Origin of the sequence: Methyloversatilis sp. XJ19-13 (genome assembly GCF_024580155.1) — a bacterium.
GTDB lineage: Bacteria > Pseudomonadota > Gammaproteobacteria > Burkholderiales > Rhodocyclaceae > Methyloversatilis.
In genome coordinates, this window is sequence record NZ_JANINH010000005.1 from 114,376 (window position 1) to 326,704 (window position 212,329).

The following is a 212,329-nucleotide window of genomic DNA, read 5'->3' on the forward strand; positions in this document are numbered from 1 at the left end:
GCCCGACAGCACCTTTTCCATGCCGTCCATCTTCAGCGTGCGCATGCCTTCCTGCAGCGCAGTCGCCAGCATGGTGGCCACGCGTTCACGCTCCTGGATGTTCTTCTTGATCGCGTCGGTGCCGATCATCAGTTCGTGCAGGCCAAGCCGCCCGCGATAGCCGGTTTCACCGCACTCCGGACAACCTTTGGCTCGGTAGAGCGTGAAGCGGCCCTTGTCGTCGGCGTAAGCCTTCTTCCACTCGTTGAAGATGCGCGTCTTCGCACCTTCGGCATCAACCACGAAATCGGGCGTATTGCGCATTTCCTCGCAGTACTCCTGCAGGAACTGCTTCATTTCGTCGTCGCTCGGATGCCAGGCTTCCTTGCACACCGGACACAGCCGCTTGGCGAGACGCTGAGCCAGCACGCCGAGCAATGCGTCGGCGAAGTTGAAAGGGTCCATGCCCATGTCGAGCAGGCGCACGATGGATTCCGGCGCGCTGTTGGTGTGCAGCGTCGAGAAGACCAAGTGGCCGGTGAGCGAAGCTTCGATGCCGATCGCCACGGTTTCCTTGTCGCGCATTTCACCAACCATGATCACGTCCGGGTCGGCCCGCAGGAAGGCGCGCATGATGGCCGGAAAATCCAGCCCCGCCTTCTTGTTGATCTGTACCTGCCGCAAGCCCTTCTGCGTGATTTCGACCGGGTCCTCGGCGGTCCAGATCTTGGTTTCCGGCGTGTTGATGTAGCCGAGGATGGAATGCAGCGTGGTGGTCTTGCCGGAGCCGGTCGGGCCGCAGACGAAAAACAGGCCGTAGGGCTTGCTGACCGCCTCCTTCAGCCTGCCGAGGTTCACCGGCAGCACGCCCAGCTTGTCCATCGGAATCGGCTCGCCGGCAGCGAGGATACGCATCACGACATCTTCGACGCCGCCAGCCGAGGGAATGGTCGCGACCCGCAGTTCGATGTCGAGCGGACCGAACTTGCGGAACTTGATCTTGCCATCCTGCGGCTTGCGACGCTCGGAAATGTCGAGGTCGCACATGATCTTCAGGCGGGTGACCAGCGCGCTCCGGTAGCTGGCGGGCACTTCGATGTACGGGTGCAGCGTACCGTCCTTGCGGAAACGCACATGGGTCTTGTCCTTGCCCGGGCGCGGTTCGATGTGGATGTCGGATGCGCCCTGCTGGTAGGCGTCGATGATGATCTTGTTCACCAGCCGCACCAATTCGTTGTCGGCGGCGGCGCTGACGTCATCATTACCGGAGTCCTGCGCGGATTCGTCCTCGCCCAGCATGTCCGACAGCAGGTCGCCGACGCTGGTTTCGTCCATCGTCGAGCCGTAGAACTGGTCGAGCGTCTGCACGAATTCCTTCGTCGTGGTGACGCGGAACAGCAGCTTGGACTTCGGGAAGATGTTGTTGACGACGCGCGCGCCCTTGACCTTTTCCGGGTCGAGCGCCATCACGACGATGCCGTCCTTGCCCTCCTCCACCGGCACCCACTGCTGTTCTTCGAGGTATTCGCGCTTGAGGTTCTTGATCAGGTCGAAGGGCTTGATACGCTCCGGCCGGAAGTGTTCATAGGCGACGCCGAAGAACTTGGACAGCGAGGCACCGATCGCCTGTTGCTTGACCTGGAAATCACGCGCCAGCACGTCCTCGACATCGACGCCCTTGCGTCTTGCCGCACGCGACGCCAGATCGAACTCCTGCGGCGACATGACGCCATCGACGACGAGGTAGTCGTATTTCGACTTGACGACGTGGGTGCTGCGGTTGCGCTGCTGGAAAGCGACCGCCAGCGTGTGCGCCATGCTCAGCAAGCCCTCTTCCGCAAGCGCCGAAAAAGGCTGGCCGGACTTGTTGTTGATCAGCTGGACGACCCCGAGCAGGTCCTTCTTCTCCGGATCGAGAATGGGCGCGACCAGCATCTGCTTGGTCCGGTAGCCGGTCTTCTTGTCGACGCCATCGAGGAAACGCAGGCTGGGCGAATGCGACTTCAGCTCCTCTTCGTCGTACACGTCGCGCAGATTCAACAGGCGGCGGCTCATGCCGACGAAACCGGCGACGGACTGTTCGGTCAGCGGCAACCGGAGGTCCTTGAACGAATTCAGGCCGGTCTTGACCTTGGACACGATGGTGGACTTGTCGTCGCCCAGCACGTAGATGGTCAGACGATCGGCGTTGAACAGCGCAGAAATTTCCTGCGACAGCTCAAGCATGATTTCGTCGATATTGGTCGTGGCATGAATCTTCGTCGTGACGCCCTGAAGATTCTTGAAGAAGGCCAGCCGGCTCGATACATCGCTCATGGCGCCCAGATCACTCGCCGGCGGCATCACTGCACTCATTCGATCACCTCGTTTCCGCTGGCCGGCGCACCCCGCGCGAAGGCTTCGCGCAGATGTGCTGAAAGCCGGTCAGAAGTCGAAAACATGATTGTTGCGCAACATGCGGGGTTGGAGTGCGCCCAATGTTTCGGCGATCTCGCGCATGGTCATGATCATCTGGCTTGGTTTCAGATGCGTGATGTAGATTTCGGCCGGGTGTTCCAGTTTCTGGAGCTCACTTGCCAGCATGTCCGGGCACAGATGGCGCGACATCACCGCCAGTTGGCGGTCGCGGTCCGGAAAGGCGGTTTCAATGATGAGATAGCGCAGGTCGGGCAGTGCGTTGACCGCCGACCAGAATTCGTCACACACCGTGGTATCGCCGGAAAACGCCAGCGTGCCACCGGCCGAACGCACGGCGTAGCCGACGGCGGGAACGGTGTGTTGCGCGGGCAGCACCCGGATAGCGCGGCCGCCCAACTCGATCTCGTCGCCGACTCGCAGTTCGCGAAAGCGCATGAACGGCTTCTCGGCGGACGGAATCTCAGTGAAATCAGGCCAGATCGACCAATTGAAGATGTGGCGACGCAGGACTTCCAGCGTCGGGCCGGTTGTCCATACGGTCAGCGGTGTCTCGCGCAATTCACCTACGGTGTCAACCATCAGCGGCAGACAGGCGATGTGATCGAGATGGCTGTGCGTGACGAACACATGATCAATGCGCGAAAGCTCGGCGATTGAAAGGTCACCCACGCCGGTGCCGGCGTCGATCAGGATGTCGTTGTCCACGAGCAGCGAGGTGGTGCGCAGATTCGCACCACCAATACCGCCACTGCAACCGAGCACCCGTATCCTCATCAGTTCCTGATCCAGAAAACACTACTTCGTTTCAAATGTCCGCACGCCGTCCCAATCCTTCCCGGGTGGGTGGCGACGATAATCGGCAATCTGTTCGGCGTACAGCCGGTATAGTCCGCAGTCCGGCGCAATGCGCTGCAGGTTGAACAAGGTCAGTTCAGCCTGATCCCACTCCTGACCGCGAAACTGTCGCAACGCCAGATTCCACAACTTAAGTTCTTCGACCCGACTGCGGTCGAATTCGCTTTCGAAGGCGAGCGGTTCGAAAATAGATACCGGCTCGTCCTTGCCCTTCACCCGGACCCGGTCGATCTCGCGAAAGACGACATCCTTGACCGCACGTCGCGTCGCCTCGCCAACCAGTACACCAACGCCGTACTGCTTGGTCAGCCCCTCCAGGCGGGACGCCAGATTCACCGCATCGCCCATGACAGTATAGGCTTTGCGTACCGGTGACCCCATGTCACCGACCGTCATCGGGCCGGTGTTCAAACCCACGCCTATCTTCAGTTCCGGCCAGCCACGCGCCATCAGCGAGCGGTTCAGATCAGCCAGCGCCGCGTGCATGCGCAGCGCAGCCGCCACGGCGTGCCGGGCATGTTCGGGGTCATCGACCGGCGCACCCCAGAAAGCCATGATGGCGTCACCGATGTATTTGTCGAGCGTCCCACGCTGATCCTGAATCACCGCCGTCATTGCGCCCAGGTAATCGTTCATGAGCTGCGTCAATTGTTTCGGTTCGAGACCTTCCGAAATGCTGGTAAAGCCCCGGATATCCGAAAAAAGCACGGTCAGCTCGGCATTTCGCCCCTCCATGCTGTAGTGCTCGGGGTTGCGGCTCATTTCCTCGACCAGTTCGGGCGGCACGTACTGCCCGAACATGCGGGTGAACTGGCGCTTCGAACGTGATTCGAAGAAGTAGCCGTACGACATGTTAAGCGCATAAAGCCCGACGACGAGCAGCACCGATGCCGCCAGCGGCAGAACGAAGTCGGCAAACTGCCAGAAGGCGAAATTCATGCCGACCAGCGCGAGCAGCGCACCACCCGCCAGCAGCGTCGCGTACTGAGGCGAGAGCCGCGGCAGCGACCAGATGAGCAGGCCGCCGATCACGAGCAGCACGACCACATCGAACCCGGTAACGTACTGCGGGCGATGCTTGATGCTGCCATCGAGCATGCCGGCGACCAGGTTGGCGTGAATTTCCACCCCCGGGTAGGTGCTGCCGACGGGCGTGGCACGCAGGTCAAGCAGCCCGGGTGCGGTGGTACCCAACAAGGCAATCCGCCCCTTCAAGGCATCGACCGGCGTGCGGCCGGCCAGTACATCCGCCAGCGAGTGGTAGGCGAAACTGCCTTGCAGGCCGCGATAGGGGATCAGCGCGGCGACATTCTCGTCGACCGGCACACGCAATGTACCCTTGCGGGTCGTCATTTCCAGCCATTCGAGTCCGGCGTAGTCACGGCTCGCCGAGGAGAAGACCCCGCTTTCGGCGTATCCCGGTGCCAGCTTCGGGCTGCCCAGCAGCGTGCGGACGATGGCGAGCGAAAGCGATTCGTAATAGGCGCCCTTGTGCTCCACCAGCATCGGTACGCGCCGGTTCAGACCATCGAAATCGGGCAGCGGATTGAAGTGGCCGGCGCCAAGTGCTTCCTGCTGGAAACGCGGCAGATTGGCACCAAAGCTGTTGAAGGTCGCAAACGCGATGTTGCGGCCGCGAAAGGTGCCGGCCGGCAAGACCGGCTCCGGCAGCGCACCGCTGTTCAGGCCGTCTTCGCGGTTGCCGAAGTAGTAGCCCAGCAGGACGGGCCGGTTCTTGAGGGAGGCCGCAAACCGCTGGTCGTAGTCGAGCTGCGGCCTCAGCGTGTCGAGCGATGCACGGAAATCGGCGTTGTCGGCGAGCACGCCTTGCGCAAGACCTTCCAGCGCCGGCAGCCCCGAACTGGTGTCCGGCTCGGCAAAAACAACGTCGACGCCGAGCAGGCTGACGCCGTAGCGGTCGAACAGCAAGTCCATCAGCACCGCCAGCCGTTCCCGCCCCCATGGCCATCGCCCGACTTCGGTGAGCGATTTCTCGTCGATGTCCAGAATGACAACCCGGTCATCGATGCCGCCAGGCATCGTCAGCGACAGCTTGGTGTCGTAAGCGATGTGATCAAGGTTGCCCAGCACCGGAATCTGGTACAGGCGGGCGGCGTGGCCGAGCAGGATCAGCAGGAACAGCAGGCCGATGCCGTAGCGCAGCGCGTTCTGGTTCATTGCAGACGTCCGGGAACGCACCCCGACCCGGGCCGCGCCTCATCCGGCACAAGCCCTGCGAGGCGGCGGACGGCAGGCGCCGGACGCGGCAGCATGACAGGCTCGGATCGGGCGTCGTCAGCGCTTGATGAAGAACTCCATCTTCACACCGGCAATTTCGATCACGTCGTGATCCTCGAGCGCGTGCGCCTGGGCATCGAGCTGGCGACCATTGACGACCGGCATGTTCGCGCCTTCGACATGGGTGATGAAATAACCTTGCGGACGGCGTGTGATGACGGCGACCTGCAGCCCCGGTTTGCCGAGCGTGGTCAGCGTCTTCGTCAATTCAAGTTCGCGTCCGGCGTTGGCACCGTTGAGAATCTGGATTGCACCGACTTGATTGGCGCTCGCGGCCGGCGGCGGCGGGGGTGCCAACGGAGGGGGAGGCGGCGGCAGTCCGGAGCTGCCGAGCGACGAACCGGCCGGCATCGACTGCCCAGGACGGAAACCGGTCTGCGTATCGGTCTGGGCACGCACCGGTGCCGGCGCAGGCGGTGCATCGGCCGACGCCTTGCGCATCATGTCCGGACGCAACACCATGGTTTTTTCGAAATCCGGCGACTGCGCGACAGTCGGCGTTTCGTTGATGTACTTGAGTCGGTACTTGCCGAGCTCGACCACATCATTGTTCTGCAGGAAGTGCTTCTTGATCGGCTGACCATTCACATAGGTGCCGTTCGTGCTGTTCATGTCCTCAAGGAAGGAATCGTTGAGGATGGTGACGATGACCGCATGCTCGCCGCTGATCGCAAGATTGTCGATCTGGATGTCGTTGTGCGGTTTGCGCCCAATGGTGGTGCGCTCCTTGGCGAGCGGCAACTCCTTGAGGACCAGTCCATCCATGCTGAGTATCAGTTTTGCCATTTTCCAGTCCCTTTACTTCAACCATGCGAGCAGACGCGCAAGCCAGCCGCGTTCGGTGGCAGGAAAGGCCTGCAGCACCCTGACCAGTATGACCGACACGTTGTCGCGTCCGCCATTGTCGTTAGCCATCTGTACGAGTTGTTCAGCCGCCAGGTCGAGGTTGGCCGACAGCGCCTGCAGCGTGAGTGCGATGTCGTCGTTCTCGACCATGTCGTTCAGTCCGTCGGAACAGAACAGGTAAACGTCTCCGGGAAGCGCGTCGTAGGTGTGTATTTCGGGCTCGACTTCCGGATCGACACCCAGCGCGCGCGTCACGAGGTTCTTGTTCTGGGACCGCCGGGCGTCCTCTTCCGTAATCATGCCGCTGTCGATTTGCTCCTGCAACAGCGAGTGATCACGCGTGACGCACTCGAAGGCGCCGTCGCGCAGCCGGTACATGCGCGAATCGCCGATATGCGCGACGGATATGTGATTGTCGCGAAAAACGGCCATGACCAGGGTCGTGCCCATGCCCGAATACTGCGGCTGGCTCTCGGCCGCCTGATAGATTGCGTTGTTGGCGCGGCCAATGACCGATTCCAGCAGTTGTGACACACCGTGTTTCGCGTCCTGCAGGCCCTGCGCAAGCTCGGAACCGATGACTGCGGTCGCCATGCCGCTTGCCACCTCACCGGCGTTGTAGCCGCCCATGCCGTCGGCCAGTATCGCGAGGCCGACACCAGGCTGCGTAAACACCGCGTCCTCATTGTGGGTGCGCACCATACCGGAATGGCTGCGACTGACCATCTGCAGCGCCTGACCGAGATCCCGGGTCATGTCAGTACCGCCCGGACAAGCAGAAACACGGACACATCCCCTCCGGGGACAGCAGGTGGTGCGGGCATGCGGACTGTGTCATGTCAGATATCGAAATCAACTTGGGTGATGGATTGTGTCAGGTTGCCGGCGCAGGTACGCAGGTCGGCCGCCATGTCTCCACCCGACTGATAGCGCGCATCGACTTCCTTGGCGAGCGCACGGTCGATGATGGCCGACAGGCAATCCGGAACGTCAGGACGGATGTCACGGATGTCCGGATGTGCTTCGTTCGCAATGCGGAACATCAGCTGCGCCATGGAATCGCCTTCGAAGGGCAGCTTGCCGCAGACCATCTGGAACAACATGACACCGAGCGAGAACAGGTCGGAACGGCCGTCGATCTTCTTGCCTGCCAGCTGCTCGGGCGACATGTAGGACGGCGTACCAAGCACCATGCCGGTCTTGGTGCGTGACGAATCGGTGATGCGCGCGATGCCGAAGTCGGTCACCTTGACCTGATCCGACTCGGCTTCATACATGATGTTGGCGGGCTTCACGTCGCGATGCACGACCTGGTTGCCGTGCGCGTAGGCGAGCGCCTCGGCCACGCGCGCCACGACGTCCATCACCTTCGGCAGCGGCAGCAGCTGACCCGGCTTGGTCTGCGGCACCAGGTCACGTCCCTTCAGGAACTCCATCGCGATATAGGCGAGATCGTGCTCTTCACCGGCATCGAAGATGGTGACGATGTTCGGGTGATTCAGGCGCCCGGCGGTTTCGGCTTCGCGGAAGAAGCGTTCCTTCACATCGGCCAGCTCTTCCTCGTCGAACTCCTGCGAAAGCGCCATCGTCTTGATGGCGACGACACGGTTGATCTTCGGATCGCGTCCGAGATAGACGACACCCATGGCGCCCTTGCCGAGTTCCTTCTCGACCTGGTAGCGCCCGAGCATCGGCTTCTCGACCGTGCCGTCCTCGAGGATGCTGGTATTCGTGCGACCACCGCTGCCACCTCCGAGCATGACGGTTTCCGACATCGCCTTGGCGCGCTTCACCCGTGTTTCCAGATCGCGGAACTTCGGGTTGTACTCCGCCATGTGGCGAAACACGCTTTCCGCCTTGTTGAACTGGCGCTTGCGCTCGAAATCGAGCGCAAGGTTGTAGAGGTTCTCCATCACCGCGTCGGACAGCGGAACCTGGCGGAACTTGTCCCAGGCCATGTCGAGCTGTCCCTGGCCCTGGAAGGCCAGTGCCAGCATGCGGTTCGACTCTGCCGACTGTTCATCGGACTTCACCTTGCCACGCTCGGTCACCAGGAAGCGCTTGGTCGTCAGCAGCAGATGGCCGACCAGCAGCAGTGCGGCCGGCAACATGAGCTGCAGCCAGACGAGCTGGCTGGTCATCAGCACGAAGTGGGTTGCCAGCAGTGCAACGAAAATGGCAGCGGTAACGCCGGCACCCAGGCCGGCCTTCAAGCGGGGCAGCAGCACGATGAGGTAAAGCGCAACCAGCAGGAACACGCCGAACTCAGCCGCCACCGACCACGGCGGCGAAACGAAGAAATGCTCCTGCAGGATGCTGGACAGACCGTGCGCCATCACCTCGACCGACGACATGGCCGGCGACACCGGCGTGGCGTAGAAATTGCCTATGCCCGGTGCGGTCTGGCCGATCAGAACGATGCGGTCGCGGTACTTGTCGAGCGGGATCTTGCCGCTCATGACGTCGAAGAAGGAATCAACCGGAAAGGCCGGTTTGCCGCCTTCGCCACGGTAGTAAAAGCTGTACATGCCCAGACTCGGGTCGGTGGCAACGTTGAGGCGGGCCAGCGACACCGACTCGCCCAGCGTGACCTTGATGTCAGCGACGCCGAGATTCAGGCTTCTTGCCGCAATCAATAGCGGCAGCGACGGGTAGAACTGGTCGAAATGGGTCATCACCAGCGGATGAAGCCGCAGGCCGCCGTCGCGATCAATCGACGGATTCAGGTGACCCACCGCTGCCGCAACCGTACCCAGCTGTTCGATGACGCCGGCCGATACGTCCAGCGTCAACGGCGGCAGCGGCTCGGAACCACTCACGTTGGTCAGCGCGGTAGCGCGCACGAAGTCGGGCAGCGGCTTGTCGGGGCGGCCCTGCGGTTCGCCATCGAGGAACAGCATCGGCAGCGCGACATTGCCCGCCTTCTTCATGCTGTCAGCGAGTTGCCGGTCGGTATTCAGCGCCGCTTCGGCTTCGCGCAGGGTGGCACCAAAGGCGTCCAGCGGATTGACGGCCTGCACGGGCGGATCAACAGCCACCTCACCTTCGACAACGGGTGCGGCAGCCACCGCGATCTCGAACTGGTCACGCGCCTGCTGCTCGAGTGCAAGCAACCTGTTTATGTAGACGAGACCCGGATCGAGCTGCGGCTCCGCGAAGAAGATCGTCGTACCAACCACCTTGGCCTGTGCCTGCGCCAGCTTGTCGATCATGCGGGCATGCACATCACGCGGCCACGGCCAGCGGCCGATGTTGTCAATGCTCTGCTGATCGATCGCGATGATGGCGATGCGCGGACTGGGCGTACGGTCGGTCGCTGCGACACCGATATCGTAGGCCTTGCGTTCGAGACTCTGGATCAGATCGGACTGGGTGGAGAAAAGGAACAGCAGGCTGATGACGACGCCCAGGAACCAATCCGTCTTCCATACAGCGGCTTTGGCCACGCTCACCCCCGAAAAATTGTGGCTTCCTGATTGCTGGAGGCCGGTGACCTGCTTGTTGTTGTGCGACTTACCTGATTTTCCGCAAAACCAAGTCTCACGAGAAAACAGTCATCTGTCACATATTCTTGCAGTTCAGCCTCAACTCCGTCAAACGGGGCTTCACCCCGCGCGGTGGAATATCACGCTGCGCGCATTCAAATCGTCACATTGCGCCGGCCATCAGTACGGCAGCTCGCGGCCAAGGCCGGCCATCCTGGCCTTTTCGAGCAGGCGCGTTGCCAGCGTGAGGTCCTGGATCGCCATGCCCTGCGACTCGAACAGCGTGATGTGGTCTTCCGCCTGGCGCCCCGGACGCATGCCGTTCAGCAACTCGCCCAGTTCGATCATCCCGTATTCGGCCAGGCGGCCTTTTTCGAGCGCCGGCAGCAGGTCGCCGGATTCACGCAACGCGGTCGCGCGCGAGTCGACCGCAACCACGGCAGCGCGGCGGATGACGGTTTCGTCGATCTCGCGACGGATGAGCGCGTTGGAACCGGCGGCCGTCACGTGCGCACCGGGCTTGAGCCAGCGCCCGTCGAACAGCGGTTCGCTGGCGGTGGTGATGGTCACGACGATGTCCGCCGACTTCACCATCTCCTCGGCACTGGCGGCCGGACGAACCTTACGGTCGAGCCGCGCCGACTGTTCGCTGCAGAAGGCGTCGAGCTTGTCGCGCTTGCGGGCGAACACCTGGATGTCGTCCACTTCGCGCACTGCGCACAGCGCGGCGATCTGGCTTTGCGCCTGCCAGCCGGCGCCGAACACACCGGCGACTTTCGACGCCGGATTCGACAGCAGCCGGGCGGCCAGCCCGCCTGTCGCGCCCGTGCGCATCATGCCCAGGTAGTCGGCTTCCAGCACCGCAAGCGCGCGGCCGGTCGCGGCATCGAACAGATGGACCCAGAAGCGCGCCGCCTCGCGGCTGGTCGTGTAGCTCTTGTAGCCGATCACACCGAGCGGAAGCACGGCGCCGTGCAGCATGTGCAGCGCCGAAGTCGGGGTGCGGCTGCGCGCGCGCGGCGTATCGATGGCTTCGCCGGTGGCGTGCCAGCGGTGAGCGTCCTCCACCGCAGACAGCGCGTCCTGCAGGGTCAGCACCTGACGGACGTCGCTTTCGGTGAGGTAGAGCGCCATGGTGGGTTACTGGATCGGGTAGTCGACCGGCTTGTTGCGCGCGCCGAGGACCTTGCCGAGTGCCAGCACGAAGATCGCGCCGACCACGCCTGCGCCGTAGCGCACGGCGGCAACCGCTTCCGGTGCCGCGGTCGGTGAGGACGGCTCGATCAGCGGCAGATAAGGCGTGATCGCCGGATCGCCAACCGCCATGGTGCCGGCAATCCAGCCAAGCAACATTGCACCGAGCGTGATGATGACGGGGTATCGGGTCATCAGCCCGAGCACGATCTGACTGCCCCACACGATGATGGGGATCGACACGACCAGGCCGAATACCACCAGCGCGAACTGGTGATCGGCACCAGCACCTTCGGCTGCGCCGGCAATCGCAATCACGTTGTCCAGGCTCATCACGAAATCGGCCACGATGACGGTCTTCACCGCCGCCCACAGTTTGTCGCTGGGCTTGATGTTCGCGTGGTCGTCGTCGTCGTCGGCCATCAGCAGCTTGATGCCGATCCACAGCAGCAGCAGAGCGCCGATCAGCTTCAGGAACGGGAGCTTGAGCAGCGTCAGCGCAAACATGATGAGCACCACACGCAACACTACGGCGCCTGCGGTACCCCACATGATGCCCAGCCGACGCTGCGCCGGCGGCAGCTTGCGGCAGGCCAGCGCGATCACCACCGCGTTGTCGCCGCCGAGCAGGATGTCGATCATGATGATCTGACCGACAGCGAGCCAGAATTCGGGAGAACTGAAATCCATGATGGTCTTGCATTCGAATTGCGGAAGGGCGGATTCTACCGGTGTGGCCGCATGACGAGCACAAATGAAAAGGCCACCGCCGAAGCGGTGGCCTTCCATCGTCACGTCTGTTTGTCAGTGCGCCGGAATCAGAGCAGCCCCTTGAGCAGCTTGCCCATCTCCGACGGATTGCGCGTCACCGTGAAGCCGCACGCCTCCATGATTTCCAGCTTGGCATCGGCCGTATCGGCACCGCCGGAAATCAGCGCGCCGGCGTGACCCATGCGTTTGCCGGCCGGCGCCGTGACGCCAGCGATGAAACCGACGATGGGCTTCTTCATGTTGGCCTTGCACCACTCGGCCGCTTCCGCTTCGTCCGGACCGCCGATTTCACCGATCATGATGACCGCATCGGTATCCGGATCGTCGTTGAAGAGCTGCATCACTTCGATGTGCTTCAGGCCGTTGATCGGGTCGCCACCGATGCCGACCGCGCTCGACTGGCCGAGGCCGATCTCGCTCAGCTGACCGACCGCTTCGTAGGTCAGCGTGCCGGAGCGGCTGACCACGCCGATACGACCCTTCTTGTGGATGTGGCCCGGCATGATGCCGATCTTGATTTCGTCCGGCGTGATCAGACCCGGGCAGTTCGGACCGAGCAGTCGCGTGCGCTTGCCGCCGGCCGCCTCCTTGGCCTTCATCCGGTTGCGCACCATCAGCATGTCGCGCACCGGAATGCCTTCGGTGATGCAGATGACCAGATCGAGTTCGGCTTCGACCGCTTCCCAGATTGCAGCGGCCGCGCCCGGGGGCGGCACATAGACCACCGACACCGTGGCGCCGGTTGCTGCCCTGGCTTCCGCCACGGTGGCATGGATCGGAATGCCTTCGAAGTCTTCGCCCGCCTTCTTGGGATTGACGCCGGCGACGAAGCAATTCTTGCCGTTCGCATAGTCACGGCACATGCGGGTGTGGAACTGGCCAGTCTTCCCGGTGATGCCCTGGGTGATGACCCTGGTGTCCTTGTTGATCAGAATCGACATGTGTTGTGTTCCCCTCAGTGTCCGGCCACGGCGGCCACGATCTTCTGTGCCGCATCCGCCATGCTGTCGGCCGCAATGATGGGCAGACCCGAATCCTTCAGGATCTGCTTGCCCAGATCTTCGTTGGTGCCCTTCATGCGTACCACCAGCGGCACGGTGAGATGCACTTCGCGCGCCGCGGCGACCACGCCTGTCGCAATGGTGTCGCAGCGCATGATGCCGCCGAAGATATTGACCAGGATGCCGCGCACATTGGGGTTGCGCAGCATGATCTTGAACGCCTCGGTCACCTTCTCGGTCGTGGCGCCGCCGCCGACGTCGAGGAAGTTGGCCGGCTCGGCGCCATATAGCTTGATCACATCCATCGTGGCCATGGCCAGACCGGCGCCATTGACCAGGCAGCCGATGTTGCCGTCCAGCGACACGTAGGACAGATCGAACTTCGAGGCCTCGATCTCCGCCGGATCTTCTTCGTCCAGATCACGGAAGGCGACGATGTCTTCGTGACGGTAGAGCGCGTTCGAGTCAAAATTGAACTTGGCGTCCAGCGCCTTGATGTTGCCGTTGCCTTCGAGTATCAGCGGATTGATCTCGGCCAGCGAGGCGTCGGTTTCCATGTAGCAGGTGTACAACTTCCTGAAGGTATCCATCGCCTGGGCCTGCGACGCCGCCGGGACGCCGATGCCATCCGCCAGTTCCTTCGCCTGCGCGTCGGTCAGTCCGACCAGCGGATCAACGAACACCTTGATGATCTTTTCCGGCGTGTTGTGGGCGACTTCCTCGATGTCCATGCCGCCTTCGCTCGACGCCATCAGCGCCACCTTCTGCGTGGCGCGGTCTGTCAGCGCAGCGACGTAATATTCCTTCCTGATGTCGGCGCCTTCCTCGATCAGAAGGCGGCGGACTTTCTGTCCATCCGGGCCGGTTTGATGGGTCACCAATTGCATGCCCATGATCTGATTGGCGAATTGCCGCACTTCGTCGAGCGACTTGGCCACCTTGACACCGCCACCCTTGCCGCGGCCACCGGCGTGAATCTGCGCCTTCACCACCCAGACCTTGCCACCCAGCGACTCGGCCGCTGCCACTGCCTGATCAGCTTCGAAGCAGGGCACCCCCCGCGGGGTCACTACACCGAAACGGCGCAATACCTCTTTCGCCTGATACTCATGGATCTTCATGCGTATTCCTCGCCTTGTTGTCCGCACTGTTGCTGGAATGCCGGCCCGGCGGGTTCCACCGGACAGGTCCTTCAGGCACGGGGCGCCGGTTGGCGCACCATCCAACGGGGCGGCGTGCGCACCGCCTCGTATAATCCATAATTATACAGCTCATAAGCCGCACTGAAACCTCGGAACGGCAAAACGCCGATCAATTTTGCGGCGGCGCAATATCCACGCACAGATCGGCAACACCGTCCACACGTGCGTCGACGCGGTCACCGGGTTGCAGCGCCGCAACACCCGCCGGCGTGCCGGTGAACAGCAGATCGCCCGCGCGCAGTTCGACCAGCCGCGAAAGCCTGACCAGCAGCGTGTCGACATCCAGAATCATGTCGGTCAGGTTGCCCCGCTGACGCAACTGACCGTTCACCGACAATTCGATCTGTCCCGCGCGCGGGTGGCCGCATTCGGTGGCGGGCACCAGCTGCGACACCGGCGCACTCTGGTCGAAACCCTTGCCCATGTCCCACGGCTGTCCCTTGTCGCGTGCCGCACGCTGCAGGTCCCGCCGGGTCAGGTCCAGCCCGACGCCGTAGCCGAAAATGCAGGCGCGCGCCTGCGCACTGTCCAGGTTGCGGCCACCCCCGTGCAGTGCCACCACCAGTTCCACTTCATGCTGCAGGTCAGTCGTCGCTGTCGGATAGGCCACCGCAGCGGGCCCGTTCACCACTGCATCGGCCGGCTTGGAAAAGAAGAACGGCGACTCGAGCGCCGGGTCATGCCCCATCTCCCGCGCGTGCTCAGCGTAATTGCGCCCGACGCAATAGATGCGCCGAACCGGAAAAAGGGCTTCTTCACCCTGTACCGGAAGCGTCGGTTGAAGCAATGGAAACAGCAGCATCGGCATGGCAGGCACCTGCAGGGTTGTCGTGACACACAATTTTGCCTGTAGCGGCATCGCTTGGCACGACGCGGCTCGGGCCGCATTGCGCCATTAAAGTAAAGTTTCCCCTCCTGCGGCCGAAAGCACTGACATCGATCAATTCTCTCAGGCGCATGAAGGTTCGGAGATCCTTGTGACCCCTCGACGTCCGCTACATCCACGCACGCTTGATTACTTGCGTCCGACCCTACTGGCAGCCGCGTTGCTCGCTGCAGGTCTGCATGCACAGGATGCGCTCGCACTCGGATTGGGGGCGATCAGGACCAAATCGGTCATCGGCGAGCCGTTCCGCGCAGAAATCAACATGCTCGGTGAAGGTGAAGCCGTTCCGGCCAGCACCTGCTTTTCGATCAATGCGCCGGCCACGGCTGCTGCGGACGATCTGCCGTGGCTGTCGAGCGCCCGCATCCGCACGCAGGGGCGCACCGTTTTCATCAGCAGCGCACAAGCCATCAACGAACCCATCCTGATGGTCGGTTTACGCATAGGCTGTGGTTTCGAGCTGGCGCGCGAATACGCCGTGTTGATGCAGCCGTCCGGCGCGCCGCAGATCGAGGACACCGTGGCGCCCGCACCGATTGCGCCCGCAGTGGTCCCGACACGCCGCACTGCGGCAAGCACCCCGATCGATGCTCCGACTGAATCCGTGGCCAATGACCAGCCTGCGCAGCCGAAGCCGAAACCGGAACGCAAGACGCGACGCCAGAAGGAAGCCGCGACTGTCGACCGCCTGTGGGTGGCGCCAAATGCCGATGACGGCAACGGACTGAAAATGTCGGGGGGCCTGTCGCGTCGCGCCGAGGCCAGTGAAGCCCAGCGCGAGGTGCTGCGCACGGAGCAGCGGCTGCTCGCCGCGCTCGACGAGCAGATTGCGACCCATCTCGCCATCGCCGACAAGGTCAAGCAGCTCGAGGCACGCATGGCCGAACTGCAGAAGCAGCTCGGTCGGACCGAAGCATCGATGAACGCCGCCTTGCCGCCGGAGCAAGCCACAACTCCCGTCACCGCCCGGCCTGACGTCACGCAGGAAGCGCCAGCGGCTGCCACCGTGGAACCGGATGCTGTGATTCAGCAGGCGCCTGCCGAAGACAGCCCGGCGATCGAATCGACCGCGGCGGAGGCACCATCAGGCCCGGACGAGGTTGTCGCGCCGCCAGCCGGGCTGACCAACGAGCCGGTGCGCGTCATCAACAAGCTGCCGCCCGATACCGTGCCGGATGCCCCCGAAGCGAGCGGCGTAAACTGGCTGGTCGCAGCACTCGGTGCTCTGGCCGCCGGGTCCGTACTGGGCGGCGCCTGGGTATGGCGCCGTCGCGCCCGCAAGCTCGCAGCCAACGCAGCCTTGCGCAGCCGCCATGCAGAAGAGGCCGTCACCCGCATGATGATGAGCCAGACACTGCCGCCGCAGGCGGTGGACACGCAGGCCGCGCAGGACGAAGTGGATACGACGGCCTGGACGCAGCCCCGGCAACAGGCCCCCGAATATCCGGTCGGGCCGACAGCAGGCGCGCCCGAAGCCGTGTCGTTCGAGCATTTTCCCGGCGAAGCACCCGCCGAGAACATTCAGGACCTGGATATTGCGCAGCAGCACCAGGTCGCGGACAGCGCGACTTCCGGAGATGCGCCTGCCGTTGATTTCGAACTGGGGCAGATCGACGCAAACGGAGCGGGTACGCCGATTCGGCTCGACCTCGAATTCGACGGCTTCACCGGTTCGACGAGCAGTGTTGGCGTAACCAAACCCAGCGCAGCACCACTCGGTCCGAGGCTGGTCAGCAGTACGGCCACCACACCTGCTGCCCTGAGTTTCGACCAGACCGCCCGACCCGCCAATGAAGAGGCGCCGCCGTCCCCCGAGCATGTGCTCGAACTGGCCGAAATCATGATGTCCTTTGGTCGTGCCGAGGGCGCAGCGCAGACGCTGTCCGAATTCCTGCGCGATTACCCGAAGGAGTCGATCATTCCATGGCTCAAGTTGCTCGATCTTTACCACTCGAGCGGCCGGCGCGGCGAATACGACGATCTTGCGCCCAAACTGAATCGCGCATTCAACGCCAAGGTGCCGGACTGGGAGCATTTCAGCGGCCCCACGACGTCGGAATCGGTCGAGCAGTTCGGCCACATCATGGCGCGCATCAATGCCTGCTGGCCGAATCAGGATTGTCTGGACTACCTGGTGGAGCTGCTGCGGGACAACCGCGCCGGCGCCCGCGTCGGTTTTCCGCTCGGTGTGATCGACGACATCCTGCTTTTGAAGGCCATGCTCGAATGGCTGATCGCCAACCCATCGATCACCGAAACCCAGACATCGCGGCTGGCACTGCTGTAAGACAGCACGCCCGGATCAAACCGGGTTGTCGATATCGACGAAATCGACAGTCAGGCCGAAACACTCGGTCAGATGTGCGCCCAGTGCCATGACGCCATACCGCTCGGTCGCGTGATGACCGGCCGCAATGTATGGCACGCCCGATTCGCGCGCGAGATGGGTGGTCGGTTCGGAAATTTCGCCCGATATGTACAGATCGACCCCTGCATCGATGGCCTGCTCGAAATATCCCTGCGCCCCGCCGGTGCACCAGGCGACGCGATGCACCCTGCGCTGCGGGTCACCGACCAGCAACGGCGTGCGACCCAGCACGATCTCGGCACGTTTGCACACTTCGCCAGCCGTGGCCGGCTGTCCGGGTTCGCCCAGCCATATCAAACCCTGTTCTCCGGCCGTGCCGGTCGGCCGGAAATCGAGCAAGCGGCCGAGGCGAGCGTTGTTGCCCAGCTCGGGATGCGCATCCAGCGGCAGATGATAGGCAAACAGGTTGATGTCATGCGCAAGCACGCGCGCGATCCGGGCGCGTCGGGTACCGGTCAGCCGGCCATCCTCACCGCGCCAGAACCAACCGTGATGCACCAGCAGAGCCTGAGCACCGCGCTCGATTGCAACATCGATCAAGGCCAGGCTGGCACTGACGCCGCAGACGATTTTCGACACCTCTGACGCGCCTTCCACTTGTAGTCCGTTTGGGCAATAATCCTTGAAGCGCGCGGCATCCAGCAGTTCATCGAGATGTCTTTGCAGCTGCGTCCTGTCCATTTTCCCCCCGGTTTCCATTTCCTGATTATGCAGCGTCTGTGGCTTGTCTTCGCTCAATCGGTCACGGCCGCGCTGGCCGTGCTTTTCGTCATTGCGACGCTGCGCCCCGACTGGTTGCCGACGCGCAACGGCCAGACAGGCAGCAGTGCGACCGTATCGGCCGCGCAGGCAGCCCTGCTGCCGGATGTGGTGGCGCCCCCCGCGCGCATCGAGGCCGCCAGGGTCGTGACCTACGCGGATGCGGCGCAGAAGGCACTGCCTTCGGTGGTGCACGTTTTTACGACCAAGGCCGTGAAGACGCCGCAGCACCCGCTTATGAATGATCCGGTGTTCCGGCACTTTTTCGGCGACCGGCTCGGTAATCAGCCGCAGCGCCAGATGGGACTCGGTTCCGGCGTGATCGTCAGCGAGGATGGGGTCGTGCTGACCAACAACCACGTGGTCGAAGCCGCCGACGAGATCGAGGTATCGCTGAACGATGGCGGCAAGTATCCGGCAACGCTGATCGGCAGCGACCCCGAATCCGATCTGGCGGTGCTGCGGGTCAAGGCTCCGGCCAAATTACCGGCTGCCAGCTTCGGTGCAACCGACGGCCTGCGCATCGGCGACGTGGTGCTGGCCATCGGCAACCCTTTCGACGTCGGACAGACGGTCACGATGGGCATCGTGTCGGCGCTCGGTCGCTCGCAGCTTGGCATCAATACCTTCGAGAATTTCATCCAGACCGATGCAGCGATCAACCCGGGCAATTCGGGCGGCGCCCTGGTCGACGCCGACGGCAATCTGGTCGGCATCAACACCGCGATCTACTCGCGCAGCGGCGGCTCGCTGGGCATCGGCTTCGCAATTCCCGTCAGTACGGCACGCAGCGTGATGGAACAGATCGTCGCCAACGGCTCGGTCACACGTGGCTGGGTCGGTGTGGAGGTACAGGAACTGACGCCCGAACTGGCGGAAAGCTTCAAGGTCCCGGCCGCCAGTGGCGCGCTGATCGCCGGTGTGATGCGCGGCAGTCCCGCTGATCGCGGCGGCGTCCGCCCCGGCGACGTGCTGCTTGAGGTCGATGGCAGGAAGGTAAAAGACGCGTCCGGCATGCTGCAGCTCATCGCAGCGCTGGTGCCGGGTCAGCAGGCCACGCTGAAGATCTATCGCAGCGGCGCGGAAAAGGACCTCGGCGTCACCGTGGGCAAGCGCCCCGTCACGGCACAGGCACAGCGCCGTGACGAGTGATCACGCGTCCTGCGTGGTCTTGCTGCGCTCGGGGGACGCCTTGATGAAGCGCGAAAACAGGATGCCGAGCTCGTACAGCAGGCAGAGCGGAATCGCGAGCAGCAATTGCGACACCACATCCGGCGGTGTGACGATCGCAGCCACGACGAAGGCCCCGACGATCACATAGGGCCGTGCTTCCTTGAGTTGCGCGATCGTCACCAGCCCGAAGCGCACCAGCACGATGACCACGATCGGTACCTCGAAGGTGACGCCGAAGGCGGTGAACATGGTCAGTACGAAGGACAGGTATTGCTCGATGTCCGGAGCCGGCGTGATGCTTTTCGGCGCGAATTCAGCGATGAAGCTGAATACAACACCGAAAACAAGGAAGTAGCAGAACGCCATGCCGACGATGAACAACAACGTGCTGGCGATGATCAGCGGCAGTCCGAGTCGCTTTTCGTGTGCGTACAGGCCAGGCGCGATAAAGGCCCAGACCTGGTATAGCACCACCGGCAGGGAAATCAGGAAGGCGAGCATCAGCGTCACCTTCACCGGCACAAAGAACGGCGTCACGACGCCGGTGGCGATCATCTTCGTACCTTCGGGCAACGCCACCATCAGCGGATGGGCAAGGATGTCGTAGATGTCCGCCGCCCAGGGCATCAGGCACACGAACACCACGACCACTGCAATGACGGCGCGCAGCAGCCGGTCGCGCAGTTCGACCAGATGGGATACGAAGCTTTCGGTCTGTTCGTTCATGCCCGACGTCTCATGCCTTTTCGCGATTCGCCGGCTCGATCGCGCCCGGCGGCGGGATGTCGAGCGACAGTTGGCCGGATGCGGGATCTTCGGCCGGCACGGCGGGGTTGGCCGGCGGGGGCGGGTCCATCAGGGTGTTTTCAACGGCGGCGTATTTGTCCTGCTCCGCCATCGCTGCGCGCATCTGGTCACTCAGTCCGGCCGCTTCGTTGTTGACGCCGGCCGCGGTTTCATCGACCTGGCGCTCGACATCGCGCACCTGCTGCTCAACCTGGGCTTGCAGCTTGCGCAACTCGTCCAGTTGCATCTCGCGCGAAATGTCCGATTTCACATCGCTCACGTAACGCTTCAGACGGCCAAGCAGATGCCCGGCCGTACGCGCAGCGCGCGGCAGCCTCTCTGGGCCGAGCACCAGAAGCGCAACGATGCCGATGATCAGGAATTCGGAAAAACCGATGTCAAACATGGATTGGACGGATGAGGCACCGGGCACTGCGTCCCGGTGGCCGTGTGACGACGCGGCCCGGCAGGCGGCCGGTCACAAGGGTCAGGACTTGACCTTCTCTTCGGCCTTGACGTCGATGGTGCGGCCCACGTGCTGGGTCGGCTGCTCAGGTGTGACGGCGGCGTCGTTCTCGCCACCCTTCACACCGTCCTTGAAGCCCTTGACCGCGCCACCCAGGTCAGAACCGATGTTGCGCAACTTCTTCGTGCCGAAGATCAAAAGCACGATGACCAGAACGATAAGCCAGTGCGTAATGCTGAATGAACCCATGATTACCTCTCGAAAACGAGCATGGGCGGCAGGGGATCCGGCCCGCCCACGACATGCATGTGAAGATGATACACCTCCTGCCGACCCACCCTTCCGCAGTTGATCATCGTGCGATAACCATCGGTGCAACCGGCTTCGCGGGCCAGCTCGCCGACTTTCGCGAGCATTCGGCCCAGCGCTGCCTCATGCGCCGCACTCGCATCGGACAACGTCGGGATGTGGGCCTTCGGAATGATCAGGAAGTGCACCGGGGCGGCAGGATTGATGTCGTGGAAGGCATAGATCAGCTCATCCTCGTACAGCTTGCGCGACGGAATCTTGCCGCTGATGATCTTGCAGAAAATGCAGTCGTTGTCTTGCATGGTTCAAGTGTGTCCGTCTGGAACGAATTCTGGGATACGCGTATTACCGTATTGTGTGCCCGCAACAGCACGTCAGGTCGTGCGCGAACGTTTTTCGTCCAGACCGGAAATGCCTTCGCGGCGACGGAATTCGTGCAGCACGTCATCGACCGTCAGGCCGTGGTGCGCGAGCAGCACCATGCTGTGGAACCAGAGGTCGCACACCTCCTTCACCAGATGACCCGCGTCGCCATCCTTCGAAGCCATGATGGTTTCCGCGGCTTCTTCGACCACCTTCTTGCAGATCGCGTCGGTGCCCTTGTGCAGCAGCGACGACACGTACGACGAGCCGGGTTCTGCCGCCTTGCGTTCGGCAATGGTCTGCGCCACTCGATGCAGTACTTCGATATCGATCATTTGTAGATGTCATCCGGATTCTTGAGTACGGGCTCGGTCGTTTCCCAGCCGTCGTCCGTCAAGGCATGGAAAAAGCAGCTGTGACGTCCGGTATGGCAGGCGATACCGCCTGTTTGTTCAACTTTCAGCAGCAGTACATCGCGGTCGCAGTCGAGGCGGATGTCCAGCACCTTCTGCGTATGACCCGATTCCTCGCCCTTGTGCCACAGCCTGCCGCGCGAACGCGACCAGAAGACGGCCTCGCGCAGTTCAGCCGTGCGTGTCAGCGCCTCACGATTCATCCACGCGAACATCAGCACATCGCCGCTGGCCGCCTCCTGCACGATGACCGGCAGCAGGCCGTTCGCGTCCCACTCGATGTCGTCTGCCCAGGCCGGCCCGCTCACAGCCTGACCTCGATGCCGCGGCTGCGCATGCGCTCCTTGGCTTCGCGTACCGTGTGCTCGCCGAAGTGGAAGATGCTGGCGGCCAGTACGGCATCCGCGCCACCGTCAAGCACACCGTCAACCAGGTGATCGAGCGTGCCGACCCCGCCCGAGGCGATGACCGGGATGCGCACCGCGTCCGACACGGCGCGCGTCAGCGCCAGATCGAAACCGCTCTTCGTTCCGTCGCGGTCCATGCTGGTAAGCAGGATTTCGCCCGCGCCGAGCGATTCGACCTTCTGCGCCCAGGCGATCGCATCCAGGCCAGTCGCGTTGCGGCCGCCGTGGGTAAACACCTCCCAGTGCGGCTGACCGTCGCGGTCGGCCACGCGCTTTGCGTCGATGGCGACCACGATGCATTGCGAGCCGACCTTGCCGGACGCCCGGGCGACCAGTTCTGGATCGTTGATCGCCGCCGTATTCATGCTCACCTTGTCGGCGCCGGCATTGAGCAGGCGGCGCACGTCGTCGACCGCGCGCACGCCACCACCCACCGTCAACGGGATGAACACCTGATCGGCCACCCGTTCGACGACGTGCAGGATGATGTCGCGCGCGTCCGAGCTCGCGGTGATGTCGAGGAAGGTCAGTTCGTCGGCGCCCTGTTCGTCGTAGCGACGAGCGATTTCAACCGGATCGCCGGCGTCCTTGAGGGCGACAAAATTGACGCCCTTGACCACGCGGCCGGCGTTGACGTCCAGACAGGGAATGATGCGCTTGGCCAGCATGGGACTCCCGCGCGGCGCGCGTCAAAAGTGATGGATCAGGCGTCGCCGTTCAGACGGTCGACTTCGGCCTGGGCCGCCGCGAAATCCAGCGTGCCCTCGTAGATGGCGCGTCCGGTGATGGCGCCCATGACGCCTTCGTCCTCGACCGCACACAGCGCGCGGATGTCGTCCATATTGGTCACGCCGCCCGAGGCGATGACCGGTATGCGCAGCGCCTGGGCGAGCTTGACGGTCGCTTCGATGTTGACACCGCCAAGCATGCCGTCGCGGCCGATGTCGGTGTAGACGACCGCTTCGACGCCCTGATCCTCGAACTTCTTCGCCAGATCGACAACGTCGTGGCCGGTCATTTTCGACCAGCCATCCACCGCAACCTTGCCGTCGCGCGCGTCCAGCCCGACGATGATGTGGCCGGGGAATGCGCCGCAGGCATCGTGCACGAAACCCGGGCTCTTCACCGCCGCAGTGCCGATGATGACGTAGCTGATGCCGTCATCCAGGTAGCGTTCAATGGTATCGAGGTCGCGGATGCCACCGCCGAGCTGGATCGGGATTTCGTCACCCAGTTCGCGCACGATGGCCTTGATGGCCGATTCGTTCTTCGGCTTGCCGGCCACGGCGCCATTCAGGTCAACCAGATGCAGGCGGCGCGCGCCGGCATCCAGCCAATGCCGGGCCATGGCAGCCGGGTCTTCCGAAAATACGGTCACCACATCCATGTCGCCTTGCTTCAGGCGTACGCAGTGGCCGTCCTTGAGGTCGATGGCAGGAATCAGCAGCATGGCACGAGGTCGGGTCGGGTCAGAAAAGGGATGTCGGGAGCGGTCACGGTCGGGCGGCGTTGCCCGGCTTCGTCCATCAGGGTGTCCAGTCGATGAAGTTCGCCAGCAGGCGCAGTCCGGCGTGTGCGCTCTTTTCGGGATGGAACTGAACGGCAAAAATATTATCGCGCGCTATGGCGCTGGTAAAGGGCGCGCCGTAACAGGTTTCGCCGGCAGTCACGGCAGCGTCCTGCGGCACCACATAGTAACTGTGTACGAAGTAGAAACGCTCTTCATCCGGAATGCCTGCCCACAGCGGGTGTTTCGCTGTCTGCCGTACGCCGTTCCAGCCCATGTGCGGCACCTTCAGGCGGGCGCCACTGACAGGATCGACCGGATTGTCGAAGCGACGGACTTCGCCGTCCAGAACACCAAGACCGGGATGATCGCCCTCTTCGCTGTGCTCGAACAACATCTGCAGGCCGATGCAGATGCCGAGGAAAGGCTTGGTTGCGGCAGCATCGATCACCGTACTGCGCAACCGGCGCAGATCGAGTTCGCGCATGCAGTCGGGCATGGCGCCCTGCCCCGGAAACACGATCCGGTCAGCAGTGATCACATCGCGCGGGTCGCTGCTGACGACGACGTCAGCCGCAGGCGCAATGTGCCCGATCGCCTTGGCGACTGAACGCAGGTTGCCCATACCGTAATCGATGATGACAACGCGGGTCATGAGTGGCGCAGGAAGGAGTGGAACGCGTAAGAGTGGGGCTCGAAATCAGGCGAACGCTCAGAGCGAGCCCTTTGTCGACGGCATCTGGCCGGAGGCACGATCATCGCGCTCGCTGGCCGCACGCAAGGCTCTGGCAAAGGCCTTGAACACTGTTTCGCACTGATGGTGGGCATTGATTCCGCGCAGATTGTCGATGTGCAGTGTGACGAGCGCGTGATTGACGAAGCCCTGGAAGAATTCGCGCACCAGGTCGACGTCGAAATCGCCGATGCGCGCCCGCGTGTAGTCGACGTTGTAGACAAGGCCCGGACGGCCGGACAGGTCAACAACGACGCGCGACATCGCTTCGTCGAGCGGCACATAGGCGTGGCCGTAGCGGCGCAGCCCCTTCTTGTCGCCGACCGCCTTGGCGTAGGCCTGACCCAGCGATATGCCGACATCTTCCACCGTGTGGTGGGCATCGATTTCCAGATCACCCTTCGCACTGACTTCGAGATCGATCAGGCCGTGGCGAACGATCTGGTCGAGCATGTGGTCAAGGAAGGGGATGCCGGTATCGAGCTTGCCCTGGCCGCTGCCATCGAGATTGATGCGCACGCTGATCTGGGTCTCGAGCGTGTTGCGCGTGATGTCTGCTTGCCGCATGAATGGTCGGATCGCCGTCGGAAAATCGCTCCGGCGCAGCGCCGGAATCGCAATTCCCGAATGATAACATCGACTCGGATGCGGTCATTTGCAGCGCCCATTGCGCCGACTGCCCGTCCCCCTGTTTCAACACGTCACCGCCGCGATCATCATGAGCCAGTTCTGGAGCCCCGTCGTCAGCACCCTGTCGCCCTACACCCCGGGCGAACAACCGAAGATCGAAGGCCTGATCAAACTCAACACGAACGAGTGCCCCTATCCACCAAGCCCGCACGCCGTGGCGGCCATACAGGCCGAACTGGGCCGCGACGGCGACCGGCTGAAGCTGTATCCGGAACCGACAGGCCTGCTGCTGCGCGAGGCGATCGCCGCACGTTTCGGCATCGGGACGGATCAGGTCTTCGTCGGCAACAGTTCCGACGAGGTACTGGCGCACACCTTCATCGGCCTGCTGAAACACGACCGACCGCTGGTTTTCCCGGACATCACCTACAGCTTCTACCCGGTCTACTGCCAGCTGTACGGCATCGCCTTCGAACGCGTGCCGCTGGACGCGCAGTTCGCAATCCGCGTCGACGATCTGATCGCACGCCGGCCCGGCGCGGTGATCTTTCCGAATCCGAACGCACCGACAGGCTGCCTGCTGCCGCTGGACGACATCGACAGGCTCGCCGCTGCATTGCCCGATTGCCCGGTGGTGATCGATGAGGCCTACATTGACTTCGGCGGCGAGTCGGCGGTGGCGCTGATTGATCGCCACCCCAATCTGCTGGTCACACAGACGCTGTCGAAGTCGCGTTCGCTGGCCGGTCTGCGCGTGGGTTTCGCAGTCGGACACCCGGCATTGATCGAAGCGCTGACGCGGGTAAAGGACAGCTTCAACTCCTACCCGCTCGACCGCCTGGCCCTCGTTGGCGCCACCGCCTCGATCGAGGACGTCGGATGGTTCGAGCAGACGCGCCGGCGCGTCATGGCCAGCCGGGAAACCCTGCGCGCCGATCTGGCTGCGGTGGGCTTCGAAGTACTGCCGTCTGCCGCCAACTTCCTGTTCGTCCGCCATCCGGCGCACGACGCCGCCACGCTGGCGCTGGCGCTGCGCGAGCGGCGCATCCTGGTGCGTCACTTCAAGGCAGCACGCATCGACCAGTTTCTGCGCGTCACGATCGGCACCGATGCGCACTGTGCATCGCTGCTCGCCGCACTGCGGGACATCCTGCAGGTTTCCTGACCCGATTCCGCAACTGCGGAGCGCTTCTTGCTAGAGCTGTCGGGTCCACATCCCCGGGTCGTTCAGTCATGCATCGCTTCGCCAGTTCCCTGTTCCAGTCCGCCCTGATCGCCGCGCTCGCCGGCTGCACCGGCATTTCGTTCAAGCAAGGCGCTGGCGGTGAGGACTTCCGCCGCGCCGAAGCCGAATGCAAGAGCACCACTTCGGAGCGCAGCGCCTTCTCCCGGTGCATGGACGAAAAAGGATGGTGGACGCGGTCGATGGAAGAACTGTCGCAACTCGGATTCGCGCCGGTGGACGAGGACGCCGCCGAAGTCGAGGAAGAAGCTGCCGCGCCGGTGGCCGTTGCAGTGACTTCTGCCGCAGCGGCGGGCGCGGCTGCAGGCGCGAAGCCAGCCGTCGCACCCTCTTCCGGCTCTGCCCCGGCGGAAAGGAAGGCCAGCGCGGCCAGACCGGCTGCCGCAGCGGCCACCAAACCTGCCGTACCGAAAGACCCGCTGTCGCGTATCACCATTGCCATGTGGGCCAAAGCCGGTGCAGACGGCTCGGCGCTGATGGCTTCACAGGCAGCCTGCCTGTCGACACTCGGCGCCGGCCACGAACCCGATCCGGTCGCGAAGACCGTCACCCGCGGCCTGTACGACTGCCTGCGCAAGGATGGCTGGACCGGCATGACCTTGCGCTGACTTTTCCCTGCGTCACCCCAATCCGTGGCGTTTGATCATTTCACCCACATGGAATACTCTTGGGTCGGGTGTATGCACAATAGATAATTCAACAAGCGGCATTTGAACGGCTGCCAGGGACACACCCGAAGAAATCCGCCTTCAACGGGGCGGTTCATCACATTTCCCAAGGAGAGTCCCATGTTGTCAGCACGCAAGCTTCTGGCTGTCTCGCTGTGCCTGTCGGCGCAGCACACATTCGCACTGAGTACCGGTGACATTGCGTTCACCGCACTGAACACCGATGAAGACGGCTGGACCATCGTGGCCCTGGCCGACCTGGCGGCGGACAGCACGATCTACTTCACCGACAGCAACTGGGGCGGCGCCGCATTTTCGAGCGCCGAAGGCTTTCACACCTGGAACACCGGCGCGGCATCGATCGCCGCGGGCAGCGTGATCCGCTTCAGCCAGATCGATCAGGCCAGCCGCGCGGTGTCGATCGGCGCGCTGACCTCGTCAGGCAGCCGTGCGTTGAGCAGCACCGCCGAAACTGTGTACGCCTACCTGGGCACGGCCGCCAACAGCCCGACCACCTTCCTCGCCGCGGTGTCATCCGAAGCAGGCGCCGCCGCCACGAACGCGCTCTCTGCCGCCGGGCTGCAGGACGGCGTCAATGCCGTCATTCTGACGGCCAGCACCGACTTCGCCGAATACACCGGGCCGCGCAGCGGCGAAGCCGATTTCGCAACTTATCGGCTGCTGGTCAACGCCTCATCGAACTGGACCGGCTTCACGGATGGTGACCAGTCCGCCGCACAACCCGGCCTCGCGGCGTTTTCGATTTCGGTGTCTCCGGTGCCGGAAGTGTCGGGGGGCTGGATGATGTTGGCAGGCCTTGCGCTGGTGGCCGCGCGCCTGCGCCGATAACCTGCCGGCACCAGGCGGGGAAAAGCTCAGGGCGCTGGCAGGGGTTCGACCAGCGCCCTGTAGGCATGCCAGGTTGCGTGCCCGATCAGCGGCATCAGCACGATCAGGCCGAGAAACAAGGTCGTAAAGCCGGCCACGGTCAGCAACACGATCAGCAGGGCCCACACCAGCATCGGGCCGGGGTTGCGACCGAGCGCGATCAGGCTCGCCAGCATCGAAGTGACCGCGTCCTGCCGCCGGTCCAGCATCAATGGAATGGCGACCACGCTGGCGCCGAACACGAGTGACGCAAAGATGAAGCCGACCACTGCGTAGGCCAGCAGGAATTCGACGTTCTCCAGACTGACCACCTGTTCGACAAACCGGCTGGCGGACGGCATTTCAGAGGTATAGAACAGCGCGAACACGACCAGCGACGCGCGCGCCCACACGAGAAAGATGATGATCAGCACGACGGCGAACACGCCGATTGCCCCGGCATTGTGCTGACCTGCGGTGAGCGAGTGCGCCAGCATGGGTGTTTCACCGGCTTCGCGCCGGCGCGACAGGTCGTACAGGCCGAGCGAAAGAAAAGGGCCCAGCAGCAGGAAGCCGCAGACCAGCGCCGAGGTGAGGTGATAGGCGTGACTGAACACGACCGACAGCAGCACGCCCATGAAAGCGAAACAGCCGCCGTAGAAAATGCTGGCGGCCGGATTGCCGGCCAGATCCGCAGCACCCTTGGCAAGCCAGTCGAACGGCGCGAACAGTGTCACTTCACGGACGACCGGAAACGGAAGCCCCTGTGCATCACCCGGCGCCGGACTTTCTCCGGTCGGCAGTTCCGATGGCTGCATGCGTACACCCCTCATCCGCATCACTGCATTGATGTGCGCCGACCACCCTGCCGGCGCGTGACCCGGCGCCACTTTACGCCGAGTCGTCGCAGCCGGGGGAATCAGTCCTTCAGACGCATTTCAGCCGAACGTGCGTGCGCCTGCAGACCTTCGCCATGCGCGAGCACCGACGCAATGCGGCCGAGCTTCTGCGCGCCTTCAGCGGATATTTCGAGGATGGACGTGCGCTTCTGGAAGTCATACACGCCGAGCGGGCTGGAGAAGCGCGCGCTGCGCATCGTCGGCAGCACGTGGTTCGGGCCTGCGCAGTAGTCGCCCAGCGCCTCGACCGAGTAGTGACCGAGGAACATGGCACCCGCGTGACGGATGCGGTTTACCCAGTCGCGCGGCGTTTCGGTGCAGATTTCGAGGTGCTCCGGCGCGATCCGGTTGGCGATGTCACACGCCTCCCCGAGGTCGCGCACCTTGATCAGCGCTCCCCGGTTGGCGAGGGACGTGGCGATGGTGTCGCGTCGCGGCATGTCAGGCAGCAGACGGTCTATCGATGCATGCACACGGTCGATGAAGGCGGCGTCGGTGCACAGCAGGATGGACTGGGCAAGCTCGTCATGCTCGGCCTGGGCGAACAGGTCCATCGCGACCCAGTCAGGATTGCCGTGGCCATCGGAAATGATCAGCACCTCGGACGGCCCGGCCACCATGTCGATGCCGACCGTGCCGAACACCCGGCGCTTGGCGCTGGCCACATACGCATTGCCCGGGCCGACGATCTTGTCCACCTGCGGAATGCTCTGCGTGCCGTAGGCAAGCGCGCCGACCGCCTGGGCACCACCGATCGTGAACACGCGGTCGACGCCGGTGATGGCAGCGGCTGCAAGCACCAGTGCATTGCGCTCGCCACCCGGGGTGGGCACGACCATGATCAATTCCGATACGCCCGCGACCTTGGCCGGCACGGCGTTCATCAGCACCGAACTCGGGTAGGACGCACGGCCGCCAGGCACATACAGGCCGACGCGATCAAGCGGCGTCACCTTCTGGCCCAGCGTGGTGCCGTCCGCTTCGGTGTATTCCCACGATGCCTGTTTCTGGCGCTCGTGATACAGGCGCACTCGGTCGGCGGCTTCGACCAGTGCCGCACGCTGCTCGTCGCCCAGACTCGCATAGGCCTCGTCGAGCACGCTGCGCGGCAGTTCGAGTTCAACCATCGACGCCGCGTTGAGGCGATCGAAACGGCGAGTGCAGTCGAGCACGGCTTCGTCGCCGCGCGCACGCACATCGCGCAGGATGCCGGCCACCGCCGCTTCGATGGCGTCGTCAGTCGACGCATCGAAGGCGAGCAGCGCATCGAGCTGTTCGATGAAATCCGGCGCGCCGGAGTCCATGCGTCGGATGGCGGTACTCATTGCACCGCCCCTGCGATCGCTTCGAGTATCGGCGACAGCGCATCGTGCTTCACCTTCAGTGAAGCCTGATTGATGATGAGCCGGGAACTGATGTCCATGATGTGTTCGACCTCGACCAGATTGTTCGCACGCAGCGTGCCGCCACTGCTGACCAGATCGACGATGGCATCCGCCAGTCCGACCAGCGGCGCCAGTTCCATCGATCCGTACAGCTTGATCAGGTCGACGTGGACGCCCTTGGCCGCGAAATGTTCGCGCGCCGTGTGCACATACTTGGTCGCCACCTTGAGGCGCGCGCCGCGGCGCACCGCCTGCTCGTAGTCGAAACCGGCCTGCGTCGCCACACTCAGGCGGCAACAAGCAATCTTCAGGTCGATCGGCTGGTAAAGACCGACGCCGCCGTGTTCCAGCAGCACATCCTTGCCGGCGATGCCGATATCCGCCGCGCCGTACTGCACATAGGTCGGTGTGTCGGACGCGCGCACGATGACCAGGCGCACATCCGGCCGGTTGGTTCCGATGATGAGCTTGCGCGACGTCTCGGGATCGTCGGTCGGTTCGATGCCGGCCGCCGCAAGCAGCGGCAGCGTTTCTTCGAAAATGCGACCCTTGGACAGGGCGAGGGTGATGCCTTGCACGGTGTGCCTCGTTAGCGGTTGAATCGGCGGCGGCTGAGTCGGCCGCGGGAACGTCGATGGCGGGTCAGGACAGGCGCCTGACGGTGGCGCCGAGCGCGGTCAGTTTCTGTTCGATGCGCTCGTAGCCGCGATCCAGATGATAGATGCGTTCGATCACGGTTTCACCGCGCGCCACAAGGCCGGCGATGATCAGTCCGGCCGACGCGCGCAGATCGGTCGCCATGACGGTCGCCCCATCGAGCTGCGCCACGCCCTGCACCACCGCGGTATTGCCGTCGATGCGGATGTCCGCGCCCAGCCGGGCCAGTTCGACCGCATGCATGAAGCGATTCTCGAAAATCGTTTCGCGGATGATGGACGTGCCTTCCGCCAGCGCATTGATCGCCATGAACTGTGCCTGCATGTCGGTCGGAAAGGCCGGATAGGGCGCCGTACGGATCGACACCGCCTTCAGCCGTTGCGGCGCCCGCAGCACGATGGCCTCGAACGACGGCGACTTTTCGGTGCGGATGTCGCAGCCGGCATCCATCAGCTTGTCGACCACGGCATCGAGGTAGGCGGCCGACGTGCCGGTCAGGCGGATTTCGCCGCCGGTGGCCGCCGCCGCGCACAGATAGGTCCCGGTTTCGATGCGGTCCGGCATGATGCGATGTGTCGCGCCATGCAGTCGTTCGACGCCCTGAATGCGGATCACGTCGCTGCCGGCGCCTGAAATGCGCGCGCCCATGGCGACCAGGCAGTTCGCCAGATCGACGACTTCCGGCTCGCGGGCGGCGTTTTCGATCACCGTTTCGCCATCGGCCAGCACGGCCGCCATCATCAGGTTTTCGGTGCCGGTCACGGTGACCATGTCGGTGAACAGCCGCGCGCCACGCAGGCGCGACGTGCGCGCGACCACATAACCATGTTCCACCGCAATGTCGGCGCCCATCGCCGTCAGCCCCTTGATGTGCTGATCGACCGGTCGCGCGCCGATCGCGCAGCCGCCGGGCAGCGACACCTTCGCCTCACCGCAGCGAGCCACCAGCGGACCGAGCACAAGGATGGAGGCGCGCATGGTTTTCACCATTTCGTACGGCGCCAGCGGATTGTCCAGCCCGGACGCGTCCAGCGTAACGACCGAACCGTCGCGCTGCACCGCCACGCCCATCTGCGCCAGCAACTTGAGCATGGTGCCGATGTCGTTGAGCTGCGGCACATTGGTCAGCGTCAGTGACTCACGTGTCAGCAGCGCGGCGCACAGAATGGGCAGAGCCGCATTCTTCGCACCCGACATCTCGGCCTCGCCGTGCAGGCGATGACCGCCTTCGATCAACAGCTTGTCCATCGTGCGTTCAGGCCTTCCACTCGGCCGGCGTCAGCGTCTTCATCGACAGCGCATGGATTTCCTCGCGCATGCGATCGCCCAGCGCGGCGTAGACGAGCTGGTGACGGCGGATGCGGGTCAGACCGTCGAAAGCCGCGGACACGATGACCGCCTCGAAGTGCTGGCCGTCACCGGACACCTGACAGTGGTCACAGGCGATGCCGGCTGTGATGGAGGATTCAATGCTTTGCGGAGTAACCATATCAACTTCTCAATTTGTAGCCGCGGGCCAGCATGTTCAGGGTGGCATAGGTCAGCGCCACGAAACTGCCGCCCGCGACGAGGGCGCTGATCCATGGCGAAACATCCGACTGGCCGAAAAAGCCGAAACGGAAACCATCGATCATGTAGAAAAACGGATTGACGTGCGACACCGTCTGCCAGAACGCCGGCAGCGAGTGAATGGAGTAGAACACACCGGACAGGAAGGTGAGCGGCATCACGACGAAATTCTGGAAAGCTGCGAGCTGGTCGAACTTGTCGGCCCAGATGCCGGCGATCACCCCCAGGCTGGCCAGGATGGCGCCGCCCAGGGTGGCAAAAAAAAGTATCCACAGCGGATGTGCATACGGCAATTCGACGAACCACAGCGTCACCAGCCAGACGCCAGCGCCGACCACCAGCCCGCGGATGACCGCCGCCAGCACGTAGGCTGCGTAGAACTCGCGATACGAAATCGGCGGCAGCAACACGAACACGATGTTGCCGGTCACCTTCGACTGGATCAGCGATGAGGAACTGTTGGAGAACGCGTTCTGCAGCAGGCTCATCATCACCAGACCGGGTACCAGGAAAGCCGTGTAGCTCACGCCACCATACACTTCGACCTGACGGTCGAGCACGTGCGAAAACACCAGCAGGTAGAGCAACGCGGTCAGCACCGGTGCGCCGACGGTCTGGAAGCCGACCTTCCAGAAGCGCAGCACCTCTTTATACAGAAGGGTACGCAGCGCAATGCTCACGCGGCCTCCTGCATGATGGAAATGAACACGTCTTCCAGATCCGGACGGACCAGTTCGATCTCCTCCAGTCCGACGCCGGCCGCATGCAGGCGGGCGAGGCAGGCGCTGACCGCGTCGGCGTTTTCGAGCGCAAGCACGACACGTCCGTCGGCCGTTGCTCGCGCCACGGCGCGCAGATCGGCTGGCAGCGCAACGTCGCCGCGCAGGCGAAGGCGCAGCGACTGCTGGATCGGCCGCGCCAGCAGATCGGCCGTATTGTCGAGTGCAATCACCCGCCCCTGCTTCAGCATGGCGATGCGCCCGCACAGGCTTTCCGCCTCTTCCAGATAGTGGGTGGTCAGCACGATGGTGTGGCCCTGCCGGTTCAGATCGCGCACAAAGGCCCACAAGCCCTGGCGCAACTCGACATCGACACCGGCGGTCGGTTCGTCCAGCACGATGACCGGCGGCCGGTGCACCAGCGCCTGCGCAACCAGCACCCGCCGCTTCATGCCACCCGACAGCGCACGCATGTTCACATCAGCCTTCGTGTGGAGGTCGAGGTGATGCAGTATCTCGTCTATCCAGTCATCGTTGCGGCGCAAGCCGAAGTAGCCGGACTGGATGCGCAGCGTTTCGCGCACCGTGAAGAAGGGATCGAACACGAGCTCCTGCGGCACCACACCCAGGTTGCGCCGAGCATCGCGATAGTCGGCGACCACGTCGTGCCCCATTACCCGTATCACGCCGGAGTCGGCGCGTCCGAGTCCGGCGAGCAGGGAGATCAGCGTGGTCTTGCCGGCACCGTTCGGGCCAAGAAGGCCGAAGAATTCGCCCTGCCGCACGGTCAGCGAGACGTGATCAAGCGCCTGGAGCGAGCCATATCGCTTGCAGACGCCATCAATCAGCAAGGCGGCAGACGGATCAGACATGGACAGGCTTCGGGACGGGCACCGCAGCGGCGCCGGGAAATGTAACGATCAGCGTGCGGACGACGCGGCGTCAAGTCCGCAGAACGACGACACTTCGTACAGATTGGACAGGCTGAGCAGTCCGTCTGGCGCACCGACGACCGGCAGCGGGCCGGCCGAACCTGACGATGCACGTTCCCAGGCGAGCAGAACGGCAATGGCAGCCGAATCCACTTCCTTCACGCCGGACAGATCGATCGACCGGGCGGATCCGATCAATGCGAGTCCGGCGTCGCGCAGGCTGACGGCTTCGGCCAGACGCATCGCACCGGTCACCCGCAGCACATCGCCATCCAGCGCGATCATTTTGCGGCGGCTGCCGGAGGAGAGTTCTTGGCGCGCAGCGACTTGACCAGACCGTCAACGCCGCCAGCACGAATTTCGGCCGCAAAGGTTTCGCGATAGTTGGTCACCAGGCTCACGCCAGCGACGCTCACGTCGTACACCTTCCAGCCTTCGCCGTTCTTTTCGAGGGCGTAGTCGATCGGGATCGGACGGCCGCCTGCGCGAACAACCTTGGTCTTTACAGTCACATCCGTCTGCTCGGGCGCCATTCGGAACGGATCGAATTCGACCGTTTCGTTCTTGTAGCTGGTCAAGGCATTCGAGTAGGTGCGAACCAGCAGCGTACGAAACTCCGTGATCAACTGACCCTTCTGCTCGTCCGACGCGTTTGCCCACTCGCGACCCATCGCCAGCTGCGTCATGCGCGAGAAATTGAAGTGCGGGATCACCTGCGTTTCCACCAGTTCTGCCGCGCGCTTCTTGTCGCCCGCCTTGATGGCTGCATCGGTCCGCAGGGTGTTCAACACCTCTTCGGTGACTTCCTTCACAAGCGTATCGGGCGTCTTCGCGACGTTCGCCTGGGCACTTGCGCTCAGGGCGAAAGTCAGCAGAAACAGTTGAAATATGCGTTTGAACATGGGTTCTCCCAGATGAAAAAGGCCTGTCGCCATGCGACAGGCCGTCAGACCATGCCACCCCGCCAGACTGGCCGGGGCGCTGAAGCGGTCAGTTCGACGCTACTGCAAACTCGGTCGAAGCCTGCGAACTCATGGCATCAACGCCCATGGTGGCAGGTGTGCCGACAAGCATGAAGCGCCAAGTTGCTTCAATCGGTAACATGGTCATCAGGTTTTCGCTCGGCGCAAGCTGTGCGAACGGGCTTTCACGCGGCGCGTTTCCGTCATAGATCAGGCTGCGGCGACGTTGCAGGTAGGCATCGCGCACGTAAGCGTACTTGTCGAGCGCGGCGGCTTCGATCGCGCTTTCGGCCTTCAGGAAATCGGCGCGCATATCAACGGCACGCAGCGCGAGGGCCGAATTGCGGACCGAGACCGGATCATGGTTGGCGACCGGATCAACCCAGACGTCGACCAGGAAGCCGCCGGTATCGCGCAGCGTGCGCGGCCCGATGATCGGCAGCACGACGTAGGCACCATCGCCCACACCCCAACGTCCGAGCGTCTGGCCGAAATCTTCCTCGTGCTTTTCCAGTCCCATGCCGGTGGCGACGTCGAACAGGCCGACGATGCCGATGGTCGTGTTGATCACTACGCGCCCGACGTCGGACAGTGCTTCGCCCGGCTTGCCCTGGATCAGGTTGTTGAAACCGATCCACAGGTCTGCAATGTTGCCGAAGAAATTCGACACACCGGTCTGGACGGGCGTCGGCGTGATGTAGTCATAGCCTTGCGCCACCGGCTTGATGAGCGCCTTGTCTACCGTTTCGTTGAACGAAAAGACCGCGCGGTTGAATCCTTCGATCGGATCCTTCGGGTTGCCCGAGGTCGCGCAACCGGTCATCAGCGTTGCAGCGATGGCTGCAGCGAGCACCGGACGTATGTTGGATGTCTGCTTTTTTGTATGGGTCATCTGGCGAGCTTCCCGGCTATGCGTTACGCACATCACTGCTCGGGAGCCTGCGGGCTCTCGGCAGCCTTGTTGAACATGAACTGACTGATCAGCTTTTCAAGCACTACCGCAGACTGCGTCTTCGTTATCGTTGCGCCGGCGGCAAGCATTTCCGTATCGCCACCGACTTCAAAACCGATGTACTGCTCGCCAAGCAAGCCCGACGTCAGGATGGTTGCGAACGTGTCTCGCGGGAAAACATACCGCTTATCGACATCCATCTTGACCACCGCGACATAAAGAGTGGGGTCGAAAGTGATTTCCGTCACTCGACCGACCACGACGCCCGCGCTTTTCACCGGGGCACGCGGTTTCAGGCCACCGATGTTATCAAAGTTGGCTTGCAGCCTGTATGTCTCGCCTATGTTAGCGGACGCAAGGTTGCCAACCTTTAGTGCCAGAAACAACACTGCGGCCACGCCGATCGCCACGAACACACCGACCCACAGGTCGAGCACAGTACGGTTCATCCGTTACCCCTGAACATGAAGGATGTAAGTACAAAGTCCAGCGCCAGTATCGTGAGCGCCGAATTGACAACTGTTCGCGTGATCGCGCGCGACACGCCCTCGGCGGTCGGGGCCGAATCGTAACCTTCGAAAACCGCGATCAGCGACACCGCAAAGCCGAACACCACGCTCTTGATGATGCCGTTCACGATGTCGTAGCGGAAATCGACCGATGCCTGCATCTGCGACCAGAAGGCACCATCATCGACGCCGATGAACACAACACCGATGAACCAGGCGCCGAACACGCCCATCATCGAAAACAGCGCCGCGAGCAGGGGCATCGAAATGACGCCGCCCCAGAAGCGCGGCGCGACGACGCGCGCGATCGGATCGACCGCCATCATGTCCATCGCCTTGAGCTGCTCGGTCGTCTTCATCAGGCCGATTTCGGCTGTCAGCGCCGAACCTGCGCGGCTGGCGAACAGCAGCCCGGCAACCACCGGCCCCAGTTCGCGCACCAGTGACAACGCCACCAGAATGCCCAGTGCCTCGCTCGAACCGTAGCGCTGCAGCGTTTCGTACCCCTGCAGACCGAGCACCAGACCGACGAAGAAGCCGGACACCATGATGATGATCAGCGACAGTACGCCGGTCGAAAACACCTCGCGAATGGTCAGTGAGAAGCGCGAAAACGCTGTGCCCGAGCGCATCAGCACCGCAACGAAGAAGCGGCTGGCGAAGCCAAGCCGCCAGAGACCGTCGAGCGTGCGCGCCCCCATCGAGCGAAGCACCCGGGCGATCATGCGTACGTCTCCATCAGGGTTGTCCGGTAGTCGTCACCCGGAAAATGGAACGGCAGCGGCCCATCGATTTCCGCGTTGACGAATTGATGCACGAACGGGTCGGTCGAGGCGCGGATCTCGTCCGGCGTGCCTTCGGCCACCACCTTGCCGGCCGACAGGAAATACAGGTAGTCGACGATTTCGAGAGACTCGTGCACGTCGTGCGTCACCATGATCGAACTCGCACCAAGCGCGTCATTGAGCCGGCGGATCAACTGGCCGACCACGGCAAGGGAAATCGGATCAAGCCCGGCGAACGGCTCGTCGTACATGATGAGCATCGGGTCGAGCGCCACGGCACGGGCGAGTGCGACGCGACGCGCCATCCCGCCGGACAGTTCGGCCGGCATCAGCTTCCAAGCACCGCGCAGCCCGACTGCGTGCAGTTTGGTCATGACCAGATCGCGGATCATGTCGGACGGAAGGTCGGTGTGTTCGCGCAACGGAAAGGCTACGTTGTCGAACACATTCAGATCGGTAAACAGCGCGCCGAACTGGAACAGCATGCCCATGCGCCGCCTCGCTGCATACATTTCGCGGCGCGACAGCCGCGCAAGTTCCTGCCCGTCCACCGTCAGGTGGCCCGCCGTCGGCTTGAGCTGACCGCCAATCAGGCGCAGCAATGTCGTCTTCCCGCAGCCGCTGCCGCCCATGATGGCGACCAGTTTGCCGCGCGGAATGCGCAGATTGATGCCGGAAAGAATGGGCCGCGTGTCGTAGGCAAAGTCGACGTTCTTCAAGTCGACCAGGATGTCTTCGGCCGGAGGGGACAGTGACACGAGAACAGTGTATGCGGGTAACAGGGAGCGCGATTGTAGCAGAGGCGCCCTATAGGCCGCAGCGACGCTTCCGGATGCGCCATCGGCGTGCGCTATCATCGGTCATGACTTTCGCGAACGCTGCCCGCCCGACGAAAACCGAAGCGCCGCGGCCCGGACTGCTGATTGTCGACGACGATCCGCTGATTGCCGATTCACTCAGCTTCCTGCTCGAGGCGGATTTCCTCGTCACCAGCCGCGCCTCTCGCGGTGCGGCTATCGCATGGCTGCGCGAGCAGCCGGCGGCACCGAAACTGGCGCTGATCGATCTTGGCCTGCCGCCATGCCCGCATCGGCCGGATGAAGGCTACGCACTGATCGCCGACCTGCTCGCCCACGCGCCGGACACCCGCATCGTGGTGCTGTCCGGTCAGGGGGAGGAAGGCCTCGCTCGCCACGCGCGGGCCCTTGGCGCCACGGAATTCGTGTCCAAACCGGCGCAGCCCGCTGCGCTGCATGCACTGCTGCGCCAGCTGGCCGAAACCTGCAGCCCGCCACCTCCCGCCCTGCCGGCGCTGATCGGCGACAGCGAACCGGTGATCCGGCTGCGCGCACAGATCGTGCAGTACGCAGACCTGCCGTATCCGGTGCTGGTGGAAGGTGAATCGGGCACCGGCAAGGACATTGTCGCCAACTGCCTGCACGCTGGCACGACACGTGGCGGCCAGCCCTTTCTGGCGCTCAACTGCGCCGCCATTTCGCCCAGTCTGGTCGAGCCGACGCTGTTCGGCCATGCGCGCGGCGCGTTCACCGGTGCGCAGACGGCACGTGCCGGCTATTTCGAGGAGGCCGCGTCGGGCAGCCTGTTCCTCGACGAGATCGGCGAGCTGCCGCTCGACCTCCAGGCCAAGCTGCTGCGCGTGCTCGAGAACGGTGAGTACCAGCGGGTCGGCGAGACGCAGTTGCGCCGCTCAAGCGCACGCATCATCGCCGCCACCAATCGCGATCTGAGCGAGGAGGTCCGCGCCGGGCGCTTCCGGTCGGATCTCTACCACCGGCTCAGCGTGTTCACGATCACCCTGCCGGCCCTGCGCGACATGGACGGCGACCGGCTGCAGCTGCTCGAGCACTTCCGCGGGCAGTTCTGCGCCCAGCTTGAACGGCAGCCGTTTTCGCTGGCGGCCGATGCGCGCGCGGCCTGGCTGGCCTACGGCTTTCCCGGCAATGTGCGCGAACTGCGCAACATCGTCATCCGGTTGTCGACCAAGTATCCGGGTCGCGAAGTCGGTCTGGCCGAACTGCAGGCGGAATTCGACCCGGCCGGCAACACACCGGCCGCGCCGGCGCTGTACGACGCACTGGCGCGCGATCTGTCGGAGGTTGCACTCGACGAGCTGCGTGCCGGCGGCTTCCGGCTCGACGCCCGGCTACGCGAATGGGAAGGCGCCTATATTGATGCCGCCATGCGGCTGGCGCGCGGTAATGTGAGCGCGGCGGCACGTCTGCTGGGCATCGCGCGCACGACGCTGTACCACCGCATGGACGCGCCGGATGCCGACGCCGGACGCGACGACTGACATGTACCTCGAACACTTCGGCCTGCGCGAATCGCCGTTCCGCATCACCCCGCATGCCGATTTCTTCTTCGGCGGCGCGAACCGCCGGGCACTGCTCGACGCGCTGGTCTATGCGCTCGGTCGCGAAGAGGGGCTGGTCAAGGTCAGTGGCGAAGTCGGCACCGGCAAGACCATGCTGGCGCGGGTGCTGATCGAACACCTTCCCGACCATCTGCGCGCCATCTATCTCGCCGACCCGCTGATGAACCGCGGCGAACTGCTCGCCGTGCTGGCCGACGAGCTGGGCTGCGCGCCCGCCACCGGCAGCGACGGCAGCGCGCACCGGCTGCTGCGCGCGGTACAGGAGGCGCTGGTGGCCGAATTCGCCGCCGGCCGCCAAATCGTGCTGCTGATCGACGAGGCGCATGCGATGCCGGCGGAAACGCTGGAACAGATCCGCTTGCTGTCCAACCTCGAATCCGAACGCTACAAGCTGATCAAGATCGCGCTGTTCGGCCAGCCGGAGCTGGACGACCTGCTGGCGCGCACCGATATGCGCCAACTGAAGGACCGCATCACCCAGCATTTCCGGCTCGACCCGCTGCAGCCGGACGATGTCGGCACCTACATCGATTTCCGCATGCGCGCCGCCGGCTATCGCGGACCGAACGTGTTCGAGGCCGCCTCGGTGACACGCATCGCGCGTGATTCGGGCGGCCTGACACGACGCATCAACATCCTGGCCGACAAGGCGCTGCTGGCGGCGTTTGCGCGCGGCGCGCACGGCGTCACGGCAGCCGATGCCACGCGCGCGTTCGCCGACACCGAACTGCGCGTGCCGGCACCGGGCGGCGTCACGCCGACACGGCTGGCGCTGGCGGTCGCGGCATCCGTCGTGCTGCTGGCAGCCGGTTTTCTGCTCGGGCGCAGCATCGACCGAGTGCCCCCGGAAACAGACACCCCGGCAGCGACCGCCAGCGACACGACGGCCGTCGCCCCGGCCGCCCGCCCGCCGGAGCCGCCGCCCGCTGCCGCTCCGGCGCCTGAACAGGCCCCACCGGCAGCCCCGGCGGACGAACCTTCCGTCCAGCCGGTTGCCGCGATGCCGGACACCATCGCTTCAGCTCCGCCCGCCGCCGCTGCACCGGAACCGGCTGCGGAGCCCCCCGCGCCTGCCGACGACCTGATGTCGCTGCTCGCATCGAGCAAATCATGGACAACCTCGGCGCCCGACGACCGCTGGTTCATCCAGCTGATGTCGGCTCCGGTCGCCCAGGGCGCACAGGTCGAGCGCTATGTCCGGCGCGCCCGGCGTACCCTCGACGCACAGCAGTTGCGGGCCTATCGCGCAGACACCGCGGGCGGCACGAAGCTGGCGGTGATCTACGGCGACTTCCCGGATCAGCGCACTGCGCAGCAGGCGCTCGCCACGCTGCCCGACTGGATTGCCACCGCGCGGCCGATTGCGCGGCCGGTAAGCAGCCTGCGTCAGCCCTGAAAATGCCAAAGGCATTGACGGAACAGGGCCGGCTGCGCATCATGTTGATCGACCCCGGATTCCGCGTACCATCCGAATTCAGTTTCATTCCGAGTCACCGTCCGTCTCCGTGCCCATGACAGCATTGCTGCGCCCCGTTCTGCCCTGCGCCGTGATAGCGGCCCTGCTTGCCGGTTGTGCGGCGCACACCCCCCAGCCGATGTCGGATGCACACGTCGTGGCGAAGAAGGCTGACCGTGCGGCCAGCGCGGCGCGCGAAGGCATCCCGCCGCCGGTCGCCCGCCCGCTGTCGCCGCCCCAGCCGCAGCCGCGGCACAAGTCAGAAACCTACAGCGTGGTCGTCAATCGGGTGCCGGTGAATGAACTGCTGTTCGCGCTGGCGCGTGACGCCAAGGTGAATGTAGACATCCACCCCGGCATCGAGGGTGCGGTGACGCTGAACGCGATCGACCAGACGCTGCCGCAGTTGCTCACCCGCATCGCCACCCAGGTCGACATGCGTTTCGAGCTCGACGGACCGAATCTGGTCGTGATGCCCGACGCGCCCTATCTGCGCAGCTACCGGGTCGACTACGTCAACATGTCGCGCGACGTGACCGGCGCGGTGTCGATCAATACGCAGATCGCCTCGACCAGTTCTGCCGCAGTCACCGGCACCGGCGGCACTGCGAACGTCGCCACGCAGACCGGCAATGCCGGCAACAGCTCCAGCACCCGGATCGAGAACGTCGCGAAGAACCGCTTCTGGGAATCGCTGGAACGCAATATCCGCGACCTGCTGCACGAGACCGACAAGCTGATGCCGGACACGATGACCGAACCGGCAGCCGCGCCGGTCGCCGGCACCGATACTGCCGTCGCCGCCCGGCCGGTCGAGCGACGCGCCACCTTCCGTGAAGCGGCGTCGGTCATCCTGAACGCCGAAACCGGCGTCATCAATGTGCGCGCCACCTCGCGCCAGCACGAGAAGGTGCAGGAATTCATCAGCCAGGTGACGCGCATCGCGCGTCGCCAGGTGCTGATCGAAGCGACCATCGCCGAGGTGCAGCTGACCGACAACTACCAGCAGGGCATCGACTGGACCGCCTTTGCCGGCGGCGGAAAACGCGGCGGCGCCACGGTGTCGCTGAACACCAGCTCGACCGAGCTGACCACCAATGCGCCGTTCGCCATCGGTCTGGGCCGCAATCGCGAGCTGGTCGACAGCATCAAGCTGCTTGAAACCTACGGCGACGTGAAGGTGCTGTCCAGCCCCAAGCTGTCGGTGCTGAACAACCAGACCGCGCTGCTGAAGGTGGTCAACAACATCGTCTATTTCGAGATCAAGTCCGACGTGGTCGCCAATACCAACACGCAGGCCGTGCGCAGTTTCACCGCCACACCGCGCTCGGTCTCCGTCGGCCTGGTGATGGCGGTCACGCCGCAGATCAGCGCCGACGGCTTCGTGCTGCTGAACGTGCGGCCCACCATTTCGCGCAAGGTGGGCGACGCGCAGGATCCGACGCCCGACCTGAGCTCGCCCAATCTGGTGCCGGTCATCCAGACGCGCGAACTCGAATCGGTCATGCGCGTGGCCAGTGGCGAAACTGCGGTACTCGGCGGTCTGATGCAGGACGAACTGAACTACCGCCGCGACAGCATTCCCGGCGTATCGGCGCTGCCCTTCATCGGCGCGCTGCTGTCGGCGCGCAACGAAACGTCGCGCAAGACCGAACTGGTCGTGCTGATCCGGCCGGTCGTGATCGAAGACGCCAGTCTCGACGGTGACTACCGTTCGCTGGCCGACTCACTGCCGGACGAGCGCTTCATGAAGCCGACCTTCCCGCTGCCCGGCGCGAACCGGAAAGTGGAGCCGGCGCAGTGAGCCTGCTGCTCGAAGCGCTGAAGAAGGCCGAGGCCGCCAAGCGGCGCGAGGAAGACCCGGCAGCCGCAAGCGAAACGACGCCGGCCGAAGCCCTGCCGCCGGCACGCATCACGCCGGCCCATGAGCTGGAACTGATCGACGATGAATTCGCCCAGGCCGCGCGCTTCGCCGGGCTGGACGTACCAGAGCCACGACCGGCCGCGCCACCGCCCCCCGCGCCCGGTGCCGAAGCGGCGCGCGTGCTGTTCGACGCAAAACGACCAGCGCCGCGCGGCAAGTCGCCGCTCACCTGGCTGCTCGCTGTGGCCGGCCTGCTGCTGCTCGGCATCGTCGGCTGGGTCATGTGGCAGATCGGTCTGCTGGACAGCGGCCGGGACGTCGCACCGGCCGCCTCCCTGTCACCGCCGGCGGCGCGCATCGCGACGCCCGCGCCCGCACCCATGCCTTCGCCTGCGCAATCCACTGCGTCCGTCGCCGCGGTTGCACCGTCGTCACTGGTCGCTGGTGCACCAGTGACCGCCCCCGCAGCGCTGCCCGATGACGCATTGGCGGCCGCGCCGTCGAGCCGCTTCCTGTCCGGTCAGCTCGCCGCCGATGCGCCGGCACCGACGCCGCCGCCCGCCGCAGCGCCCGCTGCGCCGCCGATCCGCATCACCCGCAATGCGCCGGTCATTCCGCAGGACATCAACGAAGGCTACGCGGCGTTCAACGCAGGCGAGTACGACCGTGCTCGCGTCGCCTACGAACGCGCGCTGCGAGCCGATCCGCGCAATCCGGACGCGCTGCACGGCCTGATGGCGCTGGCCGACGTGCGGGGCGATGCGCAGCAGGCGCGCATGCTGTTGCGGCGCATCGCCGAAATCGATCCGGCCGACCCGTCGGTGCAGGTCGCACTCAGCGAAAACGTCGACCCGGTCGCACAGGAGGCACGGCTGTTGAACATCGCCGCGGCGCAGCCGCAATCGGCACCTGCTGCATTCGCGCTCGGCAATCTGTATGCCGGACAGGCACGCTGGCGCGAAGCGCAGCAGGCCTATTTCAACGCCTGGACGCTGGCGCCCGACCAGCCTGACCACGCATACAACCTTGCGGTCAGCCTCGATCAGCTACGCCAGTCAAAGCTCGCACTGCAGTATTACCGCGAAGCCATGACCTTGCGCAGCCAGCGTTCGGCCGCCTTCGACGCAGACGCGGTGGCCGCCCGCATTGCCGCGCTGCAGGCCGCGCCGGATGGGCCCTGAGCACATGAACTCACCGGCCAACGCACCGCGCCGCCCGCTGGGCCAGTTGCTGCTGGCGCAGGGTCTGGTGACCGAAGACCAGTTGCGCATCACGCTGCAGGAACAGCAGAAGCTGAACATTCCGATGGGTCGCCTGCTGGTGCAGCTGGGCTTCGTCAGCGAAGCCACGCTGCGCGAGGCACTCGGCGTCACGCTGGGCAAGCGCACGGTGGATCTGTCGCATGCGCTGATCGACGCCGACGCCCTGCGACTGGTGCCGCAGGCGCTGGCCAAGCGGCACCGGCTGCTGCCGCTGAACTACCTGGTCAGCGCGCGCAAGCTGACGGTCGCCGTGTCCGACGTGAACGACATCGTCGCGCTCGACCAGCTGCGTGCGCTGCTGCCGGAAGGCATCGAGCTCGAAACCGTACTGGCCGGCGAGACCGAAATCGCGCACGCGATCGATCAGTCCTACGGCCACGAACTGTCGATCGAAGGCATCCTGACCGAGCTGGAAACCGGCGAGGTCGATTACCGCGCACTGGCCTCCTCGGCCGACGAATACAGCCAGCCGGTGGTGCGCCTGATCGACGCGCTGCTGACCGATGCGGTCAAGCGCGGTGCCTCCGACATCCACTTCGAACCGGAAGCCGGCTTCCTGCGCATCCGCTACCGCATCGACGGCCTGCTGCGGCAGATCCGCGCGCTGCACCGCTCGTACTGGCCTGCGATGGCGGTGCGCATCAAGGTGGTGGCCGGCATGAACATCGCCGAAATGCGCGCGCCGCAGGACGGCCGCATTTCGCTCACCATCAGCGGCCGGCCGGTCGATTTCCGCGTGTCGTCGCAACCGACACTGCACGGCGAAAACATCGTGCTGCGCATCCTTGACCGGGCGCGCGGCATCGTCGCGCTCGACGAACTGGGGCTGGCCGATTCGCAGCTCGACCAGCTGAAGCTGATGATCGCGCGCCCCGAAGGCATCATCCTCGCCACAGGCCCGACCGGCAGCGGCAAGACCACCACGCTGTATTCGGTGCTCAACCACATCAATTCCGAGGGCGTGAACATCATGACCCTGGAAGATCCGGTCGAATACCCGATGGCGCTGATCCGCCAGACTTCGGTCGCCGAGGCGGTCAAGCTCGATTTCGCCAATGGCGTGCGCTCGATGATGCGGCAGGATCCGGACATCATCCTGGTGGGCGAAATCCGCGATGCCGAAACCGCCGAAATGGCCTTTCGCGCCGCGATGACCGGTCACCAGGTGTATTCCACGCTGCACACCAACTCGGCGCTCGGCGCGATCCCGCGCCTGCTCGACATCGGCATCCTGCCCGACATCATGGCCGGCAACATCATCGGCGTCATGGCGCAGCGTCTGTTGCGCAAGCTGTGCGTCTATTGCCGAAAGGCGCGACCGGCCGAGGCGCACGAAATCCATCTGCTCGGTCTGCGCGAGGACCGCGCAGCGCCGGACATCCACGATGCGGTCGGCTGCCCGGCGTGCGAATTCACCGGCTACCGCGGCCGGCTGGCGGTGATGGAACTGCTGCGCATGGATTCCGACCTCGACGAACTGGTGGCACGGCGCGCCACGGCGCGCGAGCTGCGCAACGCCGCCCGCGCCAAGGGCTTCCGCTCGCTGGCCGAAGACGGTCTGCGGCGCGTCATCGACGGCTCGACCTCGCTCGATGAGCTGGCGCGCGTGGTCGACCTTACCGAACGCATGGCCCAGAGCGGTCCGGACTGGTACGCGCGCTGACGATGGCGATGTTTTCGTACAAGGCGATGAACACGCAGGGCCGCATGGTGTTCGGCCGCATGGACGCCGCCAATCTGGTCGACCTCGAAATGCGCCTGAAGCGCATGCAGCTCGACTTCGTCAATGGCCAGCCGATGAAGTACGCGCAGCCGCTGTTCGGCCACAGCGTGCCGCGCCTCGAACTGATCAATTTCAGCTTTCACCTCGAACAGCTGGTGCGCTCCGGCGTGCCGCTGATCGAGGCGCTGACCGACCTGCGCGATTCGACCGAGCACCCGCGCATGCGCGAAATCGTCGCCTCGCTGGTCGAAGGCATCGAGGGCGGCCGATCGCTGTCGCAGGCCATGGCCGAACATCCGGCCGCATTCAGCAAGGTGTTCTGCGCACTGGTCCGTGCCGGCGAACTGACCGGCAATCTGGCCGAGGTGCTGCGCGAACAAATCGACGCCTTCAAGTGGGAAGACGAACTGGTGTCGCAGACGCGACGCCTGCTGACCTATCCGGCCATCGTCGGCACTTTCCTGCTGTTCGTCATCGCGGTGCTGATGCTGGTGGTGGTACCCGACCTCGCGCGCTTCTTCCGCAACACCGGGCTCGAGCTGCCGCTGCAGACGCGCATCCTGATGGGCACCTCGGAATTCCTGCTGGCCTGGTGGCCGGCCGTGCTGTTGCTCATCGTTGCGGCAGCCGCAGGCGCCGTTGCGCTGCTGCGCTACAACCCAATCGCCCGGCAGCGCTTCGACGGCTTCAAGCTGTCGGTGCCGGTGATCGGCCCGATCCTGCACAAGGTGGTGCTGTCGCGCTTTGCCAGCATGTTCGCCATGATGTACGGCGCCGGCATCCCGATCATCGATGCGGTGCGCACATCGGAAGATGTGGTCGGCAACGAGGCCGTGCGCGACGCGCTGGCGCGTGCCGGCGCGCTGATCAGCCAGGGCCAGAACGTGACGGCCGCGTTCCAGAGCGTCGGACTGTTTCCGCCGCTGGTCGTGCGCATGCTGCGTGTGGGCGAAAGCACCGGTGCGCTCGACCGCGCGCTGCGCGAGGTGTCCTACTTCTACACGCGTGACGTGCGTGAATCGATTGCGCGCGCGCAGGCCGCGATGGAACCGACGCTGACGCTGGTGCTCGGCCTGCTGCTGATGGCCGTGGCCTTCGCCGTCCTCGGACCGGTGTACGACATGCTGACGAAGTTGAAGACCTGATGCCGCGCCGCCACGTCCTCTATCTCGACGCGACGCAGCTTGTCGCCTATGGCTGGCGCGCTGGCGAGGTCACCGAGCACGCCCGCTTCGCGACGACGAGCGACGGCGTGGCGGCATTCGCCGACTTCCTGCGCACACAGCGTGACGGCCTGTACCTGATGCTGTGCGATCTGGCCGACGAAGCCTTCATCGCCGAAATGGTGCCTTTCGTGCGCGGCGGTGACCGCGCGGCACTGATCCGGCGCAAGCTCGGCCAGCATTTCTTCGGCACCACGCTCACCTGCGCGCGCTCGCTCGGTCGCTCGCGCGCCGGACGGCGCGACGAACAGATGCTGTTCTGCGCGCTGACCCGGCCGGCCATGCTCGAGCCCTGGCTGGCGGCGCTGCGCGATGCCGATGTCGCATTGAGCGGCATCCACAGCGTGGCACTGGCCAGCGAACCGGTGCTCGAACGGTTGCGCATTGCGCAGGGCAGCTCGCTGCTGCTGGCCACCACCCGCACCGGCGTGCGGCAGAGCTTCTTCGAAGAGGGCCGCCTGCGCTTCTCGCGCCTGACACCGCTCGGCGCGCTGTCGAGCAACGACCTGCCACGCGCCTGCGCCGAAGAAGCACGGCGGCTGCACCCCTATCTGCTGAGCCAGCGTCTGGTCACCCGCAACGCGCCGCTGAGCGTGCGCGTGCTGGTGCCGCCGGCCCGCATGGACGAGTTTTCGCAGGCCTGCCGCAGCAATGACATGCTGCAGTTCGAACTGATCGACAGTCATCTGGCCGCACAGCGGCTTGGCCTGCGCCCGGCGCCGGACGACCTGTACTGCGAAACGTTGTTCGTGCAGGCGCTGATGCGCCAGCCGCCGGCCGAACAGTTCGCGCCGGCCACCGAACTTCGCGCCTTCCGCGTCTGGCAAGCGCGCTTCGCGCTGATCGCCGCCGGCAGCGTGGCGCTGGCGGCATGCCTGCTGATGGCCACGCACAGCGCGCTCGACAGCCTCGAACTGAGCGAAAGGAGCGCGCGGCTGCAGGACGACGCGCGGCGTGCCGAAGCCGCCCGGCGCGACATCATTGCGCGCCTGCCGCCAACACCGGTGCCGCTGGACACGCTGCGCGTCGTGCATGAACGCAGCCTGCAACTGGAGCAGCGCAGTGCAGTACCGGCCGGACTGCTGCAGGCGCTCGGCGCCGTGCTTGAGCGCTATCCGCAGGTTGAGCTTGACCGGCTCGACTGGAAGCTCGCCAGCGCCGGCATGCCGGCAGCCGACGGACTGCCGCCGGTCGAGGCACAACTGCTGGTGCAGGCGCGGCTGCCCGCCGAATACGGCGCCCAGCAGAGACGCGCGCTGGAACTGGTGGACGCACTCGCCCTCGATCTGGGCCGCGCAGCGGACGGCCTGCAGGTGAAAGTCACGCGTCCGCCGTTCGATCTCGAATCGGGTCAGGTGCTGCGCGGCGGGGCACGCAGCGACCGCAGCGACGCCGACAGCACGCCGCAGTTCGCGCTGCTGATCAGCCGCGGGCTCGCGCCATGAACGCCGCCGACCTGAAGAAGCTGCGCGGCGCCGCGGCGCTGGCCGCGCTGATGGCACTGGCGGGTGCCGGCGCGCTGTGGGCGAGCGCCCGGCTGGCTGACGAAGCGAAGCAGGACCACATCCGGGCGATCGCCGCGCGTGCCACCGCACAGGGCGGGCTGGCCGCCGCACAGGCCGAGGAGCTGGAAATCGCGCAGAAGATCGACCGTTACCGTCAGCTCGCCGCGCGCGGCGCGATCGGCGCCGAACAGCGCCTGGCCTGGGTCGAACTGATCCGCGACACCCGGGCGCGCCATCGCCTGGGCGCGCTCGATTACGAATTTTCGCCGCAGCGGCCACTGGATCGCTCGATTGCGCCCTCTGACGCCGGCCAGCTTGAAGTCAGCAGCAGCACGTTGCGCCTGCGCCTGCCGCTGCTGCATGAAGGCGACCTGCTGACGCTGCTCGACGAACTGAGCCAGCACGCGCCGGCCCTGGTACGGGTACGCGAGTGCAGCATGGTGCGGCGTGTGGTGACCGACGCGACCCCGGAAACGCTGCAGGCCGACTGCCTGCTCGACTGGATCACCTTCCGTCCGAAAGAGGGGGGAGCGTCGTGAAACGCGCGCTGCTCCTGCTTCTGTGCGGCGTTGCGCATGCGGCAGCGGCGCAGCCGCTCGGGCGGCTGTTCTACAGCGAGGCCGAGCGCGCGCGGCTGGAACAGCAGCGCGGCCAGCCGGTACAGACAGCCTCTGCGCCGCGCGCCGTCGGCACGGTGCGGCACGACGGCATCGTCGTCCGCTCTTCCGGCCCGGTGACCTGGTTCGTCAATGGCGGCTCCTTCGACGCGCGCGCACTGCCGTCGCTGCAGGCGCAGTCGGCAGGCACCGCGCTTCAGCTGCAAGGCAACGCGGGTCAGGCGGTCAGGCTGCGACCGGGCGAGCAGACCGCCGTCGACGACGCCGGTCAGGCAGCGCCGGCGTCGGGCGTGATCGACGTGCGGCCGGGGCGCAGCCCATGAACGCATGGCCGTCGACACGACAACGGCAGGGCGGCGCCGCGCTGCTGATCGCCATCGCGCTGCTCGGTCTGCTGGCGATCGCCACACTGGCCCGCGCGTTGTCGTCGCCTGCAGGCACCGACAGCGAACTGGCCACCGAGCGCGCGCTGGCCCGGGCGCGCGATGCGTTGGCCGCTTATGGTGCGCTGGGCAATGTCGCCGGCAACCATGACAACTCGCCAGGCGCCCTGCCCTGCCCGGATCTCGACAATGACGGCGCGTCCGATTTCAACTGCAGCGGCCACATCGGTCGTCTGCCCTGGCGCACGCTGGGCATGGGACCGGTTCTTGATGGCGCAGGCGAATGCCTGTGGTATGCGCGCAGCGCCCGCTTCAGCAACAACATTCAGACCAGCGAGCGCGGCAGCAGCGCCGACAAGCCGGCACTGAACCCGGCAACGCCGGGCGGCATCATCGAAGTCAGTGCCGCGGGCGCTGGCCAGCCGGTGGCAGCAGTACTGATCGCGCCCGGCCCTGCGCTGCCGGGTCAGTCGCGCAGTGGCGGGTTCGGCGATTCCGGCTGCCGCGAAGGCGGCATCGAACAATTCGTCGAAGGTGCGACGGTGGCCGGCACTGCCTATACGCACACCGGCGGTGAGCACGCCATCGCACTGCGCGCGCAGGACGATTTCAACGACCGCGTGCTCACGCTCACCACCAGCCGTCTTTTCGCCAGCGCCGGTGCGCGCGTGCTGGGCGACATTTCGCTCGCCAGCGACGGCACGCCGCCGCATGCATGGTGGATCAACAATCAATGGTGCGCCCACGTCTGCGCGTCGGACACGCATGGGGTCGTCATGCTGGCCGACGGCTCGCGCGTGGCACGGGCGCTGTCGCTGCTGCCGGTCTGCGCCAGCGTGTGCACCGGATCATGACGCGCCAGCGCGGCTTCACCCTGATCGAGATCGCGGTGGTGCTGACCATCGTCGCGCTGCTCAGCGTGGGGGCGATCGCCGCGCTTCAGCTCGCCATGCTCCGCACGCGCATCGCTGATACCCAGACGGCGCTGCGCGAAGCCCGCGAGGCGGTCGTGGCGTTCGCCGTGGTCAACCGTTCGCTGCCCTGCCCGGCGGTGTCGGAGGTGGACGGCACCGAGCAAAGCCGCGCCGACGGCAACTGCGCCAACCGGCGCGGCCTGCTGCCCTGGCAGACGCTGGGCGTGCGCGGCCTCGACGGCTGGGGCAACCGGCTCGGCTATGTCGCATCGCAGAACACCACCGCGGCGCGCAGCCTGGTCGTTGCACCCGGACAGCGCATTGCGCTCACCGGAGAAGGCGACATCGTCATCCGCACGCGCGACGCAGCGGGCACAGAGGTGCTGTTGAACAGCGCCACCGCAGTCGCCTTCGCGCTGTGGTCACACGGCGAGAACGGGCGCGGTGCCACGACGGCGATCGGCAGCCTGATCGCCCACGATTCGGCCAGCAACGCCGACGAACAGGCCAACAGCTCGCAGCCGGGTACCTCTGGCGTGCTCTATGCGCGCGACGGCAGCGTCAGCACGGCTGCCGCAGGTGGCGAGTTCGATGACCTCGTGGCATGGGAATCGCGCTTCGTGCTGTTCGGTCGCATGATGAATGCGGGGCAATTGCCGTGAGCGGCGCTTCCTGCAATGCAGGGCGTGTCACAGGACGCTGTTCCCACAGGGAAAACAGGGCCGCTCACAGAACACGGAGCGAACTGACCGGAGGGCTGTGGGAGCGGCGCCCCCGCCGCGATCAGTGCAGTGAAGGTCGACGGTCCACGTGCGTATCGCGGCGAGGACGCCGCTCCCACAAAAACTCCGCTGCTCACCGCCCCCCCGCGGCGCTCCCGCCGCGATCCGGACCTTGAAATGAGTGCCGGCCCCTCCACAAATTTCGTCGCCCGCCTGCGCAGTGGCGGCATTCTTCCCGGCGACAGCCCAGAAGAGCGGCTGAACAAGTCGCTGCTGATGCTGGCGACCGGCCTGGTCTGTGTGGCGTCGATGCTGTGGCTGGCGGTGTATTGGTCGATCGGCCCGCAACTGTCGGCCACCCTGCCTTTCGCCTACCAGCTGCTGCTGGCCGGCAACCTGCTGCTGTACATCCGCAGCGGCAATTTCAAGCTCTTCCGCAGCACGCAGCTCGGACTGTTCCTGTTCGTGCCCTTCGTCGCACAGTGGGCCATCGGCAACTTCATCACCGCCAGCGGCATCCTGCTGTGGGGCTTGCTGGCGCCGGTCGGCGCCATTCTTTGCATCGGCGCGCGCGAAGCGCTTGCCTGGTTCTTCGCCTACGCCTTCCTGATCGTGCTGACCGGCGTGTTTGACTTCTATCTCGCCGACGCCGGCACCTACCGCGACGCCACCGTGTCGGTGGAGACCAGCGTGGTGTTCTTCGCGCTCAATTTCCTCGCCATTTCGACCATCGTGTTCATGCTGCTGCGCTTCGCGATCGAACAGAAGCAGCGCACCGCCAGTCAGCTTGCCGAAGCGCACGCGCTGCTGGAAAGCGAACAGGAGCGCTCGGAGCGCCTGCTGCTGAACATCCTTCCCGGCCCGGTCGCCGAGCGCCTGAAGCAGAACGAAAAGAACATCGCCGACGGATTCGCCGACGTCAGCGTCATGTTCGCCGACATCGTGAACTTCACCCAGGTGGCCGCCGGCATGACACCTGCCCAGGTGTTCTCTATGCTCAACCGCGTATTTTCACGCTTCGACGAACAGGCCGGTGCGCGCGGTCTGGAGAAGATCAAGACCATCGGCGACGCCTATATGGTGGCCGGCGGCCTGAACGAGAACACCTTGGATTACACCGCCGCGCTGGCCGATCTGGCGCTGGAAATGCGCGACTGGCTCAGGAACCAGACCACCGGCACCGGCGTACTGCTCGATCTGCGCATCGGCATCGGCACCGGTCCGGTCGTCGCCGGCGTGGTGGGCAAGAAAAAATTCATCTACGATCTGTGGGGCGACACCGTCAATCTGGCCAGTCGCATCACCACCGAAGGCGTGCCCGGCATGGTGCAGGTCGACACCACAACTTACCTCCGCCTGCGCAACCGCTTTGACTTCCACCCGCCGCAGACGCTCTATCTGAAGGGCAAGGGCGATACGGTGGTCTATCGCCTGATCGGACGCAGGGAAGAAGGACTTTCGATGTCGGCGGGCAGTGTGGACATCCTGCTCGACGCCGGGTAGGTCGACCTGACTACACCAGCACTACAGCGGAACCGTAGCCAACAAGCTTCGAGTCGTGCGTGAGCAGATGCATCGGTTCGTGGACGGCCTGTGCGACGAGCAGCCGATCAAAGGGATCCGTATGGATCAACGGCAGTCGCTCGACAGCCACCGCGTGCTCAGGCCGGATCGCCAGCATTCTGTAACCCGATTGCTCGAAGCAGTGCAGCGCCATCTGCCCGGATATCGGCATGCGTTCGCGCCCCAGACTGTGCTTGATCGCGATTTCCCAGACGCTGGCTGCACTGACCCAGAGCGTCGCCTCGGGCGCGAGCAGCCACTCGCGCGCCTTGGCTGACAGACGGACGTCATCGACGATGGCCCACAATGCAATGTGAGTGTCGAGCAGTACATTCACCGCTGCGCGTCGCCAGAAAACATTCGTTCGATCTCTTCATTCGTCAAATCGAAGTCATCGGGCACGACGAACAATCCCTTGGCGAAACCGAGGCGGCGCTGCGGCAGCACCGTTTCGATGGGCACCAGACGCGCCGCCGGTTTGCCGTTGCGAGCAATGACGATCTCCCGTTCCCGCCCCTGCTCTATGGCCTCGACCAGACGCGAAAGGTTTGATTTTGCCTGCAGCATGTTCACGTGGGATTCCATTGCTCGCTCCGTATGTTCGAACTGTACTTAGCCAAGATTAGCCAAGCCAACATCCTGGGTCAAGCGTAGTTCGGCCCGGCATCGCGGGGCACAAAGCCTCAACGAAAAACGGGCGCCCGAAGGCGCCCGTTTCAACACAGCTTTCTGATCGGAAACCGATTAGAACGTGTGTGCGAGACCGATGTTGAAGCCGGTGTCGCCGTAGCCCGAACCACCGGCGCCGTTCGAACCCGTACCGGCACTACCGGAAGCGTTCTTCGAAATACCACATCGGGCAGCGCTGTCAGCACTCAGCTTGGCAAACGTTGCATACGCTTGGGTGCGCTTCGAGAACGAGTACTCGCCACCAATGCCCCACTTCTTGCAGTCGGCATTGTCGATGGCATCGTTATTCGCCTTGACGTAGCTGGTCTTGATCACGAAATTGGTGGTGACCGGAACGGTCAAGCCAATCAGCCAGCCATCGCTTTCCGAAACCGCCTTCGAAGCAGTGTTATCACCTTCAACGTTTTCGTAGTAGGCCGACAGCTTGGCAACGCCGAAGTCATAGCTAGCGCCAATCACCCACAGATCGAACTCCAGGTCACTTCCGCCATTGAAGACGGTGGTGGTAGGAGTGATCAGGCCAGTAGTCTGGTTGATCCCAAACGTAGTACCCGCATTGGAAGCACCGCTGTTTTTGATCTTCAGGTTTTCATAGTCGAGCGTGAAGCTGATCGGGCCATTGTTGTACAGCGCGGCAACCGCCCACAGAGGCGTATCGCCGGTTTCAACATCATGGCCCAACAGCGAACCCGAACCGGCTTCCGACAGCAGCGAAGTCGTGTAGGCAGCCAGGAACTTCAGGCCGGGAGCAACTTCCGGCGTGATGTACACGATAGCGTTGTCGGCACGGTCAGCCTGACCGAGGCCCGACGTCACACCGAACAGCGAACCGGCGTTGGCAACGGTCTGGTTCTTGAACGGGTCGTACTGGCCGACGAACGAATAGCGGGCGCCATCAACGCGGCCGCCGAGTACGGTACCGAAGGCGCCTTCGAGGCCGATCCAGCTGTGACGGTTGGACGTGCCACCGAACGACTGGCCGCTGTCACCCGAGAAACCGAACTCGAATTCGAAGATTGCCTTCAAGCCATTACCGAGGGCTTCACTGCCACGGAAGCCGATGCGGTTCGTGCCCTGGATGCCATCTTCGAAGTCGTTCAGGCGACCGGTGCGGCCGGCTTGCGACAAGCCACGGTCGTCACTTCCACGCGACATGAAACCGTAGTCGATGCGACCGTACATGGTCACGTTCGACGCTTCGGCCAGCACGGCGGTCGGTACGAGTGCTGCTGCGATCGCAGCTGCAAGCAATTTCTTGGACATTACGCAATTCTCCTCTTGCGATGATAGTGGGTGCCCGGATCGTGTTCGATCGCAGAGCGACTGTACTGCCGGGCTACACACCTTCGGACATTCAGAAGGTGGACCGCACTGTACCGAAGCATGAAAGCTCCCTGCAAGCCATGCGTAGAATTACGTATGCACCCGTCCGGTGCGTTGTGGTTTTCGTGCAACAGCCTGGCGAGGGAGGCAGGCTTTCCCGCTGCCAGGACAGAACCTTCACTGGCGAGGAACTCCACCGGACCCGCTTGGTTGCCGTTCCGGGTTCTGCCCGGGTCTCGCCGCTGCATATATATATGCAGCACCAGAAGCGTCATGCGGCCAAGGCTGAGCGGTTCACGCCTTGACGCCTCCGACCCGAGATTACAGCGGTGCTGAACACCGGATCGTCCCCGGCCGGATGCACGATCCACCGACACAGGCCGTGTGCGGCAAACCCTGGCTGGAAGGCAGGACTCCGGGCGGAGGCAACTAGACCATCAGTCACAACGCATCGCGGCGAGGCCCGCCCCGCGCGACCGAACCCGGTGCACCGGAGCAACGCCTCGCCGCGCTGCCGGATCTGACGCGTTGACTCAGCTTTCGCAGCCGCCCGCTGTCCGGCCGATCAGATTGAAGAACTCGCGCCGCGTGCTGGCGTCGTCGCGGAAGGCACCGAGCATGCGGCTGGTCACCATGGCGACGCCCGGCTTGTGTACGCCGCGCGTAGTCATGCACTCGTGCGCCGCCTCGATCACCACCGCGACACCGCGCGGTTGCAGCACTTCGTACAGCGCATCCGCGATCTGCACGGTCATCTTTTCCTGGATCTGCAGACGCTTGCCGAACACTTCGACCAGGCGCGCCAGCTTGGAAATACCGACGACGCGCCGGTCCGGCAGGTAGGCGATATGCGCCTTGCCGATGATGGGCACCATGTGATGCTCGCAATGGCTTTCGAAGCGGATGCCGGTCAATGCGATCACCTCGTCGTAGCCTTCGACCTCTTCGAAGGTGCGCGACAGCACTTCACGCGGGTCGATCAGATAGCCGGCGAAGAACTCCTCGTACGACTTGACGACGCGCGATGGCGTGTCGAGCAGGCCTTCGCGCGTCGGATCGTCGCCGGCCCACTGAATCAGCGTACGGACAGCCGCCTCGGCTTCTTCCCGGCTCGGGCGTGTGGTGTCTGAATGGTTCATGGTCATCCTGTTTTTGCTTATATATAGAGCGGCGCGATCATGGTGCGATGCCGCTGCCTGACACCCGGACTGAGCATGGTGGCGGCGCGGCCACCTGTTTTCAAGTGCGGTTCATCGACTCGGACCCTTGATATGTCAATTTAGCTCCCCAGATTCCCATCGAACCAGCGCGACGACCCCATTGTTTCGGGATGTAAACCACTGGAACAGCCTGGCACCCGCGCGGCTCCATCGTTCGCTCACAAGCCCCTCAGCGCTTCGCTACTACGGGCAATAACAGTCAGGAGAGGACATCCGATGAAGATCACCCTGTCACGTACCGCTCTGGCAGCCATCGCCGCCACGACTTTCGGCCTTGGCGCGACGGCGACCACGATCGACTGGATGCACAAGGCGCAAGCAGCTGCCGACGTCCAGCCGCTGGTGCTGGCGCAGGCTGCACCGGCCGCTGCAGCCGCAGGCACCGGCAATCTGGTGACCGGTCTGCCCGACTTCACGACGCTGGTCGACCAGACTTCAGCATCGGTCGTGAACATCAGCGTCGTCGGCAAGGCGGCCAAGTCGCCAGCCATGAGCCCGAACGACCCGATGTACGAGTTTTTCCGCCGCTTCGGTATTCCGGTGCCGCAGGACCCCCGTGGCGGCCAGGGGCCGGGCAATGGCCAGGGCCCGACACCGCGCGGGATCGGTTCCGGCTTCGTGATCAGCCAGGATGGCTACATCCTGACCAACGCGCACGTGGTATCGGAAGCCGCCGAGGTGACAGTGAAGTTCACCGACAAGCGCGAACTGAAGGCGCGCGTGATCGGCAGCGACAAACGCACCGACGTTGCGCTGATCAAGGTGGAGGCGAAGAACCTTCCGGCCGTGAAACTGGGCAATGCCGACCAGATTCGCGTCGGCGAGTGGGTGGCCGCGATCGGCGCACCTTTCGGTTTCGAGAACACCGTGACCGCCGGGATCGTCAGTGCCAAGTCGCGCGCGCTGCCTGACGAATCGCTGGTGCCGTTCATACAGACCGACGTGGCGATCAACCCGGGCAATTCGGGCGGGCCGCTGTTCAACCTGAAGGGCGAGGTGATCGGCATCAATTCGCAGATCTACTCGCGTACCGGCGGCTTCATGGGGTTGTCGTTCGCCATTCCGATCGACGTGGCGATGCGCGTGGCCGACCAGATCAAACAGTTCGGCCGCGCCAAGCATGCGCGCCTGGGCATCAGCATCCAGCCGATCACGCGCGACCTGGCGGACAGCTTCGGGCTGGACCGTGCGCGCGGCGCGCTGGTTGCAAATGTCGAGAAGGACGGTCCGGCGGACCGGGCGGGCCTGCAGCCCGGTGACGTGGTGCTCTCGGTCGATGGCCGCGAGGTGGCAGATTCGTTCGACCTGCCCAAGGTGATCGGCAATCTGCCGCCAGGCAAGCCGGTGAAGCTCAAGGTATGGCGCCAGGGTGCGGAACGCACCGTGACGGCGACGCTGGGCGAGCAGGGCGAAACCGAAGCCGTCGCCCAGGCCGATCCGGGGCGCGACGCGCAGCCGGTACGTGACCGTCTGGGTCTGGTGGTGCGTCCGCTCACCGGCGGCGAAGCCCAGCAACTGGGCGTGAATCGCGGTCTGGTCGTTTCCGACGCGGCGGGTCCGTCCGCCCAGGCCGGCATCCAGCCGGGCGACGCCATCCTCGCGGTGAATGGCCAGCCGGTCGGCAACGCCGAAGAACTGGCGCGCCTGGTCGAACGCGCCAAGGGCCGCGTCGCGCTGTTGATCCAGCGCGGCGACAACCGGTTGTTCGTGCCGATCCGGGCGGGTTGATCGCGTCGGACGCCGCGCGGCGGACCGGCTGTGGGAGCGGCGGCCTCGCCGCGATCAGTGCCGCGATGGTCGCTTTGCAAAGTGCGTATCGCGGCGAGGCCGCCGCTCCCACAGCCGCTCCCACAAAACAGTCGCCACTCACACACTGCGTCTACGGCGATTCCCGCAACCGCGCCAGTACGCGCCAGTCACGCCCCACGGCCCGGATGTCGCGGATATCGACATCGACCCGTTGATCCAGCGTGTCGAACGGCCCGAGGTTGAACAGGCCCATGCCGCGGCCGAGCACGGTCGGCGCGACATACATCAGCAATTCATCGACGCAGCCTTCGCGCAGCAGCGAACCATTGAGCTTGTGACCGGATTCGGCGTGCAGCTCGTTGATGCCACGCGCGCCGAGCGCCTGCAGCAATGCCGGCAGGTCGACCTTGCCGCCGTCGTTCGGCAGCACCAGCAACTCGGCACCGGCGTCGCGCAGCGCGCGGGCGTTCGGCACATCGTCCGATGCGCACGCCACCAGCACCGGTGCGCGGTCGATGTCGGCGAACAGCTTCGCAGCGGGTGACAGCGCCAGCCGGGCATCGACGATGACGCGCAGCGGCTGGCGCTCCACGGGCACCTCGCGTACGGTCAGTGACGGGTTGTCCTCCTGCACGGTGCCGATGCCGGACAGCACGGCACAGGCGCGCGCGCGCCAGCGGTGACCGTCGCGGCGCGCCGCCCGGCCGGTGATCCACTGGCTGACGCCGTTGTCGAGCGCCGTTACGCCGTCCAGCGTCGATGCGGTTTTCAGCCTGACCCAGGGTCGACCGCGCGTCATGCGCGACACGAAGCCGATATTGAGTTCATGCGCTTCCTGCTCCAGCACGCCGCAGGTGGTCGCGATGCCGGCCGCGGCCAGCCTTGCCAGCCCCTGGCCGGAGACCAGCGGGTTCGGGTCCTGCATGGCGGCCACAACGCGCGCCACACCGGCCCGGACCAGCGCGTCGGCGCACGGTGGCGTGCGGCCGTGGTGACTGCACGGTTCGAGCGTCACATACGCGGTGGCGCCGCGCGCCGCATCGCCGGCGGCTTGCAGCGCATGCGCTTCGGCGTGCGGCTGACCCGCCCTGACGTGCCAGCCCTCGCCGACAACCTGTCCGTCGCGCACAATGACGCAGCCGACGCGCGGGTTGGGCGTCGTCGTGTTCAGTCCCCGCGCCGCCAGCTTCAGCGCGCGCGCCATGTGAAAAGCGTCGCCCATCATTCAGCTGGCCGCCTTGCGCGGCGCGCGTGTCGGTTTGGTGACTTCGCGCACCACTTCGGAGAACTCGTCGACGTCTTCGAAATTGCGATACACGCTGGCAAAACGGATGTAGCCGATCTTGTCGAGCTTCTTCAGCTCGCGCATCACCAGCTCACCCAACCGGTCGGTCGCCAGTTCGCGCACACCCATGGTGAGCAGGCGCTCCTCGATGCGGTCCATCGCCATGTCGACCGATTCGGTCGTGACGGGACGCTTGCGCAGCGCCAGCATCATGCTGGCGCGCAGCTTTTCGCGGTCGTAGTCGGCACGCCGGCCGTCCTTCTTCACCACCTGCGGCATTTTCAGGTCGACCCGCTCGTAGGTCGTGAAGCGCTTGTCGCACGCCGCACAACGTCGGCGGCGGCGGATGATGTCGCCATCCTCGCTTTCACGGGTTTCGACGACCTGGGTGTCGGGCGAACTGCAGAAGGGACATTTCATCGGGGCGCTCCGGGCTTGATCCGCGGCGATGGTACGCCTAGCAGGACGCTACGGCATCCCGCACGGAGCCATCACGATCCCACTGATCAGCCGCCTTCGCTGAGCGCGATGATCCTGTTGTAGACAAAAGCCGTCAGCGCCAGCCGGTCCTGCTCCGGTATATCGGTGAATTCAACGCCATGATTCAGGATGGCCTGCTCGCCTTCCGGGTCACTGGCGTGCGTGACCGAACGTATGACGCCGCCCACCTGCACGAACTGGTCGATGTCGTCGAACTGCAGCCGGAATTTGCAGGTGAATGCGCTGCCGGGTGCGCCCAGCGCTGACTTGCCGGCCAGCAGCGCGCCGCCCTTGCTGATGTCGATCAGCGTCGCTGCGTGCGCCGCGCCGGCTGCGTCGGTCACCGAGGCAATGATCCGGACCGCCGCGCGCTGCGCCTGGCGCACGCGCATGCCGCTGACCTTCTTCGGATAGCTCAGGTGCAGGTAGGGGAAGGGGGTGTTCGCCATCTTCAGCACATGCGCCGGAAAGGCATACACGCTCTTGCCCGAAAACATGCGGACGACAAACGCGGCGTCCTGCTTGACGATCGCATAGCTGCCTTCGATCATCGGCGCAGTCACCATGACACTGCGGCCCTTGGAGTAACCGAGCAGCCGGACGGTGTAGCGCTGCCCGTCGTCGCCCGTACCCTGAAGCTGGAAGATGTCGCCGATCTGCAGACGGATCTCTTCCAGTTCGATTTGCACACCGGATTTGTCGCCATCGCGTCTGACCTCGTTTTCCTGACCCGCACGCGCGGTGACCGACGGCAGGCTGGTGCTGACCGTGTCCCGGTAAAGCCCGCGTTCGCTCAGCACATCAAGCTGGTTCTGCGTCTGCACCATCACACCGGCCTTCAGCAACAACTTGTTGTTCTGGTCATACAGTGAGTACGGCAGTGGTTTGCCTATTGCGACGTCCGACTTTCGAACAGGAATCATCTGTCACTCCGGAAATGGATGGTCTGCAAACCTATCGACACCTCGCAGCAAAACTTGATGTCACCGGGAAACATTCCCGACGTGCCTTGAGCACCGATGTGGCGTTTCGGTTATCCACGACTGGTCGCCGGTCCCGGGCGTGTCCCATAATGCGGTCACGCCGACGCGGGCGATCCCTGCGTACGGCGCTGCCCTGGCAGCTACCCGCTGCCGCTTCAGAGCTGTCGACACTTGCATCACCCATGCGCAGACGGACAGGCGCCGCGGACGAGCCTCTCTTCGCCCGGCACGCTGACCACCCCGGACGGGCTCCATGCCCCGGTCGGGTTGTGCATCGGCGGTGCATTTGATCGAACGGTCGATCAAACAAGAGGAGAAGTCCTGTGTCTGCACTACCCCACCCCCTGCTGGTCTCGGATCCGGACGCCGTCGAAACCCAGGAATGGCTGGACGCGCTTGAAGGCGTGATCGAGCACGCGGGCGAACAACGCGCGCACTACCTTATCGAACGGCTGACCGAGCAGGCGCGACGCGCTGGCATCAACCTGCCGTATTCGGCGACCACGGCTTACATCAACTCCATCCCGGCCGGCAAGCAGCTGCCCGCACCCGGCGATCACGAGATCGAGCACCGCATCCGCAACTACATCCGCTGGAATGCGATGGCGATGGTGCTGCGCGCCAACAAGGACACCAATGTGGGGGGGCACATCGCCAGCTTCGCGTCGAGCGCGACATTGTATGACGTGGGTTTCAACTGGTTCTGGCACGCGCCGAGCCCGACCCACGGCGGCGACCTCATTTACTTCCAGGGCCATTCGGCGCCTGGCGTGTACGCCCGCGCCTTCCTGCTCGATCGCATCAGCGCGTCGCAGCTCGACAACTACCGCCAGGAAGTCGGCGGCGAAGGCCTGTCGAGCTACCCGCATCCATGGCTGATGCCTGATTTCTGGCAGTTTCCGACGGTGTCGATGGGGCTCGGGCCGCTGCAGGCCATCTATCAGGCCCGTTTCATGAAGTATCTGCAGGACCGCGGCATCGCCAACACCGAAGGCCGCAAGGTGTGGTGCTTCATCGGCGACGGCGAAACCGACGAGCCGGAAACGCTGGGCGAAATCGCCATGGCGGCGCGCGAGAAACTCGACAACCTGGTGTTCGTCGTCAATTGCAATCTGCAGCGCCTGGACGGCCCGGTACGCGGCAACGGCAAGATCATCCAGGAACTGGAAGGCGATTTCCGCGGCGCCGGCTGGAATGTGATCAAGCTGCTGTGGGGTGGCTACTGGGACCCGCTGCTGGCGCAGGACAAGAACGGCCTGCTGGCCCAGCGCATGATGGAGGTGGTCGACGGCGAATACCAGACCATGAAGGCGCGCGACGGCGCCTATGTACGCGAGCAATTCTTCGGCAAATACCCGGAACTGGCGGCCATGGTGGCCAACTGGAGCAATGAGGACATCTTCCGCCTGAACCGCGGCGGCCATGATCCGCACAAGGTGTATGCCGCCTATGACGCGGCGGTCAAGCACACCGGCCAGCCGACGGTCATCCTGGCCAAGACCATCAAGGGCTACGGCATGGGCGGCTCGGGCGAGGCGCAGAACATTTCGCACCAGCAGAAGAAGGTCGATCTGGAATCACTGCGCGGTTTCCGCGACCGCTTCGACCTGCCGATCAGCGATGCCGACATCGAAAACCTGCCCTACCTGAAGTTCGAGGAAGGGTCGAAGGAGCTGCAATACATGCGCGAACGGCGCATGGCGCTCGGCGGCTACCTGCCGAGCCGCCGCACGAAGGCCGAGCCGCTCGAGGTCCCGCCGCTGTCCGCCTTCGACGCCCTGCTCAAGGCGTCCGGCGACGGACGTGAGCTGTCGACCACGATGGCTTTCGTGCGCATCATGAACATCCTGCTGCGCGACCCGCACGTCGGCAAGCGCGTGGTGCCCATCGTGCCGGACGAGTCGCGCACCTTCGGCATGGAAGGCATGTTCCGGCAGATCGGCATCTGGAACCAGGAGGGCCAGAAGTACGTGCCGCAGGACGCCGACCAGCTGATGTTCTACAAGGAATCGAAAACCGGCCAGATCCTGCAGGAAGGCATCAACGAAGCAGGCGGCATGAGCGACTGGATCGCCGCCGCGACCAGCTACTCGGTGCACGGCGTCGCCACGATCCCGATCTATCTGTTCTATTCGATGTTCGGCTTCCAGCGCGTCGGCGACCTGATCTGGGCGGCCGGCGACCAGCGTTCGCGCGGCTTCCTGATCGGCGGCACGGCCGGGCGCACGACGCTCAATGGCGAGGGCCTGCAGCATGAAGACGGCCACTCGCATCTGTGGTCAGCCGCCATTCCCAACTGCATCAGCTATGACCCGACCTTCTCGTACGAAGTCGCGGTCATCGTGCAGGACGGCCTGCGTCGCATGATGGCGGAGCAGGAAGACGTGTTCTATTACCTCACGGTGATGAACGAGAACTACGAGCATCCGGCGCTACCGGACGGCGCCGAAGCGGACATCCTGAAGGGCATGTACCTGTTCCGCCGCGGTGCGGCATCGAACGGCCCGCGCGTGCAGCTGACCGGCAGCGGCACCATATTCCGCGAGGTGATCGCCGCGGCGGAACTGCTGCGCAGCGACTGGGGCGTCGAGGCTGACCTGTGGTCGTGCCCGAGCTTCACCGAACTGGCGCGCAACGGCGCCGACTGCGCGCGCTGGAATCTGCTCAATCCGCTGGCAGCACCGCGCATGTCGCACGTCGAGCACTGCCTGCGCGACACGCGCGGCCCGGTGATCGCCGCGACCGACTACGTACGACTGTTCGCCGAGCAGATCCGCGCCTTTGTGCCGCGCCGCTACGTGGTGTTGGGTACCGACGGTTTCGGGCGTTCCGACACGCGCGAGGAACTGCGCGCGCATTTCGAGGTGGACAAGCACTGGGTGACGGTCGCTGCGCTGAAGGCGCTGGCGGACGACGGCGCGCTGGACCGTGCAAGGGTGGCCGAAGCCATCGCGCGTTACGGGCTGGACGTGAGCAAACCCAACCCACTGTACGTCTGAGCGAAGAACAGGCCTGCCGCAGATGAACGCGGAACGCGCCGATGAACACCGATTCGTGCGGACAGGTCACGGCCTCGACTGCATGCCCCGGATTTTTCGGCGCATCTTCGCGGTAGCGTCTTTCCTGAACACTGCCCGCCTGTACAGGGCGGTTGCACCCGAATGCGAGGCATGAATGAGCACGATCAATATAGAAGTACCTGATATCGGCGACTTCGCCGATGTGCCGGTCATCGAAGTCCTGGTGAAGCCGGGCGACCGCGTCGCACTCGACGCACCGCTGGTGACGCTGGAATCCGACAAGGCCACGATGGACATTCCGGCTCCGGCCGCCGGCGTGATCGGCCAGATCACCGTCAAGGTCGGCGACCGCGTGTCGCAGGGCGCGACGATCGGCACGATGGAAGCGGGCGCACCGGAGGCGACGACCGCGTCGGTGGCCGCACCGACGGCCGTCGTCGCAGCACTGCCGGTTGCGCCACCCCCGGTCATGACGAGCGCAATCGCCGTGCCGGCTGCACCCACCCCGTCCGCTTCCGGAGGTGTCGCACCGGCTGCCGCCAACGCCGCTGCGCAACAGCCTGGTGTCGGCGGCAGCAAGGCACACGCCAGTCCGTCGATGCGCGCCTACGCCCGCGAACTGGGGGTCGATCTGACCCGGGTCGCGGCAAGCGGACCGAAGAACCGGATCATGCGCGAGGACATCAACGCCTTCGTCAAGGGTGCGTTGCAGACGCCGGCCGCCGTTCAGGCAACGAGTGGCGGCGGTACCGGGCTGGATTTGCTGCCCTGGCCCAAGGTCGACTTCACGAAGTTCGGCGACATCGAACGCAAGCCACTGTCGCGCATCCGCAAACTGAGCGCGGCCAACTTGGCGCGCAACTGGGTCATGATTCCGGCGGTCACCTATCACGAAGATGCCGATGTCACCGACCTCGAAGCCTTCCGTCAGCAGATCAACGCGGAACAGGCCAAGGGCGGCGTCAAGCTGACCATGCTCGCCTTCATCATCAAGGCGGTGTGTTCGGCGCTGAAGAAGTTTCCCGACTTCAACAGTTCGATCGACCTGCAGGCCGAAGAACCGGCGCTGATCCTGAAACAGTACTGCCATATCGGCTTCGCCGCCGACACACCGGGCGGGCTGATGGTGCCGGTCATCCGCGACGCCGACAGGAAGGGCGTGGCCCAGCTGGCCGCCGAATGCGGTGAACTGGCGGCCAAAGCGCGCGACGGGAAACTGTCTGCTGCGGAGATGCAGGGCGCCTGCTTCACCATTTCCAGCGTCGGCGGTCTCGGCGGCACCGGATTCGCGCCCATCATCAACGCACCGGAAGTCGCCATCCTCGGCGTCAGCCGCACCACGATGAAACCGGTCTGGGACGGCTCGTCCTTCCAGCCGCGCCTGATATTGCCGCTGTCGCTGACCGCCGATCACCGCGTGGTCGACGGCGCAGTGGCGACCCGCTTCAACGCCCATGTCGCGGCGCTGCTGGCCGACATGCGCCGCGTGCTGATGTAAGGAGACCGACATGAGCACACTGACTGTAAAAATCCCCGACATCGGCGACTTCAAGGATGTGCCGATCATCGAAATCATGGTGAAGCCCGGAGACACGGTAGAGGCCGACGCGCCGCTGATGTCGCTCGAGTCCGACAAGGCCGCGATGGACATCCCCGCGCCACAGGCCGGCCGCGTCGTCGAACTGCAGGTGAAGGTCGGCGACCGCGTGTCCGAAGGCAGCGTCGTGCTGACGATGGAGGCCACGGTGTCCGCTGCAACCGTGCCTGCGAGCACAGCTCCTGTGGCAGCGGCTCCCGCTGGAGCAGCCCCTGTGGGAGCGGCGTCCCCGCCGCGATCGGTCGCCGAACCTGCCCCGGCCACGGGCAGCGCACCGGCCAGGGTCGACGAAAGCTGCACCGTTCTCGTGATCGGCGGCGGCCCCGGCGGCTATTCGGCGGCCTTCCGTGCCGCCGACCTCGGACTGGACGTGATCATCGTCGAGCGCTACGCCACGCTGGGCGGCGTGTGCCTGAACGTGGGCTGCATCCCGTCCAAGGCGCTGCTGCACGTCGCGGCAGTGGCCGACGAGGCCGAAGCGCTGGCCGCACACGGCATCAAGTTCGGCGCCCGCGAGGTGGACCTCGGCGCCCTGCGCGGCTGGAAGGACAAGGTGGTCGGCAAACTGACCGGCGGCCTCGCCGGCATGGCCAGGGCACGCAAGGTGAAGGTGGTGCGCGGCACCGCCCGCTTCGTCGATGCCAACCATGTCGAGGTCGCCCTCACCTCCGGTGACGGCAGGACGGAGACCGGAGAGAAGTCGATGGTGAAGTTCGGCCACTGCATCGTCGCCGCCGGCAGTCAGGCGGTGAAACTGCCCTTCATGCCGGAGGATCCGCGCGTGGTCGATTCGACGGGTGCGCTGCTGCTGGCCGACATACCGAAGCGCATGCTGGTGATCGGAGGCGGCATCATCGGCCTGGAAATGGCCACCGTGTATTCGACGCTGGGTGCCCGCATCGACGTGGTCGAAATGACCGGCGGCCTGATGCAGGGCGCCGACCGCGATCTGGCCAGGGTGTGGGAGAAGAAGAACACCCATCGCTTCGACGCCGTCATGCTGAACACGCGGGTGACCGGCGCCGACGCGACGGCGGAGGGCATCAAGGTGAGCTTCGAGGGCGCGAAGGCGCCGTCGGAGCCGCAGACCTACGATCGTGTGCTGGTCGCGGTCGGCCGCTCGCCGAACGGACGCAGGCTTAATGCCGAAGCCGCCGGCCTGCAGGTGGACGAGCGCGGATTCATCCCGGTCGACAGCCAGATGCGCAGCAACGTGGCGCACATCCACGCCATCGGCGACATCGTCGGCCAGCCCATGCTGGCCCACAAGGCGGTGCACGAAGGCCACGTCGCGGCGGAAGTCATCGGCGGCCACAAGCGTCATTTCGACGCCACGGTGATTCCGTCGGTCGCCTACACCGACCCCGAGGTCGCCTGGGTCGGTCTGACCGAAGACGAAGCGAAGGCGCAGGGCCGCAAGGTGACCGTCGGCAAGTTCCCCTGGGCGGCCAGCGGACGGGCCATCGCCAATGGCCGCGACGAGGGCTTCACCAAGTTGATTTTCGACGCGGAAACCAGTCGCATCGCCGGCGGCGGCATCGTGGGTGTGTCGGCCGGCGACATGATCGGAGAGATCGCGCTGGCGATCGAAATGGGCGCCGATGCGGTGGACATCGGCCACACGATCCATCCGCATCCGACGCTCGGCGAATCCATCGGGCTGGCGGCTGAAGTAGCAGAAGGAAGCTGCACGGATTTGCCCAGATCGACGCGTTGACCGCGGAGCAGGCTTGTCGACTTTTCTTACAAAACCCAGGGGGAAAGGAACGAAGATTAAATTAACAACTTAAAAACAATGTGTTGGATCACCACCTGTTGACGGCCTGTTTCTTGCATGATGTCCGCTCGATACCGTAGCGTGACGTGATCCTCTGCACAGGCACTCGCCCTGTCTTTGACGTTAGACTCCGGCACGCATGGCGGTTACAACATATTGGGCAACGGACAAATGGAAAATAATTCGGAAATCGATCGCGCTCGCGAGACTTCGTTACCGACGCCACAGGAAACGGCACTGCGCCGCAGCCTGCTCAAGGCCGGGTTCGGGGTAGGCGGCGTGCTGATGGCGCGGCAGGCGAAATCGACGTTCGACACGCCCTACCAATGCACGCTGTCCGGCCAGATGTCGGGCAACGTTAGCCGGAACGACGGAACGACGCCAAACTGCAGGATCGGGCTGTCGCCCGGCTTCTGGCAACAGTGCAGTCGCTTCACCACCGACTGGGTGGTTACGCCTCCGAAGATCTGCAAGAAGGTCAATGGCAGCTGGAGGGTATACACAAGGACCGACCCTCCCGCCTTTCCGGAAATCAAGGAGACCTCGAAGTGGAAGGTGTCCGACACGGTCTCGGTCAGTGGCTCGACTGTGGCATGTACGCTCGGCGCAACACTCTCTTCCGTGTTGGGCACGACGGTAGGTCTGACGGGCATACCGGGTCTTGGCGGCAGCACAACCCGACAAGTGAGTCTCTGGGAACTGGTCGCCTACGGCAATAACTCAAGCGCCTTTCCGCAGCCGATCGGACAGTTTGCCCGCCACATCGCCGCCGCGGTATTGAACGCAAAGGCCTACCCGACAACCTACCCGATCACGATGTCCCAGCTTCGTGCGATCTGGGATGCAATCACAGGTGGCGGCACAAGCACCTCAGGTCAATACCAGTTGATGGGGACAGGACTTGATGCGGGTCAGATCCAGGATTACCTGAACACCACGTGGGGATAATCGACAATCCGCCTTGTCGGGTCGAGTTCATCGAGACCGAAGGACTTCTCGTGGCCCGGTTTGCCGACGAAACGGAAGCCGTGGTCTACGACGCGGCGCATTGCACACTCGCTGTCGTGGAAGTGCTGCAGCAATAAGCAACCGCCGTCACAAGCCGTTAAGCTGCGCGGATTGACCATCTATCCGCGCAGCAGGTTGTTGCCCTGAAACACTCCCAGATCAGAATCGGAAACTTTTCGGTACGCGTGCAGTGTGATGTGCCCGCGTTCTGGCGTGCTTTCGACTTTTTCTATGCGGACAACCCGCCTGAGCCGGCCGACGGTTTTTGTGATTTTTCGGTAAGGCTGGTCACGCCGGGACTTCTGCGCAGACCTGTCCATCCGCAGATTACGTTCGATCTCGATGGCGTGCGTCCATTCAAGCCGCTGCCGGAACATCAGGCCTTTCCGCTTTTCGAGTGGGGTCTCAACTGGTGCATCGCGATGCACATGCATCGCTGCGTATTGATTCATGCCGCGGTGGTCGAGCGCAACGGCTTCGCGCTCATCCTTCCCGCCCCGCCGGGTTCCGGCAAAAGCACGTTGTGCGCCGGCCTGACTGCGCGCGGCTGGCGGCTGCTGTCCGATGAGCTTGCGATGATCACTCCGGACACGCTGGAACTGATTCCATTTCCGCGCCCGATCAGCCTGAAGAACCGGTCGATCGACGTCATGCGCGACTATGCGGGCGGCGATGTCATCGGGCCTGTTTTTGCCGATACCCACAAGGGCGATGTGGCGCACATGAAGGTACCGCCTTCTGCACTCGCGGACACACACATCAGGGCGCAGCCCGGCTGGATCGCGTTTCCGAAGTACCGGGCGGGCAGCACGCTGCGTCTGTCACCGATGACCCGTGCGCGCACCGTGCTTGCGCTTGCCGACAACTCGTTCAACAGTGATCGACTCGGCGAGCAGGCCTTCCGCACGCTGTCGAGCACTGCGGCCGCAAGCGGATGTTTCGAGTTCGAGTACAGCATGCTCGATGAAGCGATAGCCTGCTTCGATGCGCTCGCCGACATGCGCGCAACGCGATGATCCCGATAAAACTGCCGCTCTGCATGTTGCTCGTGACCCCTGCACGGGCAGCCGACCTATCCTTGCGGCAGTGGGAAATCGTCATCGTGCAAGCTAGAAAGTCCAAGTTGCTCGGGCTTCTGCATCATGTCGTTTCCCGAAGCGGACATGCGCATCACGTGCCGGAAAGGGTGTGGCTCCACCTCGCCTCGGCCGCGCAACTGGTGGCGGAGCAGCATCTGTCGCTGGGTCATGAAATACGCCAGATACTGAACGCACTGAAATCCGTGGAGGGCCGGATAGTGGTACTCAAGGGCGGCGCCTACGTGCTGCGCGGTCTCGAGGCCGGTCATGGGCGAACCTTTTCAGACATCGATATCCTGGTGCCACGCGAAAAGCTGGGTGAAGTCGAAGCACGGCTGATGGTGGATGGCTGGGTCAGTCAGCATCGTGACGCCTACGACCAACGCTACTACCGGCAATGGATGCATGAGATTCCGCCGATGTCGCACATTCGTCGCGGCACCACGCTCGATATCCATCACGCGCTGACGCCGCTGACGTCGCGAATTCTTGCTGATTCGTCGGCGATGCTCGCGGCAGCCGAGCCGCTCGCATCCGACAGCCGGCTCATGACACTCTCACCGCAGGACATGGTGCTGCACAGCGCGACTCACCTGTTTCTTGAAAGCGAGTTTCACAGCGGGTTACGGGATCTTTTCGACCTCTACTCGTTGGTCACCGAGTTCCGCAGCCGCGACGCCCGCTTCGATCAGAAGCTCCTTGCGCGCGCAGCCGAAGTCGGCCTGACGCGCCCCATCTTTCTTGCCTTCCGTTACCTGCAGCGGATCCTGTCGCTCGACATCCCGATCACCACGGCATCCGAACTGCAGCGCCTAGCCCCGAACCCTCTCCATCTGAAGGTACTGGACACGCTCTTCACCCGTGCGCTGTCGCCCCATCACGAGAGCGCCATGGATGCCCTCACGCCCGTCAGCCGGTTCCTGCTGTATCTGCGCGGCCACTGGCTGCGTATGCCGGCCCATTTGCTGGTGGTTCATCTGAGCCGCAAAGCCGTCATGAAACTGAAAAAAAAGACCGATAATGAGGACGAATCCGAAACCGCAAGATGAGCGATGAACAGCGATGACCTGAAGAAAGCCGTGGCCCGGTCGGCACTGGCCCATGTAGCGCCGGGCGAACTGCTCGGCGTCGGCACCGGCTCGACCGCCAACCATTTCATCGATCTGCTGGCGTCCGAAGGCTTGAACATCTCCGGCGCGATCGCCAGTTCGGAAGCCTCCGCTTCCCGATTGCGCGGTCACGGCATCACCGTCCTGACGCTCGACGAGGTGATCACTTCCGGTCGACGCATCCCGGTTTATATTGACGGTGCGGATGAGATCGATCCCGGGCTGCACCTGATCAAGGGTGGGGGCGGCGCGCTGACGCGCGAGAAGATCGTGGCCGCGGCATCCGACTGCTTCGTGTGCATCGCCGATGAATCGAAGTGCGTCGACGTGATGGGACGTTTCCCGCTGCCCGTTGAAGTAATTCCGATGGCCGTTGCGCTGGTATCGCGCGAACTGCTGCGTCTGGGCGGTGTGCCGAAGGTGCGCCAAGGTTTCATCACTGACAATGGCAACCTCATCATCGACGTATCCGGCCTTTCCATCACCGATCCCGTCGCGCTGGAAACCGAGCTGGACCACCTGACCGGTACCGTGACCAATGGCCTGTTCGCCCGTCGCCGAGCGGACATTGCGCTGATATCCTCGCCCGATGGCGTGAAAACGCTGCGCGGCTGAACACTCCGGCTCTCATGCAGTCTCATCTTCGAACCACCTTCCGGAACGCACTGACATGAGCGAGCACATTTCCAAGCGCTATGACCACGAACTGGAAGGCCTGCGCACTGGCTTGCTGCAGATGGGCGGTTTGATCGAACAGCAGATCGAGCACGCCATGCGCGGCGTCATCGAACGCAACCTGCCGCTGCTCGAAGAAGTCATCGCCACCGAAAATCGGGTCAATGCGATGGAGATCGAGCTGGATGAGGCGTGCAATCAGCTGATTGCAAAACGTCAGCCGGCTGCGAGCGACCTGCGCGTGATCATGTCGATGGTCAAGACCATCACCGATCTGGAGCGCGTGGGCGACGAGGCGAAGAAGATTGCCAAGATGGGACGGCACATTCTCGAATCCGACGCCATTTTCGTGCCGCGCGTCGAGTTGCGCCACGCTGCGTCGATGGCGGTCGACATGCTGCGCCGCACGCTGGACGCGCTGGCCCGCCATGATCTGGCGAGTGCCACCGAAGTCGTGCGCCAGGACAAGGAAGTCGACGCCGAATTCAAATCCATCATGCGCCAGCTCATCACCTTCATGATGGAAGATCCGCGCACGATTTCCTGCGGGCTGGACATGCTGTTCATCGCCAAGGCGATCGAGCGTATCGGCGACCACTCGAAGAACATGGCGCAGTACGTCGTGTTCATGGTCAAGGGAACCGATGTGCGACATGCCGGGCTGGCTGCCATGGAAGCGGCAGCCGCGGCTGATTGAGCATGTTTCCCGGCCGTGTGTGCTGCGCCGCGCACCTTGAGTCCGGCTCGACAGGCGCTCCCTTTTGCATCGAAGCAACGGCAAAACCCATGACCGGACAACCTAGGCTGTTCGGCTGGGTGTAAATCCGCCGCAAACCCTCTAAACTCCGCCAGATACAAGAACTTAAGATGGACGGGGGTCGTCAGTGTCGATTGTCAGGGCGGGACTTGCATGCGCGGGCGTCTGCGTGGCCGTACTCGCTTCTGCGGGTCTGCGCGCGGAAGAATCCGCTGACGGTCCGCGATTCGAAGTACGAAACTACACGGTCGCTGGCGGTTCGGTGTTCCGGACGCCGGAAATCGATGCGCTGCTGACGCCCTATGTCGGCAAGGCCGTCGGGTTTGCCGAGATCGAAGCGGCGCGCGCTGCGCTGCAGTCCGCTTACCACAAGCGCGGCTTCGGCGCGGCGCAGGTCAGCATCCCCGAACAGGAACTGAGCAGCGGTACGGTCACGCTGGAGGTGCTCGAGCCCAAGCTCGAAGCGCTGACGCTGCAGGGCGCAACTCACCACGGCGACGAGAACATCCGGCGCAGCCTGCCCGCCCTGGCGGAAGGCAGCATGCCCAATACAGAAGCTGTCGCGCACCAGTTGGCGCTGGCCAACGAGAACGCGTCGAAGCAGACCGACGTGACGTTCCGCTCAGCGCGCAAGCCGGGCGAAATCGCCGCAACCGTTTCGGTCACCGACAGCAATCCACTGCGCCGGTTCGTGACCGTGGACAACAGCGGCACACCGTCGACCGGCACTCACCGCATCTCCGTCGGTCTGCAGCACAACAACCTGTTCAACCGCGACCACGTCGCAACGCTGCAATACACGACCTCGATCGAACAGCCGTCCGACGTGACCATCGTCGGCCTCGGGTACCGCATTCCACTTTACGAAAGCGGCAACTCCATCGATCTGGTCGGCGGCTTTTCCAGCGTCAGTTCCGGTCAGGTGCAGGTGCTGAACTCGACTGCCACGGTATCGGGCAGCGGCCGCATCTTCTCGGCGCGCTACAACTGGCACATGCCACGGATCGGCGACTTGTCCCAGCGCATCAGCCTGGCCGCCGACTGGCGCGATTTCGACAGCAGCTTCCTGCTCGACAACACACCCGGCAACCTCGTGCCGCGTGTCATCACGCACCCGATTTCCCTGTCGTGGAGCGGCAACTGGCGCGGCGATACGCGGGAAGCCGGAGTGCAGATCAGCGTCGCGCGCAACCTGCAGGGCGGCGAGCATGGCCGCGACACAGACTTTAACGCTCTGCGCGCGGGTGCCAATGCGCGCTTCGCAGTGATGCGCGCCAGCGCTTCGTGGTTCGAATTGTTGCCGCGTGACTGGCGCGTGCGGCTGCAGGCCCAGGGTCAGTACACACGCGATGAGTTGGTGTCCGGCGAACAGTTCGGTATTGGCGGAGCCGAGTCTGTGCGCGGCTTGCGCGAGCGCGTGCTGGCCAACGATCGGGGCTGGCGGATCAGCGCCGACCTCGATACACCGGCCTGGACGGAGGACATCTGGGTGATGCGCGGCGTGCTGTTCGGCGACGTTGCACATCTTTACAGAGTCAATCCGCTGCCTGGGGAAACTGCAGGGGATGGCGTGCTCTCGGCCGGCGTGGGCCTGCGCGTCAACTATTCCACATGGCTCTCGGGGCGGATCGACTACGCTCGTCTGATCGACGGCGCAGATCGTTACGCGTCCGGCAGTCACCGGGTTCATGCGTCGTTCAGCCTGAGTTTCTAGGCGGCAGCATCACAAGGGGCGGGAACGGTATCGCTCACTCCAGACATTACGACATGCGGGGATGCAGTCGGAATTTTTGCGTTGGCCCGCTCGGGCCTGAACAGGATTACCTGAAGCAGCGGTAATCGTGTTCACGGCCTCGCGGAGAAGAACTTGAGGCCGAAATGAACAAGGGTCGCTACAGACTGGTTTTTTCCGAAGAGAAGGGCGGCTACGTCCCGGTGCCGGAAGAAACGAAGGCATGCGGCAAGGGCGGCGGCGCGCGCGCGCTGCGGCGCGTCGTGGCTGCCATGGCGGCCGCATTGCCCGGCCTTGCGATCGCCAACCCGACCGGTCATCAGGTGGTCCACGGCAACGTCGGCGTTCAGGTCCAGGGCAGCACGCTGAACATAACGGCCAGCGACAAGGCCATCATCAACTGGCAGCAGTTTTCCATCCAGCCGGGCGAAACCACCCGCTTCATCCAGCCGGGCTCGACCGCCAGCGTGCTCAACCGCGTGGTCGGTCAGGATCCGTCGAGAATCCTCGGCAACCTGATCGCCAATGGCCGCGTTTTCCTGATCAATCCGAATGGTGTGCTGTTCGGTGCCGGCGCGAAGGTCGATACCGCCGGGTTGGTCGCGTCGACGCTGAACATCCGGAATGAGGATTTCCTCGCCGGCAGGATGAAGTTCGATGCCGACGGCAATGCCGGCAAGCTGCGCAACGACGGCACGCTGAAAACGACCGGCGGCCCGCTGATCCTGATCGCCACCGATGTCGAAAACACCGGACTGATCACCGCCGAGAACGGCGACATCGTGCTGGCGGCCGGCAAGAGTGTCGAAATCGCCGATCCGCATCAGCCGTCGCTGCGCGTCAGGGTCGAAGCCGGTGGCGAGGCGATCAACCTCGGTCAGCTGATCGCACGCGGCGGCAGTGTCGGCATGTTCGGTGCTGCGCTCACGCAGGCCGGCAAGATTTCGGCCACCGGTGCGCACCGCACCGAAGACGGCCGCATCGTGCTGCGCGGCTCGAAGTCCGTCACGCTCACCGCACAGTCGGAAACGGTTGCACAAACCGCCGACGGCGCCGGCGGCGCGATCGACATCAGCGCCCCCGAAGTGAAGGTGGATGCGGGTGCCCTGGTGGATGCGAGCGGCACTGCGGGTGGCCGTATCGAAGTCAGCGCCGAACAGCGCGCGACGGTCGAAGGCACGCTGCGAGCGGTCGGCCGCGTGGATTCCGGCCCTGCCGCAGGCACGCCCGCTCCCGTTGCCACGAATGCGCCGTCACCGGCCGTCGGCGGCGACCTCGACCTGCCGGTCACTGCGGCCGGCCCCGCTCCCGTGGCACCGGTCAGCGCACCGCTCGGCCGGGGCGGCGACATCGTCGTCACCGCCGAGACCGTCGTGCTCGATGGCGATGCAGTGCTCGATGCGTCGGGCGATACCGGCGGTGGTTCCATCCTCGTCGGTGGCGACTGGCAAGGCGCCAATGCGGAGGTTCGCAACGCCCGCATCAGCTGGGTCGGACATGGCGTGAGCCTGCTGTCCGATGCGCTGCTGAACGGCGATGGCGGCAAGGTCGTCGTATGGGCGGACGAGGCCACCGCCTTCGCCGGCAGCATCTGGGCACGCGGCGGTCGCGAGGGCGGCGACGGCGGTCAGGTCGAAGTGTCCGGCAAGATGGCCCTGCTCTACCGCGGCCGCACGGACACCCGCGCCGAGCGGGGCCGCAATGGCGAGCTGCTGCTCGACCCGCTGGCCATCATCATCCAGGGCGGCACGGGCGACGGCAGCACCGACGGCTCGCAGCTGTTCCGGAGTGGCGTCACGCCGGGCACCATCACGGCCGACTCGCTCGGTCCGACGCTGCTGTTCGAAAGCGAAATCGAGGAACAGAGCAAGACAACCGACATCATCCTGCGCGCGCAAAGGTCGGTGACGGTCGGCAGCAGTGCATTCAGCTACACGGGGAGCGGCAATCTTGCCGGCGAAGTTGCCGGTACGCTGGTACTCGCCGATGGCAGCAACCTGCTGATCGAAACGCGCAATCTCGGCGGCGAAGAAGGCGGCCCGAGTGCCGGCATCGATCTGGTGACCGGCGGCTTACACGACGTCAACCTGCGCATCATCACGCAGGGCACCGGCAGCATCACGATGCAGACCGGCTACAGCAACGGCACCGCGGTCGGCGACCAACGCGCCGACATCATCGTGCCGGTGCTCACGGCCGGCGACGGAAGCATCCTGCTGCGTACGGTCCGGGGCACCGGTTCGACCATCCAGTTCCGCAATGCTGTCACCACCGACGGCGTTCTGCAGACCTCGGCCGACATGCATGTCGGCGGCCAGCGGCTGCAGGGCGGCGACGGCGTGGCCATCGACGGCGACTACACGCTGGACAACGGCACGCTGGACATCGACGGCGCCAGCGCAGCGATTTCCGGCACGCTCTACCTCTCCGGCACGCTCGACGGCAGTGCACCGCTGACACTCGGCGGGCTGGTCTGGTACAGCGGCGTCATGACCGGCACGGGCGCGGTCACGCTGACGGGTGCCGGCGAGTTGCCGCCGAATTTCAACTACCGCTATCTCGACCGTACGCTCAACATTGCCGGCACGCTGGACCTGAAGAACAATCTTCAGCTCTACATCCGCAACGGCGGCACGCTGCACCTCACGTCGGCCGGCGTGCTGCAGTCGACGACGCATGACGGCAACATCTACTTCAACAGTGGCGCCAGTGGTACCGCCTTGTTCAGCGCAGACGCCGGCGCACAGGTCAATGTCGCCGCCGGGCGGCAGCTCAGCCTGTACTCCGACAACAACGTCGGCAACCAGATATCGGCCAGTTTCACGACCAGCGGCGCAGGAACGCTTGCGCTGACCGGCGGACGCTTCACCCTGACCGGCAATTCGGTGATCACCGGCAGCGGCATCCTCGCGATGGCAGGTGCCGACCTGTTCGGCAGTGGCAACCTGACCCTGGGCAACAACTTCCGCTGGCTCAACGGCGGCATGTATGGCGATGGTGTGACGCGCATCACCGGTCTGGCTCAGCTGCCACAGGCGACCGGCAACCGGTTCCTCCAGCGCAGGCTGGAGGTGGCCGGCACGCTCGACGCCAACAACAACAATTTGTTGTACGTGCAGAACGGCGGCGTGCTGCACATCACTTCGACAGGCACGCTGCGCTCGGTGACGCACGACGGCAACATCTACCTGCAGGCCGGCGGCAGCGGCAGTGCCGCATTCAGCGCCGACCAGGGTGCCCGGATCGATGTCGGTGAAGCGCGCAGTTTGTATCTGTTCTCCGACAACAACATCGGAAACACCTTCTCGGCAGATGTGGACCTGACCGGAGCAGGCACTTTCGCATTCAGCGGAGGCCTGATCACGCTGAGCGGCGAGTCCTCGATCGGCGGCACCGGCCTGTTCGCGATGAATGGCGCCAACGTGGCCGGCACGGGCAATCTGGACATCGACAGCCGCTTCGTCTGGACATCCGGATCCATGGGCGGCAGCGGCGTTACCCGCATCGGCGGACTCGCTTCGCTGCCGCAATCGAATGCCAACAAGTTCCTGCAGCGCCGGCTCGAAGTCAGCGGCACGCTCGACGCGGACAACAACAACCTGCTGTATGTGCAGGCGGGTGGCACCCTGCACCTGACATCGACCGGACGGCTGCGCAGCACGACGAACGACGGCAACCTCTATCTGCAGGCGGGTACCACGGGCACATCGCGCTTCACAGCGGCTGCCGGCGCCGAAATCGATATTGCGGCCGAGCGCACACTGAACCTGTCGTCAGACAACAACCTCGGCAATGAAATGTCGGTCGATGTCGATCTGACCGGCACTGGCACGTTTGCCCTGACCAGCGGCAACATCACGCTGACCGGAGACTCGGCCATCGGGGGTGACGGCCTGCTGGCGCTGAGGGGCGCCAGTGTCAGCGGCAGCGGCAATCTCGATATCGACAGCCGCTTCGTGTGGACCGGCGGCGGCATGTACGGCGCCGGCACGACGCATATCAGCGGTGACGCCTCAATGCCGCAGGTGACCGCCAACAAGGTTCTGCAGCGGCGGCTGGAAATCTCCGGCATCTTCGAGGCAGACAACAACTACTGGCTGTATGTCCAGAACGGTGGCTCACTGCACCTGACCTCGACGGCCACCCTGCGTTCGACGACGAATGACGGTCATTTCTACTTTGATGCAGGTGCCAGCGGCGTAACGCTGTTCAGCGCCGATGCAGGGGCAACGGTCAATGTCGCTGACGGACTGACGCTGAGGCTCTTTTCCGACAACAACCTCGGCAATCAGTTTTCGGCCCGCCTGAACGTGACCGGCGCAGGCACGTTCGCGATGACCAGCGGTCGATTCACGCTTGAGGGCGATTCGGTCATCGGTGGTACCGGAACGTACAACCTGTCGAACACGGATCTTGTCGGCAGCGGCAATCTGACGCTGCGCGACAACTTCAACTGGCTGAGCGGCAACATGGGTGGCACCGGCCGCACCGTGCTCGATACCTCGGTCACGCTGAGCGGCACGCGAACCATCGATCGCGAACTGGTCATTGCCGAAGGTCGCACGCTGCTGCTGAACGACAACGGTGTCCTGCGCGGGTCCAGTTCCACGACCGGCGGTGGCCGACTCACCGCCCTGGGTACGCTTGCTAAGGGTGAAGGCAGCGGCAACGCCTACCTGCAGTATCTGGACATCAGCGGCAACATCCAGAGCCGCGGCGGGCTGTTGCGCCTGCACGGTTACAGCGATGGCCAGGGCGCGTCGATCGGTGGCATGGTCGCATCGTCGCTGAATGGCGGCGGCGTGCTGATGGAATCCAGCACCTTCAACATTGCTGGCCAGCCGCTGGAGATCGCGGCTGACTCGACGCTGCAGATGTCGGCCGGCACGATCCATCTCGACGGCGCACAGATCACCGGTGCAGGCACTTTCCTCGTGTCGGGGGGTACGCTGCTCGTCAATGCCGATTCGGCCATCACGAGCCGCTTCACGCTGTCAGGCGGTACGCTGGCCGGTGCCGCGGACTTCACGATCGGCAACGCCTTCGACTGGTCGGGCGGCACGATGTCGGGCGACGGGCGCACCGTATTGGCGGCCGGCACCATGGCGACCATCGGTTCCGCAAGCGCCTACAAGTTCCTGCATCGCCGGCTTGACGTCGCCGGCACGCTGACCTTAAGCAACAGCACGAACTACGATCTGTACATCCGTGACGGCGGCACGCTGCACATCGCGAGCACCGGCACGCTGGCGACTTCGGCAAATGGCTACATCTATCTGAACGAAAGCAGCAACGGCACCAATAACGGCAGCGTCGTCCTCAGCGCCGACAGCGGCGGGCGCATTGCCGTCGCCGACGGCACCACGCTGTTCCTTACGGCAGACACTGCCGCCAGCAACCATCTTCGCGGCAATTTCGCACTGAGCGGGCCGGGCGCGGTGCAAGTGCACAGCGGCCTGTTCAACATCGATCAGGCCACGACGTTTTCCGGCAGCGGCGTGCTCAGGCTCAATGGCGGCACGCTGTCTGCCGGCGCATTGACAGCTATCGCCAATCTGGAACTGACCGGCGGCACCCTCGCCGGAGCCAGCACGGTCACCGTGAGCCAGCTCGACTGGCGCTCCGGCACGATGGCCGGCACCGGAACCACGATACTGACAGGCAACGGCGCGCTCACCCAACTCAATACGATCAAGTTCCTGCAGCGCCGTCTAGACGTCGCCGGCACGCTGACGCTGTCGAATTCCACCAGTTCGGACCTTTACATCCGCGATGGCGGAACGCTGCACATTGCTTCGACCGGCACACTGGCTACGTCAACGAATGGCTACATCTATTTCAACGAGGGCAACAACGGCAGCAACAACGGCGTTGCAGCGCTCACATCGGCAGCCGGCGGGCGTATCGCCGTGGCCGACGGCACGACGCTGTTCCTGACGGCGGACGGCGCCGCGAGCAACCTGATCAGCGGCAATTTCACGCTGGCCGGACCGGGCGCCGTGCAGTTCGATTCCGGCCTGCTCACTGTCGATCAGACGAGCGCATTCACCGGCGCCGGCGTGCTGCGCGTCAATGGCGGCACACTGTTCGCGGGCGCGGCGACCGGCATCGCCAATCTGGAACTGACCGGCGGCACGCTCGACGGCGCCGGCGCGTTCACGCTGAACCAGCTCGACTGGCGTTCCGGCACGATGACGGGTACCGGAACAACGATCCTGGCCGGCAACGGCGCGCTGACCCAGCTCAACACGATCAAGTACCTGCAGCGACGGCTCGAAGTCGCCGGCACGCTGACGCTGTCGAACTCCACCAGTTCGGATCTTTACATCCGCGACGGCGGCACGCTGCACCTGGGTGCGACCGGCACGCTGGCCACCAGCGGCAATGCCTACCTCTACATGAACGAGAGCTTCAACAGTGCGGGCAACGGGCTGGCCCAGCTGTCGTCTGCAGCCGGCGGACGCATCGTCGTGGCCGAAGGCAACACCCTGTTCATTTCGGCGGACGGATCGTCGAACAACGTCATCGGCGGCAGCTTCCTGTTCGCCGGGCCGGGCGCCGTGCAGCAGACCGGCGGCACGATCACCGCCGACCTCGCCACGCAGATAACCGGCCCGGGCCTGCTGCGCCTGAGCGGCGGCACGTTTGCCGCGACCGCGGCAACCGGCATCGCCAATCTGGAACTGAGCGGTGGTGCGCTCGGCGGCACCGCCGATGTCACCATCGGCAATCGATTCACATGGAATACCGGCTCGCTGGCAGGCAGTGGCGTGGTCACGCTTGCCGGAACATCGATCATCGCGTCGACCAATGCCTACAAGGACACCTCGCGCGAAATTCGCGTCACCGGCAACCTGACGGTTGCCGACCAGAACGGTTACGCGTTGCGCCTGAACGGCGCGCGCCTTGCGATTGCCTCGGGCGGCAGCGTCGTGCTCGAAAACGATGCGCGCATCACTAACGCGACCGGTCGCATCGACAACGCCGGTCTGCTGGTCAAGCGCGGGCCGACCGGGCTCACGCTCGAGATGCCTCTGACCAATACTGGCGTGCTGCGCATCGAAGAAGGTGTACTCACGGCCAGCGCGTTCCCGGTCAACGACGGTCGGGTCACGCTGCTGAACAACGCCACCCTGGCCACCGGCAACGCCAACCTTTTGAACAACGGCAGTATCGACGGCGTCGGTACCATCGAAGTCAGAACCGGCACGGACGCCAGCACGTTGAACAACACGCTGACCAATGCCGGCCTGCTTCAGCCGGGCGGCAGTGGCAGCGCGGGCGTGCTGAGCATTCAGGGCAATCTGGTGCAGACCGCGGCCGGATCGCTGGAAGCCGATCTGCTGGGGACATCGATCGGGCAGCAGGACAGGCTGCAGGTCAGCGGCAGTGTGGCACTCGGGGGCGATCTCATCATCACGCCGGCGGCCGGTGTCACGCTCGGTGCGCAGGACCGCTACACCGTCCTCTCCTGTTCGACCGACGGTTGCCTGACAGGCAGTTTCGCAAGCATCGACACCAACGGACTCACGGCGACGGCCACCACGTTCTCGAACGCGCTGAGCTTTGCCACCGGCACCATTTCCAGCACCTGGACGTCGGCATCGTCGGGCTTCTGGGACGTTGCCGCCAACTGGGCCGGCGGACTGATTCCGACCGCCGGCAACGATGTCGTCATCGATCAGGCGGGTGACCTCACTGTCACCGTGCGTACCGCAACCAGCGGACCTTTCACGGTCAACAGCCTGTTTTCGAATGAAAACATTTCCGTCATCAGCGGGGCACTGACGCTGACCGATGACTCGGTCATCAACGGCTTGCTGTCGGTATCGGGTGGCACCCTAAACATAGGCGCACAGCTCGATCTGAACCGGCTGTCGCTGAGCGGCGGGACGGTGACCGGTGGCGTGCTGAACCTTCTCGGCGCGCGATCGGGGATCGCCGGTGGCAATCTGAACAATGTCGCGGTGGCGATCGGCGGCGCCGGGCTCGAAGTGACCGGCGGCATCATGAACAACGTGACGCTGGGCAAGCTCGCCAGCGTCACCGGCAATTCACTTGTCACGATCAGCAACGGCGGCATCCTGGAAGCCCGCGGCACACTCACGCTCGACGGCGCCACCATCCGTCTGGCCAGCACCGGCAATTGGACCTATCTGCGCGGCAACACCAGCGCCGGTCTCACCACACTCAACATCGCCGGCAACGGCACCATCGATTTCGCCGGCAGCGCCATCTACAACAGCTTCACCGCCTGGCACGGCAACAGCACACTCAACATCGGCACCGGAATCAACCTCACCGGCACGCAGTCCGCCGACATCTTCATGGGCACCGGTGGCACCTTCTCCGGTACCGCCATCGCCGCCGCAACCGGCAAGACCTTCGAATTCAGCGGCAGCAACTGGAACAACGCAGGCACCCTGCGCGCCGCAGGCGGCATCGTCTCGCTGACATCCAGCAATAACACCACCTGGGCCTCTTCCGGAACGCTCGATCTGGACAGCGGCTCGCTCAACCTCGGCGGCACCTTCAACACCGCTTCGTTCAATTCCCTCGATCGCGATGGCGTCGCCGCAGGCGCCCTCTCCATCACCGGAGCACTGAACAACACCAACGCCACGCTGCTGCTCGACGACTCCACCGGCGTCGTGCTGCTCAGCGGATCGATCACCGGCGGCACCATCCGCGCCAACAACCCGGCCGGTGGTGCGCTCGTCATGAATGGTGTCGGCTACCTCATCGACACCACGCTCGCCGGCGTCGAGGGCGTAGACGGTTCCGGTCTGTATGTCATCGACAACGGCCAGAGCATGGAAGCGCGCGGCACCTTCAACGCGCTCACCAGCGTCTGGTCCAACGGACTCACGCTCGACGGCGCCACCATCCGTCTGGCCAGCACCGGCAATTGGACCTATCTGCGCGGCAACACCAGCGCCGGTCTCACCACACTCAACATCGCCGGCAACGGCACCATCGATTTCGCCGGCAGCGCCATCTACAACAGCTTCACCGCCTGGCACGGCAACAGCACACTCAACATCGGCACCGGAATCAACCTCACCGGCACGCAGTCCGCCGACATCTTCATGGGCACCGGTGGCACCTTCTCCGGTACCGCCGTCGCCGGTACCCCGGGCAAGACGATGGCCTTCACCAGCAACGCCGGCTGGACCAACGCCGGCACCTTGCGCCTTGAAGGCGGCGCGATCACCTCATCAACCAGTTTCACCAGCAGCGGTGTCATCCGCGGTTTCGGCAGCCTGAATCTGGGTGCGAACACGCTCACGAATAACGGCGTGCTGCGCCCGGACGGTTTGCTGACGCTGACCGGAAATCTGGTGCTGGGTGCCGCCAGCACGCTGGAGGTCGGCATCGCCGGCAGCGAACGCGGCACGCAGTACGACGCACTGGACGTCACTGGCACGGTCACCTTTGGCGGCACGCTGCGCGCTACGCACGAAGGCGGCTACACGCCGGGCGCGAACACCGGCTTCCGTCTGGTGCGCTACAACGCGCGGATCGCCGGTCGCGAATTCGCAGCACTCGATGTGCCGGCGGGCTTCGGCTACGGCAGCTACTACGGCGCGGCCAACTACGTTCTGGGCAATGGCAGCGCGCTGACCGGCATCAACGAATGGATCAGCAATGTCGACGGCAACTGGTCGGTCGGCAGCAACTGGTCACTGGGCGCAGCGCCGAACTCAGCGACGCAGACGGTGCTGATCGATCGCGTGGGCGTCACGCCGACCGTCACCATCAGCACAGGCACGTGGACCATAGGGTCGTTGTCGTCCGAAGAATCGCTGACGATCAGCGGCGGCAGTCTGACCGTGAATGGCGCGACGCGCATCGGCCGCACGCTGACGATCAATGGTGGCCGCTTCGAAGCACTGGGCACGCTGGACCTGAACGGCGTGTCGGTCAGCGCTGCCGCCAGCCAGTTCATCGCCAACGGTGGCGGCACGATTGCCGATTTCGATCAGGGCAACGGAACTTCTACCTTCAATGCGGGTGGTCTGGCCTTTGCGGTGCTGACGCCCCGCGGTGGCACCGTGAATTTCAACGCGGCCGTCACGCTGCCGTCGTCGACGCTGCGCGTCGCGAACTATGTCGCCAACATCAATGCCGACCTCGGCCTGGCCACGCTGGACATCGACTCCGGCACCGTCAACCTGAATGTGGCCAGCAGCGCAGCCAGCATCGACCTGTCGGGCGGCACGCTGAACGTCGCCGGCAATACCGCGATGTCGGGCAACCTGACCTGGAGCGGCGGTACGATAGCCGGCGGCGGCGTGCTGTCGCTGGCGGGCGTGCTCGATCAGTCCAGCAATACGACGGTCTATCTGCGCCAGACCACGCTGGTGCATTCGAACAGCAGCGGCAACAGCCGTATCGCCAACACCTCGGGCAGCGGCTTCAACCTTGAGAACGGAGCGCTGCTGCGCAATACCGGCTCGCTGACGCTGTCGGTCGAAGCACCGAACGGCATCCTCTACATCGATCAGGACACCGGTCCGCTCGGCGGCCGCTTCGAGAACACCGGCACGCTGACCAAGGTGGGTGCCGGGCGCGCCGACATCGGCAACTTCGGCGCCATGACCTTCCTGCAGGGCGGCACGCTCAATGTCGAAGCGGGCAGCCTGACGCTGGGCAACACGGTCAGCCTCGCCGGCACGCAGAATATTTCGGCCGGTGCCTTCCTGCAGGTGCTCGGCGGTACGACCACGGTTGCGGCGGGTGGCCTGTTCAACGGTGCCGGCACGCTGGCGCACAGCGGCGGCACGCTGATACTGGGCGATGGCGTACGCATCGCGTCGACGTTCAACCTGAGCGGCAGCAGCACGCTGAACATCGCCAGCGGCACCCGTGCCGACATCGACGGCCGCTTCAACTGGAGCGGCGGCACGATCAACGGTGGCGGCGTGCTCGACGCAAACGGCGTATTCGACCAGAGCGGCAACACGACCGTCCACATCGACGCCACGACGCTGCAGCATCACGACACCAGCGGCGAGAGCCGCATCGCCAACACTTCAGCCAGCGGTTTCAACATCGAGAATGGCGGACTGTTCCGCAATACCGGAACGCTCGCACTGATCATCGAGGCGCCGAACGGCAACCTCTACATCGACCATGACTCGGGTGCAGCCAGCCGCTTCGAAAACACCGGCACGCTTACCAAGAGCGGCGCCGGCAACGTCGATTTCGGCAGCTTCGGCAATGTGAGCTTCGACCAGCTCGGTCACTTCGTAGTGAGCGAGGGCACCGCCTCGCTGAACAATGCGGTGTTGCTGGCCGGCACGCAGCAAATCTCGGAAGGCGCCACGCTGCAGGTTGTCGGCGGCACGACGACGCTGGTGGCGGACGGCCGAATCGACGGCATGGGCCAGTTCCGCCTGAACAGCGGCACCCTCGCGCTGGAAGACAACACGTCGATCAACACCCGTTTCGCGCAATCGGCCGGCACCCTGCGGATCGCACCGGGCATCGATGCACTGATCAGCAACCGCTACGACTGGAGCGCCGGCACCGTCAGCGGCGGCAACACGCTGGCGAACAACGTGCTCGTGCCGGGCGGCACGCTGACCGTGTCGGGCGAGCTGCAACTGGTCGGCACCAGCAACGTGACGCTGGACAACGCGACGCTGGTGCATACCCACACGGGCAGCGGCAGCCGGGTCGGCACGAACAACGGCCGCAGCATGCTGATCAACAACGGCGCCGTATTCAGGAACGCCGCAGGTTCGCTTCTGACGCTCGACACGCCAGACAGCGGCAACACGCTGTACATCTACCAGAGTGGCGGCACCGGCAGCCGGTTCGAAAACTTCGGTTCGCTGGTGAAATCGGGGGTCGGCACGCTCGACCTCGGCTACAACGGCACCCTCACCGTCCAGCAGTCCGGCACCCTGCTGATCGACGAGGGCACGCTTTCGAACAACGCAGTCAGCACTTTTGCCGGTACGCAGCAGATCTCGACCGACGCGCTGCTGTTGCTGAGCGGCAGCACAAGCACGCTGGCCGCCGGATCGAGTTTCAGCGGCGACGGACGCGTGCAGCAAAGCAGCGGCACCACGACGCTGGGCGATGGTGCTTCGATCACCACCGATGTGCTGCTGAGCGGCGGCACCCTGAATGTTGCGACGGGCGCTTCGGTCATCGTCGATGGCGACCTGCAATGGACCGCCGGCACGCTCGGTGGCGCAGGCACGCTGACCCTCAACGGCGTGCTGACCCAGGTCAGCGCCAACACGGTCACGCTGAACGCCACGCAGTTGATCCACACAAATGCCTCCGGCAACAGCCGCATCGGCAACAACAACGGTCGCAGCATCCTGCTGAACAATGGCGCGCTGCTGCAGAACGCCGCTGGTGCGCTGCTGACGCTGGAAACCGGAAACAACAACAACACGCTGTACATCTACCAGAGCACCGGTACAGGCAGCCGCTTCGACAATCTCGGCACCTTGACGAAGACCGGCGCGGGCACGCTCGACCTCGGTTACAACGGCGGTCTGCAGTTCGACCAGCGCAGCGTGTTGAATGTCCAGCAGGGCTTGCTGAGCCTCAATGGCGTGACAGTGCTGAGCGGCGCACAGCAGCTCGCGGCGGGCGGCACACTCGATATCCGGGGTGCCACGACAACGCTGGCGGCGACGGGCAGCATGACCGGAGCCGGCAACCTCTCGCTGAGCGGCGGCACGCTGAGTCTGGCCGACGGCGCAGCCATCGCATCGACATTGATACACAGCGGCGGCACGCTGCTGGGCACCGGCGCCAATACGATCAGCGGCCGCTATGACTGGACTGCCGGAACGATCGCCGGTGACGGTACGCTGACGGTCAGCGGGCCGCTGCAGATCACCGGTGCCAACACGCAGTTCCTGGACGCTCGCACTCTCGTCCATACCAACGCGAGCGGCAGCAGCCGGATCTTCAAGACCAGCGGCGCGGTGAGCCTGAACAACGGTGGCGTGCTGCGCAACGCAAGCGGCGCCCGCCTGCTGTTCGACAGCGGCAACGGCAACTTCAACGTGAATTCGAGCGGCGGCGGATTGCTGGTGAACGAAGGCACCCTCACCAAGGTGGGTAGTGGTTCGACCGCGATCACGTCGAACATTGGTTTCAACCAATCAGGTCTGCTGACGATCGGCCAGGGCTCGTTGAGCGTGGCCAGCGCTTTCACCAACGCCGGCACGATCGACCTGTTTGCGTCAACGACCTTCGGCAACACCAGTGCGGCCACCACCAATACCGGTATCGTCAGCGGTTTCGGCACGCTGGCACTGGGAACACAGACGTTCACCAACCGCGGCCTCGTGCGCCCGGGCGGCGCCGGCGCGATCGGCACGCTCAACATCACCGGCCGTTACGCCCAGGACGCGACAGGCACACTGCAGATCGAACGCGGCAACGTCGGCACCGATGCGCTGATCATCAGCAGCACGGCCACGTTGGGCGGCACGCTGGTGGTCAGCGAGTTGCCGGGTTACATCTCGACCGGCGGCACCTCCGATGTGGTGACCGCCAGCGCGCTCAGCGGCAGCTTCTCGACCGTCACGCTGCCGAGCGGCTACAGCACACAGGTCGTAGGCAACCGTCAGGTGCTCAGTTTCGCCGGCGCGATCTGCGGTGGCGTGTGCTGGGACGGCGGCGCCGGTTCGCTGCTGTGGACCGATGCGGCCAACTGGACGGGCGATCTGCTGCCCGGCACGAACGACCTCGTGTTCATCGATCTGGGCACGATCAGTGTCGAGCTGAACCAGGGCATTCACACGATACGCAGTCTGAATACCGCGGCCGGCAATACGCTGGTCGTGTCGGGCGGCAGCCTCACGGTGACGGACGTGGCCACATTGGCCGGCGATCTGGTCATCAGCGGCGGCACGGCAAACTTCAACGGTGCAGCGCAACTTGCACGACTGATGCTGTCATCGGGCGTCTTCGGCGGCAGCGGAACAGCCACCTTCACCCAGTCGGGTTCAACCTGGAGCGGCGGTGATGCCAGCGGTACCGGGCGCCTCGTTTTCGCTGCGGGATCGACCTTCAGCTACGCCGCCGGCACCCGCACGATCGCACGACGACTGGATATCGAACAGGGCGGCCGGTTCTCGCTGGACAGCGGCTCGCTCACCACGACCGGCGGCGCCAGCAACGCCGGTGTGGTCAATGTGGCCTTCGGTGCCACCGCGCGCTACGGCGGCAGCGCGACCTACCTGCTCGATGCGACCGGTCAGTTCGACGGCGGCGGACGCATCGAATTCATCAATACGGCTCAGGTGACCAGTGCGACCACCGCGCCACCCATCGCCAACAACACCTTCACCGTGCGCGTGCAGGATTCTGCCCGCTTCACGCTGAGCACACCCGGCGCCATCGCCAACCTCGAACTGGCCGACAGCGGCCAGGTCATTGCGCAGGCAGGTCTGCAGGCAGGTTCACTGACCCAGACCGGCGGCACGCTGACCTTGAACGCGGCGTCCGGCGCCGGCACCTACAACTGGAATGGCGGCACGCTGGCGGGCAACTCAACGTTCAGCATCGTCGGCGGTGGCAGCTGGACGCGCGGCACGCTGACCGGCAACCTCGTCATCGCCAACGGCGCATCGCTGACCTTGAGCGGTACCGGCAGCGACGACGTGCAATCGACCAGCTACAAGCGCTTCGGCGCCGGTTCGCTGACCAACTTCGGCACGCTGAACTGGCTGGAAGGCCACATCGATGTCATCGGTGCCGGGCGCGTAGACAACCACGGCCTGATCGATCTGGCTTCGGACTTCAGTTTCGGCGACCGCTCGACCGGTACCGGCACCGTCACGATGGTGAATCACAACAGCGGCGTCATATCGAAAACGGCCGGCTCGGGCGAGTTCGCCATCGGCACGCTGGGCATTCCGGGCGGCACGGCGAATTACACCAATTTCACCAACAATGGCCGGATCAACGTCTTCAGCGGCCGGCTGCGTTTCAACATCGGCTATTCCGGCGCACCGGGCGGTGGCACCTTCACCCACAACAATTTCATCGAGATCGGTGCGGGCTCGACCCTTGAAATCGGTGGCGCACTGACCTACAACGGCGATGCCGATCTCGGTGCCGGGGGCGTATTGCGCCGCCTCGGCGGTTTCACGATCAACAGTGGCGGCGATATCTTCGGCAACGGCACGATCGACGTCGGCACGAGCGGCACGCTGACCAACGCCGGCGCCCTGGGTACCCTCGAGTACGGCACGTTGAGCGTGACGGGCAACTTCGTGCAGACCGACTCCGGCGTCCTCGACCTCTGGATCGGTGGTACCACTGCAGGCACCTACGACCAGCTTGCCGTCAGCGGGTCGGTCACGCTGGGCGGCACACTGGTGATAGGCGAAGACCCTGCCTACACACGCGGTCCGCTGTCTATTGCCCTGATCACCGCGGGCAATGGCATCAGCGGCAGGTTTGCGTCGATCGAGACGCCGGCAGCAGGCTACGCGACCGCGATCGATGGCAACGCCTTCCGCATCAGCTTCGGCAGCATCGTCTGCGGCGGCATCTGCTGGGACGGCGGTGCGGGTACCGCCTTCTGGACGGACGCCGCGAACTGGTCCGGCGACGCCCTGCCCGGCCTGAACGATCTGGTGTTCATCGCGCTTGAGGGCGGCAGCACTGTGGTGCTGAACAGCGGCAGCCACACCATCGCCAACCTGACAAGCACCGCTGGCAACAATCTGACGATCAGCGCCGGCTCACTGACGCTGACTGGCGTGTCGGGCACCAACAGCGGTCTCGTGTCTTCGCTTGCCGGCGATCTGACGCTGAGCGGCAGCGGCACACTGGTGACCAACGGCCGGCTCGACGCCACACGCTTCACGCAGACCGGTGGCACCTTCAATGGCGCTGGCGACCTGTTCGTGTCGACTGCATTCAGCCAGACCGGCGGCAGCCACACCGGCTTCGGCCGCACCGTGCTGGGCAGCGCGGTGTCCTTTGCGCCGGGCAGTTACACGTTCAACCGCGACTTCGACATCGAAGGCACGCTGACGCACACAAGCGGTACGCTCACCGTTGCCGCGCAACGCACGCTGACCATCAGTGGCGAACTTGACTGGACCGCGGGCTCGATCATCAGCGGCCCGGGCACGCTGGATGTCGCTGACGGTGCGAACGTCATGATCAACGACAGCGTGGGCGGCGGGTTCCACACGCTGAGCGGCATCACCCTGAACAACGCCGGCGTCGTCAATTACGCCGTCGCCAGCGGCAACAGCCGCGAACTGCTGATCAACGACGGCACCGTGTTCAACAACACCGGCCGCTTCAACTTCACCGGCGACAACGTCATCTCCGATAACTCCGGCAATGGCGGAGAGTTCAACAATGCCGGCACGCTGGCCAAGACCGGCGGCGCCGGCAGCAGTGGCTTCGCCAATCAGGCACGATTCAACAACCTCGACGGCGGCACCGTCGATTCGGGCACCGGCACGCTGCTGATCCAGACCGCGGGCAATCACGCCGGCGTGTTCAACCTCGCCGGCAACAACGTGCGCTTCAATGGCAGCACGCAGACCTTTGGCGATGGCTCCGTGCTGCGCGGCACCTCGAACTTCAACGGCGCAACCATCCGTGCCGACGGCGACCTGACCATCGACGGCACGCTGAACTGGAGCAGCGGCAGCACGGTGACCAACGCGGGTGGCACCGGCGCACTCAACGTGCTCACCACCAGTACGCTCAACATCAACGACAGCGTGGGCGGCGGATTCCACACGCTGAGCGGGATCACTCTGAACAACGCCGGCATCGTCAATTACGCCGTCGCCGGCGGCAACAGCCGCGAACTGCTGATCAACGACGGCACCGAGTTCAACAACACCGGACGCTTCAACTTCACCGGCGACAACGTCATCTCCGAGAACTCCGGCAATGGCGGCAACTTCAACAATTCCGGCACGCTGGCCAAGACCGGCGGCACCGGCAGCAGCGGCTTCGCCAATCAGGCGCGCCTCTCGGATCAGGGCGGCAGCTACCGCGGCGAAACAGGCACGCTGCAGCTTGCGTCGCTCGGCACCGTAAGCGGCGTCATGCACATTGCCGCAGGCGCCACCATCACCACCGCCTCGGCACTGACCAACACTGGCGCGATCGAAGGCAGCGGCACGCTGGATGTCGGTGGCGGCACGCTGACCAACAGTGGCGTCGTGCGCCCGGGTGGCGACGACCAGATCGGCCGTCTGACCGTGCTCGGCAACGTCACGCAGACCGCCGCAGGGCGTATCGAAGCGGAATTTGCGGGCACCTCGACCAACCAGTTCGACGTGCTCGATGTGCGCGGGGATACGCTCCTGGATGGCGTACTCGAGGTGCAAGCGCTCGGCTCGGCGGTACCGGTTGAAGGCATGCAGTTGCCCGTGGTGACCGCAAGTGGCGCGCTCGACGCGGGCGCACTCCAGTTGGTGGCACCGACCGGTTTCACGACACGCACGCTCGGCAGCTCGTTGAGCCTCGGCTACACCGCCTGCACCACCGGTATTTGCTGGGACGGCGGTGCCGGCAGCCAGTTGTGGACGGATGCAGCAAACTGGACCGGCGATGTGCTGCCCGGTGTGAATGACCTCGTGTTCATCACGCTCGCGGGCGGATCGAATGTCGTGCTGAACGCGATACCCACCGTCACCGTGGCCGGTCTGACCATCGGCAACGCGAACTCGCTGACGCTGACCGGCGGCGTGCTCAATGCACCGACCACCGTGCAGCCGGGCGGCACGCTCAACCTCAATGGCGGCAACCTCAACTTCGGTAACGCGCTGCTCAACAACGGCGTCCTGAACTACGCCGGTGGCACGATGAGCGGCAACGTGTTCACCAACAACGGCACGCTGAACGTGCTGTCCGGCAGTGCCGGCAATCTGACCACCACCTCGCTGAACAACAACGGCAGCGTCATCGTCGATAGCGGTGCGACATTCGAGTTCGGCAGCGGCGGCGGCATGATCTTCGCCAACAATGGTTCGGTCGCTGTCGAGAGCGGCACACTGTCGGTGCTGGCGCATGACGCCGACGCTTCCGGACCGGGTGCCGACAGCGGCGCCTATTCGGTCGATTCAGGCGCCACGCTGCGCTTCCGCGACGCCTTCCGCGACTTCGGGCCCGGCTCGTCGATCACCGGTCCGGGTGACGTCGAGTTCACTGCCTTTTCGGGCGGCGTGTTCAACATCAACGGCGGCTACAACGTCGGCGGCGAGACGCGCGTCAGTGGCAACACACTGGTCAATTTCAACAGCAACGCCACCTTCGGCGACCTGCGTGTTGCCGGCAACATCGGCGGAAACGGCACGCTGACGGTGACCGACGACCTGACCTGGACGGCCGGTTCGATCGGCGGCAATGGACGCGTCATCGTGGTGCGTGGCGACACGGTGCTCGATGGCAGCAGCCTGGCACTGAACGGCGCCGTGCTGAACGTAGGCGGTTCCGGCCTGCTCGATACCGGTACTCAGCTGGCGCTGAACGGCGGTTCGCAACTCATCGTCAGTGACGGGGCTTCGCTCGGACTGGGCAGCAACACCAGCGTCGGCGGCACAGGCAGCCTGGTCAACCGCGGCACGCTGGAAGGCACACTGGGCGGCGGCACGTCGAACGTCGCTGTACGCCTTGTCAATGACGGCAACGTGCAGGCCAGTGCGGGCAATCTCGGCCTGACCGGCGGCATCGGCGGCGGCGGTCTGTTCGTCATCGGCGACAACGCGACGATGGAACTGGGCGGCGACCTGCCCCCCGACATCTTCAACCGCATCGGCGGCAACGGCACGCTGAGCTTCTCGCCCACGTCGGCGCCGGTCATCAACCAGATGTTTGCCGCCACCGGGGGTACACCGCTGCTGTTCAGTCTGCGCAGCGGTGCGGTGTTGTCCAGCGGTCCGAACAACGGTGTGCTGGATGGCCAGCAGTCGGCGTGGCAATACACGGCGAACGCCGGCTTCAATGGCAACGACTCGGCGCGCTTCACGCTCAGTCTGGGCAGTGGAACGGCGCAGATCAATGTGATATTTGCGGTGGCATCAGCGCCGGCTGTCACGCAACCTGAAGTGCAGGTGATCACCACCACGCTGCTGCCGGAAATCTTCCAGCCGCCGCGCATCGCGCTGCCGTCCGCCCCGGCCTTCACGCCCCCGCAGAATGTGAACATCGCAAGCATCGACGCGCTGAGCGAAATCGTCACCGCCTCGGGTCCGTCCTTCGAACAGCCGCTGCGCGAATTCAGCGCCAGCCGTCTGCAGTGCAGATAAGGAGTCCTGTCATGTATTACGCACGTCACCTCAGCACGCTCGCCGCGACACTCGTCATGGTGCCGCTGGCCCAGGCCGAAGACCCGCAGGCCACGCCAGTGCCCACCGCGGGTCGCGTCAGCTATGTGTCGGGCACGATGTACGTGCAGACGCCCGACAACAAGACGCGCATCCTCGGGCGCGATTCGTCGATCTACAACGGCGACGTGATCACAACCGAAAAGAGCACTGTGGCGCGCATCGAATTCGGTGACGGTTCCTCGCTGGCACTGCGCCCGCGCAGCAAGGTGAAGATCGACGGTTTCGCCTTCGACGAAGCCAAGCCGGAAAAGGACAGCCTGCTTTACAGCCTGCTCAAGGGCGGCCTGCGTGCCGTGACTGGATTGATCGGCAAGCGCAACCGCGAGGGCTACCGCGCCAGCACGGTCACCGCCACCATCGGCATCCGCGGCACGCGCTTCGGCATGCTGCTGTGCGATGAGGCGGAAAAGGAAGATCCGGCCTGCATCAAGGCGCTGGAAGAAGCCAAGGACCGCAAGCCGGGCGAACCGGCGCTGGTGTTCGACGTCGAGGAAGGCAGCATTGAAGTGAAGAACGATGCCGGATCAAAAACCTTCAACGTCGGTCAGGCCGGTGTCGTGTCGAGCAAGGACAGCGCGCCCTCAACGCTGTCCGAAAACCCCGGGCTGGACAAGGCCTTGCCGTCGTCCACCGCGGCACGTCCCGGGCCGGGCGGGCTGGGCGGCAGCACCGGTCTGGGCAGCGACGCCGACGCCTCGTGCACGGTGCAGTGAGCCGGCAGTCAATCAGCCCAGCGTCGTGTCGAGCACCATCATGACCATGAAGCCCGCCATCAGCCCCAGCGTGGCGGCCCGTTGATGACCGTTGCGATGGGTTTCCGGTATCACCTCGTGTGACACCACAAATATCATCGCGCCGGCCGCCAGCCCGAGGCCGCCCGGATAGAACAACTCGAAGCTGCTCGACAGACCCAGGCCGATCAGCGCACCGAGCGGTTCCATGAATCCGCTCAATGCGGCAATGCCCACTGCCTTCCACGGCGACATGCCCACGCCGCGCAGCGCGACCGCGACGGCCAGGCCTTCCGGAATATCCTGAATCGCAATGGCGGTCGACAGCGGCAGCCCGACCGACATGTCGGCCTGAGCAAAAGACACACCCATCGCCATGCCTTCCGGCAGGTTGTGCAGTGCGATTGCATTGACGAACAGCCACACGCGTCCCATGCGGGTTTCCGGCCCGCATGTGCCGCAATGTGCATGCTCATGCGGTGTCAGCGCGTCGAGCACCATCATCAGCCAGACGCCGATCGCCATGCCGGTCACGACGACTGCTGCACCCAGGGCGCGCGAGCCGGTCAGCAACTCGCCCGCGTCCAGCCCGGGCAGGATGAGCGAAAACGACGAAGCCGCCAGCATCATGCCGGCGCCAAAGCCGAGCAGGATGTCCTCGCCCCGCTGACCGAGGGAACGGAAGCCCAGGGCCGGCGCGGCACCGATCGCGGTCGCGCCGAATCCGGCGAGGCCGGCCAGCATGCCCCACTGCCAGGCGAGCGGATTGCGCGGACCGCTCAGTGCATACGCAAGCACCGCCGCCAGCGCAGCGACACCGATCATCAACATGAACTGCATCGTCGGGTCGATGCTCAGACGCGATGCGGCAGCCTCGACAGGGGCTTTGGGGGCGTGGGCGGGCGGGGAATCCATGGACATGCGCTCAGGTTCGGGTCAGTGAGGAGTGATGCTGCGCCTCGGCCGGTGCATCTGCCGTCGGCGGGTTGAGGGCCTCGACGACAATGCTGCCGACGATGTCGCCTTCGACATTCACTGTCGTGCGCACCGCATCGAGCAGGCGGTCGATCGGCAGCAGGATGGCGATCGCCTCCACCGGCAGACCGACTGACTGCAGCACCATGGCCATCGTCACCATGCCGGCGCTCGGAATGCCGGGCGCACCGACGGCGGCCAGCATCGACATGAAACACACGACGATCTGCTGGCCCAGACTCAGTTCGATGCCGACCAGATTGGCGATGAACAGCGCCGCCGCCGCTTCGTACAGCGCCGTACCATCCATGTTCATCGTGGTGCCGACCGGCACCACGAACCCCGCGGTGGCCGGTCGCACACCGAAATTCTTCTCGACCACCCGCAGCGTGATCGGCATCGTCGCCGCGCTGGAGCTGGTCGCGAAGGCGGTGATCAGCGATTCGCGACCGCCACGCCACAACGCCAGCGGACTGACGCGCGCGATAAGCCACAGCAGGCCGGGTAGCACGACAACGCCGTGGAACAGCGTGGTGCCGAGCACGACCAGCACGAACGTGAGCATGGTGCCGAGCAGGGCGACATCCTGTGTGGCGATCAGGCGTGCGAGCAGCGCAGCGACTCCGTACGGAGCCAGCACCATCACCCAGCCGACGAGCTTCAGGGACAGGTCGAGCAGTTCTTCCATCAACCGGTTGATCGTCGCGTAGCGTTCGCCGCCCTGCACCAGCGCCACACCGAGGATCAATGCGAACACCACCAGCGGCACGATCGCGCCCTGGGCCAGCGAGGCGAAAGGATTCTGGAACAGGCCGGTGACGAATTGCGTCAGGAACTCCGGGAACGGGAGGCGTTTGGCTTCGAACGCCGCCATCGCGTCAGCGAACATTTCGACCTGCATGTCGGCGCCGGGCCGGAAGATATTGGCCGCCATCAGACCCAGCACGACTGCAATGACCAGCGTGAACAGGTAGAAAAGCAAGGTGGTGACCCATACGCGCTGCATGTTCTGCTGTTTGCGCAGACCGGCGATGCCGACCACGATGGACGAGAACACCAGCGGCACCAGCACCATCTTGAGCAGTGCAATGAACAGTCCGCCGACGAGCGACGCGACATACAGCCCCTGTACGCGCAGCGCCGCATCCGCCGGCAGCGCGCCCAGCAGCACGCCAAGCGCCACGCCGGCCGCCGCACCCACCAGAATCTGGACGTTGATCGACATCCGCATGCCTGCTCTCCCGAACTGAAATCCGCTTCGACCATACCATTCTGTACGGTACAGAATGCCACCCCGGTGCAACCAAGCGCAGCGCCTCAAGTCCGAGACACACCGAACCCTGTGGAGTTGCCATGAAGATTCTGATCACCCTTGTCGTCTGCCTGACATGCAGCACGTGGGCTCTGGCCCAAGGCATCGCGACGGCCATCCAGACCACGATGCGCATACTGGCCACTCAGCCCGACGGGTCCGTGTCGGTCGGCAGCGGCGTCGTGCTGCCGGGTGAACGCGTGGCGACCGCCTGTCACGTTGTCGAGGGCGCAACCGGAATCAAGGTGAGCTACAAGTACGTCGCCTCGCCGGCCAGCCTCGCCCGGCAGGACCGCGCACGCGATCTGTGCGTGCTGGCCGCACCCGGCCTCGCGGCCCCGGCGGCGAAACTCGCGCGCAGCAAGGACCTGAAGACCGGTGACCGCCTGCTTGCGTTCAGCGGCGCCTACGGCAACGATGTCCGGCTGATGATCGGTGAGGTGAACGCACTGCACCCGATGGACGGCGGCGCGGTGATCGAAACCAGCGTGCCCTTCGTGGTCGGCGACAGCGGCGGCGGACTGTTCAACAACGAAGGCGAACTGATCGGCCTGCTCGCCTTCATCTCCGGCACGCCGGGCGAGAAGCGCTACGCGATTCCGGTCGAATGGCTGGACGCCGAGATCGACGCCGCAAGGACGACGCCGTTCTGGAAGGATGACGCCGCGCGCCGACCCGGGTTTCTTCAGCCCTAGCCATTGCGGTTGGAGCGATCATCGAGCAGCGGCCTGGTCTTGTGGGAGCGATCCATCGATCGCGATACGGTCTTCGAACGGCGGCGTCACCGTGCCACCCGCGGATTCGCGATCAGTGGATCGCTCCTACCAAACATCGCCTGCGTGACGAGCGCAACCCGGTGCCGCCTGTGGGAGCGATCCACTGATCGCGAAAGCCCCACGTCAGTCGAGCGGCACCACCTTGCCACCCACGGATTCGCGATCAGTGGATCGCTCCTACCAAACATCGCCTGCGTGACGAGCGCAACCCGGTGCCGCCTGTGGGAGCGATCCACTGATCGCGAAAGCCCCACGTCAGTCGAGCGGCACCACCTTGCCACCCACGGATTCGCGATCAGTGTCGCTCCCACAACGCGCGGCGCGCTGCTACCCTCAAAAACCTCTTCCGAAGCCTGCCCCGTCCGTGTCGCATACACCCTATCGTCCTGCCGGTACCGCCCTGACTGACGCCATCCGCCTGCGCGGTGTGCGGCAGAACAACCTGAAGAACATCGACGTCGATTTCCCGCTCGGCCTGCTGACCGTGGTCACCGGCGTGTCCGGTTCCGGCAAGTCCTCGCTGGTATTCGACACGCTGTATGCCGAAGGGCAGCGCCGCTACGTCGAAACCTTCTCGCCCTACGCGCGGCAGTTCCTCGACCGCATGGACGCACCACAGGTGGATTCGATTTCCGGCGTTCCGCCGGCCATCGCCATCGACCAGAGCAATCAGGTGCGCACCTCGCGTTCGACGGTCGGCACCATGACCGAACTGAACGACCATCTGAAGCTGCTGTTCGCGCGCACCGCCACACTGCACTGCCGCGGCTGCGGCCAGCCGGTGCATGAACAGTCGGCTGACGACATCGCGCGGCAGATCAATGCGCGCGCCGCCGACGCGGGCGACCCGCGCCTGGTCGTCACGGCGCCGGTCACCGTGCCGGAGAATTTCAGCGATGCCGAAATCCAGGGCTGGCTGGAGCGCCAGGGCTACACGCGCATCCACGCCCGCGACGGCAGCACGCTGCAGGTGGTGCAGGATCGCTTCCGCGCGGCCAATGCCGAAGCCGCGCGCCTGGCCGAGGCGGTCGAAGCCGCACTGCGGCTCGGTCAGGGCGTCATGCATGTCGAGGTACTCGATGGCGAGGGCACCACCGCCACGCGCTGGGCATTCTCCAACCGCCTGCACTGCGCCGACTGCGACATCGCCTACAGCCCGGCGCTGCCGGCGCACTTCTCGTTCAATTCACCGCTCGGCGCCTGCGAAACCTGTCGCGGTTTCGGGCGTGTCATCGGCATCGACTTCGGACTGGTCGTTCCGGACGAGCGCAAGACGCTCGCCGGTGGCGCGATCAAGCCCTGGCAGACCGAGTCGTACAACGAATGCCAGACCGATCTGGAAAAGATGGCGGCGAAACACGGCGTGCCGATGGACGTGCCGTTCGCCGAACTGAGCGCCGAACACCGCCGCTGGGTACTCGAAGGCGATGTGAAGTGGAAGACCTGGCAGAAATCCTGGCCGGGCACCTGGTACGGCGTGCGCCATTTCTTCGAGTGGCTGGAAACCAAGGCCTACAAGATGCACATCCGGGTGCTGCTGTCGCGCTACCGCGCCTACACCCCGTGCACCGCCTGCGGCGGCAGCCGGCTCAAGCCCGACGCCGCGCTGTGGAAAATCGACTTTCCATGTTCCGGCGCATCAGCGCCGGAACATGACAAACATCTCCCTCTCCCCCGGGGAGAGGGTCAGGGTGAGGGCGAGCGGGTGCATCAGCACCCGCGGGATGCCGCGAGAGTTTCGGAGATCAGCGAGTGCGCATCGGCGCCGGAACATGACAAACGTCCCCCTCTCCCCCCGGGAGAGGGCCGGGGTGAGGACGAGCGAGGGCATCAGCCCTGGCTCGAAAACCAGGCATGCACCATCCATGACGTCATGCAGCTTCCGGCGTCGAAGCTGCGCGCGATGATGGATGCGCTCACGCTGCCGCCGCCGCTCGATACCGCGACCGAAGAGCTGCTGGCGGAAATCCGCACCCGGCTCGGCTATCTGTGCACCGTCGGGCTTGGCTACCTGAATCTCGACCGCCAGTCGCGCACGCTGTCCGGCGGCGAGGTGCAGCGCATCAACCTCACGACGGCGCTCGGCACCTCGCTGGTGAATACGCTGTTCGTGCTCGACGAGCCGTCGATCGGTCTGCACCCACGCGACATGGAACGCGTGATCGGCGTGATGCGGCGCCTCAAGGACGCCGGCAACACGCTGGTCGTGGTCGAGCACGATCCGCAAATCATGCGCCACGCCGACCGCCTGCTCGACATCGGCCCGGGCGCCGGTTCGCGCGGCGGCCAAGTCGTGTTCGACGGTCCGCCGGCCGGCATCGCGACGGCCGACACGCTGACCGCCGACTACCTTGCCGGGCGTCGCACGGTCGATGCCGCTCTCGCCACCCGGCGGGCGGTGAAGACCAACGGCCCGATGCTCAAGCTGGTCGGCGCCCGGGCGCACAACCTGAAGCGGATCGACATCGCGATCCCGCTCGGCCATCTGGTCGCCGTGACCGGGGTGTCCGGCTCAGGCAAGTCCACACTGATCCAGGATGTGCTGTATCCGGCGCTGCTGAAGCACTTCGGCCGACCGACCGAAAGCGCGGGCGAGCACGACGCGCTGGAAGGGGTCGGGCAGATCGCCGACGTGGTGATGGTGGACCAGTCCGCCATCGGCAAGAGCGCGCGCTCGAACCCGGTCACGCACGTCGGCGCCTTCGACCCGATGCGCGAACTGTTCGCACTGCAGGCCGAGGCGAAGCAGCGTGGCTACACCGCCGGCACCTTCTCGTTCAACGCCGGCAAGGGCCGCTGCGCGACCTGCGGCGGCACCGGTTTCGAACACGTCGAAATGCAGTTCCTGTCGGACGTCTATCTGCGCTGCGCCGACTGCAACGGCACGCGCTACCGCGCCGAAGTGCGCGAAGTCACGCTCGATGGCCGCAGCATTTCCGACCTGCTGGCGATGACGGTGCGCGATGCGCTGGACTGGTTGCGCGACCTCGCCGACCTTGAACCCAAACTGCGTCGATACGCGGACAGCGCGATGGCCGGCCTGCAGGCGCTGGTCGATGTCGGCCTTGACTACGTAACGCTGGGCCAGCCGGTGCCCACGCTGTCCGGCGGCGAGGCGCAGCGGCTCAAGCTGGCCGGCTTCCTCGCCGAGGCCGCCACGACGAAGAAGAACAAGGCCGCCGGCAGCAAGCTGTTCCTGCTCGATGAACCCACCACCGGCCTGCATTTCGACGACATCGCGCGTCTGCTCGGCGCCTTTTCGAAACTGCTCGACGCCGGTCACACGGTGCTGGTGATCGAACATAATCTCGACGTGATCGCCGCCGCCGACTGGCTGATCGACCTCGGCCCGGAAGCCGGTGAGGACGGCGGTCAGCTGGTATTCGAAGGCGCGCCGGCGCAGATCGTCGCCTGCGCCGCCTCGCACACCGGGCGGGCGCTCGCCGAATACCGCATCACCGACACCTTTGCCCCTCACCCCGGCCCTCTCCCCGTGATCGGGGAGAGGGAGAAGGGCGGGATGCGGACTGCCACAGTCGGGGAGAGGGAGGAGGACGGGGTGCAGGCCCTCTCGGTCGAGGAGCGAGAGGGGGGCGAGGCAGGCGCCTTCGAGATCGCGGAGAACGGCCGCGGTTTGCCCCCTCTCCCGCATCAGCGGGAGAGGGTCGGGGTGAGGGAAGCACCTGCAACCTACGATCACGCTTCAAGCTTGCGCGCCCGCGCTGCGCATTCGATCGTGGTGCACCGCGCGCGCGAGCATAACCTGAAGAACATCGAGGTCGACATTCCGCGCGACCGCTTCACCGTGGTGACCGGCGTGTCCGGCTCGGGCAAGTCCACGCTGGCGTTCGACATCGTGTTCGGCGAAGGCCAGCGCCGCTATCTCGAATCGCTGAATGCCTACGCGCGCCAGTTCGTGCAGCCGGAAAGCAAGCCGGATGTGGACGGCGTGTTCGGCATTCCGCCGGCCGTGGCGATCGCCCAGCGCACCAGCCGCGGTGGCCGCAAGAGCACGGTGGCGACACAGACCGAGATCTACCATTTCCTGCGCCTCATGTACGTAAAGCTGGGCGTGCAGCACTGCCCGGACTGCGGCTGTGCGATCGCGCCGCAGTCCGAGGACGCCATGGTGGCGCGCATCCTGCGCGAGCGGCGCGGCCAGCACATCGGCCTGCTGGCGCCGCTGGTGACCAGCCGCAAGGGCTATTACACCGAACTGGCGCGCTGGGCGAAGTCGCACGGCCACACGCATCTGCGGGTGGACGGCGAATTCCTGCCGACCTCGCCCTGGCCGCGGCTGGACCGCTTCAAGGAACACACGATCGAGCTGCCGATCCGCGATTTCGTGGTCAGCGAGCGCGACGAAAAGACCTTGCGCGATGCCGTGCGCCAGTCGCTCGAACACGGCAAGGGCGTGCTGCACCTGCTTGCGCCGCTCGACCGGCTCGGTCAGCCGGACGCGCCGGCGCCGACGGTCGAGGTGTATTCGACCCAGCGCGCCTGCCCGAGCTGCGGCACCGGTTTTGCGGAACTCGACCCGCGGCTGTTCTCGTTCAATTCGAAGCACGGCTGGTGTCCGAAATGCATGGGCACCGGTCTGAAGCTGACCGGTTTCGACGCGGAACAGACCGGTGAAGAGGCGACCTGGAACGAGTGGCAGCAGGAGGAACCCGAAGCCTGCCCGTCCTGCGACGGCGAACGGCTGAATCCGGTGGCGCGCCATGTGAAGCTGTTCGGCCAGTCGATCGCGCAGCTCACGGCGCAGCCCGTGAGCACGCTGTCGGCAGCGATCGGCACGTGGACGCTGGCGGGACGCGACGCCGACATTGCGCGTGACGTGGTCAGCGAATTGAACAGCCGGCTGCATTTCCTGAGTGAAGTCGGCCTGGGCTATCTGTCGCTGGATCGCGCTGCACCGACGCTGTCCGGCGGCGAGGCGCAGCGCATCCGGCTGGCCGCGCAGCTGGGTTCCAACCTGCGCGGTGTGTGCTACGTGCTGGATGAACCGACCATCGGCTTGCATCCACGCGACAATCAGGTGCTGCTCGACACGCTGGTGAAACTGCGCGACAAGGGCAACACCCTGCTGGTGGTCGAACACGACGAAGACACCATCCTGCGTGCCGACCACGTGATCGATCTCGGCCCCGGCGCCGGCCGGCTGGGCGGCGAAGTGATCGCGCAGGGCCACGCGTCGGTGCTGGCGCAGCAGCCGAAATCGATCACCGGCCAGTACCTCGCGCGCCCGCTGCCGCACAGTTTCGTGCCGCGGCGTCCGGTCGGGGACGACACGCCTTCGCTCATCGTGCGCGCGGCGAGACTGCACAACCTGAAGGGCATGGACGTGCGCGTGCCGCTCGGCCGGCTGGTCGTGATGACCGGCGTATCGGGTTCCGGCAAGTCGTCGCTGGCGCGCGACGTGCTGCGCGACAACGTCGCGGCGAAGCTGGCCGGCCACGATGGCGACTGCATCGGCTGCGCGGACATCGAAGGCTGGGGGGTGCTCGGGCGCGTGCTTGAGGTCGACCAGACGCCGATCGGCAAGACACCGCGCTCCTGCCCGGCCACCTACATCGGCTTCTGGGACGGCATCCGCAAGATCTACGCCGAAACGCAGGATGCGCGCGAACGCGGCTTCACCGCCGCGCGCTTTTCATTCAACACCGGCCCCGGCCGGTGCTCGCTGTGCGAAGGCCAGGGGCTGAGACAGATCGAAATGTCCTTCCTGCCCGACGTGCGGGTGCCCTGCGAAGCCTGCAGCGGCGCGCGCTTCAACAGCGAAACGCGCGCGGTCATCTGGCGCGGCAAGTCGATATCCGATGTGCTGGCGATGAGTGTCGACGAAGCGGTGGAGTTCTTTGCCGCGCACCGGACGCTGTCGGCCACGCTCAGGCTGATGCAGGAAGTGGGGCTGGGCTATCTGACACTGGGTCAGCACAGCCCGACGCTGTCCGGCGGCGAGGCGCAGCGCATGAAACTGGTGACCGAGCTGGCCAAGTCACCGGCCGATGCCACCGACCCGGCGAACGCGCGACGCGGGCGCGGTAATCCGCACACGCTCTATGTGCTGGACGAACCGACGACCGGCCTGCACATGGCCGACATCGCAAAGCTGATCGGGGTACTGCACCGGCTGGTCGATGCCGGTCACAGCGTGGTGGTGATCGAACACGATCTGGACCTGATGGCCGAAGCCGACTGGATCATCGATCTCGGTCCGGAAGGCGGCGGCGGCGGCGGTCAGGTGGTGACCGCCGGCTCACCGGAAGCGCTGGTCGCGCAGGCGGCGCACCAGGAACAGTCGCACACCGCCCGCGCACTGGCGCAGTTCAGCCTCAGACGGCAGCGCTGAACGACTTGCGACGGCGCGCAGCGAACAGTGCACCGAAGCCCAGCGCGGCCAGCGCCAGACTGCCCGGTTCGGGAACCCCCTGGGCGGACTGCGGCAGTCGCGGCGGAAGCACGTCGAACACCACCAGATCCTGGTGGGTGCCGCTCGCCCACACGTTGAAGCCATAGAGCGACTCGTCGGGCAATGCGTCGAGCCAACTTTGTGCGAGCACCATGGCGTCATTGGCATTTGAAGCCTTGAAGCTGCCACCACCGACATTGAGCGTACCGCTGGATTCGTTGGTAATTTCCCAGATCGCGAGCTGGAAGGCTGCTGCGTGGGTGGCGCTGCTCAGCGCATCGGCGTAGGCCAGCGTCGCCAGCTGACCGAGCTGGTCGAAACGCGTGGTCTGGGTGCCGAAATACGCGTCACCGGTGACCTGCGAAAAATTGGTCACCGTAGTGCCGATCTGTGTGCGCTGGAAGATGTCGATGCACCACGACGCGAACGTATTGCTGCCGCTTTCGGTCGTCGCGAACGCGCCGGCATACACCCGCGAATCCATTGCAGGCACCGCATTCGAAATCCGGACAATGGCTGCCGGCCCGGGCGACGCCCAACCGGTGACCAGAATGGGTTCGGCCTGTGCCGGCAGCGCAGCCATCAGAGCAAGAGCCAGCGAGCTACGTAGGGTGTTGATGAGCGGTTGTTTCATGAAGGCCTCTGATCCGTAATCTGCATGGACCGAGACTACGCACTTCGCGCATGAAGCAATGAGCGACAAATTCAACACTTGCCACCGATACACACTTTGGCGCAAAGGTGTCCACATGTTGCGGATTGCAGCGTCAGTGCGCGCCGCACAGACCCCTCTTCCTGTCCTACAGCCTGAAGCGAGCGCCCGGAACACACTGTGCGCCACAGTTCGGAAACCGCATGTCGCTCGCCGGTTACGAATTGAAGCAGGTGAACAACAAAAGCCGGACGGCTGTTGTGCCTGCACGATCGTTAACGAAGCACGATCACTACAGGACCCATACACCATGAAGACTCTATTGCTTGCTGCCGCGATCGCCGCGTCGGCCTCATCCGCCCTGGCGACCGATGTGGGCGTTTCCGTCACGATCGGACAGCCGGGCTTCTACGGCCATATCGATATCGGCGATTTTCCGAGACCGCGCCTGATCTATGCCGAACCCAGGATCATCGTGCGCGGACCGGTTGTTGCACCGCCCGTCTACATGCATGTCCCGCCGGGTCATGCAAAGAATTGGCGCGAGCACTGCGGTCGCTACGATGCCTGCGGCCGGCCGGTCTATTTCGTTCAGGACAGCTGGTACAACACGGTCTATGTGCCGCGCTACCAGGAACGGGAACGCAGTCGCGGTGGCCCATCGCACCACGACGACCGGCATGGCGATCGTCATGACCACGATGACGATCGCCGTGGCGGCAAGCCCGACAAGGGGCCGCACGGCAAGGGAAACGGTCGCGACCGGGACTGATTACTGCTTTGCAACAGCGCCTGATGCACTACATCAGCCATGTTGATACAGGGAATTTCTCCCGATTTATCCGGGATAAATTCCCTTTTTCACCACCAACCCGGGAATTCCTCCCGACCTTGGGTAAACTTCGATTATCGCAGCGCAACATGCTGACCGGCTTTTCCCATCCTTCAGGAGAATTTCATGAAACTGACTGCACTCGCCGTCACCCTGCTGGCTTTTGCCGGCGCCACCCAGGCTGCCGACACGCCGAAAACCGCTGCCGGCTTTGAAAAATGCATGAAGGCGGCCCTGAAGGCCAAGGAAGGCAATATCGTCAAGGTTGAATTGAAGAAGGAAGAAGGCGAAGGCCACGTCTACGAGTTCGATATCGAAACCGCCGATGGCAAGGCATGGGACGTCGAATGCAGTGGCAAGACCGGCAAGGTCGTTGAAATCGAAGAGGAAGTGACCAAGGACCACGCGAAGTTTTCGGGTGCCAAGGTGACCGAAGCGCAAGCGCGCGAAATCGCGCTGAAGAAGGCGCCTGGCGAGATCGTCGAAGTCGAGTACGAAATCGAACCGGACGGCAAGGCGTCCTACGAATTCGACATCAAGACCGCCGACGGCAAGGAAGTGAAGCTCGAAGTCGATAGCGAGAGCGGCGCCATCGTGTCGCAGGCACGCGAAGCCTGGCAGGTCGGCAAGGAGTAAGCCGACTGCGACGGTCCGGCGCCCGCCGACCGTCGCACCAACAGGCGCTCCCCGCGGGTCAGACCGACCGGCTCGGCCAGCGGCACCACAGGTCGGCGACATGCGCCACGCCCGACAGCGCGACGAACAGCGCGACCCACATCCACGATGCGTCGGTCAATGCCGAGCGCAGCGCCAGCATCAGGCACAGCCCGGCTGCGAGATTGGGCAGCAGCTTTGCGCCCGACAAGCCCTTCCCGCTGCGACGATGCCAGGCGGCGAACGCCAGCCACTCGATCAGCACGAGCACCACGATCAGATCGATCAATCGTCCATCGGACATCCACTCCGCCATTTTTCCTCCTCAGGTGTGCCGGCCGCGCACGTTATCATTTCCGGATGCATGGAGCTTCTGTCACCACCGGTCTCGCCGCGCGCCTGCGTACTGAAACCGCTCAGCTGCATCGGCATGCGGAACGCAGCGGCCTGATGGCCCGGCTGCTGCAGGGCCGCATCGAGACGCGCGCCTACTGCAGCCTGCTGCGCAGCCTTCACCTGCTGTATGAGGCACTTGAAAGCGGGCTGGCGCGGCACGCCCGACGGCCGGATATCGCGCCGCTGTGTCTGCCGGAGCTGCCGCGTACGGCGGCGCTGCACGAAGACCTGTGCGCGCTGCACGGCGGAGGCTGGTCAGATGACATCCCGCCCGCAGCGGCCGCGATCGAATACGCCGACCACCTGAAGGCACTGGCGATCGATCAGCCGGCGCTGCTCGCCGCGCACTCCTACGTTCGTCATCTGGGTGATCTGCACGGCGGTCAGGTGCTCGGGCGTGTAGTGTCCGGAGCACTGCAGTTGCAGGACGGCCGGGGTATGCGCTTCTACGAGTTCGACGGCGAAGTGGGCAGTCTGATCCGTCGCTACCGCGACGGACTCGACGCGCTGCCGCAGGATCCAGCACGGATCGATGTACTGGTGGCCGAGGCGCAAGCCGGGTTTCGGCGGCACATCGCAATGTTCGACGAACTGGCTGCAACGCTGCCCGGCTGACTCGCACCGTTCGACAACCGCCGTCAGTGCTCCCGTGTGAAGGCGCGCAACTTGCCGTACAGCGAGGCGGCGCGGGTCGCGGAAGCTTCCAGTTCCTCGATGAGCGTCGCCACGGGAATCGAAGCGGCGGTGTCGGTCAGTTCCATGGCAGCCACACTGGCGTTGGCAAGTATGGCGCCCACCACTTCGTCAGGTTCGCGTCGCAGCGGCATCGCCGGATCCAGGCCGATACCGGCACGTCCGGCTTCGCTGAGCGACTGCTCTAGATGCCGCCGCGCGGCTTCCGTGCGCTTGGTATCGGTCAGGTCGGTGAAGATGATGATGTAGCCCAGTACCGAGCCACCGGCACCTGGAATCGTGTCTGCCCTGACCCCCAGCGCCACGGTCTGCCCGGCGCCCGCCCGCAGTTGCCACTCGCCACGCCAGGAATCGCGCTCGCGGATCAGATTGCCGATCACTTCGCGCACCTGCGCCGGTACGACGAACAGGTCGCACATGTCGTCGAGCGCGCGTACCCGGGGCGGCGAGGTATTGAACAGCGCCGCGAACGCGACGCTCTGGAACAGCACGCGCCCCTGCGCATTGGCCACCAGCACCGGCTCGTCCGACGTTTCGACGGCACCGCGGAAGCGATCGAGCTGATGCTGCGCGATCAGCAGGCTCACGGCCTGCGTCTGCAGGATGACGTCGCGCAGCGTGGTACCGATGGCGCGCGCTAGCGCGAGATCGGCGCGGCTCCAGGACGCGCCCGTCCCGCGCACGATTTCCGACCAGGCAGCAAACGAGCGGCGTGGCGAAAGCGTGAGCGGGTCGTTGTCGACCACGGGTTTGGCTGGATCGCCCGCCCAGATGATGGTGGCGGATTGTTCGCGCCGGAACCACATCAGGAAATCCTGCCCTGAAGAGGACAGTTCGATCGCCAGCACACCGCAAACGACCGGTGTCAGCGAGGCCAGCGGCGGATGCGCGCGTGCAACCGACGCACAGCTGAACAGCGACTGCCGCATTTCGCTCGCGACCCAGCGCGACAGCGCACGCAGTTCGGAGGTCGACGGCACCTCGCCCACGGTCAGCAACTCACCTTCGTGGAACAGTGCGGCGCCGCTTGCATCAAGCGGTTGCAGCAGGGTGCGCGGGTTGCGCACCAGGGCGAGGCGCCAGTCGCCTTCGGTCGAGGTGGCTTCGATCAGCCGTAGTTCAAGGCTGCGCACCAGCACGTCGACCTGGGTGCGCACATAGTTTTCGATCGCGGCGATCCGGGTCGATACCACTTCCGCCAGCAGATCGACCGCCGCACGCTGTGCGTAGCGGATATGCCTGGGCGAATAGTGATGACAGGCAATCAATCCCCACAGCTTGCCTTCGCGCACGAGCGACACCACGAGGGTGGCGGTCACTCCCATGTTCTGCAGATACTGGATGTGCAACGGCGACATGCTGCGCAGATGGCAGTTCGACATGTCGAGCTCCTCGCCGGTGTGCGGCACGCAACGCGGAAGCACGGCTGCCGGCTGATAGCCGGCATCGACGAGCACACGTACCCGGTTGCGCACATAAAGCTCGCGCGCGCGCTGCGGGATGTCGGTCGCAGGATAGCGATGGCCGAGCAGGGAATCGAGCTTTGCCTCGCGTGCTTCGGCGACGATCTCGCCGTGGCCCTCGTCGTCGAAGCGATACACCATTACGCGGTCGAAGTCGGTCAGGGCCCGCACCGACTGGACCACGGCATCCGACAGCGCGGCGATGCTGAGCGCTTCGCTGAAGCGCCGCACCGACGACGCGAGCAATGCCTGCGCTTCCTCGTCGATCGATTCGGTATCCGACTCGGCCGACTCCAGTTCGACGATCACCGTGTCCGACTGACCGAGATGCGCCATGCCTTCGAACACGGTGCCGGCAGTCGAATCCGTGCCACCGATATCGCAGTGAAAGGCGGTCAGTTCATCCGCAACGAGCGAGCCCGCCAGTTCGGCGACACGCCGGGCAAGCGAGCCGCCCAGCGCATCGAGCGTGCAGCCGAGCAGCTGATCGTGGGCCACGCCCAGCCAGTCGGCAACGTTGTCGCTCGCCTGGACGATGATGCCATCCGACCGGCGGACGACCAGCAGTACACCGTGCGGCTGGATCGATCCGGCCAGGTGGATGAGCTCGCGTTCGCAATTGGTGAGGTCAGCCTGACCGAAGGCCGGGCTGAATGTCGGGTCGTTCAACACTGATCTCCCGCCACCGCGGGCTGAGCGGTGTTCAGTGCACGCTGCCCGGGTGCGGCACACCCGGACCGCGCGGCTGCACCGCGCGAATGATGAAACCGATACTGTTCGAATCTCCGTTATGGATCAAGACCGCCGACAGTTCAATATCCGTGGACATGCCCTTCTCGTCCCACAGGCGCGCTCCCATGCGTTTCACGCCTGAGCGGCATACGCTGGCGAGAAGATTCGAGAACCCAGCGCCGTCGCGTTCCAGCCAATCGCCGAGGGAACGGCCCTGGACGCCCTTTTCAGCCGAAATCTTTACCAGTTCGGCGAACGCAGCGTTCATGCTCAGCAACATGCCCTGTTCGTTGGTGAACACGATGGCGTCCGGGGTGAGGCGCATCAGTTCCGGCAGCAACGGGTCATCGGGTGCGGTCAGCGGCGAACTGCCATCGGGCGTGGCACGCAGCAGCAGCAGGCTCTGTCCTTCGCCACGCAACGGCGATACCCATACATGGATGGCGCCACCGAGTCCCGAAAGGGTGACATGGGCTTCGCCCGGGCGACCCGACACGCGTACCGTGCCGAGCAGTTCTTCCAGCGCGCCGAGCGACGCCGGCGCGACGCCGTCGGTGGCCTGACGGCCCGGCATGTCCTGCACCGAGCAACCGAACATGCGCGCCGCGGCGCGATTGGCGTCGATCACGTGCAAGGTGTCGGCGTCGATGATCAGCACCGCATCGGTGGCGATCTGGAACAGCAGTCGATAGCGGGTTTCCGCCTGGCGCATGCGCCAGTAGTCGCGTTCCATCGACTGCTGCGCGTCGACCAGGCGTTGCTGCATGACCGAAACCGCGCGCAGGTCGCGTCCGGCAACCAGCAGCGGACCGGACTGGCCGAGCCGCACAGCCGTATACGCAACCGGAATGTCGGCGCCCGCAGCGGAAGGATGATTGATGTGACGTGTGCGCGACACGCCTGCAACATTGGCTTCGCGCAGCAATTCTTCGACCTTGCGACGGGTGTCGCGCGTCACCGTATCCACCAGCTGACGACCCAGCCACTCGCTTGCGGTTGCACTGACGGGTTCCGCACCGCCCAGCGCCACGCTGCGGATGAAACCCTTGTCGTCGAGCACGAGCGCGATATCGCTGGTGACCGACACCAGCATGTCGGCCAGTTCGGGGGCGACCTCCGAGAATGCGCTCAGATCGCCCGGGTCGTTCGGTAGCTTGTTCATAGTACAGAACCGGATGAACGCAGTCGCAAAGCACAGCGTGCGAACCTGCTTGAATTGCAAAACCCGGCGCCTACCGGGGAGCACTGCATGTCACATCGACGGGTTGCAGAAGTCTGCACAGAAACACCCGTACACTGCATCAGCGTTCTCCGCATGCGGCGCGCGCCATTGCGCAGCCAGCCCGGCGGCCTGATGTCATGTCCGACAAGACGGTGCCCCTTACTTCTTCACACCACATCCTCGCATGCTACGGTAACTCATCAAAAAATACATGTCAGCGTGTATGAACGATCGAAAACATCGATATTGAACCGGTCAATTTGCCACGAATGGAGCATTCAGATCGACCACTGCAAAGTTGAGTGCTGCCGCGAATGCCACCCACGCGAGGTAAGGCAACAGGAGACGGGCCGCCGTGCGCGATGACGCGCGAAGATGCAGCGCCAGCCAGGCCACCGACAACCAGAGCAGGCCGACTTCATAAAGCGCCCAGTCCGGCCGCCTGAAATGGAAAAACAGTGCGCTCCACAACACATTGAGCCCGCCATTGAGCGCAAACAGGCAAAGCATCCGGCGCCGCGCGCTGGCATGGGGTGCATGCACCCATCCCAGTACACCCGCCATCGCGGCAAGACCGAAAATCAGTGTCCAGGCAGGACCGAACAGCCAGGCAGGCGGCTGCCAGGCCGGCTTGCGCAAGGCTTCGTACCACGGACTCAGATCGGTTGCAGCCGCGCCCAGACCAGCCACCAGCAACGCCGCCACAGCGGCCGCAACCACCGGCGGCCAGCGCGGGGCGGCAATCGTGTTCACGGCGATACGATGCCGCACAAGTGAGCCAGATCCTTGAAGAAGATGCGCGCATGCGCCATCGGCTTCGCCTTGACCAGCTTCTTGTGCATGTAGGCTTGCCACGTCAGGTGCTGCACGTCCGGATCGCGACAGATGCTCACGAAACGTTCGCGCCGCTTGTCGCTGGCGTACCAGAAGCGCTGCATGATGCCGAGAATCATGAACACCCGGCCGTGCGCCTTCATGAAGCGCTTGCGAGCCGTTGCCAGCGCACGCGCATCACCTGTTTCGAGAAAGCTGTCGACCGCTTCGGCAGCCAGTCGGCCACCGGTCATGGCGTAATACAGCCCCTCGCCGGACGCTGGCGCGACCACACCCGCGGCATCGCCGGCGAGCACGACATCGCGGCCGTTGTCCCACTTGCTCAGCGGCTTCATCGGAATCGGAGCGCCTTCGCGGCGGATCGTTTCGGCTCCGGTCAGACCGGCCGCCTCGCGCAGCGCGGTGGTGCCCTGACGGATCGAAAAGCCCTTGGTCGCCGTGCCGGTGCCGATGCTGGTCGTGTCGCCGTGCGGAAAGACCCAGCCGTAGAAGTCGGGGGACAACTGGCCCTGGTAATACACGTCGCAGCGACTGCCGTCGAAGTCCTGCTTCGGCGACCGGACGATTTCGTGATACGCAAACACGCACGGCACCTCGTCGGCACCCGGCACGCACTGGCGCCCGACCGCCGACAACGCACCGTCGGCGCCGATGATCGCGCGGGCACGCACCCCCACCGTTCCGCCTTCTGCCTCATCGCTGCAGAAATGAACGATGGCCCGGCCGTCGTCATCGCGCTCGACCCGGTCGAAGGTGCCTGTGCGGCGATGCGCACCGGCCAGACTGGCGCGGCAACGAAGGTACTCGTCGAACTGCTCGCGATCGACCATGCCGACAAACCCGCCCTCGATCGGCATGTCGGCTTTGCGCCCTGACGGCGAAATCATCCGCGCCGATCGCGCCTTGGCGACCAGTTGCTCGTCGGGAATTGCAAACTCCTCGATCAGACGCGGCGGAATCGCCCCGCCGCAGGGCTTGATGCGCCCGGCACGATCCAGCAGCAGCACTGTGTGACCCAGTCGCGCGAGATCGGTCGCTGCGGTCGAACCTGCGGGACCACCGCCCACCACCACGACGTCAAAACTTTCCATGCTTGCCATGACTAAGCCTTCCCTTCGACACCGGACATGAATGGCGGATCTGCCACCAGAGGATCACGCGCCGCACGCAGCACCGGCGCACCGGCGATACGCAGCGCCATGACGGCAGACACGACGAACAGCACGCCTTCGCAGGCAAACACCAGTGCGTAGGCAAAACCCGGGGATTCGATGAAGGCGCGCGTGATGTCGATCGCCACCGTGCCGGCAAATCCGCCGAGGCCGAATGCGATCGCCTGCGCGGCCCCCCACAGACCCATGCGCACGCCTTCGCGACCGGCACCACCGGCGCCGGCCAGACTCATCATCGAAGCGATGGCGGCGACGGCGAAAGCGCCATTGGCCACACCGAGCGCGAAAACCGTTTCGCGCAGCGGCCAGTCGCCGCTCATGAAGCCGCCGGCAGCAAGACCGAACAGCGCCAGCGCCGACGCGATGCAGCCGCCCACCGTCCATACCTTCAGCGAGCCGATCTGCCGGCCACCGAACACGCTGCCCATCAGGGCGACCAGCAGCATGCCGGCGAACACGCCGCCGTGCTGCAACCCGGCCAACTGGGTGGACTCGCCCGGCGTGTAGCCGAACACCGTGCCGGCGAACGGCTCGAGTATCAGATCCTGCGCGCTGTAGGCGAGCATCGATACGAATACGAATAGTGTAAAAAGACGCGCTTGCGACTCACCCCAGACCTGGGCGAGCGCAGCGCGAAATGGGGTTCTTTGGGTGGAGCTTCCGGGGGTGCCGGACAGTTCAGGGTTTCGGGACGATGCAGCGGTCTGGTCGGGTGACGGCGCGTCGCGGGATGCTTCCGGATGGCCTTCGACACCAAGTACCGCCAGCAGCGCAACGATGAAGGCGATCAGTGAAGTGGCTGCGACGACCTGCACCAGTCGCAGCGTGGTGAAGGGATCGAGCAGTTTTCCGGTGATGCCGGCCGTCAGTGCGAAACCGAGGATCATCATCATCCACACCACGGTTGCGGCGGCGGCGCGGCGGGTCGGATCGACCCGCTTGGCGAGCAGCACCAGCAGCGACGTTCCGGCCGAGCCGACGCCGGCACCGATCAGCAGGAAGGCAAAAACCGCGAGCACGACGCCTGCCACCTGATCGGTCGCCATCCAGGCAGTGGCCACTGCGGCCAGCGTGCCGCCCGCAGCGAGCACCGCCATGCCGCCGATGATCCAGGGTGTGCGCCGCCCGCCGACGTCGGAACCGTGTCCCATGCGCGGACGCAGCATCTGCACCACGTAGTGCAGTGCGACCAGCACACCCGGCAGCATCGCCGGCAGGGCCAGTTCGACCACCATGACGCGGTTCAGCGTCGATGTGGTCAGCACCACAATGGCGCCGAGTGCGGTCTGGACCAGACCGAGACGAAAGATGCCGAGCCAGCCGAGTTGGGTCATGTCAGACCTCCGCCACCGCACGCAGCGCAAACGCGCTGACCAGCATGCCGGCAACGTACAGCGTGATGCCGGTTCCGTTGTACCAGGGGGCGAGTTCGCGCGGGCTGTCAAGCAGGCGCACCATGAGCATCACCTGTATTGCCAGCAGCAGACCGACCACCATCGCGTGGCCCATGGCACCCCAATGGGAAAGCAGGGCAACGACGAACATTTGTGGCACCACCATCACTGCACAGGCGACGCGTCCGGCGTTCACCACACCGAGCTTGACCGGCAGCGAACCGATACCCATGCGGGTATCTCCCTCGACCGACTTGAAATCGTTCAGCGTCATGATGCCGTGGGCGCCCGCGCTGTACAGACCGGCCAGCAGCAGGCTGCGCATGTCAGGCATCGCGCCGCCGGCCATCACGGCGGCACCAGTGACCCAGGCCAGCCCCTCGTAACAGATGGCACAAGCGGTATTGCCCCACCAGCCGTTCTGTTTCAGACGGAATGGCGGCGCGCTGTAGGCCCAGGCCAGCAGCAGGCCGATCACTGCAGCGCCGAAACCCCATAAACCCAGCGTCGCGGCGACCATCAGGGACAGCACGGTCCAGCCGATGGCGATGTAGAGCCCCCAGTAGCCGGGCATGCGACCGGACGGTATCGGGCGGTTGGGTTCGTTGATGGCGTCGACGTGGCGGTCAAACCAGTCGTTGACCGCCTGGCTGGTGGCGCAGACCAGCGGCCCGGCCAGCAGGATTCCGATCACGACCACCTGCCAGCGCTCGGAAGCGGGCAATCCAGAGGCAACGACACCGCAACCGAAAGCCCACATCGGCGGAAACCAGGTGATGGGCTTGAGGAATTCGGCGACGACGGAAAGGGATGGGCGACTCATGCAGTAACAGTAGGCTCGACGCCCCAATGCGTCAAGTCAAACTTACACTACAGTGTCAGCCTAGATTGACTTACGGTTTGGCGACATCGAATTGCGCACCCCATTCACCGCGCGCACGTCACGCTACGCCCTGCGCCACCAAGTCAGGGCGGGCCGTCCCGACCGCGTTGTGCGCCTTGTTCGCGGCCAGCCCGAGGGCAGCGCGACGCACGAATCAAGCGGGAACAGGCCCTAGTCTTCCGTTTCGATGTCTTCGTGCTCGGCGTTGAGGTCGCCGATGCTGTAGCGGCGCAGTTTCACGTACAGGCTTTGCCGACTCAGGCCGAGCATCTCGGCCGCCGAAGCACGGTTGTCGTGCGTCAGTTCGAGCGCCGCCTCGATGCACAGTTTCTCGATCAGGTCTGTCGATTCGCGCACCAGCTCCTTGAGCGACACACGGCCGACCAGCCCGGTCAGCTGTTCGACCGACCTGGGCAGTTCGCGACCCAGTCGCGGATCGGCCTCGATCCGCCGGCTGATGCCACGCACCGTGAAGCCGAGACAAGGCGTTTCTCCGTGAGGGACCGACACCGCAGAGATCTCGACTTCCACATCCGAACCGTGCTCACCGCGAACCAGGGTGGAAAAAAGCCTGACCGAGCCGTGCTGACGCAGGTTGACCATCAACACCTTGAAGTCCACGCCGGGGCGACCCAGCCAGCGTTCGAGCGGCTCGCCACGCGCCTGCTCGACCGAAGCCAGCTGGGACAGATCGAGAAAGGCGTGGTTGGCGGTCAGGATGCGGCCCGATTCATCCGTCAGCACAAAGCCGTCCGGCACGTGCTCCATCACATCCAGCAGCGCCTGATGAAGGCCCGATGTCGTGTGTTCGACGGCACGATGCGACAGGCGCACGAGGAAAAGTGCTGCGTTGTCCTGCCTGACCAGCGATGCGGCAACCTGCAGCTCGCGCCCGTCGTCCGCGAGTCGCACGCGAACATCGTCAGCGCGACCGGCCGCCCGGACACTGGCCAGAAGATCCTGTACGGACTGCATGCCTGCTTCGTCGAAACCTTCCGGGAAGGTGCGACCGACAAGCGCCTTCGGAGATGGGCCGAGCAGCCTGAGCGCCGCCGGATTGGCTTCCATGACGCGCTGACTGCCGGCCTCGACGATGAGCACCGCTTCCGATGTCATCTGGAACAGCAGGCGATAGCGGGTTTCCAGTTGCCGCAGCTTGGCGTAGTCACGCTCGATCGACTGTTGCGCATCGACCAGCCGCTGCTGCAGCGACGACAGAGAACGCAGATCGCGGCCGAAAGCGACAACCCGGCCTTCGTGTCCGACCTTGATGGCCGAATAAAGCACCGGCATGTCGATACCGCCGGACACCGGATGATTCACATGCCGCCACTTCTGGGCTGCCTCGGCCGAAGCATCGATCAGCAGCGCCTCGACCTTGGCGCGACTTTCGACCGTCACGATATCGGTCCAGCGCCGGCCGACCCAGCCCTCGTACCCATCGGGCACCAGTTCGTCGTTGCCGAAGGCTACATCGCGGATGATGCCCTGCTTGTCCACCACAAGCGCCAGATCCGACGCCGCGGCGATGAGTCTTGCTGTGGAGTTGGCATCGACGCCTCCGAAAGAAAGAAGGGGCGACTCGAACGGCTTCACTTTGGCAGCCCCCCACTTCCCGTCGATTCTGGAAAACTCACTGCGCTCCTGCTCCGATCCCAATCGTTCACCTCGTCAAACCAGTTCAGCCCTGCGTACATCGCAGCGGCACCATGGCGTCAGCGCGCCGCACAGCGTCTTTTGCGTCACTTGCGGTCGCGTCCGCACCCACAAGCTCCACCCACTCCGGATGTTCGACAAAGATGGGGCCGCCCACCATCACGATCAGGTCGCGATTGCGAGACGCCTGACGCACCGCCTCGATCAGCCGCTTCAACGGTTCGATGCGCGCTTCGCTGCCGACCGAGAACCCCAGCACATCGAACCACTCGTTCTGCGCCGCCAGCACCAGATCCAGGCTGCGGCCGGATGCTTCGGCACAGACTTCCCAGCCGCTGTTGCGGAAAAACTCGCCGACCATCAACAGGCCCAGCGTGTGCTGGTCACCCGGTGCAGCCGACAGTAACACCCTGCGGCCATTCGGCGCGAACGGAGCGTCCGAGCGAAAGCTCGGCCCCAGCTCGTGCACCACCTGCTGGATCCGCCACAGACCGAGCGTGACCTGCGTGAAATCACACAGATCCGCTTCCCACAATTCCCCGAGTCGCCGTGCGGCCGGCGCGAGCAACTCAAGGAAAATCGTTTCGGGTGAGGCGCCGCGCGCGCGTACCGCTTCTACCCACGTGCGCGCGACGCGCGCGTCCTGCGCGAGAACGAGATTCGCGAACTCGACCACTTCCGGTGATGACGGCGCCCGCATTTCACAGGTGACCTGCGGTGCCGACGGATCGGCGCCGCCGTGCGCGAGCATGAGGCGCGGAATGATTTCCGCTTCGATGGTACGGGCAAGATCACCCATCCAGTCGTCCGCCGGGAAAACCAGATCCCCGCCGTTGTGATTGCCTGATTGCGGATGGCTTCGCTGAAGCGCATCCGTGTCGGACCAGTACTCTCCCGTCGTGCGCGCCTTGCCGGCGTCTTCCTGCGCTCTTCCGGCCATCTCTCGTCCTTTGGTGTTTGTGTGTGCCGGCTCCGACTCAGGCATCCCGCGGCACCGCTGGGAAGCAAGGAACGGCCGTGCTTTTTATGACTACATACAGCGCTTACCCCAGCGCGCAGCCCATAAAGGCACCAATCACAAGAGCAACCAGCTTATAGAGATAGTTCGCGGCAAGGGCAACTGTCAAGTTCACTTGTCAGTATCGAAAGCCATCAACGCTTTGCGGCGACCATCCATCTCGCGTTATGACAACTTAGCTGCAGGGCTCTTCGCGTGTCAACCATGATGTACGTCAATTTATATTGACACTCCGTCTCCAGACGTCTAGATTTTCGTCAAAGAAGAAAGATCAAGGAGACGTCACCGATGCACCCGCAGCAGGCCAGACCGCAGCCTCCGCTTTACACGGCAGAAGAACGCCGCCGCCGCGATGCATCGCCCTGGACCATGCTCCAGGGCGTGCTGGCGCCCGTGCAGTTCATCGCCTTCCTGATCAGCCTGGTGCTGGTGCTGCGCTTCCTGACGACCGGCGAGGGGCTGCAGGCCGCCACGGTTTCCGTGGTGATCAAGACGGTGCTGCTCTACACAATCATGGTCACCGGATCGATCTGGGAAAAAGAAGTGTTCGGCGTCTGGCTGTTCGCCCGTCCTTTTTTCTGGGAAGACGTATTCAGCTTCGCCGTCCTTGCACTGCATACCTGGTACCTGATCGCGCTGGCGACAGACAGCCTTGGCGCGAACAGCCTGATGTGGCTCGCCCTCGCCGCCTATTTCACTTACGTCATCAACGCCGGCCAGTTCATCCTGAAACTGCGCGCTGCCCGTTTGCAGCAGTCCGCCGCCACGGCCTTCGGCGATGACCAGCTGGTGCCGTGCAAATGAGCAACCTCCAGGATATTCCGGTCGTACTCAGCCAGCGGACCGGCAGCGACCTGCCGGTGCTGCGCGAACGCGGTCAGCGCGAGGTGTTCTGCGGGCTGACCGGCATCGTGTGGCTGCACCGCAAGTTGCAGGACGCCTTTTTCCTCGTCGTCGGTTCGCGCACCTGTGCGCATCTGGTGCAATCGGCCGCCGGCGTGATGATTTTCGCCGAACCCCGCTTCGGCACAGCCATCCTGACCGACCGGGACCTCGCCGGCATCGCCGACGCGAACGACGAACTCGACCGGGTGTGCATTTCGCTGCTGGAACGCCGGCCGGAAATCAAGGCGCTGTTCCTGGTCGGCTCCTGCCCGTCGGAAGTCATCAAGCTTGATCTGGCCCGCGCAGCGGAACGCCTGAACGAGCGGCTGCTGCCGCGGGTGCGCGTTCTCAGCTACTCAGGTTCCGGCATCGAAACCACCTTCACGCAGGGCGAAGACAACGCGCTCAAGGCCTTCGTGCCGATCATGCCGCAGACCGATGCCCGCCAGTTGCTGGTCGTCGGTTGCCTGCCGGACGTGGTGGAAGACCAGTTCCGCCGGCAGTTCGAACAGCTGGGCATCGGTCCGGTGAATTTCTTCCCGGGCCGGCGCGCCGAGGATGTGCCGTCGATCGGCCTGAACACGCAGTTGCTGCTGGCCCAGCCTTTCAATGGCGAAACGGTACGCGCGCTCACTGCGCGCGGCGCCAACGTGCTGGCTGCACCCTACCCGTTCGGCGTCGAAGGCACGACGGCATGGCTGCGCGCCGCCGCCCGCGCCTGGCAGACGCCCGACGCACAGTTCGATGCCGTCACTGCACCGCTGATCAAACGCGCCCGTGCAGCGCTCGAACGCTACCGCACCCAGCTGGCCGGCAAGCGCCTGTTCATGCTGCCGGATTCACAACTCGAAATTCCGCTCGCGCGCTTCCTGAATCGCGAAATGGGCATGGCACTGGTCGAGGTCGGCACGCCTTATCTCGACCGCCAGATGGTCAGCGAGGAACTGGCCCTGCTGCCGCCGGACGTCGTGCTCAGCGAAGGCCAGCACCTGGAACGCCAGCTCGACCGTGTGCGCGCCGCCCGCCCCGACCTGACGGTGTGCGGCCTGGGCCTCGCCAATCCGCTGGAAGCCGAAGGCCTGGCGACGAAATGGTCGATCGAACTGGTTTTCTCGCCGATTCACGGCTACGACCAGGCCGCCGATCTTGCCGAACTGTTTGTACGCCCGCTCGCTCGCCGCGAACGGCTGGCGGTCTGAGGAGCAACCGATGCAACTGACCTTGTGGACCTACGAAGGACCGCCTCACGTGGGCGCCATGCGGATTGCCACCTCGATGCGCGACGTGCATTACGTGCTGCACGCCCCGCAGGGCGACACTTACGCCGACCTGCTGTTCACGATGATCGAGCGTCAGGACCGCCGCCCGCCGGTGACCTACACCACTTTCCAGGCACGTGACCTGGGCGGCAGTACCGCCGATCTGGTCAAGACCGCCGTGGCCGAAGCGTACGAACGCTTCAAGCCGAAGGCGCTGCTGGTCGGCGAGTCCTGCACCGCCGAACTGATCCAGGATCAGTCCGGCTCGCTGGCCTGCGGCATGAACCTGCCGATCCCGGTCATCCCGCTCGAACTGCCTTCCTACTCGAAGAAGGAGAACTGGGGCGCAGCCGAAACCTTCTATCACGTGGTGCGCGCGCTGCTCGCCGATCAGGTGCCGCCGCCGGGTACGCCGCGTCCGGCAGGCGCCGAAGGTCGCCGCCCGCGCGCCAACCTGCTCGGCCCGACGGTGCTCGGCTTCCGCTGCCGCGACGACGTGCAGGAAATCCGCCGGCTGCTCGACCTGCTGGGCATAGACGTCAATGTGATCGCGCCGCTCGGTGCATCGCCGGACGATATCCGCCGCCTGCCCGAGGCAGACTTCAACATCGACCTCTACCCCGAAGTGTCGCGCACCACGGCTTCGTGGCTGCAGCGCAACTTCGGCATGCCGGCCACCCGCGTCATTCCGATGGGTGTCGGCGCCACGCGCGACTTCATCGCCGAAGTCGCACAGCTGGCAGGCATCGATGCGTCGGCCTTGCTGGCTTCCGAACAGCCGGGCGTTGCGGGCTTTTCGTCCTCGCTGTCGCGCATGCCCTGGTATGCACGCTCGGTCGATTCGACCTACCTCACCGGCAAGCGCGTGTTCATCTTCGGTGACGCGACACACGCCATCGCCGCCGCACGCATCGCCAAGGAAGAAATGGGTTTCACCGTCGTCGGCCTGGGCACCTACAGCCGCGAATTCGCGCGCGACGTGCGCGATGCCGCGAAGCTCTACGATGTCGAAGCGCTGATCAGCGACGACTACCTGGAAGTGGAACAAGCCATCGGTGCCGCAGCGCCGGAGCTGGTGCTCGGCACCCAGATGGAACGTCACATCGCAAAACGCCTCGGCGTGGCGTGCGCGGTGATTTCGATCCCGATCCATGTGCAGGACGTGCCGGCGCGCTACAGCCCGGTGTACGGTTTCGAAGGCGCCAACGTCATTTTCGATACCTGGGTCCATCCGCTGGTGATGGGTCTTGAAGAGCATCTGCTGCAGATGTTCCGCGATGACTTCGAATTCCACGATGACGCAGCGGCGTCCCATCTGCCGGCTGTCGCGCGCGATGCACGGCCCGCTGCAGCACCCGTCGCCGCCGCCGAACCGGTGGCGACCGCCGTCGCGACACCCGAACCCGTCATTGCCGCAGGCGAGCCGACCTGGAGCGAAGACGGCGAGCGCGAACTGAAGAAGATTCCGTTCTTCGTGCGAGGCAAGGCAAAGCGCAATACCGAAGCCTTTGCACGCGAACACGGGCTGGCAACGATCACGGTGGAGACGCTCTACGATGCCAAAGCTCACTATGGACGCTGAATCCGTGTCCGCCGAATCCGTGCTCGCCGCACGTCACGACAGGGTGATCGAAGCATGACCTCCATCGGACTTCCGTCGATGCTGAGAAAGCGTGCCGTCGATACGAGCGCGGCTTCGGCGGTCACCCATCAGCCCATCAGCATCGTGATCGTCACGATGGACACCCACCTTGCGAGCGCGGTCGAACGTGCCCGGCCGCGTCTGTCGCGCGAATTCCCGGGTCTGACCGTGAGCCTGCACGCCGCGTCGGAGTATGCCGGCAACGAATCGGCGATCGCCCGCGTCAGGGCAGACATCGCCAGCGCAGACATCATCGTCTGCGGCATGCTGTTCCTGGAAGACCACTTCCTGCCCATCCTCGACGACCTGCGTGCACGTCGCGACAACTGCGATGCCATGATCTGCATGGCATCGGCCAGCGAAGTCGTGAAGCTGACCCGCCTCGGCCAGTTCGACATGGACAAGCCGGCCAGCGGCCCGATGGCGCTGCTCAAGCGCCTGCGTGGCAACAAGAGCAAGACCGCCACCGGCGGTGCGGCCCAGATGAAGACGCTGCGCCGCATACCGCAGATGCTGCGCTTCATTCCCGGCACCGCACAGGATGTGCGCGCCTACTTCGTGACGCTTCAGTACTGGCTCGGCGGCTCGGACGAGAACGTGCTGAACCTGTTGCGCCACGTCGTCGACCGCGGTGCCGATGGCCCGCGCAAGGAACTGCGCGGCAAGATCAAGGTGCAGCCGCCGATCGAGTACCCGGAAGTCGGTGTGTACCACCCGCGCATGCCGGGTCGCTTTGCCTACGAAGCGTCCGCGCTGCCAGACCCGATCGGTCGCGACCTGCGCGGCACGGTCGGCGTGCTCGTGCTGCGCTCCTACCTGCTGTCGGGCAATGCCGGTCACTACGACGGCGTGATCGCCGCGCTCGAGGCGCGTGGCCTGCGCGTCGTACCGGCCTTCGCCGCCGGACTCGACTCGCGCCCGGCCATCGATCAGTTCTTCCTGAAGGACGGCCACAGCATCGTCGACGCGGTCGTGTCGCTGACCGGCTTTTCGCTGGTCGGCGGTCCCGCCTACAACGATGCCAAGGCGGCCGAGGAAATCCTGGCGCAGCTCGATGTGCCATACGTCGCGGCGCACCCGGTCGAATTCCAGACACTCGATCAGTGGGGCGAGTCGGATCGCGGCCTGCTGCCGGTCGAAAGCACCATCATGGTCGCCATCCCGGAACTCGACGGCGCGACCAGCCCGATGGTGTTCGGCGGCCGCCCGGGTGCGCCCGGCGTCACCTGCACCGGATGCCATCACGCCTGCACCTTCACCGCGGCGGACAACAAGCAGGACATGCACAGCTGCCCCGAGCGCGCGCAGACACTGGCCGCGCGGGTCGACAAGCTGGTGGCGCTCAAGCGCAGCGAACGCGCCCACCGCAAGGTCGCCATCGTCATTTTCAACTTCCCGCCGAATGCGGGCAGTGTCGGCACCGCCGCCTATCTGTCGGTGTTCGAGTCGATGTTCCACACCCTGACGGCGATGAAGCAGCAGGGCTACCAGGTCGACCTGCCCGAGAGCATCGATGCGCTGCGTGATGGCGTGCTGTTCGGCAACGCATCGAAGTACGGTGCAGACGCCAACGTGCATGCGCTCATCAGCGCAGAAGACCACGTGCGGCGCGAACCGTGGCTGAAGGAAATCGAGGCGCAGTGGGGCCCCGCGCCCGGCAAGCAGCTGAGCAACGGCAGTTCCATCCTGGTGCTCGGCAAGCAGTTCGGCAACATCCTGATCGCGGTGCAGCCGGCTTTCGGTTACGAAGGTGACCCGATGCGGCTGCTGTTCGAAAAGGGGCTGTCACCGACGCACGCCTTCTCCGCCTTCTACCGCTACCTGCGCGAAGACTACAAGGCGCACGCCGTGCTGCACTTCGGCACCCACGGCGCACTCGAATTCATGCCGGGCAAGCAGAGCGGCATGGGCGGCAACTGCTGGCCGGATCGCCTGATCGGCGACATGCCGAACGTCTACCTTTACGCCTCCAACAACCCGTCGGAAGGCGCGATCGCCAAGCGCCGCTGCGGCGCCACGCTGATCAGCTACCTCACACCGCCGATTGCGCAGGCCGGTCTGTACAAGGACCTGAACGAACTGAAGACGTCCATCGAGCGCTGGCGCACGATGGAACCGGCATCGCCGGAGCGCGCCGACCTCGCGGTCGTGCTGCAGGCGCAGGCCGCCGCACTTGACCTCACCGCCGCCGAGCCGCTGTGGGACATTTCGCCGGCCGGCGATACCGACGCCCGCGTGATGAAGCTGGCCGAGCAGATGCTCGAGCTGGAATACACGCTCATCCCGCACGGCCTTCACGTGGCCGGGCGCGCACCGTCGGAAGCGGAACGCGTCGACATGCTGCTGTCGATGGCCGATGCCTCGCACGGACAGCAGCTGGAACGCACTGCGATCGAGGCACTGGTGGCCGGCCTGAGCATCGACCGGGTACTCAAGCTGTCCGGGCTGCCGCGCGACGACAGCACGGTCGAACTGTTCAACGAACTGGTCGACATCAACGGCAAGCTGGCCGAAGACACCGAAGTGGCCGCGATGCTGCAGGCGCTCGACGGGCGCTACATCCGCCCGGCACCGGGCGGCGACATCCTGCGCACGCCGGCGGTGCTGCCGACCGGCCGCAACATTCACGGCTTCGACCCGTTCCGCATTCCGAGTGCGTTTGCGGTGAAGGACGGTGCTGCGCAGGCACAGCGCCTGCTCGACCGCTACACCGAAGACGGTTTCCCGCTGCCGGAATCGATCGCCATGGTCATGTGGGGCAGCGACAACCTGAAGAACGAAGGTGCGCCGATCGCCCAGGCGCTCGCCCTGATGGGTGCGCTGCCGCGTTTCGACAGCTACGGCCGCATCGCCGGTGCCACGCTGATCCCGCTGGAAGATCTGGGCCGCCCGCGCGTCGATGTGGTGATCACGCTGTCCGGCATCTTCCGCGACCTGATGCCGCTGCAGATCAAGCTGCTGGCCGAAGCGGCATGGCTCGCCGCCGCCGCCGACGAACCGCTGGAGATGAACTGGATCCGCCGTCACGCGCTGGCGTATCAGCAGGAACACGGCTGCACGCTGGAGATCGCCGCACTGCGCGTCTATGGCAATGCGGAAGGCGCCTACGGCTCGAACGTGAACAACCTGGTGGAAAGCAGCCGCTGGTCGGACGAAGACGAGATCGCCGAAACCTACACCCGCCGCAAGGGCTTCGCCTATGGCCGCACCGGCCGCGCGTCGCAGCAGACCGCATTGCTGCAGAGCGCGCTCGCCAATGTGCAGCTGACCTACCAGAACCTCGACTCGGTCGAACTTGGCGTCACCACGGTCGACAATTACTTCGACACGCTGGGCGGCATCACGCAGGCGGTCAAGGTGGCGCGCAACGGCCATACGCCGCCGGTCTACATCGGCGACCAGACCAAGGGCGACGGCGCCGTGCGCTCGCTGCAGGAGCAGGTGGCGCTGGAAACACGCACCCGCATGCTCAACCCGAAGTGGTACGAGGGCATGCTCGCGCACGGCTACGAAGGCGTGCGCCAGATCGAAACCCACATCACCAACACGATGGGCTGGTCGGCCACGACGGGTCAGGTTGCCCCGTGGGTCTATCAGCAACTGACACAGACCTTCGTGCTCGACGACGGCATGCGCAACCGGCTCGCCAGCCTGAATCCGACCGCCGCCGCCAAACTCGCAAACCGCCTGATCGAAGCGCACGACCGCGATTACTGGCAACCCGACGCGGCCATGCTGGCCAAACTGCGGGCCGCTGGCGAAGAACTGGAAGACCGTCTGGAGGGCGTATTCCAGCCCGTCAGCGCATGAAAACCCCTACCCCCCCGTCCGCCCGTGCGGACACACCCGAGGTCTCAGAGTGAACACAGTCACCACCACCCACGTCCCGCTGTCGGCGCTGAAAACGCGCAACCCGGGCTCGTCGCGCAATGACGGAGAGGGCAGCGTGCAGGTCCACCTCGACCCTTCGCTGAAGCTCGGTACCGCAAAGGTTTTCGCGGTGTATGGCAAGGGCGGCATCGGCAAGAGCACGACGTCGTCCAATCTGTCGGTCGCCTTTTCCAAACTCGGCAAGCGCGTGCTGCAAATCGGCTGCGACCCGAAGCACGACTCGACCTTCACATTGACCAAGTGCCTTGTCCCGACGGTGATCGACATTCTCGAAACAGTCGATTTCCATTCGGAAGAACTGCGCACCGAGGACTTCGTTTTCCCCGGCTACAACGGCGTGATGTGCGTCGAGGCAGGTGGCCCGCCGGCGGGCACCGGCTGCGGCGGTTACGTGGTCGGCCAGACGGTCAAGCTGCTGAAGGAACATCACCTGCTCGAAGACACCGATGTGGTCATCTTCGACGTGCTGGGCGACGTGGTATGCGGCGGTTTCGCCGCCCCGCTGCAGCATGCCGATCGCGCACTCATCGTCACCGCGAACGACTTCGACTCCATCTTCGCGATGAACCGCATCGTCGCCGCCATCCAGGCCAAATCGAAGAACTACAAGGTGCGTCTCGGCGGCGTGATCGCGAACCGCAGTGCGGCCACCGACCAGATCGACCGCTTCAACGAACGGGTCGGCCTGAAAACCATGGCGCAGTTCCGCGACCTGGACGTGATCCGCCGCAGTCGCCTGAAGAAATCGACGCTGTTCGAAATGGACGACAGCCCGGAAGTGCTCGAAGTGCAGCAGGAGTACATGCGGCTGGCTGCTTCGCTGTGGGCCGGCACCGATCCGCTGATCGCCGAGCCGATGAAGGACCGCGACATTTTCGATCTGCTCGGTTTTGACTGAGTTCTCGAACGGGACCGATGACACCATGAACAGCTCTTACATAGATCGCCGCGGCCAGATCCAGACCTACTTCGACCGCACCGCGGTCGACGCCTGGAAGCGCCTGACCTCCGACGCACCGGTGGGCCGCGTGCGCGCCACGGTGCGCGCCGGGCGCGACCGCATGCGCGCAACGCTGCTCGACTGGCTGCCGCAGGACCTGCGTGGCCGCAAGGTGCTGGACGCCGGTTGCGGCACCGGTGCGCTGGCGGTCGAGGCGGCACGGCGCGGCGCACACGTGGTGGCCATCGACCTGTCGCCCACGCTGGTGCAGCTGGCGCGCGAACGCATGCCGGAAGACCTGAACGGCGGCGAGATCGACTTCCGTTCGGGCGACATGCTGGATCCCGCGCTGGGCTGGTTCGACCACGTGGTCGCCATGGATTCGCTGATCCACTACCGGGCCGACGACGCCGTGCGCGTGCTGTCGGGGCTTGCCGCGCGTACCGAACATTCGATCCAGTTCACCTTCCCGCCGAGCACGCATGCGCTCGAAGCGATGCGCTTCATCGGCAAGTTCTTCCCGCGCGGAGATCGCGCGCCGTCGATCGAACCGGTACGCGAAACCCTGCTGCACCGGCTGATCGACGAAGAGCCTGCACTCGACTGCATGGCCATCGGTCGTTCCCGGCATGTGTCGAGCGGCTTCTACAAGTCGAAGGCACTGGAGCTGTGCCGCAGATGAAAACGCTGTCCGCCCGCTCGCTCAACGACCGCGCTGCAAAGCTGTGGACGGGCGTGGGCACGCGCTTCCTGCCGTTCGCCGATGTCGCGACGGCGGAGTTGCCGCTCGGGCGTCTGCTGCGTCTGTCGCTGTTCCAGGTGTCGGTCGGCATGGCGACGGTGCTGCTGATCGGCACATTGAACCGCGTGATGATCGTCGAGATGGGCATGGCCGCCTGGCTGGTTGCGCTGATGGTGGCGCTGCCGCTGCTGTTCGCGCCCTTCCGTGCGCTGATCGGCTACCGCTCGGACACGCACCGTTCGGTGCTGGGCTGGAAGCGCGTGCCCTATATCTGGATGGGATCGCTGATCCAGTTCGGCGGCCTGGCCATCATGCCGTTCTCGCTCATCCTGCTGTCCGGCGACACCCAGGGTCCGGCGTGGATCGGACAGGCGGGCGCCGCACTGGCCTTCCTGATGGTCGGTGCCGGCATGCAGACCGCGCAGACCGCCGGCCTCGCGCTGGCCACCGACCTCGCTGCGCCGGCGAACCGGCCGCGGGTGGTCGCGATGATGTACCTGATGCTGCTGGTCGGCATGGTGGTCAGCGGCATCGTGTTCGGCCTGTTGCTGGCCGACTTCACGCAGCTGAAACTGATCCAGGTGGTTCAGGGCTCGGCCATGCTCACGATGGTGCTGAACGTCATCGCGCTGTGGAAGCAGGAACCGCGCGGCATGCGCACGCAGGCGCAGCAGGCGCCGCGGCTGCCGTTCCGCGACGTCTGGCGCAGCTTTTCGCAGCACGCCCGCGCCACCCGTTACCTGTGTGCGGTCGGTCTGGGCAGCGCGGCCTTCAGCATGCAGGACATCATTCTCGAACCCTACGGCGGCGAAATCCTCGGCATGGGCGTCGGCGCCACCACGTCGCTGACCGCCATGATGGCGCTCGGCGCGATCGCCGCCTTCGCACTGGCCGCACGCGTGCTGGCGCGCGGCTTCGACCCCTACCGGCTGGCGGCACTTGGCGCGCTGACCGGCATCATCGCCTTTTCGGCCGTCGTGTTCGCCGAACCGCTGCATTCGGTGCCGCTGTTCCGCGTCGGCGTGGCGCTGATCGGCTTCGGCGGCGGGCTGTTCTCGGTCGGTACGCTGACGGCCGCGATGGGACTGGAAAGCGGCGGCCTCAACGGCCTCGCACTTGGCGCCTGGGGTGCGGTACATGCCACCAGCACCGGTCTGGCGATTGCACTGGGCGGCGCACTGCGCGACGTCGTGTCGGGACTGGCCACGTCGGGCGCGCTCGGTTCGGCGCTGAGCAGTCCGGCGATCGGCTACAGCTTCGTTTACCACTGCGAGATTTACATGTTGTTCGCAAGCCTGATCGCGATCGGCCCTCTGGTCCGCTCTGCGCATCATTCATCCACACCACGCAGCACGAAGTTCGGACTGGCCGAGTTTCCCGGCTAATCGTCATTCCAAGAGGGAGATCAAAATGGGTACTGGTGCCATCACTGCATACATCGACGTCGCGCAGATCACGCTCTACATGTTCTGGGCCTTTTTCGCCGGCCTGATTTACTACCTGCACCAGGAGAGCAAGCGGGAAGGCTACCCGCTGGAATCCGATCGTTCGGGCAGCATCAAGGTCCAGGGCTTCCCGGCGATTCCGGATCCGAAGACCTACAAGCTGCAGGATGGCCGTACCGTCACCGCCCCGAACTTCGCTGTGTCACCGCAGACGCTGAAGGCGGTTCCGAGTGCCAGGTTCCCGGGTGCGCCGCTGAATCCGACCGGCAATCCGATGCTCGATGGCGTCGGGCCGGGTGCCTATGCAGACCGGGCCGACATTCCGGACGTGACCTATGACGGTCGCCTGCGCATCGTACCGCTGCGTGCCGACACCGCCTACGGCGTCGCGCATCAGGACACCGATCCGCGCGGCCTCCCGGTGGTCGGTGCCGACGGCAAGGTGGGCGGCGTGGTGCGCGACCTGTGGGTCGACCGCTCGGAAGCGATGTTCCGCTACCTCGAACTTGACGTGCCGGTCGGAGGAGGTACGCGCCGCGTGATGCTGCCGATGAACTTCAGCCGCATCGGCGCCCGCCAGGTCAAGGTGGCGTCCATCCTGGGCCACCAGTTCTCCAGCGTGCCCAGTCTTGCATCGGCGGATCAGATCACCTTCCTCGAGGAAGAAAAGGTCATGGCGTACTACGGCGGCGGCACGCTTTACGCCGAAGCCAGCCGCAAGGAGCCCTGGCTGTGAGCACGCTCAAGGCCGTGCCCAACACCGGGCACGAACACGAGTTCGAACCTCAGCTCGGGCTGCCGGAACGGCTTCCGCAGGATGAACGCGTGCTGTGGCAGGGCGCACCTGACTGGAAGCGCATGGCGCGCGAGCGCTTCCATCTGCCGGCGCTCACCGGCTACTTCACCGCCATCCTGATCCTGCGCGCCGGCTTCATCCTGTCCGGTGAAGGCAGCATCGGCGATGCCGCCATGGCCGTCGTCATGCTGCTGCCGCTGGTGGTGTTCGCGCTCGGTTCGCTGGCCCTGCTGGCCTGGCTGTCGGCGCGCACCACGGTCTATACGATCACCGACAAGCGCGTCGTGATGCGCGTGGGCATCGTTCTCAGCCTCACGTTCAACCTGCCGCTGCGACGCATCGAATCGGCCGGCCTCAAGCTGCACAAGGACGGTCACGGCAACATCCCGCTGACGCTGGGCGGCAGCGAACGCATCGCGGTGCTGCACCTGTGGCCGCATGCCCGCCCGTGGCGCGTGACGAAGCCGGAACCCATGCTGTGCTGCATACCGGACGCCGCCCATGTGGCGCAGGTTCTGCAAACGGCATGGATGGCCGCTGCCGGCGAAGTTGCAGCCTCAGCGGTATTGGCCGCGTCGCCAGTACAAGCCGCGAGCAGCGAAGCGACGCAGCCTGCTCGCAGCCTGAGCGGCAACACCCCGCAACTCGCGATCGACTGAGGTCAGGACCATGGAAGCTCACGTTGTCTCGCATCACCCGCTGTCACGCGGCCCGCTCATTGCCATCGGCGCCATGCTGCTGGTCGTGCTGCTGGCAGTCACCACGGTCAGGCTGTCGGGCATGAACATCAGCGTACCCGATGCCGCCGCCGTGGCAACACGCGATCTGCGCTTCGAGGACAGACCCGACGGCAGCATCGCCGTCATCGATGCCCGAAGCGGCATTGAGCTCGAATCGATCGTCGGTGAGCAGGGCTTCATCCGCGGCACGCTGCGCGGGCTCGCACGCGAGCGCAAGCGTCAGGGCATCGGTGCAGAGGTGGCCTTCCAGCTGGTCGGGCGAGCCGATGGCCGACTGACCCTGATCGATCCCGCCACCAGCCGCCGCGTCGACCTCGATTCGTTCGGTCCGACCAATGCCGGCGCTTTCGTCAAGCTGCTCGACGTTGCCCGGTCGCCCGAAATGCACGCCTCAGGAGCACCGCAATGACTACCGCCACCCACACCGCAGCCGCGGCTGCCGTATCCGAGGAATCGACCGCCAAGGCGCGCGTGAGCACGATGCTCAGCCCGCGCTTCTACACGACGGACTTCGCGGCAATGGAACGCATCGACGTCAGCCCGGTTCGCGCGGAATGGGACGTGATGATGGCCGAGTACGAAGGCGACAACAATCACGATCACTTCCAGCGAACGGAAGACTTCGGAGAGCAGATCAGGCAGCTGCCGCCGGAGCTGCACCAGGAGTTCATGGATTTCCTGATCAGCTCGATCACGTCGGAGTTCTCCGGCTGCGTGCTGTACAACGAAATCAAGAAGAACATCGAAAATCCGGACATCAAGGAATTGATGTCGTACATGGCGCGCGATGAGGCCCGGCATGCCAACTTCCTGAACATGTCGCTGAAGGATTACGGTCTGGGTGTCGATCTGGGTGGCCTGAAGCGCACGAAGAAGTACACCTACTTCAAGCCGAAATACATCTTCTACGCGACCTATCTGTCGGAGAAGATCGGCTATGCCCGTTACATCACGATCTACCGCCAGCTGGAACGTCACCCGGAGTTGCGCTTCCACCCGATCTTCCGGTGGTTCGAGCGCTGGTGCAACGACGAATTCCGCCACGGCGAATCGTTTGCGCTGATCATGCGCGCCAATCCGCACCTGCTGCGCGGCGGCAATCTGCTATGGGTCAGGTTCTTCCTGCTCGCCGTGTATGCCACGATGTACGTACGCGATCACATGCGTCCGCAACTGCACCAGGCCATGGGTCTGGATGCCGACAACTACGATTACGAAGTATTCCGCATCACGTCGGAAATTTCCAAGCAGGTCTATCCGCTGACGCTGGACACCGACAGTGCGGTGTTCCGTGCCGGCTTCGAGCGCCTGTTCGCGCTGGCACAGGCGAACGAGCGCGCCAAGGCACAGGGCGGCGTCATCGGTCTGGTCAAGCGCGGCGCCTGCGCGGTGGCCGCATTCGGCACCTTTGCCCGGCTCTACCTGCATCCGGTCAAGCGCAACGACATTCCCCAGTCCGTGCGCATGCAACCGGCCTGGTGATGCCGATGAGCGACTGGATGACGCCGGCGCTGTTTGCACTCGGCCTGTGGTGGTTTGCCACTGGCGCCATCCTCTATCTGGACGGTCTGCCGCGACGCACCTTCCGCCACAGCCTGCTGGCGGCCAGCGTGCTGATGGTGGCGGCATTGTTCGCGCTGAACCACAGCGCGGCCGAAACATCGGTCGCGATGGCCTACTGCAGCTTCACCAGTGCGCTCATCGTATGGGGCTGGCTGGAAATGACCTTCCTGATGGGCTTCATCACCGGCCCGCGCAAGCAGGGATGCCCGGAAGGCTGCGGCGGACCGGCACATTTCTGGCACGCCACGGAAGCGATCATCCATCACGAACTGTCGATACTGGTTGCCGCCATCGCCATCGCCGCGATCACCTGGGGCGATCCGAACCAGACCGGCACCTGGACCTTCATGCTGCTGTGGGGGATGCGGCTCAGTGCAAAACTGAACCTTCATTTCGGTGTGCGGAATTTCAGCGAGGAGTTCCTGCCGCCGCACCTGACCTATCTGAAGAGCTTCTTCCGGCGCCGGCGCATGAACCTGCTGTTTCCGTTCTCGGTGACGGCCGGAACCATCGTGACCGTGCTGCTGATGCAGCAGATCGGCGCTGCCGGCAACAGCGAGGCGACAACCGTCGGTTTCACGCTGCTGGCGACGATGTCCGGACTGGCGGTCATCGAGCACTGGTTCATGGTGCTGCCGCTACCGTTCAATGCGCTGTGGAAATGGGGCCTGAAATCACGTGAAATCAAATCCGCTCCGGCCGTGATGCGGGTTCATGATTGTTCGAAGCCGGTGCACACGCACCGCATCGTCACCGCCGAAGCCGCCAAACCCTGATCCGCCTGCGGGCAACCGCTCGGGCACGGCCCGACCGGTGCGCCCGGTTCCTTACTCGACCTTTGCCTTGCCCAGCAATGTGGTGACGTGCTCCTGCACGGCCTGCTGCTGCAGGTGCTGGACCATGCGCTCCTTCACCTGTTCGAGCGGCGGCGGGCCCTTCTTGCGCACGTCATCGAGCAGAATGACGTGAAAGCCATACTGCGTCTTCACGGGCTCGGTCGTGTACTTGCCCTTTTCCAGCTTCGTCATCGCGTCACTGAATTCCTTGACGTAGGTCGCCGGATCGGCCCAGCCGAGATCGCCGCCCCGTTCCTGGCTGCCGGTGTCCTTCGAATACACCACCAACGTACCGAAGTCGATGCCGCTGTTCAGGTTGTCGATGATGGATTTTGCCGCACCTTCCTGATCGACCAGGATGTGCCGCGCCTTGTATTCCGTACCGGTACCCATCTTGGCCGCGGCGCGGTCGTACTCGGCCGTGATCTGCGCGTCGGTGACCGGATGATCCTTTGACCAGCCGTCGAGGTAGGCGTTGATCACCATCTCGTCGCGCGCGTACTCGATGCGCTGCAGCAGCGCAGGATCCTTGTCCACCTTGCCTTCGCGAGCTGCCTGCAGCAGCACCTCGCGACGCACCAGGTGATCGCGCACGCGCGAACGCAGGTCCGGGCTGTCGAGCGCGCCCTGAGCCACCTGCTCCTTGATGAATACGTTGCCAAGTTCCGACGGTATCTGAACGCCGTTAACCCTGGCGACCTTGTCGGTGAATGCAGGGGCAGTTGCGGCCGCTTCCTGCGCCGAAGCGGGCAGTGCTGTGGCGATCGCGATTGCGGCGGCCAGACAGCTCAAAGTGTGGTTCATCGGTGGATCCTTCTGTTTTCTGGTATGGGCTCTGGCCGCAGCGCTGCGGGCACTGGCGAGGCCATGCATTAGTGGGAACGCGGAACGGAAAGGTTGCAGCCCGGCCGCGCTCCCCGGCGGCAGATTCTCTCAGGTTCGTGGTCGGGCGCGAACCCCCGCAGTCATCACACTGAGGCAGTACAACCCCTGTTGCAGCGCAACACCACCTGTGAAGCAAACGCGCGACAGTGCTGCGTTAACGGCTTCGGGCCCCGAAGGGCCCGAAGCGTACTGCGAGGGTCCGGATCCGCCCCCGCAAACGCCGTCTGGCACGGCGGGGGTGATGCAGGAGCGGCCGGACGATCTTTGCCGACCACCGGCACGCGGCCGGCGACCGAACTTACGGCTTCGCCGCCTCTGCCGGCATCTCGGCGGCCGGCTCGACCGGCGCCTCTGACGCAGGCGCCTCCGGTGCAGCCGCTGCCGGGATCGCCGCCATCGCGCCGGCTGCGCTGAGCGCCATGTAGTCCTTCAGCATCGAAACACCGTACAGCGGCTTGTAGGCACCCTGATGGCAGGTCGCGCAATTCACCTTGGCCACATCACCCAGGGCGCCGAGACGATGGACCGGAAAGGTCTGCGTCAGCGGATCCATATAGGCGTTGTTCAGCTCACGCGACATCCGGATGCCGTGCCAGGCCGTCACGCGCTGCGGCGTACTGGTTTCCCATGACGAGAAGGCACGCGTGTTGTGGCAGTAAGTGCAATTCACGCCGAGGCCATCCGACATGTGCATCATCAACGCGTAGGTGTCTTCGGTCGCCTGGATCGATCCCACCCGCACGTTCGGCAACGCGGTCTTCGCATTCACGGCGATCGTGTTGGCCTTGCTCAGATACGGGGTGAAAGGATCGTAGGGCAGCGATGCATAGGCCACCGACTCGGCCGGGGTGTTCTGCCCGCCCTTGCTGCCGACCATGCGCGTCGCGTGCTTCTGCGGCTCCGGTGCGAACCACACATTGGCCGGAACCGGCATGCCGCGGTGGCAGGTGTAGCAGGTGACGCCGGTGTCCGCGACGTGGGTCTTGTAGTCGCTGTTGATGGTCTGCGTCATCTGGATCATGCGCCGCGCAACGACCTTGGTGTAGAGCGAGTCATCGGCCAGATTCTGCAGGTTGTGGCAGTAGCCGCAACCCTGCTCCGGCGCCACCCACTGCGTCATGGCAACCATGATGCGGGTGAATTCGGCCACGCTGACGTCGCCCAGCACCTTGACGTTCTGATACACCTCGGACGCCTTCTGCCCTTCCTGCGGCGCTGCGGGCAGTGCCGCCGGTACGGCATGGATGCCGGCCTGCCCGGCGACGATGCGAGGGTTGGAGACCTTGACCATCGCCGTGCCGCGGAAGCCATGCTGCTCGGTGGTGATCGGCGGCTTTTCGCACGCCGACACCAGCACGCCGGCCGCCAGCAACAGCGCGACGCGGATGACTGTACAGGACTTCATCATTGTTGCGCTCCTTGCAGCATTGCGGGATCGACAACAGTGCCGAATACCGCCGGGTACATCGGTGCGACGTGGTGCTTGACCGCCCACAGATACCAGTTGTCGACCACGGTGCCGGTGAGCAGGATGCCGATGCCGCCGGTCAGCGGGCACAGCACTGCGAACCACCAGGCCCAGCGGTGGATGGATTCCATCGACGCGTTGAAACCCATCGTCCAGCGCCAGAACAATGCTGCACGTTCCGATGCCGTACCGCGATCGACGATCTGTTCGATTTCGCGTTCGCCACCGAAGCGGCTGACCGCAAGGATGGTTGCACCGTGCATGGCGAACAGCAGCGCCGAACCGTAGAGGAAGGCGATCGACAGCATGTGGAACGGGTTGTAGAACAGATTGCCGTAGCGGATCGAGAACGCAGCCGTCCAGTCCAGGTGCGGAAAGATGCCGAACGGAACCGCCTCCGACCAGGAACCCATCAGCAGCGGACGGATGAAGCCGAGCACGAGATAGAGCCAGATCGCCGCGGCGAACGCCCAGGCCACGTGGGTGCCCATGCCGAGCGCCTTGGCGCGGCGGTACATGCGCAGCCACCACAGCATGATCGACAGCGTCAGGAAGAAGCCGGCCATCAGCCACCAGCCACCCTGATTCAGCGGCGGCAACTTCAATCCGTATTCCGGCGGCGGCGGCTCGAGGCCCAGCCAGAACAGCTGGCGCACGAACTCGATCGGGCTCCAGTTGACCGACGCCAGCATGTTGAGACCGATGATCTCGAACGCGACCAGGAAACAGACGATCGATGCGATGCCCAGCCAGCCCAGATAGATCGGGCCGAGTTGCGCATCGCCCAGCCTGCCGAACAGATGCACATCCGTGGGTTTGCCCATCCGCTCACGGTCGTCGCGACCGATCGAGACGCCCGGGAAGGCGGGTCCATGCACCTGGACCTGGGTGAAAATATTCTGGTATTCCGCCATGACTCTACCCTCTCTTTCTTCTGTTAGCGCCACACGGGGAGGTTGAGCCACCAGCTCCACCATTCGGGCCAGCCGCGCGTCCAGAACGGGCCGCTGATGATGATGCACACGGCACTCCAGAAGACCGCCGACAGCGCAAGGAACAGCCCGAGACGGTGCACACCGAGCGTACCGATCGAGTAGCCGATCGCATCGCGGAAGAAGGTGTTTTCATGATCCGGCGTCTTGACCACTTCGCCCTTCGCGGGGTTGGTCGAGGACAGGATGAGCGCGCCGTGCAGCGACAGTGCGAGGGTGGTGGCAAAGAAGAAGCTCACCGCCAGCATGTGCGCCGGGTTGTAATGGAAATGCAGATACTGGTAACCGGTATTCGAAACCCAGTCGAGGTGACTCATGATGCCGTACGGGAACCCGTGCCCCCATGCACCCATCAGGATGGGCCGGAACACGACCAGGGTCACGTAAGCCAGAATCGCGAAACCGAACGCTACGGGAACGTGATAACCGATGCCGAGCTTGCGACATATCTCGACTTCCCGGAGTGCCCATGACACGAAGGCCCCGATTGCGCACACCGTGATCAACTGCCAGAGCCCGCCTTCCATCAGCGGTGCCATGCCAAGCCCGTAACTCAGGTCGGGCGGCGCAACGTTGATCTGCCACAGATTCCAGGTCGGCCCCTGCGAGGCACTCCAGACGATCAGCAGCGTTCCCACTAGGGAAAAGAACATCGTGGTGACGCCGAAGAATCCTACATAGAAGGGGCCCACCCAGAAATCGAACAGGTCTCCGCCTATCAGCGTGCCACCGCGGACGCGGTACTTTCTTTCAAAACTGAGCATGGACATGCCAACCCCCTTTTGGGAAGCCTTCGGGCCTCCACTTTTCAAACCTGGCTTCGCAACAAGCGAGGCCGGGCAGGCCCGGTCCTCGCCAGACTTGCGCCTTCCTCTCTACTGCACCTGATTCAGTGCAACCGGTGCCGGCATTGCGACACTTGCCGCAGCCATCGGCTTCTTGCTCGGTCCTTCGATCCAGTTGAAGCGATCGGTACTGAGAAGAATGAAATGAATCACGATCGCGAGCACGAACAGAAAGACGGCCAGAGCCACCAGTGATCTGCGCGGATCGAACAACATCCATATACGCCACATATTCTTGCTCCTATGCCTGGTAGATGTAGGGAATGACCGAGTACGTCGCCGCCTTGATGCCTTCGAACAGCGACGCATAACCCTCGGAACCGGGGAACCAGGGACGCCAGTTCCACACGAGGATGTGCGCGATGATTGCGATGACTGTGAAGACGATGAAGCTGGTCATGAAAATGGCGTGGAATTCCCGCGCCTCGGAAGCTGTCAGTCCTGACAGGGATCCGCTGTTGGCATCAGCCATAACATTTACCTCCTGATGGGCCTTTCGGCCGTGTTACCACCGCGCAAACCCCGCGCGGCAGGGACTTTCGGGGCAGGCCGCACCCCGGAAGATCGTGTTCCGGTCAGACCGGACGCATTTTCGTGTTCTGTCACTGCGCCTTCGCTGCCTGCCGGACTCATGTCGGCTCGAGCGCCAGGCGCGCATTCATTACGCGTTCCGCCGTGATGCGCGCTTCGTCGGCGCGACGGGCATCTTCTTCCGCCCGGTCACGCAGGCGCTTGGCTGCCGAAATGCGGACCAGGAAGGGCTTTTCATTCACGTACTGGTCGAGCAGGCGCTGCGCCTCGTCGTCCCAAGGACGCGTATCGGCGCGCGAGATGCGCGCAGGTGTCGGATCCACCCGGTCCATGTCGGTGGACAGCGGCAGGATGTGGAACAGCGCGTCGAACAGCGCGTTGCACACCTCCTGCACGACATACGTCGCACCGGCATAGCCCATGAAGGGCGTGCCCGTGTGGCGGCGGATGATGGCGCCCGGGAAAGACGTCGGGATATAGCTGGCACGGGCGCCGCATTCGGCCATGTACATGCGTTCGTTGTAACTGCCGAACATCACCAGCGGCGTCTTCTCGCGCACCAGACGACGCACGTCCGCGTTGTCGGTCTTCTGCCCCGGGCAGCGCGACACCGCGAAGTTGCACGGCAGGCCCATGTCTTCCTCGAGGAAGTGGCGCAGGCCGCGCGCGTAAGTTTCGTTGGCGACGACGGCGAAGCTGGCGGTACCGAAGAAGTCCTGGGTGACCGAGCGCCACAGGTCCCAGATCGGCTTGATCGTCGTGTGCTTTTCGCGCTCGATGAAGGGCTCCGGATCGACACCGGTCAGTTCGCCCAGCTTGCGCAGGAAAAGGGTGGTGCTGTGCAGGCCGATCGGCGCCTGCAGGTAGGGACGTTCCAGCGTTTCGCACAGCAGGCGACCGAATTCCCGGTACATGCAGACATTGACGTCGGCATCGACCAGCTTCGGTACGTCGGCCAGGTGACTCCCGAGCGGGAACACCATATTGATTTCGCAGCCGATGCCTTCGACCAGGCGGCGGATCTCGGCCAGATCACTCGGCGTGTTGAAGGTGCCGTAGATCGGCCCGATGATGTTCACCCGCGGCTTTGCGCCTTCAGCGCGCGGCTTGCGCTCCGGTATCTTCTTCGTGCCGTACTGTGTCCAGAGCCAGTTGATGGCGCGATTCGCGCACTGCCACTGGTCCTCGTCGATGGTGCGCGGCAGGAAGCGCTGAATGTTCGTGCCTTCGGGCGTCACGCCGCCACCGATCATTTCGGCGATGGAGCCGGTGACCACCACGGCCGGCATGTCGGGATCGAGCACCGCGTGCGCGCGCTTCATCGCCCCTTCGGTGCCTTCGCGCCCGAGTTGCTCTTCGGCCAGTCCGGTCACCACGATGGGCAGTTCATGCGGCGGCAGGCCGTCGGTGTAGTGCAGCACCGAGGTAACCGGCAGGTTTTCGCAACCGACCGGACCATCGATGACCACCTGCAGACCCTTGACGGCGGTGAACACATACACCGCACCCCAGTAGCCGCCTGCGCGATCGTGATCGAGGACTAGCATGTCGTCCTCCGCCCGGCGGTCCGAAGGAGGGCGACCGCCCCCTCGAGGGGCAGCCGATGGTTGGCGCGGGGGATCCGATTCGGCCTCATATGGCCTCCTCTACGCTGCGCGCCTTGGCCAGCTTGGCCATTTTCGCCTTGTAGGCGGTGCGGAACTCGGGATGGTCCTTCGGAGATTCCTGCCAGACACCGGCGGTGTGCCCGGTGCCGACGCCTTCGAAGAAGTCACTCATGGTGTCGAAGCGCGCCTTGTTGGCGATGGCGGTGTTGACCACCGTCGCCAGCGAGCCGGCACCGGCCGGTCCCATCAGCGGGCGGGCGGAAATCAGGTTCGTGAAGTACAGACCCGGAATGCGGGCTTCCTTCGCCGCCTGCACGATGGGCGTCGTGCCGATCGCCAGGTCGGGCTTGAATTCGTGCATTGCCGCCAGATCCTGCTCCAGCGATGCGCGGTACTGCACATGGACGCCGTGCGCGTTCAGCCAGTCGAGGTCGGCCGCGCTGTGCACCGTCTGCGGGCAGGCCGTGCCGACGTAGCGCAGATCGGCGCCGCTTTCGACCAGCAGGCGGGCAACCAGCAGTTCGGACCCTTCATAGCCGCTGAGCGTGATGCGACCCTTGATCGGATTGGCCGACAGCGCGCCACGGATGGCAGGCAGGAAGCGGTTTCTGGCCGCATCGATCTGAGTCTGTCCGACATTGCATGCGTTGCCGATGGCCTGCAGCCAGGCATCGGTGCCGTCGTGTCCGACCGGCGCCGAACCGACGATGGCGCGCCCTGCGGTTTCGAATTCACGGAAACTCGCGGTGTAGAAAGGATGGATCCCCGCCACCACGGCGCAATCGAGGGCTGCATACAGCTCGCGCCACTCTCGCGTCGGGACCACCGGACCAGCCGCCAGGCCAAGGGGTTCCAGCATTGCACCGATGCCGACCGGATCCACCGGAAACATTTCGCCCACCAGGGCGACCGTGGGTTTGTCGCTGATGCCGTTGCGCGGCGCCTGCACCGGGCCCTGCTCGGCTTCGGTGCGTGCGTAGCGCAGCATCGCGCCGGCCAGTACGTCCTTTGCCTCGGCGTGCGTCGGCACGCCGAAACCCGGCACGTCGATGCCGATGATGCGCACGCCGTTGATGTCCTTGGGCAGCAGCTGCAGCGGCACACCACTGGCGGTCGGCACGCACAGATTGATGATGACCACTGCGTCGTACTGCGCCGGATCCGCCAGCTTGAACACCGCTTCGCGGATATCTTCGAACAGCTTGCCGGTCACCAGCGATTCGCTGTTGAACGGCACGTAACCCACGCTGCGACGCGCACCGTAGAAGTGCGAGGTGAATGTCAGTCCATAGACGCAGCAAGCCGAACCCGACAGCACGGTCGCGGTGCGGCGCATGCGCAGGCCGACGCGCAGCGAACCGAAGGCCGGACACATCGACTGGGGCTGATCGTGCGGCCCCTTCGGATAGTCCAGTGCGTACTGATCCAGCACACCGCTCTTGCCGGCGGCGCGGGCCGCACCCTCCAGCTGGTCGCGACCGGCATGGCAGCCCAGACCGTCGCTTTTCAGCGCATCGGCGTTGATGACCTTGATGTCGGATATGTTTGACATGGTGGCCACCTCAAACGGTGTCGTACACCACTTCGAGCGTCGGCTTGATCACTTCATCCTTGCCCAGCATGTCGGCCACGGTAGCCGGCGTCATCACGTAGTCACGCCCCGTGACATCGGCGGCGAACAGTCCCAGCAGGCCGTCCTGCGTCATCGGTTTCGGCCGTACCGGCGGCGCTTCGGCCACATTCATCGCCAGTTCCTCGAACAGCGGCGCCCACTGCGAGCCGGGCCGGCCGATGATTTCGTAGCTGGCGCTCTTGCGACGGATGTCGTCGTTGGCGGGAATCGTCGCCAGTACCGGTATGCCGGCGGCTTCGGCAAATTGCGCAGCCTCGCCGGTGCCGTCGTCGCGGTTGATCACCACGCCGGCCACGCCGACGTTGCCACCGAGCTTGCGGAAGTACTCGACCGCACTGCACACGTTGTTGGCGACGTACAGACTCTGCAGGTCGTTGCTGGCGACGACGATGACCTTCTGGCACATGTCGCGGGCGATCGGCAGACCGAAGCCGCCGCACACCACGTCGCCCAGGAAGTCGAGCAGCACGTAGTCGAAGCCCCAGTCGTGGAAGCCCAGCTTTTCGAGCGTTTCGAAGCCGTGGATGATGCCGCGACCGCCGCAGCCGCGACCGACTTCCGGTCCGCCCAGTTCCATGGCGAACACGCCATCGCGGATGAAGCAGACATCGCCGATCTTGACTTCCTCGCCGGCGAGCTTCTTCTTGCTGCTCGTTTCGATGATGGTCGGGCAGGCCTTGCCACCGAACAGCAGGCTGGTGGTGTCGCTCTTCGGGTCGCAGCCGATCAGCAACACCTTCTTGCCCTGCTGCGCCATCATGTAGCTGAGGTTGGCGAGCGTGAAGCTCTTGCCGATGCCGCCCTTGCCGTAGATCGCGATGATCTGCGTCGTCTTCGTCGCTTCACCGGTCGGGACCGGATCCGGATCGATGGCGGCTTCGGCACGCAGCACCTTGTTCAGGTCGAACTTGATCGGCGAAGTGCCGGACGATGTTCCGCAGGCGTCGCTCATGACAGGGATCTCCAGTCGAGAATCATTTTCAGGCAGGCCGGATCGGAGAACGCCGTGCGGTAAGCCGCATCCGCATCGGTCGCAGTCTGCCGGTGGGTAATCAGACCTTCGAGCGACAGCCGTCCGTCGGCTGCCATGTCGCGCACCGTCACCAGATCGCTTTCCTGCCACTGCGCGGCGATGCGCAGGCGGGCTTCACGCATGAAGGCCGGCGGGAAGTTGAAGGACAGTGCGTCTTCGTAAAAACCGGCCAGCACAATCTCTCCGTGCGGGGCCAGCCGGGCAATGAGTGCGTCGAGCAGGCTGCCGTCGCCGCTGACATCGCAGATGCAGCGGTAATTGCGGCGCTCGTCGGTGGCGGGGTCGATGACGCGATAGCCTTCTGCGCCGTCGGCGCGCGCCGGATTGCGTTCCCACACGATCGGGTCGCCCCCGGCGGCAACGGTCAGGCGGGCGATCATGCGACCCAGAACGCCGTGGCCGATGATCAGGTCGGGCAGGTGATCGCCGTCGGCGATCGCATGCTGCCCGGTTGCTGCAAGCGCCAGCAGGATGCCGCGTTCGCCGAAGCTGTCGTCCAGCGTGACGGTGCGGGCAGCCGGCACCACCAGGCGTGACGCCGCACCGCCGAACAGGCCGCGCACTTCGCCGAAGCAGCGTGCGCCCGGTACAAATACGTGATCACCGACATTCAGACCGGACGTGGCACCGGCGGCGCTGACGCGCCCCACCGATTCGTAGCCCGGCACCAGCGGATATCCCATTCCGGGGAACGGCGGCATGCGGCCGGACCACAGCAGGCGCTCGGTGCCGGTACTGATGCCGCTCCACTCGACGTCGACCACGACGTCGGCATCGCCTGCCGGCGTCAGTTGGAGCTGGCTCAGCTCCAACTGCTCCGGCTGCTTCAGTACCACGGCAATACTGTTCATCGCGCCTCCGCGTTGAGGACCCCGTCGTTCATGTGTCGCGACGGCTTGTCACCTTGAGTGTCATTCTAGGCTTACTCTGATTAGTGTCAACTAATCATTACATTTATGTCTGTAAATGTTTCGGACGCGCGACCAGCACGCACGTCTGCAAAGGAATACGGGTCGGAATCAGGCCGATCTGGCAGAAGCCGGCGGCGCGCAGCATTTCGGTCAGGCGGGCTTCGGAGCGCGGACGCCCGCGCCCCATCGCCATCAGGTAGAAGCCGAAGTAGGCGTCGCCCACCGGTTCGGCGCCGCGCACCCCGGACATCTGTTCGGCAATCAACAGCACGCCGTCGTCCGGCAGCGCACGATGGATGGCCCGCAGCAGCGCCATGACATCTTCGTCGTCATGGTCGTGCAGCACGCGCACCAGCGACACCAGGTCGGCACCGGTCGGCAGTTCGCCCGACTGGAAGGAACCGCCGAAGGCCGTGGCACGCGCGGCAAGACCGGCCGCATCGAAACGCATGCGTGCACGTTCGGCGACCGCCGGCAGATCGAACAGCTGAAGTGTCAGGTCGGGTGCGCGCTGCGCCGCCGAGGCGAGGAAGCTGCCGTCGCCACCGCCGATGTCGAGCAGGCAGCGATGCATGGCGACCGGATAGGCGTCGAGCACCTCGGACGCCACCATTGGCTGCGATGCCACCATCAGCGCGGTGTAGTCGCGGATGCGTTCGCCTTCCAGCGCCGACGCCTGTTCGTTGCCGGCATACGGCCAGTATTGCGACAGCGCCGTGCGCTGCGACAGGCCGCGCAGCAGCGCCAGCGGATCTTCGAAATCACGATAGATGCGGCCATGGTGTTCCACCATCGCCGCGATGCCCGGGTTGGCGACCATCGCCGTGCCCAGCATGCCCAGACCGTACCGGCCGCCTGAACGACGGGCCACCAGGCGCAGCGCGACCGCGGCGTCGAGCAGACGGGCCGCCGCTTCGTCCGACATGCCGATGCGCGTTGCAATCCGATGTGCCGCCAACGGTCCGCCGGCCAGCAGCCGGAACAGGTCGACCCGCACGCAGGCCAGCAGGATCTGCGAATAGACGAAGCCGCCACACAGATCGAACAGCGCGCGCGCCTCGCGCCGGGCTTTCCAGCGCGTCAGCGGAAACGCGGACGCCCAGTGATGAAAGCGCGGGCTGCTGAGCAGGCGATCGGCGGCGTTGCGCAGGCGATCGGCGAGACCGGGCTTGCGCTCGCCGTCGAAGGCCGACGAATCCATGCTGAACGGGGTACTCATTCCGTCTGTGCGCGGTCAGGAAGCGGGCGGGGCCGGCTTCAGAGAACGCTGTCGGCAAGTTCGCGCGGAATCAGCCGCGATGCTTCCATCGCGATGACCGCGCGCAGACCGTCTGCACCCGAACACACCGGCACCGAATCGATGGCTTCGGCCACCAGCAGGTTGAGGCGACGGATCGCACCGTGCAGGCCCAGTTCGCGCACAGCGCTCGGACGGCCGAGCGCCACGTCGCGACCGACCGGCTTGCCGATCCTGGACGCATCCGACGCCGCATCGAGGATGTCGTCGGCGACCTGGAAGGCTTCACCCATGCAGTCGCCGAGTGCACGCCAGGGGCCGGGATCCGCGCCGGCAGCCGCGGCACCCGCCATCGTGGCCGACGCAAACAGCGAACCGGTCTTGGCCTGCTGGTATTCGCGCAGATTGACGTCCGACTCGCACTCCCACGCCTGCCCGGCCACGATGCCCGACGGCACGCCGACCCCGCGGCCGATAATGGACAGCAGCGGCACCAGACGGTAGGGCGCATTCGCACCCCCACGCGCCAGGGTCTGGAAGGCGAGCACGATCAGCGCATCACCGGCCAGCACTGCGATGCGTTCGCCGTAGGCGCTGTGCACCGAAGGTTTGCCGCGGCGCATCGGAGCATCATCGAAGCAGGGCAGATCGTCATGCACCAGCGAAGCGCAGTGCAGCAGTTCGATGGCGGCGGCGGCGTGATCTGCCACCGAGGTGTCATCCTCACCGCAGGCGCAGGCGGCGGCCAGACACAGACGCGGACGGATGCGCGCCCCCCCCGGAAACACGGCATAACGGATCGCCGATGCCAGCAGCGGCGGGCAGGTCGGACCGTCGGCATGCGACAGTGCGGCTTCCAGCGATTGTTCGACTGCAGCACTCAGGGCCCGCTCGATACGCTTCATGCCGTCCATGTCCGTCTCCTGTTGTTGTCGTCGCGACTGTCAAGCTTGCTTGTCGCGTAGTCGTGTAATGTAATGTAGGCATTACACACAACAACGTCAATCACGATTTACAGGAGCTTCCGTGAGCGCACATGACAACGCACATGACAAGATTCGGAACGGGCAGGATGCGGAGCGCTGCCGATGTGCAACAGGCCCGTGGGCCTGCACCACGACAGCCAGGCGATGAACGCGCGCGACTTCTCGGCCCGCGTGCCGCCGGGCGGCTATCAGTGGTGGTATGTCGATGCGATGAGCGACGACGGCCGCTACGGCCTGACCATCATCGCCTTCATCGGCAGCGTGTTTTCGCCGTACTACGCCGCGGCGCGGCGGCGCGCGCCGGGCCGGGCCGATCCGCAGGATTTCTGTTCGGTCAATGTCGCGCTGTACGGCGACTGCCGGCGCTGGGCGATGACCGAACGGGGCGTCGGCGCGCTGCGCCGTTCGGCCCATGAACTGGCGATCGGCCCGAGTCGCCTGCACTGGGATGGTGACGCGCTGGTGATCGATCTCGATGAAGTGTCCACGCCACTGCCGCAACGCCTGCGCGGACAGGTTCGCGTACAGTCACCGGTGCTGTCGCGCAACGCCTTTGCGCTCGATGCCGAAGGGCGGCACCTGTGGTCGCCGATCGCGCCCTGCGCACGGGTCAGCGTGCAGCTCGATCAGCCCTCGCTGAACTGGCAGGGTGATGGCTATCTCGACAGCAACGCCGGCGAAACATCGCTCGAAGAAGCCTTCGTACGCTGGCACTGGTCGCGCGCCAGCCTGCACGGCGGCGACACGGCCGTGCTGTATGACGTGACGCGACGCGATGCGTCGAGCGCGTCGCTCGCGCTGCGCTTCGATGCCGACGGCGGCTTCAGCACCTTCGACCCGCCGCCCGAGCAGACGCTGCCGACCACGATGTGGCGGGTCGACCGGGCCACGCGCAGCGAGCATGCGGCGCCGCAGGCGCAAACGCTGGAAGACACACCGTTCTACGCCCGGTCGATGGTGCGCACGCAGCTGCTCGGCGAATCGGTCGGCAGCATGCATGAAAGCCTGGATCTCGACCGCTTCCGCAGCCGCTGGGTGCAGACCCTGCTGCCCTTCCGCATGCCGCGTCGCAGCGGCACGCGGGTGTGCGCGGCGCTGTAAGCTCAGTGCGCGGCGCCGTTGTCCTCGTCGGTCGCATCGGCCTGAGCGCGGTCCGCCTTGATCTGGCGACGCACCGATACCAGTTGATACACGGCGAATCCGAGCACGCCACCGATCACCAGCAACGCTTCGATCAGTTTCAGCATCGTGGAACTCATGTCCTGCCCTCCTTCGGCCACTCACTTGCGGCACCTCTTCCGGTGATGCTGACCCCGCCCGTCGGCACAGGTTCTGCCGCCGCGACGTCATGAGGGCGCTCGACTGGACACGCGACGGCGGCGACTGGCCCAACCGCACGGCAAGCCGCTTCGTCGAGGCGGGCGGGCTGCGCTGGCATGTGCAGGTGGCCGGCGACGGACCGGTCCTGTTGCTGCTGCACGGCACCGGCGCGGCCACGCATTCGTGGCGTGCGCTGCTGCCCGAACTGGCGACACGCTACACCGTGGTCGCGCCAGATCTGCCCGGACACGGTTTCAGCGGCACGCCTGCGTCGCACCGGCTGACGCTGCAAGGCATCGCGCGCGCGCTCGGCGGACTGCTGGCGGCGTTGAAAGTGGAGCCACAGGTGGTCGCCGGGCATTCGGCCGGTGCGGCCATCATGCTGCGCATGAATATCGACGGGCTGCTGCCGGCACGCACGCTGGTCAGCCTCAATGGCGCGATGCTGCCATTGCCCGGGCTGGCCGGGCTGCTGTTCCCGCCGGCGGCACGCCTGCTGTCCGCCCTGCCCTTCGCGCCGCAGGCGTTCGCCTGGCGTGCCACGCAGCGCGACGCGGTCGAGCGCCTGATCCGCAGCACCGGTTCGGCGCTCGACCCGGACGGCGTGGCGCTGTATCACAAGCTGGTCAGCACCCCCGCTCATGTCGCCGGCGCACTGGCCATGATGGCGAACTGGGATGTGGCGCCACTGGTGCGCGACCTGCCGTCGCTGCGCGCACCACTGACGCTGGTGGTCGGCAGGGGCGACGAAACCGTGTCGCCGGAGGAATCGCGCCGGGTGCACCGCATGGTGCCGGGCTCGCGTCTGGTGGAACTGGAGAGTCTGGGTCATCTGGCGCATGAAGAAGCGCCCGCGCTCGCCGCACGGCACATCTTCGAAGCGGATGGACGCGTCGACACGGCGCACCACCGATGAGCTGAGAACCGCGTCTGGTCGGAGCGTGGTGAAGTACGGGGGGCAAGGCTGCCAGGGTTTCGTGCAGGACGCGAACCCGGCACGCGGTCGGCTGAAGTTTTCAGCTTGAATTCAGCTGGGTGTGCCCTGGGTACCGCGATTGCGATCTTCGCGCTCGAGCCGTTCGAACAGGTCGAACAGCCACTCGATGCGCTGCTGCGGCGTGCGCCGCGGAATGCCGATCAGTGCCGACATGTCGACGGTCGGCGCAGCGGCCACCGCGTCAGCCAGCGCCGACACTTCATCGAGCACGTGGTAATACGCCGTGGCGGACCTGGCCGACGCACCACTGAGCGCTTCGGCCAGCAGCACGCTCTTGCGCCAGGGCGACACGATGCTGCGCGACGACACGGAGTCGTAGCCGCGGCGTTCGACACCGCGGCCGATTTCGGCATAGACGCTGCGCGCCGCACGGATGCCCGGTCGGCAGCCTGACGGCAGCTTTTCGATGCCGGGCGCAGCACGCGCGTACAGCAGGTCGGCACACTGCAGCAGGCGGCGCACCACCTGCGCAAGCCGGGCGTCGAACACCGGTTCGGCCAGCCAGCCAGCCGGATCGAGCCCCGCCTCGACCATCCAGTCATGCGGCAGATAGAGCCGGCCGCGCCGGGCGTCTTCGCCGACATCGCGCGCGATGTTGGTGAGCTGCATCGCCAGACCCAGATCGCAGGCGCGCGCCGCGATTTCACGGTCGCGCACGCCCATCAGCAGCGCCATCATCGCGCCGACCGTGCCGGCGACGCGGGCGCAGTACTCGAACAGTTCGGACTGCGTCATGTACTGACGGCCACGCGCGTCCCACTCGAAGCCTTCGATCAGCGCCAGCAGCAGCGACGCAGGAATGTTGAAGCGGGCCACAACACGCGCCAGCGTGCGGTCGGCCGGTTCAGGATGCGGCTGTCCGGCGCAGGCCTGTTCGACCCGCCAGCGCAGGTGCGCGACCGCGTTCTCGTCGGCCTGGCTGTCATCGACCAGATCGTCGGCGATGCGGCAGAAGGCATACAGCGAGCAGGCTGGCTCGCGCACGGCGCGCGGCAGCAGCAGCGATGCCGCGAAGAAGGATTTCGAGCCGTTGCGCAGCAATGCGCGACAGGCCCGCATGTCCTCTGCGTGCGTCGGTTCAGCCATGCAGATCACGCGGCGGCGCACTGCAAGGGATCGCCAGTGTCGCGGCGATCGCACACTGCGACATGCAACTGCAATGGCGAAAGCCGTGCCAATCGACGTGCGAAGGGGCGAATCCTGACAGGGCGGTGGGCGGCAGCATCGTGGAGCGAGTATAGATATGTCAATTTGAATTGACAATAAATTTCTCGTCCGATTGACACTGGTCAGCACAGGTGAGCGCGCTCGGGTGTAGCGCCCGGTCGCCGGCTCAGGCGATCGCGCGGACGATCTTCGAAATGCTGACCGCGTCGGCCGCCGACAGCGGCATGTACATCGCTGCCATGTCGGCTGCGAGTTCTCGTGCCGCCGGCTGCGGCCGCGGCGACGTGTCGATGAACAGCGCGCGAAAGGCGCTGGCGCGCACCCGGCGCGCGGCCGATCGCGCATCCTCCTCGGCGCGGGCGCGGCCGCCGGCGCCGTCGCGCGCCACATTGGCACGACCGTCGGTCAGCAGCACCAGCGTCGGCGTGTCGCCACGGCGCTGCACCGCATCGGCCAGCAGCCAGCCGGCATCGATGCCGGCGGCCAGCGGCGTGCCGCCACCGCCGGGCAGACCGGCCAGACTGCGCTTGGCGCGCACCAGCGAACGGGTCGGCGGCAGCAGCACCTCGGCGCCGCCGCCCCGGAAGGCGATCAAGGCCACGCGGTCGCGCCGCACATAGCAGTCCGCCAGCAGCAGTTCGACCGCACCCTTGGCTTCGGCCAGCCGGTTCAGCGCCGACGAACCGGAGGCGTCGACCAGGAAGATGGTCGTGGTTTCCGAGCGCTGTGCGAAGCGGGTGATGCGGAAGTCATCCGGCCGTACATCAATAAGGCAGTTCGACGGCGCAGAAGCGCGGGCGGCACGGCGCAGCGGCTGCCAGGGCGCGGCCGCACGCAGCGTTTCGATCAGGTTCAGGCGCGCACCGTTGCCGGGTGTGCCGCGGCGGATGCCGGCCGGCCGGCCGCGCAGGCCACCGGCACGCAACGCACCCGCCCGTCCGGCGCTGCGCGCCCGCGGCAGACGCCCGGCCCCGGCCTGCAGGCGCGCCAGCAAGCCGGGGGGAATTGCCGCCTGTGCCGCCTGCAGCACGACATCGTCCAGCGGCCGGTCGTCCGGTGGTTGCGCATCGCTGTCCGACGCGTCCTGGCCGGCCTCGGGTTCGGGCGGCGGCGGCTCATCGGGGGGCGTGTCCTCCGGCTCCGGCGGCGCGGCATCGGCCTGCTCGGGCGGGATTTCGGTGGTCGGACACTGCGTGGCACGCGGTGCGAGAACGAGCTGGGCGGCCAGCGTCACGTCGTCTTCGGCCACCGCATCGCGGCCGTCGAGCGCCGCCGCGGCGCGCGCCACCCGGACCGACTGCAGCAGTGCGCGCATCGACGAAACGCCGAGCGCAAGGGCCGTCGCCGCCAGCGCCTCGGTAGCACCGGGCGGCACGGCGACCACTGGCAGACGGGCGCGCGCCCGTTCGATGTCGGCGGCGCTCACCGGCAGCGGGGTGCAGGTCTGCGCGCGCAAACCGTCCAGATCGAGGTGGAAAGCCAGGCGGTCGCACAGCGCCGTCGACAGCGGCTCGTCCTCCAGCCCTTCGTCGAGCGCGACCACCGCAAACGCCGCCGCGCTGGTGAGCGCAATGCCGTCACGGGCCAGCGCCACTTCGCCGGCGTCCATCACCGCGGTGACGCGGGCGGCCGTGCCGGGTGGCAGGCGTTCCGCCATCGCCAGCAGCACGAAACCGCCATGCGCCTCGACCAGCAGTCCGCGCTCGGCCACCGGGCGGCCGGCGCGCAACGTGGCGGTCAGGTCAAGCCCGCCGAGCAGGCGGCCGTCGGTGACATTGAACGGCACGCGGCGCATCGGCGTGCCGGGCGGCAGCATGTCGCGCAACTGAGCGAGCCAGGCGTCGCGCACCGGTCCGGCCTGGGCGTGCAGGCGCACACCGCCGGTGCCGACCGGATCGACCGCACACAGCGCGCAGGTCAGCGCGGCGCGCAACCAGGGGTCATCGACGACCGTTGCCCGCTCGGCGCCGGATGCGGCGCTATTGTCCAAACAGATCTTCCACCGCGCGATCGACACGCGCGCCGGAACCGGCATCGTCCAGAGGATCGCGGCGCAGGCGGTGGCGCAGCGCGGGTGGCGCGATGCGGCGCAGATGGGCGTCGCTCACCGCGTCGTCGCCCTCGAAAGCGGCCAGCGCGCGCGCGGCACGGATCAGCGTCAGTTCGCCGCGCAGGCCGTCGGTGCCGAGCGCCATGCACAGGCGGGCCGCCTGCTCGACCACACCGTCGGGCACTTTCACGTTGGGCAGGTGTTCGCGCGCCGCGACAATCTTCTTGCGCAGCTTGTCGTCGTGCTTCTTCCAGTGCGCGACGAAGGCATCGCGGTCACGCTCGTACGCATCGCGCCGGCGCACCACCTCGACCCGGGTCGGCAGGTCGGTCGGCGTCGTCACCTCGACCGACAGGCCGAAGCGGTCGAGCAGCTGCGGACGCAATTCGCCCTCTTCCGGATTGCCGCTGCCGACGATGACGAAGCGCGCCGGATGGCGCACGCTCAGACCTTCGCGCTCGACCAGGTTTTCGCCTGACGCGGCAACGTCGATCAGCAGGTCAACCAGATGGTCTTCCAGCAGATTCACTTCGTCGATGTACAGAAAGCCGCGGTTGGCACGCGCCAGCAGGCCGGGCTCGAAGGCCTTTTCACCGCGAGTCAGCGCGCGTTCGAGATCGAGCGCACCGACCACCCGGTCTTCGGTCGCACCGAGCGGCATGTCGACCACCGGCACCGGAACGAGGTGGGTCTTCAGCGTGGCCTTGCCGGCCGTGCACTGCGCACAGCACGACGCACCGTCGGCCGGATCGCACTGATAGGGGCAGCCGACGACCGCGCGCATCTTCGGCAGCAGTGCCGCCAGCGCGCGCACCGCGGTTGACTTGCCGGTACCGCGGTCGCCGAATACCAGCACGCCGCCGATGGACGCGTCGACGGTGGCGACCAGGATGGCCAGTTTCATTTCGTCCTGGCCGACTATGGCCGAGAACGGGAAGGGCTGTGACATCGACAAACCTCGGGTCAGGGCCGCGCGCTGCGCGCACCCGGATTGATTGACGCGCCTGCGTCGCGGCGTGTCACTTTAAAGTGACACATGTGGGCTGTCCAGCGCACTTACGGTGTCGCCACCTCGGGTTCGCCGGGCGCGGCCTCGTCCGGCGCGTACAGCCCGACGTCGAGCGTGGCGACTTCGCCGAAGGTCGCACCGCTGCGGATCGACAGCCAGATGATCTGCGACGCGGTCAGCGGCATCGTGATGAAGGGCAGCGGATCGCGCCAGCGCCAGGTCACGTCGCGCGCGCGCAGGAAGCGCGACAGGTTGCGCCTGAAGTCCGGCCCGAAGGCCTTCGGGCTGAACATCGACTTCTGCACCTCGGTCAGACAGGGGTAGAACTGCTGCATCAGCACCTGCCGGCGGAACCGTACCGGCTGCGCCCCTGCCAGAACCCCGGCCGGCGCCACCACGGCGCGCGCCAGGTCGTCCGGATCGACGAAATGCAGGCCGCTGGTGGCGCGCGGATTGCACTCGATGCCGTGTGCCTAGCCGTCGGCATCCACCACCAGATCAAAGGAAATGAAGCCGGTGAAGCCCGCTGCGGCGATGAACCGGCTGACCCAGTCGATGACCGGCCGGTGCTGCGGGTCGGCTTCGGTGACGCGCTCGAAGCACACCGCCACGGTGCCCGACATGACCGCGCCGCGATACACCACCGTCACCAGCGGCCGGCCGGCCGCAGCGATCGAAAAGGTGCTCAGCACATTGCCCTTGACCCAGCGCTGCACGATGGCCGGCTGACCGGGCGTGACCTCGGGCAGCGCATCGCCCTGCCGGCGGAACAGCACGCCGCGACCGGAGCACGAATAGACCGGCTTCACGATGTGGTCACCCGCCTGCGCAAGATCGACGGCGCCCGGCGTGCCCAGCGCGCAGGTGGCCGGCGCGGCCACACCGTAATCGCGGCAGCGGCCGACGAACTGCAGCTTGTCGTGCAGCGGCATCAGCACCTCGGGCGGCATGGCATACAGCTGCACACCGACCGGCAGCCGACCGGCCAGATGGCTGGCGTGCATGATTTCTTCCGACACCGGCACGACCAGGTCGACGCCTTCCTTCAGCACGATGTCGCGCAACTCGTCCAGATAGCGTTCGCGGCTGAGCGCCGGCGCGGTCACCGTGTAGCGTCGCGCCACCGCATTCGACATCGCGCTCAGATGCCATCTGAACGGTTCGGCCACGATGACGCGCCAGCCCAGCCGGTGAAAGCTGCGTGCCAGATCCAGCCCCTTGGGCAGGCGGCCGAGCGTGATCAGCACGACCGGTTTCATGCGCCGGCCCGCTCGCGCAGACGCACGCGGCACATGATCTGGTGCTTCGGACGCGTCGTCAGGCGCGCCACCGGGCGCACCGCGTCGGCGTCGAGCGCGCTGAAATCGAAATGGCGTACCAGGCGCGCCAGGATGAGCGTCGCTTCGGTGGTCGCGAAGGCGGCGCCGACGCACACGCGCGGTCCGAGCCCGAACGGCAGATAGGCGCCGGGCACCAGTTCGTGCTCGCGTTCGGTGCTGAAGCGGTCGGGATCGAAGTGGTGGGCGTTGCGCCAGTGGTTCTCGTTGCGGTGGATGGTCCACGGCGAAATCATGATCATCGCGCCCCGCTTCACCCGGTATTTGCCGATCTGCGTCGCCTCGGCCGCCACGCGCGGAATGAAGGTGATCGGCGGGTACAGCCGCATGGTTTCGCGGAACACGTTGCGCGTGAAGGTGAGCCGGCGGATGTGCTCGAAGCCGATGTCGCCCTCGCCCACCACTGCATCGACCTCGGCGCGCATGCGCGCCACCGTGTCGTGCTGCGAACTCAGGATGAAGAACACCCAGGTCAGCACGCTGGCCGTGGTTTCGTGGCCGGCGAGGAACATGACCCCCAGCTGGTCGATCAGCTCCTTGCGGTCGAAATGGTCGCCGGTTTCAGGATCTTCCGCATTCACCATTTCGGCTGCGATGTCGTTCCAGCGCGTGATCGGCCCGGTCAGGTGGGTATCGACCAGCTCACCCAGCCGCTCGCGGATGATGTGGCAGGCGGCTTCGACGTCCGGGCGCTGATCGACGCGTTTCCACGCCGGATCGAAAATGAGCCGCTTCCACTCGACCTGGGCCACGCTGCGCTCGAACAGCGCGAAGGCGTCGAACACCTCGCGCGACGCCGTGGTGTCGAACGAGGTCGAGAACACCGTGCGGCAGATGATGTCGGCCGTCAGGTGGCTCATCGCCAGATCGAGCGAAAACGCTTCGCCGCTCAATGCGTGCTCGCGCAGCTTGTCCTCATACGCATCGACGCCAGCCGCCATCGACGGAAAGGCCTGGCCGAGCCGCATGTGCGAAAAGGCCGGATCGATCATGCGGCGCTGCTTGCGCCAGGTGTCGCCGGACGACACGAAGATCGAGTTGCCGACCAGCGGTTCGAGCGCGCCCACCATCAGGTCATTCTTCGGATAGATGTCGGTCGGATCGGTCAGGATGCTGCGATAGAGCTGCGGATCATTGACGATCAGTATCTGCCGCCGCGAATAGCCCAGATGGCCGACCGGCACGCGGTAGGCGTCGGCCGGCAGCAGACTCAGGAGGTCGCCATCACCCTGCGCGATCAGCCGGAACAGCGAAATGATGGGCGACAGCGCCTGCGGGCGCGGCGGAATGTAGGTCGGGCTCGCATCGAGGCCCGCAGGAAAAGCTGTCACGTCGGCCGCTGTCCGTGTGCGTTGTGCTGTGTGTGTTGCGCGGGGTGCGTCGCTGTGCCGGTCGGTCTGTCCGGCCGTGCAGACGGCGGTCGGACGGGCGGCGCGCACCGCGTTGCGGCCCGAGTATAGGTGCCGGGCCCGGATCCGGCTTGCCGCACTGCACGATGCCGAATCTGTCCGCACGAGGTTACAGTGCGAAGTGTCAATGATTCAAGCAGCTGCTTGAGTCGACGTGTGGGCCCCTCGCCCCCCACCTTTGGCAAGGCCTGTCGAGCGCGCAACAATGTCCGTGTCCGAACTGTTCCACCTCTTCGTCGCCAGTCACATCGTGACCGGCGCGACCGGCCTGCTTGCGTTCTGGGTGCCGGTGTTCGCGAAGAAGGGCGGCGCCGCGCACCGCACCGTGGGCAAGGTGTTCACGGTAACCATGCTGCTGACCGGCACGGCGGCGATCGGCATCAGTCTGTGCACGCTGGCCGACCCGGTATCGACCCACCCGCATCTGACCGGGCACGCCGATTTCCGCGACCCGGCGCTGGTGCGGGCGATCTTCGGCTGGATGATGCTGGCACTGGCCACACTGACGCTGAATCTGGCCTGGTACGGCTGGCAGTGCATCCGCAACCGGCGCGACCACGCGGCCAACCGGGAATCGGTGAATCTCGGCCTGCAGGCCGCGACCTTCATCACCGCCACGAACTGCGCCGTGCAAGGCTTGCTGATCGGTCAACCGCTGATGCTGGGTGTGTCGCTGATCGGCTGGGCGACGGTCGGCACCAATCTGTGGTTCCTGTACAAGCGCCAGCCGGCGGCCAACGACTGGCTGCGCGAACACATCAAGGCACTGGTCGGCGCCGGCATTTCGGTCTACACGGCCTTCTTCGCCTTCGGCGCCGTACGCACCTTCCCGACGCTGGCGCTGCACCCGGTGCTGTGGGCGATTCCGCTGACGGTCGGGCTGGCCATCATCCTGTATCAGTGGCGCAAGCTGTCGCGTCCGCGCGCCGCGCTGCCGGCCGGGCACCGCGCGTGAAAGGCGGGCGTGGCGTCTGAACGGGTGGTGGTCATCGGCGCCGGCATGGGTGGACTGTCGGCCGCGGTCGATCTGGCGCGTCGCGGGCTCGACGTGCAACTGCTCGAACGCGCCTCCGCACCCGGCGGCAAGATGCGCGAGGTGAAGGTGGGCAGCGCTGCCATCGACGGCGGCCCGACCGTATTCACGATGCGCTGGGCCTTCGAGTCATTGTTCGCCGACGCAGGCGCCTCGCTGACCGACGCACTCACCTTGCATACGACCTCGGTGCTGGCGCGCCACGCCTGGCGGGAAGGCGGCCGGCTCGACCTGTTTGCCGACATCGAACGCAGCGTCGAGGCGATCGGCGACTTCGCCGGCGCACACGATGCCGCCGGCTACCGCGCCTTCTGTGCGCGCAGCCGCGAGATCTACCAGACGCTGCGCGGCCCGTTCATCGATGGTCAGCGGCCGTCGGCGATCGAGCTCACGCAACGCGTCGGTCTCGCCCACCTCGGCGCGCTGTGGCGCACCCAGCCGATGAGCACGCTGTGGAGCGCTCTCGGCCGGTACTTTCGCGACCCGCGCCTGCGTCAGCTGTTCGGCCGTTACGCCACCTATGTCGGTTCGTCGCCGCTGCGCGCACCGGCCACCTTGATGCTCATCGCGCATGTCGAACAGGACGGTGTGTGGATCGTCGAGGGCGGCATGCGCCGCGTGGCCGACGCGCTGCAGGCGCTGGCCGAGCGGCACGGCGCACGCTTCCGCTTCGATTGCCAGGTGGAGGAAATCGTCGTGCGCGGCGGTCGGGTCGCCGGGGTGCGGCTGGCCGGCGGCGAAGTCATCGACTGCGATCGCGTGGTGTTCAACGGCGACGTGTCGGCGTTGGCGACCGGCCTGCTCGGGTCGGCCGTACAGCCAGCCGCCCCCGTCATCAAGCCGGCGGAGCGCTCGCTGTCGGCGATCACCTGGTGCGTGCATGGCCGCACGCGGGGCTTTCCGCTGCACCACCACAATGTGTTCTTCGCCGAGAACTACCCGGACGAATTCGCCGCGGTGTTCCAGCGGCGCAGCATCGTCGATGCGCCGACCGTCTATGTGTGCGCGCAGGACCGCGCCGATACCCCTGACGGTGCAGCGGCGCCGGCACTCGATCGCGAACGCCTGCTGGTGCTGATCAACGCACCCGCCGACGGCGACACGCGGTCTGTCGGCGACGCCGAAGTCGCCCGACTGGCCGACAACGCCTTCGACCTGATGCGCCGCTGCGGGCTCGACATCGACCGCGCGTCGATGGACGCGGTCGCCACGACACCGCACGGTTTCAACCAGCTGTTTCCGGCCACCGGCGGCGCACTGTACGGCCGCGCCAACCATGGTTCGATGGGCAGCTTCGCGCGGCCCGGTGCGGCCAGCGCCATTGCGGGCCTGTATCTGGCCGGCGGCTCGGTACATCCCGGCCCGGGCATTCCGATGGCGCTGCTGTCCGGGCGTCGCGCCGCAGAGCGGCTGGTCGCCGACCTCGGCCGTGCGCGCTGAATGCCGCGTCTGCACGCTGCCGGCTGCCCGGGCGGAGCTTTTATTGACCTGGACGGTCAATCGCGTGCCGACACCATGCAATGATTTCATCCGCTGCCACCCTGACCCGACTTCGTTCCAGTGACCTTGCCAGACTGACCCGCCCGAATGACCGCCTCCATGACCTCCCCCCCTGACTCCGACCGACCGCACGCCCTCGTCATCGGCGCCGGTTTCGGCGGCCTCGCCGCGGCGATTCGTCTCGGCGCCCGCGGCTACCGCGTCACCGTGCTCGAAAAACTCGATGCGCCCGGCGGTCGCGCCTATGTATACCGGCAGGACGGCTTCACCTTCGACGGCGGGCCAACCATCGTCACCGCGCCCTTCCTGCTCGAAGAGCTGTGGGCGCTGTGCGGCAAGACCTTTTCCGACGATGTCGACCTGCGGCCGGTCGCGCCCTTCTACCGCATCCGCTTCGACGACGGCGAGCACCTCGACTATTCGGGCGACCCGGAAGCGATGCGGCGCGAAATCGCCCGCTTCGCACCCGATGACGTCGACGGTTACGAACGTTTCATGAAGCAGGCCGAAGCCATCTTCGATGTCGGCTTCACCCAGCTGGTCGACATTTCGTTCGCCGACTGGACGACGATGCTGAAGATCGCGCCCGAACTGGTCCGGCTGAAGAGCTACCGCACGGTGTACGGGATGGTCGCCAGCTACGTGAAGAACGAGCGCATCCGTACCGTGCTGAGCTTTCACCCGCTGCTGATCGGCGGCAACCCGTTCACGACCACCTCCATCCTGTGCCTCATTTCGCATCTGGAACGGCGCTGGGGCGTGCATTTCGCGATGGGCGGGACAGGCGAGATCGTCAAGGGCATGGTCGGGCTGATCGAAGGCCAGGGCGGCACGGTGCGCATGAATGCCGAAGTCGCTTCGATCGACGTGACCAATCGCCGCGCGCGCAGCGTGACGCTCGCATCGGGCGAGGTCATCGCGGCCGACATCGTGGTATCGAATGCCGATGCGGCCTGGACCTACCGCAAACTGGTGGCGCCGGAACACCGCCGGCGCTGGACCAACCGGCGCCTCGAAAAGTCGAAGTATTCGATGAGCCTGTTCGTGTGGTACTTCGGCACGCGCCGCCAGTACCCGGACGTGCAGCACCACACCATCCTGCTCGGCCCACGCTACGAAGGCCTGCTGACCGACATCTTCCGCAACAAGGTGGTGGCCGACGACTTCAGCCTCTATCTGCACCGGCCGACGAAAACCGACACTTCACTGGCGCCGGACGGCTGCGACGCCTTCTACGTGCTGTCGCCGGTGCCGCATCTGGGCAGCGGCACCGACTGGCACGAAAAGGCCGAGCCCTATCGCAAGGCGATCGAGAAATACCTGAGCGACTCCATCCTGCCCGGGCTGGCGGATGAAATCGTCACGTCGATGATGCTCACGCCACAGGATTTCCAGGACAAGCTGAATTCGGTCAATGGCGCGGCCTTCAGCCTGGAACCCGTGCTGACGCAGAGCGCCTGGTTCCGGCCGCACAACCAGAGCGAAGAAGTAGACAACCTGTATCTGGTCGGCGCCGGCACCCACCCGGGCGCCGGTGTGCCCGGCGTGATCGCATCGGCCAAGGTGCTCGACCGCGTGGTGCCGGACCCGCACCGCCGTTGAGACAGGGACGATATGTAAGGCGACCTTGGGCGGCCCCTGCGGGAGCTGTCCTTGTGGGAGCTGTCCTTGTGGGAGCTGTCCTTGTGGGAGCTGTCCTTGTGGGAGCGGCGGCCTCGCCGCGATAGTGCCGCGACCATCGTTGTGCAGAGTGCGTTTCGCGGCGAGGCCGCCGCTCCCACAGGCCGCCGCTTCCACAGGCCGCCGCTCCCACAAAACCGTCGCCGCTCCCGCAGAAAACCGGGCGATTTGCAGCGGCGCGCTCAGCGCTTCAGGAAGGCGCGCACCGGTTCAAGCGCGCGCGCCGGCGCTTCTTCATGCGGCAGGTGGCCGACGTCCGGCAAGGTCACCACGGTGGCATCGGCGATGGCCGCCTTGTAGTCAGCCGCATTGGCGGCAGGAATCATCGCGTCCTGCTCGCCCCACACGAGCAGCGTCGGCGCGGTAATGCGCTTGAGCAACGGCACCGGATCGACCAGTTTCATCTGCGCCATGCGCTGCATCATCGCGTCGCGGCTGCCGGGCGCGAGCATCAGGTCATGGTAGCGATCGGTCATCGCGTCGGTCAGCACCGTCTTGTCGGCATACGCCGGCTCCAGACTCATCTTCAGCATGAAGCGCGGCAGGCAGTGGCGCATCAGTGACATCAGCGCCGGCACCTCCGGCGCCTTGTCATATTCGAAACCGGGGCTGGCGAATCCGTCGGGCGACAGCAGCACCAGCTTGTCGACGCGCGCCGGCTGCGTCGCGGCGAAGGTCCAGGCAATGCGCCCGCCCATCGAATTACCGATCAGCGTCGCGCGCGCCACGCCGAGGCGGTCCATCAGCGCCGCCACGATCTGCATGCTGCGCGCGTCGGTGTAGTCGCCAGTCGCATCGGGCGGACTCAGGCCGCTGCCCGGCAGGTCGAAACGGATCACCCGGTAGTCGCCCTCCAGCGACTGCGCCCACGGCTCCCAGGTGTGCAGGCTGGCGCCGAAGCCGTGCAGCATGATCAGCGCCGGCGCGTCCTTCGGGCCGCTGTCGCGCACATGCAGCCGGGTGCCGGCCACTTCCAGCATGTCGCCGGGTGCCGCCAGATAGCGCGCTTCGAGTTCGGCCAGCGGGCGGTCGGGCGTCCACAACCAGAACACCAGAACGGCCAGCAGCACCAGCGCGGCCACAAGAAATTTCACGTCCGACTCCCGCCGACAAGGCATGACAACCGGGACGGACTGTAGCGCAGTTCGCGCCGCACGAGACGACGGGGAAGGCGGGTGAGCCGGGCGTACGTGGCACGCAGATGTGCGGTCCGCAGCGGGCGAAGCGCGCCACCTGATGCCGTGGCAGCCATCAGACGATAGACTCGCGCACTGCTCGACGCTTCCATGCCGAGCGAAAAGCACATCGACCACCTTGAAGATTCCGAATGCCCCTCACACTGCCCCAGCTGGAACGCCACCTCTTCAAAGCCGCAGACATCCTGCGCGGCAAGATGGATGCCTCGGAGTTCAAGGAATACATCTTCGGCATGCTGTTCCTGAAACGCTGCTCCGACGTATTCGACCAGCGCCGCGAGCAGGTCATCGGGCAGGAGGTGGGGTCGGGCAAGACGACAGCCGAGGCCGAGCAGAGCGCGGAACTGAAGCGCTGGTACGGCCAGTCCTTCTACGTGCCGCCAGCCTCTCGCTGGGCCTACCTGGTCAATGAAGCACATCAGGATGTCGGTGGATTCCTGAACCGCGCGCTGGGTGGCCTGGAAAGCAACAACTCCAGTCTGGCCGAGGTGCTGGAGCACATCGATTTCTCGCGCAAGGTCGGTCAGAGCAAGATCCCCGACATCAAGCTGCGCCAGCTCATCAGCCACTTCGGTAGCTACCGGCTGCGCAACGAGGATTTCGAGTTCCCCGACCTGCTCGGCGCCGCCTACGAATACCTGATCGGCGAGTTCGCCGACAGCGCCGGCAAGAAAGGCGGCGAGTTCTACACGCCGCGCTCGGTCGTGCGCATGATGGTGCGGCTGCTCAAGCCCGAACAGCAGCACAGCATCTACGACCCCTGCGTGGGCTCAGGCGGCATGTTGATCCTGGCCAAGGAGTACATCGATGAACACGGCGGCGATGGCAGCCGGGCCGATCTGTGCGGGCAGGAAGCGAATGGCACCGTCTGGTCCATCGCCAAGATGAACATGCTGCTGCACGGCATCAGCACCGCCGACCTGCGCAACGACGACACGCTGGCCGAGCCGCAGCATGTCGAAGGGGGCGAGCTGATGCGTTTCGACCGCGTGCTGTCGAATCCGCCGTTCTCGATCAACTGGGGCACCACCGACACCGACCGCGCCGGCCAGTCGGTCTGGGCGCCGAAGTTCCGTGGCGAGCGCTTCCGCTACGGCGAGGTGTCGCTCGGCAGCAAGAAGGCCGACCTGATGTTCCTGCAGCACATGGTGGCGGTGACGCGCGACGGCGGCATGGTCGCGACCGTCATGCCGCACGGCGTGCTGTTCCGCGGCGGCGAAGAACGCGCCATCCGCGCCGCCATGCTCGAAGCCGATCTGCTCGAAGCCGTGATCGGCCTGCCGGCCAACCTGTTCTACGGCACCGGCATCCCGGCGTGCGTGCTGGTGCTGCGCCAGCGCCAGGGCAACTACAGCGGCAAGCCCGCCGAGCGTCAGGGCAAGGTGCTGTTCATCAATGCCGACCGCGAATTCTTCGAAGGTCGCGCGCAGAACCACCTGCTGCCCGAGCACGTCGAGAAGATCGTCAATACCTTCGAGAACTTCGCCGAGGTGCCGGGCTTCAGCGCCATCGTTCCGAATGCCACGCTGCGCGACAACGACTGCAACCTGAACATCCGCCGCTACGCCGACAACGCGCCGCCGCCCGAGCCGCACGACGTGCGCGCGCACCTGCTGGGCGGCGTACCCAAGGCCGAGGTGCAGGCCAAGGCGGCCCTGTTCGCCGCGCACGGGCTGGACCCGCTGGCGTTGTTCATCGAGCGCGATGCCAGCTACTTCGACTTCCACCCCGAGCTCTCGACGCGGCAGGCGATCAAGCCCGCCGTCGAAACGAACGCAGGACTCCTCGCACGCGAGCAGGCGGTGCGGGACGCGTTCGAAGCGTGGTGGCAGGCGCACAGCCCGCGCATCACCGCCCTGGCGGGTGCCCAGAGTTTTGTCGGCCTGCGCAACGAGCTGCTGCACAGCTTCAGCGCTGCACTGGAGCCCGCGGGCGTGCTCGGGCGCTTTCAGGTGCGCGGCATCGTGGCCGGCTTCTGGTCTGACGCCAAGTACGAATTCATGACGCTGATGGCGCGCGGCGCCAAGGGCGTGATCGACGCCTGGCGCACCAGCATCCTGACGGCGATGGACGACGAACAGAGCAAGGACAACCCGCTCGACCACAAGCTGGTCAGGTTCCTGATGGCCGGTTTCGTCGACGCACTGGCCGAACTGGAAGCGCGCAAGGCCGAACTGGACAGCCAGATCAAGGCAGCCACGCCGGAGAAGGGTGCAGGCGATGATGGCGACGACGCCGAGGCCGGTGAAGACGAGCCTGCGGTGGACGAAGCTCAGCTCAAGGAATGGAAGCGGCAGCTCGCCGCGCTGAAGAAGGACATCAAGGCGCAGGAACAGGGTTTTGCCGAGCGACTGAACGCGGCGGTCGATGCGCTGGACGAGGCCGGCGCCGCGGCGCTGCTGCTGGCGATTCTGCGCAACGACATGCAGGTGATCCTGGAGCGCTACATCAGTGCGCAGCGGCAGCAGGTCGTCGTGGCGTTCGAGAACTGGTGGGATAAGTACCGGGTAACGCTGAAGGACATCGAACGCGACCGTGACGCTGCGGCGTCTGCGCTGCGCAGCTTTGTGAATGCGCTCGGATATGCGTGAAGCGACCAGTCACACTCTGGGCGCCTACGAGCGGCGCGGCGACCTTGAGCTTGGGCGCGGAGACGTGATCTCGACTGGCGACTTGGCCGCCTATCCCGGTGACTATCCGGTGTACTCGTCGTCCGCCGTCGGCGACGGGGTGTTTGGCCGGTACGGCCGTCACATGTTCGATGAGGAGTTGATCACATGGTCAATTGACGGTGGGGGACGACCCTTCCATCGGCGCAAACATCGGTTCTCGGTCACCAACGTCTGTGGGTTTCTCCGCATCAAGCGCCCAGATCGGTGGGACTACGGTTACCTGCATGCGATCCTTGAGAAGCTGCAGTCCGGTATTCAGTTCGACTACCAGATGAAAGCTCACCCAAGTGTTATTCGCGACCTCTATCGCTTCGACTGCGTTCCAATTGATGAGCAACGTGCTATCGCCGAGCTGCGTGACACCCTCGACACCACAATCCGCCAGACCGAGGCGATCATCGAGAAGCTCCAGCAGGTCAAGCAGGGGCTGCTGCACGACCTGCTGACCCGCGGCATCGACACCAACGGCGAACTGCGCCCGCCGCAAAACCAGGCGCCCCATCTCTACAAAGACTCGCTGCTAGGGTGGATTCCGAGGGGATGGGAGTTGCGCTCGGTAGATCAAATCTCCGATTCGGTCGTGGACGGTCCGTTCGGCTCCAATCTGAAGACCGAACACTACGTCCCGGTTCCCGGCGTTCGTGTAGTTCGGCTTCAAAACATCGGCATCGGAGACTTTGACGACAACGAGCGCGCCTATGTGTCCGAGTCGAAGGCAGGCGCTCTCAGCAAGAATCAGGTCGTCGGTGGCGACGTTCTGGTTGCTGCCCTGGGCGATGAGCGATATCCGGTGGGGCGGGCCTGCTGTTACCCAGCCGAGCTGCCCGCTGCGGTGAACAAGGCGGATTGCTTTCGCCAGCGCCCCCGTAAAGACATTGCTATCGGACCATTTGTGATGCGGAGTTTGAATGGTGCGGCCGCGCGCCGTCAGGTTCGAGGGTTCGAGCAGGGCGTCACGATGCAGCGAGTGAATCTGAGCAACCTCAGGAAGGTTGTACTTTCGATGCCCTTGGTCGCTGAGCAGCAACTCATATGCGAGAGGGTTGATGCACTCGACCGGACATTGGCAACGAACATGGCACTCATGTCGAAGTTGCGCGAGCAGAAATCTGGCCTCATGGACGACCTCCTCACCGGCCGCGTCCGCGTCACGCCGCTGCTGGACATCGCCGCCCCCGCATGACCCCGCCGCCCTTGCCCCCACGCGAATCGCTCACGGTCGAGTTCAAGAGCGACCGCACCCGCCTTTCCGACCGCGAACTGGTCGAAGCCGTGGTGTGTCTGGCTAATGCCGACGGCGGCGAGCTGTGGCTGGGCGTGGAAGACGACGGCACACCCACCGGCCTGCATGTCGAACACCAGAATCTGTCTGGACTGGGCGGGCTGGTCGCTGCACGCACTTCGCCGTCGGTGATGGTCGCCGTGACGCCCGCCCATCTGGGTGGCGTGGCCGTCGCGCGTATCGCGGTACCCAAGGCCGGCAGCGAGGTGGGCACCACCAGCGGTGTCTACCTGCGCCGCCGCATCAAGCACGATGGCACACCCGAGTGCGCGCCGATGCTGCCGCACGACCGCGCCAGCCGCGCCGCGCACTTCGGGCTGGCGGACGCGTCGGCACAGCCCGTCGCCGGCGCCACGCTCGCCGACCTGGACCCTCTGGAGCGCGAGCGCCTGAGCCAGAGCGTGCAGCAGTACGGCGGCGACCGTGTGCTGCTGGAACTGGACGACGAAGCGCTCGACGGCGCGCTGAGTCTCACCGCCCGCCAGACTGACGGCAGCCGCGTACCCACGCTCACCGGCCTGCTGCTGGTGGGCCGAGAGCAGGCGCTGCGCGATCTGGTACCCACGCATGAATTCGCTTTTCAGGTGCTGGCGCGCGAGGCGGTGGGCTTCAACGAGTTCCGGCGCTTCCCGCTACTGAAGGCGCTGGACTGGCTTGAAACCAACTTCCGCCCCTACAACCCCGAACGCGAGATCCAGGTCGGCCTGTTCCGCGTGCCGGTGCCCCGCGTCGATCTCGGTGCCTTCCGTGAGGCGGTGGCCAATGCACTGGTGCACCGCGACTATCACCGCCTGGGCGCCGTGCATGTGCGGCTGGACGACGAGGGTCTGACCATCAGCAACCCCGGCGGTCTGGTGGACGGCGTGACGGTGGCCAACCTGCTGACCACCGAACCACGACCGCGCAACCGGGCGCTGGCCGATGCGATGAAACGTGTAGGTCTGGTCGACCGTTCAGGCCGCGGCGTCGACAAGATCTACCGCGGCATGCTGCGCTTCGGCCGGCCCGAGCCGGACTATCGCCGCACCGATGCGCAGAACGTGGTGCTGCGGCTGGCTACGGTGGATGCCGACGAAGCCTTTCTGAAAGTGGTGGTTGGCGAGGAGGGGCGACGCGGCACGGCCTTGCCGATCGACAGCCTGATTGCACTGGCGGCGTTGCGCGAACTCAAGCGCCTCACCACCGACGAGCTGGCCCTGCACATACAGCGTGACCCGTCGCAAGCCAGGCGCACGCTGGAGGCATTGCTGGAGGCCGGTCTGGTGCAGGCGCACGGCACCACGAAGGGCCGCACCTACACGCTGGCGCCCGGGGTGTATCAGGCAGACGGCGACAAGGCGGCCTACACGCGGCAGGCTGGCTTCAGCGCGTTGCAGCACGAACAGCTTGTGCTGAACTACGTGCGGCAGCACGGCAGCATCAGGCGCAGTGAGGCAGTTGCGCTTTGCAGGCTGACGGCACCGCAGGCTCGCGACCTGCTGCGGCGGTTGAAGGCGGGCGGGCGTTTGGTGCAGCACGGCGAGCGGCGCGGCGCCTATTACACACTGGTGGAGCCGACCAAAGGCTGAGCGGCTGAGCTGCCAAAATGGATGGTTATGGACAGTTATGGATAGTTATGGACGACTGACCCGAGATTGAATCGTTGTGAATCAAGCGCTTGGCGAAGACACGGGAGGCTTATGGGCTGGGAATTGGATGAATCGGATGAATCGGATGAAGTGGAGTACCCATTTGTCGAGCCGTCGGTCGACATGGGCGGGCACCCTGCCGGCGGCGATCTCTACACCCCCATCCAGACCGGTTGCGTCCCCGTCCCCCGGCTTTACAACGCTGCGGCAACTTGAGTGTCATGTCGAGCGCAACGGCTCCATTCCCCACGCTCATCTACCGCATGGTGCATGTGGACTCGCTGCCGACCATCCTCGCGCGCGGAGCGCTGCATGCGCCCACCTGCACACCCGAAGATGGGCTGCTCTACCGCGCGATCCACAACACGCAGGTACAAGCGAGCCGCCAGGAGAAGGCCGTTCCTTGCGGGCCACAGGGGACAGTGCATGACTACGTGCCGTTCTACTTCGGTCCGCTGTCGCCGATGCTGCTTAATCTGAAGACCGGTCGTGTCGACGGCTACGACGAGGGGCAGGAGCCTCTGATCTATCTCGTGAGCACCGCCCGATCGGTGGCTGAGGCAGGTTGTCGTTTCGTGTTCACCGACGGCCACGGCCTCGCCACCTTCACCAACTGGTTCGACGATCTGGCGCGCCTGGACGCGGTGGACTGGAGGCTGGTCGGCGAGCGCTACTGGAGCGACACGCCCGAAGACAATGACCGCCAGCGTCGCAAGCAGGCCGAGTTCCTGGTGTGGCAGTCGCTCGATTGGAAACTCATTGCGGGTATAGGCGTGTTGAATGCAGCGATGAAGGCGCGCGTGGAAAGCATCCTTGCCGAGCACCCGCTGCGCAGGCAGGTGGTTGTCAAGATAAAGCCCGCCCTGTATTACTGAGCGCGAAGCGAGGAGGCCAAGAATGATCGAAATTACACGCGGCAACCTGCTCACCGCCGAGGTCGAGGCGCTGGTCAACACGGTGAATTGTGTCGGCTACATGGGCAAGGGCATCGCGCTGCAGTTCAAACAGGCGTTTCCGGCCAACTTCAAGGCCTACACGGCAGCGTGCGCGGCCGAAGAGGTGGTGCCGGGGCGGATGCTCGTCCATGACAACGGCGGGCTGGTGAATCCGCGCTGGATCATCAACTTTCCGACCAAGCGTCACTGGCGTGGGAAGTCGCGGCTGGAAGACGTCGCCAGCGGGCTGAGCGCATTGGTTGCCGATGTCCGGCGTCTGGGTATCCGCTCGATCGCCCTGCCGCCGCTTGGCTGCGGCCTCGGTGGTCTGGATTGGGCAGTGGTGCGGCCCATGATCGAAAGTGCATTCGCCGATCTGCCGGACGTGAAGGTGCTTTTGTTCGAACCGGCTGGGGCGCCAAGCGCAACGAGCATGCCCGTTCGGACGAAACGCCCGGACATGACGCCCGCACGTGCGCTGTTCGTGAAGCTGATGCACGCCTACTCGGCGCTGGACTACTCGCGCACCTTGCTTGAAGTGCAGAAGCTCGCCTACTTCCTGCAGGCGGCAGGGCAACCGCTGCGCCTGCGCTACGAAGCCGGGCACTATGGCCCATACGCCGACAACCTGAACAAGGTGCTGGAGTCGATGGAGGGGCACTACGTACGTGGCTATGGCGACAGCCAGAAGCCGACTACCCAGATCGACCTGCTGCCGGGTGCGGTGGACGAGGCGGATGCCTTCCTGGCCGATGATGAGCCGGCGAGACAGCGCCTCGACCGTGTTGCCGAGCTGATCGAAGGCTTCGAGACACCCTATGGCATGGAGCTGCTTGCCACTGTCCACTGGGTGGCACACGAACCGAGCCCCGGCCATGCCGAGCGCGCCGCGAATGCGGACGAGGCGATCAAGCAAGTGCACGCCTGGAATCCGCGCAAGAAATCGGTCTTCCGCCCGGAGCACGTAACGGTGGCATGGGCGCGCCTGGAAGAAGCCGGCTGGATGCGTTGATCCATTTCATGTCTTTGGTCTGGAATGCGTGGTGTGCGCCTGACATTGGCTTGACATCAGCTTCTATGGATTTTCTATGAGCACCTATGAGCCGCTGTGGGCTCCAGGCGCATAGGCGAGGCGGGCATGGGCTGGGAACTCGAAACCGTTGAGAAACCCTTCGTCGAGCAACTGCTGACGATGGGCTGGCGCTATGTCGAAGGCGACCTCGACAAACCCGCACTCACCGGACGCGACAGCTTCGCCGAGGTCATTCAGCTCGCCACGCTGCGCCGCCAGCTGCAAGCGCTGAACCTCGACGCCACGGGACAGCCCTGGCTGGACGACGAGCGCGTCAGTCAGGCTGTGGGCGCGCTGACCCGCATTCCCGCGCACCGGCTGATGGAAGCCAACCGCATCGCAACCGAGCTGCTGCTGAGCGGAATCACCGTGGAGGGCCTGCCCGGCTGGGACGGGGGCCGCAGCCAGACCATCCACTTCATCGACTGGGAAACGCCCGAGCGCAATACATTCACCGTGGTCAATCAGTACCGGGTGGACTGCCCACCGGGTTACACGCGCGGCAAGGCCTTCATCGTGCCGGACCTGGTGCTGCTGGTGAATGGCATTCCGCTGGTCGTGGTCGAGTGCAAGAGCCCGAGCGTGCCCGAACCGCTGGCCGACGCGGTGGACCAGCTGCGCCGTTACAGTAATCAGCGCCGCGCCAGTGGCGAGGTGGATGACAACGAAGGCAACGAGCCGCTGTTCCACACCAACCAGTTGCTGATTGCCACCAGCTTCGACGAGGCGCGCGTGGGCAGTGTGGGTGCCGCCTTCCGTCACTACGCTGCGTGGAAGACGGTGGTGGGCGCCGACGGACAGGGTTGCGAGGCCGAAGTGGCAGCCCGTCTCGGCAAGCCTGCGGACAAGACGCAGCTCTCCGAACAGGAACGACTGGTGGCAGGTCTGCTGCGCCCGTCACACCTGCTCGATGTGGTGCGCCACTTCATGCTGTTCATGACGGCCGACGGGCAGACCGTGAAGTCGGTCTGCCGCTACCAGCAGTACCGCGCGGTCAATCGCGCCATCCACCGCCTTCGCACCGGCGCCACGCGCAGGCAGGACGGTGAGCACGACAGGCGCGGCGGCATCGTGTGGCACACCCAAGGCTCGGGGAAGAGCCTGACCATGGTGTTTCTGATGCGCAAGCTGCGCAGTGACGCGCTGCTGCGCCGGTTCAAGGTGGTGGTGGTGACAGACCGCAATGACCTGGAGCGCCAGCTGTCAGAGACGGCCACGCTCACCGGCCAGAATGTGTTGCGGGCCAGTTCGGCCGAAGATCTAAAGAAACAACTGCGCCGCCACGGGCCGGACATCGTGTTCGGCATGATCCAGAAGCAGCGCAGCGGTGACGCCGTGGGCGAACCCGGGCTGAGGGCCGAAGACCTGCCGAAACTGGCGACGCACGAGCCGGCGCCCAAACCCTACGACCCCGACGTGCTGAACGAGGACGAAGCCATTCTGGTGCTGGTGGATGAAGCACACCGCGGCCAGGCGGGCGACCTGCAGGCGACCTTGCTGGCCGGTCTGCCCAACTGCGCGCGCATCGGCTTCACGGGCACGCCGATCCTGATGGGCGACAAGAAGCGCACGCACGCCATCTTCGGCGAGTTCATCGATCGCTACACCATCCGCGAAGCGGAGGCCGACGGGGCCATCGTGCCCATCCTGTACGAAGGCCGCACGGCGCACGGTGCGGTGAAGGACGGCGCCAGCCTGGATGATCTGTTCGAAGACCTGTTCCGCGAACACACACCGGAAGAACTGGAGGCGATCCGGAAGAAGTACGCCACCAAGGGCCAGATCTTCGAAGCGCCGGACCTCATCCGCGACAAGGCGCGCGACATGCTGCGCCATTACGTCACCCACATCCTGCCCAACGGCTTCAAGGCGCAGGTGGTGGCATACAGCCGGCTGGCCGTGGTGCGCTATCTGGATGCCTTCATCGTCGCGCGGGATGAGCTGCTGGCAGAGGCCGATGCGCTGAGCCCGGAGAACAAGGCGCTGGACGACGAGGTGCTGTGCACGCGACCACCGGCGGTGCAGGCGCAGGTTCAGGCCTGGCGCTGGCGTGAGGTGCTGGCGCGCATCGAGTTCGCCTCCATCATTTCGGGCAGCAACAACGACGATCCGGCCTGGAAGCAATGGACCGACAGCACCGCGCAGGAGCAGCGCATCAAGCGCTTCAAGCAGCCGCTGCTGCATGCCGACCCGACCAAGGCGGACCCGCTGGCCTTCCTGATCGTGAAGTCGATGCTCCTGACCGGCTTCGACGCGCCCATCGAGGGCGTGATGTACCTGGACCGACCGATCCGCGAAGCCGAGCTGCTGCAGACGATCGCACGCGTGAATCGCACCGGGCACGGCAAGAAGTTCGGCATCGTCGTCGACTACTTCGGTCTGGCGCACCACCTCAAGGAGGCGCTGAACGTCTATGCAGACGAGGACATCGACGGTGCGCTGCAGAGCCTGAAGGATGAAATACCGGTGCTGCGCGACCGGCACCTGCGCGTGGCGGATCTGTTCCGCAGCCGCGGCATAGAGGACCTTGACGACTACGTGGAGTGCGTTGCGCTATTGCGTGACGAACGGTTGCGCGCTGAGTTCGCGGTCAAGCTCAAGGCCTTCCTCGACACGCTGGATGTCGTACTACCGAGATCTGAGGGGCTTCCCTTCGTGAAGGACGCCAAACGCCTCGCGTTCATCTACGCACGAGCCCGGAACACTTACAGGGATACCGTCCAGTTGGGCAAGGACGTGGGCGCCAAGGTGCGCAAACTGATCGATGATCATGTGGTGTCGATGGGCGTGGATCCGAAGATTCCGCCGGTGTCGCTGACCGACGCCGACTTCGGTACCAAGCTGGCCAGGGAGCCGAACGACCGGGCCAAGGCGTCGGAGATGGAGCACGCCATACGCGCGCACATCCGCGAGCATCTGGATCAGGACCCGGTTGCGTACCGCAAGCTGAGCGAGCGACTGCGGGAGCTCCTGGGCAAGCTTGACGAGCAGTGGGACGAGCTGACCAAGGCGCTGAAGGTACTTGTCGAGGAGATCCGCACCGGGCACATCACGCCTGATGATCGGCTGCCCGACCTGCCTGAACACTACGGCCCTTTCCTGCGGCTGATCGTCGACACCGCAGCCGGTGACCGCGAACTCGCCGACGCCGAGCGCACGCTGCTGGTGGAGCTGACAGTGGAGGTGGTCGACACCATCAGCGCAGAGCTGACACCCACCTTCTGGCGCCCCAACCGCCAACCGGCTCAGGACGCACTGAACACGCGGATTTTCGAACTGCTGATGAAGAGCCGCCTGCTGCCCACGCCGCAGATTGAGGCGCTGGTCGACAAGCTGATGGAGCTGGCGCGCGCCAACCACGACAGACTGCTGAAATCATGAGCACGCTGAAAGTGAACGACCTCTGCTTCGAAGTGCGTCGCAGTCAGCAGCGGCGTGCGCTGGAGATCACGGTTGATCGGGGCGGCGAGCTGATCCTGTCTGCCCCACCCGATGTGGCCGACGTGACGCTGCGGGACTTCGTGCAGCGCAAGCGGATGTGGGTCTACAAACAGCTCGCCCGCAAGGAGGCACTGTCGCGCACGACGCAGCACAAGGTTTTCGTGGAGGGCGAAGACTTCACCTACCTTGGCCGCACCTACCGCCTGCGTCTGGTCGATGAATGCGATGTGGCGGTGAAACTGCAGGGTGGACGCTTCGTGATGCCGAAGGCGCTGGCATCAACCGGGCGCGAACACCTCATTCGCTGGTACTGCGAAAGGGCACGGCCATGGCTGTGGTCAAAAGTGCAGGACTACGCCAGCCGGATGGAAGTCACGCCCGCCGGCATCCGCGTGCAGGATCTGGGTTACCGCTGGGGATCGTGCGGCAAGGGGGCGCTGCTCTACTTCCACTGGAAAACCATCCTGCTGCCCGCCCGGATCGCCGAGTACGTCGTGGTGCATGAGATGGCCCACCTGCTTGAGCAGCACCACACGCCTGAGTTCTGGCGGCGAGTTGAACGTGCGATGCCTGATTACGAGCGCAGGAAGGTATGGCTCGCCGTGCGAGGGATGGAGGTCGAGGGTCTGTAGCGCGTCGCCATCAGGCATGGCGCGAAGGTTGGCATGGTTTGGTGGATGGGTCGCGTACTTGGGTGAACACACCAACCTGAGCATGCTGATTTTGCTCATACCGGATGCTGAGCGGACAGGTTTTCCTGGGGTATGTGAGAGGCTGAGAGCACGCTGGCGTCGTCCCATTACAAAAGGTAATTCTGGATTTCATGGAGAGCAGACAAAGCCACTTCGACAATGTACTTGACCAAAACCGGAAGCAATGCGGCATATAGGCTTACCGGGAACAAGGTTGGTCTTGGCTGTTTCACGTTGCGCCGCCGACCCACCCATCTGCCTCGGATACGATTGATTGACACCGTACAGCGCTTCCAAACACTCATTTTGATTGCCTCCAGTCCAAGTTCTCCTACCCTGCTTTCAGCTTGGTCTACGGAAGCGCTTGCGCAAAGGGCGATCGAAGTTCTCTGTTTGACCTTCGCCTTTATTGCTGTACGTAAAATACAGTGGCTTCTCGAGGTTTGTGTGCTCACCCCCGACGATGTTCGAACGGCCGTCGCAGCATGCAGCGGCAACGGGAGTGGGCGATCTAAGCGTCGTGGTAGCGTGAGGCTCAGAACCACGCAATCGGTGGGTTGGCTGTGCTTCGTGCAGAAATGGCGCACAGTGCCTGAGCGGAGGTAGCGCGCTCCACGCTCGAACATTAAAACTGCCAGTACGCGAGGTCGGCACCTCGCCAAAGCTAGCCCCGTGCTAGCCCACCCCCAAAACGAAAACGGCCCCCATCGCTGGGAGCCGCTTGAATGCTGGTGGTGATGGGGGGACTTGAACCCTCGACCTACGGATTATGAATCCGTCGCTCTAACCAGCTGAGCTACATCACCAAAGCCGCGCAGTGTAAGGGTTTCAGCCGGATCGAGTCAACCGAGCTATCCAAAACTTCACCCTCTCTTTTGAAATCCGAGGTTTTCGAGAGGGCGTCTGGCTGCGGAGTCTGACAACCGTCTCGAAAGGTTTTGGACATCACGTCGCAATTAAAGCTTGGTAAAAGATCAGTTGCGCGCGGGTCTACGGCATGCAGCGATGTAGCAAACTAAAACTTTACGTGGTCCGTGAGGCGATTCAATCGAGCCACGGCTTTTCTTTGAGTACCTGCTCACACAAATCCGAACCTGACTGTGCGAACGGTTCAAGCACATCCTCCATCCCGAGCGAATATCCAATCGCAAGCGCTCGATAAATCACATGAATCTGTGCAAAGGACTCGCGGGAGAGCACGTACTCACGCCCAGCGTCTCTTGTTCTTCGTTCACCAAGCAACGACACCCACGGTTCGCTTTTAGGGTCCTTTAACGTGATATCCAAAGCGGCATCCGAGTTGGCAGGAGAGAATATCTTTACATGGAGAAGCTCCGCTTTGGACTCTTCCCCGCAGGCCCTTAGTATCGACATCGTTCGCAGACGTGCTCCCTGCTTCTCCAACAGGTGACCAAACTGCGTCATCGCCAACATGTTCGCAGCAGTCTCTCCTGGATCAGTAGCAGCACTGCAAGTCAGGGACACAAGCAACAGGGGTAAGGTACAGAGGATTTTTCTCATGACTTTACGGCGCGCATGAACCGGTAGGCCCAATAGATCGCGACTGGAAGGACGCCGAGAACAAGTGTGTCTTCAATCAGCGTGCCACCACCTTCCTTGATCTCGTCAACGATTAAATGCGACAAGGCGACCCACAAAACGCTGATGACAAGGGCGATTCGAGTTCCACGATCCATAGCAACAACCCACCCAGTGAGGTGTTAGTAACTACTGCAGTTAGTTCGTGCGCCAACCGTCGTGCAACGGGTTTGGAGGCCCTGCCCTCGTTGCGTTGCAGCATTAATAGAGTTCACCTCAGCTACAACCTGTGCATGCATCTGGGCGAGCAACTCTTGAACCTGGTACCGCGCCTCTTTTTCGGAGATCTGTCCCGAGGCTATGCGTTCTTCCAATACATCAAGGGCAGCAATTACCCGATGAGCGTTACTGATGTAACCGTTGTGGAATGAGTATCGAGAGTCGGCCCTAAGTGCCGTCGCGGTGCATTCCGCGACACCTTTGAAGCTGGCATGTTGCTCATTACAACTCGAATACATCTTGTCCATGGATGCGCAGCCCCCAACGAACGCTAGAAGCAATGCTGCAAACGAAGTGCGCTGTCGATCCATTTTCTCTGTCTTGAACGGTGTGTTGCAGAACACTCAAGTCTCGAAGCCTCACCTACCAATCAAATCTGGGTGCGGGCCACAAATAATCTTAAAGCATTTCCTAGGACGGTCATGACAAAGCTGTTACGACTCCTCTGTAGCCCGTTTGAGTTTTGGATAAACCCGATAGTATTGGACTGACAGAAAGCAAAAGAGCCTTGAAACCCGCATCTGGCTTGGGTTTCAAGGCTCCATGTTTTCTGACGAACTGCTTATGAATCCGTCGCTCTAACCAGCTGAGCTACATCACCCTTTGAAAGGCCGTGGATTGTCGTGGAGCGACCGGGTCTTGTCAAGAATGGCGGCCCGGCAGGACAATCGCGGGTCTTTCATCCGTGCGGTCACTTTCGCGATGCAGCAGGATCTTCAGTTCGACGTGGTCATCGTTGGCGCCGGCCTGCCCGGGCTGGCGCTGTGTGCGGCGCTGCGCCGGGCGCAGCTTTCGGTGGCGCTGGTCGAGGGACGGATGCCGGAGTGGCCGATCGGGAGCTGGGACGCGCGGGTATATGCGGTCAGCCCGTCGAGCGCGGCCTTTCTGGAGTCGGTCGGCGCCTGGGCGCATCTCGAGCATGCGCGGATGCAGCCGCTCGCCCGCATCGAGGTGTTCGGCGACCGCGGTGCGCGGCTCGACTTTTCGGCGTTCGACGTCGGCGTGGGTGAGCTGGCGTGGATTGCCGAATCGAGCCTGATCGCGCGCGAGCTGTGGGAGGGCGTGAAGCGGCAGGCCAATGCCACCTTGCTGTGCCCGGCGCGGCCGGCGAAGCTGACGCACGAACGCGGCCGCTCGCGGCTGACGCTGGAGGATGGCCGCACGCTCGATGCCGCGCTGGTGGTCGGCGCCGATGGGGTCAATTCATGGGTGCGCGCGCAGGTCGGGCTGGACGCGCATTTCACCGATTACAACGAACTGGGCGTGATCGCCAATTTCCGCTGCGAAAAGCCGCATCTGGGCTGCGCCTGGCAATGGTTCAGGCCGGATGGCGTGCTGGCTTTCCTGCCGCTGCCGGATCAGCACATGTCCATGGTGTGGTCGGCGCCCGAAGCCAGGGGTCGCGAACTGCTGCAACATGACGCGGCGACACTGGCGATCGAGGTTGCGGCCGCGGGCGATCACGTGCTCGGCGCACTCGAGCTGGTGACGCCGGCAGCCGGTTTTCCGCTGCGCCTGATGCAGGTACCCAAGGTGATCGCACCGGGCGTGGCGCTGGTCGGCGATGCGGCGCATGCCATCCACCCGTTGTCGGGTCACGGTGTGAATCTGGGTTTTGCCGACGTCCGCGTGCTGGCCAGCGTGCTGGCCGACACTGATCGCAGCGTGCTGGGCGACGTGCGCGTGCTGCGCCGCTACGAGCGCAAGCGGGCCGAAGAGGTGCAGGCGCTGCAACTGACGACGCATGCACTGCACGAACTGTTCCGCCCGGCGTGGCCGGCGCTGGCCTGGCTCAGGAATACCGGACTGAACCTGACACAGGGTGTGCCTGTCCTACGCAATGCGCTGGTACGCTACGCGCTCGGTTAATTGGCGCACGAAACAACACACGCACTGAATCCGGCCCATCGGGGCCGCCAACACAGCGCCCCAACAGGAGTTTTCATGTCCCTCAAGCACACCGCCGCACTGATGTGCGCGCTCGCCGCCACATCGGTTGCCTTCGCGGGTCCGGTTGAAGATTCGATCAAGACCGCCGTCGAAGCCGCCATCGGCAACGGTTCAAAGGTCGAAGGCGTCACCAAGACGCCTTACCTCGGCCTGTATGAGGTCCGCATCGGCGGCGAAATCCTGTACACCGACGAGAAGGCGAATTACCTCATCCTGGGCGAAATCCTCGACGCGAAGTCGCGCCAGAACATCACGCAGCAGCGGGTGAACCAGCTGTCAGGCATCAACTTCGCCGAGCTGCCGCTCGAGCTCGCGATCAAGCAGGTACGCGGCAGCGGCAAGCGGGTCATCGCCACCTTCGAAGACCCGAACTGCGGCTATTGCAAGAAGCTGGCGAAGGAATTGCTGACGATGGAGAACGTGACCGTCTACACCTTCCTGACGCCGGTGCTCGGCCCGGATTCGGTGAAGAAGTCGGAAGCGATCTGGTGCTCGCCCGACCGCGTGAAGGCGTGGAGCGACTGGATGACCACGAATGTTGCGCCGGCATCGGCGGCTGCATCGTGCGACACGGCCGGCTTCCAGAAAGCAGCGGCGCTGGGCGAAAAGTACCGCGTGCGCGGTACGCCGACCATCTTCCTCAGCACGGGTGAGCGTATTCCGGGCTATGTGCCGGTCGCGCAACTCGAAAAGCGCCTGGCCGGCATCAAGTAAGGCTGATCGGGACCGGCATGGCGCCGGTTCCGACCTTCTGCGCTGACGCGCGCTCACACCTTCTCGAATATCCCTGCGGCGCCCATGCCGGTGCCGATGCACATCGTCACCATGCCGGTACGCGCCTCGCCGCGCTGCATGGCGGCGATGACGGTGGCGGTGCGGATGGCGCCGGTGGCGCCCAGCGGGTGACCGAGCGCGATGGCGCCGCCAAGCGGATTCACCTTCGCCGGATCCAGCCCCAGCGTGCGCATCACCGCCAGCGCCTGCGCCGCGAAGGCTTCGTTCAGTTCGATCCAGTCGATGTCGTCCTGCGCGAGGCCGGCCAGCTTCAGCGCCTTCGGGATCGCCTCGACCGGGCCGATGCCCATGATTTCCGGCGGCACGCCGGCCACCGCGAAGCTGCGGAAGCGCGCGATCGGCACGGCACCGGTGCGCTGCATGGCCGCTTCCGACATCAGCAGCACGGCAGCCGCACCGTCAGACATCTGCGAACTGTTGCCGGCGGTGACCGAGCCGCGCGCCGAAAAGGCCGGACGCAGCTTCGCCAGCGCTTCCGCGCTCGAATCGGCTCGCGGCCCTTCATCGGTGTCGAAAACGCGCTCGGTCATGCGTACCGTATTGCTCGCCAGATCGGGCAGGTGGCTGCGCACGGTGTAGGGCAGCACCTCGTCGCGGAAACGGCCGGCGGCGATCGCGGCCAGCGCCTTGTGGTGCGACGCCAGCGCGAAGGCGTCCTGGTCCTCGCGCGACACGCCGTATTGCTGCACGACTTTTTCCGCGGTCAGGCCCATGCCGTAGGCGATGGCGACGTGTTCGTCCGACTCGAAGGCGCGCGGATTCACGGTGACCTTGTTGCCCATCATGGTCGGCATGACGGTCATCGATTCGGTGCCGGCGCCGATGGCGATGTCGCACTGGCCGGTCATGATCTTCATCGCCGCATCGGCCACGGCATTCAGGCCGCTGGCGCAGAAGCGGTTCACCGTGATGCCCGGCACCGACACCGGAAAACCGGCCAGCAGCACGCCGATGCGCGCCACATTCATGCCCTGCTCCGCTTCCGGCATCGCGCAACCGACGACCACGTCGCCGATGTCGTTCAGGTCGAAAGCCGGCACGGCGTCGACCGTGCCGCGCAGCACGTGCGCCAGCATGTCGTCCGGCCGCACGTGGCGGAAGGCACCGTTCTTGCGCGCCACGGCCGTGCGCTTCGCGGCGACGATGTAGGCATCCTGGATCTGTCGTGTCATGACGGTCTCCTCAGTTCCGCAAGGGTTTGCCGGTGTCCATCATGTGCGCGATGCGCGCCTGGGTTTCGGGCGTCCGCAGCAGCGCGACGAATTCCGCGCGTTCGACTTCGAGCAGCCACTGTTCGCTCACGCGCGAGCCGGTTTCGATTTCGCCGCCGCACAGCGCGACAGCCGCGGCGCGCGCGACGCGATAGTCGTGCGCCGAAATCAGGCCGCCCTCGCGCATGTTCACCAGCATCATGTCCAGCGTGGCGATGCCGCTGCGCCCGGCCACCATGATGTTCGACGCCTGCAGCGCCGGGCGCCAGGCGCTGTCGGCCATGGCGACCGCGTTGCGACGCGCCACATGCAGCAGTTCGTGCGCATGCATCACCACCACGTCGTCCGGCTTCAGCAGGCCCAGTTCCTGCGCGTGACGCGCGCTTTTCGACACCTGCGCCATGGCGATGGTCTGGAACACCGACTGCAGGAAATTCATCGGGTCCTTCGTCGCCGACGCTTCGGCGGCGCGCGCTGCGCGCAGCGCGAATTCCTTGCAGCCGCCGCCGGCCGGAATCAGGCCGACGCCCGCTTCCACCAGCCCGATATAGCTTTCCAGCGCCACCACGGCGCGCGGCGAATGCATGACGAATTCGCAGCCGCCGCCCAACGCCATGTTCTGCACCGCGGTGATGACCGGAATCTGTGCGTGCTTGATCGCCTGCGACGCCTGCTGGAAATCGTTGATGACGCCATCCAGCGCCTTGAAATCACCGGCTTCGAGCACCGGCCGGATCTGCTTCAGGTTGGCGCCGACCGAAAACGGCCCCTGCGGTTGCCAGATGACCAGCGCATCGAAGTCGCGTTCTGCGCGGGCGATGGCCTCGCGCACGCCTTCGAGCACCTTCGGCCCGATGGCCGACATGCGGCTCTTGAACGACAGCACCGGCGCGCGCGCGCCATCGGCATCATCCAGCGTCCACAGCCGCACCTCGTCGCCTTCCCAGATCGTGTGCGTGGCACGCGGCATCTCGCCGAGCACGAGTTCGGGAAACAGCTGGCGTGCATGGGCCGGCAGCGATGCACGCGGCTGCAGCGCGGCGGCCGACGCCGACCACGATCCGGCGGCCTCATGCGCCGCGTGGCGCTCGAACACCCAGGCCGGCAACGGAGCGTCACTCATGGTGCGACCGGCGGCAATGTCATCGCGCAGCCAGCCGGAGACCTGCTGCCAGCCGGCGGCCTGCCAGGTTTCGAATGGCCCGGCCTGCCAGCCGAAGCCCCAGCGCATCGCGAAATCGACGTCGCGCGCGCTGTGGGCGATATCGCCCAGATGCACGGCGACGTAATGGAACACGTCACGGAAGACGGACCACAGGAACTGCGCCTGCGGATGCGCCGACGCACGCAGCGCCGCGAGCTTCATCTGCGGATCGCGCTCGGCCAGGATGACCTGCACCTCCTCGGCCACGGCGCCGGCCGCATCGCGGTAATCCTGCGTTGCCAGATCCAGCACCTTGATCTGCCGCCCGTCCTTGCGATAAACGCCGGCCTTCGTCTTCTGGCCCAGCGCGCCCCGGCCGACCAGCGCGGCGAGCCAGGCCGGCGCGGTGTAGTAGCGGTGCCACGGGTCGGCCGGCAGGTGGTCGGTCATCGTTTTCACGACGTGCAGCAAGGTGTCCAGCCCGACCACATCGGCAGTGCGATAGGTGGCCGACTTCGGCCGGCCGATCGCCGGGCCGGTCAGCGCGTCGACCTCGTCGAAGCCCAGGCCGAGGCGCTCCGTGTGGTGCATCGCGGCCAGCATCGAAAACACGCCGACCCGGTTGGCGACGAAGTTGGGCGTATCGAGCGCACGCACCACGCTTTTGCCCAGCGTCGTCGTCAGGAAGGTTTCCAGCGCGTCGAGCAGCGCCGCGTCGGTCGAGCGCGACGGGATGAGCTCGACCAGCGACATGTAGCGCGGCGGATTGAAGAAGTGCACGCCGCAGAAGCGGCTGCGCAGGCTGTCGGGGCAGCCGTCGGCCAGCGCGTTGATCGACAGGCCGGAGGTGTTGCTGGCGAAGATCGCGTCGGCGCGCAGATGCGGCGCCACCTTCGCGTACAGGCCGTGCTTCCAGTCCATGCGTTCGGCGATCGCTTCGATCACCAGATCGCAGTCGGCCAGCCGCGCGAGGTCGCGGTCGTAGTTGGCGATGTCGATCAACGCCAGCCGGTCGGCGGTTGCCAGCGGCGCGGGTTCGAGCTTTTTCAGGCCGTCGAGCGCGCGCCTGACGATGGCGTCCGGGTCGCCCTCCTTCGCGGCGAGGTCGAACAGCACGACCGATACATTCGCGTTGGCGCAGTGCGCGGCAATCTGCGCACCCATGACGCCAGCACCGAGCACGGCGACACGACGGATACGGAACTGAAGGGGGATGGGACGGGACATGGCGGTCTCCCGGAAGCGGAACGCCGGCCACCAAGTGCGGCCGGATCACCGAAAAGGCAGAAGCTGCGCACCGGCCGGCGCCTTGCGGGCGCCGGCCGGTGCGGCATCAGAAGGTCTGGTTGTACTGCACCGACAGCAGGTCCGCACTGGTATCGAACTTGCCGCGAATGATCTGGCCGGTCGGCGTGGTGCCGACGATGGTGCGTCGGTCGATGCCTTCGCGGTCGAAGAAGATGTGCGCGTAGCCGACATCGATCGTCGATTTCGGCGACAGCGCATAGCGCGCACCGATCGCCACCCAGTAGCGGTCGCTGTCGGGCAGCGTCAGCGTGCGCGTCGTTTCGTCATGCACCGGCGACTTGTCGAACGCAACGCCGAACCGCAGCTTCAGCGCCTCGGTGTATTTGTAGGCCGCGCCGTAACCGATACGCCAGCTGTCGCGGAAGTCGTACTCCGGATTGGTCAGGCGGGCACCGGTGTTTTCATTGCGCACGTCGAGTGACTTGAAGGACGACCAGCCGGTCCAAGTGTAGTCACCCATCACTTCCCAGCGGTCGGTCATCTGGTGATGCACGGCAACCGAGAAGGTATCGGGCAGCTCAATCCTCGCGAAAGCGGGCGTCACGCCGGTCGCCGGACCGGCTTCGGTCGCGGTCGCCTCGCCTTTGAGCCGGAAGTCTATCTTCGAGCGGTAGGACAGACCGACGCGCATGGCCGGTGTCACCTGATACATCAGGCCGACGTTGAAACCCATCGCCGTGTCATCCGCTTCCAGCCGGTTGCGTGCATTGGGCAGCAGCGGCGACACCGGCAGCTGCTGCTGGATGTCGCCTTCAAGCTTGACGAAACTGATGCCGGCGCCGATCGACAGCTGGTCATTGACGCGCCAGGCGACCGACGGATTGATGTTCAGCGCCTTCAGGTCGACGTAGTTGCCCTGGAAGCGGCCGAGGAAGGTGGTGTTGTAGTCGGTCTTGTTGCCAAAGGTGGCCGACACGCCGACACCGATGCGGAAGCGGTCATTGATTGCATAGCTGTAGTAGCCAGCCGGAACAAGCGACAGGCCGCCGCCCTCGCCGCCTTCATCGCCCAGTGGAAAAACGGTCGGTCCGGGCAGGATCAGCGCATTCGAACCGCGATCGTCGAACTTCAGCGATCGGTGCAGCAGCGTGCCGGCGACCGAAATGCTGTGCCCCATCGGCAGATAGGTCATGCCGGCCGGATTGAAGTAGATCGTGCTGGCGTCGTCCGCGACAGCGGCCGCACCGGCAAATGCGGTCGCCGTACCGGCGCCGTTCTGGTTCTGTACCGCAAAGCCGGCTGCCATGGCCTGACCGGACATCGTCAATCCGATCAGCACGGCCAGACGTGCGAACGGAAGATCGGGACTTGCACAATTATTGTGTGATGACATTTCAGCTCCTCGTCTGGTGATGCGTTGCCGGCGCCCGATTCACCGCAGAAGTCGGGGCCGGTGCGACCGTACAGCGCTGTAACGGTCAATCTTTCGGAATATTCAGTTTCTGCCCCTCTTCGCCCACTGCAACATAGGTCAACGTCGCCTCCGCCACCTTCTTTATCTGTATGTTTTCGTAACCCGTTTCCGCATAGACCGTCACATCGACCGTGATCGAGGTATTGCCGACCCGTGCCACCGATGCATAGAAGGACACGAGATACTGGGTCGTGATCGGCTGCAGGAACACGAAGGAATTGACCGCCACCGTCACCACGCGCGAGCGGGTGCGGCGCATCGCCGCGATCGAACCGGCCACGTCCACCTGCGACATGACCCAGCCGCCGAATATGTCGCCCGCCGCGTTGAGGTCGCGCGGCATCGGCAGCAGGCGCAGCGCGGGTTGGTCATCGGGCAGGGACTGTACGGAATCATTCATGGATCGATGCTCAAAAAAGGGTCAATGGGTTTTCAGGCGCTCATGATGCAGCGGGCCGCCGGTCCAGGGCGCGAAGCCCGCGCCGAAGATCAGGCCGGCGTCGGCCAGATCGGCATCGGCGACCACCTGCTGTTCGACGCAGCGCCGCGTGACGGCGACCAGCGGCGCAAGCAGCCTGTCGGTCAGTCCGTCGGGCACGGACGATACCGCACCGCGCTGCGGCCTGCCGTCGGTCCACTCGTAAAATCCCTGGCCGGTCTTGCGTCCGAGCCGGCCGGCATCGACATGGCGCTGCAGGCAGGCAGGCGCCTGCGCGCTGCCGGTCAGCCGCGCACCGGCGGCCAGCGCGATGTCGAGCCCGACGGTATCGATCAGTTCGACCGGCCCCATGGCCATGCCGAAATCCTGTGCCGCGCGGTCCACCACTTCGGGTGCGATGCCTTCGTCGACGCACTTCATCGCTTCCAGCATGTAGGGGCCGAGCACCGCATTGACGAGGAAACCCGGACTGCTGGCCACCGGCAGCGGCAATTTGTCGAGCGCGCCGACGAAGGCCGCGGCACGTTGCACGGCCAGCGGATCGCTGGCCGTACCGCTCACCACTTCGACCAGCGGCATCTGCGCCACCGGATTGAAGAAATGGATGCCGACCAGCCGCGACGGCGTGCGCAGGCAGGCAGCGATGTCCTCGATGCGCAGGCTGGAGGTGTTGGTGGCGATCAGCGCATCGGGCTTCGCGCGCCGTTCGATGTCACGAAACAGCGCCTGCTTAGCATCGAGATCTTCGTAGATGGCTTCGATGATGACGTCGGCCCCCTCGATACCGGCGCCGGTCACGTCCGGCACCAGCCGGTCGAGCGCCGCGCGCAGGCTGCGCCGGTCGCGCCGGAACTTGCGGCCCCAGGCCTTCGCGGCGCGCTGCAGCGCCGGGACGATGCGTTCGGCGCTGCTGTCCTGCAGCGTCACCCGAAAGCCGCGCAGCGCGCACCAGGCGGCGATGTCGCCCCCCATGACACCGGAGCCGACCACATGCACGTGCCGGACCACCGGCAGCTCGACGCCTTGCGGCTTGCCGAAGCCGCGCAGGCGCTCGCGCAGGTGATAGACGCGCTGCAGGTTGGCCGTGGTCGGATGAGCCACGAGCGCGCTCATCGACGACGGATGGCCTTCCGGCACGGCCAGCGCATTGCCGCCGAAATCACGCCAGATGTCGATGATGGCGTACGGCGCCGGGTAGTGCCGGCGACTTGCACGCTTCGCCACGCCGGCCAGCGCCTTCTTCGCCACCACGCCGCGCAGCGGCCCGGACAGCAGGCGCTGCAGCAGCGGCAGCGGTTTGCGCGGCGCGCCCGACAGCACGGCGGCCGCCGCATGCTCACGCATCAGCCGCGCCGGGGCGATGTCGTCGACCAGACCGAGTGATCTGGCGCGCCGCACGTCGAGCGCGCGGCCGGTCAGCATCATGTCGAGTGCGGCCGGCGCGCCGATGCGGGCCGGCAGGCGCAGCATGCCGCCCCAGCCGGGCACGATGCCGAGCATCACTTCGGGCAGCGAAAAGCGGGTGCCGGGTTCGTCCACTGCAACGATGCGGTCGCAGGCCAGCGCCAGTTCGGTGCCGCCGCCAACGCAGAAGCCGCGCACCAGCGCACAGGTTGGGTAGTGCACGGCCGCCAGCCGGTTGAACAGGTTCCAGCCGCGTTCGATCAGCGCACGCGCGCCGGCCAGATCGCTGACCTGTCCGAATTCGGCGATGTCCGCGCCAGCGATGAAGCCAGTTGGCTTGCCGGACAGGATCACCAGCCCACGCGGCGGCGCGGCGTCGAATGTGTCGAGCACGCCAGCCAGTTCGCGCATCACTTCGCCGGACAGCGTATTCACGCTTTCCCCGGCACGGTCGAAAGTGAGCCAGGCGATGCCTTCAGCGTCGCGCTCGAGGCGCCAGTGCTCGAGCCCTTGCGTCATTTCGGCGCTCACGTCGTTTCCACCAGCATGGCGCCACCCTGACCGCCACCGATGCAGATGGCCGCGATGCCGCGACCGCCGCCCTGCCGGCGCAGCACATGCAGCAGATGCAGCACGATGCGCGCACCGCTGGCGCCGACCGGGTGACCGATCGCGATAGCACCGCCATCGATGTTCAGCCGGCGCTCGTCGAGCGTGCCCAGCGCGCCGGGCAGGCCCAGTTCGGTGCGGCAGTAGTCGTCGCTCTTCCACGCCTCGATGCAGCCGATGACCTGGGCGGCGAAAGCCTCGTTGATCTCCCAGGCATCGAGATCGTTCAGCCCGAGACCGTGCCGCTGCAGGATGGGTGTGGCGGCATGCACCGGCCCGAGTCCCATCTGTGCCGGGTCCAGTCCGGCCCACTCGGTGTCGACAATGCGGCCGAGCGGCGTCAGTCCGTGTTCCTCGACCGCCTTGCGCGAACACAGCAGCAGCCAGGCCGCACCGTCGGTCACCTGGGAACTGTTGCCGGCCGTGATGTGGCCGTGCGCGCGATCAAACACCGGGCGCAGCTTTGCCAGTCGCGGCACCGACGAATCGCGCCGCATGCCGTCGTCCTCCATATATATACGTCCACCGACGTCGGCGATCGGCACGATTTCATCGAAATGGCCGGCGTCGAGGGCGGCGGCCGTGCGCTGATGCGAGCGCATGGCGTGGAAATCCATCTGCGTGCGGCTGATGCCGAAGCGCGCGGCGAGGTTTTCGGCGGTCTGGCCCATATTGATGCCGATGACCGGATCAGTCAGACCTTTCAGCAGCCCGATGACCGGCACCAGCATGCCGGGGCGGAATTTCGTCAGCAGCTGCGCCCGCGCGCCGAAGCTTCTGGCCGCGTACCACTGCGACAGCCAGCGCACCATGGCGTCGGAAAACAGCAGATGGGCGCGCGACAGCGCATCGACGCCGCCGGCCAGCACCAGGTCGGCGCGTCCGAGCCGGATGTTGGCAATGCCCGAATCGAGTGCCTGCATGCCGCTGGCGCAGTTGCGCATCACCGTCCAGCCCGGCACGCGGTCACCACAGCCCAGGCGCAGCGCGGCGATGCGACCGATGTTCGCTTCGTCGGCCGATGGCGCGGCGCAGCCGAGAATGACTTCGTCGAGCTGATCCGGCCGGAAGCGCTGGCGCGACAGCAGCGCGTTGCCGGCGGCCACCGCGAGGTCGGCCGCGGCGAACGGGCCGGGCGCGTTGCGCGACTTCAGGAAGGGCGTGCGCGCGCCATCGACCACGAAAACGTCGGATGAGATCATCAGGCGGCGATCGCGGTGACGTTGTGCGATTCGGCCGGCGGTGCGCTTGCCGCATCGACACCGAAATCCTGCGGAAAGTCGTCCACCCGGACGACCCGGTCACGCAGGGTGTCGCGCCGACGGATCAGCGCGAATTCGGCGTCGTCGATCAGGCCGCCGTCGAACGCCGCCTGCATCAGACCGGCACCGCGCGCCTGCAGCAAGCCTTTCTTCTGCGCCGCACGCACGCGCGCCTCGATGGCTTCCGCGGCAATCGTCGCGTTCAGCGCATGTTCGATGACCCCGACCGGATCGTGCTCGTCATCCGGGATGTACATGCCGGCGGTCAGCCGGTCGCGTGTCGCCGAGGGTTCGATCAGCAGCTTCGCCACCTCGCCGCCGAGCCGGTCCGACGGCACGACGTAAGGCCGGCCGAGCGGGAAGATGAGCCGGCGCAGCAGGATGGCGATGGCGCGGTTCGGGAAGTTGGACATCACGCCTTCGAACGCGGTCTGGGCATGGAACATGGCGTCCCACATGGCCCAGTGCATCAGCGGCGCGTCGGCCGCCTGCCGGCCATCGGCTTCGTAGCGCTTCAATGTGGCTGAGCACAGATACATCTGCGAAAGGATGTCGCCCAGCCGCGCCGACAGCTTTTCCTTGCGCTTCAGATCGCCCCCCATGGTGAGCATCGCGGCATCCGAAATGAACGCGAAGGCGGTCGAGAAGCGCGTGAGCTGCTGGTAGTAGCGACGTGTTTCCGGCGCCACGCCGCTCGGCACGCCGACCCAGTGCGAACCAGTCAGACCGGTCACCAGCGCGCGTATCGCATTGCTCGCGGTGTAGCCGATGTGGGAAAACAGCGCATCGTCGAATTCCGCGAGTACCGCCGGCGTATCGTCGGCCAGCGCGGCGCGCATTTCGCGCAGCACGTACGGATGGCAGCGGATGGCGCCCTGGCCGAAGATGATCAGGCTGCGCGTCAGGATGTTCGCGCCCTCGACCGTGATGCCGATCGGGATCTGCTGGTAGGCGCGGCCGAGGAAGTTCGACGGACCCAGGCAGATGCCCTTGCCGCCGAGGATGTCCATCCCGTCATTGACGACGACGCGCGCGCGCTCGGTGATGTGGTACTTCACGATGGCCGACACCACCGACGGCTTTTCGCCCAGATCGATCGCGCCGGCGGTCATGCGGCGGGCGGCGTCCATCATGTACAGATGGCCACCGATGCGGGCCAGCGGCTCCTGGATGCCTTCGAAGCGGCCGATTGCCGTCTTGAACTGGCTGCGCACGCGCGCATAGCCGCCGACCGTGCGGGCCGTGAGCTTGGCCATGCCGGTATTCGACGCCGGCAGCGAAATCGAGCGACCGGCGGCGAGACACTCCATCAGCATGCGCCAGCCCTGACCGGCCATCGCCGGGCCGCCGATGATCCAGTCCAGCGGCATGAACACATCCTTGCCCCAGTTCGGTCCGTTCTGGAACACCGCGTTCAGCGGGAAGTGGCGGCGGCCGATCTGGACACCCGGATGGTCGGTCGGAATGAGTGCGCAGGTGATGCCGAGGTCTTCGGTGTCGCCCAGCAGGTGCTCCGGGTCGTACAGGCGGAAGGCCAGACCGAGCAGGGTCGCGACCGGACCGAGCGTGATGTAGCGCTTGTCCCAGGTGACGCGCATGCCGAGCACTTCGCGGCCCTGGTACTCACCCCTGCAGATGATGCCGAAGTCCGGAATCGAGGCTGCGTCCGAGCCGGCCTGCGGGCTGGTGAGTGCAAAACACGGAATCTCCAGCCCCTTGGCCAGGCGCGGCAGGTAGTGATCCTTCTGCGCGTCGGTGCCGTAGTGCAACAGCAGTTCGGCCGGGCCGAGCGAGTTGGGCACCATCACGGTGACCGCCGAGGCGGAGCAGCGGGTCGACAGCTTGGTCACGATCTGCGAATGCGCCCAGGCCGAGAACTGCTTGCCGCAGTACTGCTTCGGAATGATGAGGCCAAGGAAACCGGCGTCCTTGATGTATTGCCAGGCTTGAGGCGGCAGGTCCTTCAGTTCGTGCGAAATGGTCCAGTCGTCGGACAGGCGGCACAGCTGTTCGACCTCGTTGTCGAGGAAGGCCTGCTCTTCCGCGCTCAGCGTCGGTTCCGGATAGGCGTGCAGTACGGACCAGTCCGGGTGGCCGCGGAACAGCTCACCTTCCCACCACACGGTGCCGGCTTCGAGCGCGATGCGCTCGGTGTCGGACATCGGCGGGAGAATGTTGCGGTAAACGTTCAGCAGCGGCTTCGAAATGACCGCACGGCGCAGCGGGGTCACGTTCAGCAGCAACGCCGGCACGCCGGCCAGCAGCGCGATCGCGACATTCACCGCGGTCGGCCAGTCGAAATGCAGGCTGGCCGCCACCAGCCACGCGGCTGCGGCCGCGGTGCACACGAGCAGCGGCGCGCGCAGGTAGCCGAGCAGAACGATGCCCAGCGGCACCAGCAGCAACAGTATCCAGGTCATCATGCTTTTCTCCTCCGGTGCTTCGCTTCGGTGCACGGGCCGTCGTTCGACCGCTGCACCCTGTTCCGCTATGTCGTGTTGTCCGTGCCCTGTCCGGCCGGCAGTGGCGCCCGCAGGCCACCGAGCAGGAAGCTCATCAGGCGCGGTCGCATGCGCTGCATGGCATCCGGTTCATCGATGCGCACGCCGGTCAGCACCTGCAGCGAATCGATGCCCGACACCGCGTACGACATGGCGCCGAGCATGAAATGCAGGCGCCACAGGATTTCCTCGACCGGCACTGTCGGCAGCGCACGACAGAATGCGTCACGGTAACGGCCGATCACCGGCGCGTATTCGGTGGCGAGATATTCGCGCACCGTCGGTGACGGTTCGGTGAAGGTGCGGCCGAGCAGCTGCATGAATTCGCGCCCGGCAGCACTGCCCGACGCCAGATCGAGCGAACTGCTGAAGAACGCATCGACGATGCGGTGGGGCTTCACCGGCTGATCGCCGGCTTCGGCCTCGGCCGCATCGAGCGCCTGCATGCGCTGTGCGTTCAACGGCTGCAGGTGACGCTTCAGCACCTCGCGCACCAGCACGTCCTTCGAACCGAAGTGGTAGTTCACCGCCGCAAGATTGACGCCGGCGTCGCCGGTGATCATGCGCATCGATGTCGCCTCGAAACCGTGCGCCACGAACAGGGCCTGCGCCGCATCGAGAATGCGGTTGCGGGTTTCATGCGCGGTCAGCGAGGTGCGACGGACATCCATGCCTGCACAGCCTTCATTCAAACGTTCGTTTAAATTCTAGCCGGGAAAGCGCCGCTGTCAAGCATGTTGACCACCGATGCGTGCGGACATCAGCCTCCGCGCAGCAGCCAGACCATCCACGCTGCGCCCACCGACAGCAGCACACCGGGCACAACCTGACCGGCGAACGCCCGGTCGCCGGCTGTGGCGGCGACGACGGTCTTGCTGATCGCATTGGTGGTGAAACCGATCAGGATGGGTAGCACCGCCTGAGTCGCCTCGATCTTGCCCGAGGCATGGAGGGCGGCGACCGCTGCCGCAGACGAATGTGCGTCGGCGAAACCGGCCAGGCCCACGGCCAGGTTCAGGCCGGCATTGCCGAAGTATTCACGCAGCAGTGAAGTCAGCAGCAGCATGCCGCCCATCGTGACGGCGAACAGCACGGCAATGCGCGGATTGAAGGCGCGGCCGGGCGGCACGGTCTCGCCCTCCATGGCATGCACACTGCGCCACGCGACCAGCAGACCGTACGCCAGTGCAGCAACGCCGGCCGCCAGCAGCGGCAGCGCCATTTCGCGCAGTACGGCGGTACTGGTCACGGCGAGCAGCAGCACCAGTTGCAGCACGGTCGCCAGCGACGACAGCACGGCCCCCGACACGGCGCCGGCGCGCAACGCGGGGGTGCGCACGGCCTGTGCGCCCATCGCCGCGATGGTGGCGGTGCTCGACACGAAGCCCGACGCGAAGCCGGCGAACGACAGGCCGAGCGCCGGCCCGGCGGCGCGCAGTGCAATGTGGCCGCAGGCGTTGATGGCCATCATCAGCACGGCCAGCGTCCACAAGGTGCGCGGATTGATCGCATCGAACGGATCGACCGTGCGATCGGGCGTCAGCGGCAGGATGACCAGTGCCGCGGCGGCCAGCAGCAGGGCGTCGTGCAGTTCCTGCTCCGACATGACGCGAACGACGAAGCGGTGCAGGTGGCTGCGTGCGGCCAGCATGATGGCCACCAGCACGCCAATGCCGGTCGCCAGCGGCGCATCGACCTGCGCCAGCGCGCCGAGCATGAAGGTCAGCAGCAGCGCGATTTCCGTCGTCAGGCCGGGATCGGTGTCGGCTGACTTGCGGTAGGACACCACCGCCAGCAACCCGACCGCCGCCGCGAGCACCGCCAGCGTCAGGCCGCCGCCGAGCAGCATGGCCAGCGCGCCCAGCAATGCGGCCAGCGTGAAGGTGCGCAGACCGGCCGCAGCACGCGCCGGGCCTTCGCCCTTGCGCCGCTCGCGCTCCATGCCGATCAGCAGGCCGATGCCGAGCGCGGCGGCAAGGCCGATCAGTCTGGGATCAAGGGATTCGGACATGCCTCAACGATACGCGGGTGGGCGGCACCGACGCTCATCCGTTGCGATCCGGATGAATGATCGGGTGCATTGATTGCATGGCGAATGCTCCATCGCGGTGCGTAAAGGCACCCCTAAACCCCGATCCGGAAAGGACATTTCAGCGACGGTGAAAATCTGTCAACGGCCACGGCGGGCGCGTGTGTTCATTGATCGCATGTTGATCGCAGGCGGTGATGCCGGCATGGCACGCAGCGTGCACAGGACAGGGAGCGCCGTCAGAGCGCACTGACCCGGTCGACCACCCCACAGGAGAGTTCTCATGCCGAAAGTTACCAAGCCCGCCAATCAGAAAGGTGAATTCCTCGTCGATTACGAAGAGAAGGTGTTCGAGGACGTGAAAGCCGAACCGGGCGAGAAGGCGCTGGTCACCTTTCACACCGTCGCCTTCGAAGGCTCGATCGGCTTCGTCAATCTGCTTCAGGCTACCCGCCTGAAGCGCAAGGGCTTCGACACGTCGATCCTGCTGTACGGTCCGGGCGTCACGCTGGGCGTCAAGCGCGGCTTCCCGACGCTGGGCGATGAAGCCTTCCCCGGCCACCAGAACTTCAACAACCAGATCACCAAGTTCATCGCCGAAGGCGGCAAGGTCTATGCGTGCCGCTTCGCGCTGCAGGCGCTTTACGGTCACGGCGAAGGGTCGCTGATCGAAGGCATCACGCCGATCAACCCGCTCGACGTGCTCGACATCATCCTGCTGCACCGCAAGGACAACGCCTTCATCCTCGACACCTGGACATTGTGATGTCTTCCGCCCGCATCGTCCGCGCCGCCGCGATCCAGATCGCGCCCGACCTCGAATCGGCCGACGGCACGCTGGCGCGCGTGCTGGCGGCGATCGACGAGGCGGCGGACCGCGGTGCGCGGTTGGCGGTGTTCCCGGAAACCTTCCTGCCCTACTACCCTTACTTCTCCTTCGTGCAGCCGCCGGTATTGATGGGCGCGGCGCACCTGAAGCTGTACGAACGGGCGGTGACGGTGCCCGGGCCGGTGACGCAGGCGGTCGCGGAACGGGCGCGCGCACGCGGCGTAGTGGTGGTGCTCGGCGTGAACGAGCGCGACCACGGCAGCCTCTACAACACGCAGCTGGTGTTCGACGCCGACGGCAGCTTGCGGCTCAAGCGCCGCAAGATCACGCCGACCTATCACGAACGCATGGTGTGGGGTCAGGGTGACGCGAGCGGCCTGAAGGTGGTGGACACCGCCATCGGTCGCGTCGGCGCGCTGGCCTGCTGGGAGCACTACAACCCGCTGGCGCGCTACGCGCTGATGACGCAGCACGAGGAAATCCATTGCGCGCAGTTTCCCGGTTCGATGGTCGGCCAGATATTCGCCGACCAGATGGAAGTGACGATCCGCCATCACGCGCTCGAAGCGGGCTGCTTCGTCATCAATTCCACCGGCTGGCTGAGCGACGCGCAGATCCAGTCCATCACGCCCGACGCCGGCCTGCAGAAGGCGCTGCGCGGCGGATGCTGCACCGCCATCGTGTCGCCCGAAGGCGTGCATCTGGCGCCGCCACTGACCGAAGGCGAAGGCATGGTGATCGCCGATCTGGACATGGCGCTGGTCACCAAGCGCAAACGCATGATGGATTCGGTCGGCCACTACGCGCGGCCCGAACTGCTCAGCCTCGCCATCAACGACCGCCCGGCACGTCCGGTCGTGTCGATGGCATCCACTTCAGAACCTGTCCGGAGCACCTCCGATGAGCACCCCACCGACTTTCGAAGCGAACCGCGAATCGAACCGCAAATCGACCGACCGTCAGCAGGCGACGGCGCTGATGACGGAACTGCAGTCGTTCGGCTTGCGGCTGGCTGATCCGGGCGCCGGCGCACCGAGCCGGCGCGGCGGCGCCGGGCCGTCCGATCACAAGGCGGTGACCGTGGACGGCACGACCATCATGGTGCCGGTGCATACGGGCTCCGCCTTCAACTCGCCGTTCATCGCAGAAGCGCCGGACGCCGACGGCCGCGTGCAGTTGAAGCGCGGCAGCATTCCGATCGCGCAGATCCGCTTTCCTGAACAGCCGCGCTTCTACGCGCTGCAGACACTGGATGGCGTGCCCTACTCGCACATCGCAACGCTGCACGGCGCCGACGTGCTGGCGACCACGGTACTGCAGACCTGCATCCGGTATGAAAGCCGGCGCAAGTCGTGCAAGTTCTGCTCGATCGGCCAGTCGCTGGCGGCCGGTCGCACCATTGCGCACAAGACCCCGGAACAGCTGGCCGAAGTCGCCCGCGCCGCGGTGCTGCTCGACGGCGTGAAGCACATGGTCATGACCACCGGCACGCCGGCCACGCCGGACCGCGGCGCGCAGGTGCTGTGCGATTCCGCCTTTGCCGTGCGCGCCGCGGTCGACCTGCCGATCCAGGCACAGTGCGAGCCGCCGGACGATGACCGCTGGTTCGCCCGCATGAAGGCGGCCGGCATCGACAGTCTGGGCATGCACCTGGAAGTGGTCACGCCGGCGCTGCGCGAACAGATCATGCCGGGCAAGGCGGCCGTGTCCATGGAGCGCTACATGGAGGCGTTCGAAGCTGCGGTCGCCGTATTCGGCCGCGGCCAGGTGAGCACCTACATCCTGGCCGGGCTGGGCGACACGACGGACGCCATCCTCGACATCAGCGCGAAACTGATCGGCCTGGGCGTGTATCCCTTCGTCGTGCCCTTCGTGCCGATCAGCGGCACGCCGCTGGAAGATCACCCCGCTCCGAGCCCGGCCTTCATGCGCGCCATTCTCGAACCGCTGGGCGCGATGCTGTCCGACGCCGGCCTGCGCTCGACCGACATCAAGGCCGGCTGCGGCAAGTGCGGCGCCTGCTCCTCTCTGTCGTCGTACGAGAAGCAGGACGCTCACCAACCGGACACTCACCATGCAGCACGCTGAACCGGTCGGGTACTGCGAACTGCCGGCGCACTTCGCGCCCTGCGAATTCCGCATCAAGTGGGCGGACAGCGCGTGGGAGCGCGGCGAAGCGCATCGACTGCGGCGCGCGGTGTTCTGCGAAGAACAGGGCGTGTTCGATGGCGACGACATCGACGCCATCGATGCGCACGCCCAGCTCATCGTCGCCGTCACCCAGGTCGGCGGCATGCCGGATCAGGTGGTCGGCACGGTGCGCATCCACGAAGACCGGCGTTCCGGCGAACCCGGCCTGTGGTGGGGCTCGCGCCTCGCGGTGGCGCCGGCATTCCGCAGCCACGGCAAGCTCGGCGCGACGCTGATCCGGCTCGCGGTGACCAGCGCGCACGCGCGCGGCTGCCACACCTTCCTCGCCCACGTGCAGGCGCAGAACCTGCCGCTGTTCCGCCGCCTGCACTGGAAGCCGCTGCAGCCGGAAACCCTGCACGGCCGGGCGCACTGGCTGATGCAGGCCGAACTCGATCACTACCCGCCGTGTTTCGACGTGTTCAGCGGCTTCGTCACGCGCTCGACGGCTGCGCGCAGCGGAGTTGCCGCGTGAATCTGCACGCCCTCGTCGACGCGCTGCGCGGCAGCCCCGGCTTCGCGCACAAGCGCGACATCGGCGACGTGATGGACGCTCTCGGCCGTGCACTGCCCGGCGGCGTGCAGGACATGGCGCAGGCCGTGGCCATTGGCGACGACTGCGCCGCCATCGCCGATCCGTCCGGCGAGGGCTGGCTGCTGTTCGCCATCGAAGGGCTGGTCGAACAGTTCGTGTCACGCATGCCCTGGTTCGCCGGCTACTGCGGCGTCATGGTGAATGTGAGCGACATCTGCGCCATGGGCGGGCGGCCGATCGCGGTGGTCGACGCGCTGTGGAGCGACGGCGCCGACGCCTCGTCGCCGGTGCTCGAAGGCATGGCCGCGGCCTCGGCGCGCTACGGCGTGCCCATCGTCGGCGGCCACAGCAATCAGCGCGCCGCGCACGGCCAGCTGGCGGTCGCCATCCTCGGCCGCGCGAAGAGGCTCATCACCAGTTTCGCGGCCCGGCCGGGCGACGACCTGATCCTGGCGGTCGACCTGCGCGGGGCCTACGAAGAACCTTATCCGTACTGGAACGCGTCGACCCAGGCGCCGGCCGATCGCCTGCGCGGCGACATCGAGCTGCTGCCGCAACTGGCCGAAGCCGGCCTGTGCGACGCCGGCAAGGACGTCAGCATGGCAGGTCTGATCGGCACCGCGCTGATGCTGCTCGAGTGCTCGAAGGTCGGTGCGTCGATTGATCTTGACACGGTGCCGCGCCCGGACGGCGTGCCGCTGCTGCGCTGGCTGCTGTCCTTCCCGAGCTTCGGCCATCTGCTGTCGGTGCGTCCGGCCCACGCCGACCGCGTCATCGAGCGCTTCGGCGAACGCGACATTGCCGCGGCGCGCATCGGCCGCGTGACCGCTTCGCCCGAGGTGTGGCTGACCCTGCAGGACGAACGCGCGCTGCTGTGGAATGTCGCCGAACAGGCCTTCATTCTCGCCGCGACGACGGCCCATGCGGAGGCGGAGGCGGAGGCGGCGCATGGCTGACGCACTGCAAGCGGGGCTGAAAATCGGCCTGCTGACCCATTCGGTCAATCCGCGCGGCGGCGTGGTGCACACGCTGGAACTGGCGCAGGCGCTGCAGCGCGACGGCCATGACGTGACGATGTTCGCACCGGCCGCACCCGGGCAGCGCCTGTTCCGCGCGCCAGCGTGCAGCTTCGAACCGGTGCCGGTGGCCGGCGCCCCGGGCAGCGTGGTCGACATGGTCAGCGAACGCATCGGCGCGTATGTCGCCCACCTCGCGCCACGTCTGGCGACCCGGCCGTTCGACATCCTGCATGCGCAGGACAGCATCAGCGCCAACGCGCTGGCCGCACTGGAAGATCAGGGTCTGATCGACGGCTTCGTGCGCACCGTGCACCACCTCGACGAGTTCGACGACAGCCGGCTCGCCGCCTGGCAGGCGCGCGGCGTGCAGTGCGCACGCACCGTGCTGTGCGTCAGCGATCTGTGGCGCGACCGGCTGGCCGACGATTTCGGCATCGACGCGCAGCGCGTGAACAACGGCGTCGACGCCGAACGCTACTCGGCACAGCCGGGCGACGGCGACCTCATCCTCGCGCATCGGCTGGGCATCACCGAAGCCGCCGGGCGCGGCCCGGTGTTCCTCGCCGTCGGCGGCGTCGAGGAGCGCAAGAACACGCGGCGCGTGCTCGAAGCCTTTGCGCTGCTCAAGGCCGATCTGCCCGGCGCGCAACTGGTGATCGCCGGCGGCGCCAGCCTGCTCGACCACGACGGCTATGCGCGCGCCTTCCAGGCCGACCTGCGCGACAGCGGCCTGACCGTGGGCTATGCCCGCGACGTGGTCATCGCCGGCACGCTGGCCGATGCCGACATGCCGGCGCTGTTCCGCCTCGCCGACGTGCTCGTCATGGCGTCGACCTGCGAAGGATTCGGCCTGGTGGTGCTCGAAGCGCTGGCCAGCGGTACGCCGGTCGTCGTGTCGTCGATTGCGCCCTTCACCGAATATCTGGGCGACACCGACGTCAGCTGGGCCGACCCGCAGGACGCCCAGTCGATCGCCCGCGCCATGCGCCGCGCCTGCGACCCGCGCCGCGCCGAGGTGTTGCGCTACGAACTGCCCGAGGTGTGCCGGCGCTTCAGCTGGCCGGCCAGCGCCCGGCGTCACGCCGAACTGTACCGGGCGTCGCTGCTTCCGCCTGCATCCACATAGAGAGATCTGCACCATGCCCGCCATGCACTTCCGGGTCCGCTGGCCCGACCAGACAGAAACCCGCTGCTATTCGCCCTCTCTGGTGATCAAGGACTACTTCGCGCCGGGCACCTGCTACCCACTGGCGGAATTCATGGCGTCGGTGCGCGAGGCGCTGCACATCGCATCCGAGCGGGTACGCGCGAAGTACGGATTCGCCTGTTCGGCCGCGATGGACCAACTGGCCGACATCGAGCAGCACGCTGCGCGCTGGGCCACGCAGCCCGATGCGCAGATCGAAATGCTCGCCTTCGACGAGTGAACCACGGAGTCACTGCCATGCCCCCATCCTCCCCGTCTCATCTGCCGGTCATCATCGTCGGCGGCGGCCAGGCCGGCCTGTCGATGAGCCATTGCCTGCAGCAGGCCGGCATCGACCATCTGGTGCTGGAAAAGCACAGCGCGATGCACGTCTGGCGCACCCAGCGCTGGGACAACTTCTGCCTCGTGACGCCGAACTGGCAGTGCGCATTGCCCGGTCACGCCTATGACGGGCCGGACCCGCACGGCTTCATGAAAAAGACCGAAATCATTGATTATCTTGCCGCCTTCCGCCGCAAGGTGGCGCCGCCGATCCGCGAAGGCGTGACAGTGCGTCGCGTCAGCCCGCGTGTGCAGGGCGGCTTCGACGTGATCACGTCGGACGGCGACTGGACCGCCGACCAGGTCGTGGTGGCCAGCGGCGGCTATCACCAACCCATCGTGCCACGGCTGGCCGAGCGCCTGCCAGCCGGCATCGTGCAACTGCATTCCGAGCAGTACCGCAGCGCGGCCGCGCTGCCCGAGGGCGAGGTGCTGGTGGTCGGATCCGGGCAGTCCGGCGCGCAGATTGCAGAAGATCTGCATCTGGCGGGGCGCAAGGTGCATCTCGCGGTCGGTGATGCGCCGCGCTGCGCGCGCTTCTACCGCGGACGCGACGTGGTCGACTGGCTGGCCGACATGAATTATTACGACATGCCGGTGACCGAGCACCCGCTGCGCGAAGGCGTGCGCGACAACACCAACCACTACGTGACCGGCCGCGACGGCGGGCGCGACATCGACCTGCGCCGCTTCGCGCTCGAAGGCATGGAACTGTACGGCCTGCTGCAGGATCTCGATGGTACGACGCTCGCGTTCCAGCCCGGCCTGGGCGCCGCGCTCGACCACGCCGACCGCATCTACAACGGCATCAATGCCGCGATCGACAAATACATCGCAGGCGCCGGCATCGACGCACCACCACCGTCGGTCTACGAACCCGTGTGGGCACCCGCGACCGAGCGTACGACGCTCGACCTTTCGTCGAGCGGCATCACGAGCGTCATCTGGTGCATCGGCTTCAGCCCGGATTTCCGCTGGGTGGACGCGCCGGTATTCAACGGTCGCGGCGACCCGGTGCACACACGCGGTGTGACACAGCAACCGGGCCTGTACTTCCTCGGTCTGCCCTGGCTGTACACCTGGGGCTCGGGCCGATTTTCCGGCGTGGCGCGCGACGCCGCCTGGCTGACCGAGAAGGTGACCGCCTTCGCGCCCCGGCACCTTCAACGGGAGGAGGCCGTCACATGCTGATGCAGGACGCGAACCACTTGCAGCCGCGCGCCACGCTCGCGCTGCTGCAGCATTATCAGGCCGGCATGCCGCAACTGGCACTGTATGGCCTGTCGGAAAACTGGCTGCTGAAGGAATGCGCCCACCTGCACTGGATGGCCATCGCACGCGCACAGGGGCTGGACGAACCGGCTTTCGCCAACATCGACGGTCACCGCAGCTATGCGGCGTTGACCGCAGTGCGGCTGTGTGAGGCGCAACTCGACGCGGTGACCGAACACGCGCCATTCGCGCTGCTGGCGCGGCTGGTGCCGCACGGCCGCGCGCAGCATTACAGCGCGCAGACGGTACGCATGGGCAACACGCGCGTAGCGCGCATCGAATTGCTGTCGGCGCTGGTGCGCCGCGCACCGGGTGGCGGCAACCGCAGCGTTGCGAAGGCGCAGATGCTGTCGGACAGCGAAGACCTGATGTCTGGCGACGCCACGCTGACGGCGGCCGCAGCCGAACTCAAGTCGCTCGGCCGGGCGCACCGCACCGCGGCGCAGGAGGGTGAAATGCTTCGCAGCTTTGACTTCACGCCCTGCCCGAACAGTGATTTCAACGGTGCCGGCTTCCTGTACTTCGCCACCTTCCAGGCGCTGGTCGACCGTGCTGAGTTTGCCTGGTACGGCCTGCGCCCGGCGGTCACCGCCGAGCGGACGCTGTACTTCCACGGCAATATCGACCCGGGCGAGGCGGTGCGTGTCGAACTGCTGGAGGCCGGAGCGGAGCCTGACGGTTTCCATCATCGCTGCCGCATCGTGCGCCGGGCCGACGACCTCGCGATCGCCGATGTCATTACGCGCAAGCGCTTCGTCGGACGAGCCGATTGATGGACAAGACCTCGCAGATCTGGCTCAAGCGCATCCGGTCGAGCAACAAGCCGGCCTATCTGCTGATTGCCGATCTGATCGCCGAGGATGTGCGCAGTGGCCGACTGGCCGCGCGCGACCGTCTGCCGACGCTGCGCGAACTGGCCGACTACCTCGAACTGAATTACACAACGGTGGCGCGCGGCTATGCCGAGGCGCGCAAGCGCGGCCTGATCGATTCGCGCGCCGGCATGGGCACCTTCGTGCGCGGGGCCACGCCCGGCCTCGCGCTGCGCGGCGGCAGCGGCGCGGAAATGACGATGAATCTGCCGCCCGAACCGCAGGATCCTGCACTGATCGCCCGCCTGCGCGACAGTGCAGCGCAGGTGATGGTGCATTCAGACTGGTACGACCTGCTGCGCTACCAGGATTTCGGTGGCACGCGCGACGACCGCGCAGCCGGCGTCGCGTGGCTGCGCCGCCGGCTGCCGCTGTGCGCAATCGAACGGGTGCTGGTCTGCCCGGGCATCCACGCCGCGCTGACCGCGCTGGTGTCGCTGCTGGCGCGGCCGGGCGAACTGATCTGCGTCGAGTCGCTGACCTATCCGGGCATCAAGGCCATCGCTGCCCAGCTCGGTGTGCAGCTGCACGCGCTGCCGCTGGACGACGACGGCCCCAGCGCCGACGCCTTCGAACACGCGTGCCGGACGCTGAAACCGCGTGCGCTGTACTGCAACCCGACCTTGCTGAACCCGACCACCGCGACGATCACGCGTGCCCGGCGCGAGGCGCTGGCCGATGTCGCGCTGCGCTACGCCGTGCCCATCATCGAAGATGACGCCTACGCGATGCTGCCGCGCGACACCCCGCCGCCGCTGGCCACGCTGGCACCGGCACTCACCTATTACATCACCGGTCTGTCGAAGTGCTTCGGCGCCGGCCTGCGCTCGGCCTTCGTGCACGCACCCGGCCCGCGCCAGGCGGAACGGCTGGCCGGCGCGCTGCGCGCCACCACCGTCATGTGCTCGCCGGTCACCAACGCGCTGGCCACGCGCTGGATCACCGACGGCACCGCCGACGCGATGCTGGACGCCATCCGCGCCGAGTCGATGTTCCGTCAGTCGCTGGCCGCACGCCATCTCGGCCGCCACGCGATGCGGGCGCACGCGGAAGGCTTTCACCTGTGGCTGCCGCTGTCGTCCGACTGGTCGGTGGTGGAATTTGCGTCCTACCTGCGCGCGCAGGGCGTCGGCGTGGTCGCCAGCGCTGCCTTCAGCACCGACGGCACACCACCCGACGCGGTGCGCGTGTGCCTGGGCGGCCCGATGTCGCGTGACGATTGCGACATCGCCCTGCGCCTGATCGCCGATACGCTGGAACATCCGCTGCAACCGCATTCGACGGTGATGTAGTGGAGTCGGGTTCCGGAATCGGCGTGTCAGGATCGCGCGATACACTTAAATCGACCAAGAGGCCAAACGGCCAACTTGATTCAGTTCCTTTATCGAGCCGTGTGCGACCGTGTATCGCACGTGACAGTCTGCCAGAGCGGCGCGAGAGAGGCCGTGACGCTCACTCCCGGATTCGAGTAACCCTCTGCCCCGCAGTCGAAACCAAGACTGGCGAAATCCACTATTGCAGCATCCTGCAGAAACGAGTCCGACGGGCTCGGTCATGCAGTGGTTCAATGTGTGCGTTCCACGTGTAGATCGAATTCGCAGTATCGACGGAAAACAAAGTTCGAATCGTCGTCACCGGCCAAGTAAAAAAGCACGAAGCTCTCCCTTGTGTTGACGGCTGGCATGGGTAGCTTCACGGACACACCAAACCGGGCTTCGAAAGTGCCAGCACCGTTATTGATAACACTCGGGCCAGCGAACCCCGGAGGTCGCGTGAGGCCGATGGTCAAGTCCGAGACTATCGGGTCGAGTGTACGCCCGCGGAAAGCGGCCGCAGGACGTGGCGGCCGAAAGGTCTTGCAGTGTGGCGAACAGAGACGTGACAGGGCGGAGAAGTCTGCCGCGCTGGCGGATGCGACCAGCGGCAAGTTATCTATGGGCTGTCTTCATGGATGCGGCTGCCCCTGTGGATTGTCGTGATTCAATCCCGTCAGATTGCCTTGCCAACGATTCATTGAATGAAGCCACCTTTCAGAGTATGCGGTTTTCATTCTGTTCGAAGACGCCGTGCGATTCAGGGTGAAGTGATACATCGCGAACAGATTCTTGCATCGCGCGTGAGGTCTTTGCGCGGGTATCCTGAGGGACCCGACAATGCCTCGAGCGCGGCGCATCGGCACTCCATCCGTGACCCCGCCGAAGACCAGATCCTCGCTGGAGATTGCACCATGCACACCACTGTCATCATTGAGTCCGGTATCGAAGGTCCCGACTGTGCGGCGGACATCGTCAACATCGTCCATGAGCTCCCGGGGATAGACAGCGTCGACGTTTCGCCGGAAACCGGTACGGTCAGCATCGAGCACAGCCCGCTTGTGTCGGAAGACGACATCTGCCGCGTACTTGAAGACGGCGGCTTTCCGGTTCAGCGTTGAACGGCTCGCACCGGGCCCGCTTCGATCCGGCAACCGGCTGCCGCCAGGCGCTGCGATCAGCGTCCGCCTGCAATTCAGGCGCCTGTCGGGGAACATCCGGTGGATGCCTGCCATCACATGCCGGCGTTTCTGCGCCCGCCCTGCCTCACGCATGACTTGTAGGCCATCCGCGCGAAACCGGTGCCGACAGCCCGTGTGGCGCCGGCTCCGTACCTTACAATTGAGCGATGAGACACTCCGCTGCTGCACCCCTGCCCGCGCCCGAAGCTCCACCCGGCACCCGCCGCCGGGATCTCGACACCCTCAAAAGCCTTTTCCCTTACCTCTGGGCCTACAAGTGGCGCGTGCTGATCGCGCTCACCTTCCTGATCGGCGCCAAGGGTGCGAACGTGACGGTGCCCTTGATCTTCAAGCAGCTGATCGACGCGCTGACGCCAGCCGCCGCGATGCAGAAGAGTGCGCTCGAAGCGGCACCGCTGCTGGTACCGCTCGGCCTGCTTGCGGCCTATGGCGCACTGCGCTTTTCGACCTCGCTGCTGACGGAACTGCGCGAAATCGTGTTTTCACGCGTGACGCAACAGGCGGTGCGGCGCATTTCGATGCAGGTGTTCCAGCACCTGCATGCCCTTTCACTTCGCTTTCACCTCGAACGCCAGACCGGCGGACTGACGCGCGACATCGAGCGCGGCACCCGCGCCATCGGCTCGCTGATCAGCTACACGCTGTATTCCATCCTGCCGACGCTGGTGGAGATGGGCCTCGTGCTGAGCATCCTCGCGGTGAAGTACGAAGCGGCGTTTGCATTGATCACCGCAATCACGCTGGCGATCTACATCACGTTCACCGTGGTCGTCACCAATTGGCGCACCAAGCTGCGGCGCGAAGTGAACGAGCTGGATTCGGCGGCCAACACACGTGCCATCGACAGCCTGCTGAACTACGAAACGGTGAAGTATTTCAACAACGAAGGCTTCGAGGCGCGCCGCTACGACGAACAGATGGCGCGCTGGCAGCGGGCACAGGAGCGCAGCCAGATTTCGCTGTCCTACCTGAACATCGGCCAGGCTTTCATCATCGCCATCGGCGTCACGCTGATGATGTGGCGCGCCACGGTCGGCGTGGCCGAAGGGCGCATGACGCTGGGCGACATCGTGCTGGTCAATGCCTTCATGATCCAGCTCTACATCCCGCTGAATTTCCTCGGCGTGCTGTACCGCGAGATCCGTCAATCGCTGACCGACATCGAACGCATGTTCGGCCTGATGGATACCCATCGTGAAATCGCCGACGACCCGGACGCGAAAGCCCTGCCGCCGGGACCGTGCGAAGTGCGCTTCCAGCAGGTGAATTTCAGCTACGACCCGGCGCGCCAGATCCTGCACGACGTCGATTTCACGATACCGGCCGGCGGCCGGGTCGCGGTGGTCGGCCAGTCAGGTTCCGGCAAATCGACGCTGGCGCGGTTGCTGTTCCGCTTCTATGACGTGGACAGCGGCGGCGGGCGCATCACGATTAATGGCACCGACATCCGCAAGCTCACGCAGGACAGCCTGCGCACCGCAATCGGCATCGTTCCGCAGGACACCGTGCTGTTCAACGACAGCATCCACTACAACATCCAGTACGGCAGGGTGAGCGCATCGGCGGAAGAGGTCGAAGCGGCGAGCCGCGCCGCGCAGTTGCACGACTTCGTCGTCCGCCTGCCCGACGGCTACGACACCAAGGTCGGCGAGCGCGGCCTGAAGCTGTCCGGCGGCGAGAAGCAGCGTGTCGCCATTGCACGCGCGCTGCTGAAGGACCCGCCAGTGCTGATATTCGACGAAGCCACATCGGCGCTCGACTCGAAAACCGAACAGGCCATCCAGTCGCAGCTGGAACAGGTGGCGCGCGGCCACACCACACTGATCATCGCGCACCGGCTGTCCACCATCATGGATGCAGACCAGATCCTGGTGATGGACGCCGGCCGCATCGTGGAGCGCGGTTCGCACGCCGAACTGCTGGCGCAGGATGGCGCCTACGCACAGATGTGGGCACTGCAGGCGCAGGAGGAAGAAGCCATCTGACCTGTATTCAATCTGCGCGATGGGGAAAACCGAATGCAGCGTACAGACGAAAAAAAACCGCGCAGTGCGCGGTTTTTTTTCGTCCCGTCCCGATTCGATCAGGCCTGCCTGCGACGACGAACGAACACCATGCCAGCCAGCGCCGCACCCATCAGGGCGATCGACTCGGGTTCCGGCACGCCAGTCGAAGGCGGCGGAGCAGTCTTTGCGGCAATGGTCGACAGCTTAGTGTAGTCGTTGCGGACTCCGTCGGTGCCGCCCGGAGTGATCAGCCAGTAACGCGAATACACGCTGTTGTCGGTGTCACGCGTACCGCCGGTATTCCCCGACTGGGTTCCTTCGAATGCGCTTCCAACCTGAGCCCAGCCAGCGCCGAGCGCTCCGAGCGTCTTCCCGGTCACCGCTCCGGTCGAAGCAAAGCTGTTGGTCGTTTCGTTGAAGGCGTAGAGCTTGTAGTCGTTGTCGGTCTGCGCCCAGCCGAAGCTCAGGGAGCTGATGCTGAGAGCCTGATCAAAAGACACCAGAAGCAGTTCCGTACGGCCTGCGTTGTCGAAAGAATGCTCAGGGGACCGGGCAGAACCCGTCGCTGTGTTCGAGCCTGTAGCACTCCCCGTAGTCTCATTATTGCCATTGTTACCAGTCTCCCGGCTGGTCACACCGACGCAACACGAACCCTGAAACGTCAGGTAGGCCGCTTCTATCGCCGAAGAAGCTCCTGTGTCGGCGTACGCCTGGAGCGTCATCGTCGCGCCACCCGTGCTGTACTGCAACTTCGAGTACTCGGTCTCGGTAACGAAGCCCGCAGCGGACGTCTTAGTCGCCAGTACGGAGTCTAGACCCCATGAATAGGTCGCTGCGGAAGCGACGCCGGAAAGACCCGCAATAACGGCGGCACTCAGAACGTTCAGGGCTGTACGGTTCATCTCAATTCCTCGCTGTGCGGATGATGCAACTTGTTGTTACACCAAAGCAATTTAGAGTCCACTTTGTTTTTATTCAATAGAAACAAACAACTAAAGAATGCAAAAATGTGTGTTGTAAATAAACTCGACAGTCGATGGTGGCCTCACTTGAGTTCGGCGCGCAGAATTTGCGCTGCCTCGGCACCCGGAAAGGCGACGCCGGGCTGAAGCGCGGCATCGAGTTCCTGCCGCGCCTCTGCGCTGCGCCCGGATTTAGCGAGCGCCCAACCAAGGTGATACCGAATTTCCGGGTTCGCCGGATCACGCAGACGCGCTTCCCGCAGGTGTTGCAGCCCGGCGTCCATCTGCCCCTGCTGCACCAGCATCCAGCCGAGCGTATCGAGCACCACAGGCTCGCCGGGAGCAAGCTTGAACGCACGCTCGGCCGTCTGCAGCGCGCGCGGATCCTTGAGCTGCCATTGAACATTCGCGAGGTTGTTCAGCACGGGCGCCGACTCACCTGCCTTGAGCACGGTTTCCAGCGTCGCCTTTGCCTCGCGCAGCTGGCCGGCCTCAATCTGCACCTGCGATAGAAGAAGTTTCATCGCATTGTCGTGTGGGTGCTTCCGAACGAGCTCCTCAATGGACGCTCTTGCTTGCGTCTTGTTGCCCGATCGCACGTGCGCCTGGTAGAGACGGCCAGCCAACTCTGCATCTGCGCCGCGCGAAAGCGCATTGCGGTAGTGACTAATTGCTGCCGGCCATTGGCCGCGCAAGAAGGCAATGTCGCCGGCGAGCTTGAAAGCATCGGGCGTTGCCGCTTGTCCCTTGAGCAACGCCTGCGCCAGCCCGTCCGCCCGATCGATGGCCCCCTCTGCAAGCAGCAGCTCAGCCTGCATGATCTTCGCTGGCATGAACCCGGGGTCTCCCTGCAGCGCCTTTTCCACGCTGTAGGCAGCACCGGACGGGTTACCGGCCTGCAGCTGCATGCGCGCGATCTTGTATTGCGCAACGGGATCGAAATCGGCGACTCGCGTCATCGAATTCAAGGTGGAGCGAGCGCCTGACTGGTCCCCCTTTGCAAGTTGAACACGCGCGAGTGCTGCCTGCACCGCGAGATAGCCCGGCTGACTAGAAGTCGAGTCCTTGGCAAGCTCAAGCGCCTTGTCCAGCGCTCCCATCTGGACATAAAGGTCTATGAGAGCGACATGGCCACCCACGTGCTTCTTATTTTTTTCGCGAAGTGTTTCGAATCCCCGCTGAGCCTGTTCCAGACGCCCCTGCTTCGTGTCCAGCATCGCCCGTTCGTACAGGGCGGAAGAATGATCCGGATTTTCCTTGAGCAGAGCATCGAGCCGCGCGCGTGCCTGATCCGGCTTGCCTTCAGCGACATCCAATCGGGCCAGATTGAGTTTCACGCTATCAAACGTTTTGTCGCCCGCAAGCGCCATTTCATACGCCTTGCGCGCACCGGCAAAATCGCCCGCGGCCGCACGCGCCACACCAAGAACATTGAGCGCAGGAAGGTTGTCGGGCTCCCGCCGGGTAACGACTTCCATCAGTTCCACCGCCTGCCTGGGTTGCCGCTCGCGCAATGCATGCAACGCGAGCGCTGTACTGGCCCGCGCCTGCGCCGGATCCTTGCGGAGGACATCCTGCAACTTTGCTACGCCAAGTTCGGTTTGCTTGGAGCCAAGCAGATTAAGTCCGAGCGAAGTCTGCACTTCAGGAGAAGCACCGAGTCTGGACGCCTCCTCAAGCAACTCGGTGGCACGGTCGTGACGCTTCAGCTTGCTGTATGCACTCGCCACCAGCGTAAGTACTTCCGGATCCCGGGTGCCACTCCGCATTACAGGTTCAAGCGTGAGTATCGCGGACGCCGCGTCTCCCTCCTCGACTTGCAACGAAGCGAGGGGTTTGCGGGCTGCGAGTTGAGATGGAAAAAAACGCGTGTGAAGCTGCAGGTATTCCTTTGCCTTGACCTTGCCGCCAAGGCCGAGATGGGAAAGGCCCGCAATGAGAGCAAGATGTGATCGGCTGGTAAGCACGCTGCGCGGCAATGGATCAATGAGGCCGACGACCTCGCCCAGCAACGCCTGGGCAGCGTTTCGATCTCCTGATATATCGGCGATGACTGCAAGCAGGTAGGACGCCCTCGGCTCCTTCACCTCTGCCTTCGACAATACAAGAAGTGTTGCGCGTGCATCGGCCATGCGGCCCGTGTCCATCAGCACCGAGCTGCGACCGAGCAGGGCATCTACGTGTTCGGGCTTGAGCGAAATGGCCCGCTCATAGTGGGCTAGCGCAGCCGGCAGTTTTCCGGTGGCGTAAGCCACTGACGCGCGGGTTGCCCAGGCATCCGCATCAGAAGCATTTGCAGTGGTGGCTTGTTCGGCAAGTGTGGCAGCTTCGTCTGCCCGCCCCGCTTCCAACAGGATTCTCGCGTGCTGAGCAAGCGCGGGAGACGCCGAAGGATTGAGCGTCTGCGCATCCTTCACTGCCGCAAGAGCCAGCGCGTATTGCGCCATTTCCGTATGAGCCTGCGCGCGCAGGAGCAATACATCGTACTTCAGCCCCGCCGGCAACTCTGTAGGCTGAATGCTTTCAAGCAGCTCTCTCTGCCGACCGGTCGCCAGAAGAAGGTTACCGAGGGCAAGTACGTACTCGGCCCTCGACACGCCACGTCTCTGAGCTTCGCGCAGTGCGACCTCCGCAGCAGCGTAATCCCCCTTCCGCAGCGCCGCCCGGCCCATGAGTAGATGGGCAGCCAGCAGGCCGGGATCGGCCTTCAGCGCATTTTTCAGTTGGATGATCGCGCCGGCGTCATCCTTGCGCTCGTAGCGGACCAGAGCGTCTTCGTAATAGCGACTGGCTTCATCAGCCGCAAAGGCCGTCGAAGATGCCAGCACGCCTGCAAACAGGATCGATGCAATCAGTGACCAGAGGTGACGTTTCATGGAATACGGGAATGCGGATCGACTTCCGATTATAGAAGTCGTCCGGCAGGCGGCACCGTGACCATGTCACGGCGGCTGCCGGCAAACAGCCGACTGCAGCCGCCTTAACCGCGCAAGCGCGCAGCAGCGCTGCCGATGCGCTGAAGGTGAAGATTTGTAGCGACGCTTTCCGCTGCGGCCGCGCAGTGCCATGCGAAGCTGAGGCTTGCCGCGTCACCCAGCGCCTCGCGCCAGACGAGTGCCGGTGTCGCGTGATCGCATTGCAGCAATACACCGCCATCGTTGCGCGCCTGGGGTGCAAACAGTCCTTCGATGTGCGACGCGCCGGCGCGGCTGGCGGCATCAGCCGGGTCGGCCAGGATGGCCTGCAGGCTTTCGTAGCCGTCGCGCACCGAAAGACCGTGGCGCGCCAGTACCAGAGGAAGCCATCTGCCGTGACCTTCGCATGCGCCGTCGGTGCCCAGGCTGGCGACATACAGCGTGCCGTGGGGCAGCGCGCCGCTGGAGGCCGCCGGACCGACGAACTTGAACAGATGCATCGGCCGCGATGCTTCGGTCAGGTAGAGCACGGTGCGGCCGTCCTTGGCCTTTACCGGCTGACTGGCGAGATAACGCACTCCTGCAAGTTCGGCAACGCCGGTGTCGGCATCGAGCACCAGCGGATGAAGCGGATCTGCATGAAGTTCAGTCATGGCGGCAAGCCCGGAAAGTCGTTGCCCGCACTGTCGCCGCCCGAGGTTACCGCCTCGTGAAGGTGTTCAGCCGCGGCCGAGCGCCTGATCGACCACTTCACGGCTCAGCGCGGACGCAAACTGCTCGATGAAGTCGTAGGTGTAGCCGCGCAGCCAGGCGTTGCGGTGCAGGCCGATGCGGGTGGTGCTCGGCTCGAAAAGGTGGGCACAGTCGATTGCGCGCAAGGTGCGGTCCTGCTCCGGGTCGAACGCCATCTGCGCAACAATGCCGACGCCCAGACCGAGTGCCACATAGGTCTTGATGATGTCGGCGTCGATGGCGCTCAGCGTGATGTTGGGCGACAGCGACTGCGCCGCGAAGGCGCGATTGACGGTGGAACCGCCGGTGAAGGCGAAGTCGTAGGTGATCAGGGGCCATTCGGCGATGGCCGCCAGCGTCAGCGGCGTCTGCTCGAGCAACGGATGGCCGGGTGGTGTGATCAGGCAGCGGTTCCACTGGTAGCAGGGCAGGCTGACCAGTTGGTCGTATTCGTCGATCGCTTCGGTCGCAATCGCCAGATCGGCCTCGCCGGACAGAACGTATTCGCAGCACTGCGTCGGATTGCCCTGATGCAGCGCGACCTTTACTTCGGGATGCGCACGCATGTACTCAGGCAGGATGCGCGGCAGCACGTAACGCGCCTGGGTGTGGGTCATGGCGATGGTCAGCCGGCCACGCTCGCCGACCGCGTATTCTTCGCCGACCTGCCGCAGGGCGCCGATGTCGCGCAGCATGCGCCGTGCGATCGCCACCACTTCTTCGCCCGGGCGCGTCACGGCAATCAGCCGCTTGCCCTGCCGGATGAACACGTCGACGCCCAGCTCCGATTCCAGCAAGCTGATCTGCCGCGACACGCCGGACTGCGAGGTGTGCAGCGCCCGCGCTGCCTCGGACACATTCAGGTTGCGCTGGGCGACTTCGGCCACGTAACGCAGTTGTTGCAGATTCATTGCAGACCTTTAGCACTGAAAGTGATTTGAATCTTACTTCAAAGCATTTCCGATTATCTTGCTACCCCGCTAAGCTGCGTGCTTTACGCGCGCTTCCGCCTATATAGATATGGAGTTCGGCTATTCCATCGCCGGTTTCTTCGTCGGCGCCATCGTCGGACTGACCGGTGTGGGCGGCGGCTCGCTGATGACGCCGCTGCTGGTATTGCTGTTCGGTATCCACCCGGCGGTCGCCGTCGGCACCGACCTGCTGTACGCCGCACTGACCAAGGCCGGTGGCGCGCTGGTGCACGGGCGCAATCAGACTGTGGACTGGCGCATCGTGACCGGGCTGGGGTCCGGCAGCGTGCCGGCGGCGGCATTGACACTGTGGTGGTTATCGACGCATTCCAGCTCCGCCTATGGCAGTGCATCGATCATCAGCGGTACGCTCGGAATTGCGCTGGTGCTGACGGCGTGTGCATTGCTGTTTCGCAAGCGACTGCAGGCCGTGGCCGAACGGCCGGGCATTCGCGAATGGCGTGAGCGCAATCTGCACCCGCTGACAGTTGGGACGGGTGCCATACTCGGCGTGCTGGTCACAATCTCTTCGGTCGGCGCCGGCGCACTGGGGACAGCAGCACTGGTATTCCTCTACCCGCGCCTGTCGGCGGTGCGCATTGTCGGCAGCGACATCGCCCACGCCGTGCCGCTCACGCTGGTGGCCGGACTTGGACACTGGTGGCTCGGCAACGTCGACTGGGCGCTGCTGGGAGCGCTGCTCATCGGTTCGCTGCCCGGCATCGCGATCGGCAGCCAGGTGGCCGCGCGCTTGCCGGAACGTTTTCTTCGACCGCTGCTGGCGACCATGCTGTTCGGCATTGGCGGCAAGCTGAGCCTGAACCTTCTAGGCTGAATCATTGACATGGTGACCCGGCCTGCCGGCGGGCGCCGACGGACGGAAGAACGCATCCATGTATCGCTACGACGAATACGACCATACGCTGGTGCTCGAGCGTGTCGCGCAGTACCGGGACCAGTTGCAACGCAACCTCGCCGGCGAACTGTCGGACGACGAGTTCCGGCCGCTTCGCCTGCAGAATGGCCTTTACATCCAGCGGCACGCGCCGATGCTGCGTGTCGCCATTCCGTACGGCATGCTGTCGAGTACCCAGTTGCGCAAATTATCGGACGTCGGTCGCCGCTACGACCGGGGCTACGGTCACTTCTCGACCCGCCAGAACATGCAGTTCAACTGGCCGAAGCTGGAAGACACCGGCGACATCCTCGCCGAACTCGCTACGGTGGAGATGCACGCCATCCAGACCTCGGGCAACTGCATCCGCAACATCACGACCGACCCGTTCGCAGGCATTGCGCCGGATGAGATCGTCGACCCGCGTCCATACTGCGAAGTACTGCGCCAGTGGTCGACCTTCCACCCGGAGTTCGCCTTCCTGCCGCGCAAGTTCAAGATCGCGGTCAGCGGCACACTGGAAGACCGAGCCGTGACATATGCGCACGACGTCGGCCTGCAGCTGTACCGCGGCGAAATGGGTGAAGTGCTGGCCCGCGTCATCGTCGGCGGCGGCATGGGCCGCACGCCGATACTGGGCAGCGTCATCCAAGACGCCCTGCCGTGGCAGCACCTGCCGACCTATCTCGACGCCGTGCTGCGCGTGTACAACCGCTATGGTCGTCGCGACAACGCCTACAAGGCGCGCATCAAGATTCTGGTGAAGGCCATCGGCGCCGAGGCGTTCGCACGCCAGGTGGACGAAGAGTGGAAACTCGAACGCGATGGCATCGCTACCGTGACGCAAGCCGAACTTGACCGCGCGAGCGCCGCATTCACCGATCCAGACGCCCCGGAGCGCCCGGCGACCGACGCAGGCTTCGATGCGAAGCGCGCGTCCGACCCCGCTTTCGCCCGCTGGGTGTCGCGTTGCGTATGCGGCCACAAGCGGCCGGGCTATCGCGCGGTGACGCTGTCGCTGAAGCCGACCGGTGTCGCGCCGGGTGACATCTCTTGTGAGCAAATGGACGCACTGGCGGATCTGGCAGACCGCTACAGCTTCGGCGAACTGCGCGTATCGCACGAACAGAATGTGGTGCTGGCCGACGTCGCGCTGGCCGACCTTTACGAACTTTGGCTGAGCGCCCGCGCGCACGGACTCGCGACGCCGAACATCGGGCTGCTGACGGACATCATCTGCTGCCCGGGCGGCGACTTCTGCTCGCTGGCCAACGCGAAGTCGATCCCGATCGCGCAGGCGATCCAGGAGGCGTTCGAGAATCTCGACTACCTGTACGACGTCGGCGATCTGGAACTGAACATTTCCGGCTGCATGAATTCCTGCGGCCATCACCATGTCGGTCACATCGGCATTCTCGGCGTCGACAAGACCGGGGCCGAGTGGTACCAGGTATCGATCGGCGGCTCGCAGGGCAACCAAACCTCGCTCGGCGATGTCATCGGCCCTTCGTTCGCGGCCGAAGAAGTGCCAGGCGTCGTCACGAAGCTGGTCGACACCTACGTCGAACACCGCACACCGGAAGAACGCTTCATCGATACCGTACGCCGGATCGGCATGGCCCCATTCAAGGCACGCGTCTATGGCGAATCCACGAAGAAGACCGAGGTGACTCATGGCTGAGCTGATCCGCGGCACCGAAGTGGTGGCCGACGACTGGACCTGGGTACGGCTGCCCGAAACGCATGAGCCGGTGCGCAAGTCGGCCGGCAAGGTGGTGCTGTTCAAGCTCACCGGTGAGCCGGCGGCGTCGGACGACGTGATTTCCGCCTGCGACATTCCGGCGGGCAAGGTGCTGCTGCCGCTGTCCGTGTGGCTCCGCCGCCGCGACGAACTGGCCACACGCGCCGACGATGGCGAGATCGGTGTCTGGCTTGACAGCCACGAGGAACCTGCCGAGCTGGCTGAAAGTCTGGGCGGGAACTTGAACAGACTTCCGCTGATCGGCGTGAACTTCCCGAAGTTCATCGACGGCCGCGGTTACTCGATCGCCTTCATCCTGCGCACCCGATTCGGCTACCGGAACCAGTTGCGGGCGCTTGGCGACGTGCTGCGCGACCAGATGTTTTTCTTCCATCGCTGCGGCTTTGATGCCTATCTGCTGCGCGCCGATCAGCAGGCGGAGCGCTGCATCGGCGCACTGAAGGACTTCACGACGCCTTACCAGACATCGACCGATGGCCAGCCACCGGTATTTCGACGGCGCGCAGCGCCGGGAGCTGGCGCATGAGTAATCCGATGATCCACCCGAACGTAACTGACGCGCTGCGCGTGAAGGTGGCCGATAAGACAACGGCAGCGATCGACCGGCTGAGGCTTGCCGCAGCCGAGTTTCAGCCGATCGGCTTTGCGAGCAGCATGGGTGCCGAAGATATGCTGCTGACCGACCTCATTCAGAGGCACGACATCAACATTGAGATCTTCACACTCGATACGGGCCGGCTGCCTGCCGAAACCTACGACCTGATGACGAAGGCCGAAAAGCACTATGGCGCACACCCGGTCACCTGGTTTCCGCGCCATGAGGCGGTGGAGGAGTACGTGCGCAAGCACGGCATCAACGGCTTTTACGACTCGGTCGAACTGCGCAAGGCCTGTTGCGGCATGCGCAAGGTCGAGCCACTTAAGCGAGCGTTGGCCGGCAAGCGCGCGTGGATTACCGGCATGCGGGCGCAGCAGTCGACTACGCGCGCCGACCTTCCGTTGCGCGAATTCGACGAGGCGCACGGGATCGAGAAATTCAATCCGCTCTCCGACTGGACCGAGCGCGAGGTGTGGGTGTACATCCAGACCGAAGGCGTTCCGTACAACGCACTGCACGAACAGTTTTTCCCCAGCATCGGCTGCCAGCCCTGTACGCGTGCGATTTCGCCCGGCGAGGACATCCGCGCGGGTCGCTGGTGGTGGGAGAACCCGGAAAGCAAGGAGTGCGGTCTGCATGTCAAAGGCGACTGACTCCCGACGGGCCGGCAAGGTATGGCTGGTCGGTGCAGGCCCCGGTGCGGCGGATCTGCTCACGCTGCGTGCCGCAAAGCTGCTTGCCGAGGCCGATGTCGTTCTGCACGACGCACTCATCGGTGAAGAGGTGTTGGCCCTCGCAACGCGGGCGAAACGCATTTCGGTTGGAAAACGCTGCGGTCGGCATTCGACCGCGCAGCGATTCATCAACCAGCAACTGATACACGCCGCCCGCACGCATACCGTAGTGGTTCGACTGAAGGGCGGCGATCCGATGCTGTTCGGCCGCGCACAGGAAGAGATGGATGCCCTCGCGGAAGCAGGCATCGACTACGAAGTCGTGCCCGGCATCACGGCAGCGAGTGCCGCCTGCGCCCAGTTGCGGGTTTCCATGACGCGGCGCGGCCTGTCACGCGCCGTCGCGTTGCTCACGCCGCGCGCTGGTGCAGGCGAAAGTCCCTCGCAGGCTGTACGGGCAAATGCCGACGTGCCGACACTGGCGCTGTACATGGCGTCGCACGAATCCATGGCCATCGCGCATGAACTGCTATCTTGCGGACGAGCTTCAGACACGCCCGTGGCAATCATCGAAAACGCCAGTCTTCCGTCGTCACGTGAATGCCTGACCACCTTGTCCGGGCTCGCGGCACGACCGGTGTCTGAACTGCTCGGGACGAACGACGCCCCGGACGGCGCGGTACTGGTCATGCTGGGCGAAGTGTTCCGGGAAGTGCTGGAGCAACGGATCGATCAGTCTGCATCGCTTTCGCGGAACGCCCCGAACGCAGCCTCCGCGTGATTCGCACTACGAAGGTGCGCAACCACAAAAAAAAGGCCTCGCTAAGCGAGTAATGCCGTTCATTTAAGGTCCTTCTTGAGGAATCGAACGGTGTAGCGTTTAGGTAGAGCTTTGACCAGACGGGGGCATTGACGCCCCCGTCGTTTTTCAACGATTGCAAACTGCATCTGGGTGCGCAATCGGTAAGCGTCCGACCGCCACCGTCTTCCCTTCCCTGATCCAGCGCGTAATCATCGCCCGCACTCGGGCACCTCAATGTTGTGTCCACAAAGGAGATCAGGGACACAAACCCCCGAACGGGACGCGCGTACAAGCGCGGTCCCTACAAGCGTCATCCGGCCGCGTTCAAGCGCGCCGTGGTGGAAGCGTCTTTTGCACCCGGCGCATCGGTATCGCGTGTGGCGCGCGAGCACGACATCAACGCCAACCAGATCTTTCTGTGGCGCAAGCTGTATCAGGACGGCCTGCTCGGGGACGATGAGCTGGCGCTGTTGCCGGTGCACATCAGCGAGCCGGCCCGCTCACCTGCACCGGTCGAACCCATCCGCACGGCAGCGCACGGTGGCACGCTGACCATCGAGTTCGGCACGGTTCGGCTGCGCATCGAAGGCCGGCCCGATGCCGACACGCTGGAACGGGTACTCGCGCAGCTGGCGGCGCGATGCTGATTCCATCCGGCACCCGCATCTGGCTGGCGGCGGGGGCCACCGACATGCGCCGCGGCTTCGACGGGCTGGCCGCTTTGGTGCAACAGCGCCTGGGGGCGGACCCGTTCAGCGGCCACCTGTTCATCTTCCGCGGCCGGCGCGGTGACCGGGTGAAGCTCTTGTGGTGGGACGGCGACGGCATGTGCCTGCTGGCCAAGCGGCTGGAGCGCGGTCGTTTCGTGTGGCCGCAGGCCGCCGACGGTAGCATTCATCTGAGTGCCGCTCAGTTGTCGATGCTGCTCGAAGGGATCGACTGGCGCACCCCGCGCAGGAGCGCCCCCGAACTGGCTGCCTGAGCCACTTTCGGCCCCTCGCTGCCAGCGCTTTGGGTGTGCGTGTACCCCCTGTTCACAGAGCAGTTGATCGCGTAAACTCGCTTGCATGCGTGACGCGACACCCTTCATCGACCCGGACGCCACCGCCGACGCACTGTCGGCGCAAGTCGCCTCACTGCCCGACGACCCGACGTTGCTCAAGCACCTGCTCGACGCCCGTCTGGCCGAGATCGAACGGCTCAAACTGCTGGTGGCCAAGCTGCGGCACGCACAGTTTGGTCGCCGCTCGGAGCGGCTGGGTGCGCTCTGCGGCCAGCTTGATCTCGGGTTGAGCACGGCGCAGCAAGGCGGCGAGGCCAATGGCGCATCAGCAGATCTCGCCAGACTTGCCGACCTCGCCACGCTCGCCGACATCATCCCCATCGAATGCGCCCCGCGACACCCGGGCCGCAACCGGCTCCCCGATCACCTGCCGCGCNGACTTGCCGACCTCGCCACGCTCGCCGACATCATCCCCATCGAATGCGCCCCGCGACACCCGGGCCGCAACCGGCTCCCCGATCACCTGCCGCGCAGTCGCACGGAACATCTACCGACCTGCAGTGGCTGCCCCCAGTGCGGCGGCACTCTGAAGCGTCTCGGCGAGGACGTGTCCGAAGAGCTGGAGTACGTCCCGGCCCGCTTTAGGGTGGTGCGCCACGTGCGCCCGAAATTCGCCTGTGGCCGGTGCGAGACCATCGTGCAGGCGCCCGCCCCCGGCCGCCCGATCATGGGCGGGTTGCCCGGCCCCGGGCTGCTCGCCCACGTGCTCACCGCCAAGTACTGCGACCACCTGCCGCTGTACCGACAAAGTG

The 212,329-nt window shown here is 65.1% G+C and carries 167 protein-coding genes, 1 tRNA gene and 1 pseudogene (1 of these 169 cut by a window edge); 80 read left to right on the top strand and 89 right to left on the bottom strand.

Annotation, left to right across the window (positions count from 1 at the left end; all coding sequences use genetic code 11):
• The 11 genes from NMQ14_RS08615 to NMQ14_RS08665 all read right to left on the bottom strand — a co-directional run.
• Positions 1–2,334, bottom strand: the 5' portion of a protein-coding gene (locus tag NMQ14_RS08615; protein ID WP_257095206.1) for a GspE/PulE family protein. 42 nt of this gene lie to the left of the window's left edge; only the first 2,334 of its 2,376 coding nucleotides appear in the window; its start codon is at positions 2,332–2,334; its stop codon lies beyond the left edge, outside the window.
• 69 nt (positions 2,335–2,403) lie between these two features.
• The gene (locus NMQ14_RS08620) at positions 2,404–3,171 is read right to left on the bottom strand and encodes an MBL fold metallo-hydrolase (RefSeq protein WP_257095208.1); all 768 of its coding nucleotides are present in this window, start codon (positions 3,169–3,171) and stop codon (positions 2,404–2,406) included.
• A 21-nt stretch (positions 3,172–3,192) separates the two neighbouring features.
• The gene (locus tag NMQ14_RS08625) at positions 3,193–5,430 is read right to left on the bottom strand and encodes a CHASE2 domain-containing protein (RefSeq protein WP_257095210.1); all 2,238 of its coding nucleotides are present in this window, start codon (positions 5,428–5,430) and stop codon (positions 3,193–3,195) included.
• Positions 5,431–5,547: 117 nt separating this feature from the next.
• The gene (locus NMQ14_RS08630) at positions 5,548–6,336 is read right to left on the bottom strand and encodes an FHA domain-containing protein (RefSeq protein ID WP_257095211.1); all 789 of its coding nucleotides are present in this window, start codon (positions 6,334–6,336) and stop codon (positions 5,548–5,550) included.
• A gap of 12 nt (positions 6,337–6,348) precedes the next feature.
• A complete protein-coding gene (locus NMQ14_RS08635) occupies positions 6,349–7,122 on the bottom strand; it encodes a Stp1/IreP family PP2C-type Ser/Thr phosphatase (protein WP_257095504.1) in 774 nt (257 codons plus the stop codon).
• 113 nt (positions 7,123–7,235) lie between these two features.
• Positions 7,236–9,848 carry a serine/threonine-protein kinase gene (locus NMQ14_RS08640; RefSeq protein WP_257095213.1) on the bottom strand — a complete coding sequence of 871 codons (2,613 nt, stop codon included), beginning with the start codon at positions 9,846–9,848 and terminating at the stop codon, positions 7,236–7,238.
• Between the two features lie 213 nt (positions 9,849–10,061).
• Positions 10,062–11,015, bottom strand: coding sequence for an ornithine cyclodeaminase family protein (locus tag NMQ14_RS08645; protein WP_257095214.1), 954 nt, complete (start codon positions 11,013–11,015; stop codon positions 10,062–10,064).
• Between the two features lie 6 nt (positions 11,016–11,021).
• Positions 11,022–11,765 carry a TerC family protein gene (locus NMQ14_RS08650; RefSeq protein ID WP_257095215.1) on the bottom strand — a complete coding sequence of 248 codons (744 nt, stop codon included), beginning with the start codon at positions 11,763–11,765 and terminating at the stop codon, positions 11,022–11,024.
• Positions 11,766–11,893: 128 nt separating this feature from the next.
• Positions 11,894–12,787 (bottom strand): succinate--CoA ligase subunit alpha, encoded by an 894-nt coding sequence (gene sucD / locus NMQ14_RS08655; protein ID WP_257095216.1) that lies wholly within the window; start codon positions 12,785–12,787, stop codon positions 11,894–11,896.
• Positions 12,788–12,801: 14 nt separating this feature from the next.
• Entirely contained in the window at positions 12,802–13,968 is a 1,167-nt protein-coding gene (gene sucC / locus NMQ14_RS08660; protein WP_257095217.1) for an ADP-forming succinate--CoA ligase subunit beta, read from the bottom strand.
• A gap of 190 nt (positions 13,969–14,158) precedes the next feature.
• Complete coding sequence (locus tag NMQ14_RS08665; protein WP_257095218.1) at positions 14,159–14,857, bottom strand: fumarylacetoacetate hydrolase family protein; 699 nt, start codon at positions 14,855–14,857, stop codon at positions 14,159–14,161.
• 211 nt (positions 14,858–15,068) lie between these two features.
• Between NMQ14_RS08665 and NMQ14_RS08670 the strand changes: the two genes are divergently transcribed.
• On the top strand, positions 15,069–17,222 hold the full coding sequence (locus NMQ14_RS08670) for a FimV family protein (RefSeq protein WP_257095221.1): 2,154 nt from the start codon (positions 15,069–15,071) through the stop codon (positions 17,220–17,222).
• A gap of 15 nt (positions 17,223–17,237) precedes the next feature.
• Here the strand turns inward: NMQ14_RS08670 and NMQ14_RS08675 are convergent, their stop codons facing one another.
• Positions 17,238–17,984: a Nif3-like dinuclear metal center hexameric protein gene (locus NMQ14_RS08675; protein WP_257095223.1), complete on the bottom strand. Its 747-nt coding sequence runs from the start codon at positions 17,982–17,984 to the stop codon at positions 17,238–17,240.
• Positions 17,985–18,011: 27 nt separating this feature from the next.
• Here NMQ14_RS08675 and NMQ14_RS08680 point away from each other — a divergent pair, with 27 nt between their 5' ends.
• Entirely contained in the window at positions 18,012–19,214 is a 1,203-nt protein-coding gene (locus NMQ14_RS08680; RefSeq protein WP_257095225.1) for a Do family serine endopeptidase, read from the top strand.
• Here NMQ14_RS08680 and tatC read toward each other — a convergent pair whose 3' ends face one another.
• The 10 genes from tatC to hisB form a co-directional block, all read right to left on the bottom strand.
• Positions 19,215–19,961 (bottom strand): twin-arginine translocase subunit TatC, encoded by a 747-nt coding sequence (gene tatC / locus NMQ14_RS08685; RefSeq protein WP_257095227.1) that lies wholly within the window; start codon positions 19,959–19,961, stop codon positions 19,215–19,217.
• Positions 19,962–19,971: 10 nt separating this feature from the next.
• Positions 19,972–20,427, bottom strand: coding sequence for a Sec-independent protein translocase protein TatB (gene tatB, locus NMQ14_RS08690; RefSeq protein WP_257095229.1), 456 nt, complete (start codon positions 20,425–20,427; stop codon positions 19,972–19,974).
• 81 nt (positions 20,428–20,508) lie between these two features.
• Complete coding sequence (gene tatA / locus NMQ14_RS08695; RefSeq protein ID WP_257095231.1) at positions 20,509–20,736, bottom strand: Sec-independent protein translocase subunit TatA; 228 nt, start codon at positions 20,734–20,736, stop codon at positions 20,509–20,511.
• 2 nt (positions 20,737–20,738) lie between these two features.
• Positions 20,739–21,098, bottom strand: a complete 360-nt coding sequence (locus NMQ14_RS08700; protein ID WP_257095233.1) for a histidine triad nucleotide-binding protein — start codon at positions 21,096–21,098, stop codon at positions 20,739–20,741.
• 72 nt (positions 21,099–21,170) lie between these two features.
• A complete protein-coding gene (locus NMQ14_RS08705) occupies positions 21,171–21,494 on the bottom strand; it encodes a phosphoribosyl-ATP diphosphatase (RefSeq protein WP_257095236.1) in 324 nt (107 codons plus the stop codon).
• Positions 21,491–21,880: a phosphoribosyl-AMP cyclohydrolase gene (gene hisI, locus NMQ14_RS08710; RefSeq protein ID WP_257095238.1), complete on the bottom strand. Its 390-nt coding sequence runs from the start codon at positions 21,878–21,880 to the stop codon at positions 21,491–21,493. Before hisI ends, NMQ14_RS08705 begins: the two co-directional genes overlap by 4 nt.
• A complete protein-coding gene (hisF, locus tag NMQ14_RS08715; protein ID WP_257095240.1) occupies positions 21,877–22,647 on the bottom strand; it encodes an imidazole glycerol phosphate synthase subunit HisF in 771 nt (256 codons plus the stop codon). The genes hisI and hisF overlap by 4 nt, the downstream gene beginning before the upstream one ends.
• A gap of 35 nt (positions 22,648–22,682) precedes the next feature.
• Positions 22,683–23,429, bottom strand: a complete 747-nt coding sequence (gene hisA / locus NMQ14_RS08720; protein WP_069039438.1) for a 1-(5-phosphoribosyl)-5-[(5-phosphoribosylamino)methylideneamino]imidazole-4-carboxamide isomerase — start codon at positions 23,427–23,429, stop codon at positions 22,683–22,685.
• 76 nt (positions 23,430–23,505) lie between these two features.
• A complete protein-coding gene (hisH, locus tag NMQ14_RS08725) occupies positions 23,506–24,141 on the bottom strand; it encodes an imidazole glycerol phosphate synthase subunit HisH (protein ID WP_257095245.1) in 636 nt (211 codons plus the stop codon).
• Between the two features lie 57 nt (positions 24,142–24,198).
• On the bottom strand, positions 24,199–24,786 hold the full coding sequence (hisB, locus tag NMQ14_RS08730; protein ID WP_069039436.1) for an imidazoleglycerol-phosphate dehydratase HisB: 588 nt from the start codon (positions 24,784–24,786) through the stop codon (positions 24,199–24,201).
• A gap of 151 nt (positions 24,787–24,937) precedes the next feature.
• Here hisB and NMQ14_RS08735 point away from each other — a divergent pair, with 151 nt between their 5' ends.
• From NMQ14_RS08735 to NMQ14_RS08745, 3 genes are all read left to right on the top strand, one after another.
• Positions 24,938–26,014 (top strand): histidinol-phosphate transaminase, encoded by a 1,077-nt coding sequence (locus tag NMQ14_RS08735; protein WP_257095248.1) that lies wholly within the window; start codon positions 24,938–24,940, stop codon positions 26,012–26,014.
• Positions 26,015–26,082: 68 nt separating this feature from the next.
• The gene (locus NMQ14_RS08740; RefSeq protein WP_257095250.1) at positions 26,083–26,700 is read left to right on the top strand and encodes a hypothetical protein; all 618 of its coding nucleotides are present in this window, start codon (positions 26,083–26,085) and stop codon (positions 26,698–26,700) included.
• 180 nt (positions 26,701–26,880) lie between these two features.
• Complete coding sequence (locus NMQ14_RS08745; RefSeq protein WP_257095252.1) at positions 26,881–27,609, top strand: hypothetical protein; 729 nt, start codon at positions 26,881–26,883, stop codon at positions 27,607–27,609.
• 26 nt (positions 27,610–27,635) lie between these two features.
• Here NMQ14_RS08745 and NMQ14_RS08750 read toward each other — a convergent pair whose 3' ends face one another.
• The 13 genes from NMQ14_RS08750 to NMQ14_RS08810 form a co-directional block, all read right to left on the bottom strand.
• Positions 27,636–28,445 (bottom strand): DUF2189 domain-containing protein, encoded by an 810-nt coding sequence (locus NMQ14_RS08750; RefSeq protein WP_257095253.1) that lies wholly within the window; start codon positions 28,443–28,445, stop codon positions 27,636–27,638.
• Between the two features lie 101 nt (positions 28,446–28,546).
• Complete coding sequence (gene hisD, locus NMQ14_RS08755; RefSeq protein WP_257095255.1) at positions 28,547–29,851, bottom strand: histidinol dehydrogenase; 1,305 nt, start codon at positions 29,849–29,851, stop codon at positions 28,547–28,549.
• Entirely contained in the window at positions 29,848–30,489 is a 642-nt protein-coding gene (hisG, locus tag NMQ14_RS08760; protein ID WP_257095257.1) for an ATP phosphoribosyltransferase, read from the bottom strand. The genes hisD and hisG overlap by 4 nt, the downstream gene beginning before the upstream one ends.
• A gap of 64 nt (positions 30,490–30,553) precedes the next feature.
• A complete protein-coding gene (murA, locus tag NMQ14_RS08765) occupies positions 30,554–31,816 on the bottom strand; it encodes a UDP-N-acetylglucosamine 1-carboxyvinyltransferase (RefSeq protein ID WP_257095259.1) in 1,263 nt (420 codons plus the stop codon).
• A gap of 7 nt (positions 31,817–31,823) precedes the next feature.
• Entirely contained in the window at positions 31,824–32,057 is a 234-nt protein-coding gene (locus tag NMQ14_RS08770) for a BolA family protein (RefSeq protein WP_257080517.1), read from the bottom strand.
• Position 32,058: 1 nt separating this feature from the next.
• The gene (locus tag NMQ14_RS08775) at positions 32,059–32,817 is read right to left on the bottom strand and encodes an ABC transporter permease (protein WP_257095262.1); all 759 of its coding nucleotides are present in this window, start codon (positions 32,815–32,817) and stop codon (positions 32,059–32,061) included.
• Positions 32,814–33,728, bottom strand: coding sequence for an ABC transporter ATP-binding protein (locus tag NMQ14_RS08780; protein WP_257095264.1), 915 nt, complete (start codon positions 33,726–33,728; stop codon positions 32,814–32,816). The genes NMQ14_RS08775 and NMQ14_RS08780 overlap by 4 nt, the downstream gene beginning before the upstream one ends.
• A gap of 48 nt (positions 33,729–33,776) precedes the next feature.
• Entirely contained in the window at positions 33,777–34,073 is a 297-nt protein-coding gene (locus NMQ14_RS08785; RefSeq protein ID WP_257095266.1) for a lipid asymmetry maintenance protein MlaB, read from the bottom strand.
• On the bottom strand, positions 34,070–34,690 hold the full coding sequence (locus NMQ14_RS08790) for a phospholipid-binding protein MlaC (RefSeq protein ID WP_257095268.1): 621 nt from the start codon (positions 34,688–34,690) through the stop codon (positions 34,070–34,072). The genes NMQ14_RS08785 and NMQ14_RS08790 overlap by 4 nt, the downstream gene beginning before the upstream one ends.
• 88 nt (positions 34,691–34,778) lie before the next feature.
• On the bottom strand, positions 34,779–35,642 hold the full coding sequence (locus NMQ14_RS08795) for a VacJ family lipoprotein (protein ID WP_257095270.1): 864 nt from the start codon (positions 35,640–35,642) through the stop codon (positions 34,779–34,781).
• A gap of 32 nt (positions 35,643–35,674) precedes the next feature.
• On the bottom strand, positions 35,675–36,151 hold the full coding sequence (mlaD, locus tag NMQ14_RS08800) for an outer membrane lipid asymmetry maintenance protein MlaD (RefSeq protein WP_257095272.1): 477 nt from the start codon (positions 36,149–36,151) through the stop codon (positions 35,675–35,677).
• On the bottom strand, positions 36,148–36,936 hold the full coding sequence (gene mlaE, locus NMQ14_RS08805; protein WP_069039422.1) for a lipid asymmetry maintenance ABC transporter permease subunit MlaE: 789 nt from the start codon (positions 36,934–36,936) through the stop codon (positions 36,148–36,150). Before mlaE ends, mlaD begins: the two co-directional genes overlap by 4 nt.
• Positions 36,933–37,754: an ABC transporter ATP-binding protein gene (locus NMQ14_RS08810; protein ID WP_257080532.1), complete on the bottom strand. Its 822-nt coding sequence runs from the start codon at positions 37,752–37,754 to the stop codon at positions 36,933–36,935. Before NMQ14_RS08810 ends, mlaE begins: the two co-directional genes overlap by 4 nt.
• A gap of 104 nt (positions 37,755–37,858) precedes the next feature.
• Here NMQ14_RS08810 and NMQ14_RS08815 point away from each other — a divergent pair, with 104 nt between their 5' ends.
• The 12 genes from NMQ14_RS08815 to NMQ14_RS08870 all read left to right on the top strand — a co-directional run bounded on the left by NMQ14_RS08815 (position 37,859) and on the right by NMQ14_RS08870 (position 52,563).
• A complete protein-coding gene (locus NMQ14_RS08815) occupies positions 37,859–39,310 on the top strand; it encodes a sigma-54 dependent transcriptional regulator (RefSeq protein WP_257095274.1) in 1,452 nt (483 codons plus the stop codon).
• Complete coding sequence (locus NMQ14_RS19710) at positions 39,285–40,787, top strand: AAA family ATPase (protein ID WP_306441157.1); 1,503 nt, start codon at positions 39,285–39,287, stop codon at positions 40,785–40,787. Before NMQ14_RS08815 ends, NMQ14_RS19710 begins: the two co-directional genes overlap by 26 nt.
• Before the next feature lie 217 nt (positions 40,788–41,004).
• Positions 41,005–42,651, top strand: coding sequence for a pilus (MSHA type) biogenesis protein MshL (locus NMQ14_RS08825; RefSeq protein ID WP_257095276.1), 1,647 nt, complete (start codon positions 41,005–41,007; stop codon positions 42,649–42,651).
• Positions 42,648–43,892 (top strand): tetratricopeptide repeat protein, encoded by a 1,245-nt coding sequence (locus NMQ14_RS08830; protein WP_257095278.1) that lies wholly within the window; start codon positions 42,648–42,650, stop codon positions 43,890–43,892. The genes NMQ14_RS08825 and NMQ14_RS08830 overlap by 4 nt, the downstream gene beginning before the upstream one ends.
• Positions 43,882–45,636, top strand: a complete 1,755-nt coding sequence (locus tag NMQ14_RS08835; RefSeq protein ID WP_373457185.1) for a GspE/PulE family protein — start codon at positions 43,882–43,884, stop codon at positions 45,634–45,636. The genes NMQ14_RS08830 and NMQ14_RS08835 overlap by 11 nt, the downstream gene beginning before the upstream one ends.
• Before the next feature lie 2 nt (positions 45,637–45,638).
• A complete protein-coding gene (locus tag NMQ14_RS08840; RefSeq protein ID WP_257095282.1) occupies positions 45,639–46,841 on the top strand; it encodes a type II secretion system F family protein in 1,203 nt (400 codons plus the stop codon).
• Positions 46,841–48,364 (top strand): hypothetical protein, encoded by a 1,524-nt coding sequence (locus tag NMQ14_RS08845; RefSeq protein ID WP_257095285.1) that lies wholly within the window; start codon positions 46,841–46,843, stop codon positions 48,362–48,364. Before NMQ14_RS08840 ends, NMQ14_RS08845 begins: the two co-directional genes overlap by 1 nt.
• A complete protein-coding gene (locus tag NMQ14_RS08850) occupies positions 48,361–48,963 on the top strand; it encodes a hypothetical protein (RefSeq protein WP_257095287.1) in 603 nt (200 codons plus the stop codon). Before NMQ14_RS08845 ends, NMQ14_RS08850 begins: the two co-directional genes overlap by 4 nt.
• Positions 48,960–49,364, top strand: a complete 405-nt coding sequence (locus tag NMQ14_RS08855) for a hypothetical protein (RefSeq protein ID WP_257095288.1) — start codon at positions 48,960–48,962, stop codon at positions 49,362–49,364. The genes NMQ14_RS08850 and NMQ14_RS08855 overlap by 4 nt, the downstream gene beginning before the upstream one ends.
• Complete coding sequence (locus tag NMQ14_RS08860; protein WP_257095290.1) at positions 49,361–50,278, top strand: hypothetical protein; 918 nt, start codon at positions 49,361–49,363, stop codon at positions 50,276–50,278. The genes NMQ14_RS08855 and NMQ14_RS08860 overlap by 4 nt, the downstream gene beginning before the upstream one ends.
• Positions 50,275–51,000, top strand: coding sequence for a type II secretion system protein (locus tag NMQ14_RS08865; protein ID WP_257095292.1), 726 nt, complete (start codon positions 50,275–50,277; stop codon positions 50,998–51,000). Before NMQ14_RS08860 ends, NMQ14_RS08865 begins: the two co-directional genes overlap by 4 nt.
• Before the next feature lie 237 nt (positions 51,001–51,237).
• Entirely contained in the window at positions 51,238–52,563 is a 1,326-nt protein-coding gene (locus NMQ14_RS08870) for an adenylate/guanylate cyclase domain-containing protein (RefSeq protein WP_257095294.1), read from the top strand.
• A gap of 10 nt (positions 52,564–52,573) precedes the next feature.
• Here NMQ14_RS08870 and NMQ14_RS08875 read toward each other — a convergent pair whose 3' ends face one another.
• The 4 genes from NMQ14_RS08875 to folE all read right to left on the bottom strand — a co-directional run bounded on the left by NMQ14_RS08875 (position 52,574) and on the right by folE (position 55,775).
• A complete protein-coding gene (locus NMQ14_RS08875) occupies positions 52,574–52,960 on the bottom strand; it encodes a type II toxin-antitoxin system VapC family toxin (RefSeq protein WP_257095296.1) in 387 nt (128 codons plus the stop codon).
• Positions 52,957–53,208 (bottom strand): type II toxin-antitoxin system Phd/YefM family antitoxin, encoded by a 252-nt coding sequence (locus NMQ14_RS08880; RefSeq protein WP_257095299.1) that lies wholly within the window; start codon positions 53,206–53,208, stop codon positions 52,957–52,959. Before NMQ14_RS08880 ends, NMQ14_RS08875 begins: the two co-directional genes overlap by 4 nt.
• Positions 53,209–53,367: 159 nt before the next feature.
• The gene (locus tag NMQ14_RS08885; protein ID WP_257095302.1) at positions 53,368–54,576 is read right to left on the bottom strand and encodes a porin; all 1,209 of its coding nucleotides are present in this window, start codon (positions 54,574–54,576) and stop codon (positions 53,368–53,370) included.
• Positions 54,577–55,169: 593 nt separating this feature from the next.
• A complete protein-coding gene (folE, locus tag NMQ14_RS08890; RefSeq protein ID WP_257095303.1) occupies positions 55,170–55,775 on the bottom strand; it encodes a GTP cyclohydrolase I FolE in 606 nt (201 codons plus the stop codon).
• 297 nt (positions 55,776–56,072) lie between these two features.
• Here folE and NMQ14_RS08895 point away from each other — a divergent pair, with 297 nt between their 5' ends.
• Complete coding sequence (locus NMQ14_RS08895) at positions 56,073–57,584, top strand: DegQ family serine endoprotease (RefSeq protein ID WP_257095305.1); 1,512 nt, start codon at positions 56,073–56,075, stop codon at positions 57,582–57,584.
• Between the two features lie 151 nt (positions 57,585–57,735).
• Here NMQ14_RS08895 and ribD read toward each other — a convergent pair whose 3' ends face one another.
• The 3 genes from ribD to NMQ14_RS08910 form a co-directional block, all read right to left on the bottom strand.
• Positions 57,736–58,830: a bifunctional diaminohydroxyphosphoribosylaminopyrimidine deaminase/5-amino-6-(5-phosphoribosylamino)uracil reductase RibD gene (gene ribD, locus NMQ14_RS08900; RefSeq protein ID WP_257095307.1), complete on the bottom strand. Its 1,095-nt coding sequence runs from the start codon at positions 58,828–58,830 to the stop codon at positions 57,736–57,738.
• On the bottom strand, positions 58,831–59,310 hold the full coding sequence (gene nrdR / locus NMQ14_RS08905) for a transcriptional regulator NrdR (RefSeq protein ID WP_257095309.1): 480 nt from the start codon (positions 59,308–59,310) through the stop codon (positions 58,831–58,833).
• A gap of 86 nt (positions 59,311–59,396) precedes the next feature.
• Entirely contained in the window at positions 59,397–60,293 is an 897-nt protein-coding gene (locus tag NMQ14_RS08910) for a flagellar brake protein (protein ID WP_257095312.1), read from the bottom strand.
• A 383-nt stretch (positions 60,294–60,676) separates the two neighbouring features.
• Here NMQ14_RS08910 and aceE point away from each other — a divergent pair, with 383 nt between their 5' ends.
• From aceE to NMQ14_RS08965, 11 genes are all read left to right on the top strand, one after another.
• Positions 60,677–63,352, top strand: coding sequence for a pyruvate dehydrogenase (acetyl-transferring), homodimeric type (aceE, locus tag NMQ14_RS08915; RefSeq protein WP_257095314.1), 2,676 nt, complete (start codon positions 60,677–60,679; stop codon positions 63,350–63,352).
• Positions 63,353–63,527: 175 nt separating this feature from the next.
• Complete coding sequence (aceF, locus tag NMQ14_RS08920) at positions 63,528–64,871, top strand: dihydrolipoyllysine-residue acetyltransferase (RefSeq protein WP_257095316.1); 1,344 nt, start codon at positions 63,528–63,530, stop codon at positions 64,869–64,871.
• A 10-nt stretch (positions 64,872–64,881) separates the two neighbouring features.
• Positions 64,882–66,687 (top strand): dihydrolipoyl dehydrogenase, encoded by a 1,806-nt coding sequence (gene lpdA / locus NMQ14_RS08925; RefSeq protein ID WP_257095319.1) that lies wholly within the window; start codon positions 64,882–64,884, stop codon positions 66,685–66,687.
• A gap of 231 nt (positions 66,688–66,918) precedes the next feature.
• On the top strand, positions 66,919–67,695 hold the full coding sequence (locus NMQ14_RS08930) for a hypothetical protein (protein WP_257095321.1): 777 nt from the start codon (positions 66,919–66,921) through the stop codon (positions 67,693–67,695).
• 224 nt (positions 67,696–67,919) lie between these two features.
• The gene (locus tag NMQ14_RS08935; RefSeq protein ID WP_257095506.1) at positions 67,920–68,771 is read left to right on the top strand and encodes an HprK-related kinase A; all 852 of its coding nucleotides are present in this window, start codon (positions 67,920–67,922) and stop codon (positions 68,769–68,771) included.
• Complete coding sequence (locus NMQ14_RS08940; RefSeq protein WP_257095323.1) at positions 68,768–69,883, top strand: nucleotidyltransferase family protein; 1,116 nt, start codon at positions 68,768–68,770, stop codon at positions 69,881–69,883. The genes NMQ14_RS08935 and NMQ14_RS08940 overlap by 4 nt, the downstream gene beginning before the upstream one ends.
• A 3-nt stretch (positions 69,884–69,886) precedes the next feature.
• Positions 69,887–70,558 (top strand): ribose-5-phosphate isomerase RpiA, encoded by a 672-nt coding sequence (gene rpiA / locus NMQ14_RS08945; RefSeq protein ID WP_257095325.1) that lies wholly within the window; start codon positions 69,887–69,889, stop codon positions 70,556–70,558.
• 55 nt (positions 70,559–70,613) lie between these two features.
• Entirely contained in the window at positions 70,614–71,315 is a 702-nt protein-coding gene (phoU, locus tag NMQ14_RS08950; protein ID WP_257095327.1) for a phosphate signaling complex protein PhoU, read from the top strand.
• A gap of 229 nt (positions 71,316–71,544) precedes the next feature.
• Positions 71,545–73,089 (top strand): ShlB/FhaC/HecB family hemolysin secretion/activation protein, encoded by a 1,545-nt coding sequence (locus tag NMQ14_RS08955; RefSeq protein WP_257095330.1) that lies wholly within the window; start codon positions 71,545–71,547, stop codon positions 73,087–73,089.
• 164 nt (positions 73,090–73,253) lie between these two features.
• Positions 73,254–92,378 carry a filamentous hemagglutinin N-terminal domain-containing protein gene (locus NMQ14_RS08960; RefSeq protein ID WP_257095332.1) on the top strand — a complete coding sequence of 6,375 codons (19,125 nt, stop codon included), beginning with the start codon at positions 73,254–73,256 and terminating at the stop codon, positions 92,376–92,378.
• A gap of 11 nt (positions 92,379–92,389) precedes the next feature.
• Positions 92,390–93,172 (top strand): FecR domain-containing protein, encoded by a 783-nt coding sequence (locus tag NMQ14_RS08965; RefSeq protein ID WP_257095334.1) that lies wholly within the window; start codon positions 92,390–92,392, stop codon positions 93,170–93,172.
• A 12-nt stretch (positions 93,173–93,184) separates the two neighbouring features.
• On the opposite strand, the gene NMQ14_RS08970 is transcribed toward NMQ14_RS08965, so the two are convergent.
• The gene (locus NMQ14_RS08970) at positions 93,185–94,105 is read right to left on the bottom strand and encodes a ZIP family metal transporter (RefSeq protein WP_257095336.1); all 921 of its coding nucleotides are present in this window, start codon (positions 94,103–94,105) and stop codon (positions 93,185–93,187) included.
• A 10-nt stretch (positions 94,106–94,115) separates the two neighbouring features.
• Positions 94,116–95,396: a dicarboxylate/amino acid:cation symporter gene (locus tag NMQ14_RS08975; RefSeq protein WP_257095338.1), complete on the bottom strand. Its 1,281-nt coding sequence runs from the start codon at positions 95,394–95,396 to the stop codon at positions 94,116–94,118.
• 122 nt (positions 95,397–95,518) lie between these two features.
• Between NMQ14_RS08975 and NMQ14_RS08980 the strand changes: the two genes are divergently transcribed.
• Entirely contained in the window at positions 95,519–96,172 is a 654-nt protein-coding gene (locus NMQ14_RS08980) for a serine protease (protein ID WP_257095340.1), read from the top strand.
• A 445-nt stretch (positions 96,173–96,617) separates the two neighbouring features.
• Complete coding sequence (locus NMQ14_RS08985; protein WP_257095342.1) at positions 96,618–102,605, top strand: excinuclease ABC subunit UvrA; 5,988 nt, start codon at positions 96,618–96,620, stop codon at positions 102,603–102,605.
• On the opposite strand, the gene NMQ14_RS08990 is transcribed toward NMQ14_RS08985, so the two are convergent.
• Positions 102,589–103,299, bottom strand: a complete 711-nt coding sequence (locus NMQ14_RS08990; protein WP_257095344.1) for a PEP-CTERM sorting domain-containing protein — start codon at positions 103,297–103,299, stop codon at positions 102,589–102,591. The genes NMQ14_RS08985 and NMQ14_RS08990 overlap by 17 nt on opposite strands.
• A 58-nt stretch (positions 103,300–103,357) precedes the next feature.
• Between NMQ14_RS08990 and NMQ14_RS19715 the strand changes: the two genes are divergently transcribed.
• Positions 103,358–104,089, top strand: coding sequence for a hypothetical protein (locus NMQ14_RS19715; protein WP_306441159.1), 732 nt, complete (start codon positions 103,358–103,360; stop codon positions 104,087–104,089).
• A 186-nt stretch (positions 104,090–104,275) separates the two neighbouring features.
• Complete coding sequence (locus NMQ14_RS09000; RefSeq protein WP_257095346.1) at positions 104,276–104,785, top strand: PepSY domain-containing protein; 510 nt, start codon at positions 104,276–104,278, stop codon at positions 104,783–104,785.
• Between the two features lie 58 nt (positions 104,786–104,843).
• Here NMQ14_RS09000 and NMQ14_RS09005 read toward each other — a convergent pair whose 3' ends face one another.
• Positions 104,844–105,119, bottom strand: a complete 276-nt coding sequence (locus NMQ14_RS09005; RefSeq protein ID WP_257095348.1) for a hypothetical protein — start codon at positions 105,117–105,119, stop codon at positions 104,844–104,846.
• A 44-nt stretch (positions 105,120–105,163) separates the two neighbouring features.
• On the opposite strand from NMQ14_RS09005, the gene NMQ14_RS09010 reads away from it, so the two are divergent.
• Complete coding sequence (locus NMQ14_RS09010) at positions 105,164–105,814, top strand: heme oxygenase (biliverdin-producing) (RefSeq protein ID WP_257095350.1); 651 nt, start codon at positions 105,164–105,166, stop codon at positions 105,812–105,814.
• A 23-nt stretch (positions 105,815–105,837) separates the two neighbouring features.
• On the opposite strand, the gene NMQ14_RS09015 is transcribed toward NMQ14_RS09010, so the two are convergent.
• From NMQ14_RS09015 to NMQ14_RS09050, 8 genes are all read right to left on the bottom strand, one after another.
• The gene (locus tag NMQ14_RS09015) at positions 105,838–108,024 is read right to left on the bottom strand and encodes a GAF domain-containing protein (RefSeq protein WP_306441160.1); all 2,187 of its coding nucleotides are present in this window, start codon (positions 108,022–108,024) and stop codon (positions 105,838–105,840) included.
• 34 nt (positions 108,025–108,058) lie between these two features.
• Positions 108,059–109,249: a transcriptional regulator PpsR gene (ppsR, locus tag NMQ14_RS09020; protein WP_257095353.1), complete on the bottom strand. Its 1,191-nt coding sequence runs from the start codon at positions 109,247–109,249 to the stop codon at positions 108,059–108,061.
• Between the two features lie 315 nt (positions 109,250–109,564).
• Entirely contained in the window at positions 109,565–110,062 is a 498-nt protein-coding gene (locus NMQ14_RS09025; protein ID WP_257095355.1) for a TspO/MBR family protein, read from the bottom strand.
• A complete protein-coding gene (locus NMQ14_RS09030; protein ID WP_257095358.1) occupies positions 110,059–111,243 on the bottom strand; it encodes a geranylgeranyl diphosphate reductase in 1,185 nt (394 codons plus the stop codon). The genes NMQ14_RS09025 and NMQ14_RS09030 overlap by 4 nt, the downstream gene beginning before the upstream one ends.
• A gap of 2 nt (positions 111,244–111,245) precedes the next feature.
• A complete protein-coding gene (locus NMQ14_RS09035) occupies positions 111,246–112,649 on the bottom strand; it encodes a BCD family MFS transporter (protein ID WP_257095360.1) in 1,404 nt (467 codons plus the stop codon).
• Position 112,650: 1 nt separating this feature from the next.
• A complete protein-coding gene (gene chlG / locus NMQ14_RS09040; protein WP_257095362.1) occupies positions 112,651–113,532 on the bottom strand; it encodes a chlorophyll synthase ChlG in 882 nt (293 codons plus the stop codon).
• A 231-nt stretch (positions 113,533–113,763) separates the two neighbouring features.
• Positions 113,764–115,188 carry a transcriptional regulator PpsR gene (gene ppsR / locus NMQ14_RS09045; RefSeq protein WP_257095364.1) on the bottom strand — a complete coding sequence of 475 codons (1,425 nt, stop codon included), beginning with the start codon at positions 115,186–115,188 and terminating at the stop codon, positions 113,764–113,766.
• A gap of 85 nt (positions 115,189–115,273) precedes the next feature.
• Positions 115,274–116,188: a B12-binding domain-containing protein gene (locus tag NMQ14_RS09050; protein WP_257095367.1), complete on the bottom strand. Its 915-nt coding sequence runs from the start codon at positions 116,186–116,188 to the stop codon at positions 115,274–115,276.
• Positions 116,189–116,554: 366 nt separating this feature from the next.
• On the opposite strand from NMQ14_RS09050, the gene bchF reads away from it, so the two are divergent.
• The 12 genes from bchF to puhE all read left to right on the top strand — a co-directional run bounded on the left by bchF (position 116,555) and on the right by puhE (position 130,945).
• On the top strand, positions 116,555–117,070 hold the full coding sequence (gene bchF / locus NMQ14_RS09055; RefSeq protein WP_257095369.1) for a 2-vinyl bacteriochlorophyllide hydratase: 516 nt from the start codon (positions 116,555–116,557) through the stop codon (positions 117,068–117,070).
• Positions 117,067–118,350 (top strand): ferredoxin:protochlorophyllide reductase (ATP-dependent) subunit N, encoded by a 1,284-nt coding sequence (locus NMQ14_RS09060; RefSeq protein WP_257095371.1) that lies wholly within the window; start codon positions 117,067–117,069, stop codon positions 118,348–118,350. Before bchF ends, NMQ14_RS09060 begins: the two co-directional genes overlap by 4 nt.
• 10 nt (positions 118,351–118,360) lie before the next feature.
• Positions 118,361–119,992, top strand: coding sequence for a ferredoxin:protochlorophyllide reductase (ATP-dependent) subunit B (gene bchB / locus NMQ14_RS09065; RefSeq protein WP_257095373.1), 1,632 nt, complete (start codon positions 118,361–118,363; stop codon positions 119,990–119,992).
• A 78-nt stretch (positions 119,993–120,070) separates the two neighbouring features.
• On the top strand, positions 120,071–123,862 hold the full coding sequence (locus NMQ14_RS09070) for a magnesium chelatase subunit H (protein WP_257095375.1): 3,792 nt from the start codon (positions 120,071–120,073) through the stop codon (positions 123,860–123,862).
• Between the two features lie 79 nt (positions 123,863–123,941).
• Complete coding sequence (gene bchL, locus NMQ14_RS09075; protein ID WP_373457186.1) at positions 123,942–124,841, top strand: ferredoxin:protochlorophyllide reductase (ATP-dependent) iron-sulfur ATP-binding protein; 900 nt, start codon at positions 123,942–123,944, stop codon at positions 124,839–124,841.
• Between the two features lie 25 nt (positions 124,842–124,866).
• Complete coding sequence (gene bchM / locus NMQ14_RS09080) at positions 124,867–125,565, top strand: magnesium protoporphyrin IX methyltransferase (protein ID WP_257095378.1); 699 nt, start codon at positions 124,867–124,869, stop codon at positions 125,563–125,565.
• A complete protein-coding gene (locus tag NMQ14_RS09085; RefSeq protein ID WP_257095380.1) occupies positions 125,562–127,010 on the top strand; it encodes a BCD family MFS transporter in 1,449 nt (482 codons plus the stop codon). The genes bchM and NMQ14_RS09085 overlap by 4 nt, the downstream gene beginning before the upstream one ends.
• Before the next feature lie 25 nt (positions 127,011–127,035).
• Positions 127,036–127,806 carry a photosynthetic reaction center subunit H gene (gene puhA, locus NMQ14_RS09090; RefSeq protein WP_257095381.1) on the top strand — a complete coding sequence of 257 codons (771 nt, stop codon included), beginning with the start codon at positions 127,036–127,038 and terminating at the stop codon, positions 127,804–127,806.
• Positions 127,803–128,525 (top strand): photosynthetic complex putative assembly protein PuhB, encoded by a 723-nt coding sequence (gene puhB / locus NMQ14_RS09095; RefSeq protein ID WP_257095382.1) that lies wholly within the window; start codon positions 127,803–127,805, stop codon positions 128,523–128,525. The genes puhA and puhB overlap by 4 nt, the downstream gene beginning before the upstream one ends.
• Before the next feature lie 10 nt (positions 128,526–128,535).
• Positions 128,536–129,015 (top strand): photosynthetic complex assembly protein PuhC, encoded by a 480-nt coding sequence (puhC, locus tag NMQ14_RS09100; protein WP_257095383.1) that lies wholly within the window; start codon positions 128,536–128,538, stop codon positions 129,013–129,015.
• On the top strand, positions 129,012–130,088 hold the full coding sequence (gene acsF, locus NMQ14_RS09105; protein WP_257095384.1) for a magnesium-protoporphyrin IX monomethyl ester (oxidative) cyclase: 1,077 nt from the start codon (positions 129,012–129,014) through the stop codon (positions 130,086–130,088). The genes puhC and acsF overlap by 4 nt, the downstream gene beginning before the upstream one ends.
• A gap of 5 nt (positions 130,089–130,093) precedes the next feature.
• A complete protein-coding gene (gene puhE / locus NMQ14_RS09110; RefSeq protein ID WP_257095385.1) occupies positions 130,094–130,945 on the top strand; it encodes a putative photosynthetic complex assembly protein PuhE in 852 nt (283 codons plus the stop codon).
• Positions 130,946–130,996: 51 nt separating this feature from the next.
• Here puhE and NMQ14_RS09115 read toward each other — a convergent pair whose 3' ends face one another.
• The 12 genes from NMQ14_RS09115 to NMQ14_RS09170 all read right to left on the bottom strand — a co-directional run bounded on the left by NMQ14_RS09115 (position 130,997) and on the right by NMQ14_RS09170 (position 143,061).
• Positions 130,997–131,809: a peptidylprolyl isomerase gene (locus tag NMQ14_RS09115; protein WP_257095386.1), complete on the bottom strand. Its 813-nt coding sequence runs from the start codon at positions 131,807–131,809 to the stop codon at positions 130,997–130,999.
• A gap of 379 nt (positions 131,810–132,188) precedes the next feature.
• A complete protein-coding gene (gene pufC, locus NMQ14_RS09120; RefSeq protein WP_257095387.1) occupies positions 132,189–133,298 on the bottom strand; it encodes a photosynthetic reaction center cytochrome PufC in 1,110 nt (369 codons plus the stop codon).
• Positions 133,295–134,272, bottom strand: a complete 978-nt coding sequence (gene pufM / locus NMQ14_RS09125) for a photosynthetic reaction center subunit M (RefSeq protein ID WP_257095389.1) — start codon at positions 134,270–134,272, stop codon at positions 133,295–133,297. The genes pufC and pufM overlap by 4 nt, the downstream gene beginning before the upstream one ends.
• A 23-nt stretch (positions 134,273–134,295) precedes the next feature.
• Complete coding sequence (gene pufL / locus NMQ14_RS09130; RefSeq protein WP_223300116.1) at positions 134,296–135,114, bottom strand: photosynthetic reaction center subunit L; 819 nt, start codon at positions 135,112–135,114, stop codon at positions 134,296–134,298.
• 111 nt (positions 135,115–135,225) lie between these two features.
• A complete protein-coding gene (pufA, locus tag NMQ14_RS09135) occupies positions 135,226–135,426 on the bottom strand; it encodes a light-harvesting antenna LH1, alpha subunit (RefSeq protein ID WP_069039366.1) in 201 nt (66 codons plus the stop codon).
• A 10-nt stretch (positions 135,427–135,436) separates the two neighbouring features.
• The gene (gene pufB, locus NMQ14_RS09140) at positions 135,437–135,667 is read right to left on the bottom strand and encodes a light-harvesting antenna LH1, beta subunit (RefSeq protein WP_257082284.1); all 231 of its coding nucleotides are present in this window, start codon (positions 135,665–135,667) and stop codon (positions 135,437–135,439) included.
• Between the two features lie 157 nt (positions 135,668–135,824).
• Positions 135,825–137,273 (bottom strand): chlorophyllide a reductase subunit Z, encoded by a 1,449-nt coding sequence (bchZ, locus tag NMQ14_RS09145; RefSeq protein ID WP_257095391.1) that lies wholly within the window; start codon positions 137,271–137,273, stop codon positions 135,825–135,827.
• A gap of 85 nt (positions 137,274–137,358) precedes the next feature.
• The gene (gene bchY / locus NMQ14_RS09150; protein WP_257095393.1) at positions 137,359–138,885 is read right to left on the bottom strand and encodes a chlorophyllide a reductase subunit Y; all 1,527 of its coding nucleotides are present in this window, start codon (positions 138,883–138,885) and stop codon (positions 137,359–137,361) included.
• Between the two features lie 10 nt (positions 138,886–138,895).
• Positions 138,896–139,918, bottom strand: coding sequence for a chlorophyllide a reductase iron protein subunit X (locus NMQ14_RS09155; protein WP_190295015.1), 1,023 nt, complete (start codon positions 139,916–139,918; stop codon positions 138,896–138,898).
• Positions 139,915–140,850, bottom strand: a complete 936-nt coding sequence (gene bchC / locus NMQ14_RS09160; protein WP_257095395.1) for a chlorophyll synthesis pathway protein BchC — start codon at positions 140,848–140,850, stop codon at positions 139,915–139,917. The genes NMQ14_RS09155 and bchC overlap by 4 nt, the downstream gene beginning before the upstream one ends.
• Positions 140,851–140,953: 103 nt before the next feature.
• Positions 140,954–142,129, bottom strand: coding sequence for an acetylserotonin O-methyltransferase (locus NMQ14_RS09165; RefSeq protein ID WP_257095397.1), 1,176 nt, complete (start codon positions 142,127–142,129; stop codon positions 140,954–140,956).
• Positions 142,130–142,167: 38 nt separating this feature from the next.
• Positions 142,168–143,061 (bottom strand): polyprenyl synthetase family protein, encoded by an 894-nt coding sequence (locus tag NMQ14_RS09170; protein ID WP_257095399.1) that lies wholly within the window; start codon positions 143,059–143,061, stop codon positions 142,168–142,170.
• Between the two features lie 174 nt (positions 143,062–143,235).
• Here NMQ14_RS09170 and NMQ14_RS09175 point away from each other — a divergent pair, with 174 nt between their 5' ends.
• Complete coding sequence (locus NMQ14_RS09175) at positions 143,236–144,234, top strand: carotenoid 1,2-hydratase (protein ID WP_257095400.1); 999 nt, start codon at positions 143,236–143,238, stop codon at positions 144,232–144,234.
• 2 nt (positions 144,235–144,236) lie between these two features.
• Here the strand turns inward: NMQ14_RS09175 and NMQ14_RS09180 are convergent, their stop codons facing one another.
• Positions 144,237–144,392, bottom strand: coding sequence for a hypothetical protein (locus NMQ14_RS09180; RefSeq protein WP_257082278.1), 156 nt, complete (start codon positions 144,390–144,392; stop codon positions 144,237–144,239).
• 89 nt (positions 144,393–144,481) lie between these two features.
• Between NMQ14_RS09180 and bchO the strand changes: the two genes are divergently transcribed.
• A complete protein-coding gene (gene bchO, locus NMQ14_RS09185; RefSeq protein ID WP_257095403.1) occupies positions 144,482–145,369 on the top strand; it encodes an alpha/beta fold hydrolase BchO in 888 nt (295 codons plus the stop codon).
• 111 nt (positions 145,370–145,480) lie between these two features.
• Here the strand turns inward: bchO and NMQ14_RS09190 are convergent, their stop codons facing one another.
• The 6 genes from NMQ14_RS09190 to NMQ14_RS09215 form a co-directional block, all read right to left on the bottom strand.
• Positions 145,481–146,536: a phytoene/squalene synthase family protein gene (locus NMQ14_RS09190; RefSeq protein WP_257095405.1), complete on the bottom strand. Its 1,056-nt coding sequence runs from the start codon at positions 146,534–146,536 to the stop codon at positions 145,481–145,483.
• A 247-nt stretch (positions 146,537–146,783) separates the two neighbouring features.
• A complete protein-coding gene (locus tag NMQ14_RS09195) occupies positions 146,784–148,607 on the bottom strand; it encodes a magnesium chelatase subunit D (protein ID WP_257095407.1) in 1,824 nt (607 codons plus the stop codon).
• On the bottom strand, positions 148,597–149,616 hold the full coding sequence (gene bchI / locus NMQ14_RS09200; RefSeq protein WP_257095409.1) for a magnesium chelatase ATPase subunit I: 1,020 nt from the start codon (positions 149,614–149,616) through the stop codon (positions 148,597–148,599). The genes NMQ14_RS09195 and bchI overlap by 11 nt, the downstream gene beginning before the upstream one ends.
• A 107-nt stretch (positions 149,617–149,723) precedes the next feature.
• Positions 149,724–150,011: a hypothetical protein gene (locus NMQ14_RS09205; protein ID WP_257095411.1), complete on the bottom strand. Its 288-nt coding sequence runs from the start codon at positions 150,009–150,011 to the stop codon at positions 149,724–149,726.
• Positions 150,012–150,149: 138 nt separating this feature from the next.
• Positions 150,150–150,935, bottom strand: a complete 786-nt coding sequence (locus NMQ14_RS09210) for an ATP-grasp domain-containing protein (protein WP_257095413.1) — start codon at positions 150,933–150,935, stop codon at positions 150,150–150,152.
• Positions 150,932–152,344 carry a cytochrome P450 gene (locus NMQ14_RS09215; RefSeq protein ID WP_257095415.1) on the bottom strand — a complete coding sequence of 471 codons (1,413 nt, stop codon included), beginning with the start codon at positions 152,342–152,344 and terminating at the stop codon, positions 150,932–150,934. Before NMQ14_RS09215 ends, NMQ14_RS09210 begins: the two co-directional genes overlap by 4 nt.
• A 283-nt stretch (positions 152,345–152,627) precedes the next feature.
• On the opposite strand from NMQ14_RS09215, the gene NMQ14_RS09220 reads away from it, so the two are divergent.
• From NMQ14_RS09220 to NMQ14_RS09230, 3 genes are all read left to right on the top strand, one after another.
• Complete coding sequence (locus tag NMQ14_RS09220; RefSeq protein ID WP_257095417.1) at positions 152,628–153,377, top strand: hypothetical protein; 750 nt, start codon at positions 152,628–152,630, stop codon at positions 153,375–153,377.
• Positions 153,378–153,386: 9 nt separating this feature from the next.
• On the top strand, positions 153,387–154,895 hold the full coding sequence (gene crtD / locus NMQ14_RS09225; protein WP_257095419.1) for a 1-hydroxycarotenoid 3,4-desaturase CrtD: 1,509 nt from the start codon (positions 153,387–153,389) through the stop codon (positions 154,893–154,895).
• Positions 154,896–155,054: 159 nt separating this feature from the next.
• The gene (locus tag NMQ14_RS09230; protein ID WP_257095421.1) at positions 155,055–156,557 is read left to right on the top strand and encodes a phytoene desaturase; all 1,503 of its coding nucleotides are present in this window, start codon (positions 155,055–155,057) and stop codon (positions 156,555–156,557) included.
• 260 nt (positions 156,558–156,817) lie between these two features.
• Here the strand turns inward: NMQ14_RS09230 and NMQ14_RS09235 are convergent, their stop codons facing one another.
• The gene (locus NMQ14_RS09235) at positions 156,818–157,729 is read right to left on the bottom strand and encodes an alpha/beta fold hydrolase (RefSeq protein WP_257095423.1); all 912 of its coding nucleotides are present in this window, start codon (positions 157,727–157,729) and stop codon (positions 156,818–156,820) included.
• Between the two features lie 233 nt (positions 157,730–157,962).
• On the opposite strand from NMQ14_RS09235, the gene NMQ14_RS09240 reads away from it, so the two are divergent.
• The 7 genes from NMQ14_RS09240 to NMQ14_RS09270 all read left to right on the top strand — a co-directional run bounded on the left by NMQ14_RS09240 (position 157,963) and on the right by NMQ14_RS09270 (position 169,493).
• Positions 157,963–160,422, top strand: a complete 2,460-nt coding sequence (locus NMQ14_RS09240) for a class I SAM-dependent DNA methyltransferase (protein ID WP_257095425.1) — start codon at positions 157,963–157,965, stop codon at positions 160,420–160,422.
• Positions 160,415–161,686: a restriction endonuclease subunit S gene (locus NMQ14_RS09245; protein WP_257095427.1), complete on the top strand. Its 1,272-nt coding sequence runs from the start codon at positions 160,415–160,417 to the stop codon at positions 161,684–161,686. The genes NMQ14_RS09240 and NMQ14_RS09245 overlap by 8 nt, the downstream gene beginning before the upstream one ends.
• Positions 161,683–163,353 (top strand): ATP-binding protein, encoded by a 1,671-nt coding sequence (locus tag NMQ14_RS09250; RefSeq protein WP_257095429.1) that lies wholly within the window; start codon positions 161,683–161,685, stop codon positions 163,351–163,353. The genes NMQ14_RS09245 and NMQ14_RS09250 overlap by 4 nt, the downstream gene beginning before the upstream one ends.
• Positions 163,354–163,634: 281 nt before the next feature.
• Positions 163,635–164,288 (top strand): DUF4433 domain-containing protein, encoded by a 654-nt coding sequence (locus tag NMQ14_RS09255; RefSeq protein ID WP_257095431.1) that lies wholly within the window; start codon positions 163,635–163,637, stop codon positions 164,286–164,288.
• Positions 164,289–164,310: 22 nt separating this feature from the next.
• Entirely contained in the window at positions 164,311–165,360 is a 1,050-nt protein-coding gene (locus tag NMQ14_RS09260; RefSeq protein ID WP_257095433.1) for a macro domain-containing protein, read from the top strand.
• A gap of 126 nt (positions 165,361–165,486) precedes the next feature.
• Positions 165,487–168,801: a type I restriction endonuclease subunit R gene (locus NMQ14_RS09265; protein WP_257095435.1), complete on the top strand. Its 3,315-nt coding sequence runs from the start codon at positions 165,487–165,489 to the stop codon at positions 168,799–168,801.
• A complete protein-coding gene (locus tag NMQ14_RS09270; RefSeq protein ID WP_257095438.1) occupies positions 168,798–169,493 on the top strand; it encodes a M48 family metallopeptidase in 696 nt (231 codons plus the stop codon). The genes NMQ14_RS09265 and NMQ14_RS09270 overlap by 4 nt, the downstream gene beginning before the upstream one ends.
• A 789-nt stretch (positions 169,494–170,282) precedes the next feature.
• Here NMQ14_RS09270 and NMQ14_RS09275 read toward each other — a convergent pair.
• Positions 170,283–170,359 (bottom strand) — tRNA-Met (locus NMQ14_RS09275).
• 238 nt (positions 170,360–170,597) lie between these two features.
• Complete coding sequence (locus NMQ14_RS09280; RefSeq protein WP_257095440.1) at positions 170,598–170,987, bottom strand: hypothetical protein; 390 nt, start codon at positions 170,985–170,987, stop codon at positions 170,598–170,600.
• Between the two features lie 1,086 nt (positions 170,988–172,073).
• On the opposite strand from NMQ14_RS09280, the gene NMQ14_RS09285 reads away from it, so the two are divergent.
• Positions 172,074–173,240: a UbiH/UbiF family hydroxylase gene (locus tag NMQ14_RS09285; RefSeq protein WP_257095442.1), complete on the top strand. Its 1,167-nt coding sequence runs from the start codon at positions 172,074–172,076 to the stop codon at positions 173,238–173,240.
• A gap of 75 nt (positions 173,241–173,315) precedes the next feature.
• Positions 173,316–174,035, top strand: coding sequence for a DsbC family protein (locus NMQ14_RS09290; protein WP_257095444.1), 720 nt, complete (start codon positions 173,316–173,318; stop codon positions 174,033–174,035).
• Between the two features lie 53 nt (positions 174,036–174,088).
• Here the strand turns inward: NMQ14_RS09290 and NMQ14_RS09295 are convergent, their stop codons facing one another.
• From NMQ14_RS09295 to NMQ14_RS09335, 9 genes are all read right to left on the bottom strand, one after another.
• Entirely contained in the window at positions 174,089–175,288 is a 1,200-nt protein-coding gene (locus NMQ14_RS09295) for an acetyl-CoA C-acyltransferase (RefSeq protein WP_257095446.1), read from the bottom strand.
• A gap of 10 nt (positions 175,289–175,298) precedes the next feature.
• Positions 175,299–177,698, bottom strand: a complete 2,400-nt coding sequence (locus tag NMQ14_RS09300; RefSeq protein WP_257095448.1) for a 3-hydroxyacyl-CoA dehydrogenase/enoyl-CoA hydratase family protein — start codon at positions 177,696–177,698, stop codon at positions 175,299–175,301.
• Positions 177,699–177,804: 106 nt separating this feature from the next.
• Positions 177,805–179,112 (bottom strand): OmpP1/FadL family transporter, encoded by a 1,308-nt coding sequence (locus NMQ14_RS09305; protein WP_257095450.1) that lies wholly within the window; start codon positions 179,110–179,112, stop codon positions 177,805–177,807.
• Between the two features lie 85 nt (positions 179,113–179,197).
• Positions 179,198–179,593, bottom strand: a complete 396-nt coding sequence (locus tag NMQ14_RS09310; RefSeq protein WP_257095452.1) for an acyl-CoA thioesterase — start codon at positions 179,591–179,593, stop codon at positions 179,198–179,200.
• Between the two features lie 21 nt (positions 179,594–179,614).
• A complete protein-coding gene (locus NMQ14_RS09315; protein WP_257095454.1) occupies positions 179,615–181,567 on the bottom strand; it encodes a 3-hydroxyacyl-CoA dehydrogenase NAD-binding domain-containing protein in 1,953 nt (650 codons plus the stop codon).
• The gene (locus NMQ14_RS09320) at positions 181,564–182,847 is read right to left on the bottom strand and encodes an acetyl-CoA C-acetyltransferase (protein WP_257095456.1); all 1,284 of its coding nucleotides are present in this window, start codon (positions 182,845–182,847) and stop codon (positions 181,564–181,566) included. The genes NMQ14_RS09315 and NMQ14_RS09320 overlap by 4 nt, the downstream gene beginning before the upstream one ends.
• A complete protein-coding gene (locus NMQ14_RS09325; protein WP_257095510.1) occupies positions 182,847–185,327 on the bottom strand; it encodes an acyl-CoA dehydrogenase in 2,481 nt (826 codons plus the stop codon). Before NMQ14_RS09325 ends, NMQ14_RS09320 begins: the two co-directional genes overlap by 1 nt.
• Before the next feature lie 68 nt (positions 185,328–185,395).
• Positions 185,396–186,079: a TetR/AcrR family transcriptional regulator gene (locus tag NMQ14_RS09330; RefSeq protein ID WP_257082231.1), complete on the bottom strand. Its 684-nt coding sequence runs from the start codon at positions 186,077–186,079 to the stop codon at positions 185,396–185,398.
• A gap of 89 nt (positions 186,080–186,168) precedes the next feature.
• Positions 186,169–187,419: a DUF4010 domain-containing protein gene (locus NMQ14_RS09335; protein ID WP_257095458.1), complete on the bottom strand. Its 1,251-nt coding sequence runs from the start codon at positions 187,417–187,419 to the stop codon at positions 186,169–186,171.
• A gap of 301 nt (positions 187,420–187,720) precedes the next feature.
• Here NMQ14_RS09335 and NMQ14_RS09340 point away from each other — a divergent pair, with 301 nt between their 5' ends.
• From NMQ14_RS09340 to NMQ14_RS09395, 12 genes are all read left to right on the top strand, one after another.
• Positions 187,721–188,203, top strand: a complete 483-nt coding sequence (locus NMQ14_RS09340) for an MSMEG_0572/Sll0783 family nitrogen starvation response protein (protein WP_069039341.1) — start codon at positions 187,721–187,723, stop codon at positions 188,201–188,203.
• The gene (locus NMQ14_RS09345; RefSeq protein WP_257095460.1) at positions 188,203–189,282 is read left to right on the top strand and encodes a Nit6803 family nitrilase; all 1,080 of its coding nucleotides are present in this window, start codon (positions 188,203–188,205) and stop codon (positions 189,280–189,282) included. Before NMQ14_RS09340 ends, NMQ14_RS09345 begins: the two co-directional genes overlap by 1 nt.
• Positions 189,167–190,354: an MSMEG_0568 family radical SAM protein gene (locus tag NMQ14_RS09350; protein WP_257095462.1), complete on the top strand. Its 1,188-nt coding sequence runs from the start codon at positions 189,167–189,169 to the stop codon at positions 190,352–190,354. Before NMQ14_RS09345 ends, NMQ14_RS09350 begins: the two co-directional genes overlap by 116 nt.
• The gene (locus NMQ14_RS09355; RefSeq protein WP_257095465.1) at positions 190,341–190,931 is read left to right on the top strand and encodes an MSMEG_0567/Sll0786 family nitrogen starvation N-acetyltransferase; all 591 of its coding nucleotides are present in this window, start codon (positions 190,341–190,343) and stop codon (positions 190,929–190,931) included. Before NMQ14_RS09350 ends, NMQ14_RS09355 begins: the two co-directional genes overlap by 14 nt.
• A complete protein-coding gene (locus NMQ14_RS09360; RefSeq protein WP_257095467.1) occupies positions 190,928–191,947 on the top strand; it encodes a sll0787 family AIR synthase-like protein in 1,020 nt (339 codons plus the stop codon). Before NMQ14_RS09355 ends, NMQ14_RS09360 begins: the two co-directional genes overlap by 4 nt.
• Positions 191,940–193,136, top strand: a complete 1,197-nt coding sequence (locus NMQ14_RS09365) for an MSMEG_0565 family glycosyltransferase (protein WP_257095469.1) — start codon at positions 191,940–191,942, stop codon at positions 193,134–193,136. Before NMQ14_RS09360 ends, NMQ14_RS09365 begins: the two co-directional genes overlap by 8 nt.
• Positions 193,137–193,149: 13 nt before the next feature.
• The gene (locus NMQ14_RS09370; RefSeq protein ID WP_257095471.1) at positions 193,150–193,437 is read left to right on the top strand and encodes an MSMEG_0570 family nitrogen starvation response protein; all 288 of its coding nucleotides are present in this window, start codon (positions 193,150–193,152) and stop codon (positions 193,435–193,437) included.
• Between the two features lie 17 nt (positions 193,438–193,454).
• On the top strand, positions 193,455–194,729 hold the full coding sequence (locus tag NMQ14_RS09375; protein ID WP_257095473.1) for an MSMEG_0569 family flavin-dependent oxidoreductase: 1,275 nt from the start codon (positions 193,455–193,457) through the stop codon (positions 194,727–194,729).
• Positions 194,723–195,583, top strand: coding sequence for a Pnap_2097 family protein (locus tag NMQ14_RS09380; RefSeq protein WP_257095475.1), 861 nt, complete (start codon positions 194,723–194,725; stop codon positions 195,581–195,583). The genes NMQ14_RS09375 and NMQ14_RS09380 overlap by 7 nt, the downstream gene beginning before the upstream one ends.
• Positions 195,583–196,974, top strand: a complete 1,392-nt coding sequence (locus NMQ14_RS09385) for a PLP-dependent aminotransferase family protein (RefSeq protein WP_257095476.1) — start codon at positions 195,583–195,585, stop codon at positions 196,972–196,974. The genes NMQ14_RS09380 and NMQ14_RS09385 overlap by 1 nt, the downstream gene beginning before the upstream one ends.
• Before the next feature lie 935 nt (positions 196,975–197,909).
• Positions 197,910–198,116: a heavy-metal-associated domain-containing protein gene (locus NMQ14_RS09390; protein ID WP_257095478.1), complete on the top strand. Its 207-nt coding sequence runs from the start codon at positions 197,910–197,912 to the stop codon at positions 198,114–198,116.
• A gap of 227 nt (positions 198,117–198,343) precedes the next feature.
• Positions 198,344–200,182 carry an ABC transporter ATP-binding protein/permease gene (locus NMQ14_RS09395; RefSeq protein ID WP_257095480.1) on the top strand — a complete coding sequence of 613 codons (1,839 nt, stop codon included), beginning with the start codon at positions 198,344–198,346 and terminating at the stop codon, positions 200,180–200,182.
• A gap of 98 nt (positions 200,183–200,280) precedes the next feature.
• On the opposite strand, the gene xdp1 is transcribed toward NMQ14_RS09395, so the two are convergent.
• The 4 genes from xdp1 to NMQ14_RS09415 form a co-directional block, all read right to left on the bottom strand.
• The gene (xdp1, locus tag NMQ14_RS09400; RefSeq protein WP_257095482.1) at positions 200,281–201,105 is read right to left on the bottom strand and encodes an exosortase-dependent surface protein XDP1; all 825 of its coding nucleotides are present in this window, start codon (positions 201,103–201,105) and stop codon (positions 200,281–200,283) included.
• A 143-nt stretch (positions 201,106–201,248) separates the two neighbouring features.
• Positions 201,249–204,041 (bottom strand): XrtA/PEP-CTERM system TPR-repeat protein PrsT, encoded by a 2,793-nt coding sequence (prsT, locus tag NMQ14_RS09405; protein WP_257095484.1) that lies wholly within the window; start codon positions 204,039–204,041, stop codon positions 201,249–201,251.
• Between the two features lie 104 nt (positions 204,042–204,145).
• Positions 204,146–204,733 carry a PhoX family protein gene (locus NMQ14_RS09410; protein ID WP_257095486.1) on the bottom strand — a complete coding sequence of 196 codons (588 nt, stop codon included), beginning with the start codon at positions 204,731–204,733 and terminating at the stop codon, positions 204,146–204,148.
• A gap of 66 nt (positions 204,734–204,799) precedes the next feature.
• The gene (locus tag NMQ14_RS09415; RefSeq protein ID WP_257095487.1) at positions 204,800–205,723 is read right to left on the bottom strand and encodes a CysB family HTH-type transcriptional regulator; all 924 of its coding nucleotides are present in this window, start codon (positions 205,721–205,723) and stop codon (positions 204,800–204,802) included.
• Positions 205,724–205,832: 109 nt separating this feature from the next.
• Between NMQ14_RS09415 and NMQ14_RS09420 the strand changes: the two genes are divergently transcribed.
• The 8 genes and pseudogenes from NMQ14_RS09420 to NMQ14_RS09455 all read left to right on the top strand — a co-directional run.
• A complete protein-coding gene (locus NMQ14_RS09420) occupies positions 205,833–206,618 on the top strand; it encodes a sulfite exporter TauE/SafE family protein (RefSeq protein ID WP_257095488.1) in 786 nt (261 codons plus the stop codon).
• Between the two features lie 58 nt (positions 206,619–206,676).
• A complete protein-coding gene (locus NMQ14_RS09425; protein WP_257095489.1) occupies positions 206,677–208,359 on the top strand; it encodes a nitrite/sulfite reductase in 1,683 nt (560 codons plus the stop codon).
• Positions 208,352–208,966 (top strand): DUF934 domain-containing protein, encoded by a 615-nt coding sequence (locus NMQ14_RS09430; protein WP_257095490.1) that lies wholly within the window; start codon positions 208,352–208,354, stop codon positions 208,964–208,966. Before NMQ14_RS09425 ends, NMQ14_RS09430 begins: the two co-directional genes overlap by 8 nt.
• Positions 208,963–209,691, top strand: a complete 729-nt coding sequence (locus tag NMQ14_RS09435) for a phosphoadenylyl-sulfate reductase (RefSeq protein ID WP_257095491.1) — start codon at positions 208,963–208,965, stop codon at positions 209,689–209,691. The genes NMQ14_RS09430 and NMQ14_RS09435 overlap by 4 nt, the downstream gene beginning before the upstream one ends.
• Positions 209,675–210,493, top strand: a complete 819-nt coding sequence (gene cobA / locus NMQ14_RS09440; protein ID WP_257095512.1) for a uroporphyrinogen-III C-methyltransferase — start codon at positions 209,675–209,677, stop codon at positions 210,491–210,493. Before NMQ14_RS09435 ends, cobA begins: the two co-directional genes overlap by 17 nt.
• 260 nt (positions 210,494–210,753) lie before the next feature.
• Positions 210,754–210,963 (top strand): annotated as a pseudogene (locus NMQ14_RS19835) (transposase); the annotation flags it as partial.
• A gap of 191 nt (positions 210,964–211,154) precedes the next feature.
• Positions 211,155–211,496: an IS66 family insertion sequence element accessory protein TnpB gene (gene tnpB, locus NMQ14_RS09450; protein WP_257095492.1), complete on the top strand. Its 342-nt coding sequence runs from the start codon at positions 211,155–211,157 to the stop codon at positions 211,494–211,496.
• 85 nt (positions 211,497–211,581) lie between these two features.
• Positions 211,582–212,329 (top strand): IS66 family transposase zinc-finger binding domain-containing protein (locus tag NMQ14_RS09455; RefSeq protein ID WP_257095493.1); only part of this gene is annotated, 748 nt, incomplete at its 3' end.

Bases quoted from the DNA above. Each gene is read 5' to 3' on its own strand.
- sucD (WP_257095216.1), bottom strand. From the start codon at position 12,787: ATGTCGATTCTGATCAACAAGGACACCAGGGTCATCACCCAGGGCATC.
- NMQ14_RS09365 (WP_257095469.1), top strand. From the start codon at position 191,940: ATGGCTGACGCACTGCAAGCGGGGCTGAAAATCGGCCTGCTGACCCAT.
- NMQ14_RS08930 (WP_257095321.1), top strand. From the start codon at position 66,919: ATGGAAAATAATTCGGAAATCGATCGCGCTCGCGAGACTTCGTTACCG.
- NMQ14_RS08680 (WP_257095225.1), top strand. From the start codon at position 18,012: ATGCAGCGTCTGTGGCTTGTCTTCGCTCAATCGGTCACGGCCGCGCTG.
- NMQ14_RS09005 (WP_257095348.1), bottom strand. From the start codon at position 105,119: ATGGCGGAGTGGATGTCCGATGGACGATTGATCGATCTGATCGTGGTG.
- NMQ14_RS19715 (WP_306441159.1), top strand. From the start codon at position 103,358: ATGAGCGACAAATTCAACACTTGCCACCGATACACACTTTGGCGCAAA.
- aceF (WP_257095316.1), top strand. From the start codon at position 63,528: ATGAGCACGATCAATATAGAAGTACCTGATATCGGCGACTTCGCCGAT.
- NMQ14_RS09035 (WP_257095360.1), bottom strand. From the start codon at position 112,649: ATGACCCAACTCGGCTGGCTCGGCATCTTTCGTCTCGGTCTGGTCCAG.
- NMQ14_RS09300 (WP_257095448.1), bottom strand. From the start codon at position 177,698: ATGTCCCGTCCCATCCCCCTTCAGTTCCGTATCCGTCGTGTCGCCGTG.
- NMQ14_RS09380 (WP_257095475.1), top strand. From the start codon at position 194,723: ATGCTGATGCAGGACGCGAACCACTTGCAGCCGCGCGCCACGCTCGCG.
- murA (WP_257095259.1), bottom strand. From the start codon at position 31,816: ATGGACAAGCTGTTGATCGAAGGCGGTCATCGCCTGCACGGCGAGGCC.
- puhA (WP_257095381.1), top strand. From the start codon at position 127,036: ATGGGTACTGGTGCCATCACTGCATACATCGACGTCGCGCAGATCACG.
- NMQ14_RS09260 (WP_257095433.1), top strand. From the start codon at position 164,311: ATGATCGAAATTACACGCGGCAACCTGCTCACCGCCGAGGTCGAGGCG.
- NMQ14_RS08840 (WP_257095282.1), top strand. From the start codon at position 45,639: ATGGCGATGTTTTCGTACAAGGCGATGAACACGCAGGGCCGCATGGTG.
- NMQ14_RS08845 (WP_257095285.1), top strand. From the start codon at position 46,841: ATGCCGCGCCGCCACGTCCTCTATCTCGACGCGACGCAGCTTGTCGCC.
- nrdR (WP_257095309.1), bottom strand. From the start codon at position 59,310: ATGAAATGTCCCTTCTGCAGTTCGCCCGACACCCAGGTCGTCGAAACC.
- mlaD (WP_257095272.1), bottom strand. From the start codon at position 36,151: ATGAACCGTACTGTGCTCGACCTGTGGGTCGGTGTGTTCGTGGCGATC.
- ppsR (WP_257095353.1), bottom strand. From the start codon at position 109,249: ATGAACAAGCTACCGAACGACCCGGGCGATCTGAGCGCATTCTCGGAG.
- phoU (WP_257095327.1), top strand. From the start codon at position 70,614: ATGAGCGAGCACATTTCCAAGCGCTATGACCACGAACTGGAAGGCCTG.
- NMQ14_RS09245 (WP_257095427.1), top strand. From the start codon at position 160,415: ATGCGTGAAGCGACCAGTCACACTCTGGGCGCCTACGAGCGGCGCGGC.
- hisB (WP_069039436.1), bottom strand. From the start codon at position 24,786: ATGCGGCAAGCAGACATCACGCGCAACACGCTCGAGACCCAGATCAGC.
- NMQ14_RS08910 (WP_257095312.1), bottom strand. From the start codon at position 60,293: ATGATTCCTGTTCGAAAGTCGGACGTCGCAATAGGCAAACCACTGCCG.
- hisH (WP_257095245.1), bottom strand. From the start codon at position 24,141: ATGACCCGCGTTGTCATCATCGATTACGGTATGGGCAACCTGCGTTCA.
- NMQ14_RS09270 (WP_257095438.1), top strand. From the start codon at position 168,798: ATGAGCACGCTGAAAGTGAACGACCTCTGCTTCGAAGTGCGTCGCAGT.
- NMQ14_RS09355 (WP_257095465.1), top strand. From the start codon at position 190,341: ATGCAGCACGCTGAACCGGTCGGGTACTGCGAACTGCCGGCGCACTTC.
- tatC (WP_257095227.1), bottom strand. From the start codon at position 19,961: ATGAACGAACAGACCGAAAGCTTCGTATCCCATCTGGTCGAACTGCGC.
- NMQ14_RS08870 (WP_257095294.1), top strand. From the start codon at position 51,238: ATGAGTGCCGGCCCCTCCACAAATTTCGTCGCCCGCCTGCGCAGTGGC.
- pufC (WP_257095387.1), bottom strand. From the start codon at position 133,298: ATGATGAAGTCCTGTACAGTCATCCGCGTCGCGCTGTTGCTGGCGGCC.
- NMQ14_RS09070 (WP_257095375.1), top strand. From the start codon at position 120,071: ATGCTGAGAAAGCGTGCCGTCGATACGAGCGCGGCTTCGGCGGTCACC.
- bchC (WP_257095395.1), bottom strand. From the start codon at position 140,850: ATGAACAGTATTGCCGTGGTACTGAAGCAGCCGGAGCAGTTGGAGCTG.
- pufA (WP_069039366.1), bottom strand. From the start codon at position 135,426: ATGTGGCGTATATGGATGTTGTTCGATCCGCGCAGATCACTGGTGGCT.
- prsT (WP_257095484.1), bottom strand. From the start codon at position 204,041: ATGAAACGTCACCTCTGGTCACTGATTGCATCGATCCTGTTTGCAGGC.
- NMQ14_RS09330 (WP_257082231.1), bottom strand. From the start codon at position 186,079: ATGGATGTCCGTCGCACCTCGCTGACCGCGCATGAAACCCGCAACCGC.
- bchF (WP_257095369.1), top strand. From the start codon at position 116,555: ATGCACCCGCAGCAGGCCAGACCGCAGCCTCCGCTTTACACGGCAGAA.
- NMQ14_RS09375 (WP_257095473.1), top strand. From the start codon at position 193,455: ATGCCCCCATCCTCCCCGTCTCATCTGCCGGTCATCATCGTCGGCGGC.
- cobA (WP_257095512.1), top strand. From the start codon at position 209,675: ATGTCAAAGGCGACTGACTCCCGACGGGCCGGCAAGGTATGGCTGGTC.
- NMQ14_RS09210 (WP_257095413.1), bottom strand. From the start codon at position 150,935: ATGAAACCGGTCGTGCTGATCACGCTCGGCCGCCTGCCCAAGGGGCTG.
- NMQ14_RS08650 (WP_257095215.1), bottom strand. From the start codon at position 11,765: ATGGATTTCAGTTCTCCCGAATTCTGGCTCGCTGTCGGTCAGATCATC.
- bchO (WP_257095403.1), top strand. From the start codon at position 144,482: ATGAGGGCGCTCGACTGGACACGCGACGGCGGCGACTGGCCCAACCGC.
- NMQ14_RS09390 (WP_257095478.1), top strand. From the start codon at position 197,910: ATGCACACCACTGTCATCATTGAGTCCGGTATCGAAGGTCCCGACTGT.
- NMQ14_RS08645 (WP_257095214.1), bottom strand. From the start codon at position 11,015: ATGGCGCTCTACCTCACCGAAAGCGACGTCCGTCAGGTGCTGACCCTG.
- NMQ14_RS09285 (WP_257095442.1), top strand. From the start codon at position 172,074: ATGCAGCAGGATCTTCAGTTCGACGTGGTCATCGTTGGCGCCGGCCTG.
- NMQ14_RS09180 (WP_257082278.1), bottom strand. From the start codon at position 144,392: ATGAGTTCCACGATGCTGAAACTGATCGAAGCGTTGCTGGTGATCGGT.
- NMQ14_RS09325 (WP_257095510.1), bottom strand. From the start codon at position 185,327: ATGACCTGGATACTGTTGCTGCTGGTGCCGCTGGGCATCGTTCTGCTC.
- NMQ14_RS09170 (WP_257095399.1), bottom strand. From the start codon at position 143,061: ATGGACGGCATGAAGCGTATCGAGCGGGCCCTGAGTGCTGCAGTCGAA.
- NMQ14_RS09415 (WP_257095487.1), bottom strand. From the start codon at position 205,723: ATGAATCTGCAACAACTGCGTTACGTGGCCGAAGTCGCCCAGCGCAAC.
- NMQ14_RS08675 (WP_257095223.1), bottom strand. From the start codon at position 17,984: ATGGACAGGACGCAGCTGCAAAGACATCTCGATGAACTGCTGGATGCC.
- NMQ14_RS09010 (WP_257095350.1), top strand. From the start codon at position 105,164: ATGCATGGAGCTTCTGTCACCACCGGTCTCGCCGCGCGCCTGCGTACT.
- NMQ14_RS08860 (WP_257095290.1), top strand. From the start codon at position 49,361: ATGAACGCATGGCCGTCGACACGACAACGGCAGGGCGGCGCCGCGCTG.
- pufL (WP_223300116.1), bottom strand. From the start codon at position 135,114: ATGCTCAGTTTTGAAAGAAAGTACCGCGTCCGCGGTGGCACGCTGATA.
- NMQ14_RS09205 (WP_257095411.1), bottom strand. From the start codon at position 150,011: ATGCAGCAGTTCTACCCCTGTCTGACCGAGGTGCAGAAGTCGATGTTC.
- NMQ14_RS09050 (WP_257095367.1), bottom strand. From the start codon at position 116,188: ATGGCCGGAAGAGCGCAGGAAGACGCCGGCAAGGCGCGCACGACGGGA.
- NMQ14_RS09280 (WP_257095440.1), bottom strand. From the start codon at position 170,987: ATGTTGGCGATGACGCAGTTTGGTCACCTGTTGGAGAAGCAGGGAGCA.
- NMQ14_RS08665 (WP_257095218.1), bottom strand. From the start codon at position 14,857: ATGCCGATGCTGCTGTTTCCATTGCTTCAACCGACGCTTCCGGTACAG.
- NMQ14_RS08980 (WP_257095340.1), top strand. From the start codon at position 95,519: ATGAAGATTCTGATCACCCTTGTCGTCTGCCTGACATGCAGCACGTGG.
- NMQ14_RS09295 (WP_257095446.1), bottom strand. From the start codon at position 175,288: ATGACACGACAGATCCAGGATGCCTACATCGTCGCCGCGAAGCGCACG.
- NMQ14_RS09255 (WP_257095431.1), top strand. From the start codon at position 163,635: ATGTCGAGCGCAACGGCTCCATTCCCCACGCTCATCTACCGCATGGTG.
- lpdA (WP_257095319.1), top strand. From the start codon at position 64,882: ATGAGCACACTGACTGTAAAAATCCCCGACATCGGCGACTTCAAGGAT.
- NMQ14_RS09305 (WP_257095450.1), bottom strand. From the start codon at position 179,112: ATGTCATCACACAATAATTGTGCAAGTCCCGATCTTCCGTTCGCACGT.
- sucC (WP_257095217.1), bottom strand. From the start codon at position 13,968: ATGAAGATCCATGAGTATCAGGCGAAAGAGGTATTGCGCCGTTTCGGT.
- NMQ14_RS09345 (WP_257095460.1), top strand. From the start codon at position 188,203: ATGTCTTCCGCCCGCATCGTCCGCGCCGCCGCGATCCAGATCGCGCCC.
- hisF (WP_257095240.1), bottom strand. From the start codon at position 22,647: ATGCTGGCCAAGCGCATCATTCCCTGTCTGGACGTCAACGCCGGCCGC.
- NMQ14_RS09030 (WP_257095358.1), bottom strand. From the start codon at position 111,243: ATGGCAAGCATGGAAAGTTTTGACGTCGTGGTGGTGGGCGGTGGTCCC.
- mlaE (WP_069039422.1), bottom strand. From the start codon at position 36,936: ATGATCGCCCGGGTGCTTCGCTCGATGGGGGCGCGCACGCTCGACGGT.
- pufM (WP_257095389.1), bottom strand. From the start codon at position 134,272: ATGGCGGAATACCAGAATATTTTCACCCAGGTCCAGGTGCATGGACCC.
- NMQ14_RS08780 (WP_257095264.1), bottom strand. From the start codon at position 33,728: ATGTCTGATCCGTCTGCCGCCTTGCTGATTGATGGCGTCTGCAAGCGA.
- NMQ14_RS08630 (WP_257095211.1), bottom strand. From the start codon at position 6,336: ATGGCAAAACTGATACTCAGCATGGATGGACTGGTCCTCAAGGAGTTG.
- NMQ14_RS08745 (WP_257095252.1), top strand. From the start codon at position 26,881: ATGTTGTCAGCACGCAAGCTTCTGGCTGTCTCGCTGTGCCTGTCGGCG.
- pufB (WP_257082284.1), bottom strand. From the start codon at position 135,667: ATGGCTGATGCCAACAGCGGATCCCTGTCAGGACTGACAGCTTCCGAG.
- NMQ14_RS09060 (WP_257095371.1), top strand. From the start codon at position 117,067: ATGAGCAACCTCCAGGATATTCCGGTCGTACTCAGCCAGCGGACCGGC.
- bchM (WP_257095378.1), top strand. From the start codon at position 124,867: ATGAACAGCTCTTACATAGATCGCCGCGGCCAGATCCAGACCTACTTC.
- rpiA (WP_257095325.1), top strand. From the start codon at position 69,887: ATGAACAGCGATGACCTGAAGAAAGCCGTGGCCCGGTCGGCACTGGCC.
- NMQ14_RS09435 (WP_257095491.1), top strand. From the start codon at position 208,963: ATGAGTAATCCGATGATCCACCCGAACGTAACTGACGCGCTGCGCGTG.
- acsF (WP_257095384.1), top strand. From the start codon at position 129,012: ATGACTACCGCCACCCACACCGCAGCCGCGGCTGCCGTATCCGAGGAA.
- NMQ14_RS09350 (WP_257095462.1), top strand. From the start codon at position 189,167: ATGAGCACCCCACCGACTTTCGAAGCGAACCGCGAATCGAACCGCAAA.
- NMQ14_RS09190 (WP_257095405.1), bottom strand. From the start codon at position 146,536: ATGGCTGAACCGACGCACGCAGAGGACATGCGGGCCTGTCGCGCATTG.
- NMQ14_RS08625 (WP_257095210.1), bottom strand. From the start codon at position 5,430: ATGAACCAGAACGCGCTGCGCTACGGCATCGGCCTGCTGTTCCTGCTG.
- hisD (WP_257095255.1), bottom strand. From the start codon at position 29,851: ATGAGTACCGCCATCCGACGCATGGACTCCGGCGCGCCGGATTTCATC.
- NMQ14_RS08885 (WP_257095302.1), bottom strand. From the start codon at position 54,576: ATGTCCAAGAAATTGCTTGCAGCTGCGATCGCAGCAGCACTCGTACCG.
- NMQ14_RS08750 (WP_257095253.1), bottom strand. From the start codon at position 28,445: ATGCAGCCATCGGAACTGCCGACCGGAGAAAGTCCGGCGCCGGGTGAT.
- NMQ14_RS09220 (WP_257095417.1), top strand. From the start codon at position 152,628: ATGTCCGTGTCCGAACTGTTCCACCTCTTCGTCGCCAGTCACATCGTG.
- NMQ14_RS08735 (WP_257095248.1), top strand. From the start codon at position 24,938: ATGAGCCAGTTCTGGAGCCCCGTCGTCAGCACCCTGTCGCCCTACACC.
- NMQ14_RS08770 (WP_257080517.1), bottom strand. From the start codon at position 32,057: ATGGTTACTCCGCAAAGCATTGAATCCTCCATCACAGCCGGCATCGCC.
- NMQ14_RS09265 (WP_257095435.1), top strand. From the start codon at position 165,487: ATGGGCTGGGAACTCGAAACCGTTGAGAAACCCTTCGTCGAGCAACTG.
- folE (WP_257095303.1), bottom strand. From the start codon at position 55,775: ATGAACCATTCAGACACCACACGCCCGAGCCGGGAAGAAGCCGAGGCG.
- NMQ14_RS08965 (WP_257095334.1), top strand. From the start codon at position 92,390: ATGTATTACGCACGTCACCTCAGCACGCTCGCCGCGACACTCGTCATG.
- bchI (WP_257095409.1), bottom strand. From the start codon at position 149,616: ATGTCACAGCCCTTCCCGTTCTCGGCCATAGTCGGCCAGGACGAAATG.
- hisA (WP_069039438.1), bottom strand. From the start codon at position 23,429: ATGCTGCTGATTCCTGCCATCGACCTCAAGGACGGCCACTGCGTACGC.
- NMQ14_RS08790 (WP_257095268.1), bottom strand. From the start codon at position 34,690: ATGTTCAAACGCATATTTCAACTGTTTCTGCTGACTTTCGCCCTGAGC.
- NMQ14_RS08895 (WP_257095305.1), top strand. From the start codon at position 56,073: ATGAAGATCACCCTGTCACGTACCGCTCTGGCAGCCATCGCCGCCACG.
- NMQ14_RS08940 (WP_257095323.1), top strand. From the start codon at position 68,768: ATGATCCCGATAAAACTGCCGCTCTGCATGTTGCTCGTGACCCCTGCA.
- NMQ14_RS09240 (WP_257095425.1), top strand. From the start codon at position 157,963: ATGCCCCTCACACTGCCCCAGCTGGAACGCCACCTCTTCAAAGCCGCA.
- puhC (WP_257095383.1), top strand. From the start codon at position 128,536: ATGGAAGCTCACGTTGTCTCGCATCACCCGCTGTCACGCGGCCCGCTC.
- NMQ14_RS08960 (WP_257095332.1), top strand. From the start codon at position 73,254: ATGAACAAGGGTCGCTACAGACTGGTTTTTTCCGAAGAGAAGGGCGGC.
- NMQ14_RS08835 (WP_373457185.1), top strand. From the start codon at position 43,882: ATGGGCCCTGAGCACATGAACTCACCGGCCAACGCACCGCGCCGCCCG.
- tatB (WP_257095229.1), bottom strand. From the start codon at position 20,427: ATGTTTGACATCGGTTTTTCCGAATTCCTGATCATCGGCATCGTTGCG.
- NMQ14_RS08970 (WP_257095336.1), bottom strand. From the start codon at position 94,105: ATGGATTCCCCGCCCGCCCACGCCCCCAAAGCCCCTGTCGAGGCTGCC.
- NMQ14_RS08620 (WP_257095208.1), bottom strand. From the start codon at position 3,171: ATGAGGATACGGGTGCTCGGTTGCAGTGGCGGTATTGGTGGTGCGAAT.
- NMQ14_RS09000 (WP_257095346.1), top strand. From the start codon at position 104,276: ATGAAACTGACTGCACTCGCCGTCACCCTGCTGGCTTTTGCCGGCGCC.
- NMQ14_RS09310 (WP_257095452.1), bottom strand. From the start codon at position 179,593: ATGAATGATTCCGTACAGTCCCTGCCCGATGACCAACCCGCGCTGCGC.
- xdp1 (WP_257095482.1), bottom strand. From the start codon at position 201,105: ATGAACCGTACAGCCCTGAACGTTCTGAGTGCCGCCGTTATTGCGGGT.
- NMQ14_RS08740 (WP_257095250.1), top strand. From the start codon at position 26,083: ATGCATCGCTTCGCCAGTTCCCTGTTCCAGTCCGCCCTGATCGCCGCG.
- bchB (WP_257095373.1), top strand. From the start codon at position 118,361: ATGCAACTGACCTTGTGGACCTACGAAGGACCGCCTCACGTGGGCGCC.
- tnpB (WP_257095492.1), top strand. From the start codon at position 211,155: ATGCTGATTCCATCCGGCACCCGCATCTGGCTGGCGGCGGGGGCCACC.
- NMQ14_RS08635 (WP_257095504.1), bottom strand. From the start codon at position 7,122: ATGGTCAGTCGCAGCCATTCCGGTATGGTGCGCACCCACAATGAGGAC.
- NMQ14_RS08880 (WP_257095299.1), bottom strand. From the start codon at position 53,208: ATGGAATCCCACGTGAACATGCTGCAGGCAAAATCAAACCTTTCGCGT.
- bchY (WP_257095393.1), bottom strand. From the start codon at position 138,885: ATGTCAAACATATCCGACATCAAGGTCATCAACGCCGATGCGCTGAAA.
- NMQ14_RS08705 (WP_257095236.1), bottom strand. From the start codon at position 21,494: ATGATCGATATCGAAGTACTGCATCGAGTGGCGCAGACCATTGCCGAA.
- ribD (WP_257095307.1), bottom strand. From the start codon at position 58,830: ATGATGGGCGACGCTTTTCACATGGCGCGCGCGCTGAAGCTGGCGGCG.
- NMQ14_RS09420 (WP_257095488.1), top strand. From the start codon at position 205,833: ATGGAGTTCGGCTATTCCATCGCCGGTTTCTTCGTCGGCGCCATCGTC.
- chlG (WP_257095362.1), bottom strand. From the start codon at position 113,532: ATGAGTCGCCCATCCCTTTCCGTCGTCGCCGAATTCCTCAAGCCCATC.
- NMQ14_RS08795 (WP_257095270.1), bottom strand. From the start codon at position 35,642: ATGACCCATACAAAAAAGCAGACATCCAACATACGTCCGGTGCTCGCT.
- NMQ14_RS19710 (WP_306441157.1), top strand. From the start codon at position 39,285: ATGCCGACGCCGGACGCGACGACTGACATGTACCTCGAACACTTCGGC.
- NMQ14_RS09250 (WP_257095429.1), top strand. From the start codon at position 161,683: ATGACCCCGCCGCCCTTGCCCCCACGCGAATCGCTCACGGTCGAGTTC.
- NMQ14_RS09230 (WP_257095421.1), top strand. From the start codon at position 155,055: ATGACCTCCCCCCCTGACTCCGACCGACCGCACGCCCTCGTCATCGGC.
- NMQ14_RS08990 (WP_257095344.1), bottom strand. From the start codon at position 103,299: ATGAAACAACCGCTCATCAACACCCTACGTAGCTCGCTGGCTCTTGCT.
- NMQ14_RS08700 (WP_257095233.1), bottom strand. From the start codon at position 21,098: ATGCAAGACAACGACTGCATTTTCTGCAAGATCATCAGCGGCAAGATT.
- NMQ14_RS09385 (WP_257095476.1), top strand. From the start codon at position 195,583: ATGGACAAGACCTCGCAGATCTGGCTCAAGCGCATCCGGTCGAGCAAC.
- NMQ14_RS09370 (WP_257095471.1), top strand. From the start codon at position 193,150: ATGCCCGCCATGCACTTCCGGGTCCGCTGGCCCGACCAGACAGAAACC.
- NMQ14_RS09175 (WP_257095400.1), top strand. From the start codon at position 143,236: ATGTGCAACAGGCCCGTGGGCCTGCACCACGACAGCCAGGCGATGAAC.
- NMQ14_RS09335 (WP_257095458.1), bottom strand. From the start codon at position 187,419: ATGTCCGAATCCCTTGATCCCAGACTGATCGGCCTTGCCGCCGCGCTC.
- NMQ14_RS09430 (WP_257095490.1), top strand. From the start codon at position 208,352: ATGGCTGAGCTGATCCGCGGCACCGAAGTGGTGGCCGACGACTGGACC.
- puhE (WP_257095385.1), top strand. From the start codon at position 130,094: ATGAGCGACTGGATGACGCCGGCGCTGTTTGCACTCGGCCTGTGGTGG.
- NMQ14_RS08975 (WP_257095338.1), bottom strand. From the start codon at position 95,396: ATGCGGATGTCGATCAACGTCCAGATTCTGGTGGGTGCGGCGGCCGGC.
- NMQ14_RS09340 (WP_069039341.1), top strand. From the start codon at position 187,721: ATGCCGAAAGTTACCAAGCCCGCCAATCAGAAAGGTGAATTCCTCGTC.
- NMQ14_RS09165 (WP_257095397.1), bottom strand. From the start codon at position 142,129: ATGAGTACCCCGTTCAGCATGGATTCGTCGGCCTTCGACGGCGAGCGC.
- NMQ14_RS09155 (WP_190295015.1), bottom strand. From the start codon at position 139,918: ATGAGCGACGCCTGCGGAACATCGTCCGGCACTTCGCCGATCAAGTTC.
- bchZ (WP_257095391.1), bottom strand. From the start codon at position 137,273: ATGCTAGTCCTCGATCACGATCGCGCAGGCGGCTACTGGGGTGCGGTG.
- NMQ14_RS09395 (WP_257095480.1), top strand. From the start codon at position 198,344: ATGAGACACTCCGCTGCTGCACCCCTGCCCGCGCCCGAAGCTCCACCC.
- NMQ14_RS09320 (WP_257095456.1), bottom strand. From the start codon at position 182,847: ATGATCTCATCCGACGTTTTCGTGGTCGATGGCGCGCGCACGCCCTTC.
- NMQ14_RS09410 (WP_257095486.1), bottom strand. From the start codon at position 204,733: ATGACTGAACTTCATGCAGATCCGCTTCATCCGCTGGTGCTCGATGCC.
- NMQ14_RS09290 (WP_257095444.1), top strand. From the start codon at position 173,316: ATGTCCCTCAAGCACACCGCCGCACTGATGTGCGCGCTCGCCGCCACA.
- NMQ14_RS09085 (WP_257095380.1), top strand. From the start codon at position 125,562: ATGAAAACGCTGTCCGCCCGCTCGCTCAACGACCGCGCTGCAAAGCTG.
- NMQ14_RS08785 (WP_257095266.1), bottom strand. From the start codon at position 34,073: ATGATCGCGCTGGATGGCGATGTGCTGCGGGTGACCGGTGCGATGCGT.
- NMQ14_RS08865 (WP_257095292.1), top strand. From the start codon at position 50,275: ATGACGCGCCAGCGCGGCTTCACCCTGATCGAGATCGCGGTGGTGCTG.
- tatA (WP_257095231.1), bottom strand. From the start codon at position 20,736: ATGGGTTCATTCAGCATTACGCACTGGCTTATCGTTCTGGTCATCGTG.
- NMQ14_RS08815 (WP_257095274.1), top strand. From the start codon at position 37,859: ATGACTTTCGCGAACGCTGCCCGCCCGACGAAAACCGAAGCGCCGCGG.
- NMQ14_RS08850 (WP_257095287.1), top strand. From the start codon at position 48,361: ATGAACGCCGCCGACCTGAAGAAGCTGCGCGGCGCCGCGGCGCTGGCC.
- NMQ14_RS09115 (WP_257095386.1), bottom strand. From the start codon at position 131,809: ATGAACCACACTTTGAGCTGTCTGGCCGCCGCAATCGCGATCGCCACA.
- NMQ14_RS09425 (WP_257095489.1), top strand. From the start codon at position 206,677: ATGTATCGCTACGACGAATACGACCATACGCTGGTGCTCGAGCGTGTC.